At 41.3% G+C, this 229,532-nt stretch carries 230 protein-coding genes, 12 tRNA genes, 1 other RNA gene and 1 pseudogene; 182 read left to right on the forward strand and 62 right to left on the reverse strand.

The genetic code is table 11. From position 1 onward, the window contains the following. Positions 1 to 9 precede the first annotated feature (9 nt). A complete protein-coding gene (trxC, locus tag SHALO_RS02280) occupies positions 10 to 432 on the reverse strand; it encodes a thioredoxin TrxC (RefSeq protein ID WP_069477200.1) in 423 nt (140 codons plus the stop codon). A 3-nt stretch (positions 433 to 435) separates the two neighbouring features. Continuing rightward, on the reverse strand, positions 436 to 1,272 hold the full coding sequence (locus SHALO_RS02285) for a DUF4392 domain-containing protein (protein WP_069477201.1): 837 nt from the start codon (positions 1,270 to 1,272) through the stop codon (positions 436 to 438). A gap of 87 nt (positions 1,273 to 1,359) precedes the next feature. On the opposite strand from SHALO_RS02285, the gene SHALO_RS02290 reads away from it, so the two are divergent. Then, a complete protein-coding gene (locus SHALO_RS02290; RefSeq protein ID WP_069477202.1) occupies positions 1,360 to 2,127 on the forward strand; it encodes a putative hydro-lyase in 768 nt (255 codons plus the stop codon). A 97-nt stretch (positions 2,128 to 2,224) separates the two neighbouring features. On the opposite strand, the gene SHALO_RS02295 is transcribed toward SHALO_RS02290, so the two are convergent. After that, on the reverse strand, positions 2,225 to 3,124 hold the full coding sequence (locus tag SHALO_RS02295) for a polysaccharide deacetylase family protein (protein WP_069477203.1): 900 nt from the start codon (positions 3,122 to 3,124) through the stop codon (positions 2,225 to 2,227). Positions 3,125 to 3,238: 114 nt separating this feature from the next. On the opposite strand from SHALO_RS02295, the gene SHALO_RS02300 reads away from it, so the two are divergent. Further along, entirely contained in the window at positions 3,239 to 3,508 is a 270-nt protein-coding gene (locus SHALO_RS02300) for a hypothetical protein (protein WP_238585274.1), read from the forward strand. Further along, complete coding sequence (locus tag SHALO_RS02305) at positions 3,509 to 3,922, forward strand: ester cyclase (protein ID WP_069477204.1); 414 nt, start codon at positions 3,509 to 3,511, stop codon at positions 3,920 to 3,922. Here the strand turns inward: SHALO_RS02305 and SHALO_RS02310 are convergent. Genes SHALO_RS02310 through SHALO_RS02320 form a run of 3 tightly spaced genes read right to left on the reverse strand, consistent with a single transcriptional unit; the run spans position 3,919 to position 5,827 of the window. Beyond that, positions 3,919 to 4,779 carry a DMT family transporter gene (locus SHALO_RS02310; protein WP_069477205.1) on the reverse strand — a complete coding sequence of 287 codons (861 nt, stop codon included), beginning with the start codon at positions 4,777 to 4,779 and terminating at the stop codon, positions 3,919 to 3,921. The genes SHALO_RS02305 and SHALO_RS02310 overlap by 4 nt on opposite strands. 4 nt (positions 4,780 to 4,783) lie before the next feature. Then, positions 4,784 to 5,017, reverse strand: coding sequence for a VF530 family protein (locus SHALO_RS02315; RefSeq protein WP_069477206.1), 234 nt, complete (start codon positions 5,015 to 5,017; stop codon positions 4,784 to 4,786). A gap of 54 nt (positions 5,018 to 5,071) precedes the next feature. Continuing rightward, positions 5,072 to 5,827 (reverse strand): SDR family oxidoreductase, encoded by a 756-nt coding sequence (locus SHALO_RS02320; RefSeq protein ID WP_069477207.1) that lies wholly within the window; start codon positions 5,825 to 5,827, stop codon positions 5,072 to 5,074. A 268-nt stretch (positions 5,828 to 6,095) separates the two neighbouring features. Between SHALO_RS02320 and SHALO_RS02325 the strand changes: the two genes are divergently transcribed. The 9 genes and pseudogenes from SHALO_RS02325 to SHALO_RS02360 all read left to right on the forward strand — a co-directional run bounded on the left by SHALO_RS02325 (position 6,096) and on the right by SHALO_RS02360 (position 15,298). Further along, positions 6,096 to 6,320, forward strand: coding sequence for a hypothetical protein (locus SHALO_RS02325; RefSeq protein ID WP_025343654.1), 225 nt, complete (start codon positions 6,096 to 6,098; stop codon positions 6,318 to 6,320). Beyond that, a complete protein-coding gene (locus SHALO_RS02330) occupies positions 6,313 to 6,978 on the forward strand; it encodes a hypothetical protein (RefSeq protein ID WP_069477208.1) in 666 nt (221 codons plus the stop codon). The genes SHALO_RS02325 and SHALO_RS02330 overlap by 8 nt, the downstream gene beginning before the upstream one ends. 63 nt (positions 6,979 to 7,041) lie before the next feature. Continuing rightward, positions 7,042 to 8,172, forward strand: coding sequence for a branched-chain amino acid ABC transporter substrate-binding protein (locus SHALO_RS02335; RefSeq protein ID WP_069477209.1), 1,131 nt, complete (start codon positions 7,042 to 7,044; stop codon positions 8,170 to 8,172). A 65-nt stretch (positions 8,173 to 8,237) separates the two neighbouring features. Continuing rightward, positions 8,238 to 9,140, forward strand: a complete 903-nt coding sequence (locus SHALO_RS02340; protein WP_069477210.1) for a branched-chain amino acid ABC transporter permease — start codon at positions 8,238 to 8,240, stop codon at positions 9,138 to 9,140. Further along, a complete protein-coding gene (locus SHALO_RS02345) occupies positions 9,137 to 10,087 on the forward strand; it encodes a branched-chain amino acid ABC transporter permease (protein WP_069477211.1) in 951 nt (316 codons plus the stop codon). Before SHALO_RS02340 ends, SHALO_RS02345 begins: the two co-directional genes overlap by 4 nt. Positions 10,088 to 10,128: 41 nt before the next feature. Next, positions 10,129 to 10,566, forward strand: a pseudogene (locus SHALO_RS15695) (ABC transporter ATP-binding protein); the annotation flags it as partial. Between the two features lie 165 nt (positions 10,567 to 10,731). After that, on the forward strand, positions 10,732 to 10,866 hold the full coding sequence (locus tag SHALO_RS15700; protein ID WP_420801895.1) for an ABC transporter ATP-binding protein C-terminal domain-containing protein: 135 nt from the start codon (positions 10,732 to 10,734) through the stop codon (positions 10,864 to 10,866). Continuing rightward, positions 10,859 to 11,581: an ABC transporter ATP-binding protein gene (locus SHALO_RS02355; protein WP_069477213.1), complete on the forward strand. Its 723-nt coding sequence runs from the start codon at positions 10,859 to 10,861 to the stop codon at positions 11,579 to 11,581. The genes SHALO_RS15700 and SHALO_RS02355 overlap by 8 nt, the downstream gene beginning before the upstream one ends. Positions 11,582 to 11,701: 120 nt before the next feature. Continuing rightward, a complete protein-coding gene (locus SHALO_RS02360; protein WP_069477214.1) occupies positions 11,702 to 15,298 on the forward strand; it encodes a bifunctional proline dehydrogenase/L-glutamate gamma-semialdehyde dehydrogenase in 3,597 nt (1,198 codons plus the stop codon). Positions 15,299 to 15,337: 39 nt separating this feature from the next. Here the strand turns inward: SHALO_RS02360 and SHALO_RS02365 are convergent, their stop codons facing one another. After that, positions 15,338 to 15,559, reverse strand: coding sequence for a hypothetical protein (locus tag SHALO_RS02365; RefSeq protein ID WP_069477215.1), 222 nt, complete (start codon positions 15,557 to 15,559; stop codon positions 15,338 to 15,340). A gap of 50 nt (positions 15,560 to 15,609) precedes the next feature. Further along, positions 15,610 to 16,353 (reverse strand): YaaA family protein, encoded by a 744-nt coding sequence (locus SHALO_RS02370; protein WP_069477216.1) that lies wholly within the window; start codon positions 16,351 to 16,353, stop codon positions 15,610 to 15,612. 117 nt (positions 16,354 to 16,470) lie between these two features. Here SHALO_RS02370 and SHALO_RS02375 point away from each other — a divergent pair. The 24 genes from SHALO_RS02375 (at position 16,471) to yedA (ending at position 38,204) form a co-directional block, all read left to right on the forward strand. Then, positions 16,471 to 16,546, forward strand: a tRNA-Thr gene (locus SHALO_RS02375). Positions 16,547 to 16,599: 53 nt separating this feature from the next. Then, positions 16,600 to 16,684: transfer RNA gene (locus SHALO_RS02380), tRNA-Tyr, on the forward strand. Between the two features lie 2 nt (positions 16,685 to 16,686). After that, positions 16,687 to 16,763: transfer RNA gene (locus SHALO_RS02385), tRNA-Gly, on the forward strand. A 144-nt stretch (positions 16,764 to 16,907) separates the two neighbouring features. Then, positions 16,908 to 16,982: transfer RNA gene (locus SHALO_RS02390), tRNA-Thr, on the forward strand. Positions 16,983 to 17,055: 73 nt separating this feature from the next. Further along, positions 17,056 to 18,255, forward strand: coding sequence for an elongation factor Tu (gene tuf / locus SHALO_RS02395; RefSeq protein ID WP_069477217.1), 1,200 nt, complete (start codon positions 17,056 to 17,058; stop codon positions 18,253 to 18,255). 55 nt (positions 18,256 to 18,310) lie between these two features. After that, positions 18,311 to 18,469, forward strand: coding sequence for a 50S ribosomal protein L33 (rpmG, locus tag SHALO_RS02400; protein ID WP_025343666.1), 159 nt, complete (start codon positions 18,311 to 18,313; stop codon positions 18,467 to 18,469). 29 nt (positions 18,470 to 18,498) lie between these two features. Beyond that, positions 18,499 to 18,574 (forward strand) — tRNA-Trp (locus tag SHALO_RS02405). A 17-nt stretch (positions 18,575 to 18,591) separates the two neighbouring features. Continuing rightward, positions 18,592 to 18,771: a preprotein translocase subunit SecE gene (secE, locus tag SHALO_RS15185; protein WP_041956442.1), complete on the forward strand. Its 180-nt coding sequence runs from the start codon at positions 18,592 to 18,594 to the stop codon at positions 18,769 to 18,771. Positions 18,772 to 18,780: 9 nt separating this feature from the next. Beyond that, positions 18,781 to 19,311: a transcription termination/antitermination protein NusG gene (gene nusG, locus SHALO_RS02410; RefSeq protein WP_025343667.1), complete on the forward strand. Its 531-nt coding sequence runs from the start codon at positions 18,781 to 18,783 to the stop codon at positions 19,309 to 19,311. Positions 19,312 to 19,327: 16 nt separating this feature from the next. Next, on the forward strand, positions 19,328 to 19,753 hold the full coding sequence (rplK, locus tag SHALO_RS02415; RefSeq protein ID WP_025343668.1) for a 50S ribosomal protein L11: 426 nt from the start codon (positions 19,328 to 19,330) through the stop codon (positions 19,751 to 19,753). A gap of 65 nt (positions 19,754 to 19,818) precedes the next feature. Then, positions 19,819 to 20,523 (forward strand): 50S ribosomal protein L1, encoded by a 705-nt coding sequence (gene rplA, locus SHALO_RS02420; RefSeq protein WP_025343669.1) that lies wholly within the window; start codon positions 19,819 to 19,821, stop codon positions 20,521 to 20,523. A gap of 185 nt (positions 20,524 to 20,708) precedes the next feature. Beyond that, entirely contained in the window at positions 20,709 to 21,191 is a 483-nt protein-coding gene (gene rplJ / locus SHALO_RS02425; RefSeq protein ID WP_069477218.1) for a 50S ribosomal protein L10, read from the forward strand. Positions 21,192 to 21,330: 139 nt separating this feature from the next. Continuing rightward, the gene (gene rplL, locus SHALO_RS02430) at positions 21,331 to 21,705 is read left to right on the forward strand and encodes a 50S ribosomal protein L7/L12 (RefSeq protein WP_025343671.1); all 375 of its coding nucleotides are present in this window, start codon (positions 21,331 to 21,333) and stop codon (positions 21,703 to 21,705) included. Positions 21,706 to 21,841: 136 nt separating this feature from the next. Continuing rightward, positions 21,842 to 25,999: a DNA-directed RNA polymerase subunit beta gene (gene rpoB, locus SHALO_RS02435; protein WP_069477219.1), complete on the forward strand. Its 4,158-nt coding sequence runs from the start codon at positions 21,842 to 21,844 to the stop codon at positions 25,997 to 25,999. Beyond that, positions 25,977 to 30,503: a DNA-directed RNA polymerase subunit beta' gene (gene rpoC / locus SHALO_RS02440; protein WP_069477220.1), complete on the forward strand. Its 4,527-nt coding sequence runs from the start codon at positions 25,977 to 25,979 to the stop codon at positions 30,501 to 30,503. The genes rpoB and rpoC overlap by 23 nt, the downstream gene beginning before the upstream one ends. An 84-nt stretch (positions 30,504 to 30,587) precedes the next feature. Next, positions 30,588 to 30,965 (forward strand): 30S ribosomal protein S12, encoded by a 378-nt coding sequence (rpsL, locus tag SHALO_RS02445; RefSeq protein WP_012856158.1) that lies wholly within the window; start codon positions 30,588 to 30,590, stop codon positions 30,963 to 30,965. A 73-nt stretch (positions 30,966 to 31,038) separates the two neighbouring features. Next, a complete protein-coding gene (rpsG, locus tag SHALO_RS02450; protein ID WP_069477221.1) occupies positions 31,039 to 31,509 on the forward strand; it encodes a 30S ribosomal protein S7 in 471 nt (156 codons plus the stop codon). Between the two features lie 79 nt (positions 31,510 to 31,588). Next, entirely contained in the window at positions 31,589 to 33,667 is a 2,079-nt protein-coding gene (gene fusA / locus SHALO_RS02455; RefSeq protein WP_069477222.1) for an elongation factor G, read from the forward strand. A 173-nt stretch (positions 33,668 to 33,840) separates the two neighbouring features. Beyond that, entirely contained in the window at positions 33,841 to 34,800 is a 960-nt protein-coding gene (locus SHALO_RS02460) for a methionine ABC transporter ATP-binding protein (protein WP_069477223.1), read from the forward strand. Between the two features lies 1 nt (position 34,801). Continuing rightward, positions 34,802 to 35,482: a methionine ABC transporter permease gene (locus tag SHALO_RS02465; protein WP_174543297.1), complete on the forward strand. Its 681-nt coding sequence runs from the start codon at positions 34,802 to 34,804 to the stop codon at positions 35,480 to 35,482. Positions 35,483 to 35,595: 113 nt separating this feature from the next. Continuing rightward, positions 35,596 to 36,417: a MetQ/NlpA family ABC transporter substrate-binding protein gene (locus SHALO_RS02470; RefSeq protein ID WP_069477224.1), complete on the forward strand. Its 822-nt coding sequence runs from the start codon at positions 35,596 to 35,598 to the stop codon at positions 36,415 to 36,417. Between the two features lie 118 nt (positions 36,418 to 36,535). Further along, positions 36,536 to 36,612 (forward strand) — tRNA-Arg (locus SHALO_RS02475). 177 nt (positions 36,613 to 36,789) lie between these two features. After that, complete coding sequence (locus SHALO_RS02480) at positions 36,790 to 37,242, forward strand: Lrp/AsnC family transcriptional regulator (RefSeq protein ID WP_069477225.1); 453 nt, start codon at positions 36,790 to 36,792, stop codon at positions 37,240 to 37,242. 20 nt (positions 37,243 to 37,262) lie between these two features. Next, on the forward strand, positions 37,263 to 38,204 hold the full coding sequence (gene yedA / locus SHALO_RS02485; RefSeq protein ID WP_084010668.1) for a drug/metabolite exporter YedA: 942 nt from the start codon (positions 37,263 to 37,265) through the stop codon (positions 38,202 to 38,204). Here yedA and SHALO_RS02490 read toward each other — a convergent pair. Then, entirely contained in the window at positions 38,193 to 39,032 is an 840-nt protein-coding gene (locus tag SHALO_RS02490; protein ID WP_069477226.1) for an aldo/keto reductase family protein, read from the reverse strand. The two genes, yedA and SHALO_RS02490, sit on opposite strands and share 12 nt — an antisense overlap. A 259-nt stretch (positions 39,033 to 39,291) precedes the next feature. On the opposite strand from SHALO_RS02490, the gene SHALO_RS02495 reads away from it, so the two are divergent. Continuing rightward, positions 39,292 to 40,563 carry a SagB family peptide dehydrogenase gene (locus SHALO_RS02495; protein WP_069477227.1) on the forward strand — a complete coding sequence of 424 codons (1,272 nt, stop codon included), beginning with the start codon at positions 39,292 to 39,294 and terminating at the stop codon, positions 40,561 to 40,563. Here the strand turns inward: SHALO_RS02495 and SHALO_RS02500 are convergent. Next, positions 40,539 to 41,891, reverse strand: a complete 1,353-nt coding sequence (locus SHALO_RS02500) for an MATE family efflux transporter (protein ID WP_069477228.1) — start codon at positions 41,889 to 41,891, stop codon at positions 40,539 to 40,541. The two genes, SHALO_RS02495 and SHALO_RS02500, sit on opposite strands and share 25 nt — an antisense overlap. A gap of 208 nt (positions 41,892 to 42,099) precedes the next feature. Here SHALO_RS02500 and torA point away from each other — a divergent pair, with 208 nt between their 5' ends. From torA to SHALO_RS02525, 5 genes are all read left to right on the forward strand, one after another. Beyond that, complete coding sequence (gene torA, locus SHALO_RS02505; RefSeq protein WP_084010670.1) at positions 42,100 to 44,649, forward strand: trimethylamine-N-oxide reductase TorA; 2,550 nt, start codon at positions 42,100 to 42,102, stop codon at positions 44,647 to 44,649. Positions 44,650 to 44,652: 3 nt separating this feature from the next. After that, a complete protein-coding gene (locus SHALO_RS02510; protein WP_069477229.1) occupies positions 44,653 to 45,213 on the forward strand; it encodes a hypothetical protein in 561 nt (186 codons plus the stop codon). A gap of 100 nt (positions 45,214 to 45,313) precedes the next feature. Beyond that, positions 45,314 to 46,000 (forward strand): response regulator transcription factor, encoded by a 687-nt coding sequence (locus tag SHALO_RS02515; RefSeq protein WP_069477230.1) that lies wholly within the window; start codon positions 45,314 to 45,316, stop codon positions 45,998 to 46,000. Next, entirely contained in the window at positions 45,990 to 47,582 is a 1,593-nt protein-coding gene (locus tag SHALO_RS02520; protein WP_069477231.1) for an ABC transporter substrate-binding protein, read from the forward strand. The genes SHALO_RS02515 and SHALO_RS02520 overlap by 11 nt, the downstream gene beginning before the upstream one ends. Continuing rightward, positions 47,579 to 49,258 (forward strand): ATP-binding protein, encoded by a 1,680-nt coding sequence (locus SHALO_RS02525; protein WP_069477232.1) that lies wholly within the window; start codon positions 47,579 to 47,581, stop codon positions 49,256 to 49,258. The genes SHALO_RS02520 and SHALO_RS02525 overlap by 4 nt, the downstream gene beginning before the upstream one ends. A 48-nt stretch (positions 49,259 to 49,306) precedes the next feature. On the opposite strand, the gene SHALO_RS02530 is transcribed toward SHALO_RS02525, so the two are convergent. The 3 genes from SHALO_RS02530 to SHALO_RS02540 all read right to left on the reverse strand — a co-directional run bounded on the left by SHALO_RS02530 (position 49,307) and on the right by SHALO_RS02540 (position 51,944). After that, the gene (locus tag SHALO_RS02530) at positions 49,307 to 50,758 is read right to left on the reverse strand and encodes a methyl-accepting chemotaxis protein (protein WP_069477233.1); all 1,452 of its coding nucleotides are present in this window, start codon (positions 50,756 to 50,758) and stop codon (positions 49,307 to 49,309) included. After that, the gene (locus SHALO_RS02535) at positions 50,730 to 51,236 is read right to left on the reverse strand and encodes a PAS domain-containing protein (RefSeq protein ID WP_025343691.1); all 507 of its coding nucleotides are present in this window, start codon (positions 51,234 to 51,236) and stop codon (positions 50,730 to 50,732) included. Before SHALO_RS02535 ends, SHALO_RS02530 begins: the two co-directional genes overlap by 29 nt. Before the next feature lie 231 nt (positions 51,237 to 51,467). Next, entirely contained in the window at positions 51,468 to 51,944 is a 477-nt protein-coding gene (locus SHALO_RS02540; protein WP_069477234.1) for a hypothetical protein, read from the reverse strand. A 136-nt stretch (positions 51,945 to 52,080) separates the two neighbouring features. On the opposite strand from SHALO_RS02540, the gene SHALO_RS02545 reads away from it, so the two are divergent. From SHALO_RS02545 to SHALO_RS02585, 9 genes are all read left to right on the forward strand, one after another. Beyond that, the gene (locus tag SHALO_RS02545; RefSeq protein WP_069477235.1) at positions 52,081 to 53,595 is read left to right on the forward strand and encodes an NADH-quinone oxidoreductase subunit G; all 1,515 of its coding nucleotides are present in this window, start codon (positions 52,081 to 52,083) and stop codon (positions 53,593 to 53,595) included. Further along, a complete protein-coding gene (locus tag SHALO_RS02550) occupies positions 53,592 to 54,875 on the forward strand; it encodes a complex I subunit 1/NuoH family protein (protein ID WP_069477236.1) in 1,284 nt (427 codons plus the stop codon). Before SHALO_RS02545 ends, SHALO_RS02550 begins: the two co-directional genes overlap by 4 nt. Then, positions 54,876 to 55,370 (forward strand): NuoI/complex I 23 kDa subunit family protein, encoded by a 495-nt coding sequence (locus SHALO_RS02555; protein WP_069477237.1) that lies wholly within the window; start codon positions 54,876 to 54,878, stop codon positions 55,368 to 55,370. It abuts the gene before it with no gap. After that, entirely contained in the window at positions 55,367 to 55,864 is a 498-nt protein-coding gene (locus SHALO_RS02560) for an NADH-quinone oxidoreductase subunit J family protein (RefSeq protein WP_069477238.1), read from the forward strand. Before SHALO_RS02555 ends, SHALO_RS02560 begins: the two co-directional genes overlap by 4 nt. Then, a complete protein-coding gene (gene nuoK, locus SHALO_RS02565) occupies positions 55,861 to 56,181 on the forward strand; it encodes an NADH-quinone oxidoreductase subunit NuoK (RefSeq protein ID WP_069477239.1) in 321 nt (106 codons plus the stop codon). The genes SHALO_RS02560 and nuoK overlap by 4 nt, the downstream gene beginning before the upstream one ends. Beyond that, on the forward strand, positions 56,178 to 58,061 hold the full coding sequence (gene nuoL / locus SHALO_RS02570) for an NADH-quinone oxidoreductase subunit L (RefSeq protein ID WP_069477240.1): 1,884 nt from the start codon (positions 56,178 to 56,180) through the stop codon (positions 58,059 to 58,061). Before nuoK ends, nuoL begins: the two co-directional genes overlap by 4 nt. A gap of 1 nt (position 58,062) precedes the next feature. After that, positions 58,063 to 59,544 carry a complex I subunit 4 family protein gene (locus SHALO_RS02575; RefSeq protein ID WP_069477241.1) on the forward strand — a complete coding sequence of 494 codons (1,482 nt, stop codon included), beginning with the start codon at positions 58,063 to 58,065 and terminating at the stop codon, positions 59,542 to 59,544. Then, a complete protein-coding gene (locus SHALO_RS02580) occupies positions 59,544 to 61,049 on the forward strand; it encodes an NADH-quinone oxidoreductase subunit N (RefSeq protein WP_069477242.1) in 1,506 nt (501 codons plus the stop codon). The genes SHALO_RS02575 and SHALO_RS02580 overlap by 1 nt, the downstream gene beginning before the upstream one ends. A gap of 268 nt (positions 61,050 to 61,317) precedes the next feature. Then, on the forward strand, positions 61,318 to 61,767 hold the full coding sequence (locus tag SHALO_RS02585) for a DUF4145 domain-containing protein (RefSeq protein WP_084010672.1): 450 nt from the start codon (positions 61,318 to 61,320) through the stop codon (positions 61,765 to 61,767). 41 nt (positions 61,768 to 61,808) lie between these two features. Here the strand turns inward: SHALO_RS02585 and nuoF are convergent, their stop codons facing one another. From nuoF to SHALO_RS02610, 5 genes are read right to left on the reverse strand one after another with little or no spacing between them, the layout of a single operon-like run. After that, the gene (gene nuoF, locus SHALO_RS02590) at positions 61,809 to 63,053 is read right to left on the reverse strand and encodes an NADH-quinone oxidoreductase subunit NuoF (RefSeq protein ID WP_069477243.1); all 1,245 of its coding nucleotides are present in this window, start codon (positions 63,051 to 63,053) and stop codon (positions 61,809 to 61,811) included. Next, positions 63,050 to 63,529 (reverse strand): NADH-quinone oxidoreductase subunit NuoE, encoded by a 480-nt coding sequence (gene nuoE, locus SHALO_RS02595; RefSeq protein ID WP_069477244.1) that lies wholly within the window; start codon positions 63,527 to 63,529, stop codon positions 63,050 to 63,052. Before nuoE ends, nuoF begins: the two co-directional genes overlap by 4 nt. Further along, on the reverse strand, positions 63,526 to 65,193 hold the full coding sequence (gene nuoD / locus SHALO_RS02600) for an NADH dehydrogenase (quinone) subunit D (protein WP_069477245.1): 1,668 nt from the start codon (positions 65,191 to 65,193) through the stop codon (positions 63,526 to 63,528). Before nuoD ends, nuoE begins: the two co-directional genes overlap by 4 nt. Next, the gene (locus SHALO_RS02605; protein WP_069477246.1) at positions 65,186 to 65,704 is read right to left on the reverse strand and encodes an NADH-quinone oxidoreductase subunit B; all 519 of its coding nucleotides are present in this window, start codon (positions 65,702 to 65,704) and stop codon (positions 65,186 to 65,188) included. The genes nuoD and SHALO_RS02605 overlap by 8 nt, the downstream gene beginning before the upstream one ends. After that, positions 65,695 to 66,057 (reverse strand): NADH-quinone oxidoreductase subunit A, encoded by a 363-nt coding sequence (locus SHALO_RS02610; protein ID WP_069477247.1) that lies wholly within the window; start codon positions 66,055 to 66,057, stop codon positions 65,695 to 65,697. Before SHALO_RS02610 ends, SHALO_RS02605 begins: the two co-directional genes overlap by 10 nt. Positions 66,058 to 66,250: 193 nt before the next feature. On the opposite strand from SHALO_RS02610, the gene SHALO_RS02615 reads away from it, so the two are divergent. The 3 genes from SHALO_RS02615 to SHALO_RS02625 are packed head-to-tail and all read left to right on the forward strand — an operon-like array spanning position 66,251 to position 68,627. Then, on the forward strand, positions 66,251 to 67,348 hold the full coding sequence (locus SHALO_RS02615) for a L,D-transpeptidase family protein (protein WP_069477248.1): 1,098 nt from the start codon (positions 66,251 to 66,253) through the stop codon (positions 67,346 to 67,348). A 9-nt stretch (positions 67,349 to 67,357) separates the two neighbouring features. Continuing rightward, positions 67,358 to 67,594 carry a hypothetical protein gene (locus tag SHALO_RS02620; protein WP_069477249.1) on the forward strand — a complete coding sequence of 79 codons (237 nt, stop codon included), beginning with the start codon at positions 67,358 to 67,360 and terminating at the stop codon, positions 67,592 to 67,594. A 4-nt stretch (positions 67,595 to 67,598) separates the two neighbouring features. Continuing rightward, positions 67,599 to 68,627: an alanine racemase gene (locus SHALO_RS02625; protein WP_069477250.1), complete on the forward strand. Its 1,029-nt coding sequence runs from the start codon at positions 67,599 to 67,601 to the stop codon at positions 68,625 to 68,627. Between the two features lie 62 nt (positions 68,628 to 68,689). Here the strand turns inward: SHALO_RS02625 and SHALO_RS02630 are convergent, their stop codons facing one another. Genes SHALO_RS02630 through rsmG form a run of 4 tightly spaced genes read right to left on the reverse strand, consistent with a single transcriptional unit; the run spans position 68,690 to position 71,115 of the window. Further along, positions 68,690 to 69,943 carry a GGDEF domain-containing protein gene (locus tag SHALO_RS02630; RefSeq protein WP_069477251.1) on the reverse strand — a complete coding sequence of 418 codons (1,254 nt, stop codon included), beginning with the start codon at positions 69,941 to 69,943 and terminating at the stop codon, positions 68,690 to 68,692. A gap of 11 nt (positions 69,944 to 69,954) precedes the next feature. Next, complete coding sequence (locus SHALO_RS02635) at positions 69,955 to 70,332, reverse strand: hypothetical protein (protein WP_069477252.1); 378 nt, start codon at positions 70,330 to 70,332, stop codon at positions 69,955 to 69,957. Next, positions 70,332 to 70,556, reverse strand: coding sequence for a PP0621 family protein (locus SHALO_RS02640; RefSeq protein ID WP_025343712.1), 225 nt, complete (start codon positions 70,554 to 70,556; stop codon positions 70,332 to 70,334). The genes SHALO_RS02635 and SHALO_RS02640 overlap by 1 nt, the downstream gene beginning before the upstream one ends. After that, positions 70,546 to 71,115, reverse strand: a complete 570-nt coding sequence (gene rsmG, locus SHALO_RS02645) for a 16S rRNA (guanine(527)-N(7))-methyltransferase RsmG (protein ID WP_069477253.1) — start codon at positions 71,113 to 71,115, stop codon at positions 70,546 to 70,548. The genes SHALO_RS02640 and rsmG overlap by 11 nt, the downstream gene beginning before the upstream one ends. A 176-nt stretch (positions 71,116 to 71,291) precedes the next feature. Here rsmG and SHALO_RS02650 point away from each other — a divergent pair, with 176 nt between their 5' ends. After that, positions 71,292 to 71,888, forward strand: coding sequence for a superoxide dismutase (locus tag SHALO_RS02650; RefSeq protein ID WP_069477254.1), 597 nt, complete (start codon positions 71,292 to 71,294; stop codon positions 71,886 to 71,888). 57 nt (positions 71,889 to 71,945) lie between these two features. Here the strand turns inward: SHALO_RS02650 and mscL are convergent, their stop codons facing one another. Genes mscL through ribA form a run of 3 tightly spaced genes read right to left on the reverse strand, consistent with a single transcriptional unit; the run spans position 71,946 to position 73,378 of the window. Then, positions 71,946 to 72,374, reverse strand: coding sequence for a large conductance mechanosensitive channel protein MscL (gene mscL / locus SHALO_RS02655; RefSeq protein WP_069477255.1), 429 nt, complete (start codon positions 72,372 to 72,374; stop codon positions 71,946 to 71,948). A 9-nt stretch (positions 72,375 to 72,383) separates the two neighbouring features. Continuing rightward, a complete protein-coding gene (locus SHALO_RS02660; protein WP_069477256.1) occupies positions 72,384 to 72,806 on the reverse strand; it encodes a GNAT family N-acetyltransferase in 423 nt (140 codons plus the stop codon). Between the two features lie 8 nt (positions 72,807 to 72,814). Then, entirely contained in the window at positions 72,815 to 73,378 is a 564-nt protein-coding gene (gene ribA, locus SHALO_RS02665) for a GTP cyclohydrolase II (protein ID WP_069477257.1), read from the reverse strand. A gap of 78 nt (positions 73,379 to 73,456) precedes the next feature. Between ribA and hemB the strand changes: the two genes are divergently transcribed. The 11 genes from hemB to SHALO_RS02720 all read left to right on the forward strand — a co-directional run bounded on the left by hemB (position 73,457) and on the right by SHALO_RS02720 (position 86,531). Beyond that, positions 73,457 to 74,431 (forward strand): porphobilinogen synthase, encoded by a 975-nt coding sequence (hemB, locus tag SHALO_RS02670; RefSeq protein ID WP_069477258.1) that lies wholly within the window; start codon positions 73,457 to 73,459, stop codon positions 74,429 to 74,431. Between the two features lie 76 nt (positions 74,432 to 74,507). Next, positions 74,508 to 75,434 (forward strand): ornithine carbamoyltransferase, encoded by a 927-nt coding sequence (argF, locus tag SHALO_RS02675; protein ID WP_069477259.1) that lies wholly within the window; start codon positions 74,508 to 74,510, stop codon positions 75,432 to 75,434. Positions 75,435 to 75,463: 29 nt separating this feature from the next. After that, positions 75,464 to 75,922: a DUF2603 domain-containing protein gene (locus SHALO_RS02680; protein WP_238585275.1), complete on the forward strand. Its 459-nt coding sequence runs from the start codon at positions 75,464 to 75,466 to the stop codon at positions 75,920 to 75,922. 8 nt (positions 75,923 to 75,930) lie between these two features. Further along, on the forward strand, positions 75,931 to 77,304 hold the full coding sequence (gene hemN / locus SHALO_RS02685) for an oxygen-independent coproporphyrinogen III oxidase (RefSeq protein ID WP_069477261.1): 1,374 nt from the start codon (positions 75,931 to 75,933) through the stop codon (positions 77,302 to 77,304). Between the two features lie 3 nt (positions 77,305 to 77,307). Then, positions 77,308 to 78,570, forward strand: a complete 1,263-nt coding sequence (locus tag SHALO_RS02690) for a (Fe-S)-binding protein (RefSeq protein ID WP_069477262.1) — start codon at positions 77,308 to 77,310, stop codon at positions 78,568 to 78,570. Beyond that, positions 78,570 to 79,166 (forward strand): ORF6N domain-containing protein, encoded by a 597-nt coding sequence (locus SHALO_RS02695; protein ID WP_238585276.1) that lies wholly within the window; start codon positions 78,570 to 78,572, stop codon positions 79,164 to 79,166. Before SHALO_RS02690 ends, SHALO_RS02695 begins: the two co-directional genes overlap by 1 nt. A gap of 137 nt (positions 79,167 to 79,303) precedes the next feature. Continuing rightward, positions 79,304 to 80,239 carry an SIR2 family protein gene (locus tag SHALO_RS02700; protein ID WP_069477264.1) on the forward strand — a complete coding sequence of 312 codons (936 nt, stop codon included), beginning with the start codon at positions 79,304 to 79,306 and terminating at the stop codon, positions 80,237 to 80,239. Next, positions 80,236 to 82,962: a hypothetical protein gene (locus SHALO_RS02705; RefSeq protein WP_069477265.1), complete on the forward strand. Its 2,727-nt coding sequence runs from the start codon at positions 80,236 to 80,238 to the stop codon at positions 82,960 to 82,962. The genes SHALO_RS02700 and SHALO_RS02705 overlap by 4 nt, the downstream gene beginning before the upstream one ends. Positions 82,963 to 83,050: 88 nt before the next feature. Further along, on the forward strand, positions 83,051 to 83,302 hold the full coding sequence (locus tag SHALO_RS02710) for a type II toxin-antitoxin system Phd/YefM family antitoxin (protein WP_069477266.1): 252 nt from the start codon (positions 83,051 to 83,053) through the stop codon (positions 83,300 to 83,302). Next, positions 83,292 to 83,582, forward strand: coding sequence for a type II toxin-antitoxin system RelE family toxin (locus SHALO_RS02715; protein ID WP_069477267.1), 291 nt, complete (start codon positions 83,292 to 83,294; stop codon positions 83,580 to 83,582). The genes SHALO_RS02710 and SHALO_RS02715 overlap by 11 nt, the downstream gene beginning before the upstream one ends. 111 nt (positions 83,583 to 83,693) lie before the next feature. Further along, positions 83,694 to 86,531: a transporter substrate-binding domain-containing diguanylate cyclase gene (locus SHALO_RS02720; RefSeq protein WP_069477268.1), complete on the forward strand. Its 2,838-nt coding sequence runs from the start codon at positions 83,694 to 83,696 to the stop codon at positions 86,529 to 86,531. Positions 86,532 to 86,548: 17 nt separating this feature from the next. Here the strand turns inward: SHALO_RS02720 and SHALO_RS02725 are convergent, their stop codons facing one another. Next, a complete protein-coding gene (locus SHALO_RS02725) occupies positions 86,549 to 87,727 on the reverse strand; it encodes a sugar transporter (protein WP_069477269.1) in 1,179 nt (392 codons plus the stop codon). 137 nt (positions 87,728 to 87,864) lie between these two features. Here SHALO_RS02725 and SHALO_RS02730 point away from each other — a divergent pair, with 137 nt between their 5' ends. The 10 genes from SHALO_RS02730 (at position 87,865) to SHALO_RS02775 (ending at position 99,818) form a co-directional block, all read left to right on the forward strand. Further along, positions 87,865 to 88,266, forward strand: coding sequence for a YchJ family protein (locus SHALO_RS02730; RefSeq protein ID WP_069477270.1), 402 nt, complete (start codon positions 87,865 to 87,867; stop codon positions 88,264 to 88,266). A 2-nt stretch (positions 88,267 to 88,268) separates the two neighbouring features. Continuing rightward, positions 88,269 to 88,925 (forward strand): Crp/Fnr family transcriptional regulator, encoded by a 657-nt coding sequence (locus SHALO_RS02735; RefSeq protein ID WP_069477271.1) that lies wholly within the window; start codon positions 88,269 to 88,271, stop codon positions 88,923 to 88,925. 179 nt (positions 88,926 to 89,104) lie between these two features. After that, positions 89,105 to 89,533 carry an Hsp20/alpha crystallin family protein gene (locus SHALO_RS02740; RefSeq protein WP_069477272.1) on the forward strand — a complete coding sequence of 143 codons (429 nt, stop codon included), beginning with the start codon at positions 89,105 to 89,107 and terminating at the stop codon, positions 89,531 to 89,533. Positions 89,534 to 89,635: 102 nt separating this feature from the next. Continuing rightward, the gene (gene lgt, locus SHALO_RS02745) at positions 89,636 to 90,454 is read left to right on the forward strand and encodes a prolipoprotein diacylglyceryl transferase (RefSeq protein ID WP_069477273.1); all 819 of its coding nucleotides are present in this window, start codon (positions 89,636 to 89,638) and stop codon (positions 90,452 to 90,454) included. A 190-nt stretch (positions 90,455 to 90,644) separates the two neighbouring features. After that, positions 90,645 to 91,427: a fumarate reductase cytochrome b subunit gene (locus SHALO_RS02750; protein WP_069477274.1), complete on the forward strand. Its 783-nt coding sequence runs from the start codon at positions 90,645 to 90,647 to the stop codon at positions 91,425 to 91,427. A 2-nt stretch (positions 91,428 to 91,429) separates the two neighbouring features. Continuing rightward, entirely contained in the window at positions 91,430 to 93,415 is a 1,986-nt protein-coding gene (locus SHALO_RS02755; protein WP_069477275.1) for a fumarate reductase flavoprotein subunit, read from the forward strand. Continuing rightward, positions 93,412 to 94,131, forward strand: coding sequence for a fumarate reductase iron-sulfur subunit (locus tag SHALO_RS02760; RefSeq protein ID WP_025343737.1), 720 nt, complete (start codon positions 93,412 to 93,414; stop codon positions 94,129 to 94,131). Before SHALO_RS02755 ends, SHALO_RS02760 begins: the two co-directional genes overlap by 4 nt. 130 nt (positions 94,132 to 94,261) lie before the next feature. Continuing rightward, complete coding sequence (locus SHALO_RS02765; protein WP_069477276.1) at positions 94,262 to 96,634, forward strand: dynamin family protein; 2,373 nt, start codon at positions 94,262 to 94,264, stop codon at positions 96,632 to 96,634. Continuing rightward, positions 96,631 to 98,655, forward strand: coding sequence for a dynamin family protein (locus tag SHALO_RS02770; RefSeq protein ID WP_069477277.1), 2,025 nt, complete (start codon positions 96,631 to 96,633; stop codon positions 98,653 to 98,655). The genes SHALO_RS02765 and SHALO_RS02770 overlap by 4 nt, the downstream gene beginning before the upstream one ends. 86 nt (positions 98,656 to 98,741) lie before the next feature. Then, the gene (locus tag SHALO_RS02775; RefSeq protein ID WP_069477278.1) at positions 98,742 to 99,818 is read left to right on the forward strand and encodes an amidohydrolase family protein; all 1,077 of its coding nucleotides are present in this window, start codon (positions 98,742 to 98,744) and stop codon (positions 99,816 to 99,818) included. Between the two features lie 68 nt (positions 99,819 to 99,886). Here SHALO_RS02775 and SHALO_RS02780 read toward each other — a convergent pair whose 3' ends face one another. From SHALO_RS02780 to panB, 3 genes are read right to left on the reverse strand one after another with little or no spacing between them, the layout of a single operon-like run. Next, positions 99,887 to 100,927 carry an AI-2E family transporter gene (locus tag SHALO_RS02780; protein WP_069477279.1) on the reverse strand — a complete coding sequence of 347 codons (1,041 nt, stop codon included), beginning with the start codon at positions 100,925 to 100,927 and terminating at the stop codon, positions 99,887 to 99,889. Continuing rightward, positions 100,924 to 101,946 carry a Holliday junction branch migration DNA helicase RuvB gene (gene ruvB, locus SHALO_RS02785; RefSeq protein ID WP_069477280.1) on the reverse strand — a complete coding sequence of 341 codons (1,023 nt, stop codon included), beginning with the start codon at positions 101,944 to 101,946 and terminating at the stop codon, positions 100,924 to 100,926. Before ruvB ends, SHALO_RS02780 begins: the two co-directional genes overlap by 4 nt. A gap of 5 nt (positions 101,947 to 101,951) precedes the next feature. Beyond that, the gene (gene panB, locus SHALO_RS02790) at positions 101,952 to 102,740 is read right to left on the reverse strand and encodes a 3-methyl-2-oxobutanoate hydroxymethyltransferase (RefSeq protein WP_069477281.1); all 789 of its coding nucleotides are present in this window, start codon (positions 102,738 to 102,740) and stop codon (positions 101,952 to 101,954) included. 79 nt (positions 102,741 to 102,819) lie between these two features. On the opposite strand from panB, the gene SHALO_RS02795 reads away from it, so the two are divergent. Both SHALO_RS02795 and trpA read left to right on the forward strand, forming a co-directional pair. Continuing rightward, positions 102,820 to 103,230 (forward strand): Hpt domain-containing protein, encoded by a 411-nt coding sequence (locus tag SHALO_RS02795; protein ID WP_025343743.1) that lies wholly within the window; start codon positions 102,820 to 102,822, stop codon positions 103,228 to 103,230. Further along, on the forward strand, positions 103,227 to 103,967 hold the full coding sequence (trpA, locus tag SHALO_RS02800; RefSeq protein ID WP_025343744.1) for a tryptophan synthase subunit alpha: 741 nt from the start codon (positions 103,227 to 103,229) through the stop codon (positions 103,965 to 103,967). Before SHALO_RS02795 ends, trpA begins: the two co-directional genes overlap by 4 nt. Positions 103,968 to 103,999: 32 nt before the next feature. Here trpA and SHALO_RS02805 read toward each other — a convergent pair whose 3' ends face one another. Together SHALO_RS02805 and SHALO_RS02810 are read right to left on the reverse strand one after the other, a co-directional pair. Further along, positions 104,000 to 104,596 carry a Tgt2/MlaC family protein gene (locus SHALO_RS02805; protein WP_069477282.1) on the reverse strand — a complete coding sequence of 199 codons (597 nt, stop codon included), beginning with the start codon at positions 104,594 to 104,596 and terminating at the stop codon, positions 104,000 to 104,002. 3 nt (positions 104,597 to 104,599) lie between these two features. Beyond that, the gene (locus SHALO_RS02810) at positions 104,600 to 105,349 is read right to left on the reverse strand and encodes an MlaA family lipoprotein (RefSeq protein ID WP_069477283.1); all 750 of its coding nucleotides are present in this window, start codon (positions 105,347 to 105,349) and stop codon (positions 104,600 to 104,602) included. A 225-nt stretch (positions 105,350 to 105,574) separates the two neighbouring features. Here SHALO_RS02810 and rpsB point away from each other — a divergent pair, with 225 nt between their 5' ends. From rpsB to SHALO_RS02855, 9 genes are all read left to right on the forward strand, one after another. Next, positions 105,575 to 106,366 carry a 30S ribosomal protein S2 gene (gene rpsB, locus SHALO_RS02815; protein ID WP_069477284.1) on the forward strand — a complete coding sequence of 264 codons (792 nt, stop codon included), beginning with the start codon at positions 105,575 to 105,577 and terminating at the stop codon, positions 106,364 to 106,366. Further along, a complete protein-coding gene (gene tsf / locus SHALO_RS02820) occupies positions 106,366 to 107,433 on the forward strand; it encodes a translation elongation factor Ts (protein ID WP_069477285.1) in 1,068 nt (355 codons plus the stop codon). Before rpsB ends, tsf begins: the two co-directional genes overlap by 1 nt. 59 nt (positions 107,434 to 107,492) lie before the next feature. Beyond that, complete coding sequence (locus SHALO_RS02825) at positions 107,493 to 108,137, forward strand: ABC transporter ATP-binding protein (protein ID WP_069477286.1); 645 nt, start codon at positions 107,493 to 107,495, stop codon at positions 108,135 to 108,137. After that, positions 108,115 to 108,915: a flagellar biosynthetic protein FliR gene (fliR, locus tag SHALO_RS02830; RefSeq protein WP_069477287.1), complete on the forward strand. Its 801-nt coding sequence runs from the start codon at positions 108,115 to 108,117 to the stop codon at positions 108,913 to 108,915. The genes SHALO_RS02825 and fliR overlap by 23 nt, the downstream gene beginning before the upstream one ends. 60 nt (positions 108,916 to 108,975) lie before the next feature. Beyond that, positions 108,976 to 110,400 carry a hypothetical protein gene (locus SHALO_RS02835; RefSeq protein ID WP_069477288.1) on the forward strand — a complete coding sequence of 475 codons (1,425 nt, stop codon included), beginning with the start codon at positions 108,976 to 108,978 and terminating at the stop codon, positions 110,398 to 110,400. A gap of 2 nt (positions 110,401 to 110,402) precedes the next feature. Further along, complete coding sequence (gene gmk / locus SHALO_RS02840; RefSeq protein WP_069477289.1) at positions 110,403 to 111,017, forward strand: guanylate kinase; 615 nt, start codon at positions 110,403 to 110,405, stop codon at positions 111,015 to 111,017. Positions 111,018 to 111,087: 70 nt separating this feature from the next. Then, a complete protein-coding gene (gene tatA, locus SHALO_RS02845; RefSeq protein WP_069477290.1) occupies positions 111,088 to 111,330 on the forward strand; it encodes a twin-arginine translocase TatA/TatE family subunit in 243 nt (80 codons plus the stop codon). 9 nt (positions 111,331 to 111,339) lie between these two features. Beyond that, the gene (gene argS / locus SHALO_RS02850) at positions 111,340 to 112,926 is read left to right on the forward strand and encodes an arginine--tRNA ligase (RefSeq protein ID WP_069477291.1); all 1,587 of its coding nucleotides are present in this window, start codon (positions 111,340 to 111,342) and stop codon (positions 112,924 to 112,926) included. Between the two features lie 3 nt (positions 112,927 to 112,929). Then, the gene (locus SHALO_RS02855; RefSeq protein ID WP_069477292.1) at positions 112,930 to 113,763 is read left to right on the forward strand and encodes a DNA/RNA non-specific endonuclease; all 834 of its coding nucleotides are present in this window, start codon (positions 112,930 to 112,932) and stop codon (positions 113,761 to 113,763) included. 19 nt (positions 113,764 to 113,782) lie between these two features. On the opposite strand, the gene SHALO_RS02860 is transcribed toward SHALO_RS02855, so the two are convergent. From SHALO_RS02860 to SHALO_RS02875, 4 genes are all read right to left on the reverse strand, one after another. Then, positions 113,783 to 115,687, reverse strand: coding sequence for a bifunctional diguanylate cyclase/phosphodiesterase (locus tag SHALO_RS02860; RefSeq protein ID WP_069477293.1), 1,905 nt, complete (start codon positions 115,685 to 115,687; stop codon positions 113,783 to 113,785). Then, positions 115,687 to 116,142: a hypothetical protein gene (locus SHALO_RS02865; RefSeq protein ID WP_069477294.1), complete on the reverse strand. Its 456-nt coding sequence runs from the start codon at positions 116,140 to 116,142 to the stop codon at positions 115,687 to 115,689. The genes SHALO_RS02860 and SHALO_RS02865 overlap by 1 nt, the downstream gene beginning before the upstream one ends. Then, positions 116,142 to 118,046, reverse strand: coding sequence for a TonB-dependent receptor domain-containing protein (locus SHALO_RS02870; protein ID WP_069477295.1), 1,905 nt, complete (start codon positions 118,044 to 118,046; stop codon positions 116,142 to 116,144). The genes SHALO_RS02865 and SHALO_RS02870 overlap by 1 nt, the downstream gene beginning before the upstream one ends. A gap of 107 nt (positions 118,047 to 118,153) precedes the next feature. Further along, a complete protein-coding gene (locus SHALO_RS02875) occupies positions 118,154 to 118,579 on the reverse strand; it encodes a Fur family transcriptional regulator (RefSeq protein WP_069477296.1) in 426 nt (141 codons plus the stop codon). A 172-nt stretch (positions 118,580 to 118,751) separates the two neighbouring features. Here SHALO_RS02875 and SHALO_RS02880 point away from each other — a divergent pair, with 172 nt between their 5' ends. Beyond that, complete coding sequence (locus tag SHALO_RS02880; protein WP_069477297.1) at positions 118,752 to 119,780, forward strand: cytochrome-c peroxidase; 1,029 nt, start codon at positions 118,752 to 118,754, stop codon at positions 119,778 to 119,780. Positions 119,781 to 119,826: 46 nt separating this feature from the next. Here the strand turns inward: SHALO_RS02880 and nadD are convergent, their stop codons facing one another. Then, positions 119,827 to 120,708, reverse strand: coding sequence for a nicotinate (nicotinamide) nucleotide adenylyltransferase (gene nadD / locus SHALO_RS02885; protein WP_069477298.1), 882 nt, complete (start codon positions 120,706 to 120,708; stop codon positions 119,827 to 119,829). Positions 120,709 to 120,820: 112 nt separating this feature from the next. Between nadD and gap the strand changes: the two genes are divergently transcribed. Genes gap through SHALO_RS15365 form a run of 6 tightly spaced genes read left to right on the forward strand, consistent with a single transcriptional unit; the run spans position 120,821 to position 125,735 of the window. Then, positions 120,821 to 121,819: a type I glyceraldehyde-3-phosphate dehydrogenase gene (gene gap, locus SHALO_RS02890; RefSeq protein ID WP_069477299.1), complete on the forward strand. Its 999-nt coding sequence runs from the start codon at positions 120,821 to 120,823 to the stop codon at positions 121,817 to 121,819. A gap of 15 nt (positions 121,820 to 121,834) precedes the next feature. Next, a complete protein-coding gene (locus SHALO_RS02895; protein WP_069477300.1) occupies positions 121,835 to 123,034 on the forward strand; it encodes a phosphoglycerate kinase in 1,200 nt (399 codons plus the stop codon). 2 nt (positions 123,035 to 123,036) lie between these two features. Beyond that, positions 123,037 to 123,750 (forward strand): triose-phosphate isomerase, encoded by a 714-nt coding sequence (locus SHALO_RS02900; protein WP_069477301.1) that lies wholly within the window; start codon positions 123,037 to 123,039, stop codon positions 123,748 to 123,750. A gap of 14 nt (positions 123,751 to 123,764) precedes the next feature. Continuing rightward, complete coding sequence (fabI, locus tag SHALO_RS02905) at positions 123,765 to 124,586, forward strand: enoyl-ACP reductase FabI (protein ID WP_069477302.1); 822 nt, start codon at positions 123,765 to 123,767, stop codon at positions 124,584 to 124,586. A gap of 9 nt (positions 124,587 to 124,595) precedes the next feature. Further along, the gene (locus SHALO_RS02910) at positions 124,596 to 125,561 is read left to right on the forward strand and encodes an ABC transporter permease (RefSeq protein WP_069477303.1); all 966 of its coding nucleotides are present in this window, start codon (positions 124,596 to 124,598) and stop codon (positions 125,559 to 125,561) included. Positions 125,562 to 125,582: 21 nt separating this feature from the next. Beyond that, positions 125,583 to 125,735 carry a hypothetical protein gene (locus SHALO_RS15365; RefSeq protein WP_168156742.1) on the forward strand — a complete coding sequence of 51 codons (153 nt, stop codon included), beginning with the start codon at positions 125,583 to 125,585 and terminating at the stop codon, positions 125,733 to 125,735. Positions 125,736 to 125,788: 53 nt separating this feature from the next. Here SHALO_RS15365 and nusA read toward each other — a convergent pair whose 3' ends face one another. Beyond that, positions 125,789 to 126,913 carry a transcription termination factor NusA gene (nusA, locus tag SHALO_RS02915; RefSeq protein WP_069477304.1) on the reverse strand — a complete coding sequence of 375 codons (1,125 nt, stop codon included), beginning with the start codon at positions 126,911 to 126,913 and terminating at the stop codon, positions 125,789 to 125,791. Between the two features lie 253 nt (positions 126,914 to 127,166). Between nusA and SHALO_RS02920 the strand changes: the two genes are divergently transcribed. The 6 genes from SHALO_RS02920 (at position 127,167) to SHALO_RS02945 (ending at position 131,620) form a co-directional block, all read left to right on the forward strand. Beyond that, positions 127,167 to 127,409, forward strand: a complete 243-nt coding sequence (locus SHALO_RS02920) for an HP0268 family nuclease (RefSeq protein WP_025343768.1) — start codon at positions 127,167 to 127,169, stop codon at positions 127,407 to 127,409. 60 nt (positions 127,410 to 127,469) lie between these two features. Next, on the forward strand, positions 127,470 to 128,735 hold the full coding sequence (gene miaB, locus SHALO_RS02925; protein ID WP_069479292.1) for a tRNA (N6-isopentenyl adenosine(37)-C2)-methylthiotransferase MiaB: 1,266 nt from the start codon (positions 127,470 to 127,472) through the stop codon (positions 128,733 to 128,735). Beyond that, complete coding sequence (locus SHALO_RS02930) at positions 128,716 to 129,360, forward strand: lysophospholipid acyltransferase family protein (RefSeq protein ID WP_069477305.1); 645 nt, start codon at positions 128,716 to 128,718, stop codon at positions 129,358 to 129,360. Before miaB ends, SHALO_RS02930 begins: the two co-directional genes overlap by 20 nt. Before the next feature lie 124 nt (positions 129,361 to 129,484). Next, positions 129,485 to 130,570: a hypothetical protein gene (locus SHALO_RS02935; RefSeq protein ID WP_069477306.1), complete on the forward strand. Its 1,086-nt coding sequence runs from the start codon at positions 129,485 to 129,487 to the stop codon at positions 130,568 to 130,570. Beyond that, positions 130,567 to 131,088, forward strand: coding sequence for a hypothetical protein (locus tag SHALO_RS02940; RefSeq protein ID WP_069477307.1), 522 nt, complete (start codon positions 130,567 to 130,569; stop codon positions 131,086 to 131,088). Before SHALO_RS02935 ends, SHALO_RS02940 begins: the two co-directional genes overlap by 4 nt. Beyond that, a complete protein-coding gene (locus SHALO_RS02945; RefSeq protein ID WP_069477308.1) occupies positions 131,081 to 131,620 on the forward strand; it encodes a hypothetical protein in 540 nt (179 codons plus the stop codon). Before SHALO_RS02940 ends, SHALO_RS02945 begins: the two co-directional genes overlap by 8 nt. Here SHALO_RS02945 and tilS read toward each other — a convergent pair. From tilS to panC, 3 genes are read right to left on the reverse strand one after another with little or no spacing between them, the layout of a single operon-like run. Further along, on the reverse strand, positions 131,604 to 132,629 hold the full coding sequence (gene tilS, locus SHALO_RS02950) for a tRNA lysidine(34) synthetase TilS (protein WP_238585277.1): 1,026 nt from the start codon (positions 132,627 to 132,629) through the stop codon (positions 131,604 to 131,606). The two genes, SHALO_RS02945 and tilS, sit on opposite strands and share 17 nt — an antisense overlap. Next, positions 132,568 to 133,878: a 30S ribosomal protein S12 methylthiotransferase RimO gene (gene rimO, locus SHALO_RS02955; protein ID WP_069477309.1), complete on the reverse strand. Its 1,311-nt coding sequence runs from the start codon at positions 133,876 to 133,878 to the stop codon at positions 132,568 to 132,570. Before rimO ends, tilS begins: the two co-directional genes overlap by 62 nt. An 8-nt stretch (positions 133,879 to 133,886) precedes the next feature. Continuing rightward, positions 133,887 to 134,708 carry a pantoate--beta-alanine ligase gene (gene panC / locus SHALO_RS02960; RefSeq protein WP_069477310.1) on the reverse strand — a complete coding sequence of 274 codons (822 nt, stop codon included), beginning with the start codon at positions 134,706 to 134,708 and terminating at the stop codon, positions 133,887 to 133,889. 101 nt (positions 134,709 to 134,809) lie between these two features. On the opposite strand from panC, the gene prfB reads away from it, so the two are divergent. From prfB to SHALO_RS02980, 4 genes are read left to right on the forward strand one after another with little or no spacing between them, the layout of a single operon-like run. Then, a complete protein-coding gene (gene prfB / locus SHALO_RS02965; RefSeq protein WP_069477311.1) occupies positions 134,810 to 135,904 on the forward strand; it encodes a peptide chain release factor 2 in 1,095 nt (364 codons plus the stop codon). A gap of 26 nt (positions 135,905 to 135,930) precedes the next feature. Then, the gene (locus tag SHALO_RS02970) at positions 135,931 to 136,254 is read left to right on the forward strand and encodes a hypothetical protein (protein WP_069477312.1); all 324 of its coding nucleotides are present in this window, start codon (positions 135,931 to 135,933) and stop codon (positions 136,252 to 136,254) included. 12 nt (positions 136,255 to 136,266) lie between these two features. Next, on the forward strand, positions 136,267 to 137,661 hold the full coding sequence (locus tag SHALO_RS02975; RefSeq protein WP_069477313.1) for a hypothetical protein: 1,395 nt from the start codon (positions 136,267 to 136,269) through the stop codon (positions 137,659 to 137,661). Positions 137,662 to 137,664: 3 nt separating this feature from the next. Next, positions 137,665 to 138,411: an EI24 domain-containing protein gene (locus SHALO_RS02980; protein ID WP_069477314.1), complete on the forward strand. Its 747-nt coding sequence runs from the start codon at positions 137,665 to 137,667 to the stop codon at positions 138,409 to 138,411. On the opposite strand, the gene SHALO_RS02985 is transcribed toward SHALO_RS02980, so the two are convergent. The 3 genes from SHALO_RS02985 to rho all read right to left on the reverse strand — a co-directional run bounded on the left by SHALO_RS02985 (position 138,408) and on the right by rho (position 142,114). Beyond that, positions 138,408 to 138,902, reverse strand: coding sequence for an asparaginase domain-containing protein (locus tag SHALO_RS02985; RefSeq protein WP_069477315.1), 495 nt, complete (start codon positions 138,900 to 138,902; stop codon positions 138,408 to 138,410). The two genes, SHALO_RS02980 and SHALO_RS02985, sit on opposite strands and share 4 nt — an antisense overlap. Positions 138,903 to 138,905: 3 nt before the next feature. After that, a complete protein-coding gene (locus SHALO_RS02990; protein WP_069477316.1) occupies positions 138,906 to 140,567 on the reverse strand; it encodes a DNA polymerase III subunit gamma/tau in 1,662 nt (553 codons plus the stop codon). A gap of 164 nt (positions 140,568 to 140,731) precedes the next feature. Next, positions 140,732 to 142,114, reverse strand: coding sequence for a transcription termination factor Rho (gene rho, locus SHALO_RS02995; RefSeq protein ID WP_420801896.1), 1,383 nt, complete (start codon positions 142,112 to 142,114; stop codon positions 140,732 to 140,734). A gap of 233 nt (positions 142,115 to 142,347) precedes the next feature. On the opposite strand from rho, the gene SHALO_RS03000 reads away from it, so the two are divergent. The 5 genes from SHALO_RS03000 (at position 142,348) to SHALO_RS03020 (ending at position 148,323) form a co-directional block, all read left to right on the forward strand. Then, on the forward strand, positions 142,348 to 143,025 hold the full coding sequence (locus SHALO_RS03000; RefSeq protein WP_069479295.1) for a di-trans,poly-cis-decaprenylcistransferase: 678 nt from the start codon (positions 142,348 to 142,350) through the stop codon (positions 143,023 to 143,025). Between the two features lie 137 nt (positions 143,026 to 143,162). Then, the gene (locus tag SHALO_RS03005) at positions 143,163 to 146,219 is read left to right on the forward strand and encodes an EAL domain-containing protein (protein WP_069477317.1); all 3,057 of its coding nucleotides are present in this window, start codon (positions 143,163 to 143,165) and stop codon (positions 146,217 to 146,219) included. A 78-nt stretch (positions 146,220 to 146,297) separates the two neighbouring features. Next, positions 146,298 to 147,629: a hydroxylamine reductase gene (gene hcp, locus SHALO_RS03010; protein WP_069477318.1), complete on the forward strand. Its 1,332-nt coding sequence runs from the start codon at positions 146,298 to 146,300 to the stop codon at positions 147,627 to 147,629. A 144-nt stretch (positions 147,630 to 147,773) separates the two neighbouring features. Then, entirely contained in the window at positions 147,774 to 147,998 is a 225-nt protein-coding gene (locus tag SHALO_RS03015; protein ID WP_025343787.1) for a DUF433 domain-containing protein, read from the forward strand. Next, positions 147,991 to 148,323: a DUF5615 family PIN-like protein gene (locus SHALO_RS03020; RefSeq protein WP_202968807.1), complete on the forward strand. Its 333-nt coding sequence runs from the start codon at positions 147,991 to 147,993 to the stop codon at positions 148,321 to 148,323. Before SHALO_RS03015 ends, SHALO_RS03020 begins: the two co-directional genes overlap by 8 nt. Before the next feature lie 102 nt (positions 148,324 to 148,425). On the opposite strand, the gene SHALO_RS03025 is transcribed toward SHALO_RS03020, so the two are convergent. From SHALO_RS03025 to SHALO_RS03040, 4 genes are all read right to left on the reverse strand, one after another. After that, positions 148,426 to 152,157 (reverse strand): hypothetical protein, encoded by a 3,732-nt coding sequence (locus SHALO_RS03025; RefSeq protein ID WP_069477320.1) that lies wholly within the window; start codon positions 152,155 to 152,157, stop codon positions 148,426 to 148,428. A 64-nt stretch (positions 152,158 to 152,221) separates the two neighbouring features. Further along, entirely contained in the window at positions 152,222 to 153,001 is a 780-nt protein-coding gene (locus SHALO_RS03030) for an NERD domain-containing protein (protein ID WP_069477321.1), read from the reverse strand. Positions 153,002 to 153,073: 72 nt separating this feature from the next. Beyond that, positions 153,074 to 153,949, reverse strand: a complete 876-nt coding sequence (locus SHALO_RS03035; protein ID WP_069477322.1) for an ADP-polyphosphate phosphotransferase — start codon at positions 153,947 to 153,949, stop codon at positions 153,074 to 153,076. A 38-nt stretch (positions 153,950 to 153,987) separates the two neighbouring features. Then, the gene (locus SHALO_RS03040; protein WP_069477323.1) at positions 153,988 to 154,203 is read right to left on the reverse strand and encodes an RNA-binding S4 domain-containing protein; all 216 of its coding nucleotides are present in this window, start codon (positions 154,201 to 154,203) and stop codon (positions 153,988 to 153,990) included. A gap of 148 nt (positions 154,204 to 154,351) precedes the next feature. Between SHALO_RS03040 and SHALO_RS03045 the strand changes: the two genes are divergently transcribed. From SHALO_RS03045 to SHALO_RS03055, 3 genes are read left to right on the forward strand one after another with little or no spacing between them, the layout of a single operon-like run. Then, the gene (locus SHALO_RS03045) at positions 154,352 to 154,852 is read left to right on the forward strand and encodes a QcrA and Rieske domain-containing protein (protein WP_069477324.1); all 501 of its coding nucleotides are present in this window, start codon (positions 154,352 to 154,354) and stop codon (positions 154,850 to 154,852) included. Beyond that, positions 154,849 to 156,009 (forward strand): cytochrome b, encoded by a 1,161-nt coding sequence (locus SHALO_RS03050; RefSeq protein ID WP_069477325.1) that lies wholly within the window; start codon positions 154,849 to 154,851, stop codon positions 156,007 to 156,009. The genes SHALO_RS03045 and SHALO_RS03050 overlap by 4 nt, the downstream gene beginning before the upstream one ends. Beyond that, positions 155,996 to 156,265 carry a hypothetical protein gene (locus SHALO_RS03055; RefSeq protein ID WP_069477326.1) on the forward strand — a complete coding sequence of 90 codons (270 nt, stop codon included), beginning with the start codon at positions 155,996 to 155,998 and terminating at the stop codon, positions 156,263 to 156,265. Before SHALO_RS03050 ends, SHALO_RS03055 begins: the two co-directional genes overlap by 14 nt. Before the next feature lie 22 nt (positions 156,266 to 156,287). Here the strand turns inward: SHALO_RS03055 and hemJ are convergent, their stop codons facing one another. Then, on the reverse strand, positions 156,288 to 156,800 hold the full coding sequence (gene hemJ / locus SHALO_RS03060) for a protoporphyrinogen oxidase HemJ (RefSeq protein ID WP_069477327.1): 513 nt from the start codon (positions 156,798 to 156,800) through the stop codon (positions 156,288 to 156,290). A 139-nt stretch (positions 156,801 to 156,939) separates the two neighbouring features. Here hemJ and SHALO_RS03065 point away from each other — a divergent pair, with 139 nt between their 5' ends. After that, entirely contained in the window at positions 156,940 to 158,181 is a 1,242-nt protein-coding gene (locus tag SHALO_RS03065) for a DEAD/DEAH box helicase (RefSeq protein WP_069477328.1), read from the forward strand. A 21-nt stretch (positions 158,182 to 158,202) separates the two neighbouring features. On the opposite strand, the gene SHALO_RS03070 is transcribed toward SHALO_RS03065, so the two are convergent. From SHALO_RS03070 to SHALO_RS03080, 3 genes are all read right to left on the reverse strand, one after another. Next, entirely contained in the window at positions 158,203 to 159,543 is a 1,341-nt protein-coding gene (locus SHALO_RS03070) for a GntP family permease (RefSeq protein ID WP_069477329.1), read from the reverse strand. 134 nt (positions 159,544 to 159,677) lie between these two features. After that, positions 159,678 to 161,300, reverse strand: coding sequence for a YcaO-like family protein (locus SHALO_RS03075; protein WP_069477330.1), 1,623 nt, complete (start codon positions 161,298 to 161,300; stop codon positions 159,678 to 159,680). A gap of 176 nt (positions 161,301 to 161,476) precedes the next feature. Further along, positions 161,477 to 162,079: a TetR/AcrR family transcriptional regulator gene (locus SHALO_RS03080; RefSeq protein WP_069477331.1), complete on the reverse strand. Its 603-nt coding sequence runs from the start codon at positions 162,077 to 162,079 to the stop codon at positions 161,477 to 161,479. A gap of 100 nt (positions 162,080 to 162,179) precedes the next feature. On the opposite strand from SHALO_RS03080, the gene SHALO_RS03085 reads away from it, so the two are divergent. The 5 genes from SHALO_RS03085 (at position 162,180) to SHALO_RS03100 (ending at position 166,893) form a co-directional block, all read left to right on the forward strand. Then, positions 162,180 to 163,616 carry an efflux transporter outer membrane subunit gene (locus SHALO_RS03085; protein WP_158513703.1) on the forward strand — a complete coding sequence of 479 codons (1,437 nt, stop codon included), beginning with the start codon at positions 162,180 to 162,182 and terminating at the stop codon, positions 163,614 to 163,616. A 14-nt stretch (positions 163,617 to 163,630) separates the two neighbouring features. Beyond that, positions 163,631 to 163,834 carry a hypothetical protein gene (locus tag SHALO_RS15430; protein WP_202968808.1) on the forward strand — a complete coding sequence of 68 codons (204 nt, stop codon included), beginning with the start codon at positions 163,631 to 163,633 and terminating at the stop codon, positions 163,832 to 163,834. Between the two features lie 31 nt (positions 163,835 to 163,865). Then, a complete protein-coding gene (locus tag SHALO_RS03090; RefSeq protein WP_202968809.1) occupies positions 163,866 to 164,756 on the forward strand; it encodes an HlyD family secretion protein in 891 nt (296 codons plus the stop codon). A 57-nt stretch (positions 164,757 to 164,813) separates the two neighbouring features. Continuing rightward, a complete protein-coding gene (locus SHALO_RS03095; RefSeq protein ID WP_238585278.1) occupies positions 164,814 to 166,301 on the forward strand; it encodes a DHA2 family efflux MFS transporter permease subunit in 1,488 nt (495 codons plus the stop codon). Positions 166,302 to 166,446: 145 nt separating this feature from the next. After that, positions 166,447 to 166,893, forward strand: coding sequence for a universal stress protein (locus SHALO_RS03100; RefSeq protein ID WP_069477333.1), 447 nt, complete (start codon positions 166,447 to 166,449; stop codon positions 166,891 to 166,893). Positions 166,894 to 167,065: 172 nt separating this feature from the next. Here the strand turns inward: SHALO_RS03100 and ssrA are convergent. Continuing rightward, positions 167,066 to 167,441: a transfer-messenger RNA gene (gene ssrA, locus SHALO_RS03105) on the reverse strand. A gap of 74 nt (positions 167,442 to 167,515) precedes the next feature. Here ssrA and SHALO_RS03110 point away from each other — a divergent pair. Then, complete coding sequence (locus SHALO_RS03110; protein WP_069477334.1) at positions 167,516 to 168,034, forward strand: hypothetical protein; 519 nt, start codon at positions 167,516 to 167,518, stop codon at positions 168,032 to 168,034. An 85-nt stretch (positions 168,035 to 168,119) separates the two neighbouring features. On the opposite strand, the gene SHALO_RS03115 is transcribed toward SHALO_RS03110, so the two are convergent. Beyond that, on the reverse strand, positions 168,120 to 169,718 hold the full coding sequence (locus SHALO_RS03115; RefSeq protein ID WP_069477335.1) for a sensor histidine kinase: 1,599 nt from the start codon (positions 169,716 to 169,718) through the stop codon (positions 168,120 to 168,122). Between the two features lie 83 nt (positions 169,719 to 169,801). Between SHALO_RS03115 and SHALO_RS03120 the strand changes: the two genes are divergently transcribed. From SHALO_RS03120 to SHALO_RS03235, 24 genes are all read left to right on the forward strand, one after another. Beyond that, positions 169,802 to 170,476 (forward strand): response regulator transcription factor, encoded by a 675-nt coding sequence (locus tag SHALO_RS03120; protein WP_084010678.1) that lies wholly within the window; start codon positions 169,802 to 169,804, stop codon positions 170,474 to 170,476. Between the two features lie 163 nt (positions 170,477 to 170,639). After that, complete coding sequence (locus SHALO_RS03125) at positions 170,640 to 171,629, forward strand: TRAP transporter substrate-binding protein (protein WP_069477336.1); 990 nt, start codon at positions 170,640 to 170,642, stop codon at positions 171,627 to 171,629. Between the two features lie 105 nt (positions 171,630 to 171,734). Beyond that, a complete protein-coding gene (locus SHALO_RS03130) occupies positions 171,735 to 172,298 on the forward strand; it encodes a TRAP transporter small permease (protein ID WP_069477337.1) in 564 nt (187 codons plus the stop codon). Further along, positions 172,285 to 173,568: a TRAP transporter large permease gene (locus SHALO_RS03135; RefSeq protein ID WP_069477338.1), complete on the forward strand. Its 1,284-nt coding sequence runs from the start codon at positions 172,285 to 172,287 to the stop codon at positions 173,566 to 173,568. Before SHALO_RS03130 ends, SHALO_RS03135 begins: the two co-directional genes overlap by 14 nt. A 105-nt stretch (positions 173,569 to 173,673) precedes the next feature. Further along, positions 173,674 to 173,964, forward strand: a complete 291-nt coding sequence (locus SHALO_RS03140; RefSeq protein ID WP_069477339.1) for a nucleotidyltransferase family protein — start codon at positions 173,674 to 173,676, stop codon at positions 173,962 to 173,964. After that, positions 173,957 to 174,292 (forward strand): HepT-like ribonuclease domain-containing protein, encoded by a 336-nt coding sequence (locus SHALO_RS03145; protein ID WP_069477340.1) that lies wholly within the window; start codon positions 173,957 to 173,959, stop codon positions 174,290 to 174,292. Before SHALO_RS03140 ends, SHALO_RS03145 begins: the two co-directional genes overlap by 8 nt. Positions 174,293 to 174,495: 203 nt before the next feature. Next, positions 174,496 to 175,827: an OprD family outer membrane porin gene (locus SHALO_RS03150; protein ID WP_069477341.1), complete on the forward strand. Its 1,332-nt coding sequence runs from the start codon at positions 174,496 to 174,498 to the stop codon at positions 175,825 to 175,827. 163 nt (positions 175,828 to 175,990) lie between these two features. Beyond that, on the forward strand, positions 175,991 to 176,272 hold the full coding sequence (locus tag SHALO_RS03155; protein WP_025343812.1) for a type II toxin-antitoxin system Phd/YefM family antitoxin: 282 nt from the start codon (positions 175,991 to 175,993) through the stop codon (positions 176,270 to 176,272). Then, a complete protein-coding gene (locus SHALO_RS03160) occupies positions 176,259 to 176,582 on the forward strand; it encodes a type II toxin-antitoxin system RelE/ParE family toxin (RefSeq protein ID WP_025343813.1) in 324 nt (107 codons plus the stop codon). Before SHALO_RS03155 ends, SHALO_RS03160 begins: the two co-directional genes overlap by 14 nt. A 355-nt stretch (positions 176,583 to 176,937) precedes the next feature. Continuing rightward, the gene (locus tag SHALO_RS03165; protein WP_025343815.1) at positions 176,938 to 177,135 is read left to right on the forward strand and encodes a DUF2283 domain-containing protein; all 198 of its coding nucleotides are present in this window, start codon (positions 176,938 to 176,940) and stop codon (positions 177,133 to 177,135) included. A gap of 235 nt (positions 177,136 to 177,370) precedes the next feature. Next, positions 177,371 to 177,586 carry a CopG family transcriptional regulator gene (locus SHALO_RS03170; RefSeq protein WP_025343816.1) on the forward strand — a complete coding sequence of 72 codons (216 nt, stop codon included), beginning with the start codon at positions 177,371 to 177,373 and terminating at the stop codon, positions 177,584 to 177,586. Then, the gene (locus tag SHALO_RS03175; protein ID WP_025343817.1) at positions 177,576 to 177,830 is read left to right on the forward strand and encodes a type II toxin-antitoxin system RelE family toxin; all 255 of its coding nucleotides are present in this window, start codon (positions 177,576 to 177,578) and stop codon (positions 177,828 to 177,830) included. The genes SHALO_RS03170 and SHALO_RS03175 overlap by 11 nt, the downstream gene beginning before the upstream one ends. A 124-nt stretch (positions 177,831 to 177,954) precedes the next feature. After that, a complete protein-coding gene (locus SHALO_RS03180; RefSeq protein WP_025343818.1) occupies positions 177,955 to 178,203 on the forward strand; it encodes a type II toxin-antitoxin system Phd/YefM family antitoxin in 249 nt (82 codons plus the stop codon). Next, positions 178,200 to 178,460 (forward strand): Txe/YoeB family addiction module toxin, encoded by a 261-nt coding sequence (locus SHALO_RS03185; protein ID WP_025343819.1) that lies wholly within the window; start codon positions 178,200 to 178,202, stop codon positions 178,458 to 178,460. The genes SHALO_RS03180 and SHALO_RS03185 overlap by 4 nt, the downstream gene beginning before the upstream one ends. A gap of 126 nt (positions 178,461 to 178,586) precedes the next feature. After that, on the forward strand, positions 178,587 to 179,861 hold the full coding sequence (locus SHALO_RS03190) for an OprD family outer membrane porin (protein WP_069477342.1): 1,275 nt from the start codon (positions 178,587 to 178,589) through the stop codon (positions 179,859 to 179,861). A gap of 158 nt (positions 179,862 to 180,019) precedes the next feature. Continuing rightward, the gene (locus SHALO_RS03195; protein WP_025343821.1) at positions 180,020 to 180,310 is read left to right on the forward strand and encodes a nucleotidyltransferase family protein; all 291 of its coding nucleotides are present in this window, start codon (positions 180,020 to 180,022) and stop codon (positions 180,308 to 180,310) included. 217 nt (positions 180,311 to 180,527) lie between these two features. Beyond that, the gene (locus tag SHALO_RS03200) at positions 180,528 to 180,782 is read left to right on the forward strand and encodes a hypothetical protein (protein ID WP_145923217.1); all 255 of its coding nucleotides are present in this window, start codon (positions 180,528 to 180,530) and stop codon (positions 180,780 to 180,782) included. A gap of 293 nt (positions 180,783 to 181,075) precedes the next feature. After that, positions 181,076 to 182,194 (forward strand): ABC transporter substrate-binding protein, encoded by a 1,119-nt coding sequence (locus tag SHALO_RS03205; protein ID WP_037961242.1) that lies wholly within the window; start codon positions 181,076 to 181,078, stop codon positions 182,192 to 182,194. Positions 182,195 to 182,294: 100 nt separating this feature from the next. Next, positions 182,295 to 183,191 carry a branched-chain amino acid ABC transporter permease gene (locus SHALO_RS03210; RefSeq protein ID WP_025343824.1) on the forward strand — a complete coding sequence of 299 codons (897 nt, stop codon included), beginning with the start codon at positions 182,295 to 182,297 and terminating at the stop codon, positions 183,189 to 183,191. Positions 183,192 to 183,204: 13 nt separating this feature from the next. After that, a complete protein-coding gene (locus tag SHALO_RS03215) occupies positions 183,205 to 184,233 on the forward strand; it encodes a branched-chain amino acid ABC transporter permease (protein ID WP_069479298.1) in 1,029 nt (342 codons plus the stop codon). Continuing rightward, on the forward strand, positions 184,230 to 184,997 hold the full coding sequence (locus SHALO_RS03220; RefSeq protein ID WP_025343826.1) for an ABC transporter ATP-binding protein: 768 nt from the start codon (positions 184,230 to 184,232) through the stop codon (positions 184,995 to 184,997). Before SHALO_RS03215 ends, SHALO_RS03220 begins: the two co-directional genes overlap by 4 nt. Next, positions 184,990 to 185,685 (forward strand): ABC transporter ATP-binding protein, encoded by a 696-nt coding sequence (locus SHALO_RS03225; protein WP_069477343.1) that lies wholly within the window; start codon positions 184,990 to 184,992, stop codon positions 185,683 to 185,685. The genes SHALO_RS03220 and SHALO_RS03225 overlap by 8 nt, the downstream gene beginning before the upstream one ends. A gap of 230 nt (positions 185,686 to 185,915) precedes the next feature. Continuing rightward, positions 185,916 to 189,062, forward strand: coding sequence for a cytochrome c biogenesis protein CcsA (locus SHALO_RS03230; protein WP_069477344.1), 3,147 nt, complete (start codon positions 185,916 to 185,918; stop codon positions 189,060 to 189,062). A gap of 73 nt (positions 189,063 to 189,135) precedes the next feature. Beyond that, positions 189,136 to 189,579: a hypothetical protein gene (locus tag SHALO_RS03235; RefSeq protein WP_069477345.1), complete on the forward strand. Its 444-nt coding sequence runs from the start codon at positions 189,136 to 189,138 to the stop codon at positions 189,577 to 189,579. Between the two features lie 11 nt (positions 189,580 to 189,590). On the opposite strand, the gene SHALO_RS03240 is transcribed toward SHALO_RS03235, so the two are convergent. The 7 genes from SHALO_RS03240 to SHALO_RS03270 all read right to left on the reverse strand — a co-directional run bounded on the left by SHALO_RS03240 (position 189,591) and on the right by SHALO_RS03270 (position 191,337). Then, positions 189,591 to 189,665, reverse strand: a tRNA-Glu gene (locus SHALO_RS03240). 25 nt (positions 189,666 to 189,690) lie between these two features. After that, positions 189,691 to 189,766: transfer RNA gene (locus SHALO_RS03245), tRNA-Lys, on the reverse strand. Positions 189,767 to 189,819: 53 nt separating this feature from the next. After that, a tRNA-Asp gene (locus SHALO_RS03250) sits at positions 189,820 to 189,896 on the reverse strand. A gap of 7 nt (positions 189,897 to 189,903) precedes the next feature. Next, positions 189,904 to 189,979, reverse strand: a tRNA-Val gene (locus SHALO_RS03255). A 28-nt stretch (positions 189,980 to 190,007) separates the two neighbouring features. Beyond that, positions 190,008 to 190,083 (reverse strand) — tRNA-Glu (locus SHALO_RS03260). Positions 190,084 to 190,096: 13 nt separating this feature from the next. Continuing rightward, a tRNA-Lys gene (locus SHALO_RS03265) sits at positions 190,097 to 190,172 on the reverse strand. A 55-nt stretch (positions 190,173 to 190,227) separates the two neighbouring features. Continuing rightward, positions 190,228 to 191,337, reverse strand: coding sequence for a CinA family protein (locus SHALO_RS03270; RefSeq protein WP_069477346.1), 1,110 nt, complete (start codon positions 191,335 to 191,337; stop codon positions 190,228 to 190,230). A gap of 302 nt (positions 191,338 to 191,639) precedes the next feature. On the opposite strand from SHALO_RS03270, the gene ileS reads away from it, so the two are divergent. The 16 genes from ileS to SHALO_RS03345 all read left to right on the forward strand — a co-directional run bounded on the left by ileS (position 191,640) and on the right by SHALO_RS03345 (position 209,097). After that, a complete protein-coding gene (gene ileS, locus SHALO_RS03275) occupies positions 191,640 to 194,402 on the forward strand; it encodes an isoleucine--tRNA ligase (protein ID WP_069477347.1) in 2,763 nt (920 codons plus the stop codon). Continuing rightward, the gene (locus SHALO_RS15595) at positions 194,395 to 194,523 is read left to right on the forward strand and encodes a hypothetical protein (protein ID WP_274532263.1); all 129 of its coding nucleotides are present in this window, start codon (positions 194,395 to 194,397) and stop codon (positions 194,521 to 194,523) included. The genes ileS and SHALO_RS15595 overlap by 8 nt, the downstream gene beginning before the upstream one ends. After that, complete coding sequence (gene gatA / locus SHALO_RS03280; protein ID WP_069477348.1) at positions 194,520 to 195,878, forward strand: Asp-tRNA(Asn)/Glu-tRNA(Gln) amidotransferase subunit GatA; 1,359 nt, start codon at positions 194,520 to 194,522, stop codon at positions 195,876 to 195,878. The genes SHALO_RS15595 and gatA overlap by 4 nt, the downstream gene beginning before the upstream one ends. 9 nt (positions 195,879 to 195,887) lie before the next feature. Continuing rightward, complete coding sequence (gene guaB, locus SHALO_RS03285) at positions 195,888 to 197,336, forward strand: IMP dehydrogenase (protein WP_069477349.1); 1,449 nt, start codon at positions 195,888 to 195,890, stop codon at positions 197,334 to 197,336. A gap of 124 nt (positions 197,337 to 197,460) precedes the next feature. After that, a complete protein-coding gene (metX, locus tag SHALO_RS03290) occupies positions 197,461 to 198,570 on the forward strand; it encodes a homoserine O-acetyltransferase MetX (RefSeq protein WP_069477350.1) in 1,110 nt (369 codons plus the stop codon). Between the two features lie 22 nt (positions 198,571 to 198,592). Next, positions 198,593 to 198,796, forward strand: coding sequence for an exodeoxyribonuclease VII small subunit (gene xseB / locus SHALO_RS03295; protein ID WP_025343835.1), 204 nt, complete (start codon positions 198,593 to 198,595; stop codon positions 198,794 to 198,796). Further along, a complete protein-coding gene (locus SHALO_RS03300) occupies positions 198,793 to 199,584 on the forward strand; it encodes a carbon-nitrogen hydrolase family protein (protein WP_069477351.1) in 792 nt (263 codons plus the stop codon). Before xseB ends, SHALO_RS03300 begins: the two co-directional genes overlap by 4 nt. Next, the gene (locus SHALO_RS03305) at positions 199,581 to 200,246 is read left to right on the forward strand and encodes a HesA/MoeB/ThiF family protein (RefSeq protein ID WP_069477352.1); all 666 of its coding nucleotides are present in this window, start codon (positions 199,581 to 199,583) and stop codon (positions 200,244 to 200,246) included. The genes SHALO_RS03300 and SHALO_RS03305 overlap by 4 nt, the downstream gene beginning before the upstream one ends. A 30-nt stretch (positions 200,247 to 200,276) precedes the next feature. Next, the gene (locus SHALO_RS03310; protein WP_069477353.1) at positions 200,277 to 201,404 is read left to right on the forward strand and encodes a succinyldiaminopimelate transaminase; all 1,128 of its coding nucleotides are present in this window, start codon (positions 200,277 to 200,279) and stop codon (positions 201,402 to 201,404) included. 113 nt (positions 201,405 to 201,517) lie between these two features. Continuing rightward, entirely contained in the window at positions 201,518 to 202,828 is a 1,311-nt protein-coding gene (gene murC, locus SHALO_RS03315; protein WP_025343839.1) for a UDP-N-acetylmuramate--L-alanine ligase, read from the forward strand. Beyond that, positions 202,828 to 203,178 (forward strand): hypothetical protein, encoded by a 351-nt coding sequence (locus SHALO_RS03320; protein WP_025343840.1) that lies wholly within the window; start codon positions 202,828 to 202,830, stop codon positions 203,176 to 203,178. The genes murC and SHALO_RS03320 overlap by 1 nt, the downstream gene beginning before the upstream one ends. A 7-nt stretch (positions 203,179 to 203,185) precedes the next feature. After that, positions 203,186 to 205,387 carry an endonuclease MutS2 gene (locus SHALO_RS03325; RefSeq protein ID WP_069477354.1) on the forward strand — a complete coding sequence of 734 codons (2,202 nt, stop codon included), beginning with the start codon at positions 203,186 to 203,188 and terminating at the stop codon, positions 205,385 to 205,387. A gap of 74 nt (positions 205,388 to 205,461) precedes the next feature. Continuing rightward, positions 205,462 to 206,574 carry a succinyl-diaminopimelate desuccinylase gene (dapE, locus tag SHALO_RS03330; protein WP_069477355.1) on the forward strand — a complete coding sequence of 371 codons (1,113 nt, stop codon included), beginning with the start codon at positions 205,462 to 205,464 and terminating at the stop codon, positions 206,572 to 206,574. Next, positions 206,571 to 206,942 carry a RidA family protein gene (locus SHALO_RS03335; RefSeq protein WP_069477356.1) on the forward strand — a complete coding sequence of 124 codons (372 nt, stop codon included), beginning with the start codon at positions 206,571 to 206,573 and terminating at the stop codon, positions 206,940 to 206,942. The genes dapE and SHALO_RS03335 overlap by 4 nt, the downstream gene beginning before the upstream one ends. A gap of 78 nt (positions 206,943 to 207,020) precedes the next feature. Next, complete coding sequence (locus SHALO_RS03340) at positions 207,021 to 208,361, forward strand: FAD-dependent oxidoreductase (RefSeq protein WP_069477357.1); 1,341 nt, start codon at positions 207,021 to 207,023, stop codon at positions 208,359 to 208,361. Between the two features lie 46 nt (positions 208,362 to 208,407). Then, entirely contained in the window at positions 208,408 to 209,097 is a 690-nt protein-coding gene (locus tag SHALO_RS03345) for a class I SAM-dependent DNA methyltransferase (RefSeq protein WP_069477358.1), read from the forward strand. On the opposite strand, the gene SHALO_RS03350 is transcribed toward SHALO_RS03345, so the two are convergent. Beyond that, entirely contained in the window at positions 209,094 to 209,576 is a 483-nt protein-coding gene (locus SHALO_RS03350) for a hypothetical protein (RefSeq protein ID WP_069477359.1), read from the reverse strand. The genes SHALO_RS03345 and SHALO_RS03350 overlap by 4 nt on opposite strands. Positions 209,577 to 209,657: 81 nt before the next feature. Here SHALO_RS03350 and SHALO_RS03355 point away from each other — a divergent pair, with 81 nt between their 5' ends. After that, positions 209,658 to 210,107, forward strand: coding sequence for a GNAT family N-acetyltransferase (locus tag SHALO_RS03355; protein WP_069477360.1), 450 nt, complete (start codon positions 209,658 to 209,660; stop codon positions 210,105 to 210,107). Positions 210,108 to 210,170: 63 nt separating this feature from the next. Continuing rightward, complete coding sequence (locus SHALO_RS03360) at positions 210,171 to 211,322, forward strand: S41 family peptidase (protein ID WP_069477361.1); 1,152 nt, start codon at positions 210,171 to 210,173, stop codon at positions 211,320 to 211,322. Here the strand turns inward: SHALO_RS03360 and SHALO_RS03365 are convergent, their stop codons facing one another. Continuing rightward, on the reverse strand, positions 211,323 to 212,375 hold the full coding sequence (locus tag SHALO_RS03365) for a chemotaxis protein CheX (protein ID WP_069477362.1): 1,053 nt from the start codon (positions 212,373 to 212,375) through the stop codon (positions 211,323 to 211,325). Positions 212,376 to 212,664: 289 nt separating this feature from the next. Here SHALO_RS03365 and pyk point away from each other — a divergent pair, with 289 nt between their 5' ends. The 21 genes from pyk to SHALO_RS03470 all read left to right on the forward strand — a co-directional run bounded on the left by pyk (position 212,665) and on the right by SHALO_RS03470 (position 229,526). Next, complete coding sequence (pyk, locus tag SHALO_RS03370) at positions 212,665 to 214,110, forward strand: pyruvate kinase (RefSeq protein ID WP_069477363.1); 1,446 nt, start codon at positions 212,665 to 212,667, stop codon at positions 214,108 to 214,110. A gap of 134 nt (positions 214,111 to 214,244) precedes the next feature. After that, positions 214,245 to 214,553, forward strand: coding sequence for a 50S ribosomal protein L21 (gene rplU / locus SHALO_RS03375; RefSeq protein ID WP_025343851.1), 309 nt, complete (start codon positions 214,245 to 214,247; stop codon positions 214,551 to 214,553). A 39-nt stretch (positions 214,554 to 214,592) separates the two neighbouring features. Further along, positions 214,593 to 214,853 carry a 50S ribosomal protein L27 gene (gene rpmA / locus SHALO_RS03380; protein WP_025343852.1) on the forward strand — a complete coding sequence of 87 codons (261 nt, stop codon included), beginning with the start codon at positions 214,593 to 214,595 and terminating at the stop codon, positions 214,851 to 214,853. 122 nt (positions 214,854 to 214,975) lie between these two features. Continuing rightward, positions 214,976 to 216,082 carry a GTPase ObgE gene (gene obgE, locus SHALO_RS03385; protein WP_069477364.1) on the forward strand — a complete coding sequence of 369 codons (1,107 nt, stop codon included), beginning with the start codon at positions 214,976 to 214,978 and terminating at the stop codon, positions 216,080 to 216,082. After that, complete coding sequence (gene proB / locus SHALO_RS03390) at positions 216,063 to 216,827, forward strand: glutamate 5-kinase (protein WP_069477365.1); 765 nt, start codon at positions 216,063 to 216,065, stop codon at positions 216,825 to 216,827. The genes obgE and proB overlap by 20 nt, the downstream gene beginning before the upstream one ends. Position 216,828: 1 nt before the next feature. Further along, positions 216,829 to 217,746: a methionyl-tRNA formyltransferase gene (gene fmt / locus SHALO_RS03395; RefSeq protein WP_069477366.1), complete on the forward strand. Its 918-nt coding sequence runs from the start codon at positions 216,829 to 216,831 to the stop codon at positions 217,744 to 217,746. Then, a complete protein-coding gene (locus tag SHALO_RS03400; RefSeq protein WP_069477367.1) occupies positions 217,709 to 218,362 on the forward strand; it encodes a biotin--[acetyl-CoA-carboxylase] ligase in 654 nt (217 codons plus the stop codon). Before fmt ends, SHALO_RS03400 begins: the two co-directional genes overlap by 38 nt. Further along, positions 218,359 to 219,144, forward strand: a complete 786-nt coding sequence (locus SHALO_RS03405; protein WP_025343857.1) for a ParA family protein — start codon at positions 218,359 to 218,361, stop codon at positions 219,142 to 219,144. Before SHALO_RS03400 ends, SHALO_RS03405 begins: the two co-directional genes overlap by 4 nt. Before the next feature lie 4 nt (positions 219,145 to 219,148). Continuing rightward, a complete protein-coding gene (locus SHALO_RS03410) occupies positions 219,149 to 220,006 on the forward strand; it encodes a ParB/RepB/Spo0J family partition protein (protein WP_069479299.1) in 858 nt (285 codons plus the stop codon). Positions 220,007 to 220,147: 141 nt separating this feature from the next. Next, positions 220,148 to 220,570, forward strand: coding sequence for a FoF1 ATP synthase subunit B' (locus tag SHALO_RS03415; protein ID WP_069477368.1), 423 nt, complete (start codon positions 220,148 to 220,150; stop codon positions 220,568 to 220,570). A gap of 11 nt (positions 220,571 to 220,581) precedes the next feature. Further along, entirely contained in the window at positions 220,582 to 221,097 is a 516-nt protein-coding gene (locus tag SHALO_RS03420) for a F0F1 ATP synthase subunit B (protein ID WP_069477369.1), read from the forward strand. After that, positions 221,097 to 221,627, forward strand: a complete 531-nt coding sequence (locus SHALO_RS03425) for a F0F1 ATP synthase subunit delta (RefSeq protein ID WP_069477370.1) — start codon at positions 221,097 to 221,099, stop codon at positions 221,625 to 221,627. The genes SHALO_RS03420 and SHALO_RS03425 overlap by 1 nt, the downstream gene beginning before the upstream one ends. A gap of 47 nt (positions 221,628 to 221,674) precedes the next feature. Then, positions 221,675 to 223,180 (forward strand): F0F1 ATP synthase subunit alpha, encoded by a 1,506-nt coding sequence (gene atpA / locus SHALO_RS03430; RefSeq protein WP_069479300.1) that lies wholly within the window; start codon positions 221,675 to 221,677, stop codon positions 223,178 to 223,180. A 9-nt stretch (positions 223,181 to 223,189) separates the two neighbouring features. Next, positions 223,190 to 224,074 carry an ATP synthase F1 subunit gamma gene (gene atpG, locus SHALO_RS03435; protein WP_069477371.1) on the forward strand — a complete coding sequence of 295 codons (885 nt, stop codon included), beginning with the start codon at positions 223,190 to 223,192 and terminating at the stop codon, positions 224,072 to 224,074. 33 nt (positions 224,075 to 224,107) lie between these two features. Next, positions 224,108 to 225,505 carry a F0F1 ATP synthase subunit beta gene (gene atpD, locus SHALO_RS03440; protein WP_069477372.1) on the forward strand — a complete coding sequence of 466 codons (1,398 nt, stop codon included), beginning with the start codon at positions 224,108 to 224,110 and terminating at the stop codon, positions 225,503 to 225,505. Between the two features lie 19 nt (positions 225,506 to 225,524). Next, positions 225,525 to 225,920: an ATP synthase F1 subunit epsilon gene (gene atpC, locus SHALO_RS03445; RefSeq protein ID WP_025343865.1), complete on the forward strand. Its 396-nt coding sequence runs from the start codon at positions 225,525 to 225,527 to the stop codon at positions 225,918 to 225,920. Between the two features lie 5 nt (positions 225,921 to 225,925). Next, positions 225,926 to 226,516 (forward strand): MotA/TolQ/ExbB proton channel family protein, encoded by a 591-nt coding sequence (locus tag SHALO_RS03450; RefSeq protein WP_025343866.1) that lies wholly within the window; start codon positions 225,926 to 225,928, stop codon positions 226,514 to 226,516. Next, positions 226,513 to 226,905 carry an ExbD/TolR family protein gene (locus SHALO_RS03455; protein WP_069477373.1) on the forward strand — a complete coding sequence of 131 codons (393 nt, stop codon included), beginning with the start codon at positions 226,513 to 226,515 and terminating at the stop codon, positions 226,903 to 226,905. Before SHALO_RS03450 ends, SHALO_RS03455 begins: the two co-directional genes overlap by 4 nt. 5 nt (positions 226,906 to 226,910) lie before the next feature. Continuing rightward, positions 226,911 to 227,684 carry a TonB C-terminal domain-containing protein gene (locus SHALO_RS03460; protein ID WP_069477374.1) on the forward strand — a complete coding sequence of 258 codons (774 nt, stop codon included), beginning with the start codon at positions 226,911 to 226,913 and terminating at the stop codon, positions 227,682 to 227,684. 6 nt (positions 227,685 to 227,690) lie between these two features. Beyond that, positions 227,691 to 228,956 carry a Tol-Pal system protein TolB gene (gene tolB, locus SHALO_RS03465; protein WP_069479301.1) on the forward strand — a complete coding sequence of 422 codons (1,266 nt, stop codon included), beginning with the start codon at positions 227,691 to 227,693 and terminating at the stop codon, positions 228,954 to 228,956. Positions 228,957 to 229,022: 66 nt separating this feature from the next. Beyond that, entirely contained in the window at positions 229,023 to 229,526 is a 504-nt protein-coding gene (locus tag SHALO_RS03470) for an OmpA family protein (protein ID WP_069477375.1), read from the forward strand. Positions 229,527 to 229,532: the final 6 nt, after the last annotated feature.

The following is a 229,532-nucleotide window of genomic DNA, read 5'->3' on the forward strand; positions in this document are numbered from 1 at the left end:
GTAGTTACTTTACAAAAACCTCTCCACAAAACGATCCAAATCTTCATCGCTCATTGCTCCACTCACACGCTCGACCTCTTCGCCATTTTTAAAAACAATCAGCGTTGGAATAGAACGAATTTTAAAACGTGAAGCCAAAAATTGTTCGGCTTCGGTGTCGACTTTGGCAAAAAGAACACGAAGCGGATAGGCGCGTGCGGCTTGTTGAAATGTAGGGGCGAAGGCTTTGCACGGGGCACACCACGGTGCCCAAAAGTCGACGATGACGGGAACATCGGTGTTGCCTAGGACGGCTTCAAGAATGTCGCTGGTGAGAGCAATGGGGTGTGGGTCGAGCAGGGACGTTTGGCATTTGCCGCAGTTTGCTTTTTTGTAGACTTCGAGTTTTGGGACATTATTGGTAGCCAAACAGTTGGGACAGATGACTTTCATGATTTATCCTTGTGTTGCGTATGCTTTTAAGGCACTGAGTATTTCAGGTTCTATCGACCACTCTTTGCCATCTACCGACATCACCGATTCGCGTTTGATGCCATCAACCGAGCCTTTGGCGACGATAAATTCAAGGTATTTTTCAACCTCTTCAAAGCTGGGTAAAACGTTTACATGTAAAACCTTTTCAAGCTCGGCGATAAAGCCATATCCTCCCCAGTTGGAAACCGATGCGATCATCGGGTAGTCGCAGGGAATGACGCAGTAGTCGTAGAAAAATTCTTTATCTTTGAGAACATCCGCAAAGCTTCCCATGCCGACTTCATTGCCGCCATCGCCGATGCCAAAGCTTGGAGCGGTTTTGCTTCCTAGTTTGAAAAGCTCATCGACAGGCGCGGTAAATTCTTTGATGTCTACGCCGCGTGAGTTCAGGTAACTTCCTTCATGGTTTTGCCCGCAACGTTCGATGGAGAGGTGCGCTATGGGTTTGTAGGTATCTAAAAGCATCTCGTATTCTTGGTGGCTTAGTCCCTCAAGTGGAATGTAGAGGGTTTTAATATCAAAAAAGTAGTCTTCACAAAAATGATCGGTTACAATCACAGGGGTGTAGCCCAATTTTTCAAAGGCTTTTGCTAAAAAGTATGCTCCTAAAGGGCCATCGGTTTCAGCAAAACCTGCAACGTAAAAACCGGTGTAGATGAAAATAACACCTTTATTCAGTTTTAAAAAAGCTTGAACAGCATTTTTGGTGTGTTCATTGGGAAAGTGAGCCTGAATTTTATCCATATGACGTGTAGAGTGTTGAAGAACGATCTCTTCAATGGTATGAAAATTGCGCATGAAAGCCTTTACATGTAAAAAAATATCTCAAAAAATTGTATCTAAAAATTGGATACAATTCGATTAGTTTTTGATTAAAGGATAACCATGTCTCCGAAAGAGTTACGCGCAAAAATCGCCAAAGGCGAGTTTACCAGACCGACAGCGGGCGAGTGCCCTGGCTACATTCAGATGAATATGGTAGCCCTTCCTAAAGAGTACGCGAAACGTTTTGAAGCGTTTGCGAAAGAGAATGCCAAAGCGATTCCAGTGCTTGAGGTGATCCATGAGGGACATCATTCGAGCATTTTAGCTAAAGGTGCTGACATCTTAAGCGAAATTCCAAAGTACAACATTTTGCGCGATGGCGTTGTGGTCGAAACGGTCACAGACATTACGCCTTATTACCAACCCGATTTGGTCTTTTTCTTGATTGGGTGTAGTTTTTCGTTTGAGACCGCACTCATTGAAAATGGCATGCCGCTTCGCCATGTTGATCAGCAAAAAAATGTCGCCATGTACCGCACCAACATCGCGCTCAAACCCGTTGAAGGCTTTTCAGGCGAGATGGTCGTGAGCATGCGTCCGATCAAAAAAGAGAAGGTGGCGGATGCGTGTGTCGTGACGAGTCATTTTCCCCGAATGCACGGCTCACCGATACAAGTCGGTTACCCTGAAATGATCGGTATTCAGGAAATTTCAAAGCCTGATTATGGCGATGCGATTGAGATTAAAGCGGATGAAATTCCATTGTTTTGGCCTTGCGGTGTCACGCCTCAAAATGTCATCACGAGTATGAAACTCCCCTTTGCGATCACCCACGCACCAGGGCACATGTTTGTAACGGACAAAAAAGATAGCGAATACTACGAGTAGAATCCAATAGTGTCGTAAAGCACCAAAGGTGCGTGGGCACTCTGCCGAAGAGAACACAGCGTTAGCGTAGCTTTTAGAGCTTTGCTCTAAAAGCGTGTCACGGTATAAAAGCTTCCTGTAAAGGGTGAAACTGATAGGTTTTAACCACTTCAGGAAGCTTCTTCTCTAAAATCTCAATCCCTTGGGGTTCATTTTTATTGCCATGAATCAGGATGATACTTCCCGTTTTAATTGGTTCATTTTTCGCTATCCACGCGTTAGCTCCAAGAGGAATCAAAAAGTAGATCTCTCGAAGCTCACGCATCAGTTTTTCATCGGCAATGAGTCCAGGAAAGCGAAAAAAGACCGAGGGCGTAATGCCTTCTTCTAACAATGTTTTCTCCACACCTAAAATCTCACTTTTGACATCGGTGTTTACATGTAACATAAAATTATCGCGAATCGGAAGTTTTGGGTCGTAAAAATGGGTGTGCGAATGGTTCACCCATGTGATCTGCAAAAGGAGATTGTTGACCAGCTCTTTAAACTCTTTCTCATGATGCTCTTTCCACGCAGAACTCAGCGCAATCGCAATCGGTATTTTACCGTTTTGCTTCGTGAGGTGTGCTATAAAATCGCTCTCATACCCTTTTTTGCTCGAAGGGCAAAGATCCATGCTGAGGTAAATCGCATTAGGATTTTGTGTGAGGGCGTGGGTCGCTCCACCGTTTACATGTAAAGCGGTTGCTTCTTTTAAACGCTTAGCAAAAAGACTTCGTTCAAAACGATCATCTAAGGGCAAAAGTTTGGTTGCATCGAGGGCGAGAACTTTCGTTTGTAGAGTTTGCGTGTTTGTGGTAAGGTAAAAGGTCACGTCACTGAGTTCAAAACGACGGGAAATAAGCCAAAGTACGCCATTTTGCTCGTACTCTTTGACAAAGACTTCGTAGCGCTTTATGTTCTCCATTGCTACCAAAGGAAGCCAACAGAGCATCAAAGAGAGAATTAGTCGTAGCATGCACACTCCTTTTACAAGAATTTTAGCTCTTTTTTGAAAAAATATGATTATAATTTTGTAAATGCGGTGTTTGAAGTTTCAAACGGATTTTGAAGGCCTTTAAAGCCTAATTGTATGAATGAGAATGAGAGAATGACGGTCAACGAAGCAGTTTTAGAGATGCGTTACAGCGGAATCCCTGAAGAAGACATTGAGGAGATTCTCGAAATTTGCAAAAAAAAGGGGCTTAGTCCTCAAAACATTGACAACGAACTAGCAGCCAGAGGCTTGGATAAAGTGTTTGAGTTCGAGTACGATGCCAGTGAGAGTTGGTTTGAAAGTGGAGCAAGTGCTTCAGCGCCAAAAGTCCCCAATAAACAGGGCACAGAAAAGGAAAAAAAGTAGATGGCAAAGCAGATAAGACAGATCATTGAAGAGTACTACGATGTGGTTTGGAACGAGAAAAAACTCGACCAAGCACAGCGATTTTTAGACCCTTCACTCAATTTTAGAGGCTCGCTCGGTATGCGAGTTGATAGTATCAATGGTTTTTGTGACTACGCCAAAATGCTTTTTAGCGCCTTCCCAAATCTCTACCATGTGATCGAAGACATCGTCATCGATGGCGATAAAGCCGCCGTAAGACTCGTTTACACCGCAACACACTCTGGAAAGCTATTTGGGTTTGAGCCTACGGGCAATCGCATCCGCTACTCAGGAGCCTGCTTTTTTAAATTTGAAAATGAAAAAATCGTAGACGCATGGGTCTTGGGCGATCTTAACGCACTTTACGGACAACTTAACGTCACGAATCATTAATTGCGTTTTTTTGCCTCTTTATGTGCCATCATGGAGTGAACGAGTAACGTCGTTACGATGATGGCGCCTCCGATGAGGGTATTGCTATGCGGTTTTTCATCCATCAGTATCCAGACCCAAAAGGGTGCTAGAACGGGTTCTATAATCGTCAAAAGTGCCACTTCAACCGAGGGTAAAAACTTGGTGCCAATGCCTATGCAAACCCTTGAAACGGGGGTTAAAAGGGCTCCCATAAACAAAATAATTTTAAATGAGTACGGATCAGGAAGCACGATCGAGGCGGTCATTAATGCCAAAAGTGATGCCACCAACCCTCCCGCTCCGACACACGCAAGACGACTCACCTCTTTGTAACGCTCCAACACAGAAAAGAGCGACGTAAACGAGAGCACGCATAAAAAAGCATAAAAATTGCCAAGCATGTTTCCCAAACCCAGATCGTTAAATAAAATAATGCTAAGCCCTATAAAGACAAAAAAGATCGCCCCAAACGTACGGCGTGGCGTTTTTTGTCTGAAAAAGATGAAAGCGATCAAAGCACTCACGAGTGGCGCGGTACTCAAAATAAACACGGCACTCGCAACACTCGTGTGTTTAACGGCTAAAATAAAAAAGAGGTTGCTTATTCCCATAAAAAAAGCACTGAGCAAAATCGGTTTATAATGAACGCGGTACACCTCAAAAAAAGCGCTTTTTTGCTGAATTCCTAGAACGATATGCGTGATCGCAAACATAAAAAGACCAAAATAAAAGGTGACACTTTGCGCTGGAATAGTCGTCATTTTGATCAAGGGTGACTCAAAACTCATGAGCACCATACCCAAAGAGGTGACGCCAAAGGCTTTTGCGTAGGTCATGGGATTACTTGCTTTGGTTTGTGCGAAAGGTGATGTAGAGTTTTTCGATTTTCGTACGCGCCCAAGGGGTTTTTCGGAAAAATTTTAGGCATGCGTTGATGCTGGGATTGACATGAAAACAGTTCATACGCATCATCTCATCCAGTTTTTCCCAGCCGTAATGCGCTTGCAGTTCGGTGATAAGTTTTTCAAGCGTGACGCCGTGAAGTGGATTGTTATTATTTTCGGTCGTGTTCATTTATTCCTCAAAATTATCTTTACATGTAAGGAAAATCCTTACATGTAAAAAGGTTTAGTTGTTGCGTTCGACACTGAGCCCAGCGTAGCTTTGAACGGTTGGCATAATCTCAATGCGGTTGACATTGACGTGTTCTGGAAGTTCTGCAAGCGAGAAGATCGTATTGGCGATGTCTTCTTTGGAAAGCGGTGTGGTATTGTTATACACAGAGTCCGCTTTGGCTTTGTCGCCTTTAAAGCGTACATCGGAAAATTCCGTCAGTGAAAAACCTGGCTCAATGTTGGTCACACGCACATGCGTGCCTTTTAGGTCAGTTCTAAGGTTCAACGAAAACTGTTTGACAAACGCTTTGGTCGCGCCATAGACATTGCCACCCTCGTACGGCCAGCTTCCTGCGGTGGAACCGATGTTAAAGATGTAGCCCGTTTTACGCTCAACCATCACAGGAAGGACGGCTTTGGTCACGTAGAGCAAGCCTTTGATATTGGTGTCGATCATCTTCTCCCAATCATCCAAGCTCGCTTCGTTTGCGTGCTCTAAACCCAACGCAAGACCCGCATTATTGACCAAAATATCGATGTTTTTGTACTCGCTAGGAAGTGAGGCGATTGCGTTAAATACCTCTTCTTTTTGCGTGACATCAAAGCAAAGGGGTAAAATATCGCAGGTAGACAAACGATTTTTCAGCGCTTCAAGTCGCTCTTTGCGACGACCCGTAACAATGACTTTATAGCCAGCTTTCGCAAATTTCTCAGCGGTTGCTTCTCCAAAGCCAGAAGTTGCTCCCGTAATCAAGACGATTTTTGACATGCGCATCCTTTACATATTTTTTACGATTATAGCAAAGTGAGGTGTAATGATACCTTTTGTAACTTGCTCAAAAAGTGTATTTCTTCTCGAAATTGCTAAAAATAGCCTTAAAATGGCTCTTTGCAATGAGTAAATTCAAGAAATCATACGCTTTGTTTAAAATTTCATCAACAATGTTTGCCACAAAAGTCAAAAAATATATTAAGATTTCTTTGTTGAGTAAAAAGTATTCCTTTTAGTATTCCTAAATTTTACTAAGGTGCAAAACGTGGCAAAACAGAAATTTGGCAGAGAGATCATTCAGCGTGTGATTGAGAAAAATCAGACCAAAAAACGTGAAATTGCCCAGTTGACCTTAAAGATTGACGCGAAACTTGACATAGCCCTTACAAAACTTTCTAGCGCTTTAAACATCTCCAAAAACAGACTGATCGAAGACATTTTGATGGAGAGTGGCATCATCCAAGAGGTTGAGGAGAACTACTATGAGTAATTTCCCCACACAAACGTTGGTCGTTCAATCCATACTAGAGGGCATCAGCAAAGCGGCGCACAACTTTCTTTTTTGGACAAACAACCGCCTTTCGCTCTCCAGTGGCCCTCAAAAAATTCTCTCCATACATGTGGCGCAGTCTCTCAGTCTTATCGAAAATGCGCCTGAGGTGTTCATTGACGCGACGGTTTCCGATATATTGCGCTGTTCACTGCCAAACCGCAAAGCATTTAAAACCTTTATGGAGAAAAATGCGCTCTCCCAAGGCGTTTTTAGCATCACGCTGGATGAGCGCTTTTCGCACCAAAATCATAATGACTCGACATCACGTGTTATCATCACACTCAAAAATGGCGTTTGCAATGCCAAAGCGGAGTACAGTTACGAGATTGAGCGTTTGTGTAAAATGCTTCAGCGAAAAACAAAAGAGGAAAGCGCACTGGATTATGGCGTGTTTGCCTTTTACACAGACCTTTCGCCTCAGGCACGTAAAAAATTGACCAAGCGAATACCTGAAATCATCGCCAGTTTTGATGAAGTCGTGAGCCATTTTCCTTCGCTTCGTGCCAAATGTATTACGACACCGATTCGTGAAGTGGAGAGCGTGGGTGAGTGGATGGCGGGAGCGTATGTGATCGAACCAAACGTTGAAAGCTAAGCAGAGTTATCTTTACATGTAAAGTGATTCTGCTTAGTTTTTAAAATTTATAAAGGAGTGAGAATGAAGAAAATGTTTCCAAAATTGACAGCCTCTTTGGCGGTCTGTTCGATGTTAACCAGTGCAAGTTTTGCGGCAGCCGAAGTGATTAAAATCGGTGTGCAAGCACCTATTACAGGGCAATATGCCAATGAGGGTCAAAGCATCGACAACGGTGTTCGTTTGATCGTTGAGCAACAAAATGCTAGAGGTGGCGTATTAGGTAAAAAGATCGAAGTGGTCACGTGCGATGACCAAGGTGCGGCGCAACAAGCAGCCATTTGTGCGAAAAAATTGGTGAACGAAGGGGTGAAAGCGGTCATTGGCTCTTACACCTCAGGTGCTACCGAAGCGGCTCAAACGACCTATAACCGAGCAGGGGTACTTCAAACCAGCGATGGCACGAGTGATTCATTGATCGCACACAAATACTGGACATTTTTTAGAAATTCATTCCCCAACAGTGCTGAAGCCGAATACACCGCAAAATACTTTGTGGATGGCAAACAGTACAAAAAAATCGTGATTCTCTCCGACTACTCAAGCTACTCAACCGACTTAGCGGACGCAACAGTGAAAGCACTCAAAGCGAAAAATGCCAACATCATTTACGAAGGCAAAATCAAATCAGGCACCCAAAACTTTACCGCGACTTTAACCAAAATCAAATCGATGGACCCTGATGTGATCTACTTTAGCGGTTACTACACCGATGGTGGACTCCTAAGAGCGCAACAAATTCAGCTCGGCATTAAAGCAGACTTCGTTGGTGGCGACTCCAATGACAATCCTGATTATATGAAACTAGCAGGCGATAGCGCCAAAGGAACACTGCTTATCAATGTTCCCACACCTGACATTTTGCCGTATGACATCGCTAAAACGTTCTTAGTTGACTACAAAGCAAAATTCAACATGGCACCAGCATCCATTTGGTCACTGATGAATGTGGACGGGCTTCGCGCCATTTTACATGTCATGGAGCAAAGTAAATCAGACGATACGAAAGTGATCGCTGAGGGCTTGCATGCACTCAAAGATTTCCCAGGGATTACAGGTCCTGTGACGTTTAGAGAAGATGGCGAGCGCATTGGTGGTGGTTACATGACCTATGAAGTTCAAGCGGATAAAAGCTATAAGATCGTTTACCAATAAAACAGAGTGCATCGCCAAAGAAAATTCTTCTTTGGCGTGCCATTACATTAGGATAAGGTGATCTTATGGATATTTTCTTACAACAAATGGTCAATGGTCTGACCATCGGAAGCCTCTACGCGCTCGTAGCTTTGGGTTATACGATGGTGTATGGCGTGATGCGACTGATCAACTTTGCGCACGGTGACCTCGTTGCGTTTTCAGCATTTATCGGCTTAAGCGTTTATGCCCAAATTTTTGGCGAGAGTATTACCTCTTTGGTGGCGGTAATTACGGTTTTTGTCTTCACAGCGGCTATTGTTGCTTTCGTGGGTGTGCTTCTTGAGCGTCTTGCATACAGACCTTTACGAACGGCACCACGTTTGAGCGCAGTGGTTTCAGCCCTTGGTGCAGGACTTGTCATCCAAAATTCGGTGATGCTGATTTGGGGACCCAATATGAAAATATTTCCCTCCAATCTTTTTCCCTCAACGATTTGGGAGATAGGAGGCATCGTCATTACCTTTACGCAAGTGATGATTTTGGGCGTCTCATCGGTTTTGATGGTAGGGCTTTATTTTTTCATTCACCAAACCAAAATTGGCACCGCGATTCGAGCTGTGGCGATTGACCAAGACGCGGCAAAACTGATGGGCATCAATGTCAACCGCATCATTATGATTATATTCATCATTGGCTCCGCATTGGGCGCTGTGGCTGGACTTTTCATCGGCACCTATTACCGTGGCATCACCTTTGACATGGGTTGGATGTACGGGCTGAACGCTTTTGTGGCGGCGATTATGGGAGGCATCGGCAATATTCCAGGAGCAATGCTTGGAGGGCTTCTTTTAGGACTTTTTAACGCGATGATCACGGGCTACATTTCGACACAATGGGCAGAGACGTTTACGTTTGTGCTGCTCATCGGCATTTTGGTGTTACGACCCACAGGCATTTTGGGCGAAACCGTGGCGGAGAAAGTATGATGAATAAAACCAGTCTAATAGCTTTAGTGCTACTTGTTTTTATGGGATTTTTCCCTCTGTTTGTCGACTCGGCATGGTTAGCCGTAGGTACCACCTTTTTGGTTTTTGCCGTTGTGGCACTCTCCCAAGACATCATTTTAGGGCGTGCGGGTGTGTTTCACATGGGGCACGCGATGTTCTTTGGCTTGGGCGCTTACACGACAGCTATTTTAAATGTCAACTTCGGACTGCCTATCTTAGCAACGTGGGTGCCTGCGGTGTTGGTTCCGATGGTGGTTGCGTTTATCATGGTAGCTCCGATTATTCACCTTCGAGGCGACTACTTGTTGGTGGCGACCATTGGCTTTAACATTATCTTTATTCAAGTGCTTGAAAATGATGTTTTTGGATTGACAGGAGGGCCAAACGGTCTTTTTGGTATCGATGTTGTAAGGCTTTTTGGCTATGACTTTAGCTCGCAAACGCATATGTACTATATGGCGTTTATTCTTTTGGGGCTGACGCTGTTGATTATGCGAAACCTTGATAAGAGCAAATTTGGTCGAGCGATGTTTTACATCCATAAAGATGAGATCGCCGCGCAAAGTATGGGCATTAATGTACGCTACTTTAAACTGTATGCGTTTATTTTAGGAGCTGGCATCGCGGGAGCGGCGGGAAGTATGTTCTCGGTTCAGTACTCCGCGGTCAGCCCTGAGGCATTTAATGTCACGCAGTCCATTATGTTTTTTACAATCGTTTTAGTGGGCGGTTCGGCTTCACTTCCGGGTGTTTTGATTGGAACATTCATCATGTTTGTGCTTCCTGAGATGTTTCGAGAGTTTGAGACGGCGCGTTATTTGGTCTTTGGAATTGCGATGATTTTGACGATGATCTTACGCCCTCGTGGTATTTGGCCGGTGCGTTTTGGCAACATCCCTGATTTCCTTAAAAAGGGGGTCAAATGAGTGACTATCTCTTAGAAATCAGCCACGTGAGCAAGTATTTTCAAGGATTGGTCGCCATTAACGATCTTTCGATGAAGGTGAAAAAAGGGCAGATTTACGGCATCATCGGCCCTAATGGCGCGGGTAAAACGACGCTGTTTAACTGCATTACGGGTATTTATCGACCTGAAATCGGGCAAATCCTCTGGAAAGGTAAAGAGATCAAAGGCAGTCATCCGCATAAAATTGCGGAGCTGGGCATCTTGCGCACCTTTCAGACGATTCGTCTCTTTTCTGAGATGAGTGTGGCAGAAAATATTATGTCGGGTCGTCATATCAAGTCTAAACAGCGCTGGTATAACGGGGTTATTCCCACGCCTGCGTATTATAAAGATGAAAAAGCGAACTGGGAAAAAGTCGGCGAGCTGATGGATTTTTTCCATCTTTCGGAGTATGCGACCATTCCCGCAGGCGATCTCTCGTATGGCGTTCAAAGGCGCATTGAGATGGCACGCGCGCTTGCGGCTGAGCCAGAGCTTCTCATTCTCGATGAACCTGCCGCAGGACTTAATGAAAATGAGACGTTGGAACTCACCCAAACGATTCGCAAGATCCAAGCGATGGGAGTGACGATCATGATGATCGAGCACGACATGGAGATGGTGATGAGCCTGTGCGAATACATCACGGTCATTAACTTCGGCGCGAAGATCAGCGAGGGCGTGCCTTCGTTTATTCAAGACGATCCTGTGGTGATTGAGGCTTACATTGGCAGTGATGAGGATGACGAAGATGAGTGAAAAATTATTAGAGGTCAAAAGCTTACATGTAAACTACGGCGCGATTGAAGCGATTAAAGGCATTGATTTGTACGTCAATAAAGGCGAGGTCGTAACGATCCTTGGTGCGAATGGGGCAGGAAAAACAACCACACTTCGCACGATCAGCGGGCTGTTGAAGCCGAGTTCTGGAAATATCTTTTTTGATGGCAAAGAGATCACACAACTGCCTGCGCATGAGATCGTAAGACTGGGCATGAGCCATTCACCAGAAGGTAGGCGTGTTTTTGGCACACTGAGTGTCGAAGAGAATTTGATGATGGGTGCGTACAGTCTCAAAAAGTTTGATGCTCCGACATTGGAATGGATTTATGAGATTTTGCCACGGCTGAAAGAGCGCAAAAAACAGCTTGCAGGAACACTCAGTGGTGGTGAACAGCAGATGTTAGCGATTGGGCGAGCGATTATGAGTAAGCCAACGCTTTTGATCTTGGATGAACCCAGTCTTGGGCTTGCTCCTGTTTTGGTTAAAGTCATCTTTAAAGCGATTAAAGAGATCAGTAAAACGGGTGTTACGGTACTTTTGGTGGAACAAAATGCGAAGGCTGCGCTCAAACTAGCCCATCGTGGCTATGTGTTGGAGCTTGGGAAAATAACCCACAGCGGAAGCAGTGAGGAGCTACTCAATTCGGAAATGATACAAGAGGCGTACTTGGGCAAGAAAAAAGAGGCGTAACTTCCAACAAAGATGCCCGCCCCGCTAAAAGTGAGCATCTAAGACATGTCTAACCTTTTACATGTAAAGTGAAAGTTACTTAAATTTGATTTAAATACGAATTAAAGTTGAGGAACATTAATGCAAAAGAATGAAATAATCATCGAACGTGCTATCGCATTGGCAGAAAAATGGCAAAATCGCGCCACGGAGTTGGTCAGCGATTTTGATCAAAAATTCCACATCAAAATGAACAAAATGCTCAGCCATCCTAAAGACAAGGTCTTTTTGATCGAACTGATGGATCAGAGTTTTAGAAGTAAAAATCCCGCGCGCGTTGCCAATCAGATTGAGTATCTTTTTGCCAAATACGAAATGGCATCGTTTTTTACGACTTCCGAGCGTTTTTTGGTCTTTTTATTTCGCAATGCAGGCATTTACTTGCCGCAAATTTCCATCCCACTTTTTATCAGCAATATCAGGGAAGATACCAAAACCGTGGTACTCAAAGGCGAAGACGATGTGCTCAATGCTCATTTGATCAAACGCAAAAGTGAGGGCACACGCATCAATCTCAATCTCATTGGTGAAGTCGTTTTAGGTGAAGAGGAGGCGGAAGAGCGCATTGAAAAATACATTAAAGTGCTTGAAAACCCCAATGTGGATTATATCTCCATCAAAATCTCAACGCTCTTTTCGCAGATCAATGCGCTTGCTTACGAAGAGACGGTGGAAGAGCTCGTGAAACGGTTGAGTCGCATCTACGCGCAAGCGAAAAAATACAGCTTTACCAATGCCAAAGGTGAGCAAACGAACAAATTTATCAACCTTGATATGGAAGAGTACCGCGATCTTGGTCTGACGTTTAGCGCGTTTACCCAAACGCTTGATCTTCCAGAGTTTCAAGATTTTCGAGCTGGCATCGTGCTTCAGGCGTATCTGCCTGATTCTCATTTGTGGCAACAAAAGCTCATCGCATGGGCTAAAAAACGGGTTGAAAATGGCGGTGTGCCGATCAAGATGCGCCTTGTGAAGGGTGCCAATATGGAGATGGAAGAGACCGAAGCAGGGCTTCGCCACTGGGAGTTAGTGACTCACACCCGTAAAATCGACACCGATAGCAACTATAAAGTGATGGGTGAATTTGGCTTACGACCTGAACATGCGCAGTATGTAAATCTTGGCATGGCATCGCACAATCTCTTTGAACTGGCGCATGGGTATGAGCTCGCCCGTGAATATGGAACGACCGAATTTTTCAGCATGGAGATGTTGGAAGGCATGAGCGAATCTGCGCGTCTTGCGATCAAAGAGATCAGCGGTGAGGTTATTTTGTACGCACCTACGGCGAAAAAAGAGCAGTTTACCAATGCGATTGCTTATCTTGTAAGACGTTTGGATGAAAATACGGGCGAGGAGAATTTTATCCGTTACTCGTTTGGTCTTACCGTGGGAAGCCCTGCATGGGAGACTCAAAAACAGAAATTTATCGACGCGTTTGAGAATACACAAAACCTTTTCATTGGCGCAAAACGGAACCAAAACAGGCTGAGCGAACAGTGGGACAACTACGAAAGCGGTAGTTTTTTCACGGGTAAATTCCATGGTGAAGCCGATACGGATTTTATTTTGCCACCCAATAAAGAGTGGGCAAAAAACATTCGTGCTAAGTGGATGAAAAAAGTGAGCGATGAGGTAAGTGTTGCCCCCATTGTTGTGGGAGGCGAGGCCATTTTGGATCGCGAAGTTAAAACTGCCATCGATAAATCGCAACTTAAAGAGGGCGTGGTGTGTGGCAAATACGCCCTTGCCACCAAAGAAGATTTAGAGCGTGCCGTGGAAATTGCCGCTAAAGACGTCGATGGTTGGAGAAGCCTTAGTGCTAGTGAGCGTCAAAAAATCCTTGGTCAAGTTGCCAATAAAATGCGCGCCAAACGAGGCGATCTCATCGGTGTGGCAGCAGCGGAAGTGGGAAAAGTCTTTTTTGAAACCGATGTGGAAGTGAGCGAAGCGATCGACTTTTTGGAGTTTTACGGTCACAGTGCGCGCTATTTTGATGACTTTAAAAATCTTACATGTAAAGGTAAAGGTGTTGGCGTTGTGACGCCCCCGTGGAACTTTCCAATTGCGATTCCCGTTGGAGGTATCAGTGCTGCGTTAGCGGCAGGTAATTGCGTGATTATCAAGCCTGCCAGCTCGGCGGTGTTGTGTGCGTATGAACTGTGCCAATGCTTTTGGGAAGCAGGTATCAGCAAAAATACCCTTCAATTTGTACCGTGCGCAGGAAGTTTGGCTGGGGAACATCTTGTTAAAAATGAAAAAGTTGATTTTGTCATACTAACAGGCGGTGAAGAGACAGCGTACGCAATGCTTAAAAGTCGTCCGAACCTCTTTTTAAGTGCCGAAACGGGTGGTAAAGATGCAACGATTGTGACTGCAATGAGCGACCGCGAGCAGGCGATCAAAAACGTCATTCACTCCGCCTTTTCCAACAGCGGTCAAAAATGCTCAGCAACTTCACTCTTGGTTTTAGAAGAAGAGGTGTACAACGATCCACACTTTAAAAAAGGACTCATCGATGCGGCACAGAGTTTACATGTAGGCTCCGTGTGGGACTTTACCAATCGCCTAGGAACCCTTGCCAATCCCGTTGATGGAGCGTTAAAACAGGCACTTGAAAGCCTTGAAGAGGGCGAAAGTTGGGCATTGGCTCCTAGCTATGCCGATGAAAACGAGTACATGCTCAAGCCTAGCATCAAATGGGGCGTGAAAGAGAGAAGTTTTTGCCATCATACGGAGCTGTTTGGTCCGGTGCTTTCGGTGATGTGCGCGAAAGATCTCAAACATGCCATTGAGATCGTTAATGCGACAGGCTATGGATTGACGTCGGGCATCGAGTCGCTGGATGAGCGCGAAGTGGCGTATTGGAGAAAGCATCTCAAAGCGGGCAATCTGTACATCAACCGCGGCACAACGGGTGCAATCGTAGAACGTCAGCCTTTTGGAGGCTTGGGAAAATCCGCCGTCGGAAGTGGTCGAAAAGCAGGTATTCACAACTATATTACGCAGTTTATGAACATCGAAGAGGTCGCAGAGCCTCTCCTCAAGCATTCCCATCCGCACGCGTTTATTCATCTGATTCATGGTTGGAAAGATGGGTGCGCTAAAGGATTGTACGCAGGATTTAAGGCTGATTTTGAAAAGCTTAGCCTCGCGGTTGGCAGTTACCTTGAAAATGTTGAAGCGACGTTTAGCCAAGAGCAAGACTTTGCCAAAGTAAGAGGTGAAGACAATCTGTTTAAATACCTCCCCCTCAAATGCATCGCACTTCGCGTCAGTCAAGACGATGGACTTTTTGATGTCATGAGCCGCATTATGGCTTCCATCATCGCTCAAACCTCTTTACATGTAAGCATTGAATTTAGTGCGCAGAGTAGTGTCATCGCCTTTTTATATGAAAATCAAGGCATGCTGTTTGGGAAAAATGACACAATGGAACGCGAAGATGAAGCTACGTTTGTCAAATGTTTTGGGACCACCGATAAGATTTTCTATGCGAACGCCGCACTCATCTCACCGTTTGTCTATGAAGCAGCCGCCAAAAAAGCGAAGTGCATCGTAAGAGCAAAACCGCTGATGGAAGGGCGTGTTGAGTTGTTGCACTATTTTGCAGAACAGAGCATTTCCCACAGTTATCATCGTTATGGTAATCTTGGAGCAAGAGGAATTAAAAAGTAGTAGAAATTAAGAAAAAGGGGCTATAAAATGCCCCTTTTATTATTTAAGTTTTTCGATAATCGTTTGATTGAGCTCGATAGTCTCTTTGTTTTTAGCGATCTCTTCTTTATTTTTTTCAATACTCTGTTTATTTTTCGTGATCTCTTCGCGGTTTAGATCGATGAGGCGTGTTAGTTCATCGACGCGTTGCTCGTATTTATTGATAAGGTAGTAAATCACATAAACCAGTACACCAATGACAATCCATTGTAAAATATCCATAGACGCTTCCTTTAGTCAAATTTGGTGCTATTGTACCCTTTTAATCCAAATCACGCAATAATCTCAAAAACGTATTCACGCTTGAGTTTTTGCTCCAAAATCTCTTTGATACGCAGGTTTGTAAATGCAATGGCGCTCAGCTCTTTTTCGTCTTTGGGTTGATGAAGGGCGATTTCGCGTAACACTTGCCCACGGTACGCTTTGGCAAAATGGCTCACGACTTTTCCCTTTTTGAGAAACTTCATAGTAATGTAAGGACGTTTCAAGGTGTAAAACTTTTCGTAAAAGCCAGCACGCAGATCCAGCACGCATTCATCGCCAATCCACGCATCGATGGCATTGCTAAAATGCTCTTTGTAAAAAGTTTCCGTTTTAAACCTAGCCAAGCTTGAGCCTTGGTGGAGTTTGTATTCAGGGATTAGATCGCCCGCCAAGAGAGGGCCAAAAAGGTTGGAGAAGATCATGACATGTGCTTCAATGTACGCGTGTGCGTTTGCAGTGAGTGTTTCAAAACGAAGATGATCATACGCAATACCGCTGTAGCGAAGAATGGCTTTACATGTAAGCGCATCAAAAATAGGTTTACTGGCTTGTGCTAAGATTTTCTGTGTGTCTTTGATGCCAAAAAGCTGTTGTAAGGTTGGAATGTCTTGGGTCTTTAAAAGAGCTTGGTAGGTTTCTAAAACCTGCAGACGTTTTTCATATAAATAAGGAAAGATCAAACTCGATTTTTCAAGTTTTCCATGCGTCGTCAGTTCACTTTTGGTCTCACTCGGGGAGAATAATATTTTCATGTTCAGCCTTTATTGCAAACGTAAGCGACCATTTTAGCCAAGATTCCACTAGAAACTGCAAAAAAGTATTGACTTTGGAAATCTTTTGAGATATAATTTCACCTCACAATCAAGGGTGCTGGTGTAGCTCAGTTGGTAGAGCAACTGCCTTGTAAGCAGTAGGTCGGCGGTTCGACTCCGTTCACCAGCTCCATTTTTGTTTGTGAAAGACAGTGTTTGACCAGCAATGAAATATGGTAAAAATACGGTGAGATACTCAAGTGGCCAACGAGGGCAGACTGTAAATCTGCTGACTATGTCTTCGAAGGTTCGAATCCTTCTCTCACCACCATTGCGGGAGTAGCTCAGTTGGCTAGAGCATTAGCCTTCCAAGCTGGGGGTCGCGGGTTCGAGTCCCGTCTCCCGCTCCAAGATTTTATAAGCAAACTGGGAGCTGTTGAATTTCTTCTGCTTTAGGGCACTACAGAACAAGTTCAGTAGTCTTACCTTCCTTCCTTATGAAATCAAATCGTTACTGGTATTTCGATACAATATGGTCCACCCTTTTGTAGTCGGCTCATATGGCTCAGGGGTAGAGCACTTCCTTGGTAAGGAAGAGGTCGAGGGTTCAAGTCCCTCTATGAGCTCCATCACTTAAAAAGTTTTTATAACTTTGACAAATTGAAATGTATTAAAAAAACAAAACTCATTACGGAGGAAAAAATGGCAAAAGAAAAGTTCTCTAGAACCAAGCCACACGTTAACATTGGAACCATCGGTCACGTTGATCATGGTAAAACTACGCTTACAGCTGCGATCTCAGCAGTTCTAGCGACAAAAGGTCTTTGTGAATTTAAAGATTACGATGGTATTGATAACGCTCCTGAAGAGAGAGAGCGTGGTATTACTATTGCAACTTCTCACATTGAATATGAAACAGAAAACCGTCACTATGCACACGTAGATTGTCCAGGACATGCTGATTATGTTAAAAACATGATTACAGGTGCTGCTCAAATGGATGGCGCGATTCTTGTTGTTTCTGCAGCAGATGGTCCTATGCCACAAACGCGTGAGCACATTCTTCTTTCTCGCCAAGTAGGCGTTCCATATATCGTTGTTTTCATGAACAAAGCGGATATGGTTGATGATGAAGAACTTCTTGAGCTTGTTGAAATGGAAATCCGTGAACTTCTTTCTGTTTATGACTTCCCAGGTGATGACACTCCAATCATTGCAGGTTCTGCGCTTAAAGCACTTGAAGAAGCAAAAGTTGGTACTGTTGGTGCATGGGGTCAAAAAATTCTTGATCTTATGGCAGCAGTTGATGATTATATTCCAAACCCAGTTCGTGAAACGGATAAAGACTTCTTGATGCCAATCGAAGACGTATTCTCAATCTCAGGTCGTGGTACCGTTGTTACTGGTAAAATCGACAGAGGCGCTGTTAAAATCGGTGAGACTATCGAAATCGTAGGTATCAAAGATACTAAAACAACAACGGTAACCGGTGTTGAAATGTTCCGTAAAGAGATGGAGCGTGGTGAGGCTGGTGATAACTGCGGTATCTTACTTCGTGGTATCAAAAAAGAAGACGTTGAGCGTGGTATGGTTCTTTGTAAACCAAAATCAATCACTCCACACACTGACTTTGAAGCTGAGATCTATGTTCTTTCAAAAGAAGAGGGTGGCCGTCATACTCCATTCTTTAACAACTATAGACCACAATTCTATGTTCGTACAACAGACGTAACAGGTTCTATCACATTACCAGAAGGTACTGAGATGGTTATGCCTGGTGATAACGTAAAAATCAAAGTAGCAATGATCGCTCCTATCGCTCTTGAAGAGGGTACTCGTTTTGCAATCCGTGAGGGTGGTAGAACTGTTGGTGCGGGTGTTGTTTCAACAATCATCAAGTAATTTTAACATGTAAAGGGGTTAACCCCTTTACATGTAATCAAGTCAAGGAAATATTATGACCGTTAAAATCGGACTAAAGTGTTCTGAATGTGGTGACATTAATTACACGACAACCAAAAACAGCAAGACAGTTACTGAAAAAGTTGAACTTAGCAAGTATTGTGCAAGACTGAAAAAACACACGCTTCACAAAGAAGTAAAATTAAAAAGTTAAGTCTCTAAACAGACTTAACTTTATCATGTAGGGTAGTAGCTCCAACGGTAGAGCGTCGGTCTCCAAAACCGCAGGTTGTGGGTTCGAGTCCCTCCTACCCTGCCACTAGTCGAGGTAATACAATGGAAAAATTAAGAGCTTATTATCATCATTCTAAAGCTGAATTGTCAAAGGTTATATTCCCGATTAAAGAACAGATTCGAAATGCTTTCATCTCTGTCTTTGTCGTTGTAACCGTAATTTCACTCTTTTTGGCGCTGATTGATGCTATTATGTCTTTTTCTTTATCTTCTTTAATTTAAGGAGAAAGAATGGCACATAGATGGTATGCAATTCAAACCTATGCAGGTAGCGAGCAAGCAGTCAAAAAAGGTATTATTACTATTGTCAATGATCATGGTATCGCTGATAAGTTGGAGCAAATCGTTGTTCCAACCGAAGATGTCATCGAAGTTAAGAATGGTAAAAAAAAGATTAGTGAACGAAGTCTCTATCCTGGTTATGCGTTTGCAAAACTGGATTTAGACACAGCACTTTGGCATCTGATTCAATCTTTGCCAAAAGTCGGAAGATTCATCGGTGAAGCGAAAAAGCCTACACCGTTGAGTGAAAAAGATATTGCACTGATTTTAGAAAAAGCAGAGAAAAAAGGTGCGCCAAAACCAAAAATCTTCTTTGAAAATGGAGAGAGTGTTAGGATTACAGAAGGTCCTTTCGCTAACTTTACAGGTTCAGTTGAAGAGTATGATATGGTTCATGGCAAACTCACACTCAATGTTTCAATCTTTGGTCGAAGTACCCCAGTTGAGATTCTCTATTCTCAAGTTGAAAAAATAGTCTAAGCGTAAAGGAAAAGAAATGGCAAAAAAAGTCATTGGTGAAATTAAATTGCAGATTGAAGCTGCTAAAGCAAATCCATCACCTCCAGTAGGACCAGCTCTTGGTCAACGTGGTGTGAATATTATGGAGTTTTGTAAAGCGTTTAACGAAAGAACAAAAGAGATGGCAGGTTTTAGAATTCCTGTTGTTATTACTGTTTATGCCGATAAAAGTTTTACTTTCGTTACAAAACAACCACCTGCAACAGATCTTATCAAAAAAGCAGTTGGTCTTAAAAGTGGATCAAGCAACCCTTTAAAAAATAAAGTTGGTACACTTAGCAAAGCTCAAATTCTTGAGATTGTTGAGAAAAAAATTGCTGACCTTAATACAACAGATCGTGAACAAGCAGCGAAAATTATTTCAGGTTCTGCTAGAAGCATCGGTATTAATATCGTCGATTAAGTCTAACCCTTCACCGCCAGGGTTTTAAATATAAAGGCGGAAGCAAAATTATGCGGAGATAAAGAATGGCAAAGAAAGTAAATAAACGTTTTCAAGAACTTTTGAAAAAAGTTGATAAAGAGAAAAAATATTCTGTTGATGAAGCCCTTGGCAATATTAAAAACCTCGCATCTGCAAAATTTGATGAAACAATCGAAATAGCACTTAAACTTAACGTTGACCCACGTCATGCGGATCAAATGGTAAGAGGTTCTGTTGTTCTTCCTTCAGGTACGGGTAAAACAGTTCGTGTTGCAGTTATTGCAAAAGATGAGAAAGCCGATGAAGCTAGAGCTGCTGGTGCTGATATTGTTGGTAGTGATGATTTGATTGAAGAAATTCAAGCAGGTCGCATCAACTTTGATGTTTTGATTGCTACACCAAACATGATGGGTTTAGTAGGTAAAGTTGGTCGTATTCTTGGACCAAAAGGTATCATGCCAAATCCAAAAACAGGTACTGTAACAATGGACGTTGCTAAAGCTGTTGAGAATAACAAAGGTGGACAAGTAAACTTCCGTGTTGACAAACAAGGAAATATCCACGCAGGTATTGGTAAAATTAGCTTCACATCTGAGCAAATCAGAGAGAACTTTGAAGCATTTATCAAAGCAATCAACAAACATAAACCTGCTGTTGCAAAAGGTAAATATATTAAAAGCGCTGCATTGTCACTTACAATGAGCCCATCAATGAACCTTGAAAATCAAGAACTAATCGACCTTAGATAATTATTTACGAGAACATACGCCGCTTATGTGGTTGATGTTCTCGTGCCTTAAAATTCTCGTTGTAAAACACGGTTTTATGACATCACATGTACGTACTTAATCTTATGATTGGAGAGAGTAGAGGCGCAAGCTTAATTTGAGATCACTCATCTCTACTTGAAATCACCAGTTGGAAAGGAGAAAAATTGACAAGAACAGAGAAAGCTGAATTTATTAGTTCTCTAACTGAAGAGTTTAAATCTTCCGACGGTTTAATTGTTTGTGACTATAAAGGTCTTAATGTTAAAGCGATCGAAGCACTTAGAAACAGTGCTAGACCAGAAGTGGTTAATGTTAAAGTTATTAAAAATACTTTAGCATCAATCGCTATGAAAAACGCTGGTATCGAAGGACTTGAACTTAAAGACACCAACATTTTTGTTTGGGGCGCTGACCAGTTAGCCGTAACAAAAATTGTCGCTACATTCGCTAAAACAAATCCAAATTTTATTATTAAATCTGGTTTTGCTGGTGGTATTGTTGTTGACGCTGCTAAAGTTGAAGCACTTTCTAAAATGCCATCACGTAATGAGCTTATTGGAATGCTTCTATCAACTTGGATGGCTCCAATTACAAACTTTACCATTGGTCTTGATGCACTTCGTGCTAAAAAACAAGAGTCTGAATAGAGCGTGTTTGTAAGGTTTTTAGCCTTACATGTAAAGTGCAAGAGTGAAGAAATTATCAGAGTTCTTGCGAAACAATAAAAAGTTTATGCTTCGAAAAGAGCAAGCTTTATATTAAATTATAATAATCAGGAGATTTGAAATGGCAATTTCAAAACAAGACGTATTAGAGTATATTTCAGGTCTTAGTGTTCTTGAACTAAGTGAACTAGTCAAAGATTTCGAAGAGAAATTTGGTGTATCTGCAGCTCCTGTTATGGTAGCTGGTGCTGGTGCTGCAGTTGCAGCAGAAGCAGTTGAAGAGAAAACTGAGTTTGACGTTATCCTTAAAGATGGTGGCGAGAAGAAAATTAACGCTATTAAAGTTGTTAGAGAAATCACAGGTCTTGGTCTTAAAGAGGCAAAAGACGCTGTTGAGGGTGCACCTACAACTGTTAAAGAGGGTGTATCTAAGCAACTTGCTGAAGAGATCAAAAAGAAACTTGAAGACGCTGGCGCTGTCGCTGAAATCAAGTAATTTTATTACTTTAAGAGAAGCCTTGTGCTTCTCTTTTAAAACTTTTTCCCTGGAAATTAATTATTAGTCGTTACAACGTCTGTCAAATGATAGATGAACCCACTGCCCTTTTCAAACAACTACACGAGGTAGACTCATGTTAAATAGCCTAAAATCTGGAAATCGCTTACGAGTTGATTTTTCCAAAGTCCCAAAAAAAATTGATGTACCAAATCTACTCCAACTTCAACAAAAGAGTTATGAACAGTTTTTAAATGTTGAAAATCTCAAAGAAGAGAGCGGCGTAGAGAAGGTTTTTAAATCTATTTTCCCTATTCATGATCCCCAAAACCGACTTACGTTGGAGTATGTTGGATCAGAAGTTGGAAAACCTAGATATACGGTTCGCGAATGTATGGAACGCGGCCTTACGTATTCTGTCAGCTTGAAAATGAACATTCGTCTTATCTTATGGGATAAAGATGAAAAATCCGGTGAAAAAACGGGTGTAAAAGATATTAAAGAACAAGCCATTTTTATTCGTGAAATTCCTTTGATGACGGAGCGAACTTCGTTTATCATCAATGGTGTTGAAAGAGTGGTTGTCAATCAGCTTCACAGAAGCCCTGGTGTTATCTTCAAAGAAGAAGAGAGCCCAACGGTTGCGAACAAACTGATCTACAATGCTCAAATTATTCCTGATCGTGGTTCTTGGTTGTACTTTGAGTACGATGCAAAAGATACCCTCTTTGTTAGAATTAATAAACGCAGAAAAGTTCCTATTACGATTTTATTCCGTGCACTTGGTTACAGCAAACAAGATATCTTAAAACTTTTTTACCCTGTGCTTAACATTATGATTCGCGAGAATAAGTTCCTCATTGAATTTTCAGCCGATAATTTCTTAGGTCGTGTCGATTTTGATCTTAAAGATGAGCATGGTAACCTTCTTTTAGCCGCAGGCAAACGTTTAGCGCGTAAAAAAGCAGAAAAATTTATTGAAGATGGTATTAAGTTTATCGAGTATCCTGTTGAAATTTTGGTTAATCGTTTCCTCTCCTCTCCAATTATTGATAAAGAGAGCGGCGAAGTACTTTACGATACATTGACACAACTGGATGAAGGAAAATTGGCAAAAATTATTGAGCAAAAATGCGAAGTGATTGAAATTGCGAATGATCTTGCAAGTGGTGTGGATGATGCGATCATTAACTCTTTTATTGCAGACACTGAAACCCTTAAATTGCTTCGTCAAACCGAGGGTATTGAAGATGAGAATGACTTAGCGGCCATTCGTATCTACAAAGTTATGAGACCAGGCGAGCCAGTAACCAAAGAAGCAGCAAAAACATTTGTAAAAGATCTTTTCTTTAACTCTGAGCGTTACGACTTAACCAAAGTTGGTCGTATGAAAATGAACCATAAACTTGGCCTTAGTGTGCCTGAGTATGTGACGATTATGACGAGTGAAGATATTATTAGAACAGCGAAATACTTGATCAAAGTTAAAAATGGTCAAGGTCACATTGATGATCGTGATCACTTGGGTAATAGAAGAATTAGAGCGATTGGTGAGTTACTTGCAAATGAACTTCATGCAGGTCTCATTAAAATGCAAAAAGCCATTCGTGATAAATTTACAGCCCTAAGTGGAAGCGTTGAAGAGTTAATGCCACATGATTTGATTAACTCTAAAATGATCACTTCTGCAATTTCTGAGTTCTTCTCCAGCGGACAGTTATCACAATTTATGGATCAAACGAATCCACTCAGTGAAATTACCCATAAAAGAAGACTTTCTGCTCTTGGTGAGGGTGGTTTGGTTAAAGAGCGCGCTGGCTTTGAAGTCCGTGACGTTCACCCAACACACTACGGAAGAATTTGTCCGGTTGAGACACCAGAGGGCCAAAACATTGGTTTGATCAATACACTTTCTATGTATGCGAAAGTCAATGATCTAGGGTTTGTAGAAGCACCGTATCGTAAAGTTGAGAATGCAACTATTACCGAAGAGATTATTTATATCACAGCAACGCAAGAAGAGGGTTTAGTCATTGCCCCTGCAAGTACTAAAATCAATGAAAACAACGAAATTGTTGAAGATTTGATCGAGGTTAGGGTTGATGGTGAGACCGTATTGATTGAAAAAGAGAAAGTGGACTTAATTGACCTCTCTTCTATGATGATTGCCGGTGTTGCAGCCTCGTTAATTCCATTCTTGGAACATGATGATGCTAACCGTGCGCTTATGGGTTCAAACATGCAACGTCAAGCCGTGCCGTTAGTCCAATCAGAAGCTCCAATTGTTGGAACGGGTGTTGAGAAAATTGCGGCTCGTGATTCATGGGAAGCGATTAAAGCAAAACGTGCTGGTATGGTTGAAAAAGTTGATAATAAAAATGTTTACATTCTAGGTGAAGATGAAGGTGGTGCATTTATTGACCATTATGCGCTTCAAAAAAATCTTAGAACCAACCAAAATACAACGTTTACTCAAAAAGTAATTGTGAGAAAAGGTGATATGGTCGAAGCGGGTGGCGTTATTGCTGATGGTCCAAGTATGGATCAAGGTGAGCTTGCTATCGGTAAAAATTCGATGGTTGCCTTTATGCCATGGAATGGGTATAACTACGAAGATGCGATTGTTATGTCAGAGCGTATGATTCGTGAAGATGCCTTTACGAGTGTTCACATCTATGAAAAAGAGATTGAAGCACGCGAACTTAAAGACGGTGTGGAAGAGATTACCAAAGATATTCCAAATGTTAAAGAAGAAGAGCTTGCGCACCTTGATGATAGTGGTATTGTCAAAGTAGGTACCTATATCATGCCAGGTATGATTCTTGTCGGTAAGGTTTCACCAAAAGGTGAAGTAAAACCAACCCCTGAAGAGAGACTTCTACGTGCAATCTTTGGTGAAAAAGCAGGACACGTTGTTAATAAATCATTGTATGCAACGCCATCTTTAGAAGGTATCGTTGTGGATGTTAAAATCTTTACGAAAAAAGGTTATGACAAAGATCCACGCGCTGTTCAAGCGTATGAGCAAGAAAAAGAGATATTAGACCGTGAACATCATGATAAACTCTTGATGTTAGATCGTGAAGAGATGTTACGCATCAACGCGTTGCTTCTTCGAAATCCATTGAATGAAGATCAAGAGATCAGTAAAAACAGCTATAAAAAAGGTGGTTTTATTAAAGCGGAAGATCTTCATAATGTGAACCGTTTTTCAATCAACTCGATTGTAAAAGCGTTCTCAAATGAGATTCAAGACGAATACAAAGACCTTAAAGTCTACTTCCAAAATGAGAAGAAAAAACTCAAAGAAGAGCACGACGAGAAGCTTAATATCATTGAAAAAGATGACATTTTGCCAAGTGGCGTTGTGAAACTTGTTAAAGTTTATGTCGCAACCAAACGTAAACTCAAAGTGGGCGATAAAATGGCAGGACGTCACGGAAACAAAGGTATTGTCTCCAATATCGTTCGTGAAGTGGATATGCCTTACCTTAAAAACGGTGAGATTGTTGATATTGTTCTCAATCCACTGGGTGTTCCAAGTCGTATGAACATCGGACAAATTCTTGAGGTTCACTTAGGACTTGTTGGTAAACGTCTGGGCAATCAAATCGAAGAGATCTTTAAAGAGAAGCAAGGTGATTGGATCAAGTCACTTCGTGAAAAAATGATTAGCATTGCTGATGTTGCAAAACTGATGGATGCACGTAATTTCATGGATACTTTAAATGATGAGCAACTTTTAGGTTATGCCCGTGATTGGAGTAAGGGTGTGCGTTTTGCAAGCCCAATCTTTGAAGGTGTTAATACAGAAGAATTTGCAAAACTCTTTGAGATGGCAAAAATTGATACCGATGGAAAGACCGATTTATACGATGGTATGACTGGTCAAAAAATGCATGAAAAAGTCAACGTGGGTTACATGTACATGTTAAAACTCCACCACTTGGTTGACGAAAAAGTGCATGCACGAAGTACAGGACCATACTCACTGGTCACACAACAGCCAGTAGGTGGTAAAGCACTCTTTGGTGGACAACGATTCGGTGAGATGGAGGTTTGGGCGCTTGAGGCATACGGTGCTGCTCATACCCTAAGAGAAATGTTAACAGTCAAATCAGACGACGTTGAAGGACGTATTTTAGCTTATAAAGCACTCACACGAGGTGAAAATGTCCCTCAAACAGGAATTCCTGAAACATTCTATGTTTTAACGAATGAGTTGAAGTCTTTGGCTTTAGATGTTGAGATTTATGACGAGGTGGAAGAAGATGAAACGACTAGAACCAATTGAGATTCACGAAGAGAGCCGTCCTAGGGACTTTAAAGCATTTCAACTAAGACTTGCAAGCCCAGAGAAGATCCGCTCATGGAGTTATGGTGAGGTCAAAAAGCCAGAAACCATTAACTATCGTACGCTCAAACCAGAGCGTGATGGCCTTTTTTGTGCGAAAATCTTTGGACCCGTTAGAGATTATGAATGTCTATGCGGAAAATACAAAAAGATGCGTTACAAAGGCATTAAATGTGAGAAATGTGGCGTTGAAGTCACCAGTACCAAAGTAAGACGTTCACGTATGGGTCACATCGAGTTAGTAACTCCTGTGGCGCATATTTGGTATGTTAACTCACTTCCAAGCCGTGTGGGAACACTGCTTGGCGTTAAGATGAAAGATCTTGAGCGCGTACTTTACTATGAAGCCTACATTGTTGAACAAGCAGGCGAAGCATTTTACGATGCCGAAAACAAAAACAAAGTCGCTTTGTACGATGTTTTAAATGAAGAACAGTACCAAGCGCTCCAACAAAAATTTGAAGACACCGGTTTTGTTGCAAAAATGGGTGGAGAGGTTATTCGCAATCTCTTAGCAAGCCTTGATCTTGTAGAAGTTCTTGGACAGCTTAAAGAAGACATTAACCAAACCAGTTCAGAAGCGAAGAAAAAAACGATTATTAAACGTCTGAAAGTGGTTGAAGCATTCCTTCACAGTGGCAATCGCCCTGAGTGGATGATGATTACAATGCTCCCCGTACTTCCCCCAGATCTTAGACCACTTGTGGCACTTGATGGCGGAAAGTTTGCGGTCAGTGACGTGAATGATCTTTATCGTCGTGTTATCAACAGAAATGCTCGTTTGAAACGTTTGATGGAACTTGATGCGCCTGAGATTATTATTCGCAACGAAAAAAGAATGCTTCAAGAAGCCGTTGATGCGTTGTTTGATAATGGTCGTCGTGCCAATGCGGTCAAAGGTGCTAACAAGCGTCCTTTAAAATCGCTCTCAGAGATTATCAAAGGTAAACAAGGCCGTTTCCGTCAAAACCTTCTCGGTAAAAGGGTTGACTTCTCGGGTCGTTCGGTTATCGTTGTTGGACCAAACTTGAGAATGGACCAATGTGGTCTTCCAAAACAGATGGCTCTTGAATTATTTAAACCCCATTTGTTAGCGCGTCTTGAAGAAAAAGGGTATGCTACAACGGTTAAACAAGCAAAAAAAATGATTGATAGTAAAACCAATGAAGTATGGGAATGTCTCGCTGAAGTGGTTAAAGGTCATCCGGTTATGTTAAACCGTGCGCCGACACTTCACAAACTCTCTATTCAGGCGTTTCACCCTGTTTTGATTGATGGAAAAGCGATTCGTTTGCATCCTCTTGTATGTTCTGCTTTCAACGCGGACTTCGACGGCGATCAAATGGCGGTTCACGTTCCATTGTCTCAAGAGGCCATTGCAGAGTGTAAAATTTTGATGCTAAGTTCGATGAATATCTTACTTCCAGCTTCGGGTAAAGCGGTCACCGTTCCAACCCAAGATATGGTTTTGGGTCTTTATTACTTAACACTCGAAAAACCACATGCAAAAGGAAGTAATAAAATTTTTGCCAATGTGGATGAAGTTCATATTGCAATTGATGCAGGATTTTTAGATATTCATGCCAAAATTAAAACACGTATTAACGATAGAGTACTCTTTACCACAGCGGGTCGTTTGATTTTAAAATCAATCTTACCTTCTTTTGTTCCTGAAGAGCTATGGAACAGAGTGTTGAAGAAGAAAAATATTGGTGGATTGGTTGATCATATCTTTAAAGAGGGTGGTATTGGTATCACTGCAGGATTCTTGGATAACCTTAAAACACTTGGTTTTAAATATGCGACACAATCAGGAATTTCAGTCTCTATTGATGATATTCGTGTGCCTGATACTAAAGTGAAAAAGATTAAAGAAGCGAAGAAAAAAGTACGTGAAATCCAAAAACAGTTCAGTTCTGGTCTCTTAACCGAGCAAGAGCGTTATAACAAAATTATTGATATTTGGACCGATACAAACAATGACGTAGCTTCTGAGATGATGAAGCTGACTGAGAGTCACAAAGGCGGCTTTAACTCAATTTACATGATGGCAGACTCTGGTGCGCGTGGTTCTGCTGCGCAAATCCGTCAGTTAGCTGGTATGAGGGGTCTTATGGCAAAACCTGATGGAAGTATTATTGAAACACCAATTATTTCAAACTTCCGTGAAGGTCTAAATGTTCTTGAGTACTTTATTTCAACGCACGGTGCACGTAAAGGTCTTGCGGATACCGCTCTTAAAACAGCGAACGCGGGTTACTTGACACGTAAACTGATCGACGTTGCACAAAACGTTAAAGTGACGATGGATGATTGTGGTACACACGAAGGTGTTGAAATCACAGAAATCAGTGAAAGCGGTGAGCTCGTCGAGGCATTGTACGAGCGAGCAACGGGACGTGTTCTAGCCGAAGACGTTATCGATACGATTACCAATGAAGTCCTTTTCACCGAGGGAACATTAATTGATGAGAAGAGCGCACAAGCCCTTAAAGAGGCGAGCATTAAGTCGGTTGTGATTCGTACACCGATTACATGTAAAGCTAAAAAAGGTGTCTGTGCGAAATGTTATGGTACCAACTTGGCTGAGGGAACTTTGGTTCGCCCGGGCGAAGCAGTAGGTATTATTTCAGCACAATCCATTGGTGAGCCAGGTACGCAGTTGACGCTTCGTACATTCCACATCGGTGGTACGGCATCAACTGAATCTCAAGATCGTCAAGTTATTGCTCAAAAAGAGGGTTTTATTCGTTATTACAATGTAAAAACGTATGCAACCAAAGAGGGTAAAAACATCGTTGCGAATCGTAGAAATGCAGCCATCTTACTTGTTGAGCCAAAGATCAAAGCACCGTTTAAAGGTACGATTGAGATCGATACAGCGCACGAAGAGACAGCGATTACGATGAGTGGAACTGCGGGTGAGACTATTCGCTATACGCTTCGTAAAAGTGACTTTGCTAAGCCAAATGAGCTTGCGGGTGTTAGTGGTAAAATTGAAGGTAAATTCTACATCCCTTACGTTAGTGGTGATGTGGTTGAGCTGAATGAGAGTATCGTAGAGGTGATTAAAGAGGGTTGGAACGTTCCAAGCCGTATTCCTTATGCGAGTGAACTTAAAGTCAAAAATGGTGAGCCGATTATTCAAAAAATTCATGCGGATGCAAAAGGTATTGTCAAATACTATAAACTTCGTGGGGATTATTTAGAGCGTATCCATGACATTGAAAAAGGTCATATTGTTAAAGAAAAAGGTATTTTTGCGGTTGTTGCGGATGATGATGATCGAGAAGCGATTCGTCATTACATTCCTCGTGACTCCATTATTGATGTCAATGACAACAGCATGGTTGAAGGTAAAACACTGCTTGCGTACCCATCCACCAGTGAGCAAATTACGATTGCTGAGTGGGATCCGTACTCTACACCAATTATTGCGGAAGATGCGGGTACGATTACGTTTGAAGACATTGAACCAGGGATTAGTGCGACAGAACAATTCGATGATATGACGGGTCAAAGCAGACTTGTGATCAACGAGTATCTTCCAAGCGGCATGAAACCGACGATCATCATTGCCAATAAAAACGGTGAGATTGTGAAGTACCAATTGGAGCCAAAAACAGCGATCTTCGTTCAAAATGGCGTTACCGTTGGCTTGGCAGATTTGATCGGTAGAACACCAAAAGCGATTGCAAAATCGAAAGATATTACCGGCGGTCTTCCACGTATTAGTGAACTTTTTGAGGCACGTCGCCCTAAAAATGCAACCGTGATTGCAGAGATTGATGGAACGATTCGTTTTGGTAAGCCACTTCGTTCGAAAGAGCGTATTATCATTGAAGCCGTTGATGGTACAAGTGTTGAGTACTTGGTCGATAAAAACACACAAATTCACGTTCAAGCGGGTGAGTTTGTGCATGCGGGTGAGCGACTCACCGATGGTGTAATTTCAAGTCATGATATTTTACGTATTATGGGTGAAAAAGCGCTTCACTATTATTTGATCAGCGAAATTCAACAAGTGTATCGTGGACAAGGTGTTGCGATTAACGATAAACACATTGAGGTGATCGTTTCTCAAATGCTACGTCAAGTAAGAATTGTTGATAGTGGCGATACCAAGTTCATTATGGGTGATTTGATTAGCCGTAGACGTTTCCGTGAAGAGAATGAAGCGGTCATGAAAATGGGTGGAGAACCTGCAATTGCTGAGCCAACACTCCTTGGTGTTACTCGTGCGGCGATTGGTAGTGATAGTGTTATCTCTGCAGCTTCGTTCCAAGAGACAACCAAAGTTCTAACCGAAGCGAGCATCGCTGGTAAGATGGATATGCTTGAAGATTTGAAAGAAAATGTTATTTTAGGACGTATGATCCCCGTTGGAACAGGTCTTTATCAGAACAAAAGCTTTAATCTAGAGTTGAACCCAAGTAGAGGTTAAGTTAAGGTTCCCTTAACTTAACCTTTTTTTAAGCTATTTTTAAATAAAATTAGCACCTATTTTTTACAAAATAAAGGAAATAATGTGCCAACCATTAACCAACTCGTCAGAAATGAGAGAAAAAAGGTGATTAAGAAATCAAAATCACCTGCACTTGATAAGTGCCCTCAAAGAAGAGGCGTTTGTACAAGAGTTTATACGACAACTCCTAAGAAACCAAACTCTGCTTTGAGAAAAGTTGCCAAAGTCAAATTGACCAGCGGTTTTGAAGTCATTAGCTACATCGGTGGCGAGGGACACAACCTACAAGAACACTCCATTGTATTGGTACGTGGCGGTAGGGTAAAAGATTTACCAGGTGTTAAGTACCATATCGTACGTGGTGCGCTTGATACTTCAGGTGTTGCAAAAAGAACGGTGTCTAGAAGTAAATACGGTACAAAAAGACCAAAAGCTAAATAAATTTAACCACAGGTGATGTCCTTTGTTTTGACATCATTTGAGTAAAATTTTTAAAAAATTTGAAGGAAATAGTATGAGAAGAAGAAAAGCTCCTGTAAGAGAAGTATTACCAGATCCAATCTACAATAGCAAGATTATCACAAAGTTTATCAATGCGTTGATGCTCGATGGAAAAAAGAGTGTTGCTACGAAAGTATTTTATGGTTCATTAGAACTCGCTGAAAAAAGAAGTGGAACACTCAAGGGTATTGAAATTTTTAATGCAGCTATCGATAACGTTAAGCCTGTTATGGAAGTAAAAAGCAGACGTGTCGGTGGAGCAACCTATCAAGTTCCTGTCGAAGTTAGAACAACTCGTCAACAAGCATTGGCTCTTAGATGGTTAGTCTCTTACGCTCGTAAAAGAAGTGAGAGAACGATGATCGAGAGGTTGGCCAATGAACTTTTAGATGCTGCTAATAATAGAGGCGCTACCTTTAAGAAAAAAGAAGATACTTATAAAATGGCAGAAGCAAACAAAGCGTTTGCTCACTATCGCTGGTAAGATGACGTTGGGAGTGTTTACATGTAAACACTCCCTCCTTCCTTCGGAACTACACTCCTAATATAACAAGGAAATTATAATGGCAAGAAATACCCCTATTGGAATGGTTAGAAACATCGGTATTGCTGCGCACATTGATGCAGGTAAAACCACAACAACAGAAAGAATCCTTTTTTACACCGGTATCTCTCACAAAATTGGTGAGGTACATGATGGTGCTGCAACAATGGACTGGATGGAGCAAGAGAAAGAGCGAGGTATTACCATTACTTCTGCTGCGACAACATGTTCATGGAAAGATCACCAAATTAATATTATCGACACCCCAGGCCACGTTGACTTCACGATTGAAGTTGAGCGTTCTATGCGTGTTCTTGATGGCGCTGTAGCTGTATTTTGTGCAGTTGGTGGCGTTCAACCACAATCTGAAACGGTTTGGAGACAAGCGAATCGCTACAAAGTTCCAAGAATGGTATTTGTTAATAAAATGGACCGCGTTGGTGCAGATTTCTATAACGTTGAAGCACAAATTAAAAATCGTTTAAAAGCAAACCCAGTACCTATTCAAATTCCTATTGGTGCAGAAGAAAACTTTAAAGGTGTGATTGATCTCGTAGAGATGAAAGCACTTGTTTGGGATGATGACGCGGCTATGGGTTCAAACTACCAAGTCGTTGAAATTCCAGCAGACCTAATGGATAAAGCAACTGAATATCGAGAGAGAATGGTTGAAGCTGTTTCTGAGACCAGTGATGAGTTGATGGAAAAATACCTTGGTGGCGAAGTGCTTACCAATGTTGAAATTAAAGCAGGTATTAAAGCGGGATGTCTAGCAATGACATTTATCCCTATGATTTGTGGAACAGCCTTTAAAAACAAAGGTGTTCAACCCCTTCTTGACGCGGTTATTGATTATATGCCAGCTCCTACGGAAGTACACGCAATTAAAGGCGAGTATGAAGATGGACATGAGTGTGTTGTTGATTCAACCGATGAGGGTGAATTTGCTGCACTTGCATTTAAAATTATGACCGATCCTTTCGTTGGTCAATTGACCTTCGTTCGTGTTTACCGTGGTTCATTGGAAAGCGGAAGTTATGCGTACAATACCACCAAAGATAAAAAAGAGAGAATTGGTCGTTTGCTAAAAATGCATGCGAACAAAAGAGAAGAGATCAAAGTCCTTCACTCAGGTGAAATCGGTGCGGTTGTAGGTCTTAAAGACACACTAACGGGTGATACACTTGCAAGTGAAAAAGATCCTGTCATTTTAGAGCGAATGGTGTTTCCAGACCCTGTTATCTCTGTTGCCGTTGAGCCTAAAACCAAAGCGGATCAAGAGAAAATGGGTATTGCACTTCAAAAATTGGCTCAAGAAGATCCAAGCTTTAGAGTTGAAACCGATGAAGAGAGTGGTCAAACGATCATTTCTGGTATGGGTGAGCTTCACTTAGAGATTCTTGTTGATCGTATGCTTAGAGAGTTTAAAGTAAGTGCTGAAGTTGGACAACCTCAAGTTGCTTACCGTGAAACGATTCGTGCTTCCGTTAATCAAGAGTATAAATACGCAAAACAATCAGGTGGTCGTGGACAATACGGTCACGTTTACCTCAAAATTGAACCTCAAGATGCGGGTAAGGGTTATGAATTTGTTAACGATATCAAAGGTGGAGCGATTCCAAAAGAGTTTATTCCTGCCGTTGATAAAGGTATCAAAGAAGCACTTGGTGCGGGTGTACTTGCGGGTTATAAAGTGGAAGACATTAAAGTTACCCTTTATGATGGAAGTTACCATGATGTTGACTCCTCTGAGATGGCATTTAAACTCGCTGCTTCTATGGGCTTTAAAGAGGGTTGTCGTAAGGCAAAACCGGTTATTCTTGAGCCTATCATGAAAGTGGAAGTTGAAACACCTGAGGACTTTATGGGTGATGTTATCGGCGATCTTAACCGTCGTCGTGGACAAATTAACTCAATGGATGATAGAAGTGGTAACAAAATTGTTAACGCATTCTGCCCATTGGCTGAAATGTTCGGTTACTCTACGGATCTTAGAAGTCAAACTCAAGGTCGTGCTTCTTACTCTATGGAATTCGATCATTATGATGAAGTACCTAGAAACGTTGCCGAAGAGATTATCAAAAAACGTAACGGTTAATGAGTTTACATGTAAAGAGTCTTCGGACTCTTTACACCCCTTTTTCTGCCAAAATCTCCCAAACACACTCTTTTCTCAATCCATTAAAAATGATGTTTTTATTCAGAACGATCAATGAATAAATCGCTATAATCGTGTGTTTTGGATTTGAACACTTTTATAAAGGTTACAATGTGATAGACATAAAACATCTCAGCAAATCTTTTAATGATCAAAAAGTTTTAGATGACATCAGTTTACATGTAAACGCAGGTGAAATATTTGCCATCGTTGGACACAGTGGTGCTGGCAAATCAACACTGCTTCGTTGCATCAACGGGCTTGAACGCTTTAGCGATGGCGATCTTATGGTGTTAGACAAAGAGGTTAAAATCCTCAATGAGCGCGGTCTTAGTGAACTAAGAAGTCAAATTGGTATGATTTTTCAAAATTTTTCGTTACTCAATCAAAAAAATGTCTATGAAAACATTGCACTTCCTATGAAAGTGTGGGGTTACAGCAAAGAAGCCATTCAAAAAAGAGTCGATGAACTCCTCAATCTTGTGGGACTGGAGAGTAAAAAATTTGTCTATCCCAAAGAGCTCAGCGGTGGTCAAAAACAGCGTGTTGCGATTGCCAGAGCACTTACACTCAATCCCAAAATCCTTCTCAGCGATGAAGCCACATCTGCACTTGATCCCAATACCACCAAATCCATTTTAGAGCTTCTACAAGAGATCAACATTAAACTGGGCGTTACGATCATCATTGTCACGCATGAAATGGACGTTGTCAAAAGAGTCGCATCGCGTGCGTTGCTTTTGGAAGATGGAAAAGTGATTGGGCTTGGTCGGATTGAAGATCTTTTTTTAAGACCCGATGAAAAGATGATGCGATTTCTTGGTGAAGATGAAGAGCTCCCAACAAAAGGTGTGAATATAAGGCTTTTCTTCCCCAGTAATGTCTCGTATCAGCCCATCGTAACTCAGATGGCGCGCGAGCTTAATATCAATTTTAATATCGTCTGGGGAAAGCTTGAAAAGCTCAATGATCATGTCGTTGGCTCGCTTGTTATCAATATAGACGAACAAAGCGCAAGCACAATTACCCACTATTTGCACGAAAAAACGGAAGTCATTTGGGAGGCACTCTAAGATGGAACAGACAATTATAGGCTTTTTTGAAAAATCTTTGGTCATGAAAAGTGTCTTAATCGATGCGCTCATGGAGACACTCACGATGAGCCTTGTTTCAACGTTTTTGGCAACGTTCATAGGCTTTTTACTAGCGATTGTGCTCATAATCACCGATAAAAATGGCATTTCACCCAATCAATACACCTACAAATTTTTAGATGTCACGATCAATATGTTACGCTCATTTCCGTTTATTATCCTCATCATTGTCTTATTTCCCGTGACAAAATTTTTGGTCGGAAAGCATACGGGAACATTTGCGATGATCGTACCACTCACGATTGGAACAGCCCCTTTTATCGCGCGAATGATCGAAGGCGCTTTTAAAGAGGTGGATCAAAGTGTCATTGAAGCAGCGCAATCGTTTGGAACGAACAAATTTCAGATTATTTTCCGTGTTCTGCTTCCTGAAGCGTATCCTAGCATTATCTCTGCGATTACCCTCTCGTTGATCATCATTGTTGGTTTTTCAGCGATGGCAGGAACCGTTGGTGGTGGCGGTCTTGGCGCGGTGGCGATGAATTATGGTTACTACCGCTTTGACGCACTGTATATCTTTTGGACGGTTTTTATTTTGATCGTGCTTGTCCAGATTTTTCAAAGTATGGGTGATATTCTCTATAAAATCGTAAAACATTAATGCTGGGTGAAGTGTGTCATTCAGTCCTTTTTAATGCGAATGACGTTAGGATTTCATAAATGTTTAGTAAACCTCTTTGTTTACTAAACATTTAGTTATTTTAAGGAGTACACATGTATAAACGTTTAGGAGTTCTTTTAGTGGGAGCCGTGCTTGCATTTAGTGGCTGCAGTGGCGATAAAAAAGGTGAAGACAAAGCCGCTTCAAAAGAAGATAAAAGTGCGAAAACGATTATTGTTGGCGCAACACCCGTGCCACACTCTGAGATATTGGAAATTGCAAAACCTCTTTTAGCCAAAGAAGGCTATACGCTTGAAATTAAAGTGTTTAATGATTATGTCATTCCCAATAAAGTCACTGACAGTGGTGAGATTGATGCAAACTTTTTTCAGCATACACCGTATCTTAAGGAGTTTAACAAAAGTCAAGGAACGAAGCTTGTGAGCGTTGGGAATATTCACATTGAACCAATTGGTGTTTACTCTAAAAAGATTAAAGCGCTTTCTGAGCTTAAAGAGGGTGATAGTGTTGCAATCCCCAATGACCCAAGTAATGCTGGACGCGCTTTGGATGTTTTAGTAAACGCGGGGCTTATCAAACTTAAAGATGCTGAGCATAAAACTAAACTGGACATCGTTGAAAATCCAAAAAATCTTACTTTTACAGAGCTCGAAGCGGCGCAACTTCCTCGTGTGATCGAAGATTTTACAATTGCGGTCATTAACACCAACTACGCTCTTCCTGCAGGACTCAATCCAAGTACCGATGCACTAGCATTGGAGTCTGCCAATTCTCCATACGCGAATATTTTAGTCGTCAAAGCGGGTAATGAAAATAGCGACAAAACCAAAGCCCTTCTCAAAGCGGTTCAATCCGATGAAGTGAAGAAATTTATCGTTGAAAAATACAAAGGTGCTATTGTTCCTGCTTTCTAATGTAGGGCAGACGCATTTACTCGATCAAGGTGTACTTTCGAGTACACTTTGACTCTCCTCGTTTTAGGTTTCCTAAGTCTATTTTTGTTATAATCCCGCCACACCAAATCTCTCAAATGTCCCGATAGCTCAGCAGGATAGAGCATCAAATTCCTAATTTGAAGGCCATGCGTTCGAATCGCATTCGGGACACCACCACGTTTTAATTCCTTCTTTAAACTAAACGTTTGATCTTTTCATTCTCAACTCATAAAAATTAACGAAACGTTTCAAAAACTACATTATAATTTTCTATATGATTGAATTAAGTGCTACCTAAAACGATTCGTTCTAAAAGAAAATCAATCCGTTATACTTTTATAGGAGAAAACGATGGATGAAATTGATGTACAGATTCTAAAATTGCTGGAACGCACTGGCAGGCTTTCCCATGAAGAGATTGGAAAGCTGGTTCATATCTCAAGACCTGCTGTGCATCAGCGTGTGGCTAAGCTTGAGAAAAATGGGGTGATTAAAGGGTATCGCGCCATTATTGATTGGCGAATGCTGGAGCAAAAAATTCAAGTGTTTATCTTTGTCAAAGTGAAATGCCAATCGTTTCAACAGATTACTGCAAAAATTCTCAACATCACCCTAGAGAACGGTGCTATCTTAGAGTGCCAGCGTTTAGCAGGCGAGTGGTGCATGGTGTTAAAAGTACGCGTGAGTTCTCCGGATGATATTACACGCTTTTTGGATGAGCTTGTAACGTTTTCTGAAGTGTATGAGACATCGACCACGTTTATTCTCTCAACCCTGCATGAAAACGGCTTTAGTGAACTGTAAAATTGAAGAAGGAAATAAGCATGAATGCTTTACATGTAAACGAAAATCTAGCGATAGAATACAAAAAAACCATTATGACTGTCGTGGCATTGCTAAGTGTGTACATTGTCTGGGGCAGTACCTATTTGGGGATTAAAATTGCCATCGAAACTTTTCCACCTTTTTTAATGGCGGGGATTCGCTTCCTTATCGCAGGGGCACTTTTGTATGGTTTTGTCGTGGTGAAAGAGAAAAAGCATCCCAAGCTTATTGAGTGGAGAGATACCACAATCATTGGCACGTTGTTGCTTTTGGGTGGTAATGGGCTTGTCGTGATTGCTGAAAAAACAATTCCTTCTTCGATTGCCGCTATTGTGATTGCAACGGTGCCTTTGTGGATGATAGTGATCGCTTGGCTACTGAAAAGTCAAACAAGACCCAACAAAAGTACGCTTATAGGAACTCTCATCGGCTTTATCGGTGTGGTGATTTTGATGTTTCCCTCGGATCAAGAGCATCTTCACTTTGATACATTTGGGCTATTGTTGACATTCTTAGCGGCTATTTTATGGTCATTCGGTTCTATCTATTCTCAAAAAGCAACCTTGCCAACTTCGGTGATGCTCTCAACTGCCATGCAGATGCTTAGCGGTGGCTTGGTTTTAATGATCACTGCCACGCTCTTTGGCGAATGGCAACAGTTTCATATAGAAACGCTCTCTTCGCGCTCGTTGTTTGCTTTGGCGTATTTGATTTTTATCGGCTCTTTGGTGGGCTTTAGTGCCTATGTCTGGCTCTTAAAAAATGTCTCACCCTATCTTGCCTCAACCTATGCCTTTGTCAATCCGATGGTCGCACTTTTTTTAGGATACTTTTTTGCCGATGAAGTGCTAAGTGTGAAAGCGTTAATTGCAACGGTGTTGATTATCAGCGCGGTTGTGATGATCACCCTCTCAAAAGCCAGAAAAAGATCACACCAGTAGCGCATCAATGCGCGCTATTTCAAGAGGGCTGAGCGTAAACTCACAGATACTTAAATCCTCTTTCATATGCTGCGCGGAGGTTGTGCCATTGAGGGGGATAATACCTTGGTGCATCACATAACGGTAGAAAATTTGCGCAGCACTTTTGCTGTAATTTTGGGCAATTTCTTGAAGAATGAGCGAATGTAAAATGTGTGGATTGGCACTCAGCGTCCAAAAACTCTGATAAATCATCCCTTTTTCGTTTGCCCACGCACGAAGCGTTGTATCGTAATGAACGTCTGCGTAAAAACGGTTTTGAACGATGGAGGGTTTAATGCGTGCATCTTCAAAGAGTTTGTGCAGCAACGAAGGATCGTAACAGTTGCTAATGCCGATATGGCGGACATCCCCTTTGTCAAACAGCGATTCAAAGACTTTCCAAGCTTTGAGTAAATTCACATAAGGAAAAAGGGGTGAATGCAATAAAAAAGAGTCCAAATAGTCTGTTTGCAAATTTTGCTTGGAGACATGACACGATGTGAGAATCTGCTCTTCCAACGAGGCATGTGAGTCGTAGGGCACCCTTTGGGAGTCATGAGCGTTCAGTGGTGTGAATTTGGTTTGAAGAAAAAGCTCTTCTCGCTTGCCTCCTTGGGAGTAAAAACGAGCACACCCTTCGCCGACGAGTGCTTCTTCATAATGCTTAGGTTGGCACGCCGTATCAATGCCTCTAAAACCGCTTTCAAGTGCTAAGGCGACTAAATCTGCTGTGCGCTCTTTTTTCCATGCGGTGCCATAAAGCATGGATGGAATCGGGATATTTTGATTGGTAGTAATGTAGTGCATAGTGAGCTCCTTTGGTATATTAGAGTTCTGCAAGAACTCTTGACACGTCTTTAAAGCAAAGCTCTAAAGACTACGTTAACACTGGGTTCTCTTCGGCAGAGTGCCCACGCACCTTTGGTGCTTCTTTTTGTAAAATTAGTTTGGTAATAATTCTATTGTATACAAACAAATTTTTAAGGGTGCTTTACATGTAAGATTAAACCTTACATGTAAAGCGTTCTAGAGAGAGGACACTGTAGGATAGCACAAAGGAGTCACGATGTTGTCTTACCATGCCCAAACGATGCACTCATACAGCTCTGTGCGCACTAAGTCTCACAGCATTGACTGGGATCATCCACCCAAACAATTTAAAATTTACCCTGAAACGTTTACGCGCATTCCGCTTGATAAAAAGAGTCCCGATCACCGCTTTTTTTATTTGATTGGCGGTATCACCGCACAAAAAAGTTACCCAGGTGTGACGTATGCTCTGCGCACCAATCCCAGTGCTGGGGCACTGTACCCGACCGAAATCTATGTGCAGATACGAGGTATGGAAGGCTTTGAAAATGGCATTTACCATCTCTGTCCTTATGAAACGTCGCTTGTATTGCTGTACCCGTTGCCTGAGGATGAAGGCGTTGAGAGCTTTTTACATGTAAAGAAAATCAAAGGGTTTGTCTTTCTTTTTTCAACCTTGTACTATCGCTCTTCATGGAAGTACAAAGATCGTGCATTTCGCTACTGTTTGCACGACACGGGGCACATGATAGGCACACTTGAGGCTTCGTGTCTGCTGAGTGCAAAGTCATATTGCATTCTTTACACGATGGATAAAAAGGGTTTAAACACGCTTTTTGGATTCACGCAAGAGGAGTTTTTTCTCTCCTCAGCCATCGTTGGCGAAGAAGATGAAACGCTTACATGTAAAGCGCCAATGCTAAGCTTGCCGTATGTCAATGGCACAGGATTTTTTGAAGCCAATGCGCGTGTGGAAGCGGTGTATGAATCCACGTGTGCACTTTTGCCTAAGCAGCAAACGACAACAATGCCTGCGTTTAACGTGGATAAAGAGCGTTTCATGCAAGCGATTTGGAAGCGTCGCTCCATTCGTGACTTTGCCCAAAAGCCTCTCTCCAAAGAGGAGTTTTTAGCTGTTATGGATTTTATAACCCAGCCCATTGCGAGTGATTGCGATGCCGTGGTGGAAATCTATGCGATCATCAACCGTGTGGAGGGAATGGAGCAGGGCGTTTGGAAGGAGGGTATTTATCTGCAAAGCGGTGATTTTGCACGCAAAGCAGGGTACCTTTGCTTGGAGCAAGCCTTAGGCGAAGAGAGCGGTGTTACCTTCTTTTTAGTAGGGAACGAGGATAAAAACTACCAAGCAATGGTGCAAAAAGCAGGAATTATCGGGCATCGTATGTATGTGATGAGTGAATACATGGGCTTTGGGTGCAGTGGTATTGGGGCGTATTATGATGAAGAGGTGATGGCGTTTTTAGACACGCAGGGCATGATTCTCTACGCCCTTGCGATCGGTCGATGAGGCAGTTGACGGTAGGTGTAAACGAGTAAAAACAGAGCAGAACTGTACACAATGCCTCCAAGACCTATCCACATCCAGACAAAGGAGAGCTCCCAATAGTTCACACACAGAGTGAACACAATGCTAGGCGCTAAGATTTGGCGGAAGAATCCGACGTAGAAAATCATCGCAGGTTTTTTGATGCCTTGCAAGGTGGCGACACACGAAAAATGGGTCACGTAACCGAAAAAGAGAAAGAGCATCACATAGATGTAAGTTGTGCCAGAACGTATCACTTCCACGCTTGGGTCAAACTGCGAGACCAACCACTCTCCGCTAAACCACAAAACGCCCATGCCGATGAAACTGAGTGTGTAGCCATAAACAAGCGCATAAAAAAGCGTTTGACGCACCCGTTCAAATTTGCCTGCGCCCATGTTATTGGACACAAGACTCAGCACCGCACTGCTAATGCCAAGAGAGGGCAATAACATCAACTGCTCCACACGAAACCCGATGCCATATCCCGCAACCGCTTGGTAGCCATACAAGGTGACAAAATGAAGGGCGATCAGTGAGCCAAAGGACATCATCAGCATATTGAGCCCTGGTGGCATTGCTTGGGTGAAAAACGTTTTGTAGATGCGACGATCTGGGTAAAAATGCGCTTTACATGTAAAGCCGATCAGCCCAGTTTTAAGACTTTTATACAGCAGATACCCTGCGTTAATCACTTGGACTAAAACCGTAGCAAACGCAATGCCACCGATGCCCATCGCAGGAATAAATCCCCAACCGTAAATGAAAAGAGGGTTGAATGCAATATTGGCAAAAAAGCCAAAAATAAGGGTGTTGCGATAACTCTTCGTATCGCCCGTTGCATACAGAACACTGTTGAGCGCAAAATTGGCAAAGAAAAAAGAGGTGCCCAGTAAAATCACCTCGATGTAACTAAGCGCAAGCGCGTGGTAACGCTCCTCCGTTCCGATCCATGTGAGCAGCTCCGAGGCAAAACAAAACCCTAAAAGCCCCAAAAAAATGCCCACAGTTACCACCAGCGCAACTCCTTTTTTAGCGATAATGCTTGCAAGAAAGAAGTGCTGTTTTCCATACGCATGCCCAATGAGTGCGGTTAAAGCACTCGTGCCACCGTACGCCATCCCAATGATGAAAAAAAAGAGAAACGAAGAGGCGGAGAGTGCTGCGAGTGCTTCGGTGGAGATAAGCCCCGCATAGTAGGTGTCAACGATGTTGTACAAGGTGTTAAAAAGCATCCCAAGACTCGAAGGAATGGCAAGTTGACGCAAAAGCAATGGGATAGGTTTATGGGTCAGTGACGTTGAATCCATGCAGGCTCTTTTTGATTTTATCATAACGCTTTAGGGCTTTAAAAGAGCTCTTATTTTGCGGTTATAAAAATGATTTAACACTCATTAATTCCTCATTTTATTTCGTTAAGCTTCATTTATAAAAATAAAAACTACACAATAAATGTAATTTTTATTTAAGGTTTGCATGTTTCCAGTATGAAAAATCGTTCAATCTAAGGAGAACACAATGACAAAGAAGATGGACAGAAGATCGTTTTTAAAAGTAGGCGGTGCTGCGGCAGGTGTTGCTGTAGCAACGGTAAGTGCTACAGCGATTCCTTTGGTGGGAGATTCTATTTTGCAAGATGGCGTTGATGGTGTGAGTGCCTCACACTTTGGTGCGGTTAAGACCAAAGTACGCAACGGTCGCTTTGAAAGTGTGGAAGCATTTGAAGGTGACAGCTATCCTAGCACCTTGATTCAAGGGCTTCCTGCGCGTACCTATGCGCAAGATCGTATCTTATACCCATGCGTTCGTGAGGGGTATTTGAAACATGGGTACAAAAGCGATAAAAGCAAACGTGGCTCAGACAAATATGTCCGTGTTTCATGGGAAAAAGCCTTTGATTTGATCGCCGATGAGCTCAAACGTGTCTATAAAAGTTATGGTCCTGATGCTGTCTTTGGGGGAAGTTACGGTTGGTTTTGTGTAGGAAGTCTCAACAACCCACAAGCGTTGGTCGGCAGAATGTTAGGCGTTGCAGGTGGCTACACGTCACGTACGCTAACTTACTCAACCCATGCGATTCGTGCGATCACCCCTTATGTAACGGGTGGCGATGAGTCAAGTAACCAACAAACCGCGTATCCAAATCTGATTGCCAACTCTGAATGTATCGTTTTTTGGAGCAGCGATCCTATCAACACCAACCAAATTGCGTGGGGTGTGCCCGATCATCAATCGTATGAGTATATGAAACAGCTCAAAGCTGAGGCTAAAAAACGCAATATCAAGTTCTACTGCATCGATCCAGTCTATAACAACACGGCGATGTATTTTGGAGCAGAACACATCAAAGTGCGTCCAACGACCGACGTTGCGATGATGCTCGGTATGGCACACTATCTGTACAGTGAAAACCTCTACAGCAAAGAGTTTGTGGAAAAATACACCAGCGGTTTTGCGGAGTTCAAAGCCTATCTTTTAGGTGAGGGTGAGGATAAAGTTATCAAAACACCTGAGTGGGCGGCTAAAATTTGTGGTGTGGAGGCAAGCGTGATTAAAATGCTTGCTAAAGAGTTTGCCTCAAAACGTACGATGCTCATGGGTGGTTGGGGATTCCAAAGAGCGCACCATGGGGAGCAACCTCACTGGATGCTGATAACTCTTGCGAGTATGCTCGGTCAGATCGGACTTGCTGGTGGAGGATTTGGATGTGCGTATCACTACTCAGATGGTGGTGTTCCTGCCCCTGCAGCTGCGACTGGCAATCCTTTAAGCGATGTCAAAATGGGCAATGGTAGCCAAGGCGCTGCAGCAAGTGCGGATGCTCCTGCGGCATCTCCAGGATTAACAGGCATTAGTGTCAACAGCAAAGTGGATGGACCTTGGAAACAACGTAAAATTCCTGTGATTCCTGTTTCGCGTATCGTTGAATGTTTGGAAAATCCTGGTCGTGAGATTTTGTTTGATGGTAAAAAACTCACCTATCCTGATTTGAAAATGGCGTATTGGGCGGGTGGAAATCCTTTCCATCACCACCAAGATCGTAACCGTATGATCAAAGCGTGGCAAAAATTTGAGACCTTTGTGGTGAACGAGTGCTTCTGGACAGCAACGGCGCGTATGGCAGACATCGTCCTTCCTGCAACCACAGAGCAAGAGCGCAATGACATCACCAAATCACACACCAACAGCTACATCTTTGCGATGAAAAAAGCGGTCGAACCCGTCGGTGAAGCGATGGATGATTTTGACATTTTTGTGAACATCCTACGACGTTTTAGTGCCGCAGAAGTGTTAGCATTTACTGAGGGTAAAAGTAAAATGGAGTGGATCAAATCGTTTTACGATGAGTCTTACAACAAAGCAAAAAAATCTGGCGTTGCGATGCCTGCTTTTGATGAATTTTGGGAGAAAGGTTTTGTGAAGTTTGAGACACCTGAAGCGGCTAAAAATTTCATCAAGTACAAAACCTTTAGAGACAATCCTGTGACCAACCGTTTGGGAACGCCATCCGGTAAAATCGAGATTTTCTCGAAAAAAATTGCAGGATACGGGTACAAAGAGTGCAAAGGGCATCCAACATGGTTTGAGCCGATGGAGTGGCTTGGCAGTTCCGTGGCAAAAGAGTTCCCACTCAATCTTGTCTCTCCACACCCAAAATACCGCCTTCACTCACAGCTCAATAACACATGGCTTCGTGATCTTGAAGAGGTTCAAGGCAGAGAGCCTATCTGGATGCACCCTAAAGATGCCGCCAAACGAGGCATTCAAAATGGCGATGTCGTGCGCATCTTTAACAAACGCGGACAAGTGCTTGGAGGTGCTGTCGTGACTGAAGCCGTGATGGAAGGCGTTGTACGTATGCAAGAGGGCGCTTGGTATGATCCTAAAGAGCCAGGCAAAATTGGTTCATTGTGTGTGCATGGTGATGTCAATGTCCTTATCGCCGATGTTCCAACCTCAGAACTTGCCCAAGGCAATCAAGCCACAGCGCTGGTTGAGATTGAAAAATTCAAAGGGGAAATACCTGCCATTGGCATCTTTAAAGCCCCTGTGATGAAAGGAATGTAATTTATGTTGTTTAGAAAGATACTTGGAATGCTCTGCCTCACGTCGCTCCTTTTTGGGGCGGGCGGGTCGTTTATGAGCAAAAATAGCCCTCTGTTTTCCGATGCGAGTGCCAAAGAGGCTTTGGGCGAATTGATCGTCTCGGCTGAGGTAAAAGAGCTCTCAAAAAGCGGAGAGTATACCGAAGTTGAATTTACAGGCTATCAGCCTAAAGACAGTGGCGTTGTGTATGAAAAAACGGGGGTACTGATCGTTGGATTCGAGACGGCAAAAGCCAGTGCGGTTAAAATCATCGGTGAAAAAACAGATGAATATGGCACTGTTTGGTCGCATGTGACAGTCAAAGGCTTTGTTGTCACCAGCGCACTTGGCAAAGATAAAGGGAGTATTTTACAAGCGGGTAAAGATCTTTTTAGCGCCAAATGTGGTACCTGCCATGCCCTTCATGCTGAGAATGAGTTTGATGCCAATGTATGGCCAAGCATTCTTGAAGCGATGGGTGAACAAGCCGCACTTTCGAAAGATGAGAAGTATTCGATTATGAAGTATCTGCAAAACTATAAGTAGGTTTGCCTTCCTTCGCCTGCAAAGGCGAAGGAATCTCATACGCTCCAAAGATAAAATAGGCTAAAATCTTTACATGTAACATCATTTCAAAGGATAGTAGATGGAACTTTGGCTGGAAAAACTCAAATCTTTGCGCATGCTGTACGCCGAGGATGAAGAGGGAATTCGAAAGCCCATGGCGAACACGCTTTCGTACTATCTCAAAGAGGTGCTTGAGGCGCGAGATGGCGAAGAGGCGCTTGATCTTTACTACGAACAACGTCCCGACATCATTCTGACCGATCTTCGTATGCCCAAAAAAGATGGGCTTTATATGGTCAAAGAGATTCGCAAGTGTGACAAAAAAACCCCCATTGTAATGATTACCGCGCATACCGATAAAGAGTATCTGCTCAGTGCCATTGAGCTTAAGATCGAAAAATACCTGATCAAACCCGTTGCACTGGATGAACTCTTAGGCGCTCTTAAGTTGTGCGTGACCGAAATTGAATCAGGTCGTTCCCTTTTTCTTGAATGTAAAAATTGCAAATTTGACTTTAAAAACAGGCGCATTGTGTACGATGATGGTAAAGAGACCGAACTGACCCATAAAGAGGCGGATTTTTTAGAGCTGCTGCTGCGCAAAAAAGGGATGGTGGTCAGTTACGAAGAGATTGAAGTCAATGTCTGGAAAGAGGAGTTTATGAGCATAGCCGCTCTTCGCACCTTAGTCAAATCCCTGCGGAAAAAGCTGCCCAATAGTTTTATCAAAAACCACTCTCAAACGGGATACAGTTTTGAGGTTTAGCTCTTTTTTACTGTTGCTTTTAAACCTTTTTTATGGGACTCTTTTAGCAGAAGAGCAGACGTTTTACCATGAAGATTCGAGTCAAGAACGTGTTTTACATGTAAGAGATCCACGCTCTCATATCAAAGTTTTTTTACCCTCTATGCCATACAATTATGTCTCGCGCTTGGTCAATGAAGGCTTAGTGAGACTGGCAGAAAACGATCAAGGTTGGGAGTATGCTTTAGCGATCAAAAGCACCAAACTTTCACCGCTTTTGTATGAGTTTGAACTGCGCCAAGGGGTTCGTTTTCAAGATGGAACCCCATTTAATGCCGACTCGATCATGCACAATTTTAGCTACTTTTTAAAACAACCGTTTAACTATACCAATATTCACAACGCCCTTAAACGGGTCGAAAAAGTCTCAGAGTACAAAATCCGTCTGCACCTTAGCGAGCCTTATGGGATGCTCTACCGCGACCTTGCGCGCATCTACATCTACTCCGAAGCGTATCTCAACACCTTTGGGTGGGGAGGTGCTGAGACAGGGGCGAATATCAAGGCATCAGGTCCCTATGGACTGGGACCTTATATTTTGGTCGAAGGGATGATTACAGGGCGCAAACAGACCCCAAAAGCGATTCTCAAAGCCAATCCTTACTATTGGGAGAAAGAGTATCCTTCCATTGAAACGATTACTTTTTTTACGGAGCTTTCAACCTCTGAAGCGCTTCGGTTAGCCTTGTTTACGGATGGCGGGCTTGATTTTATGCAGATTTCTTTCAATAAAAAAATCGAAACGATGCTCTCTCCTTATGCCAAACTGGTCTCGATGCCTTCCTCCCATAACTTTACGATCTACTTTAATTTGCTCAAACACTACTCCCCCATCGCGCGCAAAGAGGTGCGCCAAGCGCTGAATTGTGCCTTGAATCAACAAAGCTTGCTCGATTTTACCTACAAAAAAGAGGGTAGACTTAACCCTGCGGCACTTAAAGCGTGCCCTTTGGACGCGGAAATGGTGGAGCGTACGTTAAAGGGGTTGGAACTCAATGTCGCTACCCAAGATTCACTGCTGTTTTTATGGAAAGGGATTGAGTATCAACTCTCGATGTATGGCGTGAAGTTTCACTACACGATTACGACGAGTGAGAAAGAGATTTACGACTTAACGCAAAAAAATCATAAAAGCATTCAAGAGTGGGATCTTTTGATTCAAAATACCCAAGATTGGTATGGCAGACACCCTTGGCCGATTTTTATTCGCTACCAAGAGAACAATCCTTGGAGTTTTGTCCATCATGATGCTTTGATGAAAGACTATATTGAGGCATTTTTTGGGCTTGAACAAGAAGATGTGCTGTTTCAAACACTGACCCAAAAGATTCAAGATCGAGCGTGTGAGGAGGCGTATATGCTGTTTGTTCCGATTCCCAATGCCGTTTTTGCGATGAATAAAGAGCTGGTTTTTGAACCACTTGGCATCGGTATGCAACCGTTTTGGAAAGCGAAGATTACCGATCAACACTGGTCGGTGAGGGGTGATAAACCTTATCCTTTAGTGCTTCAAAATCCTCTTTTACCAAAGCGACTCCCATGAAAAAAATCCCTATCAAATACAAACTCTTATTGCTTTTTAGCTTCTCCTTCATCGGGATGCTCATCCTCTCAGAGCGTACCTTTGCGCTCTCTAAAGAAAACATCAGCAATGCAACCATGATTTTTGAGAATTCGCGTAGTACGCAGCATCTGCAAGAGAATTACATCGAGCCGACTAACGTTTTGCGTGAGATGAGCCTCTCGTTGGTGATGTCGCCCAATGAGGATTATCGTAAAAATATTGAAATTGACATTGTGAAGCAACGCAAGCGTCTGGAAGAGAATTTTAGCAAACTGGATGCGCAAACCTACGCTTCGTGGAAGGCCTATGCAAACAGTGTGGAAAAGACGTGTGGTTACCTTGGCGCACGTTTTGAAGAGGGTGCGTTTGTGCATGTGAATTCGATTGAGCGAGAACATTACTACGCCCTTCTAAATCGCCTCAAAGCACTCCAACATGACGCAGTGAATCAAACAGAGCAAAATTTTTCAGACATTCAAACCAGCGCACGTGCACTCAAATATGAACTCGCCATTCTCGTTCTTCTGCTCTCCACATTGGTCTTTGTGGCAGGCTATCTGCTCTCCAGCCACATTGTCTCTTCCATCTTAAAACTTCAAGAGGGGCTCAAAGACTTTTTTGGTTATTTAGAGACCAAAACGATACAGCCCAAACCCATTGAGCTTAACAGCCGCGATGAGCTTGAAGATATGTCTAAACTGCTCAACCGTAACATCGCAAAAGCCTCGGCAACGATTGCGCAAGATATTCTTTTTATTGAAGATGCGATCAGTGTGGTCAATGATCTTAAACTGGGAAAACTCTCCTCTCGTCTTCATTCTAAAGCACAAGCGCCTGAATTGCAACTGCTTAAAGATGTGGTCAATACAATGATCGATAATCTAGAATCGAAGATCAATGAGGAAATTTCAAAGAGTACCGAGCAAGAAAAACTGCTGATTCAGCAGAGTAAATTGGCGAGTATGGGTGAAATGATCGGCAATATCGCGCATCAATGGAGACAACCTTTGGGGGAACTGAGTGCGCTTTTGATGAACATTCAAGTGAAACACGACTTTAACGATCTGGATGATGCGTATATGCTCGCCTCCATTCAGCAGTGTATGAAAATTAATGGTTACATGTCAGGCACGATCAGTGATTTTCAAAACTTTTTTAAACCTTCCAAAGAGAAAGAGGTTTTTGAGATCAGCGAAGCGTGTGAGCGTTCTATCGCGATTTTGCAAGCATCCCTTAAGTACCACGGCATCGAATTTTCGTTCGATATTTCCGAAAAGATGGAGGTGCTGGGCTATCCCAATGAGTTTGCTCAAGCACTTTTAAACATTCTCTCCAACGCCAAAGATGTCTTAAGTGAGCGTGAAATCAGCAATCCATTTATTCGTTTGAATCTCAAAAAAGGGTACAAATACATTTTGATCGTGATCGAAGATAATGGTGGCGGCATCGCACGTGAGCAAATGGAACGCATTTTTGAGCCGTACTTTACCACCAAGTATGCAAAACAAGGTACCGGCATCGGGCTTTATATGACGAAGATGATTATTGAAAATAACATGGGTGGCATTATTACCGTTAAAAACACAGAAATTGGGGCACTTTTTACAATTAAATTGCCCAGCATTTCAGAGGTAGCTGTGGAGTATGAGGCTTAAAAAAAAGCGTTTACATGTAAGTCAAAGATGCTTACATGTAAAGATGCTTTAGGCATGAGTGTTTTTCTCTGCAACCATCTCATCAAGGGTTTTAAAGAGCACTTTACTCTCTTTTTCCACCTCTTTAAAGTAGTGCACAATCTGCTCTTTCTCCTCCAAAAGGTTTGAAGAGGTGGAATGAATCAGTTTTGCCACTTCGAGCACATGGGTGTGGAAATTTTGGTGTGGCGCATAAAGCGCTTTGAAGCTTTGCGTATCGCCAAAAATCTTCGCCCCATCGTGATGGTACCACTCACCCAAGCTACAGGTTTCATGGTTTTGGAACGATGCGTCTTTGTCATTGACATACACAGCACTGTAGGCGTTGGACTTAAAGATTGCGTGGTTCATCTTCGCTAAGGTGATAAAAATCGTCTGCTGAATGGTATTGATGTTCGTGGCGGTTGTGTTGGAATGATCAATCAGGCTGTCAAACGTCGTACTGAGGTTATCCAGCGTTTTGGTAGAAGCATCGGCATTTTCTTTCATCGCATCGGCATTGGTCTCAAGCCCTGCGGTCTCTTGTTGCAGCATCTTAATCGACACAGCGATCTCCGCGGTTGCTTTTTGGGTGGTTTCGGCTAGTTTTCGCACTTCATCAGCGACCACGGCAAAACCACGTCCGTGTTCACCTGCGCGCGCCGCTTCAATGGCGGCATTGAGCGCAAGCAGATTGGTTTTATCGGCGATGTCATTGATCATATCGACCACATTGCTGATATCGCGCGTTCGCTGTGCCAGAACGCCAATACTCTGCTCATTTTGGTTGACAAATTCGACCAAGGAGGTGATCTTGGTGATGGTGTCACGTAGATTTTGGTAGCTTCCTTTGGTCTCATCCGCGTAAATCTCGCCATCGTGTGCAATATCTTTGAGACGCTCCACAATGATGGTCAGATTGGACTGAACGGTTGAGAAGTCATTTGAGCCACTGCTGATTTGCGCCAGTTCAGCATTGAGCGTGTTGCGTGCGATAAATTCGTGCGTTTGCTGCATCGCATGCACCGATTGATTGACCATGTTGGTCTGCTCTTTAAACTCGCCGTGCATTCCTTTTTGGAGAATTTTACGGCTAAAATCCTCTTTGGACGCCGCTAAAATGGTCGATTTAATCTCTTTGGTAACGAGCTCAAAATTATCCAAAAGAGAGTTCATATTGGAGCAGAGCAGTTTAAGTTCTCCGCCATCTTGAACATTTACAATGCGTCCGTGTAGATTACCGTGCTCGCTCTCTTTGACAATGTTTGCAAGTGCATGAATGGTTTTTTGTACCTTTCGGATATTGATAAACATAAACCAGCCCAGTGCAAAATTGCTAAGGTTGAGGATTTGAATCCAGTGCAGGCCATTAAAGGTGACTTCCAAGCAAAAGGCAATAAAAAAAATGACCAGTGAAATGAGGTTGGCATCTTGGATTTTTGCAAGAGACGATCTATTCATACGAGAGGATGAAGGCATCATAGCTGACCTTTAGTTGAGATAGCGTATTTTCTAAGACGGTATTGGAGGCAGATATGCCACCTTGTCTTTCGGCGTTGAGCATTTTTTGGTAAAGAGGGATAATGACATCAAGCCCTTTTTGACTGGGCGCACGACGCACGGAGTGGTAGCCAATCAGCTGATTGGTGTTCGTGTCAATAATGGGTGTAATGTAGGCATGTACCCAGTAATATTGATTGTTTTTCGTGCGATTTTTCACATACGCAAAAACCTCTTTGCCCGCTTGAACACGCTCCCACAGAAGTTTGAAAATCGCTTTGGGCATATCGGGATGGCGTAAGACGTTGTGGGCAGCTCCGATGAGTTCGCTCTCTTTAAAACCAGAAATCTCGATGAAAAGATCATTGGCATAGGTAATTCTGCCCTTAAGATCGGTTTTAGAGACAATAAAAAGATTTTCATCAAAACAGAGCTCATCGCCTTTTTGAGTAATGGACATGACGGTTACTCCTTTTAAAATTGTTAAGTATTAAGTATAACGAAAAAAACAATCACTTTGTCACACATCCTTATGCAAGAAACATTCCTAATCACGATTCATTACTTTTCGTAACGTAATTAATTAAATAGCGTTCTTTCAGAACTCTTGACACGTTTTTAAAGCAAAGCTTTAAAAACTACGTTAACACTGAGTACACTTGGGCAGAGTGCCCACGCACCTTTGGTGCTTTTATTTATCCGTTTTAAAGGTAAAAATAGCGCCTTGACTTTGGGCGGTTTGGTTCAGGATAACATTGGCTTGCCAGATCATGTTGCCAACCACGCAGGTAGGCAGCATTCCCTCTCCTTCATAAACGTCTTGGGAGGTTTGGTTGAGTTTAATCGTATGGAGTCCCATGTTCATATTGGTCGCAAAAAGTTTGATCTCGAGGGAGGGCAGATCAACCGTGGAGGTGACCTTAAACTGCAAGGGCTTCATCAGCGGAATCTCTTTGGGTATTATCTCTAAAGAGAGCATGGAGCCATCTTTCAGTGTCACGTCACAAGCGCTTACATGTAAATCACACGTGTCACTGCTCTGCACAAAATGGGTATCGCCCACCCACCATTGATACACATCGTGCGAGTCAATCAACACATACGCCCCAATGCCAACAACCGCGATTATTTCGATGATAAGCCACTTAAAAAATCGAGACGAGAACATAAAGTCTCCTTCTAAAAAAAGTGTATGGAGTTTAACATCACTTGGGTAAATTTTTAGTAAATTGGATGCGACAGCTCCTTTAAAGTTGACGCTCGCTAGAATTGGAATACTTCATCCAAACGAGGATAGCAATTTTATGGCGCATATTATGGTTGATGGCACGGTATTAGAGGTTAAAGAGGGTGCTTTATTAATTGAAGAACTGCTCGTTCACAAGATCAATATTCCCCATTTTTGTTACCACCCAGCCCTTGGAAAAGATGGCAATTGTCGTATGTGTATGGTCGAAATCGAAGGGCAAAAACGCCCCCAAATCGCCTGTGATACGCCTATCATTGAGGGCATGATCGTCCGCACCAAAGGTGCCAACATCGACCGCGTCAAACGCTCCATTTTAGAGCTTGAACTCATCAATCACCCCATTGACTGTCCTATCTGCGATCAAGCAGGCGAGTGTTCCCTTCAAAACTATTATATGGATGTAGGACTCTATGAGAGTCGTTTAAGCACACCCAAAGTCAGAGGCGAAAAGCATGTCGATCTTGGGGCAAATGTCGTACTCGATCAAGAGCGTTGCGTGCTCTGTACGCGCTGTGTGCGTTTCACCAAAAATATTACCAAAACCAATGAACTAGGCGTCCTCTCCCGTGCCGATCATTCGGTTATTAGCACCTTCCCAGGGGCTAAACTGACCAACCCTTATGCGATGAATGTGGTCGATCTTTGCCCTGTGGGCGCACTCACCAGCAAAGATTTTCGCTTTCAACAACGGGTCTGGTTTTTAAACACCAAAGAGGCGATCTGCGATCATTGCGGCAGAGGCTGTTCTATTTTTGTTGATCACCATAAAGAGAAGTATAAAGATGAGATGGTGTATCGTTACCGACCACGCCTCAATGAGACAATCAATGGCTATTTTATCTGCGATGCAGGAAGGCTTAGCTACACCAAAGAGAATGAAAACCAAGCATTTCATGCCCTCATTCGTGGCAAAATGAGCGAATACGAATACGCCGAGGGAAAACTCCTGCGCCTTTTAAAGCGCCACTTGGGTAAAACGCTGTTTCTGCTCTCTTCAAACCTCTCTTTAGAAGAGATGGTGAGGGTGCAAAAGCTCTCAAAGCTCTATGAAATAACGTTGAATGCTTACGAGCCTGAGCGATACGATGCCACGTTTGGCGATGATTTTTTAAAATGCAATGATCGCTCTGCTAACGCCAGAGCACTACCGCTTTTAGGGATTGATACGAGCAAAGAGGGTTTGGAAACAGCGCTTGAAAAGGCAGAACTGGTTGTGCTTATCGGACGCAGTGATGCACACATGATTCAAGAAAGTGGCTACACGCGCAATACCGTGATTCTCTGCTCCAACTGTGAGGTTACATGTAAAGAGGTGGAACTCGTCCTTCCCATCGCTTCACACACCAGACGCGAGGGCAGTTTTATCAATGTGGACGGCTACATTCAGTACAGCGCCTGTGCCATTCAAAGCGAGCACGGACACAAAACACTGCTAACGCTTTTGGCTGCCATTTTAGGCGATACGATCTTTACATGTAAAGAGGTTTGGGACGCCGAACTCTTCTTTTACGAGGTGCTAAAAGGCGTAAGCTTTGAGTCACTGAAAACCACACCAAAGATCGCGCTATGAGCACGCTTAGCGCTTTTGTTGTTATCCTCAACGTCGTTTTAGCACTGCTTTTTTCGCTTGGTTTAGCGCCTATTTTAGTCTGGGTGGAACGTCGTGTGGCGGGACTCATTCAAGATCGTTTAGGCCCCAATCGTTGTCATATTAACGGTATTCGCCTCGGTGGATTGGTACAATCCTTAGCCGATATGCTCAAATTGGCCTTCAAAGAGGATTTCCAACCCAAAGCAATTCAAGAGAGTTTCTTCTTCTCTTTGGCACCCGTCATCGTCTTTGTCTCCGCGTTTTTAAGCTTTATGGTGATGCCCTTTGCCGATGATCTGATCATCAACGGCGAGCGTTTCACCATGCAAGGTTTGCCGACGGATCTGGGCATTCTTTGGTTTTTAGCGTTAGCGGGATTGAGCGTTTATGGCATTATGCTTGGTGGCTGGGCGAGTCGAAGCAAATACTCCCTTTTGGGCGCTATGCGTGCAGGTGCGCAGGTCATCAGCTACGAAGCGGCGATGGGACTTTCGGTGGTTTCACTGCTCATTACCTATGGCTCCATTCATTTGGGCGACATTGTGGCATATCAAGGTGAGCTTTTTTTGGGTTTTATTCCCGCGTGGGGCATTGTGGTGCAACCTCTTGCCGCGCTTATTTTTATCGTAACCGCGTTTGCAGAAGCCAATCGTACGCCGTTTGATTTAGCGGAGGGCGAGAGCGAAATCGTCGGAGGCTATCATACTGAATACAGCGCGATGCGTTTTGGACTCTTTTTCGTGGGTGAATATGTCGCAATGAGCGCCTCTTCTGCATTGATCGTAACCCTCTTTTTGGGTGGCTACCATCTGCCGTACCTCAATACCCAAACGCTTCAAACCACGATGCCGTACGCGTTAGGTTTTATCATACTAGCCCTTCCTCTGGGCAGTTTTTATGCGATGCGCTGGATCAAAAAACATAACCGTTGGTATAAAGCAGACGATGTGCGAAACACGGAAAGTGCGGTGTTGCAAAAAGGGTTGATTGGTCTGAATGTTCTGGTCATTGCAGGGCTTGGAGCACTGCTTTATCTAGGTCTTACGCCAACGTCTACGAATGTCGCTACGGCGGTCATTCAGGTCTCAACCTTTGCGGTCAAACTGCTTTTTATGAACTTTGTGTTTGTTTGGGTACGCTGGACTTTGCCTCGTTTTCGTTACGACCAGTTGCAAACCCTCGGGTGGAAAGTGCTGATGCCTTTGGCGATTGCCAACATCGTTATCAGCGCGATTATTATCGTGGTAAAGGGGTTGTAGATGGGCATCAAAGTCGTTAAACGTCATGGCAATACCCTCAAAGAGAAGCTCTACATTCCTGCCATTTTTGGCGGTATGAAAACGACGCTTTCGCATTTTATCACCAATCTCAGTGATAAGCCGCATATTCCCACCATTCTTTATCCCGAAGAGCAACCCCATGACATCAGTGAACGTTACCGAGGCGTGCATCGTCTGACCAAACGCGAAGATGAGAGTGTGCGTTGTGTGGCGTGTTTTATGTGCGCGACGGCGTGTCCTGCGGAGTGTATATTCATCGAAGCAGAAGAACGCACAGATGGGGTTGATGAGAAGATGCCCAAACGTTTTGATATTGACCTTTTAGAGTGCGTCTTTTGTGGCGCATGTGTCGAGGCGTGTCCGTGTGACGCGATTCGCATGGACAGTGGCATTTTTAGTTTTATCGGTAAAAAACGCGAAGATTTTGTGCTTACCAAAGAGCAACTTTTAGCCAACAAGGAGAAAAAGCAATGATGGATATTCTCTTTTTACTGCTAGGCTCCTTTGCCATTTTAGGCGCTATTGGAATGGTCGTTTTTCATCAACCCGTCCACAGTGCACTGAGTCTTATTTTAACGATTCTAGCACTCGCAGGGTTGTTTGCGCTTTTGAGTGCTTCGTTTTTATTTATGGTGCAAATCATCATCTATGCAGGCGCAATTCTGACACTTTTTATTTTTATCATCATGTTTTTAAACGTCAAAGAGGCGAATTTACCCAAAGAGCCCAATAAAAATATCACGCTCTTTTTAGGCTCCATTGCACTGGTACCGTTCAACTTTTTGATTCTCCGCGCATTTTACACAATGCCTTTACATGTAAACCCGGTTGAGAGTGATTTTGGGAAGATCAAACCCCTTGGCATGGAGCTTTTCACGCAGTGGCTCTTGCCGTTTGAACTCATCTCTATTTTACTCCTTGTGGCACTCATTGGTGCCGTTGTTCTTGGTCGAAAGGACGAAGCATGATCGCCAATACCCTTTTTGGCTACATCGTTGTTGCCATGGTACTTTTTTCCATTGGTCTTTTAGGCGTCATTAGCCGTAAAAATATCTTTGTGATTTACATGTCGATTGAGCTGATGCTCAACGCTGTAAACCTGATGTTTGTCGCTTTAAGTAACTACCATCACGATATGGGTGGACATGTGATGGCAATGCTGATCATTGCGATTGCCGCCGCCGAAGCAGGGGTGTTTTTATCGCTGATTATCGTGCTTTACCGTCGTAAAAAATCACTCGATTCGGATATCTTTCGAACTCTTTCTCAAAAGGAGGCTGTATGAGCGCTCTTCTAGCAGGAATTGTTTTAGCGCCACTGCTCTCTTCGGTGTTGATCGGACTTTTGTATATGCTGAGCATCACCAAAATACCTCTGGCTAAAAAATGGTTTACCCTGCCTGCACTCTTTGCGCCATTTTTGAGTTTTTGCTTTGGTCTCGTTGCCTTTTTAGAGGTTGCGAAAAGTGGTGTTGCGTTGCATTTTGAGCCCTATTTATGGCTAAGTGTAGGTGAATACAAAATCTACATGGGCTTTTTGGGCGACAAACTCTCTTTATTTATGGTGCTTTTTATCACCTTTGTGGGATGGTTGATCCACCTGTACGCCACCGCGTATATGAGCGATGACAAAGGCTATGGCAAATTTTTCTTCTACTTCAACCTCTTTTTAAGTTCGATGCTTCTGCTCGTCCTTGCCGATGGGCCGCTCATTATGTTTATTGGTTGGGAAGGGGTAGGGCTTTGTTCGTATTTGCTCATTAGCTTTTACTTCCAAGATAACTCCAACGTTGTGGCGGGCAATAAAGCGTTCATTGTCAACCGTGTGGGCGATCTTGGCTTTTTGGTAGGATTGGCGATTCTCTTTTTTTACTGCGGCGATGCAGGGTTTAGCTATCCCACTATTGCGCACCAAGTCGTTTCCATGCCTTCTTCCTTACTCCAAATCGTAGGCATTGCGCTCTTTATCGGTGCGATGGGCAAATCGGCTCAAATTCCACTCTACGTCTGGTTGCCCGATGCCATGGCAGGCCCAACGCCTGTTTCAGCGCTGATTCATGCCGCAACGATGGTAACAGCAGGCGTTTACATGGTTGCGCGCTTCTCCTTTTTGTATGATCTCATTCCAAATATTGGACTTTTCATTGCCTACATTGGCGCGTTTAGTGCGCTTTTTGCCGCGGTAATTGCGACGAAGCAGAGCGATATTAAAAAGATTTTAGCCTATTCAACGATGTCGCAACTGGGCTATATGTTTATCGCCGTGGGGTTGGGTGCGTATAGTAGCGCGCTTTTTCATGTTTTTACCCACGCTTTTTTCAAAGCGCTTCTTTTTATGGGCGCAGGTGCAGTCATCATCGCGTTGCACCATGAGCAAAATATCTTCAAGATGGGCAAAATGCGCCGTGTCACACCGGTGGTGTACCTCACGATGCTGATGGCAACCTTAGCGATCAGCGGGATTCCTCCTTTTGCTGGCTTTTTCAGTAAAGATGAGATTTTACTCGTCGCGTTTGCAAGTGGTGAATACGTCATTTGGGGTATTGCTGTGTGTAGCGCTGTTTTGACCGCGTACTATATGTTCCGACTCTTTTTTGTCGTTTTTGAGGGTAAAAATGCTTTACATGTAAATCCTCCGCACGATGTCTCTTGGGTGATGAAAGCCCCTCTTGTTGTGCTGGCTTTGGGTTCGCTTTTGGCAGGCTTTATGGGCTTACCTTCACTTTTAGGCGGAAGCCATCTGCTTGGTTCGTGGCTTGGTGAATGGGGCATGAGAGCGATAAGCGTAAGCCATGAAACCGAGTGGCTTTTACTCGGTCTTAATGTTGCTATTTCACTTCTTGGCATTGGCATCGCGTATCAAAAATTCTATGGGTACGATCTTTCAAGCCACAAAGAAGCCAAAGGCATTGTCTACAATAAGTTTTATATCGATGAAATTTATGATGTTTTGTTTGTGCGCTCCATTCGAAAACTCAGCGAATTCATCGCGGTGGGATTGGATGTCAACATTGTCGATCGCGTCATTATGGGGCTGAGCCATGGTTTTATCAAACTAGGGCATGTGGTCGCACTGGTGCAAAATGCCAATGTCCGCTTTTATGCGCTTATTATGATGCTCGGCATCAGTGTCGCGTCATGCTATTTGATTTGGGCGGTGGAGTAACATGAATATCGGCATCCTTTCAATCATCATTTTTCTACCCATGGTCGTAGCACTCGTGTTGATGGTAGCACCTTTTTCTTCGCGCATCACGCGCAATGCCGCGTTTGGCGTTTCGCTCACCATCTTCGCATTGGCACTTTACATCTACACCCATTTTGAGCTCACGGGCGCGCTTCAATTTAAAGAATTTTACCCGTGGATCAAGAGTTATGGCATCTCGTACAGCCTTGGCATTGATGGTTTTTCGCTGATTATTTTGATGCTGATTGCCACGCTGATTCCGAGTGCATACCTGCTTTTATGGAACAATGCGCGCTCTAAAAGTTACTGGATCAGCATGCTCTTTATCCAATCGGGCATCAGCGGTACGCTCTTTTCGCTTGATCTCTTTTTATTCTACTTTTTCTGGGAAGCGATGTTACTGCCCGTATTTATGATTATCGGTCTGTTTGGTTCGGGCAATCGCGTCTTTTCAACGCTGAAAATCACGATTTACACCATTATGGGTTCGCTCTTTATGTTTGTGAGCATTCTCTATTTGGGTGTGGCGCACTATTATGAATTTGGTGTTTGGAGCTTCGCACTCTCAGATTTGGTCAATATCACGACCATTGCGCGTGAGCAAAAAATCTTTCTCTTTTTTGGATTTATGCTCGCTTTTGCGATTAAGATTCCACTCTTTCCGTTTCACTCATGGTTGCTTCAAACCTACTCCAACTCGCCTACGGGTGGCGTTTTCTTACTCTCATCCATCATGGCAAAATTAGGCGTGTACGCGTTGGTTCGTTTTATGATGCCCCTTTTCCCCGACCTCTTTGTCGAGTTCTCGATCTATTTTGTCGCACTTGGCATTTTTGGATTGGTCTATTTTGGCATCGCCGCGATTTGTCAAATGAACATCAAAAAGATGTTTGCCTATTCGTCCGCTTCGCACCTAGGATTCATCACCGCGGGTGTTTTTGCGCTTAATGTGCAAGGCATGATGGGAAGTGCCTTTTTGATCGTCGCGCACGCTATCGCTACGGGTGGACTTTTCTTATTGGTTGGTGTGATGGAGCGGCACTTAGGCATTCGCTCGCTTTCAGCTCTTGGAGGCATCGCGACCAAAGCACCGTGGTTTACGCTTTTCTTTGCCATTATGCTCTTTTGTACCGTGGGCATTCCTGGAACAAACGGTTTTGTAGCGGAGCTGTTGATCGTGTTGGGTATTTTTCATTATAATCCTTACCTTGGCGTGCTCTCCGCACTCACCGTTTTAGTCGCCGCAAGTTACATGTTTTGGGTCTTTCAAAAAGCGGTTTTGGTTAAGAGCGACAACGATGTCTCGAACATGAAAGACTTAACATTGTATGAGATTTTAGGCTTGCTTCCTTTAGCGGTGCTGATCATCGCGATGGGTGTTTACCCCGATCTTTTCTTGTATAAAATCGAGCCAACCTTGCAGCACTATCTCATCGATATTTTACATGTAGGAGTGAAGTGATGCTTTGGACACACCTCAGTTATCTTTTGCCGCTTATCATTGTTGCAGGCGGGGCGGTTGTTTTGATGCTTCTCTCCCCCGTTGAGCGTTTTTCGATGGAGCGTTTTTCACTCTTTACCTTTTTGATTTTACTGGGAGCTTTGGGTGCCGATCTGTTCTACTTTGGGGAGCTTTTCACCGCTTTTCCGATGCAAGAGCTCTTCTCCAAGATGCTTATTGTTGACAGCTATTCGGTCTATTTTGACGCATTGATTTTGAGTGGTGCTCTGGTAACTTCCCTCATTGGAACGCACTATTTTCAAGCGAAACGTCACTTTAAAAAAGAGGTTTTCTCACTGTTTCTCTTCTCTGTTTTTGGCATGATGCTTTTGGTTCATGCGAATGAGCTTTTAACCGCGTTTATCGCGCTTGAGATCGCATCGCTTTCTCTTTACGTGATGATCGGCTTTCAAAAAATTCACGATAAACGGGTCGAAGCAAGCTACCAATACTTAGTGCTTGGCTCCATTTCAGGGGCATTTTTCCTTTTAGGTTCTGCGCTGATGTATGCAGGGGTTGGCACAACCATTTTGGGCGATATTGGAAAAGCGCTCGATGTACAGATGGGCAAAGATGTTTCGCTCATAATCATCGGTGCGACGTTTATCTTGGTGACGTTCTTGTTTAAAATCTCCGCATTTCCGTTTCAAAACTGGACGATTGACGTGTATGATGGCTCGCCTCTGCCCGTAACCGCGTTTATGGCGGCAACCTTTAAAGTCGCCATTTTTGGTTTTGTGCTTCGTTTGATGCTTATCGATCTTGACCCGATTCGCGACATTTGGGACACGCTTTTTGTCGTCGTGATTTTAGCGACCCTGCTGTATGGAACGCTCTTAGCGATCATTCAAGAGAGTCTTAAGCGCATGCTTGCCGCTTCAAGTATCGTTCACACGGGCTACCTACTCATCGCCTTTGTCTCCATTGGCTACGCAGGTGAGAGCGCATCTTCCTCCATTATCTTCTACCTCGTCGCCTATTTTCTCTCTGCGATGGGTGCGTTTGGACTCATCTCGTACATTGCCGCCGATGAGCATGTGCGTGTCACATACGAGGATTTTCGTGGCTTTGCGCACGTGCATCCGTATATGGCGGCAATGCTAAGTGTTTTTATGCTCTCGCTTGCAGGCATTCCAAGTACGATCGGATTTGTCGGTAAATTCTACATTTTCACAGGAGCGATTGAAGCGGGCTACACCTTTCTAGCCGTATGCGGCATCATCGCCACGTTTATCTCGATCTACTACTACTTCAAGCTCATAGCACTCATGTACTTTTACCCCGCGTGTGAGAAAGAAGGAGCCATGATCCCCACGCTCAGTGGCATTACGCCCATTACGATTGGTGTGATTGCAATTGCGGTCATCTGGGGAGGCATCGGCAATACCTTTATCGCCTATTTCCCAGGGGTTGATTTCTTGATTGATACCGCGAGACTTTCGTATATGTCGTTGTTTATTAAATAGCCTTTACATGTAAAGGTTATTTTTCTTTTTAGATATAATTACTCGTAATAAAGTGATTAAAAAATATAAGCATGATAAAGGTTATATTGTGAGTAAATATTATCCACCAGAATTGGAAACAGAACAATTTCATTGTCCCCATTGTAATGTTTATGCAAAACAAATATGGCTTTCTTTAGCAAGTAATGGCTATATCATAAAGACACATAGACTGTGTACATGTACACATTGTAATAAAACTTCGATATGGAATGTAGATAAAAAGATTATGGTTGATCCAGTTATGACAACCAATATTCCTCCGCATCTAGATATGCCAGAAGAGATACAAGCTCTCTATATGGAAGCCTTAAGCGTTATCGATTTATCGCCAAGAGCTTCATCTGCGCTTCTAAGACTTGCACTTCAAAATTTAATGCCACTCATTGGTGCAAATACAGGAAAATTGGATAAAGATATTGCCAAACTCGTTGCCGAAGGGTTACAAGAAGAGATTCAACAAGCACTTGATTATTGTCGCGTCATTGGAAATAATGCAGTTCATCCCAATGAGTTAAATCTTGATGACACTCCTGAGATAGCGCATGCTATGTTTGAAATGATCAATTTTATTGTAGAAGAAAAAATTGCAAAGCCAAAACGTGTCAAAGCGCTTTTTGAAAAACTTCCAACGGGAGCAAAAGAGGCTATTGATAAAAGGGATAAAAAATCTACTTAAAACATACCACTTTGATATGTTTTAATTCTTACATGTAAAGCTTATTTTATCAATACCTCAAACTCTTCCCGAAATTTTTGAATGTAACTCTGCGCGATAAATGCCACTGATGGCGCAAAAACGCAGATGGTTTTTCCGTTAAGCATATCGCAGGCATCGAGGATGGTTTTAAAGTCTTCCTGTGTGCCTTTTCCCGCTAGGATTTTGGCTAAAACACGGTCGACCCAGCCTGTGCCTTCGCGACATGGGGTGCATTGACCGCACGATTCGTGGTGGTAAAATTCGAAGAGATTTTTCATCACTTCAGGAATGCTCACCTCTTCATCCATCACGATCATACCGCCTGTTCCAAGGGCGGAGCCATGCGCTTTAAGACTTTCATAATCCAGCGTTATATCTTCGATCTCATCGGCCCTGAGGATTTGCACCGATGATCCTCCGGGGATAACGGCTTTGAGTTTTTTACCACCTTTAATGCCACCGCACAGCGTGTAGATTACCTCTTTCATACTCGTGCCATACGGCAGTTCATACACACCGGGTCGTTCCACCTGACCGCTGATGCCAAAGAGCATGGTTCCAGGAGATTCTGCTGTGCCATAAGCGCGGTACGCCGCGAAGCCTTCGTTGATGATGTACGGCACACTCGCGATGGTTTCAACGTTGTTGACGACGGTTGGATTGCCAAAAAACCATTCGGGTTCTTTGCCTTTGGGTTTGAGTCTTGGGTGTCCACGTTTGCCCTCTAAAGATTCTAAAAGGGCGGTTTTTTCACCACAAATATACGCGCCAGCCCCTTTGTGAATCGTTACATGTAAAGTGTAATCGTGCCCCAAAATGTGTTCACCCAAGATGCCAGCCGTATAAGCTTCATCGATGGCATTTTGCAAGCGATTGATCCAAAAAACATATTCACCACGAACGTAGACATACGCGTGATGTGCACCGATGGCGTAAGAGGAGTCAATAATTCCTTCAAGGAGCAGGTGCGGGTCAAACTCTAAAATCTGTCGGTCTTTAAAGGTTCCAGGTTCTCCTTCATCGGCATTAATCACCAAGTAAACGGGTTTATCACTGTTTTGAGGGATGAGTCGCCACTTCTCGCCCGTTGCCGCACCTCCACCACCTTTGCCTCGAAGTCCACTTTTTTCAACTTCACACGTCACATCATCAGGGCTCATGCTAAAGAGTTTCTCTAAAGAGGCATAACGACCATGGTTTCGCGCGACTTCTAAGGTATACGCATTGGGAATATCAAAATTTTTACTGACCAGTTTCACCATCATTTTGAAAGTTCCTCCAAAAGCGCGTCGAGTTTTTCAAGGGTAAGATTTTCGATGTAATCATCATTGAGTCGCATACAAGGCGCTGTGCCACAGGAGCCTAAACACTCGACCAAGGAGAGGGTAAATTTGCCATCTTTTGTGGTTTCGCCCGCTTTAATCCCAAGACGGTTTTGCAGATGCTCTTGCAAGGTTTTAGAACCTGCCAGCATACAGGAGAGTGTTTTGCACAGCTGAATGTGGTGCGTCCCAATGGGCTGAAGCAGAAACATCGAGTAAAAGGAAGCGACCGAGTAGACATCCATCGCCGAACATCCCAATTTTTTCGCCACAAATTGCATCGCATCGAGGCTGATCCACCCCTCTTGGTACTGAACCATCCATAACGAAGGGAGCATCAAGGAACTTTTATCGGGGTAGCGCTCTAACAGAGCACTGAATTTTTCTTCATTGTCTTGATTGAATAAAAAAGTACTCATCGATCCAACTCCCCTGCGATGATATTGAGACTGCCCAAGGTCAAAACTGCGTCCGCGATCATGCTGCCTTCAATGATGCGTGGGTACGCCGCCATCGCGTAAAAACAGGGCGGTCTGACTTTGACTTTGTACGGTGTTCCACTGCCATCGCTGACGATGAAAAAGCCCAGCTCTCCGTTCGCACCTTCAATAGCTCGGTAATACTCAGAAGTGGGCACTTTCACCCCCTCGTAGACGAGTTTAAATTGATTCATTAAGCCTTCGATGTTGCCATACACCTCTTTTTTAGGCGGTAGGGAGATCGCGTGATCTTGCACGCAAATAGGCCCCTGCGGTAAGCGTTGCATCGCTTGATTAATGATGCGCGTGCTCTGTTTGATCTCTTCAAAACGCACCATCATACGATCGTATACATCGCCAACACTGCCTAAAGCAATGTCAAAGTCAAACGTCTCGTAGTGGTAATAAGGTGCTGTGACACGAAGGTCGTAAGGCACACCACACGCGCGTAAATTGGGCCCGCTCAGTCCTCGGTTGATCGCATCCTCTTTGGAAATAATGCCCACATTTTGCGTACGGTCGTGAAAAATGCGGTTGTGTTCAATCAGTTTGAGTGTATCGCTGACCCCTTCTTTGATCTCTTTAAGGCACACTTTAAGATCATGCTCAAAGCCATCGTACAAATCGTAACTCATGCCACCAATACGCATGTACGAGTTGGTTAGACGCGCACCCGTGAGTTTGGAGAGAAGGTCGTACACTTTTTCGCGAGGGTTGTAGAGGTACCAGTAATTGGTTAGGGCTCCCATATCCACCAAAATCGCCGCTAAACAGACGAGATGGTCGATGATGCGTGAAAGCTCACCGATGATAACACGAATAAACTTAGCACGCTCAGGCAGATCAACACCTAAAATTCCCTCAACGGCATGGGCGTAAGCGATGTTGTTTAAAATGGCCGAGCAGTAATTCAGGCGATCAGTATAAGGAATGATTTGATTGTACGTATGGTTTTCGCACGACTTTTCAAAACCGCGGTGCAAGTAGCCGATCTCACTGACCGCAGAGGTGATGTTTTCACCATCAAGTGCCACAAACGTGCGAATCGTACCGTGACTTGCGGGGTGTGCAGGGCCAAGGTTGAGAAACATCAGATCTTCATGCGAGGTGTAGCCTTTGGCTTTAAGGCGTGGCGTCATCTCGTCCATCAAGGTATCGCTTTGATGGCAAAGTTGCCCTTGTGTGATCGGATAGTCTTTGCGTAAAGGGTGACCCACAAACTCTTTGTGATTTAAAATACGTTTGAGGTTGGGGTGATTTTTAAAGTGAATGCCATACTGATCCCAAATCTCTCGCTCCGCCCAATTCGCACTTTTAAACAGCGGTGTCACACTAAGAGTTGCAAGGGAGCTGTCGATGTAGGTTTTGATCGTGATGAGGTTTTGAAAATTCTGATCGCGCAAAAGATAGACAACGGCAAAACGCTCGGGTTGATTGTTTACATGTAAATAATCAATGGCAGTAATATCGACCAAAAAGGTGTATTTATCCTCTTCCAATAGTGTTTGCAAAGCTTTGAAAATAAGCGCTTTATCTAAAACAAACGCGCCATACGCATCCACGGTGTAAGCGGTTTTGAACTGTTCTTTAAAGGATTTAGACATCGAGCACTCCTTTAAAAACACGTTTAGCGCGATCATCTAAAAGGCTCTGTGTTGCTTGAATCTTTTGAACCTCTAAAAGGGCGTCCAAAAAGGCTTCAGGACGCGGTGGACAGCCTGCGACATACACATCGACGGGAATGATGCTATCAATGCCTTGAAGGGTTGTGTAGTTGTCGTAAAAACCACCGCTACAGGCACACGCTCCTGCGCTGATGACCCATTTGGGCTCGCTCATTTGATCGTAAATTTTCTTTAAAATCGGCGCTTGTTTGTAACTGACCGTTCCTGCAATGATGAGCAGATCGGCTTGGCGAGGTGAAAAACGCACAACTTCGGCACCAAAACGGGAGATGTCGTATTTGCTACTTGCTACGCTCATAAATTCGATGGCACAACAGGCGGTTCCAAAAACATACGGCCACATGGAGGATTCTCTTGCCCATGAAATGGCACTGTCCAGTTTGGTGGTAATGAGGCTTTGCCCAAAAATTGCTTCTGCGCCTACTGCCATGAGAGTGCCTTAATTTTGTAGATGTAAATGAGACCCAGCAGAAGCAGTCCGATGAAGGTAAACATCTCAAAAAGCCCAAAAAGGGAGAGTTCACGCACGTTGACTGCCCAAGGAAACATAAAGACGATCTCCACATCAAAGAGAACAAATAAAATCGCCACCAGATAAAACTTGGCGCTAAAGCGACTTTCACTGTTTCCGATGGGAGAACTAATTCCACTTTCATACACACTGTTTTTGGCTTTATTGCCACTGTTAGAAGGGCCTAATTTTCGACTGAGTAAAAAAAGTGTGGGAAGAAGGATGACCAGTAGAGCGACGATTGAAGAAGCTAACATAAGTTCGAGTGACATGGGCGCATCTTTCGTTGAAGTTCGATGAATTGATGATAGCCAAAGATTTTTAAAATGTACGTAAAAAAAGAAAATCAATTGTGATTCGTCAAAAGAGGAGCTCTTAAGTGATTTTTTTATAAAATAGCCCCAAAAATTGTAGTAGACTGAAGTGCTGTCTCTAGCAGTGAATGTCTATGTAAAGAGGGGTTGTATGCGCTATCTGTTCTTTTTGTCTCTGTGTGCTCTTGCCTTGTATGCGGCAACGGCTGAGGATATTTATAAAATCTACAAAACGAAAGGTATCAACGCTGTTGAGGATTTCCTCAAAAAAGAGTTTGAATCCAAAGAGGTGAAAGCTCCGATTAAAGAGGTTAAAAAAGAGAAAGAAGAAATTCTCGAACCTGCGGTGAAACTGGGTCAAAATAGGTTTGTTAAACCAAAAACACCGAGCGAAAAAGAGAGTGTATCCCGTGATTACTGGCTCAAACACCTTAAAGGGCTTGATGTCAGTTATGGCTATTATGAAGATGTCGAGTCGCTTGTTGTCTGTGAAAAAGAGAAAAAACGGTGTGAAGTCTATCACGTCGAAACCGATGGTTTGAAACTGGTGCGTGGGCATGATGATGTGATTATGGGTAAAAGTGGCGATAAGCTCAAACGAGGCGATCTGAAAACGCCTGTAGGGGTTTATGAGATCACAAGACGCTTTAAGCCGACAGATCAATTCTATGGACCACTGGCGTTTGTGCTCTCCTACCCCAATCTTTTTGATACATTACGCAATAAAAGCGGCGATGGTATTTGGATTCACGGTATGCCCATTGATGGGAAAGATCGTGATGATCGTACCAAAGGGTGTGTTGCCTTTGAAAACAACCAACTTTTAACGCTCGATACTGAAATCAACGCGCAAAGTGCTGTTGTGATTATTGGAGAATCCAAAGTTCCTAAGATGACGCGCGAACAAATTGCAACGATTTTAAGTGAAGTGTACAAATGGCAACGTGCTTGGAAAGTCAATGACATCAATGCCTATTTGAACTTTTACTCCAACGATTTCAAAAAATCGGACGGATCGGGCAAAGTGCAATTTTCCAATATGAAAAAGCAGATTTTTTCACGTAAAGAGACAAAAACCATTCTTTTTGAGCATGTCACCATTGCTCCTTACCCAACCTTGGATGATCGCAGACTCTTTAAAGTCTCGTTTTTCCAAACCTATAAAAGTCCTTCGTTTGCTTCCAAAGGCGAGAAAGAGCTTTACATAGAGCTTATCGGTGATAAAATGCAGGTTTTGGCTGAGAAATAAGGATAGAAGATGAATTCAAACGAAATAGAGATCGATAAAGAGCTTGCTAAACTCATTGACGCGAGAGATGCGTTTATGGAGTATATTGATGCACAGGTTCCAAAAGATGGCAAAGGGATCGCGTTTGATTTTTCAAGCGCCCCAATGCTTGATGCAAAAACGGTGTACGAACATTTTTATAAACTCGATTATCAAGCCCGTAAAATCAGGGGTTTTGTAATCCGCAATCTTGGGGTGAAAGCGTAAAACAATGGCATTTATTACACTGAATAAAGCACACTTTTTTCATAATCTTGATCTTTTGTGTGCCAAAGCTGGGGGCAAAACAAAGCTCATGGCGGTTTTAAAAGATAACGCGTATGGGCATGACCTCAGAGTCATGGCAGAGCTTGCTTCGGAGTATGGTCTCTTGCGCGCTGCGGTTAAAAATATCGAAGAAGCAGAACGTATCGCCGATCTGTTTGAAGAGGTTTTGGTGTTAGTCGACCATCCTACATGTAAAACACTCTCTCCTTCTATCTCGCTTGCAACACACTCCTATGAAGCGCTTCAAGCACTTCCTGAGGGTGCTTCGATTCATCTCAGTCTTGATTCGGGGATGCACCGCAATGGCATTAAAGAAGACGGTATTGAAGAGGCGATGGCACTGATACATGCTAAAAAATTGCGCTTAAAAGGGGTCTTTACCCATTTTAGAAGTGCGGATGAGCTAAACAGTGAACTCTTCTGGCAACGTGCCAATTTTGAGCGCGCGAAACTCAAAATCAAAGCGATTGCGCAAGCGTATGGAATGCCTTTTATTGCCTTTCACTCGTGCAACTCCGCAGCGCTCTTGCGTGTAAGCTCCATCGGGAGTGATGATTATGCCCGTTCAGGCATCGCGATGTATGGCTACACCACGCTTCCTTCCTCCATCGCTTCGTTTGATCTCAAACCTGTTCTTGCCCTTTGGGCAGAAAAGCTGAGTTCTCGCATCTTGAAAAAAGGCGAACGCGTCGGATACGGTGGGGTTTATGAAGCCCAAGAGGACGAACTCATCTCAACCTATGACATTGGCTATGGGGATGGATTTTTTCGTTTTGATGGCTTTACGCCTGTGACAATGGCAGATGGCAGTCTCACCAAAGGACGCATGTCTATGGACAGTTTTTGCCTTGGAGGCGACGCCAAAAAGGTCTGCATGTTTGAGGATGCAAATCCTTTGGCGAAGCAGTTTAATACAATCAGTTATGAGATCATCACAAAGCTCTATCCTGCGTTAAAGCGAGTTATTATTTAACGGATGCTACGCACCTTTTTTTCTCTCATTGTTGAAGATACCGTTACGCAAACGGCGTAACATTAATGATTTAACTCTGTGGTTTGAAGTTTTACCTCGATGGCATTGCCCTCTTTGGCTGAGGCTGCAACAAGGGCACTCTCGGCCCTGGCTTTAAAGCTACCGATGGTGTCTTTGGGCGAAATTGAAGTGATGCCATAACTGCAACTGATTTTGCCTACTCTGGCAAATTTGGTTTCATCTAAAATTGCTTGAAGTTTTTTAGCCACGCGTTGACCTGCCCGAAAATCAACATCAGGCAAAAGCAGGGCGAATTGGTCACTGCTCCACTTCCCAAAAATATCTACTTCACGTGTATGTTTAATCACTAACTGTATAAAATCTTTTTTAAGGGTTGTCACCACTTCTGCTGGAAAGACTTTGGTGAGGTTTTTGAGCATCGTAATGTCGATCAGAACCAGCGTTAATTGGGTGTGGTAGCGTTTATGACGTTTGTACTCTTGATCGATGTGTTCTTGCACTTTAGAGAAGTTAATGATATTGAGCACCTTGTCAAAATGGCTCGTTGTATCGCTGGAGTATTGCGAATTGAGGTTTTGCAAGAGCTCTTTTTTCGCGGCTATGGAGAGTGCAAATGTCAGCATCTGCGTGCATTTTTCGATCATATCTGTCTGTTCTTCAAGAAATTTTGCATTACTGCTTGCAAGAACAAGATTGCCCAAAGCGGTTTCACTGCGAGGTTCTTTTAACGCAAAGCTAAAAAGCGTGACCGGTCTGTTCTCTACCTTAACGCTCTCTTTGGATGTCATGCGCTTTTCCAAAAAACAGTTAATGGCAAACGTCTCAACAGCACTTCTCGAAGGGTTTGTACGAAACGGTAAAATCTCTTTAGAACGAAATGTGGCTTTGATAAACTCATTTTCATTGTAAAGGCTTAGACTCTCTTTGTTGTAGATAAATAGCAGACTTGATTCAAGATGCAGGCTCTCTTCAAGCATTTCAAGCGCTTTGATCACATTAATCCGAGTCGAGAGTGAGGAGAAGAGAATGTCTGAAATACGTTGCAACTCTGCAAATTCATTGGGAGGTATGGGCGCATTTTTATCCATACGCTGTTTGAAAATAAGCGGTGTTAAGGTGAGCGTAAAGAGAAGTCCTGCGGTTAAGAGTTTAATAAAAATAAGCGTGTGAGGCGTTTGGAGTAAAATCTCATCGATCAACGAAGAGCCATAAAGCGATACACTGGTATACGCATCAAGAAACCAATAGAGTAATGTGATAAGAGAAGCAAGGATAAAATAGTGTTGTTTGCTCATATACCCTCGTGTTAAAGTGATTTAATACCGGTTTCAAATAAGATGCCATCGATGGCATGAGACGCTGTAAATTCGATCTCATTCTCATCACTGCTTAAAAGTAACACTTTGCCATCAAAAAGGTAATCATCGGCAATTTTTTGCGCGTGAAGGGCTAAGCTTTTATCGACGACAAAGTAAGAAGCACCCAAAGCATTGGCAAAAATGAGCTCTTTAATATGCCTTACATGTAAAGCAAAGGTAACCTTTTGCTCGACACAATACGCTGATAATGCAGGTTCAAATTCAAACAGAACCACGCCATTAGAAGGTGTTTTGGCAATCTCTTCAACAGAGGCAACTTTGTAAAAAGGCTCGCTGGAAATAAGTTCATGACCGATAAGTATCATTAGGGCAACCTTGCACACTCTTTCGAGCAGTAAAAAAGTCCATCTTTGATGATGGCCTCTTTGTGGCTGATAAAGGTTGAACACGCATGGCACTCGACCATCGTTTCACCCTCTAGAACTTTTTTAGAGGCACTTTTTTGAATATCGTCTTTACGGCTATTTTTGAAAAAAAAGATATAAATCAGAAAGATGACACCGGCAAACAACGCAATTTTAATTAACATTAACATCCTTCATAACAAGATAATAGCGTTTATCACGCTGGTAAACCTGACAATTTTTCAGCCCTTGGATCTCTTCATCGACCAATTCGCCTTTATAAAACAGAAGCGTAGTGGAAGGATCAATAAAGTTTTGACACAATTTTACCAACATTTTGGTGTTCGTAACCGCGCGTGAGCTAATCAGATCGACCTGAAAAGGTGTGACTTTTTCAACTCTGTTGGTCGATACATCGACATTTTTGAGTTCCAGTGTAGTTTTGGCTAAATGCAAGAACGCACTTTTCTTCGCAATCGGCTCAAACAGCGTAAAATGAACGTGTGGCAGAGCAAGGGCGAGTAAAAGACCTGGGAATCCAGCCCCTGTTCCTATGTCAATCGCACGTTTTAATTCATTTACATGTAAATACTGCAAAGGGTAAATGCTATCGTCCACATTTTTCAGCACCACCTCTTTGCTCTTCGCCCCAGAGATATTGTGGGTTTGGTTGTACTGAAGCAGAAGGGTCGAAAACAGATCCACATCTTGCCAAAAAGTATCGGGAAGCATGTATGCAGCCATTGCCTAAAACCTTATGTGTCATTTAAGCTTTTATAATAGCAAAATAGCGATTAATGAGCGATTAATCTCTGAAAATGGGAGCGTTAAACGGTAAAACTAATTGTTTCTATTTAGCATTCATTTAGTAAGAAGCAGTAGAATGAAGTGTCTCTAAATTTTAAACAAAGGAGTTTTTTATGGCTATTACTTTACCGGCACTTCCTTACGAAGCTAACGCACTAGAACCTCACATCTCAGCCAATACCCTTGGATTTCATCATGGAAAGCATCATCAAACTTATGTTACCAATCTGAACAATCTTATCCAAGGCACTGAACTTGCCGAGGAGAGTCTTGAAAAGATCATTTTAGCGGTTGCCAATAAACCTGAAAAAGTGGGTATTTTTAACAATGCCGCTCAAGTTTGGAACCATACGTTTTACTGGAACTGTATGAAAAAAGGCGGCGGTGGCGCTCCAAGTGGCGCGATTGCGACTAAAATCACCGAAGATTTTGGAAGTTTTGAAGCCTTTGTCGAAGCGTTTAAAAGCGCTGGACTCACACAATTTGGTAGCGGTTGGGCCTGGCTTGTGCTTGAGGGTGGAAAACTGAAAATCACCAAAACAGCCAATGCTGACACACCTCTTGCACACGATCAAAAAGCGATTTTAACCGTTGATGTTTGGGAGCATGCGTATTATCTGGATTATCAAAACAAACGTGCTGATTATTTGGATGTTTTCTTGAAAAGTCTTGTCAATTGGGATTTTGCTAACGCGAATTTAAAAGCATAAGACGCTTTTTTTTCTGTTTACATGTAAAGTATTTTGGCTTTACATGTAAACGCTTTTTTACACTTGTTCACTTCCACAATAAGGGCATTTTTTAGCCGCAACAGGGATGTTCATAGCGCACTCTGGGCAGGTTTTTGTTATCGTCTCAGGCGCTTTTTTCGGAGCGATTTTTGAATACCCTTTGATCATCATAAACATGACAAAGCCTAAGATGACAAACGAGGTGAAGTCATTGAAAAAGACACCCAACTTAATGGCAGGAGCTCCCGCTTTTTCCAAATCCGCCAAAGAAGCATACATCTTGCCATCCAGCGCAATGAAAAGCGATGAAAAATCCACATTACCCAGTAGCAACCCAATGGGAGGCATAATCACATTGGAGACAAGCGATTTGACAATGGTCGCAAATGCTGCACCAAAGATAAATCCAACCGCCATATCGACCACATTACCTTTGAGTAAAAAATCACGAAATTCTTTGAACATGGGACTCCTTTAAAATAGATGTTTGACGAAATATTTGGGAGATTCAACAAAGCCGTGGCGCTCGTAAAAACGGTGCGCATCTTTGCGTCTTTCATGGCAATGCACTTCGATGCGATCACACCCTTTCTCTTTGGCAATGCGACTTGCCAATGCTTCTAGTTCCGCTCCAATCTTAAGTGAGCGTGTCTCTTCTTCTACGACAAAATAACTGATACGTAAAAATGAACCTAAAAGAGCGATTTGAGGGATTACATGTAAAGAAAGCAGTGCAACGACTTTGCCCTCAGATTCGTAGCAAAATAGCAGTGCATCAGGGTTTTTGAGAAGCTCTTGGATACGCACGTGCATAAAAGTGCTGGTGTCTGCGTATCCAAGTTGTTCAAGAAGGTGAACGATGACATCAGTATCCTCAACGCTGGCTTCGCGTATCATTGTGACTCCTAAAGAAGATGTCCCATTTGCTCTTTTTTTGTTTTTAAATAGCCTGCATTAAATTTATTGGAAGGGATAATCACAGGAATTCGCTCGACAATTTCAATATGTTTCAAACTCTCAATTTTTTTAGGATTGTTGGTTAAAAGCTTAATTTTGGTGATCTTAAAATAGTCCAAAATAAATTCGACCATCTCATAGGTGCGCTCATCATCCAAGAAACCGAGTTGATGGTTCGCTTCGATGGTGTTAAACCCTTTGTCTTGCAGCGCGTACGCATTGACTTTGTTTAGAAGCCCAATGTTTCTGCCTTCCTGACGTAAATAAATGACCATTCCGCCATTTTTTTCGATCGTTCTTAGCGCAAATTCAAGCTGATCGCGGCAGTCACATTTGAGACTTCCGATGCTATCTCCGGTTAAACATTCACTGTGAACGCGCACCAACGGAACGTCTCCTAATGGCTCTTTGAAAATGACCAAATGCTCTTTAATACCCTCTTTAAACGATTGGATTTTGAACGTCCCAAAACGTGATGGGAGGTTCGCAATCTCAGAAATTTCTATTTTCATTTTCTTTTATATCCAGTTATGCTAAAATCACTACTTTTTATAACGAGTGGGTAATTTTAACCAAGATAAGGCAAAAGAATGTTTAAAAGATTTAGAAGACTGAGGATGAACGCAACGCTTCGCTCTCTTGTTCGCGAAACAACACTGAGTATGGACGATTTTATTTATCCGTTATTTGCTAAAAGCGGCGAAGGGTTTAAAAAAGAGATTAGCTCGATGCCAGGCGTTTTTCAGATGAGCATTGATGAGATCGTGAAAGAGTGCGGAAGCTTACAAGACCTTGGCATTAACTCGATTATTTTATTTGGAATTCCTGAGGTCAAAGACAGTGTGGGAAGCGACGCGCTGTGCGAGCATGGCATCATCGCTAGTACGATCAAAGCGGTTAAAAAAGCCTACCCAAACATGTTTGTCGTGACCGATCTTTGCTTTTGTGAATTTACCGACCACGGACATTGTGGTATTTTAGACATCGAACATGAAAGCGTTGACAACGACGCAACCTTAGAAATCTTAGCCAAACAAGCCCTCGTTCATGCGCACGCAGGTGCAGATATGATCGCTCCAAGTGGTATGATGGATGGTATGATCGAAGCGTTACGCGAAGCGCTGGATAGTGAAGGGTTTATCAACCTTCCGATTATGAGCTATTCGACCAAATTTGCCAGTGCGTACTATGGACCCTTCCGCGATGTGGCAGAGTCTGCTCCAAGCTTTGGCGATCGTAAAACTTACCAAATGGATCCAGCAAACCGCAGAGAAGCGATCGCAGAATCCGTGGAAGATGAGATGCAAGGTGCAGACATTTTGATGGTTAAACCAGCTCTTGCATACCTAGACATCATCCGTGATGTGCGCAATGCAACATCGACTCCTTTGTGTATTTACAACGTGAGTGGCGAGTACGCGATGCTTAAAGCCGCAGGGCGCGCAGGCGTGATTGATTATGAGCGTGTGATGATGGAGACGATGATCGCGTTTAAACGTGCTGGGGCTGATATGATCATCAGTTACCACGCGAAAGAAGTAGCTGAAGTTTTAAGGAGAAAATAGCAACTCTACGCAAAGCGTAAGCTTTAGTGAGAGGAATTTTAGAAGGGCTTTGCCCATATAAAAGGAGACATCAAATATGAGACATTTTTTAACCCTCAAAGATTATAGTAAAGAAGAGATTTTAGAGATCATCGATTTGGCGATCAAGATCAAAAAACAGGCAAAAAAAGGGAAATTTAAACCCTACCTTGAAAATCAAACCTTAGGTATGATTTTTGAAAAAAGCTCTACGCGTACTCGTGTGAGTTTTGAAGTCGGCATTCATCAGCTTGGAGGCAAAGGGTTATTCCTCTCTTCCAATGATTTGCAACTGGGACGTGGTGAGCCTATGAAAGACACGGCGCGCGTCATTAGCCGTATGGTGGATATGGTCATGATCCGCACATTCGCGCAAAGCACCTTAGAAGAGTTTGCCGCTTATTCGCGTGTGCCTGTTATCAGTGGTCTGAGCGATTCGTACCATCCTGTTCAATTGATGGCAGATTATCTTACAATGGTCGAGTATAAAAAAGATCAAAACCCAATCGTAGCTTACGTGGGCGATGGCAATAATATGACCCATTCGTGGTTGATGATGGCTTCTAAACTGGGCTTTGAGCTTCGCGTCGCAACACCCAAAGGGTATGAAGTCGATGCGACCATTTTAGCCGAAGCACTCGCTTTTGCAAAAGAGAGTGGTGCAGTGATTAAAATCGGCAATGATCCTAAAGAGGCGATCGCAGGTGCTACGGTGGTGACCACAGATACATGGGTTTCGATGGGTCAAGAAGCGGAAAAAGCGAAGCGAATCGCTGATTTTCAAGGATTTATGGTCGATGATGCGATGATGGACTTGGCAGAAAAAGACGCGATGTTTTTACACTGCTTGCCAGCGTACCGCGACTATGAAGTGAGTGAAAGTGTCTTTGAAGCGCATGCCGATGAGATTTTTGATGAAGCAGAAAACAGACTGCATGCCCAAAAAGCCGTGATGGTATGGCTGGATAGGCATAGAAATAGCTAATGGAATTTAAGCAACGAAAAGAGTTCAGGATGATAGAAAAAATTTCTAAGGGTTTGAGCCTCAGTAAACAAAAAGAACAAACGGTTTTGGAGATAACTCCCAGCGAAGAAGAGAGCACAAAACTTTTGCGCCTTAAACGCGGTTCATGGGACAATGCCAAAGAGCCATGGTTGGTGTATGACGAGAAGCAAAAGCTTCATGCACTGCTCTCCATTGATACGCTGAGCAAAATGATAGAGCATTTTAAAAAAGCGGAGCAAGAAGCCCTCTTTTTAAAACTTGAAAAGAGCATTTTGCAGCAGTTGCCACTCGATTTTAACGATGTTCTAACCGTGGCAATGGAAGAGATGAACAAAAGTAAAAAGAAAGACATAGACTTTAATAAACTAATCAAAAAGATCAAAAAAGATCACCCAAATCTCTTTTTAGATATTAAAGATCTCTATTTGCCTGAAGGGGCGAGTATTATCAGCGCGACACAGCGCTAGGATGCAGCATGATTGATTTTGATAAATTTGCCAAGTACTCCAAAGCGGGTCCTAGGTACACGAGTTACCCAACAGCGCCCGAGTTTCACGAGAGCTTTACATGTAAAAGTTATGAGGACGTCTTGGCAACTCAAGATAAGAGCCGTAAACTCTCTTTATATTTTCACCTTCCTTTTTGCCGAAGTGCCTGTTATTTTTGTGGCTGTAACGTTGTTTACACGAGCAAGGAAGATAAAAAAGAGCGCTACATTGACTATCTTGTGCGCGAACTTGAACTGCTTTCCAAACACCTTGATACGTCGCGTGAAGTGATTCAGATGCACTTTGGTGGCGGCACACCAACCTTTTTCAGCACAGCACAGTTAGAGCGTATTATTGGCGCTATTAAGAGCCACTTTAAAAACTTTGCGAAAGATGCTGAAATTAGCTGTGAGATCGACCCGCGTTACTTAACCAAAGAGCAGTTAGATGTGCTTACATGTAACGGGTTTAACCGCGTGAGTTATGGTGTTCAAGACTTTAACGATGAGGTTCAAAAAGCAATCCACCGCATTCAGCCGTACGATGTTACCGCCAATGTGGTAAAGATGGCAAAAAGTGCAGGCATTAAGTCGATCAATATGGACTTGATCTACGGACTTCCGTATCAAACGTTTGAGACCTTTAAAGAGACGCTTCGTCTAGCCGTTTCGCTTGATCCAAGCCGTTTGGCAGTGTTTAATTACGCGCATGTGCCATGGATGAAAAAAACTATGCGCAAGATCGATGAGACAACGCTTCCGCTCCCAAGTGTCAAGCTTGCTATTATGCGTTATACGATTGATTATTTAGAGTCCAATGGCTACAAAATGATCGGTATGGATCATTTTGCAAAGCCTGACGATGAGCTTTTCTTGGCGATTGAAAAAGGCGAATTGCACCGTAACTTCCAAGGTTATACCACCAAAGGAGGTGCGGACTTAATCGGTATTGGTTTGACCAGCATCGGTGAAGGTTTGAACCATTACGTGCAAAACTTCAAAGAGATGGATGCGTATGAAAACGCCATTGATGCGGGTGTTTTGCCCGTGCATCGTGGGCTAACACTGAATGATGATGACGTACTTCGCAAAGCGGTCATCATGGAGATGATGAGCAACTTTAAACTCAACATCGCTGGCATTGAGCAAGCATTTGGCATTGACTTCTTTGACTATTTTGCCGACGCGATTAAAGCACTTGAGCCTTTTGAGCAAGAAGAATTAGTCGTTGTGGATAGAGTTGCTAAAAAGATCTTCGTCAATACCACAGGCACACTGCTGATTCGCAACATTGTGATGCCTTTTGATGCGTACCTCCAAAAAATCCCTGAAGATAAACGACGCTTCAGTAAAACGGTGTAAATGATGTTTAAATTTAACGTAACGAGCGATGCCTGTGTCAAGTGTGGCAAGTGTATACCTGTGTGTACGATTCACGAAGTTAACCGTGATGAAGTCACGAGCCCTAGAGGTTTTTTAGACCTTTTAGGCGCGTACCAACGAGGTGAACTTGAACTCGATAAAAACGCTAAAAACATTTTTGAGAGCTGTTTTTTATGTACCAATTGCGTCGATGTCTGTCCGAACGATTTGCCTGTGGATATGATTATTGAACAAGTACGCAATGACATTCGCAAAAAATTTGGCTTGGCTTGGTACAAAAAACTCGCCTTCTTCTTGCTTCGCAACCGTAACATCATGGACGTTCTCGCACGTTTTGGCTTTATGTTCCAAACCTGTGGTTTCAAGATGGTGGAAAAACAAAGCTCGATGTATCTGAGAAATTTCCCGATCATCAAGATGGACAGACTTTTCCCAAGTCTTGCCAAAAAGACCTTTTTGAACTCCCATCCTGATGTCATTCTTAACGGTGGCAAAGGCAAAGTGGGCATCTTCATCGGTTGTTTAGCCAATTACATGTACACCGACATCGGCAAGTCACTTTTGGAAATTCTCAAAGTGCTTGAGATCGACGCGTACCTTATCAAACAACAAAAATGCTGTGGCGCGCCTCAGTATTTTACGGGCGATTTTGATAGCGTGGATTTTCTCGCGAAGTTTAACATCGAGTACATCGAAGGTTTCGTAAATGAACTCGACGCCATCATCATTCCCGAAGCGACCTGTAGTGCGATGATCAAAGAGGACTACGCCCATTTCTTTCACGATCAACCCGAATGGAAAGCAAGAGCCGAGGCGATCAAACCTCACATCTTTATGGCAACCGAATACTTAGAGAAGAAGACAAACCTAGCGCAAATCCTAGCCACCAAAGCACGCCAAAGTGAAAGCATCACCTACCATGACCCTTGTCACGCACGCAAAATGCAAGGCGTTTGGAAAGAGCCACGAAACTTACTCTCCCAAAATTATGTGATGAAAGAGATGAGCGATCCGAACCGCTGTTGCGGATTTGGAGGAGTCACCATGCAAACCGAAAAATACCGCTTCGCCAAAGCCGCAGGACTCCCAAAAGCGGCGATGATCAAAGAAACGGGTGCTGAGTATGTGAGCGCTGAGTGTAGTGCCTGTCGTATGCAACTGAGCGACGCCATGCACGGTCAAAAGGTCGATGTTATCTTTAAAAACCCGATTGAATTGATTGCTAAAGCACTTCGAGAGGGGTAATGATGTCGGATCAACTTCTTATCACGGCGGAGCGCATTGAAAAAAACATCTATACGGTGCGTGGTATTGAAGTGATGCTCGATAGCGATCTAGCAAACATCTATAATGTTGAAACTAAGCGTATTAATGAAGCGGTTAAAAGAAACCCTAAAAAATTCCCCGATGATTTGATGTTTCAACTGACTCAAGAAGAGTTTGAAAATTTGCGGTCGCAAGTTGCGACCACAAATTTTACTATGACACGAATACTGCCAAAAGTCTTTACGGAGCAAGGCATTTACATGCTAGCAACCGTTCTAAAAAGTGACAAAGCTACCGATGTGACACTCTCTATCATGCGAACATTTACAAAATTACGACGCTACGCCATGGAGCACAAAAACTTAACTATTCAGATCAAAGCGCTTAAAGATGAACTCAAAGAAGAGTTTATGCAAGAGATGATGAAAACAAAGTCTTGGACAAAAGATAGGTTAAGTGCCGTTGCCGATTCCATCATTATTTTAGAAGAGTCCATTAGCGAGTTACAAGATGTCTTTAGTGATTTTAAGTCGGCAAACGAAGTGGAAAAAATTGGGTTTGAGAGGGATAAATAAGTTCTCTATTTAGAGTTCAAAATTCTGAGTGAATTTGTTTGCTAAGGCTCTTCGAAAAGGCTAAGTAAAGTGGTTATATGTAAGGCTGAAAAGCTTTACATGTAATAGATTATTCTAAGAAAGGTATTCAAAAAATAATGGAAATTTTAGAGATACCGCCACTCCCCAAAGAAATAAAGAGCGCAGCTGAAATGGGTGAACTTGTTATCTTTATAGGTGCAGGGATGTCTTATGATTTAGGATGTTCTGATTGGAATGGATTAGCAAAAGAGCTTATAAAAATTTGTGAAAATACTCTCAATAAAAATGAACCATTACTTAATAACTTTGAAGCAAATCAATTGCACAACATGCTTAATAATGGCGTTGGAAATAAAAAAATCATAACCATCTGCAATAAGATTTTAAGAGATAACCAAAAAGAAGATATATTTTTAAAGCAGATGAAAAAATCTTTGAATGATGATGAGGATAAGGTCACAAAAGATAATCCAAAATTGAAAACATATAAAGATTTATTTCAACTGGATGGCATCTTTGTTACAACAAATGCAGATAGACATATAGATCAAATTTTTGTTAGTGAACAAAATATCATCTATGATGGATTTACAACCAATACCCCACTTATAAATAAAAATCTTTATAAAATACATGGTAGCATCACAAAGCCTGCGAGCTTAATATTTACGGTTGAACAATATTTTAAACGTTATAAAGACAAAGAGTTTTTAAGATTTTTAGAAAATCTTTTTGGCAAAACAGTGCTCTTTGTTGGTTATGGATTGGGTGAATTTGAGCTATTAGAGTATATGTATAAGGGTATTACTCCAAAAGAAAATAAGTATTTTTATTTAGACGGTTATTATACGCATGAAGCGAAGATTTGTGATTTCGAACAAATGTATTTTGAACAAATGAAAATCAAGCTCATACCTTATTCTAAAGATAAAAAAGGATTTAAACAACTTCCGATTATTATCAAACAATGGGTTGAAGAAATAAAAAGTACTTCAGGTGTTTTACAGAAAAACTTTGATGAAATTGATGAAGCATTAAGGAATCCATTTTGAGCACAATTGTAAATACCATTCAAAAAATGAAGCATAACAAAGAATACGAAAGTTATTTTTTCAAGAATGCTTCAAAATATCAAAATTTGTATTTGTGGCTTGAGCCCCTTAAAAAAGAAGGTTATTTTACTCCCAAAGAAGATTTAAATCTTGTTTTAGCCTATTTAGAAGCGGTATCTTTGCAAAATAAAGATGAGCCAAAAACTGAAGTTACAGAGACTTTACTAGATATTGTAAACCAAATTATAAACTATCGCAAAGAAGATGGGACAAGAATAGATAATTATATTACAGATTGGTTTATGGGTAAAATCATTTTTAATTTGCCAAAAGAACAAATTACTTTAGATCATATCAAGTTTATAAGCATATCTCTAAAAGAATCCAAATATCAAGGAGTTTTAAGTAGTGAAATTGAAACAATAGTTTTGCCAGTATTATTAGAAAATGAGATGAAAAGTCATTTACTAGAACTGCTTAAAATAATTTTTGATTACAAAATAGTAAACAAAGGCACTTCATATCACGAAAGAGAGCCTTTGATAGAAGCTTATTGCCTAGAGAGTCTATTAAAAAAACACTCACAAGGGATGATAAAATTAATTGGTATTGATGGGTTAAAGCTAGTCATTGGGATTATAAAGCAAGTTGTTTTGGAAGATAAAAGTAGTTTTAATAACGTTTGGATTGCAACGATAGAAGAGCATTCTCAAAATAGTTTTCCAGATAGATACGATAATCAAGTCGTTTTATTTACAAGAGATTTACTAGAAGGATTGGATGGTATAAAAATAAAAAACTATATAAAATCTTTTCTCAAACACAAGCATCCATTATTTAAAAGACTAGCTCTTCATACCATGAATCAAAAATATGATGAGTTAAAAGATATTTTTTGGGAATGGTTTAATACAGGTATTACTGTCAATACAACTTTTAGACATGAGCTTTATAAGTTTTTAGAAGATAGGAGTAAACAGTTTACTGAGGAAGAATTTAGTGCAGTTATCAAGTGGATAGAAAGCTTAAAATATCCAAAATATAATGCAGAAGAAACACCAGAACAGCTAGAAAAATACACAGCGTATAGAAAAAAAGAGTGGTTGTTATGTTTAAAACAACATAACAAAAAGGCACAAGAACTTTATGAAAAATACGATGCCATAAATCCATCTGAGATTGAACACGCAGGTTTTGATATGTGGAGTAGTGGATTTACTCGTGTTGGAAATAGAAGTCCAATAGAGGATGTTGATGTTTTTTGTACTAAATCAGTTGATGATATTGTTATTTATATTAAAACTTTTAATCCATCAACAGTAAAAAAAGAAAAATTTACAAGTGATGGTGATTTAGTTGAAGGTTTAGCTAATGATTTAGCAAGTTGCATCAAGAAAAATCCTCAGAAATTTAGTAATAAAATAGAAATTTTTCATGATCTACACTTTATTTATAAATATCATTTGGTTTATGGTTTTGTAAATGGTTGGAGGGATAAACAAAAATTTGATTGGGAAAAATTGTTTGATTTTATTTTAAAAGAGCTAAATGATGACTTTTTTCAATCAGAAGAACAATATGCTAAATGGCTGAGGGGTGAAATAGCCAATTTGATTGAATATGGTACAAAAGATGATAAAAATGCTTTTGGGAAAGAACATTTGCCAAAAGCGAAAGAGATTTTATTTAGATTGTTAAACAACAAAGAAGATGAAAAAGACGAACAAAATAATAATTTAGGCATTCATGTATTGAATTCTATCAATGGTAAAGCACTTCATGCATTGATAAATTACGCTCTCAGATACGGTCGTTTAAATAGTACGAAGCAAATAAAATGGGAAGATGATGTAAAAGCATTTTTTACTCACGAATTAATGCAAAACACTATTTATTCAAAGTCTATATTTACAATTTTAGGACACTATTTACCACATTTAAGTTTTTTAGATAAACAATGGGTAGATGACAATTTTAATCGTATATTTCCTATTGAGAATGATGCACTATGGGAAATTTCAATCACTGGATATTTTGGATATGCAACAACTGTCTATATTGATATTTATGAACAGTTTAAAAAACATCAACATATCGCTAAAGCATTAGAGTACGAATTCAAATCAAAAGAAGCCAAGAGAAAAGTTATTGAACATATCTGCATAATGTTTACGAGCAAAAAAGACAATCAGACCATTTTTGATGTGATTGATACAAAAAATAGAGATAATATTTTAGAAATCATTAGATTTATTTGGCAACTTTTTAGAGATAAAATAGACAAAAATGTGTTAAGCCAAATCAATATTTTATGGAGTAAAATTTATCAAACCTTTAAAGATGATGATTCTAGTGAGGCACAAGCAATTTTTTCCACTCTATCAAAGTGGTTTGTTTATTTGGATGTTATTACTGATGCAATAATGCCTCAATTGAAACTTACAGCCAAATATACTGAAAAAAATCATAATGCATATTTTATAATAGAACAGTTAGCAAGGCTTGTTGAGAAAAATCCAAAATTTGTTGCTGAGTTGTATATTGAAATGCTTTCAAATAGTGTTGTCCCAACTTATAAACAAGAGAATATTGAAAATACTGTAGAAACTTTATATAGACTCAAAGAATATGATAATGCTTTAGAAATATGCAATAGGTATCGGGCAAATAATGTGTATTTTTTAAATGAATTAAGTAAAAAATATGAGGCTATAAAGAGATAAACTCTTTACATGTAAACCCCTCATTTGACAAAACCCCCTCACCAAAGTATGATAAACACCAAATAAAGTACTAAAAAAGGTGTCTATTATGCAACCTATTTTATCCAACTACACCGCCAGTATTACTGAGCTTAAAAAATCACCGACGCAAATTCTTGAAAATGCGGGTGATGAAGTTATTGCTATACTCAATCACAATGTGGTGAGTGCCTATCTGGTGCCTTCTAAAACGTATGAAAAATTGATGGCGATGTTGGATGATTATATGCTCTCCAAAGAAGTCACAAGCAGGCAAAGCGAAGCTTATACGCCCATCAAAGTAACGCTTGATGAGTTATGAGTTAGAATTTCACCCACAAGCGCTTAAAGAGTGGAAGAATTTGGGTGAGACCATTAAAGAGCAGTTTAAAAAGAAGCTAAAAGAGCGACTAGAAAACCAAAAAGTTCCCCAAGACAAGCTGATTGGAGTTGATGCTGTCTATAAAATAAAACTCAAATCATTTGGCTATCGACTTGCGTATGAAGTGATTGATGAGAGAGTTGTTGTTATGGTATTGGCGGTTGGAAAAAGAGAAAACAACAAAGTGTACAATGCCCTTCATTCACGATTTGGCAAATAAATTATCTTTACATGTAAAACCAAAATAGAAGCTAATATTTTAATATGCCGATAGTGTAAAATAATTTCAGTATACTGGATTTTAGAACACTTTTCTTAGACGGGGCATGTCATGAAAGCAGTTATCTCTCTCTTTTTTATTCTCCTATCATTTATAACTTTCTTGCAAGCATCGGCTATTGATATGACGCCTAGTGAACAAGCGTGGCTTGATAAAACCAAAACACTCAGGGTTCGTGTCACCAAAGACCTTCCTCCCTATCAATTTATACAAGATGGTGAATATGCGGGCATTAGTGTTGAGTACATCAAATTTTTTGCATCGACGTTCAATCTCGCAATAGAGTATGTTACGGATGGAAGTTGGGCAGAAGCGTTAGAGCGTGTTCAAACGCACGATGGCATTGATGTGATTTTACGCGTAACACCTAATGCTAAGCTGAGCCAAACGATGCTTTTTAGTAAAGTTTACAGTGCGTTTCCTTTTTCACTCCTCACGCCAAATGGCATCAACTCAGAGAATTTTTTTGGCGCGACACCTAGGAGCGTAGCGATAGTGCCAAGTTACATGGTGAACGAGAAGTTGAAACAGGATTATCCGCATTTTCGCTACATCACGTACCCTAATTCACTTGAAGCGATGAGGGCGGTGAATGAACATAAGGTCGATGGATTTGTCGGAGATATTGCGATGATGAGCATGTTTGTCAAGAATTATCATCTCACAAACGTTAAAATTTCACATTTTTCAAACTATATGGCAGAGGAGCAATCGGTTGCCGTGGCGAAGGATTGGCCTGAGTTTATCTCGTTGTTCAACAAAATGCTGACTTCCATGCCTTCTGATTTACATGTAAAGATCAAACGCAAATACCTTCCGCTCATCAAAGAAGAGCAAGCGCCTTTTCTCAGGCAAGAGATAGAATTAAGTGCGTCTGAAAAGGCGTATATTGCTGCACATCCGAGTATTAGTGTGACCAATGAGCTTGGTTGGTATCCGTATGATTTTAACGAAGAGGGCGAAGCTCGGGGATTTTCGGTTGATTATCTGAGACTTTTAGGGAAAAAGATAGGGGTTCATTTTAATTTTGTCAGTGACACATGGCCCAATCTGTATGAGAGGTTTCAAAACAAAGAGATCATGATGGCACAACCATTGATCCCCTCTGTTGAACGACGTCAAAATTTTCGCTTTAGCGATAAATTTATTACGATGGATTTAGCACTCATCACCCAAATCAAACGTCAAGATATTACTTCCATTGAAACGTTGAATGGTAAAACCGTTGGTGCAGGAAAAGGGTGGCCTACGACGAAGTATCTCAAAGATGAGCATCCCGAACTCACCGTTGTGGAGTACGAAACCACCAAGGAGATGCTTGAAGCCATTGCGTTTGGGTTGATTGATGCAGGAATGGATGACGCTTTTACCGCGAACTACATCATCGAGAAAGAGATGTTGTCGAACTTGCATGTTGTCTCCAAAATTGAACTGCAAAATTTAGAAGATAAAAACCTCTACATCGTCATGCAACCCGAAGATGAGACACTGCAAACCATCATCAATAAAGCGCTGCGCAGTGTGAGACCTGAAGAGCTAGATGCCCTCAAATCCAAGTGGTTAAAAAGCATTTTACCCAAAGAAGAACGGTTAGCTTTTTCCCTTGATGAGCAGCTGTATCTTGCGCAAAAGAAGCGTATAACGCTCTGTATTAACCCCGATCAAATGCCTTTAGAGATGAATCAAAAAGGAAAACACGTTGGCATCGTAGCCGATTACATTCATGAGATGGAGCAGTTTATAGGTATTCCGATCGAAGTGGTTCAAACCCAGACATGGACAGAATCTCTAAGGTATGCCAAAGAGCGCACCTGCGATATTCTCTCCCTTGCAATCGCGACACCTGAGCGTAAAACGTATCTGAATTTTACCCATGCGTATATGCAAATTCCCCTTGTGCTTGTTTCCAGTGAAGATAAAGTGTTTTACTCTGATATAGGGCAACTCGTTGGCAAACCAATTGGGCTTACCAAAGGCTATGCGTTTGGAGAAATTTTAAAGGTTCGGTACCCAAACATTCACTTTGTTGATGTTAACAACGATGCTGATGGGCTTAAGCAAGTGGAGCAAAAGAAGCTTTTTGGTTTTATCGGCACACTAGTGACAGTGGCATATCAAATTCAAAAAGAGTATTATGGCTCATTGAAAATTGTGAGTAAACTGGATGATAAGCTGGATTTGAGCGTGGCAACACGAAGTGATGAACCACTGTTGCACTCTATTTTTGAAAAAGCGGTCAATTCGATTGATAGTGCAAAAAAGCAGACCATTTTAAATCAATGGGTTTCGATCAATGTTGAAGACCATCTCGACTACACCTATATTTACATGGCGATGGGGTTCATTGGTATTCTTATTTTGATAGTTCTGATCCGTCAGCATCAACTCAAAAAGTACAATGCACAGCTGGAAATTCTCTCCAGTACCGATAAATTAACAGGGATTCACAACCGTTTGAAGCTCGATGATATTTTGGAGTACGAGAAAAAGATGTTCGACCGCGACCAGTTACCGCTTTGCATTATTCTCTTTGACTTGGATTATTTCAAACATGTCAATGACAACTATGGGCACAAAAGAGGCGATGAGGTTTTAAAGAGCATTGCCAAAATTGTGACACACGCCAAACGCGAAATGGATGTCTTTGGACGGTGGGGTGGCGAAGAGTTTTTGTTGATTTGCCACAATACGGACATAGAAGGTGCAAAAATATTGGCGGAGAAACTACGTTTAGCCATCGCTTCGTATGAATTCCCTGAAATTGTCTCTTTGACCGCAAGTTTTGGAGTGGCGCAATTTGAAAAGTACGATAGCATCGTTAAAGTCTTTGACAAAGCAGACCAAGCCCTTTACGAAGCCAAAGAACAAGGTCGAAACCGCGTTGTATAGCGTTTACATGTAAAGATTTAAAATCGTTTTAAAAGGTAGGTTTTCCAAATCCAAATCGCCAAAACAAGCGCGGTCATTCCAAAAAGTGCCCCAAATAATCCGACATTTGCCATCGAACTTCGTGATATCACAAGACTTCCCACAAAAGCACCTCCACCAATGCCAATGTTATAAATGCCAGAATAAAGAGACATCGCCACATCGGTGGCATCAGGGGTAAGCTCTAGCACTGTGACTTGAAGAATGAGGCTGATAAGGCAAATCGCAATGCCCCAAAAAAGGCATAAAAGGCTGAGTGGAACCTTATAAGGTGCCAGTGGGAGCATCAAAAGCAAGGCTAAAATAAGCGCTGTGAGGGCGCCTACGATGATCGTAAAAGGGTATTTGCGTTTATAGCGCGCAAACAGCATGCTTCCCATCATACCAGCGATACCAAAGATAAAAAGCGTGATGGTCGCAAAATCAGCACTTAAAAAGGCGATTTGTTGTACAAAAGGCTCGATGTAGGAGTAGGCAGTAAAATGCGCGGTAATGGCTAAAGCGGTTAAGAGATATACACCCATGAGTGCAGGACGTTTGACTAAAAGAGGTAAGCTTTTCAGCGAGCCTGCATTGACACTAGGAAGTTGTGGTAAGAGTTTCATGAGAAAATACATCATCATAAATGCGATGAATGCGATGCACGCAAAGGTTGTGCGCCAGCCCAAACTTTGACCGATGAGGCGACCTAGCGGTAAGCCCAAAACGATGGCGAGCGATGTACCTGTCGCTAAGATGCCCATGGCTTTTGTCTTTTTACCTTGTGGGGCTAAACGATAGGCCAGTGAAGCGGTAATCGACCAAAAGATCGCATGTGAAAAAGCGATGCCAATGCGTGAGAGCATCAAAATCCAAAAATTCCACGCCAGAACGGATAGGATATGACTGGCAATGAAAAACGAAAATAACAGCAACAGTAATTTTCGGCGTTCCATATCTTTGGTGAGCAGCATCAACGGCAAAGAGGTTGTGGCTACAATCCACGCGTAAACGGTCATCATCAGTCCAGCGTTGGCTTCGCTCATATGAAAATCCGCAGCAATGTCGGTGAGGAGACTAATAGGAGCAAATTCGGTGGTGTTAAAAATAAACGCTGAAATCGTGAGACAAACAACAGGAAGCCATGGTTTCCATGAGCGTAAAAGCGAAGCAAACATACTAAAAAGCCTTGTGATAAATGAGCGGTAAGTGTAGCCTAATAAGGAAAAGAAGCAGTTGAAAGGGCGCATTGTAAAGAGGGAATTTAACGAAAAATTTGTATAATTATTCCCTTAAAGCGACGAAAAGAGGAAGAATGAACGAAACAAATCTCTGTCCGTGTGGCAGTGGTAAAACCTACGAAACATGTTGCGAGCCGTACCATAAAAAACAGAACGCTCCAACGGCCGTTGCCTTGATGCGTTCACGTTACAGCGCGTTTGTATTTGGACGGGTGGATTATCTTTATGAAACCACGCATCCAAGCCACCGAGCTAAGAATCTCAAAGAGGAAATCGCGTTTACATGTAAAGGTTTGGCGTGGACAAAACTCGACGTTTTAGAGACGTGGCAAGGTGGAGAGGGCGACAAAGTAGGTAAGGTCTTTTTTCGAGCTTCGTTTGTCCAAGAAGGTAAAGAAGGTTTGCATAGTGAACATTCACGGTTTAAACGTTTTGGCAAGGCGTGGATGTATGTTGATGGCGATGTAAAGGGCTAAGCATGTACGCACTGGAAGTCATACAGCAAGAACTCAAAGACGACATAGAGCATTTTGGGCGTGTGGTGCATGTCAAAAAAGGCGAAATCTTGATGCGACCCGAAGAGTGCATGGAGCACTTTTTTGTCATTTTGGAAGGGCGTGTGAAGATCTCGCAGATCAACTTTGAAACGGGCAAAGAGCAGATACTCTATCTTTTATCCAAAGGCGATATGTATGACATCATTACCCTTTTAGATGCCAAAGTGCATGAAAATATGGCGATGGCACTCGATGATGTGAAACTCCTTGTTTTTCCCATCGAGCTGTTTCGCGAGTGGATCGAGACAAAACCTTCGTTTAATAAACTTTTTTTGCCTTATGTTGCCAAACAACTGCGCGATGTGGAAACCTTGGCGAGCGATCTTTCACTCTATGACACGACAACACGCTTGGTGAAATTGATCGCTAAAAACATTGAAAAACAGGGCGATCAACAGACCCTAAAACTTATTAACAACCTCTCCCATGAAGAGCTCGCTAGTCTTGTAGGCACGGTGCGCAAAGTGCTTAACCGCAATCTGCAAACGCTTAAAAAGCAAGGGTTGATTGATGTGAAACGCAAAGAGATTTTCATCAAAGACTCCCAAAACCTACTCGAACACCTTCCTGAGGAATAAACGTCATACAAACCCACATTCTGCCTCGCAAGAGGCAAGCTTTAGCGCCACAGCGGCTTAGCGTAGGCTTTTGGGCTTTGCCTAAAAGCCGTGATTAAAAATGGTTTTTGTGCTACTTAGGTGGCAGACATTTGCTTTTACATGTACTAAACTTCTCTCAAAAAAACAAGGAGTTTACCATGTTAGTCACACGATTTAATCCATACAAAGAGCTTAAAGAGTTGGAGAGTCGGTTGTTTAACTACTATCCTACGGAGGCAAATGAGAGTAGTATCTCAGCGTTTAGTCCAACGGTGAGTACCCGTGAAGGCGAATTTGCGTACCACATTGAAGTCGATCTTCCAGGGATCAAAAAAGAGGATATTCACATTGATCTGAAAGAAAATCAGATCATTATCTCAGGCGAGCGAAGTTTTAGAGAAGAGCGCCAAGAAAAAGACTACTACAAAGTTGAGAGCAGTTACGGCAAGTTCCAACGAAGCTTCGCACTGCCTGAAAATGTGGATGTGGAAAACATTGAGGCGAGCAGTGAAAACGGTGTGCTGGAAATCGTCCTTCCCAAACTCAAAATTGAAAAAATCGAAGTGAAAAAAATCGAAGTCAAATAGTTTACATGTAAGGAGTGTCAAACGCTCCTTACCTCCTCTTCATTCTCCTCTAATCCCAAATGTGTTAGCATACTTACCATAGTTTTACATGTAAGGATTTTGATGCTTTTTTGGAATAACATTTACAGCCAATTTGACCCTGTTGCTTTTAAATTAGGACCCGTTGCCGTGCATTGGTATGGGCTTATGTATATGTGTGCGCTTCTTGGAGCACTTTACGCCGCGAAGTGGTTTGTTAAACGTGATAATCTAGGCTTTACCAATCAAATTTTAGAGAGTTATTTCATTTGGATTGAAATCGGCATTGTTTTGGGTGCGCGCATTGGCTATATTCTGTTTTACGATCCGCATGTCGATTATTATCTCTCCAAGCCGTGGCAGATGTTTAACCCGTTTATAGATGGAACGTTTGTAGGCATTCGTGGCATGAGTTACCATGGCGCAATTGTCGGCTTTTTTCTGGGTACTTGGTTTTTTTACCTCAAACACAAGATCAATGTCTGGAGACTTTTGGATGTGGTGGCACTCAGTGTTCCTGTAGGTTACATCTTTGGTCGTATCGGAAACTTTTTGAATCAAGAACTCTTTGGTCGTCCCACCGACGTGCCATGGGGCATTTATGTCGATGGCGTGCTGCGTCACCCTTCGCAACTTTATGAAGCCTTCCTTGAAGGTTTAGCTGTTTTTCTTCTGCTGTATGTGTATCGAAACTTCAAAAAATACGATGGCGAGCTCATCGCTCTGTACGGGCTTTTCTACTCCATTGGTCGCTTTGTGGCGGAATTTTGGAGAGAACCCGACTTCCAGATTGGCTTTGTCTATGGCGATTGGATGAGCAAAGGACAAGCGCTCTCAATTCTGATGGCAATTGCCTCTGTCGTATTATATATGCTTATCATCAAACGGGGGAAGCGAGGGTAAAAAATCCCTTTTAAATCCCCTTTCGTGTATTATAATTTCGATCAGTATGTACACATTAGCATAATCGTAATGCTTCAAAACGAACTAAAAACGCCTTGAAAATCGGGTTTTTAAATGAGATTAAGTATTTATGAGTGTGTTATCGTGCACATTGATGAGTGTTTAAAAAACTTCACAAAAAGGATAAGATGTGAGTGACCTACTTGAAGGTTTTCTAGGTACGAGCGTTGAGGGAAAAAAGAGTAGAGTTCCAGCCAAACTTGATTATATTCAAAGTGCGACAGGACTCTTCTTAGGTTTGTTTATGTGGGGACATATGTTCTTTGTATCAACTATTTTGATCAGCAAAGACTTTATGTACACCGTAACCAAAATGTTTGAAGGCAGTATGTTCTTCAGTGAGCCACAGCCTTGGGTCGTTTCTGTAATTGTATTGTTTGTATTTGCTGTCTTCATTGTACACGCAATGCTCGGTATGAGAAAATTGCCTATTAATTTTAGACAGTATCAAGCCTACAAAACGCACATGGGCATGATGAAACACGATGATACGACAATGTGGTTTACACAAGCGTTCACCGGTTTTGCAATGTTTTTCCTTGGTTCTGCACACCTCTTTACAATGGCGGTTAAAGCAGATGAAATCGGACCATACGGTTCAGCCGATAGAATGTACAGTGATTTCATGTGGCCATTTTATCTTCTTCTTCTTCTAGCAGTAGAGTTCCACGGTGGTATTGGTCTTTACCGTCTCTGTGTTAAATGGGGTTGGTTTGAAGGCGAACACGCTAAAGAATCTCGTAAAAACCTCAAAAAAGCGAAATGGGCTATAACAGTCTTTTTCTTAGCCTTGGGTCTTTTAACACTGGCTGCGTATGTCAAAATTGGATACGAGCACAGAGATAATGCAGGTGAAGCGTATAAACCAACGGCACAAGTAGAAGCAAGATATGATGTGAAGGTTAGGGCGTAAAAATGAACGTAAAATATTGTGATGCACTGGTAATCGGTGGTGGTTTAGCAGGTCTTAGAGCGGCGGTTGCTACGCAATCTCGTGGTCTTAGTACAACAGTTTTAAGTCTTTGTCCAGTTAAGAGATCTCACTCTGCTGCGGCACAAGGTGGTATGCAAGCAAGTCTTGGTAACTCAAAAATGAGCCGTGGCGATAACGAAGATGTTCACTTTGCCGATACCGTCAAAGGTAGCGACTGGGGATGTGATCAAGAAGTTGCGCGTATGTTCGTAACCGTTGCACCTAAAGCGATCCGTGAATTAGCGGGTTGGGGCGTGCCTTGGACGAGAATTGCTCAAGGTAGCAGAGAAGCGATCATCAATGCTGAGAAAACAACAATCGTTGAAGACGAAGAAGTTCACGGTTATATTCACTCACGTGACTTTGGTGGTACTAAAAAATGGAGAACCTGTTATACAGCAGATGCAACAGGTCATACCATGCTTTTTGGTGTTGCCAATGAAGCCTTAAAACATAACGTAAACATTGAAGATAGAAAAGAAGCGATTGCTTTGATTCATGAAAACAACCGTTGTTACGGTGCGATTGTAAGAGATTTAGTGACAGGCGAGCTTTGGGCTTACGTTGCTAAAGGTACTTTGATCGCAACGGGGGGTTACGGAAGACTTTACAAACAAACAACCAATGCGGTTATTTGTGATGGTATTGGTGCTGCGATTGCTCTAGAAACTGGTGTTGCGACACTTGGTAACATGGAAGCAGTACAATTCCACCCAACCCCAATCGTTCCATCAGGTATTCTTTTAACTGAAGGCTGTCGTGGTGATGGTGGTCTTCTAAGAGACGTTGATGGTCATAGATTTATGCCAGACTACGAGCCAGAGAAAAAAGAACTTGCAAGTCGTGACGTTGTAAGTCGTCGTATGATGGAACACATCCGTAAAGGTAAAGGTGTTAAATCTCCGTATGGTGAGCATTTATGGTTAGATATCTCTATCCTTGGTCGTGCACACATTGAGCGAAACCTAAGAGATGTACAAGAAATTTGTCAAATCTTTAACGGTATCGATCCTGCGGATGAAGGTCCAAAAGGTTGGGCTCCAGTTCTTCCAATGCAACACTACTCAATGGGTGGTATTAGAACAAAACCAACCGGTGAGTCTCCAACACTTTCAGGTCTTTTCTCTGCGGGTGAAGCTGCTTGTTGGGATATGCACGGATTTAACCGCCTTGGTGGTAACTCTGTAAGTGAAACCGTTGTTGCAGGTATGATTGTGGGTGATTATTTTGCAGATTTCTGTTTGTCAAATGAAGTCAATGTCAACACAGCAACGATTGAAAAAGCATTGAAAAAACAAAAAGATTTCATCGACCATTTGTTAACCAACAAAGGTAAACACAACATCTTTGAAATCAAAAACAGAATGAGAGATATTATGTGGGAAAAAGTTGCGATTTTCCGCGATGGCAAAGGTCTTGCTGAAGCGGTTAATGAACTTGAAGAATTGCTCAAAAAATCTCATGATGTTAACGTTAAATCTAAAACAGCTTCTGCTAACCCAGAGCTTGAAGAGGCGTACCGAGTGCCTATGATGCTTAAACTCGCACTTTGTGTTGCTATGGGTGCACGTGAGCGAACAGAGAGTCGAGGTGCTCATTACCGAGAAGACTTCTTGAAACGTGATGATGCAAACTGGTTGAAACGAACCCTTACATCATGGTCTGAGGGTGCTACACTTCCAACGGTTAGCTATGAAGATTTAGACATTATGAAAATGGAAATTCCACCAGCGTTCCGCGGATATGGTGCAAAAGGTATGATTATTGAAAATGAACTCAGCCTTAAACGCCAAGAAGAAGTGGATAAACTTCGTGAAGAGATGGAAGCAGCAGGCAAAGACAGACATGTGATTCAAGATGCGCTTATGCCATTTACGCTTCAACCATACTATAAAGCTAAAAATGAGAGATTTGGAGATGCAAAATGAGTAGAACTATTACCATAAGGGCTATGAAATATAACCCACAATCAAAACTTTCTAAAGCGCACTTTGCAGAGTACAAACTAGAAGAAACTGATGGTATGACTCTGTTTATTGCATTGACAAAAATTCGTGAGACAATGGATGCCGATCTTTCGTTTGACTTTGTATGCCGTGCTGGTATCTGCGGAAGTTGTGGCATGATGGTCAATGGTAAACCTGCGCTTGCATGTCGTACCTTGACAAAAAATTTCCCAGGTGGCGTGATTCAACTTATGCCTATGCCTGCATTTAAGTTACTCAAAGATCTTTCCGTTGATACAGGTAACTGGATGAACGATATGAGTAGACGTGTTGAGAGTTGGATTCACACCAACCATAAACCAGACATCTCTAAACTTGAAGCGCCAATGGAGCCAAAACTTGCGGATGAGACCTTTGAGCTTGATCGTTGTATCGAATGTGGTATTTGTGTTGCAGCGTGCGGTACAAAATTGATGAGACCAAACTTTATTGGTGCCGTTGGTTTGAACCGTGTTGCGCGTTTTGCAATGGATCCACACGACGAGAGAACCGATGAAGACTTCTATGAGCTTGTCGGTGATGATGATGGTGTTTTTGGATGTATGAGTCTCGTTGCGTGCGAAGACAACTGCCCAAAACATTTACCACTCCAATCAAAAATCGCTTATATGAGAAGAAAACTCGTCGCTCTCAAATAAGTTTGCCTTCTTTTAGAGGGATAAGACACTTGTCTTATCCCTTGCCTTAATCTTGACATTTAGTCTTACATTTTTGTTTCTATTATAAGAAATACTGATATAATCAAAAAAACTTTAAAGATAGTATCTCATGCATGTAATCAATGATTTTTTCTTACTTATTTGGAGTGAGAGGTTAAACCAGCAGGCTGTTTTCGACGAAAAACATAAACGAGAGCTTGATCAGATTCGCTCAACCACTTTCGATAATTTTTGCGATAGCGCTGCTATCTTGCTTATCATCAACCCTCATAATTTTGCCAATATGGCACGCCTAGAAGAACCTAAAACTGTTTTAAAAACCCTGTTTCAACACACAATATTTAGCAAAGAAACGATTCAATACGCCCAAAGCCAACTGCTCGGATACTTGATATATCTAGGCAATGTCCAGATCAATCATGCCATTTTGAAACGCTTAGAGCTTTTAAAAAAAGAGGGGATTATCTCCTACGATGCCTTGCGTTCTTTGGGCAGTATACTCTCCCTTATTGAAGAGAAAAAGATCGAAGTCACTGCTTTACATGTAAAGCGTGCAACACCCCAAGAAAACTACTACAAAACAGCGCTTTATAGGCTTTTTGTCGCCATTGAAAACCTTAAAGGCGCGGTTGAGCTTCCAAGACTCCAAGAGCGTTTACATCTCATCCCTGAGCGCCTTGAAAATCAACGCTTTTCCATCGGAATTACGGGCGTTATGAACGCTGGAAAATCCACGATGCTCAACGCGCTTCTGGGGAAAGAGGTTCTTGGCACTTCCGTTGTTCCCGAAACCGCCAATTTAACCCTGATCAAGTACGCCAAAGAGCCTTACGCCGTTGTGAACTTTTGGAATGCCAAAGAGTGGAGCAAGATCGAAGAGGGCGCTAAAAGTCTTAAAAGTTTAGAGGCGTTTGTCAAAGAAAGCAGGGCGCATTTTGGTGAAACATTTAACACCATCATCACACCAAAAGGGGAGAGTGCGTCCATCCCAGTGGAAAGTTTAGCGCTGTATACTTCCGCCAAACACTCCGATAAAAAATGCAACCTTGTCAAAAGTGTCGAACTCTATACCGATCTTAAATTTGTCCAAGATGGCGTCCAAATCGTTGATACTCCAGGACTCGATGATCCTGTCATTCAGCGCGAAGAGATTACGCTCGAATACCTCAGTGAATGCGATCTGATGATTCATCTTATGAACGCGGCGCAAGCGGCAACGCAAAAAGATATTGATTTTATCATCGACGCACTCTTATACCGCAATGTGGCGCAGTTACTCATCGTCATTACGCGCATTGACGCGATTGCCGAAAAAGAGCTTCAAGAGGTTATCGCGTACACCAAACGCAGCATCGAAGCACGTTTGAAAGAGCAAAACAAGGGTGCGAAACTGGATGAAGTGATCGCTAAAATCGTCTTTATTCCGATTGCAGGAAAACTTGCTCTGATGCACAAATTGGGTCAAGAGAAAGAAGCACTTGCGCTTGGTTATGACATGGAGCGCACAGGGTTACCTCTGGTTGAGACGTACCTTGAGGATGTTCTATTTGGAAGTAACAGCCAAAAAGCCAATCTGATCATCTCTTCCAATCGCAAAGAGATCGAGTCGATCATCATTGAATCGATGGCATCGTTTGAGCAAGAACGTCACTACTTAACTATTTCGCATGAAGAGATCGAGCAAGCGTATGCCAAACACCAAGAAGAAAAAACGGTGATGGCACACTTTTTAGAGCAGATCAAAACCAGCGTGGCGCAAAGCAAAGAGGAGATGGAGCACTACTTTGGCACCCTTCAAAAATTTGCAAACAATCAGCTCGATAAATTGAGCTATGTGGTGAAACGTCGCATCAGCGATGATGTCAGCTATGAGTTTAGTAAAAACAAAAAAGCGCCCAAAGAGGAGCGTATTGGCTCGATGATTGAGACGGCGATGAAAGATGGTTTGGTCGATTTGGTACGGGATTATCGCTACGAGTTTCAAAAAAAGATGCAAAGTTCCTTAGAGTACATGGACGCACAATACGGCGAATTTAAAAGCGATACATCGGCACATCATTTTGATGCGAGAGCATTTTGTGAGGAGCATTTGGGCTCACTCTTGATCTTTAAAAACAGCACGATTGTGATCTCAGGAGCCAATGATGCGATTAAAAAATACGGCAAAAATGATCTTAATATGCTTTCAACCGCACTCGATGCGATTTTAGGAACCGAATTTTTACATGTAAAAGAGATGCTAGAAGAAAAACTGCACAAAATCAATCATGTGCTCTTAAGCTCGTTCGTAAGCCTCTGCGAAGCACCAGCCCGTTTGATAGAGGAGCGTTTTAGCGCTGAAGAAGCGTTGTTAGAAAAAGCAATGCGCCAGATGAGAGATGCAACACATAACCGTGAAGCGCGCAGTGTAGAGATAGAAGAAAAAGTGCGAGTCATGGGCATTGTATTAAATGATTTGAGCGCGACTAAGGAGTCAAAATGAGTCTTATTGAAAGTTTTGTGACCTCTTACAAAGAGCACTTTTTAAAAGTAGCTCCCCAGTTTGATGCAACCCTTTTAGGCGCACTCAAAAAAGTACAGTATGTGCTCCTTGGCGAAGAGCAACTGCCTTCCATCCAGCTCAAAAAGGCACTGGATCGCCTTCAAATGCGCTCCGAAGAGCCAATGAAAGTCGCCATCACGGGGCAGTTCTCCAGTGGTAAATCAACATTTTTGAACGCGCTTTTAGCCAAAAGTATTTTACCCACAGGCATCACGCCCGTGACGTCCAAAGTCAATTACATTCGTTACGGCGAAGAGTTTAAAATCCGTGTGCGCTATAAAGATGGGCGTGATGAGTACCATGACATCAACACGATTGCGCACTTTACTGACCAGAGAGAGCACGTTGAAGACATCGCGTACTTGGTTCTTTATGCACCACTCAATATTCTCAAAGACGTTGTGTTTGTCGATACACCAGGACTTAATTCCCAAGCGGCGAGTGATACGCAAACAACTGAGAAAGTGCTCAAAGAAGTCGATGGCATTATTTGGCTGACACTCATCGACAATGCAGGAAAAATGAGTGAGCTTCAAGTTTTGGAAGAGTACCTTGGAAAGTACCAAAACAAGTCACTCTGTGTGCTCAACCAAAAAGATAAATTTACACCCCAACAAATCGAAGAGACGACGAATTACGTTAAAACAGCGTTTAAAGAGTTCTTTAGCGATGTCATCCCGATCTCGGCACGCCAAGCGTTGGAGTCCCGCAGTCACGACAAAAAAGTGATGATGGAAGAGACATTAGAATCGTTCATGCACTCTTTACATGTAAAGCTTCAAAACGGTGGTGAGAAGCTTGATTTTAGCGGCATTGAGCATGATTTTAAGGCGTATCAAACCACGCTTGATTCGATCTTACAAAGTGACTTGGGTGCCAATCTTAAGCTCTTGGAAGAGTCAAACATCGACAAAGTTTTGGATTTCATTCGCAATGAGATTCAACCCAAATCGACCCAATCCAAAGAGTTCGCGATCAAAAAAGAGGTCAAAGAGATCGTCTCTAAACTCATCGCACAGCATCGGCTTTTCCTCTGCATTTACGATGAACTTTTAGAAGAGATCGTCCGTTTTGAAACCGAAGCCAAAGGGCTTTTTAGCGATCTTAAAAGTAAATTTTCACACGATCTTAAGAGTGCGTTTATGCGCATTGAACAGATCATCGAAACGATTGCAGACGCGATTTATAACCAAATGAGCAGTGAGAAGCTGACACGCTACGAAGCCCAAAAAGCAGGACTTTTTAGCAAACAGACAACGTTTGTTCCTTTTGAGTACCAAGCGCCTAAAATCAACTCAGATCTCATCTATAAAAGCCTCTTTTACGAAGAGAATCTTATTGGCAAAATGTTCAAACAGTATGTGAAAAATCTAGGCGCCATTCAAAACGAAGTCAACGACAAAAACCGTTTGGTCTACCGCTCTTTGGAGCAGGGCATTTTGAAATGGCAAGCGCCCTACGAAGTGATTCGCAAGAGTGAAGAGCTTCACTCTGACATCGAGTTTGCCAACATGCGCCGTTTCGCCTCCAAGGCGTACGAGAGCATTTTGAAGCCTTTCAATGATGAGATTGCAGCTTCGTACGCAAAGATCAGCTCTGAGTTTAACCATCTTTCCAGTGCGGTGAGTTTTAACTACCAAAACGCCACCGAAGTGTGTGTCGCATTTTTGGAAAACAAGATCGAAAAGTCCGTCAAACTGTACGAGGAAAACCCCACAAAATTTTCACTCTATACTCCCAAACTCGATGAGATCAAAGAGCGCCTTCGAACGTCATTTCACCTCTACGAGCTTGAAAATATGATGAACACACGCAACACGTTTCTGAGTAAAGATTACGACCGCCTGATCAGCCAATTTACCGCCATAAAAGAGGAAAAAGTAGCGTTCTTGGAAGAGCGAAAAGCGCGCCACTACAAGATTTTAGAGCAGATAGAAGCATTGGTAAAAGAGGTAGAATAAAAACCTAGCTCTTTTACACGATTCTCTTTAAGAACATTATGCTATTGTTTTCTCAGCCTTTTAAAAGCTTGTGCAGGAGGTGTGTGATGAAAACATTAGTCCTCATTCTTTGGGTCGTTTCCGCTTTAATGGCACAAGAGATTAGCCCCCTTCCAAGCGCTAAAAGCCTCTCATCGGTCGAAAAAATTGACACCCCTTTTGAGATAGAGAAGCTTAAACTCGTGTGGGCAAAACGGATAGAACTGATGCGCTCAAATGGCATCATCCCTCTCATCGATATAGAATCCTCCTTTAATCCAGGTAAATTTGACCTCGTAGAGTATGCCAAAATGATGGATGCCTCAAGTGTCGCACTCATCGCTTTTTCACCTCAGATAGGGGATGATGCGTACGAAAAAGAGGCAAAAGTCTGGCACGATGCACCAAGGTCTTTGCTAAATGCTGACCCGTATCGCTATGTTCCAACAACGACTGCTGGGATTTATCCCTCTTGGACAAAAGAGCCTGTGCGATTTGTGAAAGAGACCATCGCTAAAGCGACTAAAGACAATTATCCACTTTTAGGCGAGTTTGAATTTCGCCATTATCCTTCACCAAGACATGTCAAACGCAATGAACTTTACCGCGATGTAAACATTCCCATCGACTCCGAAGCGGGACATCTTTTGTTTGCTTACGCCCAAAGATCAGGGAAATCATTTCAAATTCACTATGAAGCCGAAGATGCTTTATTTGAACCCTTAGAAAAGATGCTTCAAATTTACCCAAATGCGAAAGTCATCTGGTGTCATCTGGCACAAATTCGCTACAGTAACCGTGCACAACACTATACTCCTGAGTTTATCCGAGGCTTGATGGAGCGCCATCCCAACCTTTACTTTGACCTCGCCTTTGGCGATGCAAACTCGATATACAAGCCAAGCGGCGAATACCACGCGACCATTTGGAGCAAACGAAATGTCCTTAAACCCGAGTGGGCAAAACTGATAGAAGAGTACCCGTACCGCTTTTTAACTGCGTTCGATATAGGCGGCGACCGTCATGACGAGTTGCTCGAAAAAGTTGAAGTTTCAAGAGACGTGCTGAAAAATCTATCACCAAAAACGCAAGAAATCATCGCATATAAGGCTTTTTGGAAGTTAGTGTTTGGGGAAGATATTTAGATTTTCATCTTTACATGTAAAGGGTTTTATACGAGGGCTAAACGTTTAACTTTTAGTCCCATTTCTCTTTACATGTAATGTTTTTCTTTGAGCAATTTGTAGAGTTTCAAAAGCGATAAAAAGAGCGTAGTAATAGCAGGTCCTAAGATCATTCCCCAGAAACCAAACGTGGTGAGTCCCGCAAAAATTGCGAAGAAAATGAGAAGTTCGTTAACGGCGGTGGGTGTTTTGACCATCTTGTCATTGATGTATTTGATGATGAGTGGTTTGATGAAGGTATCTGCGATGATGGAGATCACGACAATTGAGTAGGTCGCGATGATAATCGCTGTGGTGGTATTGCCATGTGCCACTTCAATCGCGCAGAGTGGAATCCACATGATGGCTCCTCCAATGACGGGAATGAGCGACGCAAAACCGTAGAAAATGCCCAGCAATAGTCCGTCATACCCAAAATACATTCCGATAAAAGAGAAAAGAGCACCTTGTAAAATGGCGCTGAGCAAAATGGAGTAGAAAACCACACTCATCACATTGGTGACTTCGGAGAAGACAATGTTTACCTCTTTGGCGTCAATGGGCATCACGCTTTTAAAATAATCCACTAAATCCTTACCATTAAGTAGTGCAAAGAAGAAAAAGACAACAATAAGAAGCATATCTTTTAAAAAGCCAGCACTGTTTTTGCCGATAGATCCAAAATACGAAAGGGCGGTACTTGAGAGCTGAGCGATGTTCAGTGAGTTGATAAAATCATCTAAGGGTGCTTGCATAAAAGCTATCGGAGCTGGCAGTTTATAATCAAGTGTATGCAGATACGCTTGAACGCGCTCAATCATTGAAAAATCAAAATTATTCACAATGCTCCCCACCGAAGTGATGGTATAGACGATTGGACCAAAGAGAAGCAAGGAAAGAAGCATCGTGGATAAAACAGCCGCAAGATGCCTATTTTTAGTGACTCCATAGAGTTTGAAGTTGAGATTGTACGTAGCCATTGCAAGCAGGGATGCGATGGCGATAATCATCAAAAAAGGTTCATACAGTTTAATAATTGAAAAGAGAACGGCTAGAAAAATAGCCGTTAAAAAGAAGCGATGTTCATTCATGCATGATCCTCAAATAATCCATTTTGCAATATCGGTGGTGTGAGACGAAAAAGCTCATAAGTTTTAGGTGTTGCAACTCTTCCACGCGCTGTACGTTCGATGTAACTGTTCGCAAGCAGATAAGGCTCTATGACATCTTCGATGGTTCCTTCATCTTCACTCAGTGCTGCTGCCATAGTACTTAGACCCAAAGGGCGACCTTTGCTTTGCAGTAGAAGTTCGAGGTACTTAATGTCCAACTCATCAAAACCAAGGTCGTTGACACCTAGTTCATTCAAGCCATATTGTGCGCGTTCAATGCTGATGCTCTCTTCATCCACCACATCGGCATAATCACGAATACGCTTTAAAAGACGAAGCGCAATTCTAGGCGTTCCACGAGAGCGCCGTGCCATTTCGCTTGCAGCATTTTGTTGGCAGATTTTCTCCAACTTGTGCGACGCTTTGGTGATGATGATGGAGAGTTCATCTTTGGTGTAAAACTGTAGGCGAAAGTGCATACCAAAACGATCGCGAAGTGGCGAGCTAATCATACCCGCACGCGTAGTCGCACCAATAAGCGTAAAATGGGGCAGGTCGATCTTAATCGTCTGTGCCGCAGGCCCAGAGCCGATGATGATGTCAAGACGAAAATCTTCCATCGCAGGGTAGAGAATCTCTTCAATGGCAGGAGAAAGCCTGTGAATCTCATCAATGAAGAGAATATCTCCTTCTTGGAGGTTGGTCAAAATAGCGGCTAAATCGCCACTTTTTTCGATCATAGGAGCGGCGGTTATTTTCATATTGGCGCGCATTTCGTTGGAGATGATATGCGCTAAAGTCGTCTTACCAAGACCAGGAGGGCCAAAAAAGAGAATGTGGTCTAAACACTCGGAACGTTTTTGTGCAGCTTGGATGAAGACTTGTAAATTTTTTTTGATCTTCTCTTGCCCGATGTAATCCTCAAACGAAGAGGGGCGTAAGCTTTTTTCATACTCGTTCTCAAAAGAGATTTTTTCGATTTCGACGATGCGTTCCATTTATCTCACTTTGTGTAGGTGTAAGAAGCTTCAGGAAAACTTCGTTCTTGCACCTCTTTGACATAGGCATCAACTGCATCTTGTACCAGTGTGGCACCTTCTAAATAGCGTTTGACAAATTTAGGTTGAAACGCTTGAAAAAAGCCTAGCATGTCACTCCACACCAATACTTGACCGTCAGTGTATTTTCCTGCTCCAATACCAATGGTTGGAATAGAAATCGCTTCAGAAATACGACGTGCGGCTTCTTCAACAACACCTTCGATGACTACACTAAATGCACCTGCTTCTTCGACTGCCTTAGCATCTTCGATCAATGCGAGTATATCTTCTTCTGTGCGACCACGTACTTTATAGCCACCTTCACTGCGTACATACTGAGGCATAAGTCCGATGTGTCCCATAACGGCAATAGAGTTTTGGGTCAGTGCTCTGATAATGTGAGCCCGACTCACACCACCTTCAATTTTCACTGCATGCGCATTGGTTTGGCTGTAGACAAGAGAGGCATTATGCAATGCCATCTTTTCATCAGTATACGTACCAAAAGGCATATCACAAACGATAAAGGTCTCTTTGGCTCCTGCACACACCGCTTTAGTGTGGTACAACATCACTTCCATAGAAGCTGAAAGTGTGTCGGGTTTGGCGTTGAAACTCATATTAAGGCTATCACCCACAAGAATAATGTCGACCTTTTGATCGAACAGTGAGGCAAAGAGTGCATCGTAGGCTGTAATGACGGTAAGGGGTGTTTGCCCTTTGTGCTGTTTAATGGATGTAATTGTTTTCATGGAGGAATTATACCCTATTTTATGACAAGAAATTTTTAGATTAAACATGATACAATGAGCTACTTCGGAGGGTAACGACATGGGTGTTTTGGCACAATTGGAAGTTGAATTTGACATCGAAATTGTCGGAGATTTTATCTCTCACTATGCCATTATGTTTGAAAATATGGAACCTCTGATTATTGGACTCAGTAAAAAAGAGCGTTATGCTGACAATATCGGAGACATTTTTCGCATTTTTCACAATATGAAATCAGCCGCAGGATTTTTAAAACTGGATCCTATTATTAAACTGGCAGTCTTGTGTGAAGATATCGTCGAAGAAGCGCGCGTCCTTAAAGGCCCTGCAAGCGAAGAGTTTATTGACTGGTTATTATTAGTCAGTGATCAGTTTGAAAAGTACCGCAAAGATGTCGAAGATGATGCTGATTTTTTTACCGTTTTAAATCCCTTGATTATTAAAGTACCTCATACGTTGGAGAGAGCGTGAAGCAATTAGTTGCCTACATTACGGCGGGTTTTCCCGATAAAATTTTTTCATTAGATTTAGTTTCTGCCTTAAAAGAAGCAGGTGTCGATAAGTTAGAGTTAGGCATTCCTTTCTCCGATCCTGTTGCGGATGGTCCTATTATTGAGGTGGCAAATTTACATGCACTGCAAAATGGGTTTAAAATGGAGACGCTTTTTGAAATCTCTTCCATCGTTGCGCCTACAATTGAGACCTACTGGATGGGCTATTTTAATCCTTTTTACCATAAAGGCATGGAGACATTTGCCCAAAAAGCAACCGAGTTTGGCGTTAAAGGGTTTATTATTCCCGATCTTCCGCATGAAGAAGCCACTCCTTACATTCCGTTGATGAATCAGTATAACATCTCATTGATTAGTTTTGTAGCGCCAACGCACAGTAAAGAGCGCATCGCCACTGTTGTGAAAGATGCTAAAGGGTTTATCTATTTGGTCGCGTATGCTGGCATCACAGGAGCGCACGCGAGTGAAGACTTGAGCAAAACGATCCAAACCATTAAAGAACAGAGCAACACCCCTTTGTTTGTAGGATTTGGTGTCAATGAAAAGACCGCAAAAGAGCGTGTACGCGGTGTGGATGGCGTTATCGTAGGCAGTGCTTTTGTGGAAGTGCTTTTAAATGAAAGTCTCAGTGGAAGTGAAAAGATTGCGAGTATTGCTCAAAAAGCACGAATCATTAAAGAGAAAATTAACGCGTAAAAAAGTGCGTAGCAGTGATGGTGATCTCACTGCTACTTTTGTGCTGGCTCATCAGGCTGTTTGAGTTTTTCAAGCAGGGACTCAAACGAATCTTTGGTTAAAATATCAGCAAACTGCGTACGATACGTTTGAATAATGCTCACCCCTAAAATATCGACATCGTAAATCATCCAGCTGTTATTTTTATCTTTATAAAATTTGTAAATAATCTCATACACTTCGCTGTTTTTCATCAGATGCGTCGTTAAATGAATCCGCGTATCTTTGATCTTTTCCAAATTCTTAATGACAATCTTCTCATCGGTGTAAAGATCAAGCTTTTCCATGTACGATGTTTTGAGTTTCATCTCAAAAAGTTTGGTAAATTCCGTCTGCTTGGAAGATGAAAGCGATGCCCACTGTTTTCCACCCAGGGAAAGTTGCGACATTAACGTATAATCAAAAATAGAGTCAAAAATGGCGAAAAGTTTTTCGGTTTTTTGAGGCTTTGGCATTTTTTTATCGCGTAAAATCGTGGTTGCAAGGTCGATATTGCTTTGCATAAACGAAGGAATATCCGCTTCTGGAATCGCAAAAGAGATGTTACATGTAAAGAGTAATGCTAAAAAGATACGTGCAAAAAAGTTCATACGTTACTCACTGATCAGTTTGGTTCTGCGTGATTCATAGACATCGCGCAAGAAAGGATAGAGCTCAATCGCATCTTTTTTAAAGTTGTCATACTCTTTTACATGTAAAGAAGTTTTATTGATGGTGTAAAAGGCAGTAGCCGCCATTGCTTGATTAGAATTATCGAGCAGATTCGCATCGTGGCGTCCTTTCATGTAGGTGATTGGGTTAAGCCACATATCGCCAGCAAGTCCTGCAATATCGCGAACATTGGATGGTCCAAAGAGCGGAAGGACAACGTGGAAGCCATTGCCAACACCGTAATGCCCCAGTGTCTGACCCAAGTCTTCATCGTGCGCTTTGATGCCAAGCTCTTCGCCCGCCACATCACGAAAGCCTAAAATTCCCATGGTGGAGTTGAGTACAAACCGTTCTGTCTCTTCCAAACTGTTGTAAAATTTGAGTTGCAAAAGGTTGTTCACGAGACGAATAGGATAAAAAATATTCTCAAAAAAGTTTGAAACACCGTGACGCGCCATTTCAGGCACGACGTACGCGTAGCCTTGTGCGGTTGGTCTTAGAAGGTATTCGTAAAATGTGTCATTGACGCTTGTCATCACTTCGTTGTAGCCACTGAGTGGATCGAAAAGATTTTCGCTATTTTTAGTATTAAATTCAGCCTCAAAGTCGTCATTGTTCTGTGTCGTCGTGCCAATATAGTCACTTGCGGACAAGAAGGAAAGGCTTATTAAACAGGCTAAAATAAAACGCAAAATAGTACCTCTTTCTTTTTAAATTGCGCAATTATAGGATTTTTTTGATTTAAAGTAAATTAAAGCAGGCATCTTTGCTTATAATTAGATTAAAACAAGCAAAATTTAATCTTATTTTGACTATAATTACCGTCCAAATCTCACACACACCAATCCTTTACGGTTGCAGTTTACGCTGTTGATGGGTGTGGAGGCAAAACCAAAAAAAACACAAGGAGCAAATTCATGGTAACCATGAAAGACCTATTAGAATGCGGTGTACACTTCGGACACCAAACTAGACGTTGGAATCCAAAGATGAAAAAATTCATCTTCGGGGAGAGAAAAAACATCTATATCGTAGATTTACAAAAAACGTTGCGTTATTTTAGATACACGTACAATGTTGTTAAAGATGCAGCAGCAGAAGGCAAAACAATGCTTTTTGTTGGTACCAAAAAACAAGCAAGCCAAGCGGTTAAAGAGTATGCAGAAAAATGCGGTATGCCATACGTTAACCACAGATGGTTAGGCGGAATGCTCACAAACTACCAAACAATCAGACAATCAATCCGTAAACTTGACATCATCGAGAAGATGGAAGAAGATGGACAAATTGACCTTCTTACGAAAAAAGAAGCGTTGATGCTTAGAAGAAAAAAAGAGAAACTTCTTGATTACCTTGGTGGTATCAGAAACATGAAAAACTTACCCGATATGATCTTTGTTATCGACACTGTAAAAGAAAAAATTGCGGTTCAAGAAGCAAGAAGACTTGGAATTACCGTTGTAGCTCCACTTGATACCAACTGTGATCCAGACGTTGTTGATCTTCCAATCCCTGGAAATGATGATGCGATTCGTTCAATTCAACTTTTCTGTAAAGAGATGTGTGAAGCGATGACTGAGGGTTACGAAATCCGTTCAAAAGATGCTCCAGCTGCAGAAGAAGTAGCCGATATTAACGAAGATGAGAAAAAAGAGTTGATCGCAGAAGTGGTCAGCGAAGCAGAGTTTGCAGTAGAGGAAGGCGAATAATGGCTGAGATTACTGCTGCTTCGGTCAAAGAACTTCGTGAGTCCACTGGGGCTGGTATGATGGACTGCAAAAAAGCACTAGTCGATACCGATGGTGATTTTGAAGCAGCCAAAGATCTTTTAAGAGAAAAAGGTCTTGGTAAAGCGGCTAAAAAAGCTGACAGACTTGCTAGCGAAGGTTTGGTCAACGTTTTCGTTGATCCAAGTCTTAAAATAGCAACGGTCAGTGAAATCAATGCTGAAACAGACTTCGTTGCAAAAAATGAAGGCTTTATCAATTTAACCAAAGACACCACAGCACATATTCAAACGACCAATGTTGAAACAACAGAAGAGTTGATGAAAACAACGATTAATGGGACTGTGTTTGAAGAGTATTTTGCAACGAAAGTTGCAACGATTGGTGAGAACTTGGTCGTTAGACGTTTTGCAACGCTTAAAGCGGGCGCAAATGGCGTTGTTAATGGGTATGTTCACTCAAACGGTCGTGTAGGTGTTTTAATTGCGGCAAATTGTGATAGCGAAAAAACAGCAGCAGCAGCGGGTGAGTTTATCCGTAACTTGTGTATGCACGCAGCGGCAATGAAACCAAGTTTTTTAAGCTACACGGAGCTTGATGCTGAGTTTGTTGAAAAAGAGACCGTTGGTATTAAAGCGGATATTGAAAAAGAGAATGAGGAGTTGAAAAGACTTCAAAAACCTCTTAAGCGTATGCCTCTTTTTGTTTCTCGTGTGCAGTTAACCGATGCTGTTTTAGAAGATGCTAAAGCTGAGATGCAAGCGGAACTTAAAGCACAGGGTAAACCTGAGCAAATCTGGGACAAAATTATTCCTGGACAAATTGATCGCTTTATCGCTGACAATACACAGCTCGACCAACAATACACACTTTTAAGTCAATTCTATGTTATGGATGATAAAAAAACCATTGCACAAGTGGTTGAAGAAAAAGCTAAAGAGCTTGGTGGTAAAATTGAGCTCGTAGGCTACGTTCGTTTTGAACTTGGCGAAGGCTTAGAGAAAAAAGCATGTGACTTCGCGAGCGAAGTTGCTGAGCAACTCAAATAAATCTAAAAATTTTTCGTGGTGAAGAGGCAACTCTTCACCCTCTTTCTTGAAGGACATTGATGTCTTTACTACATGCACAAAATATCTCTCATGCTTTTGATTATCTTCTATTTGAAAATGTTAATTTTACACTTTCCCCTAAAGAATCGATGGCGATTTTAGGTGTCAGTGGTAGTGGAAAATCAACCTTACTTCATATCTGTTCGACACTGCTTCAACCTAATCAGGGCGAAGTGATTTTGTGTGATCATACTATTTACAGCGATAGTGATGATGCAAGGTTAAAACTAAGACGTTACGATGTAGGGATTATTTTTCAATCTCACTACCTTTTTAAAGGCTTTTTTGCCAATGAGAATGTGGAACTTGCCTCTTTTATCAGTGATCAAGAAATTGACCCTAGCATTTTAGAACGTTTGGGCATCGCTGATTTTATGCACTACCGTGTAGGAGATCTTTCAGGTGGTCAACAACAACGTGTCTCCATAGCGCGCGTACTGGCTAAAAAACCCAAAATTATCTTTGCCGATGAGCCCACGGGAAATTTGGATGATAAAACCGCTCAAGAGGTTATGAACGTTTTGTTTGAGTACATTGAAAAAGAAAACGCGGCTCTTCTTTTGGTCACTCATAATCATCAATTAGCCAAACAGTGCACCTATACCAGACATCTCCATGTGGATGGACTCAAAGAGGAAGCATAACGTGGAATCACTTGTAAAACTTTTTGGTGAAGGGCAGGTTATTCTCTTTCTTCTTCTTTTTGCGAGGCTCAGTGGTCTTTTTGCTTTTTTCCCTTTTTACTCTCATGCCAATATTCCACTCAGCATTAAATCATCCATCACGTTTTTTATGGTCATTTTTTTATTTCCACTTCTCCCTCCAGCTTTACATGTAAACGCAACACTGCTCAACCTTTCGCTGGCGATTGTCGGAGAACTGTTGATTGGTTTTGTGGCAGGACTTTTTTTAACCATAACGATTTCCATTTTGCAAATGGCGGGAATGCAGATTTCGTTTGTGATGGGTTTTACGATGGCGAGTGTTGTGGACCCTCAAACGAGTACCTCGATTCCTCTTTTGTCACAAATGCTCTCTTTAATCGGTCTGATGGTCATTTTAGCCTTTAATGGGCATCACCAAATGCTCCTTTTTATCGCCGATTCCTTAACGCTTTTGCCGCTAGGAAGTTTTTATCCACAAACCAATATTCTCACCTATCTTCTCAAAGCGATGACAGGAATGTTTGTGTATGGGTTTATCCTCTCTTTCCCTGTCGTAGGCTTTTCGCTTCTGTTGGATGTTGTTTTTGGAATGCTGATGAAAACCATGCCTCAATTTAACCTTTTGGTTATCGGATTTCCTATTAAAATCATGGTTTCATTGGTGGTACTTGTTGCGACATTGGCGTCCATTATGCTGCTCTTTAAGAAAGAATTTATCGAAGCGCTCAACCATTTGACCATTCTTTTTGTGCGTTAAAGCAATCATAAATTTTTTTATACTACAATGAGTGTTAATAATTCTCATTCAGGAGTGAGCATGCGCCTGTTACTACTCAATAATAATCCCGCTGTTTCAAGATTGATCAAACTTAGTGCCGAAAAAGCTGGGTATGAGTTAGACGAGTTTGAAGATTACGGCTTAGTGCCACTCACAACGTACGACCTCATTTTAGTGGACAATGAACTCTATGATGAGAATGCCCTCGTAGCACTTCGTGAACATACAGACTGTGACTATGTCGTCTACATCTGCCAAAGAGGTTCCAAAAAACCTGAAGCGGTCAATGTGGTACTTGAAAAACCTTTTTTACCAACCGATTTTTTAGTCCTTTTAGAGAAGATTAAAAATGTGATTGAAAGTCATAAAGCTGAAGAGGTCACTGAAGATCTCGTAGTGACATCTTCTGCAACAACCGATGCTTTTGATATTGATCAAATCGATACGCTTGAAAGCGAAGATGATATGCTTCCTATCAACCTTCTTGAAGAGTATGACAATGACTTTAAAAAAGAAGAATCAAGCGATCAAAGGGATAGCTTTGACGACCTTGAATTGGATGATTTGAATTTAGATGATAACGCTTTGGAAGATAAACAGAGTGATCTTGAAGAAAAAGAGTTGACACTGGAAGATCCATTCTCATTTGATGCGGTTGACTCTTTGGATAAAGAGGCTCCAACATCTTTTGAAGATTTTGATTTTGAAGAAGAACCAAGTGCTGTTTCGTCATCTCTTGATGAAGAAGAGGAAAAGAGCGAGGAAGAAGAGGCACATAACCCTTCTATTTTGGATAAAGATGATATTGATGAAGTGAAGCAGCTTTTAGACGAAAGTGAAGAGGAAGAAGAAAAAGAAGATGAAAAAGAGATTGACGCGTTGTCACTGGATGCACTTGGCATCGAAGAAGACGATGCAGGAACCTTTTTCTTGGATGAAGATGAAAAAGAAGAACCTTTGGTAAAAGAGGAGAATCCTTTAGCGCTTGAAGCAGATGATATGTCTGATTTGACCTTTGAAGATGTTCCTCCCGTAGAAGATGAGATGGAAGAAGAGCCGGAAGAAGATGCTGTGGTTGCAGAAGATCAAGAAGAGATTATTGATGATTTTGCAGAAGTGATCGAGGAAAAAATAGAAGAAGAGAAAGAACAGGCATTGGAAGAAGAGGAATTCCTCCCAAGTCTTGATAGTGCCCTTAGTGGATTGGATGATGCGCTAGGAGAGATTGATTCTTTGGATGATCTGAATGAAACTATGCTCAAAGTGGCTTTTGGTGAAGATGTTGAAGAAGAAGCTGAAGCTCCTGCTACTGTAGCTCCAAAAAGCCAAGATATTGAAGTAATTCGCGATGAGATTGAAAATAGCATTGCGCGTAGTATCTCAAGCTTAGCGCAAAGCGATATTTTACGTGAAGCGCTTAAGGGAATGCGTCTGAATATCTCCATTACCTTTGATGAGAAGTAGCCGTGAAGGGTAACCTTTTAGTGATTTCAGGACCGAGTGGCTCGGGGAAAAGCTCTTTAATGAAAGAGGTGCTTCAAGAGATTCCCGATGCGTACTTTTCAATTTCAAGCACAACCCGCTCCATTCGTGAAGGGGAAAAAGAGGGTGTCAATTACCATTTTATCTCCAAAGCAGAGTTTGAAAAAGATATGGATGAAGGGTTCTTCTTAGAGTGGGCGAAAGTGCATGATAACTACTATGGTACATCACTCAAGCCTATTTTAAAAGAGCTTCATGAAGGTAAATTGGTCATCTGTGATATTGATGTGCAAGGACATAAAATTGCACGGGAAAAATTTGGAAGTATCATCACCTCTGTTTTCATCACAACACCCGATCAAAAGTCACTCAAAGAGCGCCTGATCAACCGAGGAACCGATAGTGCAGAAGTCATTGAAAAGCGTTTAGATAATGCTGTTTCTGAGATGACACGCATCCGAGAATACGATTATCTTTTAATTAATGACGATTTTAAAACCACACTGCACGCATTGTTTGCCATTGCGCATGCTTCACGAAAAAAAATGGCGTTAATGGATTTGGGTGAATTTATGAGTGCGTGGGCAAACATCGAATAGACTTTTTGTTTATCAAAAAATGGTACAATACCAATAACTATATATATCGTTATCAGACAAAGGAGAGAGTATGGGTTCGTTTAGTATTTCACATTGGTTAGTCATCTTAGCAGTGGTTGTTTTGCTTTTTGGTGCAAAAAAAATACCAGAACTTGCTAAAGGTGTAGGTCAAGGTATTAAAGATTTTAAAAAAGCGATTAAAGAAGATGAACAAGCAAAAACAACAGTCGATCAAGTAGAGACAAAACCTGAATCAAGTGCTACACCAACGGCTACGACATCAACACCCGCAGACGAAAAAAAGTCTGTATAAGGTTACGTATTGAAAAAATCGGTTATTCGTGCTATTAAAGAAAAATTACAAAGAGAGTTTGTTTTAGAGAAACCTACCAATCTCTCTTTTGGTCATTATGCAACCCCCATCGCTTTTTCACTTGCGAAAGAGCTCAAAAAATCCCCTATTGCCATTGCAGAAGAGATTGCTACGCAGTTTGATCTTGGTGAGATTTTTCAAGAAGTGACCCCGATTAAAGGGTACATTAACTTCAAACTCAGTGAAAGCTTTTTGAATCAGTATGCCACGTGGGCGATTCAAAATGAAGCGCTTTTTGGAAAAGACGATCAAACTGAGACGATACTGCTTGAGTATGTCAGTGCCAATCCAACCGGTCCCTTGCATATTGGTCATGCCAGAGGTGCCGTTTTTGGTGATGCCCTTGCACGCATTGGAAAACATTTAGGGTATAAGATTACCACAGAGTATTATGTCAATGATGCGGGTAATCAAGTAGATCTTTTAGGACTTTCCCTTTATCTCTCAGGACGTGAGCACATTTTAGGCTTACATGTAAACTGGCCAGAAGAGTTTTACAGAGGTGAATACATCATCGATCTCGCGCATGTTGCTAAAGTTGAACTGGGTGATGCTATTTTTGAAGATGAAGCCAATATTAAAACGCTCTCCGTCTGGGGCAAAGATAAGATGTTAGAGCTTATCAAGTCCAATCTTGCCGACGTTGGCATTGAATTTGAGCAATTTGTTAGCGAAAAATCCCTTTACGATAAATGGGATGAGAGCTTTGTCAAACTTCAGAAGCATGACAAAACCTACAAAGAGGGTGGTAAAACCTGGATTCGCTCGACCGAACTTGGCGATGAAAAAGATCGTGTGGTCGTGAGAGAAGACGGCAGACCCACCTATCTTGCAGGCGATATTATCTACCACGATAACAAATTTCAACGAGGGTATGATCGGTACATCAATATCTGGGGTGCAGATCATCATGGGTATATTGCACGGGTCAAAGCGGCGATTAACTTCTTAGGGTATGATGAGCAAAAACTTGAGGTTTTGCTGGCTCAAATGGTCTCTTTGCTTAAAGGTGGCGAACCGTATAAAATGAGCAAACGCGCGGGCAATTTCATCTTGATGAGCGATGTGGTGAGTGAAGTAGGCAGTGATGCACTGCGTTTTGTCTTTTTAAGCAAAAAGTCTGACACTCATTTAGAGTTTGATGTCGATGTTTTTAAACAAGAAGACAGCAATAACCCCATTTTTTACATCAACTACGCCCATGCGCGCATCAATCAAATTTTTGCAAAAGCAGAAAAAAGCCTGAGCGATGTCCAAGATGTTACGTTGGAAAATTTGAGCGAAGAGGCACACAATCTTCTCTTTAGCGCACTTTTATTGCCAGAAGTGCTTGAAGATGCTTTTAACTCGCGTCAAGTGCAAAAGGTAACAGAGTACCTCAAAAATTTAGCGGCAAGCTTGCATAAATTCTACAATGAAAACCGTGTTGTCGGCAGTGAAGATGAAGAAAAATTTCTCAAGCTCTTCGCCGTTGTAGCCCTTTCACTTCGCGTAGGACTTAAACTGATAGGCATTAACGCAAAAGACAAAATGTAGCGTATGCGTGTGAAAAGATCGTTTGTTGTTTCTGCTCTAACGTTTTGCCTTAAATATCCCAAAGCATTTTTAGTAGCCTTCCTTTTAGGAGGGCTATCTTACTCGTACGAAGTTTTCATCGCACGCGATACGATGAGCTTTCAAGGCATTCCCACTGCGACGCAAAGCGCATCCTACACACGCATCTTTCGCAACCATGCTTATATGGTCGGTTACTCTGATCTTAAAGGCAATCCTCTGTGGGTTGTGTATAAACTGACGCCTGTAAAAGAAAATGCCCCTCACCTGAAACGTCCGGATGGTTTTCATGCAGATTGGCGCAATGTGGGGTTCATAACCAGCAGTGATTATACGAACAGCGGTTACGATAGAGGACATATGGCGCCTAATCATGCTATCTCGATTCTGTATGGCAAAGAGGCGCAGTATGAGACCTTTTTGATGACCAATATTACCCTTCAAAAACCCTCTTTAAACCAAAAACTGTGGCAACAGTTAGAAGAGAAAGAATTAGAGATGTTTGCGCCAAAATTTAAAGCACTGTGGGTCTATACAGGTCCTTTGTTTGATGCAAAGGTTACGCGACTGAAAAGCTCGTATTTTGTGGAGATTCCCGATGCGTTTTATAAAATGTATGTGGGTATAGAAGAGGATGGTACGCTTAGAACCTTAGCGTTTATTCTCCCTCAAAATGCGAAAGCGACGGATCGTTTAGAGAAGTATGCGGTAAGTATTGATGAAGTAGAGCGCCGTAGCAGGTTTGATTTTTTACATGAGCTTGAAGATGAAATTGAAGAAGCACTTGAAAAAAAGATAGATGCTAAAGCGTGGTTTTGATCTTTACATGTAAAGATTTTTAGGCGTCTATTAATGGGCTAGGCGTTGAGAAAAAGAGTCCTTGCGCGTACTCAATGCCCAAAGATTGGATCATCTCGTAAATCAACGCATCACTTACATACTCAGCAATCACTTTAATCTGTGCTTCCTTCGCAAAGGCAACAATATTTTTGACCAATAAAAAAGAGATTTTATCATCTAAAACTTTTTGGATAATCGCCCCATCGATTTTAATATAATCGGTTTTTATCTCTGCCAGATAGATGAAATTGGAGTAGCCACTACCAAAATCATCGATATAAATAGTATAGCCCAACGATTTGAGCATCAAAAGATTGTTTTTGGCATCTTCTCTGTTGGTAATATCTTCGGTTTCGATGATCTCAAGTCCAAGCCTTGGGGCAATATTTTCTTGCCGAGCATAGTTTTTTAAAATACCTAGAATGGACTCATCAATCACATCATGTGGATTGAGATTGACGCTAATGCTCACCTTTGGATGGCGTAGCAGCTCTTCGTAACAGATACTCAGCACCTCTTTGGTGATATTGCGTAAAATGAAGGTGCCTTTAATGGTCGGAAGAATGCGATCAGGCAAAATAACGTTGCCATTTTTATCGATGATGCGAAGCAGTGCCTCGTAGTGTGAAAGCTCTTGAGTAGTTGTGTGGACAATTTTTTGATAGTAGCACTCGATACGATGCTCTTCAATCGCTGCTTTAATCTCATTAAGTGACATACAGGTATTTTGCGTATTTTCGTTCTCGTCGTAAATTTCTATAGTATTGCGACCTTTTGTTTTGGCATTATAGAGTGCAATATCAGCTAGTTTAAAAGCCTCTTGGAAGGTTCGTGATTTATGGGGAACAAGGTTAACCCCGATGGAAACGGTGATTTTAATCGACTCTTCGTCTGAGATAGCAAAGGCATTTTCTTGGATAGCGTAAAAAATGCGCTCAATCATATTAAGAGCAATCAAATGCCCATCTCTGCGTGTTTTGGCAAGGATCAAAAACTCTTCACCGCCATAGCGTATGACAATGTCTTCTTTATGCCTGATGGTCAGTAAAATGGTGTTGGCGACTTGTTTTAAAATTTTATCACCGACATCATGCCCGTAGGTATCATTGACTTTTTTGAAATAGTCAATGTCCAATGTTGCGAGAATGTAATCGTCAAGATTAATAAAATCTTCGTATTTTTGAAGGTAATTTCGATTGTAGACATTCGTCAGTTTATCGATAAAAGCACTCTTCCTAACAGCACTAAACCGTCTAGTTTGAATGGTAACAAAGATCAGTATGGCAAAAATAACGCTCATAACACCTATAATGCCGTTTTGGATGGTATGAATAATTTGGTTGATCTCTTCAATTTTATCGATGGAAAAATCAATTGCTAAAATGAGCTCGACATCGCCTTTGTTTAAGATGGGAACCAAATAACTGATCGAGAGTTGTTGTAAGAGGGTATGACGAATGATAAGTGGCGCTTTTGTGCTATAAATTTGCAGCCATTCAAGGCTTTCGACATCCAGTTTTTGATCAATAAAGGCTTTTTCCTCATGAATAGAAGCATCGCTTAAAAAGCGAAAAACGCCTCTGTTATCTCGGTACAAAAGGTAAGCATATTTGATATGGGGTGTTAAGAGTGTTTTTAAACTCTCTTCAATTTTGCGCTGAAGAAAACTATTTTTTTTAATATCCTCAGAGAAATGGGTACTCTCTTTTAAAAGCGTTTCGATATAGGTTGCACTGTTATGGGTAATGGAAAAAACATCGGAGGTCGAAATTTCAAAAATTTTAGTTTCAATGCTTTTTTCAAGCCGCATCGTTGCTAAGAGCAAAAAAAGCAAAATAGAGGCGATGACGATAATGGGAACGAGCATATAAAAAGGATTTTTAAACAAAGGCTTCTTATGCATTAAAAATTCTCAACAAACTGATCAAACGTTTTCGGCAGCTCTATTGCTTTTATTTCAAGTCTTTTTTGGATAAAGACGATGTTTGGCCTGCTTTTATTCCAAAAAAGTGCCCCAAAATACTTCTCATCGGAGAGAAGTTTGCGGTAGTTGTTGGTAAAAAAGAGTCGGTTTGTATTATCGCATAAACTCTCTTTTTCGACAGCTTTATTGACAAAAACAAAATTGGATGTTTCACATTTTGAACTCAGTGTAAAATATTTTGAATAGACCTTTTCTTCCATCTCTGACATGTGTGGAATAAAGAGCTTTATCTTTCCATGCAGCGAAGCCGTAGCAATTTCAGCAATAATTTTTGCTTCAAGCTCAACCTCTTTACTATAGGGCTGTACCAAAAAAGTATAGTTTTCAGAACTCAAAAAGCTTAAAAGAGTAAAAAGAAGGATAAGTACTCTCATTAGAATACCCACCTTATTGAGAAGGTGACACTTCGATCGTTATCATCTAAAGCAAAAATAGCGCCATCTGGTCTTTCTGAGTAGAGCGATTTGGTTGATTTATCTAAAATATTGGAGGCTTTAATGCTGTAGCTAAGATCTTTGGTAACATGATAGGTCGCACCAAGGCTCATGTCAAAGCTATCGGGAATATCAAGACCCAAGTATTCATACCCATTTCGATAGATAATCGAAGTAAAGTAATCAAACTTCTGGTACCCTCCCATAAATTTTACATAACCCCCTTTTGTGGAGTTGTTAATGGCTTCACTGAGCGTGGATGTATAGTAATTTAAGTGGATTTTATCTCGTTTGGAGAAGCTGTATTCATAGTCAAAAAGAAGTCCATCTGTTTTAATTCTGTGATCAACATTGATAAACCCAACGGGTGTGAGATAGAGAAAATCATCAATCTCCACATGATCAAACGTCACCCCAAATTTTGAGTTACCTTCGGTATAAACACCTTCTAATGAGTAGATATAGTACTGTTGCGATGTGAGTGCTGGCTTACTGGTATCGGCATAATCAACGTTATAAAAAGAAGGCGCTAGAGCTGTTTGGGTGTAAAAGCTTTTAAAGCCCCAGTTATCAGTAGGGGTGTAGATGGCTCCCACTCGCAACAGTGTCTCTGAACTGTCTTTCAAATAGGCATTTCGGTCGTAATAATCAAGTTTTGTGTTAGCGACTAAAATGAGGTCATCTTGAAGTTTATAGCTGTCTTGAAAGAGGATCGACGAGGTGGTCTCTTCATCAAAACTATTGTAATGTCCTACACTGTTTGTTTGATTGATAAAATTGGTGGTCTCACGATTTTGCACATCGTAAGTTTTATTTTTAACATTGAGTGCTGCGATAAATGAGTTGTTCTCGGTGTCAAATGATTTGGAGAGATAAGCATTCGTTTTGACAAAGCGTAGATCTTCTGTAAAATTTTTAGGGATGCTCAATGGATTAGAGAAATTAATAACAGGAATGACGTCGATACCTTGTGCATTGGCTTCCTCGTAACTTCGATCATTCACATCAACTGAGAGGTTGACTTTAAGGGATTTGTCTTCTAAGAAAGAGTGTGTGACATCAACAAAAAAATCTTTCGAGAGACTCTTCCCACTATTGGGTGTGGCATCAAATGCAAGGCCAGTGTAGTTGTTTTTAGAGACATCGGTATAGCCCATATTGATTTTTGTGGTTTCGTTGCTAATGTCAGCATAGAAGTATTGTTTTGTGCCATTGCTATTAAGTTTTTGACCGTTATAAATGGAGGTATATTTGATCTTTTCTTGATTCAAGAACATCAAATAAGACCAGCCATTTTCAAAACTGGAAGAATTGGTAAAACTTTGTGAGTTAGAGCCTTTAGAGGTAATCCAGCTATTGATCTCAGAACTATTCTCTTTGAGCGCGGATTTGGTGTAGATGCGTACAAAATAGATGCCCGTCTCATTACCATACGAAAATGAGCTCTCTCCATAATAAATTTCAACGTGATCAACAAAATCTAAGGGTAAATCGCCCCAAGAGAGGGAAGTGGATTGATCGTAGCCTGAACTGATTTCATGGTCGTTAATAAAGAAGCGAAAAAAGCCGCTGGTGGTTGTTTTAGAACCTGTGAGCGAGTAGTTGGTGAGTCCAAATTGGTTGGTATTGATGTTAAAAAGAGGCAGCTCTTTTAAAATATCGTTGAGCTTGGTGTATTGCATGAGGCGGATCTCTTTTTGAGAATAAATCACCACATGCCCGATCTTTTCATTGACGGTTTGCAAAGAGTTATCGGACGTTGATTTATACTCTTGCAAGAGTGCATCAAGTGAGTCAGAAAAGAGCAGACTACTAAGGAGTCCAAGCAGCACAATAATCTTCATGGTTGAGTGCAAAATCCTTACATGTAATTTATAAGCAATATTAGTATAGGAAAGAAGAGCTTAATAATCTCTATGGAAGAAGGAAAGTGTAATCTAATGGTAATAGACTATAAAGATGCCCTCAACGTTTTAGCAGCACATACTTTACACATACCATTCATAACGATAAAACTATGACTAATATGAAAACCACTTCGCAAAGAAATTGTCTCTAAAAAGGGTTTTGTCTCCATAAACATATCTTCAACACTGCCGCATTCTGAACATAAAAGATGAATATGGGGTACTTTTTTTATCTCGTACTGCTGTTTTTGCTGTGGAAGTTTAACCTCTTCTAAGATGTGAAATGAGATGAGGTCGTTGATATTTCGGTAAAGCGTTGCTTTGGACATCGTCGGGTATTTATGAAAAATGGAGTCGTAAAGTGTGTCAATATCGACATGTCCAAACTGATCGATTGAATCTAAAATCGCAAGTCTTTGGTGCGTTGATTTGAGATTGCTTGCTTTTAAAACGTCTTTAAACCGATCCATCTGAATGCTGTCCTTTACATGTAATGTAAAATTTTATAGGAGCTGAACTTAATAAGATATTAACTATCCTATTTATTCCTCCAATATAATAAGAAATAATTCTAAATAAGATTAATTACTATTTAAGATTTAAATTCATATACTTCTATCACAAACTTAAAAAGGAGAAGAAATGCAAATTTCTAAGGTACTTAGCCTTTGTGCACTCAGTGCAACCGTTGTTTTCGGAGCAAACACGCTGGTAGATAAGGTGAAACAAAATGGAATCGAAGCCATTCCTGTAAGTCAACTGGAAGTTTTAAAGCTAATTGATGATCCTAAGGATCCAATCACAACTGCAAAAGTAGAACTGGGCAAAAAACTCTACTTTGATCCTCGTATGTCACGAAGTTCCATCATTAGTTGTAACACCTGTCACAATCTTGCCACAGGAGGAACGGATGGCGTTAGTGCTGCAATTGGTCATGGTTGGACCGCCAACCCGCATCATCTCAACTCTCCAACGGTTTATAACTCCGCTTTTTTTAAAGCACAATTTTGGGATGGCAGAAGCCCACACCTAGCCGATCAAGCACAAGGCCCTGTTCAAGCAGGTCCTGAGATGGCAGCACCTCCTAAATTGGTCGAAGAGCGCATTAACTCCATTCCTGCCTATGTGGAAGAGTTTAAAGGTGCGTATGGCGATAACGTGAAAATTTCATTTGAGAAAATCACATCCACGATTGCCATTTTTGAAAAAACGTTGGTCACACCTTCGCGCTTTGATGATTTCCTCAATGGCAATGAAAACGCCCTGAGTAAAGCTGAAAAAGAGGGGTTGGAACTCTTTATGGATAAAGGGTGTGCGAGTTGTCATAATGGCATTGCCCTTGGAGGAACCATGCAACCGTTCCAAGTTGCTGGCAAATATAAATTTGCACAAGTCGGTGATTTCGTGGGCGATAAAAACGGGTTAGTCAAAACACCAACGCTTCGCAATATCACAGAAACAGCGCCATACTTCCACAATGGAGCGATTTGGACACTTAAAGACGCCATTAAAGAGATGGGAAGTACGCAGTTAGGTATTACGATTACAGATGCGGATAGTGCCAAGATTGAGACATTTCTCAAAGCACTAAAAGGGCGAAAACCTGTGGTGATTTACCCTGAGCTTCCTGAGAGCAGTGAGAAAACGCCAAAACCTGACGCAAAACTTTAATGAAGTGGTGCCTTCCTAGCAAACCTAGGAAGGCGCATTGACAAAGCTACTCTACGCCTCTTACTTTTTTCATCTCGTCTTCGCGCTCTTTGAGGAAAAGTTCAAGATTGTATTTTTGACGATACGCGGGTGTCATAAGGTGAATTAAAATGTCTCCCATATCAATAACCGTCCAGTTATCATCGGCGTCAACGTTTAAAAAACTCTCCCCCGCACCTTTGAGTTCGGTTTTGAGGTGATCTAAAAGTGAAAGACCATGTCTCTCGCCCATCGTGGTTGCAATCACAACCGTGTTGACAAAATAGTCTTTGCCTGTCATATCAAACACTTGTATCTCTTCTGCTTTTTTATCACTGAGTGCTGTGACAATTCTTTCGATTCTGCTATCCATTGGATTCCTTGTATAAAACGCCATCACTTCATTTTCGATGCTTTTGGGAATAAATCTTCGATCTAAAAATGAGCGGAGCTTTGAAGAACTGATATTAACATTAATTGGTAAAATTTTCAAGTCTTCAGGCGGGTGAAAAGCACCACGAGGTGCTACGACAAATTCTACGTGAGAGCAAAGCTCGTCATAGCGGTTCCATTTGGGCAAAGCGGTGAAACTGTCACTTCCCACAATGAGATAAATCTTGGCATTTTTGTAAAGATGCTTTACATGTAAAACCGTTTCAATCGTTGGAACCTGTCTTTTTTGATCGCATTCGTACGAAAAAATCTCTACTTTTTCCATGCCTTCAAACATCTTTGCAAGCCAACGTTGACGCATCGGAGCAGGGGCACAGAAGCTCTCTTTAAAAGGGCTTAAGTAAGTGGTTACAACTAAAAGTTTGTCAATATCAAGGATTTCAAGGGCTTTTTGGACGATGAGTTCGTGCCCTGTGTGCGGAGGATCGAAAGAGCCTCCAAAAATAGCTATGTTCAACGGTGTGTCTCCATGGACTTTAAACTTTTTTATACATCATTTTTGCTAAAATAATTCGCTTTTCTAAAAGCGAGTATGGATTAAAACGACTATTATATCAAAAGGAAGACCTATGGCACTCAAAATTGCTATAAATGGATTTGGTCGCATTGGAAGATGCGTTGCTAGAATTATTGATTCACGCGATGACGTTGAGCTCGTATGCGTTAACGATACGGCTGATCGTGCTATGACAAAACAGTTACTCAAATACGATAGCGTCCATGGAGTTTTCCAAGGTCACGTTGAATTACTCGAAGATGATTATATGCAGATAGGAAAAGCAAACGTTAAAATGTTTTCAACCCGCGATCCTAAAGCTTTAAATTTTGCAGATTACGGTGTCGATGTCGTTCTTGAATGTACGGGCGCACTTTTAACGCTCAAAGATACACAGGTTTTTATTGACAACGGCATCAAAAGAGTCGTCATGTCTGCTCCTGCAAAAGATGATACACCAACCTTTGTGATGGGTGTTAATGAACACACCTATGCAGGTCAGAGCATTGTTTCTAATGCCAGCTGTACGACAAACTGTTTAGGACCTGTCGCCAAAATTTTGGACGATGCGTTTGGCATTGACAAAGGGTTGATGACAACCGTTCACTCGTATACCAACGATCAAAATATTTTAGATGTCAAACACAGCAAAGATTTGCGTCGTGCACGTGCTGCTGCGATCAATATGATTCCAACGAGTACTGGAGCTGCTAAAGCGATTGGGCTGGTTCTTCCACACCTCAAAGGACGTTTGCACGGACAAAGTATACGTGTTCCAACACCGAACGTTTCGATGGTCGATCTCAACGTTCTTCTTAAAAAAGAGACCACCAAAGAGGAGATCAATGCCCTCTTTACCGAGCAAGCCAATGGCAAACTCAAAGGCATTTTGGAAGTCGATGTGGAGCAGAGAGTTTCTCAAGATTTCGTCACCAGCACGCTCAGTTCCATTGTTGCCTTAGATCTTACACAAGTCATCGGCGGCACTATGGTCAAAGTGATGGCGTGGTATGACAATGAGTGGGGCTATTCAACCCGTTTGGTTGATATGGCTTTACATGTAAGCAAATAAACGTAAGGATAAGGAATGATTCGCTCCATTAGAGACCTCGATATTGCAGGTAAAAAAGTATTTATTCGTTGTGATTTCAATGTGCCTTTAGATGAATTTACCAATATCACGGATGACAGGCGTGTACGCTCTGCGATTCCTACGATTCGCTACTGCTTGGATCATGGCTGTTCGATTATTTTAGCCAGCCACTTGGGTCGCCCCAAAGGTGCTGTGGATGAAAAATATTCTTTAGCTCCCGTTCAAATGAGACTCAAACGCCTTTTGGATAAAGAGGTGCTTTTAAGCTCCGATGTCATCGGCAAAGACGCAATGGAAAAAGCGGCTGCGTTGCAACCAGGTGAAATTTTACTCTTAGAAAACCTTCGTTTTAGCAAGGGTGAAACGGCAAACGATGAAGAGTTTGCTAAAGCCCTTGCGGATATGGCAGAAGTGTACATCAACGATGCCTTTGGTGTGTGTCACCGTGCGCATGCTTCGGTGGAAGCCATTACGCACTATTTCAATGAAAAAAGTTCTGCCGCTGGTTTTTTACTTCAAAAAGAGGTTGAGTTTTCCAAAAACTTGCTTCGCCGTCCAACACGTCCGTTTGTCGCAGTTGTGGGTGGTAGTAAAGTCAGTGGAAAACTCCAAGCACTGGTAAATTTACTTCCTCGTGTCGATAAACTCGTTATTGGCGGCGGTATGGCGTTTACGTTTTTAAAAGCGCAAGGGCTTGATATTGGAAATTCATTGGTGGAAGATGAACTTCTAGATGAAGCCAACCGCGTTATGGAAGAGGCAAAACGCTTGGGCGTTAAACTTTACTTGCCAGTGGATGTTGTGGCGGCACAAACCTGCTCACAAGACGCAACGATCAAATTTGTGACGGTTCAAGAGATTCCTAAAGGCTGGATGGGCTTGGACATTGGGCCTGCAACATCACGTCTGTTTAGAGAAGCACTCGCCGATGCACAAACGATTCTTTGGAATGGGCCGATGGGTGTTTTTGAGCTTGAAAAATTCTCCAAAGGCAGTTTCAAGATGTCTCATGTGATCGCAGAAGCGCACGCAACAACCGTTGTGGGTGGTGGTGATACCGCCGATGTCGTCGCTCGTGCAGGTGACGCGGATGAGATGACCTTTATCTCCACAGGTGGGGGAGCGAGCTTAGAATTGATCGAAGGCAAAGAGCTTCCTGGCGTTAAAGTACTGAGCCAAAGTGAGACTGAGTAAGCATGATCATTGCTTCAAATTTTAAAACCAATTACACCAGAGGCTCTGCAAAGGCGTTTATCCAAGCGATCCAAGCGTTTATTGCCAACACCAAAAGTGAGCAACAGGTCCGCATTTTTGCCCCCTTTACAGCGTTAGATCGCTTTGATGAGGTTGCGACTCTTAAAGTGGGAGCACAAAATTTTTACCCTGTGCAAAATGGCTCCTTTACGGGCGAAATTGGCTTTGAACAGCTCGAAGAGTTTGGCATTCAAACCGTTTTGATCGGGCACAGTGAGAGACGTCATATCTTAAAAGAGTCCCAAAATTTGAGTGCACAGAAGTATGATTTTGCCAAAGCTAGGGAATCTGAGATTATCTATTGTATTGGTGAGCCTGCTGAGATTCGAGTGCAAGGCATTGATGCTGTGATGAGCTATCTTTGGGAACAGTTTGAAGGCATTGATATCAGCTACGACAAACTCATTATTGCGTATGAGCCTGTTTGGGCGATTGGCACGGGTTTAACGGCTAGCTTGGAAGACATTGAAGAGGTGTTAACACGCCTACGTGATAAACTCTGTGCACCTCTGCTGTATGGCGGTAGCGTGAAAGTTGAAAACATTGAAACGATCTTACATGTAAACGCATGCGATGGTGTTTTAGTGGGAACGGCGAGTTGGAATGAAAATGCGTTTTGCGAGATGATTCGCATCGCAGATAACGTCAAAAAATAAGAGGAGAGTGAAGTATGGTCATGAAGGGCAAAAAAGGTCTTATCGTAGGAATTGCCAATAATAAATCAATCGCGTATGGCATTGCAAAAGCGTGCAAGGAACAAGGGGCAGAGCTTGCGTTTACCTATTTGAATGAATCTTTAGAAAAGCGTGTACGCCCCATTGCAGACGAGTTTGGCAGTGACAAAGTGTATGAGCTTGACATTAACAATCCGTCCCATTTAGAAGCCTTAACTGCTTCATTGGAGAAAGATTTTGGAAAGATCGATTTTGTCGTTCACTCCGTTGCCTATGCACCTAAAGAAGCCCTAAGTGGTAAATTTGTCGACACAACCAAAGAGGCGTTTGACATCGCGCTTGGTACATCGGCGTATTCCTTGGTTTCACTCTCACGTGCGTGTTTGCCTGTGATGAATGACAATGGCTCGATCTTAACGCTCTCTTATTTAGGCGGGCCTCGTTATGTGCCTCATTACAATGTGATGGGTGTTGCTAAAGCAGCTCTTGAGGCAACTGTTCGTTACCTTGCGGTTGATCTTGGGCGTCAAGGCATTCGCGTTAATGCGATCAGTGCGGGTCCTATTAAAACCCTTGCGGCGAGTGGCATTGGTGATTTTAGAATGATTCTTCGTTGGAATGAAGTCAACGCACCGCTTCGCAAAAATGTGACCACGGATGAAGTGGGCAACAGCGGAATGTACCTTTTGAGTGATCTTTCCAGTGGCGTTACGGGTGAAATTCACTACGTCGATGGTGGCTATAACATCATGGGTATGGGAATGGATGAAACCGATGCAGAGGGGCATACGATCCTTGCGTGGGATATGCAAAAATAAGGAAATCGCATGAAATTAGTGCTGCAAAAACTAGGATATGTAGTACTGATGCTCTGCATTATTTCTCTGATCTCTTTTGGAGCCATTCATTTGGCTCCCAACTCTTTCTTCGCCAGTGGCGAGCTCAATCCCAACATTACCCCCGAATCACTCGAACAACTCAAACGTGTCTACGGGCTCGATCAATCCCTCCCAGCACAATTTTTCGCATGGTTTAAAGCGATGCTCCAGCTTGATTTTGGCATCTCGTTTGCCAGTGGAAAAGCCGTACGTGATGAGATATTAGAACGTCTTCCGATCACCCTTTTGATGAATGTGATTAGTATGATTTTGGTCTTTATTTTAGCGCTGTATTGGGGTATCAAATCAGCCATGAAGCATTCAAAGCTTTACGATAAAAGCATCAAACAAGTGGCGCTCATTAGCTATGCGATGCCTTCGTTTTACCTTGCCCTTTTGCTGGTCATTCTTTTGGCGGTGCAGTGGAAACTGTTCCCTATCTCTGGGCTCCACTCACAAGGTGTGAGCAGCGATACTTTCGCGTATATGACAGATATGGCGTGGCATTTAGTTTTACCCATTTTCGTCATGGTGTTTGGAGGTTTGGGAAGTTTGATTTTGTATGTGCGAAGTTTGACACTCAATATTTTAAAAAGTGACTACATCTTCTTTGCCAAAAGCAGAGGCATTGAAGGGAAAGCGCTTTTGATGCGTTTTATTTTACCCAATCTCTCCCCTCCGATTGTGACAATTTTAGGGCTTTCCCTACCTGGACTTATTGGAGGCAGTGTCATCTTAGAGTCGATTTTTGCGATCAATGGTATGGGATTGCTCTTTTACCAAAGTGCTTTAAGCAGGGATTACCCTGTGATTATGGGGATACTGATTATCTCCTCTTTTTTGACGTTACTGGGCAATATGATTGCCGATTTGATTTTAACAAAACTCAATCCTCATTTTAAACGTAGAGGATAAAACACTTTAAAGGAAAAAACAATGAAAACTACTTTTTTTACGCTCATCATCGTTGGACTGATGAGTGGGTGTGCGACGTGGGGAGGCATTAAAAAAGATGCCAAAGATGGTGCTGAATGGACGAAAGAGAAGGTCAATAAAGGGGCTGAATACGTGAAAGAGAAGACGGAATAAAGAGGAAAAAGAGGTTTACATGTAAAGCGTTTTCGCTTTACATGTAAAGTAGATTAAAGTCCGCCAAAAAGGTTTTTAAGGGCGTTTGGATCGCGCTGTTCGGCTGTCTCATCGCTGTTTGGATTCGCATTTGCGCTTGCACCACCTGATTCGACCAGTTCGATTTCAAACCCTGTCAGCATGGATGTAAGGCGAATGTTGATGCCGTTTTTGCCAATCGCTTTTGATTTTTGATCACTTGGAAGCGTGACGATGGCTTTGCCATTTTGGATTTTGACATTGGAGATAATGGCAGGACTAAGAGCGCGCGCGATGAAAATTTCAGGAACGTTTGAGAACTCAATACAGTCGATATTTTCATTGTGAAGCTCTCTACTGACCGCATTAATTCTCACACCTTTGGTTCCAACGGTTGCACCCACGGCGTCAATATTGGGGTGAAGTGAGGTTAATGCAACCTTCGCTCGCTCCCCTGGGATTCTGGCACTGCCGATGATTTTAATAAACTCATCTTTGATTTCAGGCACTTCAAGTTCTAAAAGTGACTCTAAAAATTTCGGGCTGGTACGTGAAAGTTCAACATACATGCCTTGTGATTTATCGATTAACACTTTACGGATCACGCTCTTAACGACGTTTCCGACTTTAAATTTTTCACCTTTAATACGGTTTTTACGCGGCAGCACCGCTCTAATTTCTTCAATTTCAATGTAGGTATTTTCATCATTATCCACGCGTACCACGGTTCCAAAAACGGTTTTGCCCACAAGTTTTTGGTATTTTTCAAAAATATTATTTTCTAAAAGGCGTTGAATGTGATACTCTAGCTCTTTTTGAAGGGTTGCCGCAGCCGTTCTTCCTAGGTTATCGAGTGGCAATTCATAGGTCAGTTCATCGCCAATTTCAATATCAGGATCAACCTCTTTCGCCTCTTTAATGGCGATAAAATTTTCATTTCCTTCTAAAAGTCTTGCATCATCAGGTTCGACTACGATGACTTTTTGATACAGTTTAAGTGTTTTTGTCGCAGGGTCAATCTCTGCGCCGTATTCGTATTCTGCGCCGTAAATACGTTTTGCAGTCTTGATGAGTGCCAAGGTTACGGTGTTCTTAACTTCTTTAATGTCGAGCCCTTTTTCATGGGCAATAGATTCTATAATGTCTACAATTTTTTCCATAAGTTTCCTTAAAAAGATGCATATTTTTTATGTCATGTGTGATATTCGCAATGATGAAAAATCAAAAATGGAAATTTAAACGATTGCGGTGAAGAGTAAGGATTATAACTAAAATCTTCTTTTATTTTTCTTTATGAGAAAGCAGTTGTTTGCTTTTAATGAGGAATTTATCGAAAACAAAGTATACTTCGCGATATATCTTTGTGCATGTTGTACACATACGATAATTTTTGCGATAGAAAAGAGGTTTACAATGGAAATCAAATTAGCACGAAATGAAATTAATGGAAAACCAAAGACAATTACATTGGACAAAGTGACGGAGATTATTGAGAAAGAGGGACAAAAGATTTTTTATTTTGACAAAGAAAATTCTCATAAAGACCTCGTAGCTCTGGTTGAGCACTTTGAAGCACAAGGCTTTAGTGTCTATTTAAGAGACATTCGTTATGGCTTGGGCGAGAGCGATTACATGTACGAAGTACATATTCTCTAAGGCTGGATTTTGGGTATAGCAGAAGCGAAAAAGCTTTATATCGAGACCCTAGGTTGTGCGATGAATGTGCGGGACTCTGAGCACATTATCGCCGAGCTTGGGGATAAAGAAAATTATGTTTTAACGAACAATCTACAAGAAGCAGACCTGATCTTGGTCAACACCTGTAGTGTACGTGAAAAACCGGTCAGTAAACTTTTTTCAGAGATCGGTAAATACAACCTTCAAAAAAAAGAGGGCGCGAAGATCGGCGTGTGCGGATGTACGGCAAGTCATTTGGGTAAAGAGATCTTTAGACGTGCTCCTTACGTGAGTTTTGTCATTGGCGCACGCAATGTCTCCAAAATCTCCACAGCGGTTAATACCGAAAAATTCTTAAGTGTTGACACCGACTACGATGAGAGTACCTACGCCTTTGGTGAATACCGCAACAGTCTGTATAAAGCCTACGTCAACATCTCCATCGGGTGCGATAAAAAATGTACCTACTGCATCGTGCCCCAAACCAGAGGCGATGAGATTTCTATTCCTGCGGATTTGATTGTCAATGAAGCACGAAAAGCAGCCCAAAATGGGGCTAAAGAGATCTTTTTACTCGGGCAAAATGTTAACAATTATGGCAGACGTTTTAGTGGTAATGTCGAGCGCTCTATGGATTTTTCAGACCTGCTTAACCTTATCAGTGAAATCCCCGAAGTCGAGCGCATTCGTTTTACCTCTCCTCATCCCCTTCACATGGACGATAAATTTTTAGAAACCTTTGCTAACAATCCAAAAGTCTGCAAATCAATGCACATGCCATTGCAAAGCGGTTCAACGCATATTTTAGAACAGATGAAGCGCGGCTACAGCAAAGAGTGGTTTTTAAATCGCGCGTTAAAGCTTCGCGAGATGATCCCCGATGTTTCGATCAGCACTGACATTATCGTCGCTTTCCCAGGCGAGAGTGAAGCTGATTTTGACGATACACTTGATGTCATAAGACAGGTCAAATTTGAGCAGATTTTTGCGTTTAAATACTCTCCACGACCTCTTACCAAAGCGGCTGAGTTTACGAACCAAATTGATGCTGAAATAGGCTCAGCTAGATTGGAGCGCTTGCAGCTTTTACAAGATGAAATTTTAGATGAGATTGCTGCAAAACACCTGAATAAAACCTACCCAGTTTATATTGACGAACTTCGTAACAGTGGCTTTTTAGCCGGTCGAAGTGATAACAATGCCCTTGTGCAAATTAAAGGTGATGAGAGCTTGCTCGGGCAAACGGTCAACATCAAAGTCACCAATCCAAAACGTCTTTCATTGTATGGCGAAATTGTTCTCTAAAGAGACCAAACGCAAACTCTTGGTGTGGATTCTTCCACGCCTTGCTTACGCGCTCATGAACCTTCTTTTCTTTACATGTAAAAAGAAATTCCACCATCAGCAACATCTTTTTGGCACCCCCACGCTGTATGCTATGTGGCATGGTGAGTTACTGATGGCAGCGTTAGCCTACCAACATTATTCGCAACGCATCCACATTAATACCGTTGATACGATCATCAGCAACCATTTTGATGGGGAGATGATCGCAAAATTGATGGATTTGCATGGCGCAAAAACGATTCGTGGAAGTTCTTCAAAAGGAGGTGTGTCTGTTTTGAGACATGCGTTAAAATCGCTTCAAAATGGACGCGATATTGGCATCACCCCTGATGGACCCAGAGGGCCAAGGCACAGTGTCGCCGATGGCGTTGTAGCGCTTGCACGGATGAAAAAAGTGCCTATTATTGCTATGAATTGCAGACCAACGTCGTATTGGAAAATGAAAAGTTGGGATCAGTTTTGCATTCCAAAACCCTTTTGCACGTTAGAGTTCTACTACAGTGATCCTTTCTATGTGCATGAGCTTTCACTCGAAGAGGCAAAGACGTTGATTCAAAAACGTCTTTTAGAACACGCTGTTTGATGCACTTCACCCAAATGGTACCGCTTTTGCTTGATATTTTACAAAACTTAAGCAAGATTAGTCTAATATATAGTACAAATACAAATTAACACAAGAGTAGTGATGTGAACAAAGAGTCAGTAACATGGGCATAAGAACTGTTCTTCAGAAAAAATTTCAGAACCTTTTTGTGGCTGTTGTGTTAAGTGAGACTGAATGTACACTGCGTTGCAAGGTGCTCAAAGAGGGCGCCATTACCAGAACGTTTACCAAAACCTTTACGTTGTCTCCTCCACTGGATGCGCTTGATAAAAACCTTGAAAATTATTTGATGAATTTGCAAGATGAGTATCAGTTTGTCTACATCGCTTTTTTACTGGGTTCTCTAGGGCAAGGTGCCATTTCAGGTACTGGGAACAGTGCTTTTAGCAAGCACAGCGTTGATATGCAAAATGTTTACAACGTCGCTTTATTCAACCAATGGTCCGCGTATGCTTCGTTTATCGAGATCAAATGGGCTAAGAATCTTTTTTCTGAAGTAGGACTGGATTTTATCTACTCACCGTTTATTCTTTTAAGTGATTTTGTGGTTTCACAAAAACTCAAAAATAAGCCTACGTGCTATATTCTCAACTGCCAAGATTTCTTTATTTTAGCGATTTTTGAAGAGCGACAATTACACTTTGGTGCTTTTTTCAAAACGCAAACGGACACGGCATTTACCCACAGCAATGATATGAATGATTGGGAAAATGAACAAGAAGAAGAGGGTGTGATTGATTCGCCTGAAGAGATGTCTGAAATGGCAACAGCCAATGATGATGAAGAGGCACAAGAAGAAGGCATTGAAGAACTCAGCGAACTTGGCGAACTCAGTGAGCTTGAAGATATTGATGATTTGCGTTCCACCGACTCTTTTTCAGATGTGAATGATCGCTCCTTGAGTCAATTAAGAGGCATGGATGTTCTTAAAGATGAAGACATCAGCCTAGAGCTTTATGGGCGCGATCTTTTAGTCTATAAATACCTTAAAACAGCACTCGAAGAGTATTATCACAACCCTTTGTATGTCAGCGAATTTATCGATGAGATTATCATTTTTGATGGCTATGAGATCAGTTCCGATTTGATTCATCAACTCGAAGATGAGCTGATGATGGACGTGGAAATTCACAAAGTCGATGTGAGTGATCGTATGTGTGACATCGCGATTAAAGAGGTTTTTAAATGAGACTAAGTTTCATCGCACCTCGTCCAAAGCCCTTTTTATCGCTCTTTAGTAAAATGTGGGTGATTTTTATTGCTCTGATGTCTCTGTTTATGATTATTTTCAATTTTTACATCGTGATTGAGATGAGCTCCTTTAAAAGTGGCGTGGTTGATCTGACCAAAGAGCGTGAAATGCTTGAACTCAAGATCGATGAAGACGATGCAACCATTGGCTTGATTTTGCGCCAAAAAGCGCTCTCCGAAGAGATCTTTTCAAACAATACCCTTTTAAAAGAGAGTATGAAAAATCTGTTTGATTTAGTGCCGGATCAGATTACGCTCAAAAAAGTGCAAATGGAGCGCAACTCGCTTATTTTATACGGCATCTCCCCAACGCAAGATACCTTTAATTTCTTGTTAGCCGCACCGCTCAAATCAATTTTTCATACCAGTAACACCAACTTTTACCTGACAAAAGAGGGATGGTATAACTTTGTGAGCATTAACAAAATTATTGGCGAGGATGGCTTACGTGAATAGTTTTGACCGCAGTTTAGACAAAATCGACATGATGAAATTGCTCATTTTCTTAATGGTTTTTATCATTGTGACCTTTGCGTTTGTCTTTTTATTGATTATCCCCAATGTGAAAGATCACCGTATTTTACAAGCAGAATACAAACGCGTTTTGGTGCATAAAACCAGAGTTGAAAACCTCTTTTTTGAACGCGAAACGGAACTTTCTAAATTAAAAGCTGAAAATGTACATGTGATTTCTGCCTTCAAACATCCTTTTACGCAAGAGGAGTTTATGCGCTATGCAGGGAAATTTTTCACCCACGTTTCACTTACCGAAATCACCAAGTCGGAGTATAAAAAAGAGTTTGTTGAGTATGAACTCAATGCCACGTCGACACTCAAAACACCGACCAATTTTTATAGCTTTTTAGAAGGGCTAAATCGCTACACCAGCATCGTTCAAGCCGATTTTCCGATCTATCTGGAATCGAGCCAAGAGAGCATTAGCGCGACCTTTAAAATCAAGGTGTATGACTTTAACGCAACGCGTTAGGATCAAGACCACGCGCGTGGAGGTAAGGGCGTATTTTTAGAGGAATGCGCGCTTTCCGACACGCCTCTTTAAACTTTTTCTCCATCGCATGCTTAAGATAAGGCGCTATAAAGATTCTCTCTTCTTCAAAACAAACGGCAATTTTCCCACCCACAACACAGTTTTTGGTTTTTAAAATCTCATCCCTTTGCGCTTTGGTCAAAAGCGTTCCCAGTTGTTTGATGATTTTATCAATTTGACGAATGTTAATAAGATCATCTGCATCTCGTAGCACTATAAAAAGATCCCCAATGCGTTTAGCCTGATGGGGCAAAAGTCGTTTGCGATCTTCGCTCAAATACGCAAAACTTTTAGCAATACCCTCTTCGTACGCATCAATCAGTGGGGTCGCGTAGTCGTGTCGAAATTGGTTGCGTAGGTGTTTGAGCGACGCATTGCTTTCATCGTTAAAGTAGGTAATTTTGTGTTCATGCAGATAATTTTGAAGCGTTTTTTTGCTTACATGTAAAAGCGGACGAACCAGCGTATACGCTTTTCGCATTTCCACCTCTTGCATACCTAACATCTCCACAAGCCCCGCTCCACGGCTGAGTTGCATTAAAAACCATTCGAGCTGGTCTCCTAAATGGTGCGCCATTAAAAGCGTATCGTAGCTGTGTTCGTGGAGGATTGTTTCAAAAAAGGCGTAGCGCTCTTCTCTGGCATGGTGCTCAAAATTGCTTTCTTCCAGTTTACATGTAAGGCTAAAAAGGTGTTTATGATGTGTTGTGGCAAGCGTTTTAGCATACGCCTCTTCGGCATCACTTTGCGCGCGTGTTTGGTAATTGACATGCGCTATATCAAAAGTAATGCCGTGTTCTAGCAGTAAAAAGAAGAGCGCGGTGGAGTCTCCACCGCCTGAAAATGCCACTAAATTTTTAGATGTTTTAAGAAGCTCAATCGTTGCGTTATGCAACAGTGGTAATGGTTGCAATGAGTTGATTCCCAGCACATTCGCTAATCGTCGCACGGTAGCACTTGCCTACTTCAATGTTTGCAACATCCGAGTCATTGACCAAGACTTCCCCATCAATGCTCGGTGCCCATAGAAGTTCGCGTGCCCCCATAAAATACTCATGTTCGCTACTTTCACCTTCAACCAAAATAATGACCTCTTTGCCAATCTCGTTTTCAAAACTTTTTTTGGTTTTTGTTTGAACAATTTTATCGAGTTGTTTGATACGTTTATTGATCGTTTTGGTATCGATTTTTTCATCCATCTCGTAAGCGCTGGTATCTTCTTCATCGGAATACGCAAAGATGTTGACACGGTCAAAATCAAACGCTTTGGCAAAGTCCAAAAGCTCTTTAAATTCCGCGTCGCTTTCGCCGGGATGTCCGACAATAAAACTGGTGCGAATAAAGCTATTGGGAGCTTTTTTCATGAGCTCTAACTGTTCAATGATGCGCTCACGTCCAGCGCCACGTTTCATGCGTTTGAGCATCGAATCGCTGATGTGTTGGATCGGCATATCAAAGTAGTTATGAAAGAGTGGTGAAGCGATAATGCGCTCAATCAGAGCGTTTGACGTCGTGGTTGGGTAAAGATACAAAATACGTGCACTTTTAACCCCTTCGATTTGCTCAACGGCGTCAATGAGCTTAATCAGCCCCTCTTTTTCGCCCACATCACGAAGAAACGAACTGCTATCTTGCGAGATGAAACTAAAGTCATAAAAACCTTTTGCAACAAGCGCTTTGACCTCTTTAATCAGTGATTCAAGGGTACGTGAATGCAGTTTGCCTTTAAAGCCAGGAATGGCGCAAAAGCTACAGGCTTGATTACAGCCTTCAGAGAGTTTGACATACGCATGTGCGTTAGAACCTGTGATAACGCGCTCTTCTTCGTTTAGGAGGTAGGTTGCTGGGCTAAAACGGTTTTGGCGAAGGGCAATGATCTCATCGATCTTGTCATAATCACCCACGCCCGTAAAAAGATCGACCTCTTTAAGCTCTTTGGTCAGATCTTCTTTATATCGTTCGGTCAAACAGCCTGCCATCACGAGCACAGAGCCTTTTTTACGTGCTTCGTGGAGTGAAAAGATGGTGTTGAGACTCTCCTCTTTGGCAGGTCCGATGAAGCCACAGGTATTGACGATCAGCACGTCAGCCTGACTGGGGTCATCGCACATCTCATAGGCTTGAAGTTTGCCTAACATCACTTCGCTATCGACGAGATTTTTATTGCATCCTAATGAAACAAGATGTAGTTTTTTCAATGTATTCCTTAAATCCATAAATTATCAATGAGGCGGGTGGTGCCAACTTTGGCGCAGACGAGAATGATAGAGTTGCCTATTTCAATGGTTTCTATTGTATCAAAATCACGATTTAAAATTTCCACGTATTCTACATGTAAAGACTCTAGGGTGTGCACCATTTCAGCTTTAAGGGTTGCAATATCGCGTTCTCCTGCAATCACAGCGTGCGTCGCAACTTTCAAAGATTCACACAGAAGCAGTGCTTTTTGGCGCTCTTGGGCGTTTAGATAAGCATTGCGACTGGAAAGCGCTAGACCGTCATCTTCGCGGATAATTTCACACGGAACGATCTCCAAATCCAAAAAGAAGCTTTTGACCATATTTTGCAAAAGATAGAGCTGTTGTGCATCTTTTTTACCAAAATAGGCGCGTGTTGGCTTCGTGAGATTAAAGAGTTTGAGCACGACACGTAAAACGCCATCAAAATGCCCCGGGCGCGCTAATCCTTCCAAAATATAGGCTTTGGCACTGGGTGCTAGAATCGTTGGCTCCATTTTGGCGTACATCATCTCAGATGTGGGCATAAAAAGAATACTCACGCCTGCAAGTTCGCAAATTTTGATGTCGGCTTGGGTGCGTTGAGGGTAGGTACTAAAATCTTCTCCTGCTAAAAACTGTGTAGGATTGACAAAAACAGAGACAATGGTATGCTCATTCTCAGCGATGGATTGTTGCATCAACGAGAGGTGTCCGTTGTGCAAGGCTCCCATGGTTGGCACGAAGCCAATGGAGCCTTGAAGCTCTTTTCTTGCTTGGGATAAATCTTCGATGGTTTTTACTATTTTCATTTTAGGCACTTTTGAGTAAAATATAAGAATAGACTTCTAAGAAACGGTCCTTATGAGAGGTCTCTTAAATTGAAGCGAGTATTATAGCAAAAGGAAACCATTTGGATAGTTACGAATACACCGAACTTCTCAAAAAATTAACCACAAAAGTGGACAACATCGCGCAGATTATCAAGCCAGAAGATTTGACTTCAAGGCTAGGTGAGATTGAGATGATCGAGCAAGACCCCGAATTTTGGAATGATGCGAAGAAGGCTGCTGAGTTACAAAAAGAAAAAACCGCTTTAAACTCCTTACTGACCCGTTATACCAAAGCTAAAAATGTGGTTGTGGACGCAGTGGATTTGTACGAGATGGCAAACAGTGAAAACGATGAAGCGACCATCGAAGAGCTTTACAAAGATGCAGAACATCTTGAAGATCACATCACCAATTTAGAGATCGCCATGATGCTCAGTGGCGAAAATGATAACAACAATGCCATCATCTCGATTCATCCAGGAGCGGGTGGAACGGAGAGCCAAGACTGGGCGAGTATGTTGTACCGTATGTATTTAAGATGGGCGGAACGTTCAGGTTTTAAAGTCGAAGTGCTCGACTACCAAGAGGGTGATGAGGCGGGGCTTAAGGATGTGAGTTTTATCATCAGTGGCGAGAATGCGTATGGCTACCTTAAAGTCGAAAATGGCATTCACCGTTTGGTGCGTATTAGCCCCTTTGATGCCAATGCCAAACGTCACACGTCGTTTAGTTCTGTGATGGTTTCGCCTGAGGTGGATGATGACATTGACATCGTCATCGAAGATCGTGATCTTAAAGTGGACACCTACCGTTCAGGCGGATCAGGTGGACAACACGTCAATAAAACCGATAGTGCGATTCGCATTACGCACATGCCAACAGGCATTGTGGTACAGTGTCAAAATGATCGCTCACAACATAAAAACAGAGCAACAGCGATGAAAATGTTGAAGTCACGTTTGTATGAGTTTGAACTTGAAAAACAACAAGCGGTGAAAGATGGTGTTGAAAAGAGCGAAATTGGCTGGGGACACCAGATACGCAGTTACGTTTTAGCGCCATACCAACAAGTCAAAGACAATCGAAGTACCATCGCGTATTCGCAAGTCAATAACATTTTAGATGGCGATATTTCAAAAATGATCGAAGATGTGCTGATCGCACAAAAACGTTAAAAACACTCTATACAAGGATGAAACCAATGGAAAAACAAGCAATCTTAACACAACTAGGCTACAGTGTTACACCAAAGTCTGAAGCGCAACTTGAGTGCGTTATCAACAATACCATAGGGTTTGAACATGTTGGCAAACATCTGCTTGCACTGCACGATGCACTGAAAGTTCATCACTCTTTTGTGGCACTCTCTAGTAACAAAGATTACTTCAAAATTAAAAACGAAGCCACCAGCGCTGATCTGATTGATGAAGTCAATGACATGATTAGCAAATGGGCGGCAAAATATAAAGTTACTTTGGAAAAAGTTCCTCACAAAAACACCTATTACGTCATAGGCTACAAATAACAAAGGCTCTGTATGTCAAAAACAAAATACCTGATTATTGCGGCAGTGGTTGCATCAGCCCTTGGCGTAATGCCACTGGTTGTTTCTCACAACGTTGATAGCGTCATTGAAACCAATAGCGCACTGCTTGAAAAAAATGGGCTTAAGCAAGAGATTTTAAGCAAAAGTGGCTATTTCACCAGTGTGCGAACCTTTAGCCTTGAAGTGATCGATGCCAAAAAAGCACGCGACTTTTTACTGACGCAGTTGGTTGCGAAAAACGCCCAGTACACGCTTTTTGCCGAGGCGATGAAAGAAGAGAGTAACCGTGGCATCAACGAATCGTTTGATGGTCTCACATTCAAAGGGCAAATGATCCACTCCAATCTTTTGCCAGGCGACGTCAAACTCTCTTTATCCTTGGATCAACTCCCCAAATCAGTTCAAGAAGAGCTTGCCAATAACAAAGCAGCCAGCGATGCGATTATCCCGCTGTTGACGCGCGGTGTTTTAGCAGTTGATATGATCTTAACCAGCGATCAAAAACTCAAAGATCTAAAGCTCAAAGATATTAAAGAAGAGATCAAAGCTGAGGGTGCTGTGCTAAATATTGACACGCAAAACCAGCGAATGACGTTAAACGAGCGTGGTGGCGTCGTGCAAGGTGTTTTAGGTGTTGGCAAACAAAACCTTGGTGTCACAGGTGAGATGTTTATGTTTAAAAGTGAGCTCAAAGATTTTGTCTATAACTTTAACTACAAAGATGAGCTCAATAACAGAGGCGATATGAGCGTTGGAGCGTACGCACTTGAAATGAACGATGAGTATACCAATGTCAAACTTGACCTAGGTTTCCTTAAAGCGAACAGCAGTATTGAGGATGTGCAAAAAGATCTTCAGGTCAAAGCAGACTATACGCTGGGGAACATCGCGCTGCTCAGCGATACCGATGACATTAAACTGGACACACTTTTTGCCAAACTCTTTTTACGTGGGGTTCATTCCGACACGATGAAAAAAGTACAAGCAGACTACAATGCGTTGCTCCTTGGTACCACAACGGTTGAAGACAAAGTGCTGATTGATGACTTTGTAGCGCTGGTAAACCATGGGGTAAAAATAGATTTAGACATCGCTCTGAAAGGGCTTGCAACACAAATGCTGAACTTGAAAGACGTGAGTGTCGATACTAAGCTTGAGATTGCTCCCAACAGTTACAACGATACCCAAAGCCCACTTGCGCTCATTGGACTTGTGGACATTACCTCTAAAGTGAAAGTGCACAAAGATGACCGTGTGATGCTTGAATTGATGGGGTTGACTTCAGCGGAAGATTTTGCGCGAGGCAAGGCTGAGGGTGATTTTTTCATCTATGAAATTGCGATGAAAAAAGGTGCCATTAGCGTTAATGGTCAGACCATCCAGTAAGTCATGAACACACCCACTCAAACCAACATTTTTGCCCTAGCTCTTGGAGATACACTCTCTCCAAGGGTTTTACTGGTTTCTCTGCTCTCGTTTATTTTAACCATTGTCGTTTTTATAGGTGCAATTTGGCTGTTATTTGGCGGTATGGGCGCACTTTCCGAATGGGTCGCGCAGAGTTTGCAAAGCTTTGAAGGGAGCATCGAGCAGAGTTGGTTTTTGAGTATGGTTTCACTCATTTTCATCACCAAAACGGTGGTGGCGATTCTCTTCTTTTTTACCTCTGCGATGGTTACGTACTATCTTTTTTTGATGGTTTACTCGGTGATCGTCGGGCTTTTTGCGGGCTATTTTATCAAAGAGATCGGCACAACGTACTACCCAAGTGTTGCCTTTCGTGGCATTGGGCTTTTAAGTTATCTGTGGATGGTGCTAAAGACGCTCTTATGGACGACGCTGATGTTTCTGCTGCTCTCACCTTTGGTCTTTATCCCTGTGCTGAATTTCGCGCTTCTCGTACCCGTGTATTACCTGTTTCATAAACTCTTAGTCTTGGATGTCGCTTCGATGCTTAATTCAACGCAGGAGTATAAGGAGCTTAAACGCTTGTATGCAGGGCAGATGAGGGGAATTTCGTTGGTCTGTTTTGCGCTGACGGTTATTCCGTTTTTAGGGGTGGTCATCTATCCTTATTATGTGATTGTGATGAGTCACTTTCTGTTTCGTAAAACGAAGGGGATGCGAGCTCTTTAACAGAGCTCAAAAATCCCTTTTTGGCGGTTTTTATAGATCGTTCCATGGCTGGCAATCGCTCCGTGCATCGCAAGGTAGACGCCGTTTTTCTCTCTTACATGTAAATCACCCAGTGCCATCATAAAATTTGCGGTTGCCTCGACTGTGTCGATGCTAAAAGGCACCATTGCGCCTGTTAGGGTGATGATTTTATCTTTTACATGTAAGGCTAAAAACGTAGCGGTTACATCCATCGTGTCAGTACCGTGGATGATCAAAACTCTACGAGCGGATGATGTTTGAATCGTTTGAACGATCAGCTCACGATCTTCTTCGCTCATCTCAAGACTGTCTTTGTGAATAATGTTTAAAAGTTCATACGAAGTGTTGTAACAGTAGCGTAAAATGGACTCAACAGCGATGCCATCTTGGGGAACTTCAAGCTCTCCTTTGAGGGGATTGTAGCGTTTGTTAAACGTGCCACCGGTGTTGAGAATAAGGATTTTCTCCATAGATCAGACCTTTTGACGAATTTGAATTTTTTGAGGATCAAACAGCTCCGTGGCTTTTTGAACAAAAGGGGTGTTAAGCACCTCTTTAGCATCGATCTCTTTTTTATCTGCCATCAACGCACCTGCGGCACAACTATCACCCTGAGGTGCCTCTTCAAATGCAAGATTTTCCATCATTGAGGAGCTTTGATCGTTGGCGTTGAACTCTGCTTCACTCATTTGAAGCGCTTCGTTTGGGTCAAATATGGGCTCAGGCGGAAGCGATTGGATTTTCGTGATCTTTATTTTGGCTTCCACACCAAAAAGATCTTGAACAAAATGTTTAATGATGCTGTAGTGGGTATTGAGCGTTTTACTCGCTTCCCCTTCGGCATTAGAGGTAAGGGCCAATAATTCATCTTCAAAGCTGATAAATCGAATGTGCGTTTTAAAGCATTCGCCTAGTTCCGCGTTACGGTCATACAGTTTGTCGCAAAGACGTGCAAAAAGTATCGCAGGAGTGACACCTTGGTCGTTTACATGTAAAGGCGCTTCAGCCTTTGGCGTCGGTGTTTGCGCACTTGGTTCCATCTCAGGTTTTGCCTGAATCGCTGGAAGGCGATACTTCTCATTTTCAAGCGAATCGATCATCTCTTCAACGGTTTTAATATTGGTCGCTTCTATCATTTTAAAGAAGATCAGTGAAAGCACAAACCCATTGTTAGCGTTGATGTAAAGAAGACTCTTCGCTTCACTGAGAATTTTGAAAAAGCGCTCATACAACAGCGTTGAGAAACGGCGATCTTGTGCAAAAAAAGCATTTTTAAGATAGGCAATCAACTCATCGATGACGATTTCGCACTCATAACTCTCAAGCTCTTTGATGAGGTGAAGCATCTCGTTTTTGTTCCCGCTTAAAAGGGTGGTAAAGATGGATTCGAGCTGATTTGGATCTAAAAGCCCCAGCATCGTAGCAACGTTCTCAGGGGTAATGTACCCTTTGGAGAAGATGATAGCTTGATCCATCAGTGTCAAGGTATCACGAAGTGAACCGTTTCCAGCGCGCGAAAGCATCTCTAACGCTTCTTTTTCATACTCGATATTTTCAAGATTTAAAATATGGCAGAGGTGGTTGACGACGTCACTTTGTTTGATCTGTTTAAATCGAAAATGTTGTGCACGCGATAAAATCGTTGCGGGCAGTTTCAGTGGATCGGTTGTCGCAAGGATGAATTTCACATAACTTGGAGGCTCTTCCAATGTCTTCAAAAGCGCATTAAACGCTTGCGTGGTGAGCATGTGGACTTCATCGATGATGAAGATTTTAAAACGCGCACTGGTGGGTTTGTATTTGGTACTCTCAATCAGTTCGCGAATATCATCAATGCCACGGTTGGATGCTGCGTCCATTTCGATGATGTCGATGTGACGGTTTTCATTGGCACTCAGGCAGTGTTCACACACTTCGCAGGGTGTTGAGGTTGGTCCTTGGTCACACACGAGTGCTTTGGCAAAGATACGCGCGGTTGAAGTCTTGCCACTTCCTCTGAGCCCCGAGAAAAGATAAGCATGTGAGAGCCTATCTTGATTCAGTGCCAATGAAAGTGTTTGGGTGATCGACTCTTGGCCGATCAACTTATCAAACGAGGAAGGACGATATTTTAGAGCAAGTACTTGATGTGACACGTAAAGACCTTTATCTAATTTATAACCAATTTTACACTATTTTGAGATTTTTTCCAAAACCTCATTCTGCCAACATCGTTGGCTAGCTTTAGCGTCCTAGTGGCTAACGTAGTCAAAAGAGCTTTGCTTTTTTGACGTTCTTAACTAGATTTTTTGAAAAAAATCTAGTCATTCATAATAGAGAGGAGTTCTTCATTGTCCTTGGTTTTAAGCATTTTAGCATACAAGAATTTAAGCGCTTCAATGTCATCCATTTGGCTGATAGCACTACGAAGTGCCCAGATTTTTTGAAGACGATCAGGGGTAAGAAGAAGCTCTTCTTTTCTCGTTCCTGATTTCATAATGTTAATTGCAGGGTAAATTCTTCTATCGGAGATATTTCTATCCAGAACGATTTCGCTGTTACCCGTACCTTTGAACTCTTCAAAGATCACTTCGTCCATTCTACTTCCAGTCTCGATCAATGCGGTTGAAATGATAGTCAAACTGCCACCAAATTCGATGTTTCTTGCCGCACCAAAAAAGCGTTTTGGTTTGTGCAATGCGTTGGCATCCACACCACCGCTGAGTACTTTTCCGCTCGATGGTGTTACGGTGTTGTACGCACGAGCAAGTCTTGTGATCGAATCTAAAAGAATGATGACATCTTTGCCCATTTCAACGCGTCTTTTGGCTTTTTCAATGACGAGGTTGGCAACGCGAACATGGTTGGACGCAGGCATATCAAAGGTTGAGCTGTAGACTTCGCCTTGAACACAACGTTGCATATCGGTCACCTCTTCAGGTCGTTCATCGACCAGTAAAACGATCAGCTCTGCTTCAGGATGATTGCGTGAGATACCGTGTGCGAGCTCTTTCATCAGTTCGGTTTTACCACTTCTAGGAGGTGCAACGATCAAACCTCTTTGACCTTTTCCAAGAGGCGTGAAAAGATCGAGCACGCGTCCTGTGATTTTCATTGGATCGTATTCAAGTTTGATTTTTTCGGTTGGATACAGCGGGGTTAAGTTTTCAAAAAGAGGGCGTTTTTTGCTCTCAACAAGAGGAAGATAGTTGATCGCTTCGATTTTAAGAAGGGCGTAATAACGCTCTTGATCTTTAGGAGGTCTGACTTGTCCTGTGACGATGTCACCCGTACGAAGTGCGAACTTTTTAACTTGCGTACTGCTGACGTAGGCGTCATTGGCACTGTCTGAGAAGTTGGCGTCTGTGGCACGTAAGAAACCATACCCTTCACCCGCAATTTCCAAAATACCCGTAAACAGAATGAATCCGCCTTGGTTGACTTGCGATTTTAAAATTTCAAACATCAAATCTTGGCGTTTTAATTCGTTGGGATTTTCAATGCCAAGTTCCGTCGCGATCTCTAAGAGTTTTTCCAGAGGCGTGGTTCTAAGACCTTCGATTTTGTAGCCATCGACGGGAACGTGCGTTCGTGTTTTGTTATAGTGGGTTGGTTTTGCTTGTCCGTTTCCGTTCGTGTTCCCGTTGGGTTGGGTTGTATTCGCGCAGGGTTGATTGTTCGAGGTAGGAGTGTTTCCGCTCATTGTGCCTTCTTTGTTGTTAGTTTGATCGTTCATGAAGCTAGAGTCTCTTAATATGGTGAAAGATCCCCAAAAGTAGAGTTGCTTGAGTCGATTGTTATGAGACTACTTTGTGAGAATTCTAAAAAGTAGTGATGGCGTAATTTTAGTCAAAGTGGCAAGATTTGTCAAGTAAAGCTAAAGGCAAAGAGGATAAAATGCCACCCAACAATACTGGACACAAAGAAGTCGAAATTATGAATGATTTAGTGCATTTGGCGATTATTATGGATGGCAATGGCAGATGGGCTCAGCGTCAAGGCAAAGAGCGCTCTTTTGGACACAAAGAAGGTGCTAAAAAGGTACGCGAGATCACGAAGTATGCCGCAAAAATGGGCATCAAATACCTAACACTCTACGCGTTTAGTACCGAAAACTGGGATCGCCCCAAAGCGGAAGTCACGGTTTTGATGAAACTCCTCTCCAAATATTTGCACAGTGAAATTTCTACTCTGCTAGAAAACAACATTCGTTTTGACGTCATCGGCGATATGAGTAAATTTTCCACATCGCTTCAAAAAGAGATCGCCTATGCCAAAGAGATGACAGAACACTGCACGGGGCTTAGACAAGTCCTTGCGATCAATTATGGCGCGCACGATGAGATCCTTCGCGCGATCAATAAATGCTTACATGTAAAGGGTGAAATCACCAAAGAGATATTAGAGTCTAACCTCGATACTGCAGGCATTCCCGATGTCGATCTTCTGCTCAGAACGGGAGGTGACTACCGTCTTTCAAACTTCTTACTCTGGCAGGCTGCGTACGCGGAACTTTTCTTTACCAAAACGCTCTGGCCAGAATTTTCCACAGGAGAACTCGAAGCGATTATCTCCGAATACACATCCACCGAAAGACGTTATGGCAAAATTTAATCCATTTAATGTAAAAAACAAAAACGTGACACTTTAATTTTTGGTATAATAAGAAAGAATTACAAATATCATTAAATAGAATAGTGCTATACTGATCTTAGAAGTTTTGATAATTCGTTAAATTACAGTGAGTTATCATGAAAAAGATTATCGTAAGCCTCTTATTTTGTTTATGTCAATTTTTAAGTGCAGAAGAAGCCCTTCGCCTTGGAATTTTAGCGTTTCGCCCTAAAGAGCAAGCTCTGAGTCAGTGGCAACCTTTTGCAACTTACCTGCAAGATACTATCAAGAAACCTATTGCCCTTCACATCTACAATTACCCAGAATTTACACAAGCCGTTGCCAATCATGAAGTCGACATCATTTTGACCAATCCTGGGCATTACATCGTTCTCAAAAACAGGCATAAACTCTCTGCGCCTCTTGTGACACAAATTACTCAAAAAAATAGCACCATTCTTACCCAATTTGCGGGGGTCATTTTCACGCGCCACGACTCACCGCTAAGAGCGCTGAACGATCTTAAAAACGCGAAAATTGCTGTTACCGACACAGACTCTCTTGGCGGGTATCAGATGCAAGCGTATGAGTTGGCACTGAAGGGCATTATGCCAAAGCAGACGCATTTGGTAATAACAGGTATGCCCCATGACAAGGTGATCGAAGCAGTTCTCTCACGTAAAGTCGATGCAGGATTTGTGCGCACCAACGTTATAGAAGACATGATGGATGAAGGCAAATTGGCGTTATCCGATATTAAAATCATCAATGAACAAAACGATTCAAACTTCTCCTACATTCGCTCCACCAGACTCTACCCTGAGTGGCCTTTGGTGGTGGTTGCAGGCTTTGATGAGCATATCGCACGAGCCTTAACGGTGGCGCTTTTAGCCCTTTCTCCTGAGAGTGAAGCGGCTAGAAGTGCGCAGATTTATGGTTTTACGGTTCCTGCAGATTATAAAGGGGTGGAAGATGCGCTCAGAACCCTTCGCGTACCACCGTTTGAAGAGGCTCCAAAATTTACCTTAGCCGATTTTTGGGCACGTTATGCCAACCATATTGCCCTGATACTCTTTGCTTTTCTTCTGTTTCTGATGAGCGTTGGTTTTCAGTTGTACCGTCAAAACAAGCGTATTCGCCACAATGAAAAGCACCTGCTTTTGGTTCAAGACAACCTGCAAAGCACCCTCGATGCCATTCCCGATGCGCTGTTTGAAATGAGCCTTGATGGGGTCTATTTTCGTGTAGGGCGAGCGCATGCCAATGTGAGTGCCTCTTTGTCTCAAGAGATGATGGGTAAAAATGTTTATGAGATTTACCCAAAGGATGTTGCGGACATTTTTATCCAAGCACTGCGCGAAGCCGACCAAGAGGGGCATGCGTTTGGGTATCAATTTTCCATCGAGGAGAAGGGTAAAACGCTCTGGTTTGAACTCTCGGTTTCAAAGAAAAAAGACTCTCATGGGATGGCACATTTTATTGTTTTATCTCATGATTTTACCGATCGTAAAGAGGCAGAAGCAAAGCTCAAACTGGCTGCTAGTGTCTTTACCTACGCAAGGGAAGGCATTATGATCACCAATGCTTCGGGTGAGATCGTTGAGGTTAACGATACCTTTACCTGTATTACGGGCTACTCCCACCAAGAGGTGGTTGGGCAGAATCCACGACTGCTAAAATCAGGCAGGCAAAGTGAGTCGTTTTACAAACAAATGTGGCAATCCCTGCTTGAAAAAGGGCACTGGTACGGCGAAATCTCTAACCGTCGCAAGTCGGGCGAAGTCTATGTGCAGATGACAAGCATCAGCGCTATCTACGATGAACATGAGGTCGTTCAGTCTTATGTTGCACTTTTTACGGACATTACAACGATGAAAGAGCATGAAAAGCAGTTGGAGTATGTTGCGCATTATGACGCGCTGACTTCGTTACCGAACCGTGTTTTATTTGCCGATCGACTCCGTCAAGCGATGGCGCAAACGGAGCGAAGGAAAAAAGAGTTGGCGGTTGTCTATTTGGATCTCGATGGCTTTAAAGTCATCAATGACCAATACGGACACCACGTAGGTGACGAGCTTTTAGTCATTATCGCTGAACGTATGCAAGAGGCATTGCGCCAAGGTGATACCATTTCAAGGCTTGGTGGCGATGAGTTTGTGGCTGTTTTGACCGACCTTTCCAATCAAGACGAGTGTATCCCTATCTTAGATCGCCTTCTTAAAGCAACGTCTGATCCTATCGTGATCAATGAAAATATCATCCAATTTTCCAGTAGCATTGGTGTGACACTCTATCCCAGGGACGGTGTCGATGCCGATCAGCTTTTGAGGCACGCTGATCTTGCGATGTATCAGTCGAAACAATCGGGGAAAAACCGTTACCACTTTTTTGACATTGAGTCTGATCGTGCGATTAAAAAACACAATGAGAGCCTTGAGAGTATTTTATCGGCGATTATCAATGATGAATTTTTGCTCTATTACCAACCCAAAGTGAACCTTGAAACACGCGAACTTGTTAGTGTCGAGGCGCTGATACGGTGGCAACATCCCGAAAAAGGTTTTTTGCTTCCGCACGCTTTTTTGCCGACCGTGGAAGATCATGTCCTGAGCATTAGGCTTGGCGAATGGGTCATCGAGCAAGCATTTAAGCAGATGAGCGCTTGGATAAAAGAGGGGCTTAGCATCTCGGTGAGCATCAACGTTGGGGCTCGTCAACTACAAGATTCGAGCTTTACGGAGTATCTGCAAACGATGTTGCTTCGCTATCCTGATGTGCCTGCACACCTTGTTGAGTTGGAGATTTTAGAGACGAGCGCGCTTGAAGATATGGTGCATGTTTCGCAAATCATGCACGCGTGTAAAAGCCTTGGTGTGCGCTTTGCGCTTGATGACTTTGGGACGGGGTATTCGTCGCTGAGTTATTTGCGAAAATTGCCGATTGATATTTTGAAAATCGACCAAAGCTTTATCTGCAATTTGTTGCATGACAACGACGATCTCGCCATTGTCGAGGCGATTGTGGGCTTAAGCAAAGCGTTTGATCTAAGCGTCATCGCCGAGGGCGTTGAGACGCAAGAACATGCAGAACTTCTCTTAAAACATGGCTGTGAGCTAGCGCAAGGTTATGGCATAGCCCGCCCGATGCACCCAGATGCCATCATCGCTTGGAAAGATTCGAGTCTTTACATGTAAAGTCTTGATTGAGATCAATCAATGACATAAATACCTCCTCTTGCTAAGATGCTGGAAATTTTAAGAAGAGGATAAAAAATGTCTTTAAACATGTTATGTGATCAATGCTCTATGAGTGCCATCAATGGCTGTGGTTCTAAAGGTCAAGATGTAGGAACGTGTGGCAAAGATGCCAACTTGGCGAAACTTCAAGACATCATGATTTACGGTCTTAAAGGTCTTAGTGCTTATAGAACGCATGCCAATGAATTTGGTGCCAATACCAAAGAAGTCGATGACGTCATCGCTCAAACACTTTATTTCACCCTTACCAACGTCAACTTCAACTTTGACGATCACATCGCTCAACTGATGAAAATCGGCTCTGCGGGTGTTAAAATGATGGACATCTTAAGTGATGCACACACCTCTCACCTTGGCGTTCCAACCCCTGTTAAAATCAGTCAAAACAAAGCGGAAGGTAAAGCGATCTTAGTAAGCGGTCACAATCTTGACATGTTCTTGGAGCTTTTGAAACAAACCGAAGGTAAAGGCATCAATGTCTATACGCATTCAGAAATGCTTCCAGCCCATGCGTATCCTGAGCTTAAAAAATACCCTCACCTTAAAGGTAACATCGGTAAATCATGGTTTGATCAAACCAAACTCTTTGAGCAATGGGGCGGAACGATCATCGTCAACACGAACTGTATCGTTCCTCCAAAATCAAACTCTACGTATATCGATAGACTCTATACTTACGACATCGTCGGCATCAAAGAGGGCAAAAAAATCCACAATAACGACTTCAGTGAAGTCATCGCTCAAACACTCGCACTTCCTGATGTAACAGGTTTTGACAGTGAAGAGACTCTCGTAACAGGTCACCACTACAAAACCATCCTAGGACTTGCACCACAAATCTTAGAAGCAGTTCAAGCAGGCAAAATCAGCCAATTCTTTGTCATTGCGGGTTGTGACGCTCCAGGAAGCGGCGGCGAATACTACCGAAAAATGGCAGAAAGTCTTCCAAATGACTGCGTGATTTTGACATCAAGTTGTGGTAAATTTAGATTTAACGACATCGACTTTGGTACGGTGGCAGACACAGGCATTCCTCGTTACCTAGACCTCGGTCAATGCAATGACAGCAATGGCGCAGTTCACATCGCTCTTGCCCTTGCAGGCGCACTGGGTGTGACTGTACATGACTTACCAGTTTCTATCGTTCTTAGCTGGATGGAGCAAAAAGCAGTTCTTATCCTTTTAGGACTCTTTAGCCTTGGCATCAAAAATATCTACCTCGGACCAAAACCACCACAATTTGTCAACGATGACATCTTCGCTTTCTTACAAGAGAACTTTAACTTGCATTTGACCGATGATGCAGCAAGTGACACGGAAAAATTATTGCTTAGAAAACCTGCGTAAATCTTTTACATGTAAAGATGGGGAAGCCTTGAGAGAGGCTTTCCCAAACTTCTTACCCCTTCATCTTTCTTTACATGTAAAGAAGAAAAAGCTTTGAAAAAATATGCTAAAATGAGCTTATTAAAGATTAATAAGGAGCATAGGATGAGCACAACGGTTACCATTAAGTCATCGAAACGAAGCGGTAAGCCTTGTATTAGAAATTTACGAATTACAGTTTATGATGTACTCAATATGCTTGCAAACGGTATGAGTTACGATGAAATTTTAGAAGACTTCCCAAAACTGACCAAAGAAGACATTTTAGCCGCCCTTGCTTATGCCGCCGATAGAGAGCATAAAACGCTTACGGCAAAACTCAGTGCATAAACTCCTTTTTGACAATAACATCTCCCATCGTGTCTTGTCAAAAATAGCAGACATCTTCCCCAATTCATTACATGTAATGCTTAAAAACCTTGACGAATCAACCGACTTGGAAGTATGGCGATATGCAAAAATTCACGGCTTTGCCATCGTTACCAAAGATTCTGATTTTAACGATTTGGCAATTTACCGAGGGATTCCACCCAAAATCATCTGGATTAAACTTGGAAATTGCAAGGTGGATGCTATTGCTACGGTGTTGCGAGAGAATTATGAGAGCATTATAGAATTTTTAGACGATGAGGTTAGTGCTATTTTGGAGATATAAAGTTAAAAGTTTAGCCTCTCTTTTCCTTTACTGATTAAAAGACCTTTGTAAATATCTTTACATGTAAAAGATGAATAAGCCTTGAAAAAGGCTTTTAAATGATTAATGAAGCAATCGACTTTCTTCATCTCTAATTTGTTCTCTGTCTCGTTTATATTCAAATCCTTTTTTTACCCATTTTAAAAATTCGACCACACTCTCGTTATTCTCATATAACTTTAACATACTGGTTATATTTGATATTTTTTCATTAGCAACGGGTACATAAGAACCACTCCAACTTTCACTCCTCGTTTGTATACTACTGTATAAATCTTCATCATTAGGAAATTCAGTTAAAAGCTTAATGACAATATCTGGTAAAGTGTCACTTTCGAAATCAATATTTAGAGAATCTGCAACTATATATTTGGCTTTTTTATAATTTGTAGTTTTTAACCAACTTATTACATTATCGGGGTTTATATATGAAAATATTGAATGATTGAACCAACGAGATAAATAGCCACCTTGCATAAAATCAATAAAACGACTGTATAGAGGATAAGTTCTTGGTTTCAACTCATCAAGTCTATTTTTTATTTTTTCCCAAAAAAACTCTGGGTATTTTTGTATGATTTTATATATTGAATGAAATCCTCTATCTTCAAATTTGCCCTCATTGTCAAATTCGCTTAAAATAGCTTCCCATATATGCGATAATAAGCCATCATCCAGTTCCAATTCATTTATAAAATAACTATCAATCATTTCATCTATATCATGATGAAGTTTGTGCAACGAAATACAATTAAAGATTTTATGTTCTAGATAATATTTAGTATATTTTTCTATTAACTCTTTATCTTTTTGATGATTTACATATTGCATACATAAAATAAAACTATCGCATTTGTTGTCAATACAAGAATTTAGTCTATCAATAAAATTAACAAATTCATGCTTAGCTAAATCTCTAAGCCAAAACCCAAAAGTCAAATTCTCTAACAGGCGGGATTCTATTTCTTTTTTTTCCAGTAGCATATATAAATATTTTATACTTACTTCCGTAGGTTTCGAATAATGTATAAAATCAAGCATCATACTTTTATTATTTAGTTTTGTATATATATCATCAAACATTAAATGATAGTTATCTGTATCTATTGGACTATTAAACAAATATGCTAATATAAACCTATTATTTGAATTTTTCGTTAGAGTGGGGATAAGATTTAATATATCTTCATATAAATTGCCTTCAATATCTATTTTGGCAAGTTCTTTTCCAAGGTCGAAAACATTTGAAGTGCTCTTTGCTAATAAACCAGTATAGTTTCTATTTACCCAAATATCCTGAGCAATAACTTTACAATGCTTTTCAAAAGCCTCTTCTGAGATATATCTATACCTTTCTGTTTGAAAAAATAGTTCTTTTGCCTCTTTTATATCAGTTGTATCAGTAAATTTATTGTAGAGACTCTTTAATCTTTTGATAATGGCTTTGGATAATTTTTCATCCTTGTCATATTTAAGGATCATTGATATTTCTTCAAATAGTAAAGATTTCAAATACGGATATGCACTTAATAATTTTTCAATAAACTCTAAAAGCCAAATATTAATTTGATTATATTGCATCATCATTCTGCTTGAATGTAGCAAATCATTTAATATTTTTGACTGCAAATTTATAGATGAATTCTCATAGGCAAATTTTATGAGTTCTTTCAATTTTTCAAAATATGCATCTATCTCATCTTGAGTTGTAGGATAATAGTTTTCTGGAATATTTTCAGGAAAAGTTGAATTGTTTTTATGAGTTGCCATATAATTATGCTTTGGATATGAAGTTTCTAAAGCTTCCAATAATATCAGTCTGTCTTCATCTGATGTAAATTCTTGATATAAACTTTTTAATAATTCAAGCCTCTTTACAATATTGACTTCTGTTCCTCCCAGAATCCATTGAAAAGTTTCAGTGAAAATTCCTTTAGAATTATTACTCCAAGATTCATTCTCAGCTCTTGCAAGCTGAAAAAGTATCTTTACACTGTCCTCAAATGTATCCTTAAAGGCTATTAACTCTTCAAGTGCATGAACTAAATACCTTCTTCCATATTCAAGTTTTAATAAATTTTCTTTTGTTTTATCTTCTAGTAATTTTTTTAAAATACCAATAGAATATTTTCTATCTTTTAGACACAATGTATAAAAGATTTTAGAACCAAATCCATCGCTTATTTGCTCATATGTAAGCTTTGATAAAATTTGAAAAAGTAAATCCTTATGCTGAGATGTATCAAATTGTACACCTTGTAGTTTTTCAAAAAAACCATTCATAAGACCCTCATTATTTAACTTTTGAAATAGCTTATCAATAAAGTTATAATCATTTATTTCAATAAATTGGTTAAATAAGTGAATAGAAATAGGTCGTGGACTAATATATAAAAATCTTCCAGCCTCTCTTACAATTCCCTTTTTTATAAAACTTTTTATTGTAATAGAAGCTGATGCATGATCAATGCCTAAATGCTCAAAAACAATTTTTTTGTACGGTTGAAATTCATTAGTATTCGGAAACATTTTAAATATAGAAATTGCTTGAAGAATTTTTATATCTTCTGCTTTATCAGTAATTTTGCTTAAAATATTATCTAATAACTCTGATTTAAAATCTGGATTATTAGTATCACCTTTTTCAATGTCAAATGATTCTGCCATAAAATAGGCAAGTCTCGGATATCCCTCCGTATAATAAGCAATCTTTTTAGCTAAATCATCATTCAATAAATGATTTACTTCTTGAATTAATTTTACTGTCTCTGCTTCTTCTAAACCCTCTAACATAATTCTTTTTTCATCTTGACAATGAATTTTATCTTGAGTAGATAAAACTTGGTCAATTGTAATTACAACTAAATTTGGATAGGTTTTTAAGTGTCTATAAATTTTAACATGATTGTCATAAGGGCATTCATCAATTACAAATATCACTAATTCTTGACTGTTATCTGGAAGCTTTTTGCAAAATACTTGTAAATCGTTTAAAATAGAGTCATTATAGCTTTGAACATACAGAACAAAATTTTTATATTTTTCATCATTCAGTGTTTCGTAGATAAATCTCGTTTTTCCAATCCCTGAAAAACCCTCCACACGAATAAATGATGAACTTTGAGAAGTTAATGTTCTATCAATTTCTTCTCGTATTTGAGCGATACTAGCTTCTCTTTTTTTATCGTTTATATATTTTACATCATCACTAAACTGGTTTATCTCACGCTCATAAAAATGAAATGACTCAAAATATTTTGTATGTAGGTTGCGGCTTAAATATATCTGGGGAATACTACTAGCCCACTCTGTAAGTTTTGTTAATCCAAAAATTTTTACCGATACATTTTGGTAACCTTTACTTCCAAATACTTCTTTTAGCACTCTCTCTTTTTCTTCAAACCTGATTGCAGGTAAGTCTGTTTTATTTGTAATAAGTAAATAGGTATACCCACTTTGAATCAATTCTTTAAGTTTTGGTTTTAAATCTGTTTTATCGCTTTTGAGTATTTCATGTTCAAACCAAGGTTTATCACCTATTTCTGTCGCTTTGAATTGAAATACTACATTTGAATTTGGCAAAAATAGATGATTTACAGGAATGGGTTTATTAAAATTATTAAACTCTCCATCTGAACCACCATCACCAGTTTTAGTATTCAAAGAGATATCTAACCCTTGATTTAGCAAATTTAACTTTGCAATTTCATAATACATAATTTGATAAACTAATGTTGGTAGTCCCACTTCATCTAACTTTTTTATATCATTCATATCAATGTCAGATAGTGCCATAATAATTTTCCTATTTTATTTCTTGGAAAGTTTATCATAAACAAATTTTAGAAAAAAGGTAAAGCTAAATTTTAAACTTTTTACCTATTCTTTCGCTATCTACTTTAACAACATTTCGACACTTTGGATACCCACTACACCCGTAAAACGGCTCACCCGTTTGTCTATTGTGTCTTAAAACCAGCTCTTTACCACATCGTGAACATATTTTTGTTGATGCGGTTGATGTAGGTTTTGCATTGTGTCGTTCATGTAAGTTGGAAACATGTTCTCTATCGGTTAAAAAGCTTTGTTTGAGGCGTTTTTGATTTAGGGTTTCAATCGTCATGTCAAATTGATAGGCAGAGAGTTTTTCTTCTTGGAAAGATTCGATGTAAGACGTGTATTTTGCATTGATAAAAACATTTTTTGGCATAGCGGTTTTAAATTTGCAATCACCGATGAAAACAACGATGGGAATAATGCTTTCTGAGGGCAATGCCAATATCTCTTCTAAGGCTTTGGTATGGCGATAATTTTGGCGTAAAGGATTTTGAAAACGGTGCTTTTCTTTGAAGATTTGCTGTGTCCACATGCTCTGGTGCTCATCGCCAAAAATCCACCCTTTCATGTTTTTTGTTTCAATCACAAAAACACCATAACGAGAGACAATGACATGATCTATTTGGGTAGTTGAGCCATCATTGAGTTGTAAAGTGATGTTTTTAATATTGACATATTCGTCTTTATTGAGGTGCAAAGAAGTCGCAATATTGACCGTAAATTCGCCAACTTTACCTTTCATCCATGGAGTTTTAAATAAAATACCCAGTACAAAAACAGAACCAAGGAACCAAAAAATCAATGTAAAATCCTTTACATGTAAGAAATAAAATTACGTTATTGTACCTCTTTTGAAAAGAACCTCATGCTTCTATTACTCTTCCTCAACCAACCTCTGTCTTATCCCCTTCAACTCATCTTTCCGCTTGTCATCCGTTTCAGGGTAGTGCATATCGAGCGCTTTAAAGGTATCCAGAAGAATATTTGAGATGATGAGGCGAGCATTTTTTTTGTCGTCAGCAGGTACGATGTACCATGGGGCATTTTTGGTGCTGGTGGCGCTTAGGCAGGACTCGTAGGCGTGCATGTACTCTTTCCAGTATTTTCGCTCTTCAAGGTCTGCGATGCTAAATTTCCAATTTTTATTGGGTTTGTCGATGCGCTCAAGAAAGCGTTTTTTCTGCTCATCTTTGGAGAGATGGAGGAAAAATTTGACGATTTTTGTGCCGTTACGGTGGAGATGGTTTTCCAAATCTGTGATAGAACGGTACCTCTCTTTCCAAACGCTCTCTTCATCAAGCACGCTGTCTGGCAGTCCTTGTCCTTGTAAAATCTCAGGATGAACACGAACAATGAGTACTTCTTCATAATAGGAACGATTAAAAACGCCTATTTTCCCGCGTTCTGGAAGAACACACGTCGTGCGCCATAGAAAATCATGCTCAAGTTCAGCGGCAACAGGGTGTTTGAAACTAAAGACTTGACACCCTTGGGGATTGATGCCTGAGAGAACATGCCTGATGACGCCGTCTTTTCCTGCCGCGTCCATCGCTTGAAAGATCAACAGTACGGCATATTTGTTGGATGCGTAAAGCAGTTCTTGCAAGTCGCTTAACTCTTTTACGCCCTCTTTGAGCGCATCTTCGTAGTCTTCTTTGTCTTTGTAAAATGGTTTAACAAGGGTAGGGGACTTTTTAAGGTCAACCTTTGCGCCCTCGTGCACGAGAAAATCTTCTGTTTTTAGTTTCATAATTCATCTTTGTCCTTACATGTAAAGTCTAAATGGGGCTATTTTAAAGCACTTTCAACTTCTATCTTCTCATCACCCACTTCAATAATCTCGCCTGAAACAATCTTAGCGCGTTTTCTAAGCTCAACTTCACCGTTTCGCTTAACCTGTTCCTCTTCGATGAGCATTTTAGCTTGCGCGCCACTCTCTGCAACTCCTGTCACTTTGAGAAGTTTAAATAACTCTATGAACTCTTCTTCTAATTCAAATTTCATTTTCATTCCTTATATTTATAGATAATAATATCCCAATCCATCTTTACATGTAAACCTCTTAGCACTTCCCAAAAGTCAGTAAAATTTTATTAATGGAAGTTTTTGGTAAAATGGCTATGCGTAAAGCATGGCATAAAGGAAAATGGGGATGGATAGAAACCGAAGACTGGTGAATTACTCGCTCTTAGCGCTGACGGGGACGGGTGTGTATTACACGGTCGGTACGATGTTTCAGTCCTTAGAACCACCCAAAAAAGCACTCCTTGATGCGGCTACATTTATAGATACCACGTCATTACCACTCAATGAAATTGCCTATTTTTCGTGGCAGAAAAAACCACTTTTTATTCTCAAAAAAGATGCTTCGATGGTGTTAGATCAAAAAAGAGACATTAAAATCGGCGACTATTATTACACGTTGATGGTTGGGATTTGCACCCATTTAGGCTGTGTTCCCAAGTATGATGCCTCCTCAAAACGTTTTATCTGTCCGTGTCATAACGGGCAGTTTGACTACAATGGCAACGCGCTTGCTAGCCCTGTCACCAAGCCCTTAGTCATCCCTCCTTTTAAAGTGCATGATGAGATGATTATCGTCGGAGAAGTAGGCGAGGCGTACCTCCAACTGATGGAGGCGGCAAAAGCATGAATGCGAAACTCAAAAACTTCAATATTTTACTTTACACAGGCGCTATCATGGTGGTTTTGTGCCTTTTGATGTTGGTTTCGGGTATTTTCCTCTCTATGCACTATATCCCCGATGCGGAAAAAGCCTTTGAAAGTGTCCATACGACCATCATGCAAGAAGTTAATTACGGTTGGTTATGGCGAAAAATTCACGCGGTTGGATCAACTTTTTTCTTTTTACTGCTCTACATTCACCTCTTAGGCATGCTCTATTTTGGGTTTTACAAACACGGCAAAACGAAGTATTGGTACAGTGGCATGGTGCTCTATTTTTGCTGTATGGTCATTGGTTTTACGGGGTACGTACTTCCGATGGGGCAGATGAGTTACTGGGCGGCGCAGGTCATTACCAGTTTGTTGGAGTATATTCCAGGTGCGGGAGAAGACATCGTGCTGTGGGTTCGAGGCGATTTTAGCGTGAGTGGCATCACGTTGCTGCGCTTTTACACCTTGCACATTGTAGTGATGCCTTTGAGCATTGTTTTGATGATACTCGTGCATACCGATTTTGTGAAGTGGTACGCGACCACGAAGCTTTCATGGAATCGCAAAGGCTTACATGTAAGCAAAGAAGAGCGCTATAGCAAACACGACATCATCCCAAAAGAGCCAAAACCGTTTTTCTCTAATGCCGTTTTAAAGCCACTTTTAGCGTGTACACTCTTTTTGGCACTCTTTTTTTATTGCGTCTTTTTTCATGATTATTTAGCGTTTGATGCCCTCAATTTTACTCCTGCCAATCCGAGCGATACACCCTCCCATATCTATCCGGAGTGGTATTTTCTGTGGATGTTGCAGTTGCTTAAGAGCTTTTTCTTTGACATTGGGATGATCAAAGGCTCGTACATCGGTATGGCGTCTTTGGTGGTGGTTAATGTGGGGCTTTTGTTGATGCCACTAATAGATAGAAACCCTCGTCGCATTCCTGCACATCAGCGCCCTTACTTTTTGGCATGGTTTTGGGCGTTGGTAATCTCTTTGGTAGGTCTTACGATTCTTGGAAAGTTACCAAGTTCGACGCTTACGTTGTGGATTGGGTTGTTCTTCTCCACGGTGCTGATGTCACTTTTTTTCATTTTGCCGTTTCTATCCAACAAGGAGTCTCATGCCAAATCTTAAAATTTTTGCGGCAATCGTGATGTGCGTTTTTGTACTTGTCATTGGGCTTGAGTGGCTACCCAAACAGGTTGCCTCACAGAGTAACATTGTTGCAGAACAGACACTGAAAACACAAACGAATGAAGAAAAAGCGATTTACGAAAAAGAGATGAGCCGACGTGATACCATCGGATACAGCATTGTAGGGTACTTTCTTTTACTCTCGGCGTTGCTGTACCTTAAAATTGCTCTGCAACGCTCCAAGCCAACCGAGTAAAGAAACGCTTTACATGTAAAGATTAGGGTTTCTTTTTTCCATCCAAAATTACGTCAATAATCATCGCAAAAATACCCAACGTAATGAGGGTAAATGCCCATGAAAAGCTTTTGGTGATGACGTATCCGACAATCAAAATGGCAAGTGCTGTAGGAACTTCATTGTAAGCTCTGAAAAATTTTCCACTTTTAGTACAGGTGTCATTTGCAAGTTCCAAACGGTACTTTTCGAGTGAAAATGAATAAAGTGTGAGTGCAATGAGCACGGTAAACTTCGCATAAATCCACCCACCGCTTGAGAGCAGTTGTGAGTCAAAAAAAATCATGCCAAGACCGCTTGCAAGGGTTGCCCAAAAGGCAGGAAGCCCAATGTATTTATAGATTTTGTACTCTTGAATTTTAACAACTTCCACAAACTCTTTTTTTTCTGCATGCTCAACATGGTAAACAAAAAGCCGTGGCAAGTAAAACAACATCGCCATCCACGACATCAACGCTATAATGTGAAAGGCAAGCAACCATTTATAGTGTTCCAACATCTATCCTTTGTTCATTTTACAGATGCATTATAACACCACAAACTTACCCTAAACTGGCTTTACATGTAAACGTCTCAAACCTGCTCTAAAGTGAAACTATTCTACAATGGCGAAAAGACTTAAAGGATGCCAAACCATGCCATTTTCTACCCTCAAACTCTGCCCTCAAATCCTCCAAGCCCTTGCTGAGGCTGGTTATACACAACCAACTTCCATTCAAGAAAAAGTGATCCCGCTTGTGTTGGAGCGAAAAGACATCATGGCGAGAGCGCAGACGGGAAGTGGTAAGAGTGCCTCTTTTGTGCTACCGATGTTGGAACTTTGGAGTGCAAATAAAGGCGAGGGTAAAGCGAAGATCAAGGCATTGGTTTTAACGCCTACGAGGGAGCTAACCGTACAAGTCGCGGAGGCGTTTGTCACCTTTGGAAAATTCTTACATGTAAAGCCCAAAGTAGTCAGTGTCATCGGTGGGGAGAAGATCGGCGAGCAACTTTACGACATCCAACAAGGGTGTGACATTGTGGTCGCAACTTCGGGGCGACTGCTTGACATCATGAGCAAAAAGCAGATCGACCTTTCTCGTGTTGAGTTTTTTGTGCTTGATGAAGCGGATAAAATGCTTGACCTTGGGTTTGAGCAAGAGTTAGGCTCTATACTTGAGGCGTTGCCTGCCAAACGACAAAATCTTCTTTTCTCTGCGACCTATCCCGAAAAGATGCAAGCTATTGCTTCCAAGATAACCAAAAATGCTGTGGACGTGAGCATCGAAGCCGAAGCGCCAACAGTTGAGCTTATAAAGCAACGTGCTATCGAGGTCAACAAAGAGAACCGTGCACCACTTTTGCGCCAGTTACTACGTGAAAACAAATGGGAATTGGTGTTGGTTTTTATGGCAAACAAACGCGCCGCCGATAACATCGCCGTGAAGTTTCGTAAACATGGCTTTTTAGCGGAATCATTTCATGGAGATTTGCTTCAAGAAGACCGTTCTTGGACGTTGAAGTCGTTTAAAGAGCGCAAGATTCGTGTTTTATTTGCCACCGATATCGCTTCGCGTGGACTTGACATCGATGATGTGAGTTGTGTCATCAACTTTGATTTGCCTCGTGCGACGGAAGATTACATTCACCGCATCGGACGAACGGGACGTGCGGGTAAAGAGGGTTTGGCGATTTCGTTTATTGACCATGAAGACAAGGCACATTTTGCACTCATTCAAAAACGCTGTGGTATGAAGCTTGAAACAGAGCAGATCAAGGGTTTTGAGTTAGAAGGCGTTGCTCCCCAAAAAGAGAAGGGAAGTGCGCCCATCAAGGGAAAACGCAAGAGTAAAAAAGACAAATTACGAGAAGCACAAAAAGAGGGTGCAAGCTCCTAAGAGCCTGCACCTAAAAGAGCATTAAATAAAAATAACAGACATAACATAAACGACTGCAATGGTCACAATTCCTTGAACCAAGGTTGCCATAGTAAATGCCTTGTATGCGGTTGGAACGTCCATCTGACTGAAACGTGAGACGACCCAGAAAAAGCTATCATTGGCATGGCTGACGGTAAGTGCGCCCGCGCCAATCGCCATGACGGTTAAGACTTTGCCCATTTCACTATCGAGTCCTAAACTTGCAAGCAATGGGTACATAATGGTCGAAGTCACCACCAGTGCCGTTGTTGAAGAGCCTTGTGCGGTTTTCAGTGCTGCTGAGATGATGAACGGTACAAAGATGCCAAGGCTAAGCGTTTGAAGCGTTAGTCCCAGATAATCACCAATGCCACTGGCTTTAAGAACAGCCCCCAGCGCACCACCCGCTCCTGTGATGATGAGAATTTCACCTGCATTTTTAACGCCTTCACCGACCCAGCCTGAAAGCGTCTCTTCGTTCCATTTTGGAAGTAAAAGGCTGGCAAAAAGTACACCGACAAAAAGCGCATTGGCAGGGTGACCTAAGAAAACAAAAAATTTATAGATAAACGTTTCGCTAGAGTCCTTAAATGCAAGTTTTGCGATGCTCTCAATTGCCATTAAAAGAACAGGGACAAAAATAGGCGCAAAGGATTTAAACGCACTTGGAAGCGTGCCGTATTTGGCTTGGACTTCGCTGTCTTTTTCCAAGTCAATATCAAGGTCTTCGCCACTTTGATACAATGGGCCTCGTTTGATCGCCCAAAAATAACCTGCAAGCATCGTAAAAATAGCGACAAACAGACCCACGAGAATAACAAGACCAAGATTTCCAACCATCAAGTTACCCGCCGCCGCAATAGGGCCAGGTGTCGGAGGAACCAGCGTATGGGTGGCATAAAGCCCCGTTGCAAGTGCCACACTCATAGCAACGCCAGAGACTTTGAGTTGTTTGACCATCGAGCGTTTGAGGGCATTTAAGATGACAAAACCGCTGTCACAAAACACAGGAATCGAGACGATGTAGCCGATGATGGACATCGCTAGAATTGGGCGCTCTTTACCCACAAGTTTAAGAACAACGTTTGCCATTTTAATCGCAGCGCCACTTTTTTCCAAGATGACACCAATGATGGTTCCAAGCACAATGACGATACCAATATACGCTAAAATGCCGCCAAAACCTGATGTGATGGTTTTTGCGATGTCGGCGTACTTCATACCGACACTAAACGCGATTCCATACGCCGCAATAAGAAGGGCAATAAAAGGGTGCAATTTCCATTTGCTGGTTGAAAGTACGATAAATCCTATCGCTACGAGTAAGATAACGATTAACATTCTGACTCCTTCGTGAGTTTTTTAACTTAAACTATATGCTTAAATTTAAACAGGTAATTATAGTCTAAAAGGAGTCATTTGAAGACGAAAAAACGTAAAGAATGAATCGTTTACGTTTTTTACATGTAAAGGTTTTAAGCGACGATAGCAGCTTTCTTAACTTCGAGTCTATCGTACATATCGAGGATATTGACATAATGTTGATGTAGGCTAACATCGATGAGGTACGCTTTACCATCTAAGATGTTTAAGGCATGTTCGACTTTTTCTTTGCCAAAGATGTCCCAAAGGGCACTTTCATACTCAGCCCATACAAGTTTTTGCTCTCTCAAAGAGAGGATTTCGCAGAGAAGTTTGCTCATAGGGTTTTGACTAAAAGAGAGTAGCATTTGTGCCTCTTCGTAATTTTCCAAAAGCAGATGTACTTGTGCTTTAAGGTCGATCATCTGAAAGTTTTGTTCGAAAATGACGCCGATGTATTTTTCCATATTGAGTGAGTCTTCCAGCGGCTCGATCGCTTCAAGCAAGGCTTCGTGGTCTTCTTCTTTGAAGTTGAGCACACTATGTCGTATGAATTTACCGCTGTTTCGGTTCTGATAGACCATATCTTCGATAGGGTAAACCTCGGAGATACTTGGAACGAGCATGTGGCATGAGTAAAAGTCTAAGTAGGTGTATTCACGCAGGTAAATCTCTTTGCCCATTGATTTGACGATGTCGCACAAAAAGGCGTACTCCACTTCACTTCCTTCGCCCTTATACTTCCATGGCGCATACTCAAAACTTTTGGTTGCGCTTAAAAAAGGAAAGCCTATTTTTCCGTTGGAGTCGATAAAGTGCGCTTCAAGGTTGAAGCTATCGCCCACGATGCTCATATCAAACGTTGGCATCTCAAACGCGTCAAGATTTTCAAGCCCTCGTCCTTGCATCAGTTCGCTCATGGTGCGCTCTAAACTGACCTCTAAAATCGGGTGTGCACCAAAGGAGACAAACAGCGTGCCATTGCGTGGATTGATCAGTGAGATGGCTGTAACAGGGAACTTTCCACCCAAAGAGGCATCAAGCACTTCAACGATAAAGCCTGCTTTTCTAAGCTCCAGCAAATCCGCCTGAAGTTTAGGAAACGTAGCGATGATGGACTCAGGGTATTTTGGAAGGGCGTAACCCTTTTGGATGATCTCAATTTTGGCATGACGCTCAAAGATCTCACTCAGCGCTTGCACTTTAGCTTCATCAGGCGTGTTTCCACTCGCAAGTCCGTTGCTGACATAAAGATTGCTCAAAATGTTGAGGGGAATGTAAACCTCTTCTTTCCCAAAAAAGCTCTGAAAGGGAAGCGCAACGATCTTGTCCAGATAGTCACTATTGAAGTCGACCAAGTCTTCGTGGCTCATTTCATGGGATGGATTATAGATTACATGTAAAGAGGGATTGAGGTACTCACCGCCAAATTCAAACACTTTTTGGTCAGGGTAATAGGCACGATTAGGAAGGTGAAAGTCGATAAAACAGTTATTGGTTTGAAGGCGTTCGATGTACTCGCCAAGCGCGCTCGCTTTAGAAGCAAGAGAAAGTGTGCCTTTGCCGTTAGAATAGATATGATTTGGCGCTTCGATAGAAGCTAAATTGACCGAGTAGCAGTGTGTAAGGGGATGCTTCTCGGTTGCAAATTTCATGCCACAACCAAGGTCTTTTAAAATCGTTTCCATTTTTAAAATAGAAGCTTCAAGGGGTGCATTTTTTGAGAGAATATTCATAATGTCATAATTCCTTTTGGGTGTAACGCGATATGGTAAAAATAGGTAGAAGTGAATAAATAGAGATGAGAGAAGTCTATTATAGCATTCTAGGTCTCTTTTAAAATTAAATGTTCGCAATGCCTCTCATACGAAGGGCAAAAGGCATCTGTTTTTTTTAATACACTGTGCGTGTTTTAGATGCCATAAGCTCTCATGAAAACATCAATAGCCCTTTTTGAAATAGCTTTTATCTCTGGTTCTGTTATCTGAGTTTTAACATTCATTAAAAAGGGCATCAGTGTTTCTGCTTCGAGCAGAGCCAAAAGATGTTGTGCCGCAACAAGAGGATCATTCATGTGCAGTTTATTTAATTGCATAGCCTCGTTTAAGCATACCGCAATCATTTCATAGCTTCTTCTGGCACCTTTTGTATAGGTTATTTTTCCTAGTTCAGTTTTGCCTGATTCTGTAATCGCCAATTTTCGCACTTCTTTTAAAGAGTCTGAGTAGATAAAATTGAGAAATTTCTCACCAAAAGTGTATAACGATTTGGAAATATCATCGGTATAAGGATCAAGTGCTTTATGTACCATCTGAAATTCAGCTTCAATGACTATTTGGAGTGTTTCCAAAAACAGCTCTTCTTTTGATTTAAAATAGTTGTAAAGGGTTGCTTTTGAGCCACCGAGTCTGTTTGAAATCTCAGACATAGATGTTTTATCAAAACCAAGCTCTATAAAAACTTGCGTTGCAACAGCAATAATGGCTTGTCTTTTTTCTTCAGTCTTTGTTTTCATGTTTTATTCTTTTATTTATTTAGCATATTTTAACCAAATTTCGTTACACTTTCATAAATGAACTGTACCGTACAGTTTTATTATGAAAAAAGGGGAAATAATGTTTCAATACTGGAAATATTACTCAATGGGATTTCTAATTGCAGTTGGTTTTAGTGGGTGCACCAATTTTTTATCCAATGAGGCGGCACTTAAACCAAAGCCGATTGATGCATATTTGACATCAAAAACATTTGAAACCACGCAGTCTCATTGGCCTAGCGAGTTTTGGTGGAGGTCTTATCAGGATGAACAGCTCAATACTTTGATAGAAAGAGGTTTGGAAAATTCACCTGATATTGCCATCGTCTCTGCGAGAATAAAACAAGCAAGTGCCTATACACAAGGATCTAAATCACAGTTACTTCCGCAGGTTGGCACCAATGCAAGTGTATCGAGTGAAAAGTTAAGCTACAACTATGTTACGCCACTATCCACGGTTCCTAAGAACTGGAACGATTATGGACAAGCAAGTCTGAGCATGAACTGGGAAATTGATTTTTGGGGTAAAAATAGAGCGGCATTAGCCGCTGCAACATCAGAATTTGAAGCAATACAAGCGGAAAAAAAACAAGCCGAACTTATATTAGCGAGTGCGATTGCAACCGCTTATTCACAACTGGCACAACTCTATGCACTTAGCGATACGGTTGATGCCTCTCTCAAAATTAAACAAAATATTTTGGACCGTGTGGACGAGAAATATACGAAAGGGTTAGAAAATAAATCAGTCGTGAGCGATGCAAAAGCTAGATACATGAACACGTTTGGTGAATGGCAGGTCATCAATGAACAGATTGCCTTAACCAAAAATCAAATAGCCGCATTGTTGGGGGAAGGACCCGATAAAGGGCTTGAAATCAATCGACCGCGTATTAATGTAGACAATAAGTATGAATTACCCACGGAGCTTGCACTCAATTTACTAGGGCGCCGTCCTGATATTGTCTCCGCAAAATTACAAGTTGAAGCGAAAGAATCAAAAATAAAACAGAAAAAAGCTGCGTTTTATCCCAATATCAATCTTTCTGCAATGATTGGCGTTCAATCCTTAGGGATAGAAAATCTTACACAATCCGGCTCAGATATTGGAAGTGTAGGCCCTGCTGTGTATTTGCCAATTTTTACAGGTGGTCGTTTAGAGGCTGATTTAGAGGGCGCTGAAGCGAGTTATGAAGCAGCCGTAGCAAATTACAACCGCACGGTGGTTCATGCGCTACAAGATGTAGCAGATGTTGGCGTAAGTCAAAAAAGCCTTTCATCGCAAATCAAAACAGCCCAAGAGGGTGTTGATGCCGCACAGACGTCGTATGATGTGGCTAACAATCGTTATAAACAAGGGGTTTCTAATTATATAGACGTTTTGTATGCAAGTGATAATTTGAATGCAACCCAAAAATATTTAGTAACGCTCAAAACAAAATCATTGATATTGGATATTGCCATGAAACGATCTCTTGGTGGTGGATATCTAATGGTCAATAACACTCATAACTAAATAAAGGAATCAAAATGTCAGAACACGTTATAAATGAGACTCCCCATGCAAAGCGTAAAAAGATTCTCGTTGGATTTAGTGTATTCATAGCAGTTGTTGTCGCAGGAATCACTGTTTATTGGTTTGGTTACGGCTCACGATTTGTCAGTACAGACAATGCGTATACTGCCGTTGAGATTGCACAAATTGCCCCTTCTACGGGGGGGTACAATTCGTGAAATTTTAGTCAATGATACCCAAAGTGTCAAAGTGGGTGATGTACTGGTGAAAATTGACCAAGTCGATGCAAAAATTATACTTGAACAAGCAGAAGCTGACTTAGATCGTACGATTCGTACGGTTAAAGGGTATATTGCAAATGATGGCAATTTGAATGCCCAAATTTCAGCAAGAGAAGCAGATGAAAAACGCATAACAGCTCAGATGAGTGCCGCAAAAGCAGATTTAGAAAGAGCAACGATTGATTTACAACGCAGAGAAGCATTGATTGCTTCAGGATCAGTTTCCGAAGATGAATTAACCCGTATGAAAAATGCGTATATAACCGCTAAATCCAACTTTGAAGCACTGCAAGCAAGTGAATTAGGGGTTAAAGCCAATTTAAAAGCGGCGCTCTATTCAAAAGAGATCAATACCGCGCTTATTAGCGGAACAACGGAATCAAACCATCCTGAAATCAATGCTGCTCGTGCACGACTCGAACAAGCAAAAATTGATTTTGAGCGTACCGTTCTTAGATCGCCCATTGATGGCATTGTATCCAAAAGACAGGTTCAATTAGGACAGCACGTTCAACAAGGTACGTACCTTTTATCGGTTGTTCCTGTTGACCAAATACATGTCGATGCCAATTTTAAAGAAGCGCAACTTCAAAAAGTCAGAGTCGGACAAGCCGTAACATTATATGCCGATCTTTATGGTAAGCAGACCGTTTATCATGGTATTGTAGAGGGATTCTCTGGTGGAACAGGAGCCGCATTTGCTGCAATTCCTGCTCAAAATGCAACCGGCAATTGGATTAAAGTTGTCCAAAGAGTTCCTGTGCGAATTAAAATGGATACAGATGAATTAAAAGCTAATCCTTTGAGGGTAGGATTATCGATGAATGTTGAAATCGATACCCGTACCCGTATAAACTAAGAATCGATGATGTCAACTCATAATGCGGAAATAAAGCCGTTAGAAGGCACTGCCTTAATGATTGCAGCATTTATGCTTTGTGCGGCAAATTTCGTTGCTGTACTCAATATGACCATTGCAAATGTTGCCGTACCAAATATTGCTGGAAATCTTGGTTCTACGATGAGTCAAGGCACATGGGTCATTACATCCTATGCCGTGGGAGAAGCGATAACGGTTCCTTTAACGGGATGGTTTGCAGCACGATTTGGGGCTGTGCGTGTTTTTGTTATTGCGATGATCATGTTTGGTGTTATGTCTGCTTTGTGTGGTATGTCTAATTCATTAGGCATGTTGGTGGTTGCCAGAGTTTTCCAAGGGTTTGCTGGTGGGCCTCTTATGCCATTATCTCAAACGTTGCTCATTAAGATTTTTCCAAAAGAGAAAGTCGGTGCCGCCATTGGAATGTGGTCTATGACAACATTAGTTGCACCCGTCGTAGGACCCATTTTAGGCGGCTATTTATGCGATGAATACAGTTGGAATTATGTTTTTTTGCTCAATGTTCCCATCGGACTTATTTGTGGTTTCTTTGCATGGAAATTGTTGAAACACTACACAGATGTTATCAGTAAAAATCCAATTGATCGTATTGGGCTTGTCTTACTCATTGTTTGGGTGGCAGCATTTCAAATTATGCTGGATGAGGGGAAAGATTTGGATTGGTTTGCTTCCAATAAAATTATTGCACTTGCTACCATTTCACTGATCTCTTTTTGTATCTTTATTATTTGGGAATGGTATGAAGAACATCCAATTGTAGATTTGAAAGTATTTAGGCATCGAGGGTTTTGGGTCAGTATTCTTACGATAAGTCTCGCGTTTGCAGCGTTTTTTGGGGTGAATGTATTAACACCCTTGTGGCTTCAAAATTTCATGGGTTATACTGCCACTGATGCAGGTATTGCGACCTGCTGGATAGGGGTATCTGCATTATTAATCGCACCGATTGTCGCAAATGTTGCGGAGAAAATGGATGCACGAAAATTGATATTTTTCGGAATTATCGTTATGGGGTTAGTGACACTATGGCGTAGCATCACAACAACAGAGATAGATTTTTGGTCGATTGCGCTACCGCTTGCCATGATGGGTGTTGGTATGCCTTTTTTCTTTATACCAACAACGGGGTTAGCGCTTGGGAGTGTTGAAGAACGTGAAATGGATTCGGCTGCTGGATTGATGAATTTTTTAAGAACACTATCAGGTGCATTTGCAACCTCTCTTGTTAATAGTTCGTGGAGTGATCTTATCACTATTAAGCATGCGCAATTAGTCGATATTTCAGATTCTGACAATAGCTTTCGAATGATGTTTGAGCAACAAAATACTCCTGTAGACGTAACCAATCAGATGATAGATTCTCTTATAACGAGTCAAGCCGTTATGCTAGCGACAAATGAAGTGATGCTGTATCTAGGGGTTGCTTTTATTTGCGCTGCATTTGCCATATGGCTTGCACCTAAACCTACACGATTTGTCGAAGCGGGCAAGGGTGGACATTAATAGACTTCTTGCAAAGCTCATTTTGCAAGAAAAAAAAGTACCAAAGGTGTGTGGGCTTTCTGCCAAAGAAAACGCAGTGTTAACGTAGTCTTTAGAGCTTTGCTTTAAAGACATGTAAAGAGCTCTAATAAAGAAAGGAGTTACAATGTATAAAAAAATATTGGTACCAGTAGATGGGTCTGATTTATCAAAACAGGCTATCCAAAAAGCGGTTGCACTTGCAAAAGCGTTACATTCAGAATTGTACTTTTTACATGTAAAGCATATGGAAAATTTATTTTATCATGGTATGGTAGGTGTTATTTTTGATCCAAATGCTAAAAAAATATATGAAGAAAAGATAGATGACCTTTGCCGCTCTTTTTTGGAGGAAGCAACAACGCTAGCACAATCTCATCACGTGAAATCCAAGCAATTGCTTGTTGAAAATAGCGAACCCTATCAAGCCATTATAGAGTATGCAACGTTAGAAAAATGTGATTTAATTTTTATGGCTTCACACGGGTATAACGAAATTGAAGGTTTGTTGCTAGGAAGTCAAACCAATAAAGTTTTGGTTCATTCTCTTATCCCTGTCTTGGTAAGTAAATAAGTATGTGATTCTTTGTTACATAAAAATAGTTATGGTGTGTTTCGATGTAGGCTATGTAACAACTTGAGTAACATAAGAAGAAAATTTTAGATAGATTTTTAAAGGGGTATTTTCTTGACATCCCCATATTAGGGGATATTTGAATTGTACTAGACAGTTTAAATTTCTCGAATGGTGGAGCTGTGGGGGATTGAACCCCAGTCCAAAAATAGCCACCTATGACGTCTACATGCTTAGATATTGTTGATAGTGTTTAATTTTGCTTCGTACAACAATCAGAAAACTACGCAAAACGAGCCTTTAACTTCGCTGCATGTAAAGGCGTTCATGCAGTATATCTATCATAGCTATGATACTTCCCAATCCTCCTTAGATAGCATTAAAGGGAGAAGCAGTCCTTATGTATTAAACTTATGCAGCTAGTGCGTAAGCAGGACGATAGTTACTGTTGTTAGCAGTTATTGATTGAAGGTTGTGTAACGCAAGTCCTTCACTTCCGACATGCAGCCATAAGCTAAAACTACTCCTGTCGAAGCCATGTCAGCCCCATTCGAGAAACGGATTTTACCATAATAAAGAGGAAACTTTGCTATAATCCGCAAAAATATAGAAGGATTTTGTTTTGAAAAGATTTTTATCGTATCTTTGTGTAGCACTTTTGGTCTTATTGATGCAAGGATGCGCTTCTCGTACACCTCCCGCTTCAACGGTTACAACCTTTGCCAATGAAAAGCCAGATATTACCAACCCGAAACTTTCTAAGCTAGTTGGTAAAAACTATATCAAGGGAATTGTTCGCTCTTTGAAACAAGAGGCAAATTCGCAATTATGGAATTATGAGATTGATGGTATTGATACAACCAATGGAAAATTACCTTATGTGAACTTCAACCACAAAACAGTTCTTGCAAACGAGGGGGATCTCGTTTATGCTTCGTTTGATGGTATGCGTTTAACGGAGATGTTTGTGATCAAAGAGGGCTTTTACAAAGGTGGAAAACGTAATACCTACACACCGCCTGTTAAGAAAAAAAGCACCAGTACCAGTAAAAGTAAAAGCAGCGATGATGGTGGTGCAGGAAAACGTGACAAAGCGCACCAAGTGATAGGCGTTCCAAAAGAAGAGACCATTAAATTCTAAAGGTTTACTTTTGTTAACCGATCGTTTACTTTGAGTTCCTATACTTCTCTTAGCGAATTTCATATTTTCTTCTGAAAGTGAAGACTCAAAGGGGCGATCCGCCAAGCGTCTCTTTGAAACCTTTCTCCAACTCTATCGTAAAAATAGCTCCCCCATTTTCATTTCGTACTTCAAGTTTTCCTCTCATACTCTTTTCAATGATCAGTTTCGCCATATAAAGCCCAATGCCTGTACCCTCGTTTTGCTCTTTGGTGCTCACATAAGGCTCAAAGATTTTCTCAATAGGCGCTATCTTGATGCCTCCACCATTATCTTCAATGCTAAGACGTACCATTTGTTCGTCACTTTCAAGACTAATGGTAATTTTACCACCTTGTCTTCCTGAAGTGATGATGGCATCTTTGGCGTTAGACAGAAGATTGAGAACAACTTGTTCGTACTCACTTTTGTAGCCTATGATAAATTCATCGTGTAAGATATTGACCTCTATTTCGATCTCTTGATTGGTAATTGACATAGCAATGATGCGCAAAACGTCGTCGATAGACGTTTGAATGCTAAACATTTTTTTGTCTTTGTTGGGCATAAAGAAATTACGAAAATCATCGATGGTGTGGGACATATACTCGACAATGTTTTCTGCTTCAACGCATTTAATCTCCATTGCTGTTTTATCGAGCTTGTCCATATTGTATTTTAGTTTGAGCGTCATTAAAAGGGCTGAGAGCTGTGAGAGCGGTTGTCGCCATTGGTGTGCGATGTTGCTGATCATCTCTCCAAGGGCGATAAATTTGGATTTTTGGATGAGTAGTTGCTCTTGTTCGCGGTTTTTCTTGATCTCTTCTGTTACACGACTCTCTAGTGTTTTGTTGAGGTTTTCAAGCTCAAGTGTTTTTTGCTGAACCTGTTTATGGTAAGTGTTTAAAAAGCGTTCGATCCGTTTGCCTAGCATGACGGCAAAGGTATTGGCAATGAGTGCAAAAAGAAGAAAGATGATGATCGCTGATGTGATTTCAAGCTCCATCTTTTTTTTAAAGGCTGCTTTAGCGATGTCGATCTCTTTGTCAATATCATCGGTGTAAGCACCTGCGGCAATGATGATATTCCACTCTTTGTAGAGCTTAAAGTAAGACACTTTGGGGCGAATGATGTTGCTATCAGGTTTTTTGTAGATGTATTCGACAAAGGAGTAGCCTTTTTCGTGAATATCTTGCAAAAATATTTTACGAAATGCCTTACCATTTTCATCGGTATACGCATCGGAGATGTATTCACCTTCTAAATCAGGACGATTGGGATTGATGAGCATTTTGGCAAACTTGTCTCCACCGCTCATATGCTCCACCTGATACACAAAAATATAGTTGTGCTCTTGCCCACCGTAGCGAATATGGCGTATCCAGTCATACACCTCATGATGTAAAGCCTCTAAGGCACTTGGCTCCGTAAAGTTTGTTCGGCTCTTTTTAAATTCGATAAATTCAATAATGGCATCCACTTCACGTTTTAGAACATTACGTTTATTTTCAACGAACGTTTTTTTAGTATCTTCGATCTGTGCTTGTAAAATTTCATACTGCTTGCTAATGAAAAAGTACCCATTAAAAAGCATGAGTGAGCTGATAATAAAGATGGTACTAACGATAATGATCGTAGAGATATTGCTCTCTTTAATAATCTTCACAAAAAACTCCCACTGTGACTGCTATAATAATGAAAATAAAAAAGAATCATAGTCATTCTTTTGAGAAATGTAAAGGGTTGGAAATGGATGAAAAGATGTTAAAAAAGCTTGCGCCGTATAGAGTTTTGTACGCTGAGGATGAAGCAGGAGTTCGTAAAAATGTCTATGAACTGCTCAGCCTTCTCTTCAAAGAGGTTTATCTTGCAACGGATGGCGATGAAGCGTACACACTTTTTGTACAGCACAAACCAGACCTCATTATTACCGACATCAAGATGCCGCATTTAAGCGGTATCGATTTGGCAAAAAAGATTCGCCAGAACGATCAAAAAGCACATATCATTTTCATCACCGCATACACTGAGGTGGATTTCATGCTTGAAGCGATTGAACTCTCCTTGCTTCGCTACATCGTTAAACCCATCACGGAGCCTAAACTGTTTGATGCACTGGAAAAATTTTTGCAAGCGAAAGAAAAAGCACATCTTCAAGAATTAGCTCCAAGTTGGTATTATGATTCACTGCAAAAAATCATTACACATGAGAGTGACATTTATGAGCTTACCAAGAAAGAGGCAAAGTTCATTGAACTTCTGTTACAAAAAGATTCGATCATCTCTTATGAAGAGATTGAGCAGAAACTATGGGAGAGTGAATACATGAGTCTTAACGCACTTCGTTTGATGATTAAGAACTTAAGAAAGAAGCTACCAGAGGGAACTTTAAAAAATATTCAAGGAATTGGTTACAAATTGTAACACAAAAAATCAAGAAAAGTTTAATTTTACCCATTTTAGTTACAAAAAGAAACCATTGGAGCGTTATTCGTAATACTTTGAAGCTTTACATGTAAAGATACATAACTTTGACATAATTTTCACCTATAATCGACAGTGAAAATACTATGAATAAGGAGTCAACATGACTAAGTTTCTTAACGTAATGGCGCTAGCAACGCTTCTTGTTTCCTCTGCGATTGCTGCAGAATATACCATCAAAGTGACACACGTCGTGAGTCCAAATACTCCAAAAGGTATGGGTGCTGATTTCTTTGCAAAAAGAGTCGGTGAGCTCACCAATGGCAAAGTTGAAGTCGTTGTTTTCCCTAACTCACAGTTATACGGTGATGGCGAAGAGATGAAAGCCCTCAAACTTGGGAATGCTCACATCGCAATGCCAAGCTTCTCAAAATTTACCAGCATTGTTCCAGAGATGCAACTTTTCGATCTTCCCTTCATCTTTAGAGACAAAGATCATCTTTATAAAGTGTTAGATGGCGAAGTAGGGCAAGTTCTGAAAGATAAAGTCACCGCAAAAGGTTTCGTTGCGCTTGATTATTGGGATGCAGGCTTTAAACACCTCTCTTCCAATAAAAAAGCAATTTTGACCCCACAAGATGCGGAAGGTCAGAAGTTTCGTATTATGAGCTCACACGTTTTGGAAGCTCAATTCAAAGCGATTGGCGCAAATCCACAAGTCTTGCCATTTTCAGAGGTTTACTCAGCATTGCAACAAGGTGTTGTCGATGGTGCTGAAAATCCACTTTCAAACTTCTATACCAAAAAGTTTAACGAAGTTCAAACAGACTTAACCCTCTCTGACCATGGTTATCTTGGTTACTTGGTCATTATGAGTGAGAGTTTTTGGAAAAAATTCCCAGCGGATTTAAAACCAATGGTCCTTCAAGCGATGAAAGAAGCCACAGTATATGAGCGAAAACTAGCGGCACAAGATGACGAAGAGATGCTTGCAAAATTAAAAGAGTATGCAAAAACATCAGGCAATCTTAAAATTCATACGCTAAATGCAGAGCAAAAAGCGGTATGGCAAAAAGCGATGGAAGCGATCTATCCACAGTTTTACACTGTCATCGGCGAAGATCTCATCAAAAAAGTTCAAGCGGTTAAATAGCCCAAGAAAAGGCATCTTGTTACAAACGCAAGATGCCTTTTTTTGTATCTGCGCCTTTATGGCTTAAAAGACTTTATGTAAAAAGTTTTGATAAAAAGAGAAGAGATGAAAAAATATTTTACAATCCTCGATTTAGGGGTTATGGCAATCAATAAAAATATTGCAGTTTTTGGCATTGCCTTGGGTGTTATTCTTGCCTTTACAAACGTGGTACTGCGCTATTTTTTTGAGATGAGTCTTACGTGGGCAGGAGAGCTTACCAACTATCTTTTTATGTGGTCAGCGCTTTTTGGAGCCGCGTATGGTTTCAAAAAAGGAGTTCACATCTCTGTGACGATGCTTTTGGAGAAATTACCACCCATGATGGCAAAAATCATTCTGATGGGGGCACATCTGTTTAGTTGTCTCTATCTTGCATTGATGTCCTATTTTGGGTACGAATTGGTTTTGATGTTGATTGATTTTGGTGAGATGAGCATTGATCTTCGCATTCCGATGTGGATTCCGCACCTTGTTTTGCCTTTTGCTTTTATCGGCGCGGCATTTCGTGCAGGAGAGAAAATTTTTGAAGTGGCTGCAACGGACGCAAGTAAAGTGGTCGTGAACAGCGAACTTGAAACACTGCATGATTCATTAGAAATTAGAGGAGTTAAAGATGTTAATGCTTAGTATATTTGGATTACTCTTCCTCTTGATGTTCCTAGGCGTGCCCGTTTCGGTCTCTTTGGGTGCGAGTACGCTCATTACCGCCTATTTTTTCACCGATATGGATTTGCTGGGCATCACTTCCCATGTATTTGATGGACTCAATAAGTATTCGCTGATGGCAATTCCGATGTTTATTCTAGCAGGCTCTTTCCTCTCCAAAGGTGGAGCAGCGCATCGTATCATTGAGTTTGCAAAGTCGATTGTTGGGCATCTGCCCGGTGGTCTTCCTATCGCAGCTATTTTTGCTTCGATGATCTTTGCAGCCGTCAGCGGTAGTTCCCCTGCTACGGTTGCGGCGATTGGCTCTGTTATGTTTAGCGCGATCAAAGAGGCAGGCTATCCAAGAGGGTATGCCATCGGTACGATTGCAACATCAGGAAGTTTGGGTATTTTGATTCCTCCTTCCATTGTTTTCATCGTTTACGGTGTTACCGCCGATCTTTCTATTGGTAAACTTTTTATGGCGGGTGTGATACCTGGTATTATGATAGGTTTTATGCTGATGCTACTAACGTATGTTGGTGCTGTACGCCTTGGCTTTAAGCGTCAAGAACCCGCTCCTTTTAAAGAGCGTTTGAAAAAATTTAAAGAGGCTTTTTGGGCGTTGATGCTTATTGTCCTCGTCATTGGTGGAATTTACGGTGGTATTTTTACGCCAACAGAAGCGGGAGCAGCGAGCGCAGTGTACGCATTTTTTGTTTCAGTGTTTGTCTATAAAGATCTAAAACTCAAAGATGTCTATCCTATTATATTAGAATCAGCACTTACCAGTGCGATGATCTTCTTTGTCATCGCCAATGCGATGATCTTTGCGCATTTCTTAACTGACGAGACGATTCCTCAGCAAATCACAAAAATGATTATGGAAGCGAATGTTGGACCGATCATGTTCTTGGTTATTGTCAATATCTTGTTGCTCTTAATGGGACAATTTATGGAGCCAAGTTCTATCGTTATGATTACCGTGCCATTGTTGTTACCATTGATTCTTGCCCTTGGCATTGATCCGATCCATTTTGGTGTTGTTTTGGTTGTGAACATGGAAATCGGCATGATAACCCCACCCGTGGGACTCAACCTTTTCGTAGCGGCAGGTATGACGGGACTAAGCCTCAAAGAGGTTGTTGTAGCCTCTCTTCCTTGGGTCGCCGTTTTATTTGTAGGACTTCTATTAGTAACCTACATTCCTATGATCTCTTTGTGGTTACCACAGCTGATGTACGGCATCTAAGCTTTACATGTAAAGCATTCCGAAGGCAGGTTTCTGCTTTCGGAACCTGCTTCCTTACTTGTGATATAATTCCTTCATAACATTATGAGACAAAGGCTTTTAATCATGACAAAAGCATATATTTTAAATTTTTTAGTTTCCCATAAAGAAGAGTTAGCGCATAAATACGGCGTCACAAAAATCGGTTTATTTGGTAGTTATGCAAGAGATGAACAACGAGAAGACAGTGATATAGATATTGCTGTAGAAATAGAAAGTAATAATAAATTTAGAAGTTTTTTTAATTTGAAGTATTTCTTAGAGGATAATTTTCATAAAAAAATTGATTTAGGCATTGAAAGTACCTTAAAACCAATTGCTAAAAAATATATTGAAAAAGAGATTTTATATGCCTAAAAGAGATATTGAGCTTTATTTGCAAGATATTGAAGAATCAGCAAATGCCATTCAAGTCTATATTGCAGATATTGATTTTGAAACTTTTTGTAACGATAGAAAAACCTACAGTGCCACGATAAGGGAATATACCATTATTGGAGAAGCTATTTCTCAAGTGATTGGTATGTTAGAAGAAAAAATACCTGATTATCCGTGGAGAATGGTAAAAGATTTTAGAAATTTTATTGTTCATGAATATTTTGGAGTTGATGCCAAGATCGTTTGGGATTTAACCAAACTTGAACTAGGTACACTACTTCATTGTGTTCAAACGCTCCAAAAATAGACCTTTCTAAACTTTTCCCCAATATGCAAGCGCATAAAAGTTAAAAGTTTAGCCCTGACCCCATTTTACTTCTGACCCCATTTTGCTTTATAACAATTTGATTACGAAATGCCACATTGTGTGACATTTCTTTAAGAATTTATTGTAATTTTTTATTTTTTGTGATAGACTTATTTCGCCTTTAAAAAATTCAAGGAGATAATATGAAATTAGCTAAACTTAGCTTGGCGGCTATCGTAGTTGCAGGTCTTGCATCTAGTTCTTTTGCAGCAAGTGAAACTCTTGCAGACGCATTTAAAAACGGTAAAGTAAACGGTGAATTAAGAGCATGGTATTTTGACAGAGATACTGGTACAACATCCGAAGACCTTTTTAGTACAGGTGTTATGCTTGGTTACGTAACTGATTCATTCTACGGGTTGAGTTTGGGACTAACAATGCAATCAAACTATGCACCAGATGCAGATACATCAGCAAAACAAATGTATGATGGTGACATGTATGGTTCAGGTGCAGTGCTTTCTGAAGCGTATGTTGCATACACAATTGGCAAAACAACTGCAAAAGTAGGTCGCCAATTTATTTCTACTCCTCTTGTAAATGGTTCTGGTTCACGTATGGTTAAAGAGTCATTTGAAGGTGCATTACTCCTTAACACAGACTTACCACAAACAACATTGGCAGCAGGGTATGTTTCTAAATTCCAAGGAAGAACATCTCAAGTAACTGGTGATGGATACCCAACTGCTGTTAATGGTGAAAGCGATATTCCTGACTTCTCAAAAAATGCTGTATTCTATGGCGCAGGCAACTTCACATTTGATGGCGCTTACACTATCTTGGCTATTAATAAATCCATTACAAACTTAACCATTACAGGTCAATACGTATTAATTAATGATGTAGCTGGAGCAACAGTTGGCGATACTGATGTTTGGGTTGGTGGATTGGGTTATATTGTACCTATGAGCAACTTTAAAATCGGTTTAGATGGTGGGTATCAAGCATCTAAAACTGATAAATACAATGCTGCTAATAATGCAGACATTGGTTTTGACGGTGGTATGTATGGACTTCAAGCGTCAATCATTGATCTTGCTGGCTTTGGTCTAAAAACAGCTTATACATCAGTATCAAGTGACGACAATGTTATTCTTGGTATGGGTAATGGTGCTGGTGGTGCTGTTGCATTTACTGCTCCACTTATCGCTGGTGCAAGTAGAGTATCAACAGCTGATACGGATGCGTTTAAAATCGAAGCATCTTATGATTTTACAAACGTGGGCGTTGCTGGTTTAAAATTAATGGCTAACTATATCTCAATTTCTGCTGATGGTACTGTTACTGGTTCTACTGGTTCTAAAGTAATTAGACCAACAGATTGGACATATTGGGCAGGTCAAGTTGCTTATGCTATCCCAGCAGTTAAAGGCTTGACAGTATCTCTTGAATACGAAGATGCTAAACAAGAGCCAGATGGACAAGCGACAGTTGATAGTGATGAACTTAGATTCAGAGCTAACTACAAATTCTAATTTTTACGATTCTTAAATCTTAAGGAGTGGCCTTTGCCACTCCTTTTTTTTATCCTCCCTTCTCGGGGTCGGAGCTAAACTTTTAACTTTCCAATATACGCATTTAATACCAAATTAAGTCTTTATTTAATACTATGGTACCATCTTGAAAGAGGAGGAAACAGTGTATTTAAGTCAAGACATTAAGCCAATCAGCTATCTCAAATCAAATACAGCACATGTTGTCAATAGTGTTACGGAAACACGAAGAGCCATCTATATAACACAAAATGGTGAGGCGAAAGTTGTCGTTCAAGACATCAAATCATTTGAAAATACTCAAAATATGCTGACACTTCTTAAGTTAATTGTGCAAAGTGAAAATGAGATGAATGACACTAAAATAATTGAACAAGAAGGTATGTTTCTTTCCCTTGAAGCGAAACTTTTTCATGAAACTATATGAGGTTTATTGGACACATAGTGCACAAGGAGATTTAGAACATAGTGTTGAGTATATAAAGCTGGATAGTTTAGATCTTGCTAAAAAGGTCTTTTTTGAAATCAAAGAGTCTTGCGATGCGTTGTACCATTTTCCAGAACGAAAAAGAGTTGTGCCAGAACTGAGCTATATTGGCATCACCCATTATCGAGAAGTTATCCATAAACGATGGCGAATCATTTTTAAAATAGAACGAAATGCTGTCTTCGTTTTATTGGTAGCAGATAGCAGTCGAAATTTTGAAGATCTCCTTTTGCAACGCCTCCTTAAATAGTTCAAATAAATTTCCATATCCTCCCTTTTCAAGGTCAGGGTTAAACTTTTAACTTTTTACAACAAAATATATAATCTCTTTGTTCAACTTTATATTTTGATATAATGACACAATGAAATATAAATTAACTGGGCATGCTATAGATGTCATGACTTCAGAGGTATCACGATAGAGTGGATTGAACGGGCAGTTGAGTCTCCATCTTTTCACACCAGCATTTCTGATTTTGAAGAACATTTTTTTAAAACTATTGAAGAAGTTTCAAATTGGTGCTTAAAAGTAGTGGTTAATCCAACAAGTATGAAGATAGTCACTGCCTATTTTGATAGAAACATGAGAAAAAAAGGATGCAAAGATGAAAATTAAATACGATAAAGAGATAGATGCCATTTATGTCATACTATCATCTGACGTGATAGTTGAGAGTGAAGAAAAATTGAAAGATATCATCGTTGATTACAATGACAAAGATGAAGTTGTTGCGATAGAAGTATTGAATGTCAAAGAAACTACACACGAAATTGATTTGCCATTTATTCTAAAAACTGCATAACCGAAAAATTATCAAGCAAATAAAATCTTTAGGAGGAATGAAATGAGTACTTTAATCTTACTTATGGGAGTATCTTTTTTTAGTGTTTTGGGTTATATTGTTTATACTTCTCTTAATTTAGAACTCTAAAAAGATTATCGCTTATCAATAAGGAGTTATACTTTTAACTCTTCAACCTAATAAATTTGCCCCTCAAAGTATGGTATACTATGGTAATTATTTTAAGGAAAATACCATGACTAAAAAAATAACCATTACTTTGGAAGAGACTCTTATTGATGAATTAGGTCTTATTGCACTCGAAAGTGGAAAGAAAAAAGCTCAGGTCATTCGTGAAGCCTTACAAGATTATTTTGATGTACAAGCTGTTAGTAAAACAGTACAAGAGTACAAAATGGGTATGCTCAAAACCATCTCTCACAAAGATATAAAGGCTGAACTTGGCTTATGATATTATTTATGACCCAAAAGTTCTCAAACAACTCAAAAAATTAGACAAAGAGATAGCTTCTTTGATACTTGAGGGTATAGAATCTTTCGCAAAGAGTCCTGTGCTTACCAAAATTAAAAAACTTAAAACACCGTTTGATGGGGCATATAGACTTCGCATTGGTGATTATAGAGTTATTTTTTATCATGAAGAAAATCTAATGCTTATTTCTAAAGTTGCGCACCGAAAAGATGTTTATCTGTAAATTATAGCATTAAACGTTTACATGTAAACGTTTAAAGTTCAGTCCTCCCCGATAAATTCACATCGTCTTGACAAATAAACTATCTTGTATTAAAATGCCAATATATTGTCAAAAGGAGCTTTAGATGCAAGCCATTTTTTATTCACAGGCTAGAAATAACCTAAGAAGTATTATAAGCAAAGCATGCACGGATTTTGATCAGTTCATCATTACAACAAAAGATAATCAGTCTGTTGTGCTCATGTCCTACGATGAATACAGTGCCATCAAAGAAACAATGTACCTACTTTCTTCAAAAACTAATAGAGATAGGCTCTTAGATGCTGTTGAAGAGATTGAAGGTATGAAATTTACATGTAAAGAAATTGCATGATCATTGGCTTTGCCGCGAAAGGATGGGAAGATTATCTTTATTGGCAAGAAAATGATAAAAAAATTGTAAAACGCATCAATCTACTTTTAGAAGATATTAAACGAAATCCACATGATAGCAATGGTATTGGAAAACCAGAACGACTAAAAGGTGACTTGGAAAAATACTTTTCAAGGCGTATTACTGCAGAGCATCGATTGGTTTATAAATTTTTGGATGATTTAATTATTGTGGCACAATGCAGATTTCATTATTAAATTTTTTTTAAACCTCTTTAATTTCTAAAAAGCTTACTATTTCATCACACATTTATTTGACTTTATTACTTTTTTTTGTATACTTCTGATTGTAACCGAATGGTAACCAAAATTTAAGGAGAAAATATGAAATTAGCTAAACTTAGCTTGGCGGCTATCGTTGTTGCTGGACTTGCATCTAGCTCATTCGCAGCAGACACACTTGCTGACGCTTTTAAAAATGGTACAGTAAATGGTGAGCTTAAAGCTTATTATTTTACAAGAGATAATGGTAATGATGATTCAGATATCTTTACAACAGGTGTTATGCTTGGCTATAAAACAGCATCATTCTATGGCTTTACTCTTGGATTAACGGCTCAAGGTAGTTCATCTCCTTTTGCTGATGATGATGCAAAAGGTGAGAATGGCAATACTGCAAGTTTTGTAAGTGATATGTATGGTTCAGGTGCTGTACTATCAGAGGCCTATATCGCATATAACATCGGTAAAACAACAGCAATGGTCGGACGTATGTTCTTAGATACTCCCCTTGTAAGTGGTAGCGGATCACGTGTCATTAAAGAAGCGTTTGAAGGCGCTGCAATTATCAATACTGACCTTCCAAACACAACTTTAATTGCTGGTTATGTTCAAAAATTCCAATCAAGAACAAATCGTGATGGAGATGTTGGTGAATTTACTAAAACATTCTCAACAAACTCTTCAGTTAATGCAGAACTTGATAATGGTGGATATACATTTGCCGTTATCAATAAATCAATCACTGGTTTAACCTTAACAGGTGCATATGCGTATGCTGATGTATATGCAGCAGCAGGTGCAGTTGATGGTGGTGTTAATATTGGTTATATTGAAGCACTCTATGAAGGAAAAGTTGGCGAAATTGGCTATACCCTAGGTGCACAAGACTATTATAATAGTTTTGAGGATTCTACAACAGCTGATGATAGCATTAATTTATATGCATTTAAAGCTGGTTTAAGCTTTAAAGGTATCAACGGTACTGTAGCATACTCTCAAGTAAGTGATGATGCCGTAGCAGGTGATGCCCTTATTTCTGGATTAGGTAATGGCGCTGATCTTCTTTATACTGACCCTATCATTGCAATGAACGGTTACAACAGAGATACAAAATCATACCTTATTGATTTAAATTATGATATAACTGAAGCAGCAAACATTGGTGTACGTTATGTACTTGCTGATGGATATTTAGGTGCAACATCAAATCCAAAGACTGTTACATCAGATAAATACGAAGCTTCTTCTTCAGCTGTGTATGGTTCTTATAAATTTGCAGGTGCTCTTAAAGGATTTAGCCTTGGTGCTCAATATGAGAAACAAGATAAAGATGTTGATGGCGACGATCTTTGGGTTAAAGCTAACTACAAATTCTAATTCTCGCTTTTTAATCGCTCCGTCTTGTTATGAGGCGGAGTTACTCTCTCTTCCCTATAACGTGTTCTTCGCTATAAATTACGAATCATACTCCAATAGACTTCTTGCACAGCACCGAATGTGTTATAATGTAAGTAATCAATTTATAGGAGGCAGATATGAGTCGTGAAGATATTTTATCTTTTTTACAATCACATAAAGATGAATTCTATCAAAAGTATTCTGTCACAAAAATTGGCTTATTTGGTAGTTATGCAAAAGGTACAGCAAGCAGTGAGAGTGACGTGGATGTCATTGTTCAGCTTGATAAACCAAACCTTTTAACGCTCTCAGCGATTCGCCAAGAATTGCAAGAAACTTTTAAAATACCTGTCGATGTCATTCGTCTCAGAGAGACAATGAATCCTTTTCTCAAACAGCAAATTACACAAGAAGCCATTTATGTCTGATGCTTTAGTATTAGAGACACTAAAACAAATCGCAAGTGCAGCAGAAAGAATCTTATTGAAAAGTGATCTTCAAGCTTCTTAACAGCCCCGACTTTTCTTACCAATTTTTTGTCTTCTTGATCACTACTTTACTCTAACTTATAAAAGCTTATTTTTTTATTGTTTTTGTTATAATGATTTCTATAAGGTTTCAACTCTTATGATCTGGAGTATAAACATGCCACCTATTGATAAACTTAAAGAAGAACTTGCTGTTTTAAGAGAAGAATATAAAAATCTTTTTATTTTCTTTTTAGCTACAATTACGGGAACGGTAACAACTTTTTATCAAGCATTGACACATCAAGTAGAGTTTTATATTATTATTTTGTCTGCACTTGGGTTTGGCGTTTCGACTTTTGTATTGCTTCTTTTGAAAAAAGTCAGAGAGAAAATTGATAAAAATATTGATGAACTAGGGAGTTTAAAATGATGATACTAACGACAATCATAGGTGGCATCTTAATTGCAGGGCTTTTAATGTATGCGGCGAAAATAATGGTTAGTGTTAAATAAATAGCGACAAAGATATAGCTTTACATGTAAACATTAAACAGTGATCTTCAAGCATCCTAAAAGCTCTCATTGTTTTCGTAACAACCTTAATCTTTTTTGAAAAGCACTTCCCTTATCTGCACATTTTTTATACAGCAACACTCCAACTTTACATTCAACCTTAAGTAACTTTCTTGTAATATATTTTCACAACTATACTAAGGAGTTTTCATGAAGAAACTAGCTCTGCTTGCTACCTCTGTTGCGCTTTTAGCATCGTCTTCTTTTGCAAAAGAGATCAGCGTAGGTGTTACGATGTCTATGAGTGGACCGCTTGCGGCATACGGACAAACTGCATATGAAGGTATTGAGTTTGCAAATGCTTTGCAGCCAAAACTTAAAAATGGAGACACCATTAAATTGGTACTCATCGATACCAAAGGTGATAAAGTAGAATCTGCGAATGCAGCGACACGACTTATCAGTTCTGACAAAGTTGTGGGAATCATTGGTGAGCTTACCAGCACCAATACCGCTCAAGTCATGGCAATTGCTGAGAAAAAACAGATCCCTGTTATCTCTCCTGTTGCGACTAATGATAAACTTACTGAACAAAAAGAGTTTGCAAACCGTGTTTGTTTTACGGACTCTTTCCAAGGTGCGGTTGTTGCGAACTATGCAACTAAAGATCTTAAACTTAAAACGGCGGTTGTTGTCGTCGATCAAGCGCAAGTTTACTCTCTTGGTCTTGCAAAAGCTTTTGTGGATGCGTTTACAAAAGCTGGTGGTAAAGTAGTAAAAGAGATCAAAGTAAGCTCAGGCGATAAAGACTTTAAAGCGGTTGTTTCTCAAATTAAAGCTGCAAATCCTGACATGCTCTTCTTGCCAATGTATCACCCTGAAGTTTCTATGATCGCGCGTCAAGCAAAACAAATTGGGCTTGTTAAACCAATGTTCTCAGGCGATGGTGTTGCCAATCAAACCTTTATCGATTTAGGTGGCGACGCGGTTGAGGGTTACATGTTTACAGACTTCTTTGACTATGCTGCACCTCCGACACAACGTTCAAAAGATTTTATTGCGGCATATGCTCAAAAAACTGGCAAACAAGAGGTTAACTCTTTTGTGGCGCTTGGTGCAGATGCGTATAACGTTATGCTTGATGCAATGAATCGTTGTGCCAATCCAGAAGACAGCATTTGTATCAACAAAGAGATCAAAGCTACGGCTAACTTTGAAGGCGTATCGGGTGTTATCAACATGGATAAAACCGGTAACTCTACACGTTCAGCGGTTATCAAAGTCGTTCAAAATGGCAAAGCAGTTTACAAAGCAACTGTCAATCCATAAATTCTTTTCTCTCTTTACATGTAAAGGTGTAAAGAGAGATTTTAGAGCAATTTCCACTTGCAAAAGTGGGCATTGCTCTAAAATATTTTAGGAGATCTATTTGGATTTAACAATGTTTATGCAACAAATGATCAATGGCTTTAGCCTTGGTAGTATGTATGCGCTGATTGCCATTGGTTATACGATGGTATATGGAGTATTAAGACTCATTAACTTCGCGCATGGCGATATTATGATGGTGGGTGGATTTTTAGGTTATTTTGGTATTGCTGTACTGGGGCTTCCTTTTGGAGCAGCTGTTATTTTGGCTATTGTTGGCTCAGCGCTTTTGGGTATGGCGAGCGATCGCATTGCGTATCGACCGTTACGAAGTGCTCCTAAAATTTCACTTTTAATTACCGCTATTGGTGTCAGCTTTTTCCTTGAAAATGCGTTTAACGTCTTTTTTGGTGGCGTTCCTAGAGCGTTCCCTGTGCCTGCTTATTTGGAAGAAGTGGTTAACTTTATGGGCTTAATGATGCCTGTTTCAGCGATTATCGTGCCAATTATCACCGCATTTTTACTGGCAGTTATTTTATGGGTTTTGTTTAAAACAAAATATGGAATGGCAATTCGTGCCCTTGCTTTTGATGTTGGAACGGTCAATCTGATGGGCATTGATGCCAATCGTATCATCACCCTTGTTTTTGGTATAGGATCAGCGCTTGCCGCCGTCGGCGGTATCTTTTGGGCGGTGAATTACCCTTCCGTTGAGCCGATGATGGGTGTGCTTGTAGGACTCAAAGCGTTCGCCGCTGCGGTTGTTGGAGGTATTGGTAGTGTTGGAGGTGCCGTACTTGGAGGTTTAATTATCGGTTTTACGGAAGTCGTTGTGATTGCTTTCTTCCCTGAACTGGGTGGTTATAAAGATGCCTTTGCGTTTATTTTCCTGATCTTAATCCTTCTCTTTAAGCCTACAGGTATTTTGGGCATTGATTTTGAAAAAAGTAGGTTTTAAGATGAATACACTTATGCTAAAAAAAGAACAGTGGCTTAAAATTTCATTTGTTGCCATTACCGTGTGGTTTATCTGGTTTTCAAATTCTCATTTTGATGAATACACGATTCGAATTTTAAATAACATCGCTATTTTTATTATCTTGGCGGTAAGTTACAATCTGATCAATGGTGTTACCGGTCAGTTTTCCTTGGAGCCCAATGGTTTTGTTGCCATCGGTGCGTATGTCGCAGCCCTTTTGTTAACAAGTCCTGAAGCAAAACAGTACCAATACGCGATCGTCGATCCCTATCCGTTTGTTTTAACCTTGCATGCGAATTTTGTGGTAGCGCTTCTTTTAGGAGGTGCTTTTGCCGCAAGCTTAGCAGCATGTCTCTCGTTTCCTGTGTTTCGAGTACGCGGCGATTACCTTGCTATCGTGACTCTTGGTTTTGGATTTATTATCAAAATTTTAGCGATTAACGTTCCTGAAGTGACCAATGGTTCTTTAGGTATCAATGACATTCCAGAGTTTTCCAATCTCTACTGGACGGGTGGCATCGCGATGATTGCGGTGATTGTTGTGCTGAACATCATCAACTCCAAATTTGGTCGTGCGATGAAAGCTGTCAGAGATGACGAAGATGCTGCGATTGCAATGGGTGTCAACACCTTTAAAGCCAAAACACTTGCTTTTTGTACGAGTGCCTTTTTTGAAGGCGTTGGCGGTGGACTTTTAGCGGCACTTCTGACGAGCATTTCTCCCGATCTTTTCGACTTTTTCTTTACGTTCCAACTACTTATCATCATCGTTTTGGGTGGTCTTGGCAGTACAACAGGCGCGATTATCGGTACGGTGCTTGTCATGGGAGGCAGTGAGTGGATGCGTTTCTTGGATGAGCCGATGAACCTCTTAGGGTACGAAACAACGGCAATGCCTGGTATGCGCATGGTTGTCTTCTCGCTTGGACTTATTTTGATTATGCTTTTTGCGCGTGAGGGCGTTATGGGAAAACGTGAGTTGACAGACCTCTTGAAATGGCGTAGAAAGGGTGGCAAATGATCTTGAAAATTGACAATGTCACGAAAAATTTTGGTGGCGTTACAGCCATCAAAGAGACCAGTTTTAGTGTAGCACCTAAAGAAATTTTTGGACTGATTGGTCCTAATGGTGCGGGTAAAACCACGATGTTTAACATCATTACGGGCAATTATGTCCCAACATCGGGTGAAGTGATTTTTAGAAACGAAGCGATTAGTGGGCTTAAGCCTCATCATATTGTTCGCAAAGGCATCGCACGAACCTTTCAAAACATCAGGCTTTTTTCAAGCATGAGTGTTTTAGACAATATTTTAATCGGGTTTGATTTCCAAGCACGCTATGGATTTTTTGAATCCATCATCCGTTTTCCTCGTTTTATCACAGAAGAGAGACGTATTAAAGCGCGTGCAATGGAAATTTTGGACTATTTTGACATGAGCGCATTGGCGCATGAAAAAGCGGTTGATCTCAGCTACGGACAACAACGCAAAGTAGAAATCGCGCGAGCACTTGCGACCAATCCAGACCTTTTGCTTCTTGATGAACCAGCAGCGGGCATGAATCCTTCTGAAACGGAAGAGCTTGGTGACATCATCAAAAAAGCACGTGTTGATTTTGATTTGACGGTTCTTTTAATCGAGCACGACATGAAATTTGTCAACCAACTGTGCGACAAAGTTTTAGTGCTGGATTATGGTAAAACAATTTTTGAGGGTAAACCCGCTGACGCGATTCAAGACCCTGAAGTGATAGCAGCGTATTTAGGAGATTTTCATAATGATTAATGTTAAAAATTTACATGTCTATTATGGACTGATCGAGGCTGTTAAAGGGATTGATTTTGAGGTGAAAGAAGGGCAGATTGTCTCGTTGATTGGCTCCAATGGTGCGGGTAAAAGCTCAACGCTGAAAGCCCTTTTAAACAGCGTGAAAAAAACGGGCGATATTAATTTTCTAGGCTACGACACGCGTAATCATAAAACGCACACGCTGGTACAACATGGTCTTTCTTTGGTACCTGAGGGGCGTAAAATTTTCATCAACTTAACGGTTGAAGAAAACCTTCGTATGGGTGCGTTTAACAACGATGAAAACTACGAACACCTGCGCGATACGATGTATGAGCTTTTCCCTCGCATCAAAGACAAGCGCTATCAGCTTGCAGGAACGATGAGTGGTGGTGAACAACAGATGCTTGCGATCTCAAGGGCGCTTATGGGTGAGCCTAAACTTTTAATGTTGGATGAGCCGAGTCTTGGGCTTGCGCCAAAGATCGTTGGGGAAGTGTTTGAGATTATTATGCGATTACGCGATGAAGGCATTACGATTCTTTTGGTCGAGCAAAATGCCTTTGCGGCGCTTAAAATCTCAGACTATGCGTATGTGCTTGAAAATGGCAAAATTGTGATGAACGGCATTGCGAAAGAGATGATCGGCGATGATACGATTCGCAAAAAATACCTCGGCGGATAAGCCAAAACTGCTTTACATGTAAGCCTCTAAATCTTAGAGGTTTTCTCCTAAATAAGACTTTTTGCACGGACACATATATTTAATATTGTTATGTAAGGAAAGTCTTATGATTTATAAATTATTTACTCTAAAAAGGTACCATAATCACCAGACTTCTTTCATCGCGTTTCGTCGCCATGCACGTTAAAAACACGATGAAAGAAGTCTTATTTTCCAGCCGAGGGAGTTTTATGGATTTTGTATTGAAGCAGGTTTTTTCGATGAAGTCAGCGATCATTCTTTTACTGTTTTTTGGACTTTTTAGTGGTGTTGCTACGTTTATTGAAAATGATTTTGGTGTCGAAACCAGTTGGGCACTGATTTATACCTCTTGGTGGTTTGAGCTACTTCAAGTCGCCTTATGTGTCATTCTCATCTACAATATGATCCGATATAAAATTTATACCCTTGATAAACTTCCTTCCTTTCTTTTCCATATCAGTTTTGTTTTTATCCTTATAGGATCAGGCGTTACGCGCTATTTTGGCTTTGAAGGATCTTTACATGTAAGAAATGGAATGCTGGAAAATAAGGTCGTCTCTAGCGATGCGTTTATTCAAGCCAGTGCTCTTAAAGAGGGAAAAACCTACAGCTATGCTAAGCCTCAACTGATTTCACATGTTGGCGGCAATCGATTTTCGTTTGCATTTGATGTGGGTGGCGATCAAGCGGCGGTGAAATTTAAAGAGTATCTGCCCAATGCGACAGCAAAAGTTGTGGATGATCCTTCTGGCGTGCCAATGATTTCGATGATGCTCAGTGGATATGGCGAAAGCTTGAGCGTTGTGCTCAAAGAGGGCGAAACATACGAAACCAGTGAATATATTTTTAGTTTCAATGCCAAACCTGTGCAAAGTGCCAAAGAGATCATCGCGTTTACCCTAGAAGAAGGCAAATTTTACTTCTCCTCCAAATCGAAAATCGCATGGTTTAAAATGGTTGAGAACAAACGGGGCGAATACGAAGCCGATACCAAAGAGGACTTCATCACAGGACAGCTTTATACCATTGGCAATATCAATTTTGCTCCACGCTACATCGGCTTAAAAGGTAAAGAAAAAGTCATTGAAGATAAAACGCCTATGGCAAAAGGCAATGCGACATCTGCGGTCATTGTCGATGTCAGCTTTAAAGGGGAAACCAAAGAGGTCGCTATGTTTGGTCATGGCAAAGGAAGTCAGGGTGCACCAACCAAAGAGATCATCGCGGGTATTCCTTTTATCTTTGAATGGGGTTCACAAATTTTTGAACTTCCCTTTGACATCAAACTCAATGAATTTCAACTCGATCGTTACCCTGGCTCTATGTCACCGATGTCCTATGCCAGTGAAGTTGAAGTGGTGGACACAGAAAAAGGTGTGCATATGCCATTTCGTATTTATATGAACCACGTACTCGACTACCGGGGCTTTCGTTTCTTCCAAAGCTCGTACGATACCGATGAAAAAGGAACCATTTTGTCTGTCAATAACGATCCTGGAAAAATTCCAACGTATTTTGGTTATTTTCTGTTATCTCTTGGTCTTTTTCTCAATCTTCTCAATCCCAAGAGTCGTTTCCGTAAACTAGCAAGCATGGTGCAAAGAGATATGACAAAGATGAAATCTCTCTTTTTAGCACTTTTTATAGGGCTTTCTTTGATGCACAGCAGCGGTTTACAGGCTGCTACGACGTACACGAATGAAGATTACATCGCTTTTTTAAAACAGTACGATGTCAAACATGCCGATCAATTTGGAAGGCTGTTGGCTCAAAGTGCCGATGGAAGAATCAAACCTATCGATACAATTTCCACGGAGCTTTTGAATAAAATTTATGGTGGCTCTACATTTGAGGGCATGAGTGCCAATCAAGTGGCTCTCAGTATGATGAGTTCACCTGCGGAGTGGCAAAGTTTGCCGATTATTAAGGTGTTTCATCCTGAACTTAAAAAAATTATTGGCATTGCGGAAAATCAAAAATACGCCTCATTTAATGACTTTTTTGAAAAAGAGGGCGATCATGCTTTTAAACTGACGAAATACTCAGAAGAGGCGAATCGTAAAAAACCAGCTCTTCGCAATCAGTTCGATAAAGACATTCTCAAAGTAGACGAACGCGTTAACATCTGCTATATGGTCTATACGGGTGAAGTTTTCAAAATGATTCCAAAGCAAAATGACCTCTCCAAACGTTGGTTTGCACCTCAAGAAGCGGTGATGAATTTCTCCAAACAAGAAGGCGATGAAGTCAGAGCGCTCCTTGGTGGCTATTTTGAAGCGATCAGTGAAGGACTGGAAAAAAGCAGTTGGGAAAGTGCCAATAAAGCACTTGAAAAGCTTCAGTCGTATCAAGAGCAGTATGGTTCTGAAATTATCCCCAGTGAGAGTCGCATTAAAGCGGAGATTTTCTTTAACCATGCGAAGATTTTTGATCGTTTGACCCCTGTTTATCTCTTGAGCGGTTTAGTATTGCTCTGTTTTATCTTTGCTAAAATGATTAACCCTGCTTTACGTATTGTGACAGTGACAAAAATTGTTTTTGCAATCAATTTTATGGCATTTTTAGCGCATACAGGAGGCTTGGGGCTTAGGTGGTATATCTCAACCCATGCACCATGGAGTGATGGCTATGAGTCGATGATCTACATTGCGTGGGCGTTAGCACTTGCAGGTATTTTCTTCTCACGCCAATCGGTTGTCTCGCTTGCACTAACCTCTATTTTAACGGGTGTGACGCTCTTTGTGGCGCATCTAAGTTGGATGGACCCCCAAATTACGAACCTTGTACCGGTTTTAAAATCCTACTGGCTTAATATCCACGTTTCGGTGATTACGGCGAGTTATGGTTTCTTTGGATTGTGTGCCATTTTAGGCTTATTTACATTGATTCTTTTTATTTTGCGTGACAAAAAAACTTCTAAGCGTAACCAAGAGATTGATCGAAACATCATTGAAGCAACACGCATTAATGAAATGGCGATGATCTTAGGTCTAAGCCTTCTTGCCGTGGGTAACTTTTTAGGTGGCGTTTGGGCGAATGAGTCTTGGGGAAGGTATTGGGGTTGGGATCCAAAAGAGACATGGGCATTGGTATCAATTTTGATTTATGCCGCGATTGTGCATTTTAGATTTGTTCCTAAACTTAGCACTCCTTTTGCGTTTGCAGTTGCATCAACTGTTGCCTTCTCTTCGATCATTATGACCTATTTTGGTGTGAACTTTTACCTCTCAGGCATGCACTCGTACGCCGCAGGTGACCCGATCCCTGTTCCAACGTTTGTCTACTACACGATTATTATTGTAAGCCTTGTCATAGCCTTTGCCTATCCTAAACGCGATATCACAAAAATAGCGTAAATGAAAAGAGGGGAACTTTTCCCCTCTTTCTAAGTTGTGCTATAATAGGCAAAAATTTAAGAGGCTCTCCTTCATGCAAGAGAATTATCTCATTATCACGGTTGTGGTTGTTATTGCTATCGTCTTAATCTCTCTTTTTATTCTTGTCTCCAATATGCAAAAAACAGTGATTATTGAAGTCTCTCATACGCCCGAACAAGAAGAAAAAGAGCGAAAAATTGCTATTGAAGCGCTCATTGATATTGCAGCAAAACGTAGCACAACGCGTAATGAGCTCACCAGTGCTATTTTTAAAGCAGCCAAAGAGTGTCCTTTCCCGCTCAAAGAAAAAGGTATGGCTCCTAAAGTTGCAAAAATCTATCTCAATTTTGTTTTATTGGTAGCCAGCCATCACAATGCAGATGCAAAATTGATTGCTTTTATGGATGAAGAGCTTAAAAAAGCCAATCCTGAGTATAAACATGAGATTGATGTGTATGAAAATGAAGGAATAAACCAAAGAGGTAATAGAGTTTAATCTAGGGAAAATGGCGACCCCAGGGGGACTTGAACCCCCGTTCCCGCCTTGAGAGGGCGGTGTCCTAACCACTAGACGATGGGGTCGCACAAGTGTGTTTGTTTAGGACAATGGTGACCCGTGATGGATTCGAACCATCGACCACCTCCTTAAAAGGGAGATGCTCTACCGACTGAGCTAACGAGTCATGCTCAGGCAGTTTCATAACAAATGAGAAAATGCTGAGGGAAAACAAAATCGTGGCGCGGCGGACGGGGCTCGAACCCGCGACCCCCGGCGTGACAGGCCGATATTCTAACCAACTGAACTACCGCCGCGCGTAAATGGTGGTCGCTATAAGACTCGAACTTATGACATCCACCTTGTAAGGGTGGCGCTCTACCAACTGAGCTAAGCGACCATCTGGGACACTAAAGAAGAAACATATATGGCGACCCCAAGGGGATTTGAACCCCTGTAACCGCCGTGAAAGGGCGGGATCCTGGACCACTAGACGATGGGGTCGCACAGATAAAAGTGGTGACCCGTGATGGATTCGAACCATCGACCACCTCCTTAAAAGGGAGATGCTCTACCGACTGAGCTAACGAGTCGTTCACCGTTCTTCTCGTAATGAGGCTGAAATTATAGAGAAAAAAATCTCATTTGTCAAGACATTTTTTCACTTTTTAAAAAAATGCTTTCGCCTACATGTAAAAGCAACTTTAAAGCATGGTAGGCACTTTGAGTTTGGATGTACTCACGGTCACCCTCCAAAAGAAGCCTTTCAATGAGCACATCACCCTTTTTATTGCGTGCGCCTACATAAACGGTGCCAACGGGTTTTTCGATGCTTCCTCCTGTAGGACCAGCCACGCCACTGGTGGCAATTGCGTAATCAGAGAGGCTCGCATTGAGCACACCTTCCAGCATTTCACGCACGCACAGTTCACTCACGGCTCCGAACTGATCGATCGTTTCTGGACTCACACCCAACCATGATTCTTTAATTTCATTGGAGTAGGTCACAAGACCGCCTTTGAAAACAGCCGATACGCCTGAACGTTTTGTGAGCATTGAAGCAATCAATCCTCCCGTGCAACTCTCAGCAATGCTGAGTGTCTGTCCTTCACTTTCCAAACATTGCGCGATGTGCATGATGACATCGGGGTGGTTAATGACTTTTTGAGGTAGAAGTGATTTGACCGCTTTAAAGAAATTTTCCAAATTGCCGTATTTGTTCGAGATTGCTTCAACATTGATCCAGCCATCAACAATGGTGGTCGGTGTGATGCGAATTTCATAATTTTGAGCCAGCGGTTCGACGAGAATTTTGAGGGAATCTTCATCAATATTAATGATCGAGAAAAGTGCCGATGCGTTGCTGTTTTGAATGAGAAGTGGAGGTAATTGTTTGTTTTCACGTGCTTTGATGACATTGATGTGCTTGCCAGATCGGTCTAAAAGATAGCTATTGTCTTCAAAACGAACCGCTTTGGAAGGAATGAGCATGCCCCCTTTGAGCTCTAAAGACTCTTCGCCCAATGTCGCAATGACCTTATTAACCAAATTGAAACTGTCATTGGAAGTGACAATAACGATTTCATCGGCATGCGCGATGGACTCTTCGAGGACGAAAAAAAGATCTTTATCGTTTTTATCGATGTAAACGGTTTGATCGGGAAGATCAAGATGTTTGGTAATAGTTGCATGAATGTAATTTAAAAATGGCAGATTGTATCGCAATGCTTTTCCCACAACGATCAAAGAGCTTTTCATAAGGTATCCCTTTTTTATTTTTTTAATAGAGTTCTGCAAGAACTCTTAACACGCTTTTAAAGCAAAGCTTTAAAAACTACGTTAACACTGTGTTTTCTTCGGCAGAAAGCCCAGCACACTTTGGTGCTTTGAACTACTAGGGCGCTAAAGCTTGCCAACGGTGTTGGCAGACTAAAACTTTGCGGTATAACGTATCGCACATTATACCGTAAGTGCTTCTTAAATCGTTTTTAGATAAACTTGCCTCATTTTAAGAGACGCTTACATGTAAAGAGTTGTAGCTTCCAAGGAGAGATAAATAGATGGACTATAAAGAGACCTTGCTTCTTCCTCAGACCGATTTTCCAATGCGCGGCAACCTCCCTCAAAACGAGCCTGCACGCTATGCCAAGTGGTTTTCCAAAGAGGGAAGCGCGTATGCAAAAATGATTCACAACAGAGAAAATGCCCCAACGACATTTATACTTCACGATGGCCCTCCGTATGCCAACGGGCACATTCATATCGGACATGCACTCAATAAAATTCTTAAAGATGTGATCGTTAAAACCCACTATTTTTTCGGTGAAAAAGTCCGTTATGTTCCCGGTTGGGATTGCCATGGTTTGCCGATTGAGCAACAAGTGGAAAAGAATCTTGGAAAAGAGAAAAAAGACGCACTTCCTAAAAGTAAAATTCGCGAATTGTGTCGTGAACATGCGCGCAAATTTATTGATATTCAACGTGAAGAGTTTAAATCTTTAGGCGTCATCGGCGATTGGGACAATCCGTATATGACGATGAAATTTAAATTTGAAGCCGACATTTACCGTGCTTTGTGCGGTGTTGCAGACAAAGGACTTTTGGTTGAGCGAAGCAAACCGGTTTACTGGTCATGGGCAGCAAGAAGTGCGTTAGCCGAAGCCGAAGTGGAATATGAAGATAAAGAAGACTACTCCATCTTTGTAGCCTTTGCACTCACACCTGAGGCAAAAGCAAAACTAGAGATTAGCGTTGATGCTTCAGTGATTATCTGGACAACAACGCCTTGGACACTGCCCGCAAACGTCGGTATTGCGTTTAGCCCCGAAGAAAATTATGTGCTCACCAGTGACGGTTACATCGTGGCTGAACCTTTACATGTAAAGCTTTTGGAGCAAGGTGTGGTGAGCGGTGAAATCGTTAAAACCTTTAAAGCCAGCGTGCTTGAAAACAGCTTTGCGATCAATCCACTTAATGGTCGTAAAGCACAGTTTGTATTAGGCGAACATGTCACAATGGATGGCGGCAGTGGCTGTGTTCATACGGCTCCGGGTCATGGCGATGAGGACTACAAAGTAGGGCTTCGTTACGGACTTGAAGTCATTATGCCTGTGGACGAGCGCGGCTGTTACGATGAAACCGTCGTTCGTTTAGGACTACTTCCTGATGCTCAGAGTTTTGTAGGCGAGCATATCTTTAAATGCAACGAGCGTATTTTAGAACTTTTGGGCACACGACTTTTGAAATGTTCAAAGTTTACCCACTCCTATCCATTTTGTTGGAGAACCCATCAGCCTGTTATTTACCGTGCAACCAAACAGTGGTTTGTGGCAATGGACGAAGCCGTTGATGGACGTGAGAGCCTTCGTAAAATGGCGATGGACGAGCTTGGAAAAGTTCGTTTCTACCCAAAATCGGGCATTAACCGTTTAGGTTCGATGATCGAGAATCGCCCTGATTGGTGTATTTCTCGTCAGCGTGACTGGGGTGTTCCTATCGCATTTTTCAGAGACAAAACAACGGGTAAACCGATCTTTGATACAAAAGTGGTGACGCATATCGCGAATATTTTTGAAGAAAAAGGTGCGGATGCGTGGTGGGATTTAGAGATTAAAGACCTTTTGGTTGCAAACAGCGGTTACAACCCTGAAAATCTTGAAAAAGTGATGGATATTTTGGATGTTTGGTTTGACAGCGGAAGTACGTGGAAAGCGGTTCTTCAGTCACCTGAGTATGACGCAGGGGATTACCCAGCGTCGATGTATTTGGAAGGAAGCGATCAACATCGTGGTTGGTTCCAAAGCTCACTTTTAGTCAGTACCGCCAATAACGGCATCGCGCCGTACGGTAAAATCTTAACACACGGATTTACGGTCGATGAGAAGGGCGAGAAAATGAGCAAATCCAAGGGCAATGTTGTTGCCCCGACCGATATTGCGAAAAGCCATGGTGTCGAGATTTTACGTCTTTGGGTTGGCACGAGCGAATACACGACCGACCTTAAAATCAGCGACAATATTTTAAAACAGATCAGCGAGCAATACCGTAAAATTCGTAATACATTCCGATTTTTACTGGCAAATATCAATGATTTAGAGACAATTTTACCCTACGAGCAGATGGGTGTGCTTGATCAGTGGATTTTAGTGCATGCCAAAGCGGTTTTTGATGAAGCGCAGGGTTACTTTAGAGAGTATGAATTCTCCAAAGGGTTTGCACTTCTTAACCATTTTATTGCCGTGGAACTTAGCGGAATTTATCTTGATATTTCTAAAGACAGGCTTTATTGTAACGCTAAAAATGACACGATTCGTCTCTCTGCACAAAGTGCGATGGCGCTCATTGCGGAGAAATTGATGGTGTTGATGGCACCAACGTTGACCTATACGATTGATGAGATGATGGAGTACGCACCTGCCATTTTGAAAAGCAAAGGCGAGAGTGTTTTTGACCTTGTGTATGCGTCACTTCCTGCGATGACAACGGCGTTTGATGAAGCGTATATGGTCGAAGCACGTGAGAAATTCTTTGAGATCGTTGATGTACTTAAAAAAGAGAAAATCATCAAATCAACGTTAGAGTTAGTGCTTCAAACCACATCAGCGAAAATTGGGGCACTCGAAAAAGTGGACGCGGAAGATTGGTTTACGGTCAGCAAAGTGATCGAGCACAACGAAGAGGGCGAAATGGGCGTATTTGAAGTAGCAGGCGATACATTTAAAATCCTCAAAGCGACCAAATGCAAATGCCCACGTTGCTGGAAATACAAATCAAAAAGCGAAGAAGAGCTGTGCCACCGATGCAATGAGGCACTCAATGGTTGATTTGAGCGCTCCTGTAGAGCTTAGCTTTGTTTTTACCACCATTGCCGCGATTTTTGCGGTCATTGGTGTGTGCATTTATCTGATCAATAAAAGAACGAAAACGTTAAAGGATCACAGTTGATTACATTGAAAGAGGCATTAGGACTCCCTGCTGAAGCCATTGCTGAGATACGTGAAGATTTAAAAAGAGCGATTGAAGCTAAAAAAGAGCTGGGTGCCTACATTGAACAGCTTACATGTAAACCAATGAGCGAGTGCGGTGCAGGTATTCCGATTGCGATTAAAGACAACATTCAAGTGAACGGTTGGGAAGTAACGAGCGGTTCCAACATCCTCCAAGGCTATGTTGCACCTTACAATGCAACCGTCATTGACAACATGCTTCGTCATGGACTCTCCCCGTTTGGTCGAACCAATATGGATGAATTTGCCATGGGAAGCTCAACCGAATCCTCGTTTTATGGCAAAACCTTAAATCCGCACAATCCAAACTGCGTCCCCGGCGGCAGCAGTGGTGGAAGTGCCGCTGCCGTTGCGGGTGGCATCGCGATTGCAGCCCTTGGCAGTGATACAGGTGGAAGCATTCGCCAACCTGCCGCTTTTTGTGGCTGTGTAGGACTTAAACCCACCTATGGAAAAGTGAGTCGTTACGGTTTGGGTGCGTATTCAAGCTCACTCGATCAGATCGGGCCAATTACCCAAAATGTCGAAGATGCGGCGATTTTGTATGACATCATTGCAGGACACGAGCCAAAAGACTCGACCAGTGCAAATATAGCGCATCAAAGTGTGGCAGATAAGCTCAATGCGGATCGTAAAATGACGATCGCTGTGATTGAAAATTACCTCAATGAAGCGAGTCCAGAAGTGCGTGAACGCATGATGGATGGCATCCGTGCTTTAGAAAAAGCGGGACATAAAATTATTTATCGCAATTTCATCAATAACAAATATGACATCGCGGCGTATTATGTGATTGCCACCGCAGAAGCGAGTGCAAACTTGAGCCGTTACGATGGCGTTCGTTATGGCAACCGTGGAAGCAATGAAAACCTTAAAGAGATGTTTATTCAAAGCCGAAGCCTTGGGTTTGGCGAAGAGGTGAAGCGAAGAATTTTGCTGGGGACGTTTGTTTTAAGCAGTGGTTATTATGATGCGTATTACATCAAAGCACAAAAGGCGCGCCATTTTATCAAGGCGCAATATGAAGCCATATTTAAAGAGGCTGATCTGATTTTTATGCCAGTCACGCCAACCACTGCCTTCGAGTTTGGTTCAAAAGCGGATCCGTTGGAGATGTATTTGAGTGATATTTACACGATTTCACTCAATCTTGCAGGACTTCCAGGTATTTCAGTGCCTCTTGGCAAGGATAGTAAAGGTCTGCCTGTTGGCGGGCAATTGATCGCTCAAGCGTACGGTGAGCAGGCACTCTTAGATGGAGCGCTGAGCTTAGAGAGAGAATTAGGGTTATAAGGACACACCATGAAAATTAGAAAAAGAGCATTGACATTTGAAGACGTATTATTGGTTCCAAAATATTCAGAGATTTTGCCTAAAGAGGTCGATATTAAAACAAAACTAACGAAAAATATCACTCTCAATATCCCTCTTGTATCGGCTGCAATGGATACGGTAACGGAACACCGTGCGGCGATTATGATGGCGCGTCTTGGGGGCATTGGTATTATTCACAAAAATATGGACATCGAATCTCAGGTACGTGAAATCAGACGTGTTAAAAAAAGTGAGAGTGGCATCATCATCGATCCCGTCTCCATTAAAGCAACGGCAACGCTTAAAGAAGCACTTACTATCATGTCAGAATACCGTATTTCGGGTGTTCCTGTGATTGATGATAACGATACATTGATTGGTATTTTAACCAACCGTGACCTTCGTTTTGAAAATGACTACAGCAAAAACGTCGAAGAGTTGATGACCAAAATGCCTCTGATTACCGTCAAAAAAGGAACGACCTTGGATGATGCTGAGGCGATTTTTAGAACGAACAAGGTAGAAAAACTTCCTATCGTCGATGAAAATAACAAACTTGCAGGTTTGATTACGATTAAAGATCTTAAAAAACGTCAAGAGTATCCGCATGCAAACAAAGACAGTTTTGGAAGACTTCGTGTCGGTGCGGCTATTGGTGTGGGGCAATTAGATCGTGCGCGTGCTTTAGAAGAAGCAGGTGTGGATGTCTTGGTTCTTGATTCGGCTCATGGACATTCAAAAGGGATTATCGATACGGTTAAACTCATCAAAAAAGAGCTGAAAGTCGATATTATTGCTGGAAATATCGCAACCTCAGAAGCGGCGGAAGCTTTAGTAGCTGCAGGCGTGGATGGCATTAAAGTAGGCATAGGACCTGGAAGTATTTGTACAACGCGTATTGTCTCGGGTGTGGGTGTTCCTCAGATCTCTGCGATTGAAGAGTGCGCCGAAGTGGGTAAAAAACACGGTGTACCCGTCATTGCCGATGGTGGTATTAAGTACTCTGGCGATTTTGCTAAAGCCTTAGCCGCAGGTGCTCAAAGCGTTATGGTTGGAAGCTTGCTTGCAGGAACCGATGAGAGTCCGGGTGAATTTATCACCTATCAAGGACGTCAATACAAAACGTATCGCGGTATGGGAAGCATTGGTGCAATGACCAAAGGAAGCAGCGATCGTTACTTCCAAGAGGGAACAGCGGCGGATAAACTCGTACCTGAAGGCATCGAAGGGCGTGTACCGCATGCAGGCTCTATTCGCGATGTCATCTTCCAAATGGTAGGCGGCCTTCGCTCTTCCATGGGCTATGTGGGTGCGCGTGATATTCTTGATTACCAAGAGAAAGCGGAATTTGTAGAGATTACGAGTGCGGGTCTTAAAGAGAGCCATGTGCATGATGTTATCATTACCCACGAAGCACCTAATTACAGAGTGAACTAAGCATTATATGTTTTACATGTAAAAAATATTCTGTCTCGAAAGAGACAAGCTTCAGTGCCACAGCGGCGAGCGTAGGTTTTTGGGCTTTGCCTAAAAACCGTGGTAAAAAGTAATAAGGAACGGTGTGAAAATTCAAACGGCGATTGCCCATTTTGATGAACCCCTCTATTTGGAGAGTGGGCGTATCTTAGAAACCTACGAGCTCAAGTACGAGATGTACGGTGAAATGAACGAGACCAAAAGCAATGTCATCGTGGTTTTTCATGCCCTTACGGGAAGTTACCATGCGGCAGGTCGTTATGAAGGCGAAACCAAAGCAGGGTGGTGGGATCCGCTCATAGGTGATGGCAAGATCATTGATACGACGCATTTTTGTGTCATTTGTGTCAATATTTTGGGAAGCTGTTTTGGCTCCACGGGACCGATGAGTGTGAATGTAAAAACCAAAGAGCCGTTGCGTCTGAAATTTCCTGTTTTAACGATCAGCGATATGGTCAGAGCGCAAATGAACCTTTTTGCGCGCCTTGGTATCAAAGAGGCGTATGCGATCATTGGAGGTTCACTGGGTGGCATGCAGGGTCTTTGTATGTCCATTGAGTATCCTGAGTTTGCCAAACGGGTGATACTGCTTGCGACCACGTATGCAACAGGTCCTTGGGCGATTGCGTGGAATAAAATCGCGATAGAGGGCATTGTGAATGACCCTCGGTTTAAAAATGGCAATTATAATCCCGAAGATTTTGAAGAAGAGGGACTGCTGAGCTTTGCGATTGGTCGTATGGCGGGGCATATTAGTTTTTTAAGTCCCTATTCGATGAACAAAAAATTTGGACGTAATTACGTTGAGACGGACGGTTTGTACGAGCTTTTTGGACGTTTTCAGGTCGAGCGTTATATGGAGTACAACGGTTACAGTTTTGCCAAGCGGTTTGATCCGCTGAGTTACCTTTACATCATTAAAGCGATGAATATCTTTGATGCAACGCGTAATTATGACTCGTTGGAAGATTCGATCAAGCATATTAAAGCCAAACTGACCCTGATCTCGTTTCAAGGCGATTGCCTGTTTATGCCCGAAGAGATGGCATTGATTAAGACAACGCTGGAAAATATGGGAAGATCTGACCGTGTCGATTATGTCTGCATTGATAGCCAATATGGGCATGATGCCTTTTTGGTTGAGTACGACAAGTTTGATTTTTACATTAAAAAAGCACTGGAATCAAAAGTTTAGTGCACCTAGAAGGTTGAGTAAAATGGCAGAAAAAGAGCAAAGTTTTGAAGCAAAGCTTGAGAGTGCAAAAACAATTTTGGAGAACCTTTCCAACCCTGAACTCTCTTTAGAAGAGGGGATGAAAAAGTACCAAGAGGGCATAGCCATTCTTAAAGAGGCGACTAAGATGCTGGAAGAGGCAAAGTTGACCTACACCAAATTGCAAGAAAAAGAGGCGTTGTCATGAAAATAGCGGCACTGCAACTCAGCACGCTCCCAATGAGCGAGGCAAAACTCGACTACTATTTTCGCATCTGTAAGCAAAAAGAGGTTGAAGTTGTTTTAATCAGCGAATACGCACTCAACAGCTTTTTTAAAGAGCTAGAGGGTATGCCACTTTCAATGATCAAAGAGCAGTCGAACCATAAAATCGAGGTTTTAAAAAAACTCTGTGCTGATTATGATTTGCATGTTATCGCGCCGATTGTCAACATCAAAGGGGACTTTTGCTATAAAAGTAACGCTCATTTTTCTCCCAAATCGGTGCATTTTTTCGATCAGCAATTTTTGATCAACTATAAACACTGGAATGAAGAGAAGTTTTTTGCCAATGCGGTCTCTAAATACACCTTACCGATCTTTTTACTGGGCGGCATTCGCTTTGGAATCGTGAGTGGCTATGAGCTCCATTTTGACACTGTTTGGATGGAAGTGATGAAGAAAAATGTGGATGTCGTACTCACACCGACCTCTTCGACGTTTGACTCCGTTCACCGTTGGGAAGAGCTTTTGAAGATGCGCGCCATGCTGAATAACGTTTATATCTTGCGCGCGAACCGTGTGGGGAGTTATAAAGACGAAGAGACATGGCAGTTTTATGGCAAAAGTAGCCTGATTTCACCGTTTGGCGAGGTTGAACTCACCTTGGGCGATAAAGAAGAGATGCTGGTTGCGACCCTCGAAAAAGAGAGCCTTGTCGAAGCGCGCAAACTGTGGGGATGGAAAAAACAGGTCAGCAGAAGAGAAAACGCATGATGCACTATTTCCACAGACAAGTCCAGCTGTGGGGCGAAGAGACACAGCAAAGCTTGCAAAGCAAAAAGATCGTGATCATCGGTTGCGGCGGGCTTGGAAGCTCTTTGGCGTATGCCCTTGGAAGCTCAGGCATCGGCGAGATTCACCTTGTCGATTTTGATGAAGTGAGTGTGCATAACATTCACCGTCAGATCGCATTTAAACTAGGCGACGAGGGAAAACTCAAAGCGAGTGTGGTCAAAGAGAGCATCGAAAGTCGTTGCCCTTTTGTGAAAGTTCAGGCGCATATTGGTCGCTTGGAAGCGTTTACATGTAAAGGCATTGAAGTCGATCTCATCATCGATGCGACCGATAATTTACCGACACGTGCCCTCATTGATCTGTACGCCAAAGAGGTGAAAACCCCATGGCTTTACGGCTCCGTTGAGGCATTTAACGGGCAAGTCTGTTTTTTTGAGAAGAGTAGTTTTAAAGCGTTTCAGATCAGCAACAAAACACCCGCTGGCATTGCCGCACCGATTGTGATGCACATTGCTTCATTGCAGGCGAATTTGGCACTGCGTTATTTAGCAGGACTCAGTGTTAAAAAAGATTTGCTCTATTATTTGTATATAAATGATGAGGGTGAACTTATCACCCAAAAATTTGGCATGCCCTACTAAAAAATTGTTTTACATGTAAAAGGAAAACCATTGCATTTTGAACCGTATCCCTTTGAGAAATTGACCGAATTATTGAAAGATATTACACCAAGTCACGCGCATCCAGCGGTAACATTGACCATTGGTGAGCCGCAGTTTGAGACGCCTGATTTTATTCAAGAAGCGCTCAAACAAAATGTGCATTTGCTCAAAAAATACCCCAAATCTTCGGGCGAAGCGTATGTCAATGAAGCACAGCGCGCGTTTGTGAAAAAGCGTTTTGGTGTGGAGCTTAAAAGTAGTGAGTTGATCTCCGTGTTTGGAACCAAAGAGGTGCTTTTTAGCTTTCCTCAGTACCTTCTGCACGATAAGCCAAATCCTGTTATGGCGTATCCAAACCCGTTTTATCAGATCTATGAAGGTGCGGCGATTGCGAGTCGTGCGCGCGTGGTGCATCTGAATCTCACCAAAGAGAATGCGTTTAAGCCTGACATTAATTTGCCTGAACTTAAAGAAGCCGATCTGATTATTCTCAACTTTCCCAACAACCCAACGACCTCGGTTTTAAGCCTTGAAGAGCTGGGCGAATGGGTAAAATTTGCTCTAAAATACGATGTTGTGCTGTTAAACGATGAGTGTTACAGCGAACTGTATGTGGGCGAAAAACCAGCCTCTTTGCTTGAAGCCTCTTTACATGTAGGCAATGATAAATTTAGAAATGTTTTGGTGCTAAACTCTATCTCCAAACGAAGCTCTGCGCCAGGACTTCGCTCAGGGTTTATCGCAGGTGATGAGAAAATCCTAAGTGGTTATGCAAAGTACCGCACCTACATGGGAGCGGCGATTCCATTGCCCCTTCAAATGGCTTCTGCGCTTGCATGGAACGATATGGAGCATGTGGAACTCACCCGTGCGCAATACGCGAAAAACCTCTCTTTGGCGCATGACATTTTAGGTGTGCCCGAAGTGAATGCAACATTTTACGTCTGGCTTCCTGTGAAGGATGATTTGAGCTTTACATGTAAACTGTATGAGCAAAAAAATATCAAAGTACTACCGGGGCGTTTTTTAGGACGTGGCGGCATCGGCGAGAATTATGTGCGCATTGCACTTGTGGAAAACAGCGAAAAAACAGAGCAGATATTAAAAGAGATCAAAGAGGTTCTCTCAATTTCGTAAGAGCAAGGATAAGCTAATTTTCTGCCTCGAAAGAGGCAAGCTTTAGTGCATAGCGCAGCGTAGCTTTTCAAGCTTTGCTTGGGAAGCGTGTAAAAAATAGATAAGGACAATCGTTGAAAAAGGTTCATTTTGTAGGCATTGGTGGCATTGGGCTTTCAGCCTTAGCCAAATATTTAAAACAAGAGGGTTACGAAATTACGGGCTCCGATGTGAAAGCGAGTAAAATTACAGCAGGACTCGAAGAGATGGGCATTCCTGTGCGTATCCCACACGATCCTGCGTGCATAACCGATCAAGATTTGGTGGTGTTTTCTGCTGTGATAAAACCCGATAACATCGAGCTTGCACGCGCTCGTGAAAAGGGAATGACGATCATGCCACGTCGTGAGGCACTGCTGTTTATCTTAAAAAACAGACGTGTTTTTTCGGTTTGCGGAGCTCACGGTAAAAGTACGACGAGTGCGATGCTCGCTTCGATGGTGGAGGGCTCTTTGGTTATTGGTGCGGAGAGCAAGCAGTATGGCTCAAATATGTACTACAAAGAGGGCAACAATGTCATTTTTGAAGCCGATGAAAGCGATGCGAGCTTTTTAAATTCCAATCCCTACATTGCGATTGTGACCAACGCGGAACCGGAGCATATGGAGTATTATAACTACGATTATGACCGATTTTACGGGGCGTATCGACACTTTTTAGAGAGTGCGAAGATTCGGGTGATTAACGCGGAAGATCCTTTTTTAAGCACGCTTACTGAGCTTGAAGCCGATCGTCTCTATCCGAGTCGTGACATCAGCGGCATTGAGACCGTGATGTGTGATGGTGAACCTTTTACCTCCTTTGTACTCAAAGATTTGGGGCGTTTTGAAGTCTGGGGGATTGGTGCGCATATGGCACTCGATGCTTCATTGGCAATTCTAGCAAGTCTGCATGAGATGGATGTAGAAACGGCGCGTGAAAAACTTAAAAACTACAAAGGCATCAAAAAGCGTTTTGATCTTTTGACCAAGCATGAAAACTTTGCGTTGATTGATGATTATGGGCATCACCCCACCGAGATCAAAGCGACTTTGGAGTCTGCGACACAATACGCTGCACTCATTGGGCTTAAAAAAGTTACCGCCATTTGGCAACCGCATAAATATTCACGCACGATTGATAATTTGCAGAGTTTTGTCAACTGCTTTGAAGGGGTCGATCAGCTCGTGATTCTACCCGTGTGGCGTGCAGGGGAAAAAGAGGTTTTTATCGACTTTGAAAAAGAGTTTGCACGTTACTCTCCACTTTTCCCACCGCGCGTTTACCGAAAAGATGATAGTATAGAGATATTTCCTTGCGAAGCGAACCAACACATTTTTGATGAAGGGTTGGTCATTAGCTTTGGCGCAGGGGACATAACCTATCAACTCAGAGGAGCCATGTGATGCAATTTTTACTTTTTTTAGCGGTGGTACTTTTGGTTGTTTCTGTGATCTATGCTAAAAAGAGTACATTCTCTAAACAAGCAAAAATTGGACTTTTTAGTTTCCTTATCATTCTGATTGGGCTTGCGTGGTGGTATGAATCATACAATCGCGAGAACAGTGAAGCAAATCGTATGATGATCAGTGCATTTAAACAGGGCAAAACACTCTATTGCGATGGACGTGAAATCTCGTCCGCTACCTTTGTTTTTGTGAATGGAACGCTCAGTTTTATCGCAAACGATCAAAACCAAAACGATAAAGGCATCGTCATCGATATGGCTACATGTAAATTGGAAAAAGTGAAGTAACGCCCTCATGGAAAAGCTTTTTTCGAAACTCGATTTGGTCGATTATGCGGCTGGATTTAAACACTTTTTAGCGCGCGAAAAACCTCTGTTTATGGAGGGAGACGCGAACCTGCATTATAAAATGATCCATGAACTTCTCACACGCGATCGCTTGAAACCTTTGCCTGAAGTTCCCTCTTTAGATGTGGCACTGATGCACCTAAGTAAATTGGGCATCTTGCGCCTCAATGAGATTTTTTCCTTTGTTCAAATCATCAACTATATGCAGTATCTGAAATCAATGCTGAACGATCAAAGCCTTGGTGAATGGATGGAGCGCATTCTCATCCCTGCTGAAGTCACGCAAATTTGCGGCTATTTCGATGAAAAAGGCGAGCTCAAATCCAGCGTGGATGAGCAGTTTGCGAGCATCGCTCAAAGTCTTAAAATGGTCAAAGAGGAGATGAACAGCACGCTTCGCCGTCTGATCTCCACCGAAAAAGTTGCACTTTATTTAGCCGATAAACAGATTCACTACATTAACAACCAAGAAGCGCTTTTGGTGCGTGGTGGGTTTAACCATGTGTTAAAAGGCAATGTCATCGGGCGCAGTAGCAGTGGTTTTTTCTATGTGGTGCCCGAAGTGCTTGCGAAGTTGGTGAGTCGTGAGAGTGAATTGATCGACCGCAAAGAAGAGCTGGTGTATAAGTATGCCAAACAGATCTCATCCTCTTTTACCAAACAGCTCAAATTTTTGGCTTTTGTGAACAAAGAGTTTGACCGCTTTGATGCGTACTACGCCAGAGTCGCGTATGCGCGAGAAAAAGATATGGAGTTTGTGCTTCCCTCCAAAACCAATGTCATTAAATTGGAAAACTTTGCCCATCCTGCTCTTGCTAATCCAAAGCCCATTACGATTGATTTTAGCAAACAAGTCTTGATGATCACGGGTGTGAATGCGGGTGGTAAGACGATGTTGCTGAAATCCATTTTGACGGCGGCGATTTTGAGTAAATACCTTCTTCCGATGCGCATTGATGCGAAGCATTCGAGTATTGGTTCTTTCAAAGAGGTATTTGCCATTCTCGATGATCCACAAAATGTCAAAAATGACATTTCTACCTTTGCCGGACGAATGAGTGAATTTAGTAAACTGTTTGGTAAAAAAGTAGCACTTATTGGTGTGGATGAGATTGAGCTTGGAACGGACGCCGATGAAGCGGCGAATCTCTTTAAAGTGATGATCGAAAAACTGATCGATAAAGAGATGAAAATTGTCATTACAACGCACCATAAACGCTTAGCCTCCTTGCTTGCAACGCATCCCGAAGTCGAACTTTTAGCGGCGATTTACGATGAAAAGAGTGAACGCCCGACGTATGGCTTTTTAAAAGGGACGATTGGTCGAAGTTACGCGTTTGAGACGGCACTTCGCTATGGCATTCCGCAGTCTTTGGTCGCCGAAGCGCGCGTTTTGTACGGAGAAGATAAAGAGAAGCTCAATGAGTTGATTCAAAAAAACATTGACTTAGAGCTTGAGATGCGTAAAACCTCGGAAGAGCTTGATGCAAGGCTCAAAGAGGTGGAAAAACTCAAAGAGTCGTTACGCGATGAAAAAGAACGCGTGCGAGAAGAGTTTGACCATGCCTATTCTAAGATGTCTAAAGAGTTTAACCAAGCGATTGGCGAAGCGAAAAAGGCGATCAAAAGCTCTGATACCAAAGAGTCACATCGTCTGTTAAACAAAGCCAATCAGTTGCACCAAGAGACACGTAAAGTGATTCCCGATCAAAAGGCTGAACCTTTACATGTAAACGATAAAATCAAATATGGAAGCTCCAAAGGGGTCATTAAAAGCATCAAAAAAGAGGAAGCGACCATCGAGTGCGACGGCATTACGCTTCGTGTGCCCCTCTCCAAACTCAAACGCAGTGGCAATCAACCTAAAGTGCACAAATCGGGTGTGGTGATTTCCAAAGAGACACCGAGTGGTTCGATGATTTTGGATCTGCATGGGCTCAGAGCCGATGAAGCGGTTGAAAAACTCGATAAATTTTTAAGTGACGCGCTGATGAGCGGCTTTGATGAGGTTTTGGTCTATCATGGCATTGGAACGGGAAAACTTGCGTATGCGGTACGAACGTTTTTAAGCAGCTATCCTTCTTTAGTTTCATACGGCGATGCACCGATCAATATGGGTGGTTATGGTGCCACATTGATCAAGCTTTAAAAAAACTTGATGTTAAATAATAAACAAGAAATGAGTATAAACTCTAAAGAATACTCTTTTACAATAGAGGAATCATGCTAAACACACACGAACTTTTCTTAAAACTTTTACGCTTTGTCTCCATTACCCCAGATGACGGAGGTGCCTTTGCATTCATCAAAGCGTATCTCAATGATTTTGAGATCATCGAAGTCAATGTTGAAAATACCAAAAATCTCTTTTTATACAAACGTTTTGGCGAAGGCCCACACCTCTGTTTTGCAGGGCATATTGATGTGGTTCCTCCAGGTACTGGTTGGGAAAGTGAGCCGTTTGAGCCTATCGTTAAAGAGGGTGTTGTCTATGCCAGAGGTGCCCAAGATATGAAAAGCGGTGTCTGTGCCTTTGTGCAAGCGATGCGTGAGACGACACACTTTAATGGAACACTCTCCGCCATCTTGACCAGCGATGAAGAGGGCGATGCCAAGCATGGCACGATTGAAGTGATTAAAGAGTTAGAGCGCCGCTCTTTTTTACCCGATTATGTCATTGTGGCAGAGCCAACTTCTGAGAAGGTTTTTGGCGATGCCATTAAAGTAGGGCGCCGTGGCTCCATCAACGGTGTGATCGAGATTATCGGTAAGCAAGGGCATGCGGCGTATCCTGAAAAAACGATCAATCCTGTGCATCAAATAGCGCCTCTGCTTTCCAAACTTGCGGGACATTATTTGGATGAGGGTGATGAATTTTTTACCCCTTCGCAGATCATCATCACCGACATTCGTGGTGGCATGGAAGTGACCAATGTTACTCCTGGTAATCTTAGAATCATGTTTAATGTACGCAACTCAACCAAAACCGATAAAGCAAAAATTAGAACGTATATGGAAGAGGTGCTTCAAGGATTGGAATTTACCCTCTGTTTGAGTGAAAGTGCGCACCCGTTTGTGACCTCCAAAGACTCACTCATTGTCAAAAAACTCAGTAATGCCCTTTTACATGTAAAAGGGTTAATGCCTAAACTTTCCACCGCAGGAGGAACAAGCGATGCACGATTTTTTGGAAGTTTTGGCATTGCAACCGTTGAGTTTGGTGTCGTAAACGATACCATTCACGCGCCCAATGAGTGTTGCCCTTTGAGCGAAGTTGAATCGTTAGTCCACATTTTTAAAACTGTCATTGAAAATTTCAAAAAGGAAGATGTATGAAAATAGTCTCGACGACCAATGCACCGCAAGCCATTGGTCCGTATTCGCAAGCGATTGTGGTGAACGATATGGTGTTTACCTCTGGGCAAATTGCTCTTAAGCCCGATGGTACTTTTTTAGAAGGCGACGTGGAAGCACAAGCCACCCAAGTGCTAGAAAACCTCAAAGCCGTGCTTAAAGAAGCAGGAAGTGGTCTGAAAAAAGTGGTTAAAACGACCATTTTTTTAGCCAATATGGACGACTTTGCAAAGGTTAATGAAGTGTATGGCGCGTTTTTTAAAGAGCACAAACCGGCACGCAGCACCGTTGGTGTGAAGACATTGCCTAAAAATGCGTTGGTTGAGATCGAAGCAATTGCAGTAAAGTAACAATTTATTTTAAAAAACTTTAAAGTTTTTATAATAGAATGTCGCACCCTAAAATCTTAGAGTAGGAAGTTATTTAGCATGACAAAAAATCACTATGAAGTCTTGGTCGTCGGTGGCGGAATCTCAGGTGCAGCTCTTTTTTATGAGCTTGCAAAATATACAGACGTTAAGCGCATCGCGCTTGTCGAAAAATATGATCGTTTAGCAAAATTAAATTCTGCTGGAACGTCCAATTCTCAAACCATTCATTGTGGTGACATAGAGACCAACTATACTCTGGAAAAAGCGAAAAAAGTCAAAGAGACGGCTAGCATGATCTCAAAGTATTGTGTTGCTCATGGGCATGAGGGCAAGTTTTTATTTGCGCATCAAAAAATGGCGATCGGTGTGGGTGATACTGAGGTTGCGTACATGCAAAAGCGCTATGAAGAGTTCAAAGAGCTTTATCCCTACCTTGAAGTCTTTGATAAAGAGAAACTTGCACAAATTGAGCCAAAGCTCATTTACGATGCTGAGGGCAAAGAGCGCCCTGATAACGTTATTGGTGTGGGCGTTGAAGGTGGAGAATTTAGTACCGTTGATTTTGGGCAAATGAGCGAAAGTTTGGTCAATGAAGCGCAAAAGATTGAAGGCAAGGTTGCCGATGTCTTTTTGAATGCTCAAGTCACCAACATTACTAAGTTAGGCGATATGCACGTGGTGATGACCAAAGATCATACCTTTACGGCTGATTTTGTCGTTGTCGATGCGGGAGCACATTCGCTCTATCTTGCGCATGAAATGGGATACGGGCTTGATTTTGCCTGTTTACCAGTGGGTGGCAGTTTTTACATGACCAAGAAAAAAATGCTCAATGGTAAAGTCTATATGGTGCAACACCCAAAACTTCCTTTTGCGGCACTGCATGGCGATCCAGATATCTTAGCCGATGGTTGTACCCGCTTTGGTCCAACAGCGCTTGTGATGCCAAAATTAGAGCGTTACACGGGTGGAACGTACCTTGATTTTTGGCAAACATTGCAATTTGATGGCAAAGTTGCGAAGGTCTTTTATGATTTGATGAAAGACAGCGATATTCGTAACTACATTTTACGAAACGTTCTTTTTGAACTTCCAAAATTTGGTAAAGAGCTTTTCATCAAAGATGCACGCAAAATCGTTCCTTCTTTGCAACTAGACGACCTTGAATACGCGCATCACTTTGGTGGTGTCAGACCTCAGGTGATTAGCAAAACAGAGAAAAAATTGATGCTAGGCGAAGCGAGTATCAACCCAGGTACAGGCATTATCTTTAACATGACACCAAGCCCAGGGGCAACCAGTTGTCTTGGTAATGCACGTCGCGATGTTAAAATCGTGTGCGAATACCTTGGCAAGACATTTGATGAAGCACGCTTCAAACACGAACTCGTTGACTAAAAAATCTCATGGGGCTTTTGATTAAAGCCCCAACCAAAGCTTGCCCATGATAAATCCTCTTGATCTTTATGCCAAAATCGAATCGCTCATCGGTTTTGATGCCCAGTATGAAACACTCTACCAAACCTATTTGGGCTTGCTAAAACCTTTACATGTAAAGCGTATTTTGGATGTGGGATGTGGCAATGGAAAATTTCTTGTGCATCTTAAAAATGAGCAACTCAGTGCCTGTGGTATTGATCGAAGTGCCGCAATGATCGAGCGTGCGCGTGCTTTAGGCGTGGAGGCAAGTACCCAAGAGCTCGAAGCATTTGAAGAGGCTTCGTTTGAGTGCGTTGTCGCCATTGCCGATGTGCTCAACTACATCGCACCAGCGCAGATAGACTCTTTTTTAGAAGCCGTTGTACGCGTGCTTCCCAAAGAGGGTTATTTTATATGTGATGTCAATACCTTGTATGGTTTTGAAGGGGTCGCCGAAGGGGTGATGTGCCACGATACAGAAGATCAATTTTTATGTGTTGATGCGACATTTGAGCATAATGAGCTTTTAACGAAGATTGTTTTATTTGAAAAAGAAGGCGATCTTTACCACAAAAATGAAGGTTCCATCACACAATACTTTCACCCGCTCTCTTTTTTCAAAAAACTGGGAGCATTCAAACTCTGTTCTACCAAACCCGTCACACTCTTTGGTGACGAGCCTGATAAAACAATTTTAATTTTGCAAAAACGTTAAGCGAGGTCTTGCAAAAAAGTATTGAGCATGGTATTTTCTTGCTCAAGTTTATCTTCGGCTTGCATCTTCTCTTGAAGTTGCTTACGGTAAGCATCGAGCATCGTGTCTAACATGGAGATTGCATTTTCTCGATCTTCACCGCTTAAGGGTGGTTCACTATCTGCACTCAGCCCCAATTTATCTTCAAGCTCCGCTTTTTTCTCTTCCATCAGTTGCTCAATTTTTTCTTGATTGTACTCTTGATAAAATTGAAGTGAACCTTTGGACGTCAGTGCTTCTTTAAATGCTTCAACCGCCGCATTTGATTCAGCTGAAGCAGCTGAGATTGTGGATTCATCACTCGAACTGGTGCTTCCATCCAATTGACTTGCAAGGATACTGGCAAATGAGTCTTCACTAAGCGAATCCTTTGTGGTTACTTTTGTGAGTGTACTCAAAAACGATTGATTGACACTGTTTTTACTTTCCTCAATGGTCATTAAAAACTCCTTATAACATTTAGTATTTATAACAAGCAAAAAGGGTTCCTATGTTAAAATATAAATCAAAAAAGGAGTTCTATGTTTGTGGTTGAAGAGGCAAAAAGTTCTGATATAGAGCATTTAATTGATTTATTAACCCTGCTTTTTTCGCAAGAGGCTGAATTTACGCCGCACCCTGAGCTTCAACGCTCAGGTCTTAGGATGATCTTGGAAGATGCCACCATAGGCACCATTTTTGTTCTTAAAGAAGATGGTGTGATTCTTGGGATGGTGAGTCTTTTATGGACGATTAGCACGGCACTTGGCGGTAAAGTTGCCTTCTTGGAAGATATGATTATCGCGCCTAAATATCGAGGAAAAGGGTGTGGAACACTGTTGGTGGAGGCTGCAATTGAGTATGCTAAAAAGCTTACATGTAAACGTATCACGCTTTTAACCGACACGCATAATCATGCGGCACAGCACTTTTACAAACGATTGGGTTTTGATGATTCACAGATGCAACCAATGCGATTGATCTTAGCGTGACATTTTGCAAAAAACGGACAAAAAATAGTACTATACAGCTATACAAAGTAAAAGGATCTATGCTTGAGACGTTTTTTTGGTTTTTTAAGCCTCATGATGACACTACTAAATGCGACACCACCCACGGATTCTTATCTCTTATACCAAGAGGTTGTCCAAAAAATTAAAGAAGAGTCGGTTCAACCTTTTGATGAAAAACGGTTGATGGAAGGTTGTTTAGAAGGAATGGTGACCAGTGTTGACATCAATGGACGCTATCTCAACGAAGAAGAGTATGAGACGCTTTATCTCAGCTCAAAGCCCGTTGCTGGTGTCGGGTTGTATCTGATTCAAAAGCGCAACCATATTTATGTCAAATCGGTCGTCGACCACTCTCCTGCACAAAAAGCCAATCTTCAAAAAGGCGATGAAATTGTTCAAATTGATGGTGTGTTAGTACGTAACCTCGGTTTGGATGAGGTCATTTCAGCCCTTCGCGGATCTCCCAATACCAAAATAAAATTACTAACGCTCAAACTTAACAGTTCAAAACCGATTGAGCTGCAACTCACGCGTAAGGCAGTTACGATCGATCTTATGAGCTCTTTGATGTTTGAAAATGATATTGCCTATGTCAAAATTAGCTCTTTTGCCCAAGATACACTTCCCTCGTTTTTGGAGGATATGAGCTATCTTTACGAAGCACAAAAACACAAAATTAATGGAATGATTTTGGATCTTCGCGATAATCCAGGAGGCATTTTCAGCAGTGGCATTGCTGTGACCTCTCTTTTTTTAGAAAAAGACAAACTTGTTTTAACGGTCAAAAGTCGCCACAAAGAGGAGAAAAAGCAGTATAAAAACACGCCGCAAGATTTTGAAGGGGTTGAGTATGCTGACAAAATCGAAGAGCTCTCTTTTTTAAAAACAGTTCCCTTAGTCATTTTAACCAATAATGACTCAGCAGGGAGTTCGGAGATTGTCTCCTCGGTGCTTCAAGAGTACAATCGTGCCACGATCATTGGAACGCCAACGTTTGGTAAAGATACGTTTGCAACGCTTTTCCCCCTCAGTACTAACACGACAGCCGTAAAGTTTGCGACAGCACGTTGGTGTACGCCTAAAGGAAAAAGTGTGTGGCCTAGTGGTGTTATCCCCAACATTGAGATCAATCAAGGAAGCGAAGAGGAAGATATTCCCCTTCAAGAAGCATTACGTTTTTTACAGAAAAAGTAGTTACTTGGTAATAAACATGTAAAAAGGTTTTTCATCCAGTTGCATGTCGATCCAAACGCCATTGGAACCTAACGTATCGCTCAGGGCAACTTGCACGGAGAGGTAGGTTTTAGGAAGTTCAAAAAGAACTTTAAGATTTTTACCCGAGAACGTTACCTTCGCCGATCCTGTGATGATATTGCAAAATTCAGCAACACCATCGACAATTGACGCTGTATCATCGGCTTCAAGACTCTCTCCCAACATGGCTTCTAGTGCAACAAGTGCCAGTTCTCGTGGAAAAACAAGGAAGAAAATACCACTAATATCGCCTTTAAATTTCATCGCAGCGATGATCACATGCGGAGGGATTTTTTCATTAAACGGTCTGATTTCATGCTTGATTTTTTGTGCTTCAAGCCCTGTAATCGTCACAAGCGAATTAACGGCGGTGTCAATAAACACAGGAAGATTCATCACCAGTTGTTTAGAAAGTCCTAAACCTTGTGAGGCGTGTGTTTTAGTGCTGCTTTGGTTAATGGCCGTGTGCGTGATGGTCATATCGTATTTTTTAGCAGAAGCTTTGATCTTAAAATCTTCTGCATTGCGTGCATGAACGATGGAATAGCCCATTTTCCCCAGTTCCATTGCAATTTTGTCGGCATTCTCTTTATCTTCATCGTAGATGAGTACGTCTAGCTCTTTTTTGAAGGCTTTTGGGTTAAAAAAGAGAATCGCTGTATTAATGTTTTGAAAGAGTTTCACCGAGGTATTGGCACTAAATTTTTTAAGATAGGCAAACGTATCGCGTTTATAATCACCAATAGCGACGGGAATATCAATCATATGGCTTAGTTTTTCAAGCTGTTTGACTAAATTTGCAAGGTTGGGATCTTCTTTGGCTAAAGGAGAATAGGGGGTATCTTTTAAAGAGACAAGCACGCCTTTAATCCCTTTGTCTTTGAGCGTTGCGTGTTGTCCTATAATTGTATTGTATAAGACACTGTTACGATTCTCAAGAACCGCTTCGTTATAATTAAAAATTAAAATAGAGTGTTGAATGCTGTTTGTCATGGTGTTATGTTAACCGTATGTGTTGATTAGGATAATAAGTAGTGATAATACCACACAAAGCTTTTAATTTTATTGAATTAATCTAATGCGATAGTATTTATCGACCGATGCAAAAAAGCACCTTTCTTAAAATAGAATAAAGCCGATCCACAGACGTTTATAGGATGATGCAATGTGACAAAATGTGTAAAACTTCAGCATCTTTTTAAAGCTTACATGTAAGGCTTATGATATAATTTTGTAACACTAAAGTGATATAATAGAACTCATTATAAAAAAGGAAACAGAGATGGATAAAAAGACAAAAATCCTAGCAACCGTTGGACCAGCAAGTGATAGTGTAGAGATTTTAGAGGGGTTAATTCGAGCAGGTGTGAACGTATTTCGACTCAATTTTAGCCATGGAACCCATGAGTACCATGCAAGTACACTTGCCAAAATCAGAGAAGCGGAAAAAAATGTTCAGAAAAAAGTGGGTGTTTTACAAGATATTTGCGGGCCAAAAATTCGTGTAGGAAAACTCGAAGATGACTTTTATCTTGAGCCAGGGGATCAAATCCATTTTACGAAAGAGCAAATTGTCGGTAAAAAACTCGAATCGGGTAAATATGAACTTTGCATCAATCAACCTCAAATCTTAGATATGCTTAAAGAGGGTGAATATATCTATCTTTATGATGGCAATATTCGTGCAAAAGTGATTGAAATAGGCGATAAAATTGTTACAGAGATTGAAAACAGTGGCAAACTCTCTTCCAACAAAGGGGTGAACTTTCCCAATACGGTCATTAACATCGAAGTCATTACACCTAAAGACGAAGCAGATCTTCGCTGGGGTGCAGAGAATGACGTCGATTTTGTGGCAGTCTCTTTTGTCCAAAGTGCCAAAGATATTTTACAAGCACGAAAAATTCTTAAAGAGCATAAATCCCGTGCGCATATTTTCGCTAAAATCGAAAAATTTGATGCGGTTGAAAAAATTGATGAGATTTTAGAAGTCAGTGATGGCATCATGGTAGCACGAGGAGACCTTGGTATTGAAGTCCCGTACTATAAAGTTCCAAGCATCCAAAAAAGATTGATTGCCAAAGCCAATGCGGCTTCTAAGCCTGTTATTACAGCAACGCAAATGCTTCTTTCGATGGCTGAAAAAGAGATGGCAACCAGAGCTGAGATCAGTGACGTTGCCAATGCTGTTCTTGATGGAACCGATGCAGTTATGCTTTCGGAAGAGAGTGCGATTGGTGTCAATCCAATCCATGTTGTTGAGGTTATGTCCAATACGATTAAAGAGATTGAAGCGATCTACCCGTATAGCAAATTTGAGGTTTATCCCTTCTTGGATGAGACCGATATTATCTCTTCATCCACCGCACGTCTTGCGGATCGTCTGGGTGTTGAAGCGATGATTTCACTCACCAGTTCAGGAAAATCGGCTAAAAAATTAGCGAGGTACCGCATTAAAGCAGACATTTATGCCGTTACGCATGATGAACGCGTTGCACGCTCTTTAACCATTGCATGGGGCATTAAACCGATCATGAACATTGAAGCCAGTAATCTCAACATGATGCTGGGCAAAACGCTTCAAAAGGGTATTGAGCGAGGTTTGATTGATAAAGAAAAAACCTACATCGTCACAGCAGGTTATCCAGCCGGTGTTGAAGGAAGTACCAACTTTATTCGTATCTTGAAAAAAGCACAGATTGAATACTACACCGACATGGTTTTATAGGGAGATTTTAAGCGATTTAAGCCTTTTGGAAAGACTTCTTTAGGCTTAAAGACCTTTTCCTTTAATATTACCTTAAAGAAGGTTTAGGTACAATCCAAACCTCAAAATAAATCTCTCCCAAGAAGGACATACGCATGTATGCAATTATAAAAAATGGCGGGAAGCAGTACAAAGTTCAAGAAGGCGACTACTTAAATGTCGATAGACTTGACGCTCAGCCAAAAGAGAAAATCGTAGTGACGGAAGTTTTAGCTGTGAACAATGGCGAACTTACAGTGGGTGCCCCATTCGTCAATGGTGCTACAGTAGAACTTGAAGTTGTTACTGAAGGCAAAGACAAAAAAGTTATTACTTTCAAAAAACGTAGACGTAAAGATTCTAAAGTCAAACGTGGTTTTAGAAGACAATATACTAGAGTAAAAGTTGTAAGCATTAAAGCTTAACCCACAAACGTTACAAAAGATAAAGATTAGGAGTAACCAATGGCTCACAAGAAAGGTCAGGGAAGTACCCAGAATAATAGAGACTCAGCTGGACGTAGACTGGGTGTTAAAAAATTTGGTGGTGAATTTGTACGCGCAGGCAATATTATTATTCGTCAACGTGGAACAAAAGTACATGTAGGAAATAACGTAGGCATCGGTGTTGATCACACGATCTACGCATTAATCGATGGTTTTGTACAATTCCAACGTAAAGATAAAATTAGAAACAAAGTTTCTGTTATCCCCGCAAGCTTATAATGTAAAGGTGGAGTTTTCTCCACCCTCTTTTTTTCCCTCAAAACAAAAATACCTCTAATGATTATACGGTTACATGTAATGATTAAAGGTATTATTACTCTTTATATTAAAAGGTTTTTACGATGTTTATAGACAATGTATCACTCACACTCAGCTCCGGAAAAGGAGGCCCAGGTTCCGTCTCTTTCCGTAGAGAAAAGCATGTTATCCAAGGTGGTCCTGATGGTGGAGATGGAGGACGCGGAGGCAATGTCTATTTTGAAGTGGATAACAATACCCACACCCTCTCCCATTTTAGAAACAACCAACACCTTAAAGCCAAAAATGGCGAAGCAGGCATGGGAAAAAAAATGTACGGCAAAATGGGCGAACATTTGGTCGTAACGGTTCCTCCTGGAACGCAAGTTTTGGATGCAGAAACGAAAGAGGTTCTTTTAGATCTTGTCGATGACAGCGAGAAAAAGCTCTTTTTAGAAGGCGGTATGGGCGGTCTTGGCAATACACACTTTAAAAGTTCAACCAATCAACGACCTGAATTTGCTCAACCTGGGCGTCCTGGGCTTACCAAAGAGATTAAGCTTGAACTTAAATTGATCGCCGATGTTGGGCTTGTAGGTTTCCCAAATGTGGGAAAATCAACGCTGATTTCGGTTGTTTCCAATGCGCAACCTGAAATTTCCAACTACGAATTTACCACGCTTACCCCAAAATTAGGGGTTGTTGTTACCGATGATTACCGCTCGTATGTTATGGCGGACATTCCAGGTATTATTGGCGGAGCTAGTGAAGGGAAAGGGCTAGGAATTGAGTTCTTACGCCACATTGAGCGTACTAAATTTTTACTTTTCATGATTGATCTTGCCAATTACCGTGATCTTAAAGAGCAATATTACACGCTTCAACAAGAGCTTCGCACGTTTTCTGAAAAATTAGCACATCGTGATTACGCGATTGCTTTGACGCGCTGCGACACATTAACGCCCGATGAGATCAATGAAAAAGTGGATCAATTTTTAAGACTCTTAGGGCTTGAAGCCAATGAATTTACGCATAAATATAAAACGAGAGAAGACTTGCATTCGTATGGTCAAGATGTCCATGAGAGAGAGCGAGCATTGCCCTTTTTTGTGATGCCACTCTCTTCGGTCTCTAAAATCAACGTTGATCCAATCAAGTATGCCCTATCCGATGTTATAACAAAGGTTCGTGATGAGAAGAGTAGTCGTTAAGGTTGGCACGCACGTATTAAGCGAGCAAAACCGTTTATGTAAAGAGCGCATTTTAAATTTGGTAGAATTTTTAGTCGCACTGATGGAGAAGCATGAAGTCATTTTAGTCTCTTCAGGGGCTGTGGCAGCAGGGTATTCCATCTTAAAGCTGGATAAAAAATTACTGCACAATCGCCAAGCAATCGCTGCAGTGGGACAACCACAACTCATGGCAACGTATAATAAGAAATTAGAAAAATTTGGTAAAAGTGGGGCACAACTGCTCTTAACAGCGGATGATTTTGACTCACGAAAACGTTGTTACCATGCTAAATGTACGATTGACACACTGCTTGAAAATGGCATCCTTCCCATCATCAATGAAAATGATGCGACGGCAACGGAAGAGCTTGTTTTTGGCGATAACGATCAACTCTCTTCACGGGTTGCATACTATTTTGGAGCAGATCTTTTGATTTTACTCTCCGACATTGATGGCTACTACGACAAAGACCCTCACAAACATGCCGATGCGACGATGCGCAAGATTGTTCATACGATTGATCCTTCCGAATTGGAAGTTGAAAAATCAACCAATTTTGCTTTTGCAACGGGCGGCATCGTGACCAAACTCAAAGCAGCCGACTTTTTGCTAGAGCGCCAAAAATCGATGTTTATCGCGAGTGGTTTTGATTTAAGCGATGTCAAAAGTTATATGCTAGAGGGCGTTCATAAAGGTGGAACACTTTTTACGTGTAAGGATTAAAATGCGCATTGTTTTTATGGGAACCCCTTCGTATGCCACGACAATTTTAGAAGCATTGCTTCAACATTCTGACATCGATGTGGTGCTTTTGATAACGCAAGAAGACAAACCCGTAGGACGAAAACAGGTACTGACTCCTCCGCACACAAAAGCATGGTTGCTTGAACACGATTTACATGTAGAAATTTATCAACCAAAATCGCTGCGAGGAGATGAAGCTCACGCCAAAATTGCTGCGTTAAAGCCTGATTTCATCGTAGTGGCGGCATACGGTCAGATTTTGCCTAAAGCAATCCTTGATATTGCGCCCTGCATCAACCTTCACGCTTCACTCCTTCCAAAATACCGAGGAGCAAGCCCGATTCAATCCACCCTTTTAGCCAACGAAACCTTTGCGGGTGTGACCTCAATGCTGATGGAAGAGGGGCTTGATACGGGCGCAATGCTTGGATTTTCATACCTTAAAATTGAACCTAAACACACTTCGACACTTTTGTTTGATGCCCTTGCCACACTCGCGGCAAAACTAACCGTTGTGACCCTTGAAAATTTTCATTCCACCTCGCCTTTAACCCAAATCAGTGCTAATGCAACCCATTGTAAAAAGATCAAAAAAGAAGATGGTTTAGTCTCTTTTGAGCAAAGTGCTCAAGCGATTGTGACACGCTTTAAAGCACTCTCTCCTTGGCCGGGACTTTTCTTGGAATCGGGTTTAAAACTATTGGAGCTTGAATACAATGATGAGAACGAAAATGCCCTTGGTGGCGTCATTCAGGCGATAAAACCTGAAGGAATTATGCTTACATGTAAAAAGGGTTCGCTACTGCTTAAAACCCTTCAGCCGATCTCCAAAAATGCGATGAGTGCAGTAGATTATATACGTGGAAAAAGGCTTAACATTGGTGATACACTGGTTTGATTCTTTAGAGTCCACGCATCAACATCTCATCACCTCGCTTCGCGAAGGTACACTTCTTGCACCATGTGCCATCGGTGCTACGACACAAACCAATGGGGTGGGCAGTCGTGGTAACGCTTGGGTTGGAAAAGCGGGAAATCTCTTTTTCTCATTTTGTATCGAAGAGAAACAGTTACCGCTCGATTTGCCATTAGCCTCTGTTTCGATCTATTTTTCTGCTTTAGTGAAGCAGATTTTAGAAGAAAAAGGCTCGTCAGTATGGCTAAAATGGCCCAATGATTTTTACTGTGACACGAAAAAAATTGGAGGAATGATCACCACCAAAACGGGTGCTACGATTGTAGGCTCACTTGGACTGAATCTTTGTAGCGCACCTGAAAATTTCGGGACTTTAGATATTATCATTACACCCAAAGCTTTAGCCGAAGATTTAATTACAAAGGTTGAAGAAAAAATATCGTGGAAGAAAGTTTTTAGTAAATATAAGATAGAATTTGACCAAAATCGAAACTTTTCTTTCCATTTAGATGGCAAATTGGTCTCGTTACGTGACGCGATATTGTGTGATGATGGCTCTATAGAGCTAGAAAATAAAAAGGTGTACAGTTTACGATGAGTGAGATTATAGCGATAGCAAATCAAAAGGGCGGTGTTGGTAAGACAACCACTGCTATCAATTTGGCTGCCTCCTTAGCAGTTGCTGAAAAGCGCGTGTTATTGATCGATATTGACCCTCAAGCCAATGCGACAACCGGTCTTGGTTTTCACAGAAGCGACTATGAGTACAACATCTATCACGTGCTTATCGGCAGAAAACGTCTTTCGCAAGTCATTCTTGAGACGTCACTTTCAACCTTACATGTAGCGCCATCGAATATTGGACTTGTGGGGGTTGAAAAAGAGTTTTATGATAACAATACCAAGGGTCGCGAGCTTATTTTGAAAACGAAAATTGAAGAGATTAAAGATCAATACGATTACATCATCATCGATTCACCTCCAGCACTTGGAAGCATTACAATTAATGCACTGAGTGCTGCAAACTCTGTCATTATCCCGATTCAGTGCGAATTTTTTGCATTGGAAGGTTTGGCACAGTTACTCAATACCGTGAAACTGATTAAAAAAACGATTAACCCGACACTGGAAATTAAAGGCTTTTTACCGACCATGTATAGCACCCAAAACAACCTCTCAAAACAAGTCTTTGCCGATCTGAAAGAGCATTTTAAAAGCAAACTGTTTGTGGATAAAGAGAGTGCTTCGTATGTGGTCATTCCACGCAATATCAAACTCGCAGAATCCCCAAGTTTTGGTAAACCGATTATTTTATATGATGTAGAATCTCCAGGTTCTAAAGCGTACCAAAATCTTGCCAATTCGATTTTAGTGAGTTAACGTGATGAGTGCAAAGAAGGTTTTAGGACGAGGACTGAGTGCGATTATCGAAGATGTCGAAGAGGCATACAAACAAGATATTGAGCAAGCAAAAGATTTGGTTCGTGACATTGCCATTGAGCGTATTACCCCAAATCCTTACCAACCACGAACGCATTTTAATGAAGTTGCTTTAAAAGAACTCAGCGAATCGATTAAGCGCCATGGCTTATTGCAACCCATCATTGTGGTTGCTAAAGATGATGGCTATATGCTTCTTGCAGGCGAGCGTCGTTTACGTGCAAGCAAACTAGCAGGCTTTACAAAAATCAAAGCCATTGTGGCAGACATCGAATCAAAGAACCTGCGTGAATTAGCTCTGATTGAAAATATTCAAAGAGAAGATCTTAATCCCGTTGAACTTGCCGTCGCTTATAAAGAACTCATTGAAGAGTATAAAATAACGCAAGATGGACTCTCTGAAATTATCCATAAAAGCCGAACCCAAATCACCAACACGATTCGGTTACTGAGCTTAAGCGACCAAACAAAAAAATACCTTGCAGAAGGTGTTCTCTCCCAAGGTCATGCCAAAGTTTTGGTAGGACTTGAGCCTAAAGATGAAGAGACGATCGTCAACACCATTTTAGGTCAAAAACTCAGTGTGCGTGAAACTGAAGCGCTGGTGAAAAAGCTTAAAAGCAGTGATGAGTCAACTGGTAAAGTAGAAAAGACCGTTTTGGCTATTCCTGAAGAGCTCCAAACACTTACAAGCAGGCTGAAAGAGCTTGGCTTTGAGGCAAAACCCAAAGCAAATACCATCACAATCCATTTTAAAAACGGTGAAGCAATTTATACTTTTTTGGAGCAATTGAAGTCTTAAAGCGAGTTGTGTCGGTTCATTTAATAAACTATTTTCCTTTGCTGTGTTACAATTCGCGCAAAATTTTGAATACAGCAATCTTGTTTGTGCTAAAAAAATCTTAAAAATTGAGTCTGATCTCGAGCTAAAGGAGCAAGAAATATGTTGGATATTATCCCAGCACTGTTACTGGTGACTGGAACTGTGTTTTTAGTGATGTTAATACTTCTTAACAAAACGCTTTACAAACCCCTTCTGGAGTTTATCGACAATAGAAATAACTCTATTAATCGTGATTTAGAAAATGCAGGGAAAAATGCCAGTGACGTTGTAGCCTACTATCAAGAAGTAGAAACGATTTTGTCTGAGGGCAAAATGGAAGCAGCGAAAATTAGAGAAGCTGCACTGAATGAGGCAAAAGAGAAAGCGGGCAAAAGAGTTGAGCAAAAAAAGAGTGATCTTGAAGCTCAAAGCATAACGTTCTTGAAGGCTTTAGAGTCAGAAAAGGATGAGTTTAAAAATGGTCTGTTGGCACAAATGCCTCTTTTCAAAGAGAGTGTTGCTGCTAAACTGAGCCATATTTAAGGAGTATACGGATGAAAATAAACTATTTTTTACTCTTGTTAGCTCCAATGGCACTTTTAGCCAGCGGTGGTGAAAGTGGCGGATCGACGGATATTTTTCCAAGAGCTGTCAACTTTTTAATCTTTGCTGCGATTATGTACTACTACGTTGCAGATGCTGCAAAACAGTGGTATGTGGGTCGTAAAAACGAGATTGCAACGAAGTTAGATTCAATTCAAGTTAAATTGAAAGAGTCTAATAGCAAAAAAGAGATTGCCCTTGCTAAAGTCGAAGAGGCAAAAGCAAATGCAAGAGTCATTGTTGAAACGGCTAAAAAAGAGGCACTTCTTTTAGCTGATAAAGTTGCACAAGACGCAGATGTCGAAATCGAAGGTTTGAGCAGAGCATTTGAAGATCGTGTCAGCATTGAGCGTCGTAAAATGCAAAGAGCCATTGTCTGTGAAGTTTTAGATGAGATGTTTAAAGAGGGTTCTATCTCTTTAGACAATGACGAGATCGTTAAAATTGTCAATAAGAAGGTTGCATAATGAGTGGAGCAATAGCAAAAAAATATGTTAATGCGCTCATGAGTAGCTGTAATGATGCTGAATTAACAGAGATTTATGGTTTGTTAACTCAATTGGTTGGGGCCTTTACGATAGAGAAGTTTCATAACATTATTCTCTCTCCAGATGTCTCTGCAAAAGCGAAAGAAGAATTAGTTCTCTCTTTGGTTGAAACTAAAAATACGAAATTTCAGAATTTCATCAAATTACTGAGTCACAACGATCGTCTTACCTTAATTTCGGTTGTTGCGAAAGAGTTAAAATACCAACTCTCTTTAAAAAACAATACATACGAAGGGAGTGTTGCGACCAACTTCAAAATGAGTCAAGCACAAGTCAGTATGTTAGAAGAGAATTTCAGTAAAAAGTTTAATGCTAAGATTAAATTAAATGCGAACGAAAACAGCTATCCGGGTATTAAGGTTGAGTTAGATGATTTGGGTGTGGAAGTGAGTTTCTCAGTTGAGCGTCTTAAAGCTCAATTAACAGAGCATATCTTGAAAGCAATTTAATAATAAATAGATAAAAGAAAGTTAAGGAGTAATGTGTGGGAGCAAAAATGAAAGCTGACGAAATCAGTTCAATCATTAAAGAGCGTATTGAAAACTTTGAGCTCAATGTTGATATCGAAGAGACAGGTAAAGTTATCTCTGTCGCTGACGGTGTTGCAAACGTTTATGGTTTGAAAAACGTTATGGCCGGTGAAATGGTTGAGTTTGAAAATGGCGAGAGAGGCATGGCACTTAACCTTGAAGAATCAAGCGTAGGTATCGTTGTTCTTGGTAGTTGTAATGAGATTAAAGAAGGCTCTTCTGTTAAAAGATTAGCAAAACTTCTTCGTGTTCCAGTCGGTGAAGCACTTGTTGGTCGTGTTGTCAACTCATTAGGTGATCCTATTGATGCAAAAGGTCCAATCAATGCAACTGAAACACGTTTCGTTGAAGAAAAAGCACATGGTATTATGGCACGTAAATCCGTTCATGAGCCACTTCAAACAGGTATTAAAGCGATCGATGCGCTTGTGCCAATTGGTAGAGGTCAAAGAGAGCTTATCATTGGTGATAGACAAACGGGTAAAACAACAATTGCTCTTGATACCATCATTAACCAAAAAGGTCAAAACGTTACATGTATTTATGTTGCGATTGGTCAAAAACAATCAACCGTTGCGCAAGTCGTTAAAAAACTTGAAGAACACGGCGCTATGGAATACACAATCATCGTTAATGCGGGTGCAAGTGATTCTGCTGCAATGCAATTTTTGGCTCCATACGCAGGTGTTTCTATGGGTGAGTTTTTTAGAGACAGCGGCAAACATGCGTTAATCGTGTATGATGATCTTTCAAAACATGCGGTTGCTTACCGTGAGATGTCATTGATTCTCAGACGTCCTCCGGGTCGTGAAGCATACCCAGGTGATGTTTTTTATCTACACTCCAGACTTCTTGAGCGTGCAGCAAAAGTCAATGATGAGTTAGGTGCAGGTTCTTTGACGGCTCTTCCAATCATTGAAACACAAGCAGGCGACGTATCTGCGTATATTCCAACCAACGTTATTTCGATTACCGATGGTCAGATCTTCTTGGAATCCGATCTCTTTAACTCAGGTATTCGTCCTGCGATTAACGTCGGTCTATCGGTTTCTCGTGTTGGTGGTGCGGCACAAATTAAAGCAACCAAACAAGTTGCAGGTACGATGAGACTTGACCTTGCTCAATACCGTGAGCTTCAAGCATTTGCACAGTTTGCAAGTGATCTTGATGAGTCAAGCCGTAAACAATTAGAGCGTGGTCAACGTATGGTTGAACTCTTGAAACAACCTCCTTATGCACCAATTCCTGTTGAAAAACAGATTTTGATTATTTTTGCAGGTGCTAAAGGGTACTTAGACAGTATTGATGTTAAATCAGTAGGCCGTTTTGAAGCGGAACTTAACTCTTATGTTGAAGCAAAGTATGCAGATATTTTTGAACAACTTAAAGCTAAAAAAGCGATTGATAAAGAGCTTGAAGAGCTATTACATAAGGCATTGAGCGAGTTTAAAGCGACGTTTGCAGTCAAGTAAGGATCAGCTATGGCAAACCTTAAAGAGATAAAAAGAAAAATTAAGAGTGTTCAGAATACTCAAAAAACAACACGCGCTATGAAGCTCGTTTCAACTGCAAAGTTAAAACGTGCCGAAATGGCTGCGAAGCAATCACGTGTGTATGCCGTTAAAATTAACGAAGTGCTCTCAGAGATTGCTTATAAAATCAACCAGTACACGAACGGTGCGGTTGAGAGTCGTTTTTTTGATAAAAATGAGACACCCAGCACGATTGATGTCATTTTTGTGACCGCAGATAAAGGTTTGTGTGGTGGTTTTAATATTCAAACTATTAAAGCTGTCCGTAACCTTTTAGCTGAATATGGAAAACAAAATGTGACTGTTCGACTTCGTGCTGTCGGAAGAAAAGGTATGGCATTTTTCAATTTCCAAGGAACTGAACTTTTGACCTCCTATGCAGGCGTAAGCTCATCTCCAAGTTATGAAAAAGCACAAGAAATTATTCAAAGTGCTATTGATGATTTTGTTGAGGGAAAAACTGACAAAGTGATCTTGATCCATAATGGATATAAAAATATGATTTCGCAAGAGTTGAAAATCGTGGATGTTGTACCGGTACAATCTCCTCTTGAAACACTTGAAACAAGCTCTTTAATGGAATTAGAGCCTGATGAGAGTGGCGAAGAGATTTTAGATTCATTGTTGCAGAAATATTTTGAATACAATATGTATTATGCACTCATTGATTCACTCGCAGCTGAACACAGTGCGAGAATGCAAGCAATGGAAAATGCAACCAACAATGCCAAAGAGCGTGTTGGCATTTTAACATTGGCATACAATAAAGCTAGACAAGAGTCTATTACTACTGAGCTCATTGAGATTATCAGTGGTGTAGAATCTATGAAATAAACTGTTTTGCAAAAAATAAAAGGAGAATATTCAATGAATGGATTAATTAGCCAGATTATGGGTCCAGTTGTTGACGTCGATTTTAATGGCTACCTTCCTAAAATCAATGAAGCGATTGAAGTGAATTATGAAGTAGAAGGCAAGAAACAACGTTTGATTCTTGAAGTAGCAGCACATTTAGGCGACAACCGTGTAAGAACAATTGCGATGGATATGAGTGAAGGTTTAACAAGAGGAATCAGTGTTAAAGCTTTAGGCAATCCTATTCAAGTTCCAGTAGGTGAAGAGGTTCTAGGACGTATTTTTAACGTCATTGGTGATGTAATCGATCAAGGTGCTGATGTTTCAAGAAAAACACTTTGGTCCATTCACAGAGAACCACCAAAATTTGAAGAGCAAAGTACAAAATCTGAGATTTTTGAGACAGGTATCAAAGTTGTTGACTTACTTGCCCCTTATGCAAAAGGTGGTAAAGTTGGACTCTTCGGTGGTGCAGGTGTTGGTAAAACCGTAATTATTATGGAACTCATTCACAACGTTGCTTTTAAACACAGCGGTTACTCTGTATTTGCAGGTGTTGGTGAGCGAACGCGTGAGGGAAATGATCTTTACCATGAGATGAAAGATTCTAATGTCTTGGATAAAGTTGCTTTATGTTATGGTCAAATGAGTGAACCACCGGGAGCAAGAAATAGAATTGCACTTACGGGTCTTACAATGGCTGAGTATTTCCGTGATGAAATGGGTCTGGATGTATTGATGTTTATCGATAACATTTTCCGTTTCTCTCAATCAGGTGCTGAGATGTCTGCACTTCTTGGACGTATTCCTTCAGCGGTTGGTTATCAACCAACACTTGCGAGTGAGATGGGTAAATTCCAAGAGAGAATTACATCGACTAAAAAAGGTTCGATCACCTCTGTTCAAGCCGTTTACGTACCAGCGGATGACTTAACGGATCCTGCTCCTGCAACGGTATTTGCTCACTTAGATGCAACAACCGTACTTAACCGTGCAATTGCTGAAAAAGGTATTTACCCAGCGGTAGATCCTCTTGATTCAAGTTCACGTATGCTCAATCCAGAAATTTTGGGTGCAGAACACTATAATGTATCTCGTGGTGTACAAGCGGTACTTCAAAAATACAAAGATCTTCAAGATATTATTGCGATTCTTGGTATGGACGAGCTTAGTGAAGAAGACAAAGTGACGGTTGATCGTGCTCGTAAAATTGAAAGATTTCTTTCTCAACCATTCTTCGTTGCAGAAGTATTTACCGGAAGTCCTGGAAAATACGTTACGCTTGAAGAGTCAATTGCTGGTTTTAAAGGTATCTTAGATGGTAAATACGATGATTTACCAGAAGCTGCTTTTTATATGGTAGGAAGCATTGAAGAAGTTATTGAAAAAGCTGCAAAACTAAAAAGCTAAGAAGCGATAAGGTTAAAAAATGAATACATTAAAATTGGAAATTGTGACTCCAACGGGTCAAATTTTTGCCAACGATGTAAAGAGTGTTACGCTTCCAGGTAAAGAGGGTGAGTTTGGTGTTTTACCAAACCACGCCTCCTTGGTAACGCTTTTACAAGCAGGTGTCATTGATATTGAACTAAAAGATGGAAATCATGATGTTGTCGCTATTAATTGGGGACATGTTAAAGTCGATGAGAACTCTGTGACGGTTTTAGCTGATGGCGCAGTCTCAATTGGTGGAGCCAACGAAAGTGAAGTTGCAAAATCATTAGAAGCTGCTAAAGCACTTTTAGAGAGTATTAGTGATTCAGATATTGCTATTGCGATTGCTACAGCAAAAATCGAGTCCATTGCAAAAACAAGGAAATTTTAAATCTTATGACATCTTTTGAATTGTTCTTGAATTATTTTGCAAGAAGTGGCTTTTTTACATGGGTGATTTTAATCTGGCTATCTGCCTATTTTATTATTACATGTGGTATTTTTTTTAGTAGATACTTTTATCTTGGGTATTGGCTCTCCATTGAAAAAAATTCGTTAGAGTCCATGCTGATGGGTTCAAAGAATGTACGTGATGATTCAATTTTACGAAAATGTTCAAGTACCGCAGGGGCTTCTGAAAAACTGTTAAATGTGTGTAAAAATGTTGCTGAAAAAAATGCAACGAGTGGTTTATGGATGCTCTCCATTATCGCTTCAACTGCACCTTTTATTGGTTTGTTTGGAACCGTTGTCTCTATTTTGGAAACCTTTAGTGGTTTAGGACAATCAGGTAGCGCATCATTGGGCGTTATTGCACCTGCCATTAGTGAAGCCTTGGTCGCAACGGCTACGGGTATTTTTGTTGCGATTCCTGCCTACAGTGCCAATCTGTTTCTTCGTAGAAAAGCGTATGAAGTGATTGTTTATGTGCAAAGAGAAGTGGATATTTTACTTTCAGCAAATGAGACACGAAGAGATAACGCATGATGAGTCAATTGGACGAAGTTCCTGAGTTAAATATTACACCGCTTGTCGATATTATGTTGGTATTGCTAGCCATTTTAATGGTGACAACACCAGCATTAGTTTATGAAGAGGTGATTAAACTTCCTGATGGTAGTAAGTCCTCTGTTGTGAGCAAACTCCCAGAGCTTGAGATTAGAGTTACTAAAGATAAAAAAGTCTATATCAAAAATGATAGCTTTATGCTTGCCGAATTTCCTGATAGTTTTATGATGCAAAAAAGTAAATATCCTCTTAAAAGTATTGTCTATATTAAGGCTGACGAAAGTCTCTCTTATAAAGACGTCATGTTTGTACTCAAAACAATTAAACAGGCTGGTTTTACGAACGTATCTTTAGAAACGAATGGATAAATACTGTGTCGAGTGTGAATAGATACGCCTCTCTTGGATGGACATTGTCCATCCTTCTCTACATCTGCTTGCTGTTTTGTCTTGCTTATGTTTTAAGCTCGCACAAAGATACGCTTAAAAATTATACTTCTCAAAAAGATCCTATGAATGTTGCTTTGGTTGAGCGTAAGAAGAATGATTCTGAAAAGCTTAAAGAAGAACGCAAAAAAGAAGAGGTTCAAAAGCCTGTTGAAAAGCCAGTAGAAAAACCTGCAGAAGAGAAAAAAGTTGCCTCTTCGCCTAAAGAGGCGGTTAAAAGTCAATCTCTTCGTGGTCTTTTTGAAGATATTAACACCTCAAAACTTCCTACAGAAGCAAAAGAGCAAAAGAAAGATCAGACTACGCCTACACGTGTGAAGCCTAATAAAGATGAGACAAAAGAGAAGAGTGAAAGCGCTGCGTCTAAAATTGCAAACTCTTTGAATTTTTCAGAGCAAAAACATTTAGTTGACACAAAAAAAGGTGGGGAGTACGATCCATTTATTGGTAAAGTGCAGGAGATTTTAGAAGAGAATTGGCAAAAGACAGTTGATACAGAAAATGGCAATGTTGCGAAGGTTGTAATTAAAGTCAGTGACCAAGGTGTCTTTAGTTACAAAATAGCTTCGTTGTCTTATAATAACGAATTCAATACAAAACTCAAAGAGTTCTTACATGCCATGGAAAGTGTTGAATTTCCAAAATATGAAAAAGGATCCTTATTTGAGATGCCAGTTGAATTTAAAGATATAAAGGAGTAAAGCGTGATTAAAAAAATCGTTGTTTTCTTATGTTTAGCGCTGTTTGCATATGCTGGTGACGCAACCGTAGAAATTGTCAAAAAGATAGATGTGCTTCCAAAAATTGCTGTACAAGATGCAAGCCCAAAAAATATTGATTTAGAGTCAAGAAGAAGTTTTTTTAAGCTTATCGCAGGTGATTTACGTGTGAGTAGCCATTTTAATGTTCTTGATGATTATTTGCAAAGTAGTTATGAAGGTGGACCATTAGAGAACTTCCTTTCCGATAAAAAAGTAGACATGATTTTACGTTTTAGTTTGACGCAAGATCTTAATGCTGCGACGGCAAATGTAAAATTGATTAATGCAAAGACGGGTGTGACAACCTTTGAGAAAGTCTATAGCATTACGGATAAAAAAAGAAATCCTTTCTTAGCGCACAAAATTGTTGTGGATGTGAATGATCAAGTAGGGGCTCCTTCGGTTAAATGGATGGAACAATCGGTGATCTTTGCTAGATATACGGATGCTAAAAAGAGTGAGATCGTGATTTCTGACTATACTCTGAGCTATACGAAAATAGTGGTAACAGGTGGCCTTAATATCTTCCCTAAATGGGCAAATACGGATCAAAGTGCTTTTTACTATACCTCCTATAGTGGTGCTGAGCCCACAATATACCAATATGATTTAAAAACAGGTGGCAGAAAAAGTATTATTTCAAGCCCTGGCATGGTTGTCTGTTCGGATGTCTCAAAAGATGGAACAAAACTTCTTCTAACCATGGCCCCCAAAGATCAAACTGATATTTACATCTATGATATTTCAACCCGAAAAATAAGTAAAATTACAGATTATTCAGGGATTGATGTTAATGGTAACTTTATTGATGATGATAAACGCATTGCCTTTGTTTCTGATCGTTTAGGCTCTCCTGACATTTTTGCACAAGGTATTTATGATAAAAGTTTTGAAAAACTGGTCTATCATGGTAAAAATAAGAACTCTATTTCAACGTACGATAATTATATTGTCTATTCAAGCAGAGAAGCGGACAGCGAATTTGGTAGAAACACCTTTAATCTCTATTTGATTTCAACGAAAACAGATTATTTGCGACAATTAACGGCATCAGGCGAGAATCTTTATCCACGTTTTGCAAAAGATCCTGATACCATTATGTTCATTAAACAGTTTGGAAATCAGAGTGCATTGGGCATAATTCGCCTCAATGCAAACAAAACGTATCAATTTCAGTTAAAAACAGGCAAACTTCAGTCAATTGATTGGTGATTTTTTTAAAAAAATGTGCTATAATTCCGAAGTTTTTAAATTTGAACTTTTAAAAAGGATCTAATAATGGGTAAATTAGCTTTAACAAGCTTAGCGGTAGCGGTTTTGGTTTTAACAGGTTGTAGCCAAAAAAGTCCAGAAGTCGACATGACTAAAGGAACTAGTGACACAAAAGGTGCATCAACAAATGATGGTATGAGCGCTCTTCAAAAATTGATCGCTTCTTTAGAGGCTAACTCTAAAACAATCTATTTTGATTTTGATAAATATACTGTCAGAAAAGATCAACAAGCAAACATCGATGCAAACGCTGCATTGTTCAACTCTGCAGAAGCAAAAAGTTTCTCAATCAAAGTTGAAGGTAACTGTGACGAATTCGGTACAGACGAATACAACTATGCACTTGGTCTTAAAAGAGCAAAAAGTGTTAAAGATGGTCTAGTTGCTAAAGGTATGGTTGCTGATAGAGTAACTGTTGTAAGTTATGGCGAAAGCAATCCTGCATGCACAGAGCACAATAAAGATTGTTGGTCTAAAAACAGAAGAGCAGAATTCAAAGTTCTTCCATAATCTTTG

It is taken from the genome of Sulfurospirillum halorespirans DSM 13726, assembly GCF_001723605.1.
Classification (GTDB): Bacteria; Campylobacterota; Campylobacteria; order Campylobacterales; family Sulfurospirillaceae; genus Sulfurospirillum; species Sulfurospirillum halorespirans.

What these genes read in the sequence shown, in the direction of transcription:
- trxC (WP_069477200.1), bottom strand. Translation starts at nt 432, where the DNA reads ATGAAAGTCATCTGTCCCAACTGTTTGGCTACCAATAATGTCCCAAAA.
- SHALO_RS02285 (WP_069477201.1), bottom strand. Translation starts at nt 1,272, where the DNA reads ATGCGCAATTTTCATACCATTGAAGAGATCGTTCTTCAACACTCTACA.
- SHALO_RS02290 (WP_069477202.1), top strand. Translation starts at nt 1,360, where the DNA reads ATGTCTCCGAAAGAGTTACGCGCAAAAATCGCCAAAGGCGAGTTTACC.
- SHALO_RS02295 (WP_069477203.1), bottom strand. Translation starts at nt 3,124, where the DNA reads ATGCTACGACTAATTCTCTCTTTGATGCTCTGTTGGCTTCCTTTGGTA.
- SHALO_RS02300 (WP_238585274.1), top strand. Translation starts at nt 3,239, where the DNA reads ATGAATGAGAATGAGAGAATGACGGTCAACGAAGCAGTTTTAGAGATG.
- SHALO_RS02305 (WP_069477204.1), top strand. Translation starts at nt 3,509, where the DNA reads ATGGCAAAGCAGATAAGACAGATCATTGAAGAGTACTACGATGTGGTT.
- SHALO_RS02310 (WP_069477205.1), bottom strand. Translation starts at nt 4,779, where the DNA reads ATGACCTACGCAAAAGCCTTTGGCGTCACCTCTTTGGGTATGGTGCTC.
- SHALO_RS02315 (WP_069477206.1), bottom strand. Translation starts at nt 5,017, where the DNA reads ATGAACACGACCGAAAATAATAACAATCCACTTCACGGCGTCACGCTT.
- SHALO_RS02320 (WP_069477207.1), bottom strand. Translation starts at nt 5,827, where the DNA reads ATGTCAAAAATCGTCTTGATTACGGGAGCAACTTCTGGCTTTGGAGAA.
- SHALO_RS02330 (WP_069477208.1), top strand. Translation starts at nt 6,313, where the DNA reads ATGAGTAATTTCCCCACACAAACGTTGGTCGTTCAATCCATACTAGAG.
- SHALO_RS02335 (WP_069477209.1), top strand. Translation starts at nt 7,042, where the DNA reads ATGAAGAAAATGTTTCCAAAATTGACAGCCTCTTTGGCGGTCTGTTCG.
- SHALO_RS02340 (WP_069477210.1), top strand. Translation starts at nt 8,238, where the DNA reads ATGGATATTTTCTTACAACAAATGGTCAATGGTCTGACCATCGGAAGC.
- SHALO_RS02345 (WP_069477211.1), top strand. Translation starts at nt 9,137, where the DNA reads ATGATGAATAAAACCAGTCTAATAGCTTTAGTGCTACTTGTTTTTATG.
- SHALO_RS15700 (WP_420801895.1), top strand. Translation starts at nt 10,732, where the DNA reads ATGAGCCTGTGCGAATACATCACGGTCATTAACTTCGGCGCGAAGATC.
- SHALO_RS02355 (WP_069477213.1), top strand. Translation starts at nt 10,859, where the DNA reads ATGAGTGAAAAATTATTAGAGGTCAAAAGCTTACATGTAAACTACGGC.
- SHALO_RS02360 (WP_069477214.1), top strand. Translation starts at nt 11,702, where the DNA reads ATGCAAAAGAATGAAATAATCATCGAACGTGCTATCGCATTGGCAGAA.
- SHALO_RS02365 (WP_069477215.1), bottom strand. Translation starts at nt 15,559, where the DNA reads ATGGATATTTTACAATGGATTGTCATTGGTGTACTGGTTTATGTGATT.
- SHALO_RS02370 (WP_069477216.1), bottom strand. Translation starts at nt 16,353, where the DNA reads ATGAAAATATTATTCTCCCCGAGTGAGACCAAAAGTGAACTGACGACG.
- tuf (WP_069477217.1), top strand. Translation starts at nt 17,056, where the DNA reads ATGGCAAAAGAAAAGTTCTCTAGAACCAAGCCACACGTTAACATTGGA.
- rpmG (WP_025343666.1), top strand. Translation starts at nt 18,311, where the DNA reads ATGACCGTTAAAATCGGACTAAAGTGTTCTGAATGTGGTGACATTAAT.
- secE (WP_041956442.1), top strand. Translation starts at nt 18,592, where the DNA reads ATGGAAAAATTAAGAGCTTATTATCATCATTCTAAAGCTGAATTGTCA.
- nusG (WP_025343667.1), top strand. Translation starts at nt 18,781, where the DNA reads ATGGCACATAGATGGTATGCAATTCAAACCTATGCAGGTAGCGAGCAA.
- rplK (WP_025343668.1), top strand. Translation starts at nt 19,328, where the DNA reads ATGGCAAAAAAAGTCATTGGTGAAATTAAATTGCAGATTGAAGCTGCT.
- rplA (WP_025343669.1), top strand. Translation starts at nt 19,819, where the DNA reads ATGGCAAAGAAAGTAAATAAACGTTTTCAAGAACTTTTGAAAAAAGTT.
- rplL (WP_025343671.1), top strand. Translation starts at nt 21,331, where the DNA reads ATGGCAATTTCAAAACAAGACGTATTAGAGTATATTTCAGGTCTTAGT.
- rpoB (WP_069477219.1), top strand. Translation starts at nt 21,842, where the DNA reads ATGTTAAATAGCCTAAAATCTGGAAATCGCTTACGAGTTGATTTTTCC.
- rpoC (WP_069477220.1), top strand. Translation starts at nt 25,977, where the DNA reads ATGAAACGACTAGAACCAATTGAGATTCACGAAGAGAGCCGTCCTAGG.
- rpsG (WP_069477221.1), top strand. Translation starts at nt 31,039, where the DNA reads ATGAGAAGAAGAAAAGCTCCTGTAAGAGAAGTATTACCAGATCCAATC.
- fusA (WP_069477222.1), top strand. Translation starts at nt 31,589, where the DNA reads ATGGCAAGAAATACCCCTATTGGAATGGTTAGAAACATCGGTATTGCT.
- SHALO_RS02465 (WP_174543297.1), top strand. Translation starts at nt 34,802, where the DNA reads ATGGAACAGACAATTATAGGCTTTTTTGAAAAATCTTTGGTCATGAAA.
- SHALO_RS02470 (WP_069477224.1), top strand. Translation starts at nt 35,596, where the DNA reads ATGTATAAACGTTTAGGAGTTCTTTTAGTGGGAGCCGTGCTTGCATTT.
- SHALO_RS02480 (WP_069477225.1), top strand. Translation starts at nt 36,790, where the DNA reads ATGGATGAAATTGATGTACAGATTCTAAAATTGCTGGAACGCACTGGC.
- yedA (WP_084010668.1), top strand. Translation starts at nt 37,263, where the DNA reads ATGAATGCTTTACATGTAAACGAAAATCTAGCGATAGAATACAAAAAA.
- SHALO_RS02490 (WP_069477226.1), bottom strand. Translation starts at nt 39,032, where the DNA reads ATGCACTACATTACTACCAATCAAAATATCCCGATTCCATCCATGCTT.
- SHALO_RS02495 (WP_069477227.1), top strand. Translation starts at nt 39,292, where the DNA reads ATGTTGTCTTACCATGCCCAAACGATGCACTCATACAGCTCTGTGCGC.
- SHALO_RS02500 (WP_069477228.1), bottom strand. Translation starts at nt 41,891, where the DNA reads ATGGATTCAACGTCACTGACCCATAAACCTATCCCATTGCTTTTGCGT.
- torA (WP_084010670.1), top strand. Translation starts at nt 42,100, where the DNA reads ATGACAAAGAAGATGGACAGAAGATCGTTTTTAAAAGTAGGCGGTGCT.
- SHALO_RS02510 (WP_069477229.1), top strand. Translation starts at nt 44,653, where the DNA reads ATGTTGTTTAGAAAGATACTTGGAATGCTCTGCCTCACGTCGCTCCTT.
- SHALO_RS02515 (WP_069477230.1), top strand. Translation starts at nt 45,314, where the DNA reads ATGGAACTTTGGCTGGAAAAACTCAAATCTTTGCGCATGCTGTACGCC.
- SHALO_RS02525 (WP_069477232.1), top strand. Translation starts at nt 47,579, where the DNA reads ATGAAAAAAATCCCTATCAAATACAAACTCTTATTGCTTTTTAGCTTC.
- SHALO_RS02530 (WP_069477233.1), bottom strand. Translation starts at nt 50,758, where the DNA reads ATGATGCCTTCATCCTCTCGTATGAATAGATCGTCTCTTGCAAAAATC.
- SHALO_RS02535 (WP_025343691.1), bottom strand. Translation starts at nt 51,236, where the DNA reads ATGTCCATTACTCAAAAAGGCGATGAGCTCTGTTTTGATGAAAATCTT.
- SHALO_RS02540 (WP_069477234.1), bottom strand. Translation starts at nt 51,944, where the DNA reads ATGTTCTCGTCTCGATTTTTTAAGTGGCTTATCATCGAAATAATCGCG.
- SHALO_RS02545 (WP_069477235.1), top strand. Translation starts at nt 52,081, where the DNA reads ATGGCGCATATTATGGTTGATGGCACGGTATTAGAGGTTAAAGAGGGT.
- SHALO_RS02550 (WP_069477236.1), top strand. Translation starts at nt 53,592, where the DNA reads ATGAGCACGCTTAGCGCTTTTGTTGTTATCCTCAACGTCGTTTTAGCA.
- SHALO_RS02555 (WP_069477237.1), top strand. Translation starts at nt 54,876, where the DNA reads ATGGGCATCAAAGTCGTTAAACGTCATGGCAATACCCTCAAAGAGAAG.
- SHALO_RS02560 (WP_069477238.1), top strand. Translation starts at nt 55,367, where the DNA reads ATGATGGATATTCTCTTTTTACTGCTAGGCTCCTTTGCCATTTTAGGC.
- nuoK (WP_069477239.1), top strand. Translation starts at nt 55,861, where the DNA reads ATGATCGCCAATACCCTTTTTGGCTACATCGTTGTTGCCATGGTACTT.
- nuoL (WP_069477240.1), top strand. Translation starts at nt 56,178, where the DNA reads ATGAGCGCTCTTCTAGCAGGAATTGTTTTAGCGCCACTGCTCTCTTCG.
- SHALO_RS02575 (WP_069477241.1), top strand. Translation starts at nt 58,063, where the DNA reads ATGAATATCGGCATCCTTTCAATCATCATTTTTCTACCCATGGTCGTA.
- SHALO_RS02580 (WP_069477242.1), top strand. Translation starts at nt 59,544, where the DNA reads ATGCTTTGGACACACCTCAGTTATCTTTTGCCGCTTATCATTGTTGCA.
- SHALO_RS02585 (WP_084010672.1), top strand. Translation starts at nt 61,318, where the DNA reads ATGGTTGATCCAGTTATGACAACCAATATTCCTCCGCATCTAGATATG.
- nuoF (WP_069477243.1), bottom strand. Translation starts at nt 63,053, where the DNA reads ATGATGGTGAAACTGGTCAGTAAAAATTTTGATATTCCCAATGCGTAT.
- nuoE (WP_069477244.1), bottom strand. Translation starts at nt 63,529, where the DNA reads ATGAGTACTTTTTTATTCAATCAAGACAATGAAGAAAAATTCAGTGCT.
- nuoD (WP_069477245.1), bottom strand. Translation starts at nt 65,193, where the DNA reads ATGTCTAAATCCTTTAAAGAACAGTTCAAAACCGCTTACACCGTGGAT.
- SHALO_RS02605 (WP_069477246.1), bottom strand. Translation starts at nt 65,704, where the DNA reads ATGGCAGTAGGCGCAGAAGCAATTTTTGGGCAAAGCCTCATTACCACC.
- SHALO_RS02610 (WP_069477247.1), bottom strand. Translation starts at nt 66,057, where the DNA reads ATGTCACTCGAACTTATGTTAGCTTCTTCAATCGTCGCTCTACTGGTC.
- SHALO_RS02615 (WP_069477248.1), top strand. Translation starts at nt 66,251, where the DNA reads ATGCGCTATCTGTTCTTTTTGTCTCTGTGTGCTCTTGCCTTGTATGCG.
- SHALO_RS02620 (WP_069477249.1), top strand. Translation starts at nt 67,358, where the DNA reads ATGAATTCAAACGAAATAGAGATCGATAAAGAGCTTGCTAAACTCATT.
- SHALO_RS02625 (WP_069477250.1), top strand. Translation starts at nt 67,599, where the DNA reads ATGGCATTTATTACACTGAATAAAGCACACTTTTTTCATAATCTTGAT.
- SHALO_RS02630 (WP_069477251.1), bottom strand. Translation starts at nt 69,943, where the DNA reads ATGAGCAAACAACACTATTTTATCCTTGCTTCTCTTATCACATTACTC.
- SHALO_RS02635 (WP_069477252.1), bottom strand. Translation starts at nt 70,332, where the DNA reads ATGATACTTATCGGTCATGAACTTATTTCCAGCGAGCCTTTTTACAAA.
- SHALO_RS02640 (WP_025343712.1), bottom strand. Translation starts at nt 70,556, where the DNA reads ATGTTAATTAAAATTGCGTTGTTTGCCGGTGTCATCTTTCTGATTTAT.
- rsmG (WP_069477253.1), bottom strand. Translation starts at nt 71,115, where the DNA reads ATGGCTGCATACATGCTTCCCGATACTTTTTGGCAAGATGTGGATCTG.
- SHALO_RS02650 (WP_069477254.1), top strand. Translation starts at nt 71,292, where the DNA reads ATGGCTATTACTTTACCGGCACTTCCTTACGAAGCTAACGCACTAGAA.
- mscL (WP_069477255.1), bottom strand. Translation starts at nt 72,374, where the DNA reads ATGTTCAAAGAATTTCGTGATTTTTTACTCAAAGGTAATGTGGTCGAT.
- SHALO_RS02660 (WP_069477256.1), bottom strand. Translation starts at nt 72,806, where the DNA reads ATGATACGCGAAGCCAGCGTTGAGGATACTGATGTCATCGTTCACCTT.
- ribA (WP_069477257.1), bottom strand. Translation starts at nt 73,378, where the DNA reads ATGAAAATAGAAATTTCTGAGATTGCGAACCTCCCATCACGTTTTGGG.
- hemB (WP_069477258.1), top strand. Translation starts at nt 73,457, where the DNA reads ATGTTTAAAAGATTTAGAAGACTGAGGATGAACGCAACGCTTCGCTCT.
- argF (WP_069477259.1), top strand. Translation starts at nt 74,508, where the DNA reads ATGAGACATTTTTTAACCCTCAAAGATTATAGTAAAGAAGAGATTTTA.
- SHALO_RS02680 (WP_238585275.1), top strand. Translation starts at nt 75,464, where the DNA reads ATGATAGAAAAAATTTCTAAGGGTTTGAGCCTCAGTAAACAAAAAGAA.
- hemN (WP_069477261.1), top strand. Translation starts at nt 75,931, where the DNA reads ATGATTGATTTTGATAAATTTGCCAAGTACTCCAAAGCGGGTCCTAGG.
- SHALO_RS02690 (WP_069477262.1), top strand. Translation starts at nt 77,308, where the DNA reads ATGTTTAAATTTAACGTAACGAGCGATGCCTGTGTCAAGTGTGGCAAG.
- SHALO_RS02695 (WP_238585276.1), top strand. Translation starts at nt 78,570, where the DNA reads ATGATGTCGGATCAACTTCTTATCACGGCGGAGCGCATTGAAAAAAAC.
- SHALO_RS02700 (WP_069477264.1), top strand. Translation starts at nt 79,304, where the DNA reads ATGGAAATTTTAGAGATACCGCCACTCCCCAAAGAAATAAAGAGCGCA.
- SHALO_RS02710 (WP_069477266.1), top strand. Translation starts at nt 83,051, where the DNA reads ATGCAACCTATTTTATCCAACTACACCGCCAGTATTACTGAGCTTAAA.
- SHALO_RS02715 (WP_069477267.1), top strand. Translation starts at nt 83,292, where the DNA reads ATGAGTTATGAGTTAGAATTTCACCCACAAGCGCTTAAAGAGTGGAAG.
- SHALO_RS02720 (WP_069477268.1), top strand. Translation starts at nt 83,694, where the DNA reads ATGAAAGCAGTTATCTCTCTCTTTTTTATTCTCCTATCATTTATAACT.
- SHALO_RS02725 (WP_069477269.1), bottom strand. Translation starts at nt 87,727, where the DNA reads ATGTTTGCTTCGCTTTTACGCTCATGGAAACCATGGCTTCCTGTTGTT.
- SHALO_RS02730 (WP_069477270.1), top strand. Translation starts at nt 87,865, where the DNA reads ATGAACGAAACAAATCTCTGTCCGTGTGGCAGTGGTAAAACCTACGAA.
- SHALO_RS02735 (WP_069477271.1), top strand. Translation starts at nt 88,269, where the DNA reads ATGTACGCACTGGAAGTCATACAGCAAGAACTCAAAGACGACATAGAG.
- SHALO_RS02740 (WP_069477272.1), top strand. Translation starts at nt 89,105, where the DNA reads ATGTTAGTCACACGATTTAATCCATACAAAGAGCTTAAAGAGTTGGAG.
- lgt (WP_069477273.1), top strand. Translation starts at nt 89,636, where the DNA reads ATGCTTTTTTGGAATAACATTTACAGCCAATTTGACCCTGTTGCTTTT.
- SHALO_RS02755 (WP_069477275.1), top strand. Translation starts at nt 91,430, where the DNA reads ATGAACGTAAAATATTGTGATGCACTGGTAATCGGTGGTGGTTTAGCA.
- SHALO_RS02760 (WP_025343737.1), top strand. Translation starts at nt 93,412, where the DNA reads ATGAGTAGAACTATTACCATAAGGGCTATGAAATATAACCCACAATCA.
- SHALO_RS02765 (WP_069477276.1), top strand. Translation starts at nt 94,262, where the DNA reads ATGCATGTAATCAATGATTTTTTCTTACTTATTTGGAGTGAGAGGTTA.
- SHALO_RS02770 (WP_069477277.1), top strand. Translation starts at nt 96,631, where the DNA reads ATGAGTCTTATTGAAAGTTTTGTGACCTCTTACAAAGAGCACTTTTTA.
- SHALO_RS02775 (WP_069477278.1), top strand. Translation starts at nt 98,742, where the DNA reads ATGAAAACATTAGTCCTCATTCTTTGGGTCGTTTCCGCTTTAATGGCA.
- SHALO_RS02780 (WP_069477279.1), bottom strand. Translation starts at nt 100,927, where the DNA reads ATGAATGAACATCGCTTCTTTTTAACGGCTATTTTTCTAGCCGTTCTC.
- ruvB (WP_069477280.1), bottom strand. Translation starts at nt 101,946, where the DNA reads ATGGAACGCATCGTCGAAATCGAAAAAATCTCTTTTGAGAACGAGTAT.
- panB (WP_069477281.1), bottom strand. Translation starts at nt 102,740, where the DNA reads ATGAAAACAATTACATCCATTAAACAGCACAAAGGGCAAACACCCCTT.
- SHALO_RS02795 (WP_025343743.1), top strand. Translation starts at nt 102,820, where the DNA reads ATGGGTGTTTTGGCACAATTGGAAGTTGAATTTGACATCGAAATTGTC.
- SHALO_RS02805 (WP_069477282.1), bottom strand. Translation starts at nt 104,596, where the DNA reads ATGAACTTTTTTGCACGTATCTTTTTAGCATTACTCTTTACATGTAAC.
- rpsB (WP_069477284.1), top strand. Translation starts at nt 105,575, where the DNA reads ATGGTAACCATGAAAGACCTATTAGAATGCGGTGTACACTTCGGACAC.
- tsf (WP_069477285.1), top strand. Translation starts at nt 106,366, where the DNA reads ATGGCTGAGATTACTGCTGCTTCGGTCAAAGAACTTCGTGAGTCCACT.
- SHALO_RS02825 (WP_069477286.1), top strand. Translation starts at nt 107,493, where the DNA reads ATGTCTTTACTACATGCACAAAATATCTCTCATGCTTTTGATTATCTT.
- fliR (WP_069477287.1), top strand. Translation starts at nt 108,115, where the DNA reads ATGGACTCAAAGAGGAAGCATAACGTGGAATCACTTGTAAAACTTTTT.
- SHALO_RS02835 (WP_069477288.1), top strand. Translation starts at nt 108,976, where the DNA reads ATGCGCCTGTTACTACTCAATAATAATCCCGCTGTTTCAAGATTGATC.
- tatA (WP_069477290.1), top strand. Translation starts at nt 111,088, where the DNA reads ATGGGTTCGTTTAGTATTTCACATTGGTTAGTCATCTTAGCAGTGGTT.
- SHALO_RS02855 (WP_069477292.1), top strand. Translation starts at nt 112,930, where the DNA reads ATGCGTGTGAAAAGATCGTTTGTTGTTTCTGCTCTAACGTTTTGCCTT.
- SHALO_RS02860 (WP_069477293.1), bottom strand. Translation starts at nt 115,687, where the DNA reads ATGCATAAGAAGCCTTTGTTTAAAAATCCTTTTTATATGCTCGTTCCC.
- SHALO_RS02865 (WP_069477294.1), bottom strand. Translation starts at nt 116,142, where the DNA reads ATGAGAGTACTTATCCTTCTTTTTACTCTTTTAAGCTTTTTGAGTTCT.
- SHALO_RS02870 (WP_069477295.1), bottom strand. Translation starts at nt 118,046, where the DNA reads ATGAAGATTATTGTGCTGCTTGGACTCCTTAGTAGTCTGCTCTTTTCT.
- SHALO_RS02875 (WP_069477296.1), bottom strand. Translation starts at nt 118,579, where the DNA reads ATGGATCGGTTTAAAGACGTTTTAAAAGCAAGCAATCTCAAATCAACG.
- SHALO_RS02880 (WP_069477297.1), top strand. Translation starts at nt 118,752, where the DNA reads ATGCAAATTTCTAAGGTACTTAGCCTTTGTGCACTCAGTGCAACCGTT.
- gap (WP_069477299.1), top strand. Translation starts at nt 120,821, where the DNA reads ATGGCACTCAAAATTGCTATAAATGGATTTGGTCGCATTGGAAGATGC.
- SHALO_RS02895 (WP_069477300.1), top strand. Translation starts at nt 121,835, where the DNA reads ATGATTCGCTCCATTAGAGACCTCGATATTGCAGGTAAAAAAGTATTT.
- SHALO_RS02900 (WP_069477301.1), top strand. Translation starts at nt 123,037, where the DNA reads ATGATCATTGCTTCAAATTTTAAAACCAATTACACCAGAGGCTCTGCA.
- fabI (WP_069477302.1), top strand. Translation starts at nt 123,765, where the DNA reads ATGGTCATGAAGGGCAAAAAAGGTCTTATCGTAGGAATTGCCAATAAT.
- SHALO_RS02910 (WP_069477303.1), top strand. Translation starts at nt 124,596, where the DNA reads ATGAAATTAGTGCTGCAAAAACTAGGATATGTAGTACTGATGCTCTGC.
- SHALO_RS15365 (WP_168156742.1), top strand. Translation starts at nt 125,583, where the DNA reads ATGAAAACTACTTTTTTTACGCTCATCATCGTTGGACTGATGAGTGGG.
- nusA (WP_069477304.1), bottom strand. Translation starts at nt 126,913, where the DNA reads ATGGAAAAAATTGTAGACATTATAGAATCTATTGCCCATGAAAAAGGG.
- SHALO_RS02920 (WP_025343768.1), top strand. Translation starts at nt 127,167, where the DNA reads ATGGAAATCAAATTAGCACGAAATGAAATTAATGGAAAACCAAAGACA.
- miaB (WP_069479292.1), top strand. Translation starts at nt 127,470, where the DNA reads ATGAATGTGCGGGACTCTGAGCACATTATCGCCGAGCTTGGGGATAAA.
- SHALO_RS02930 (WP_069477305.1), top strand. Translation starts at nt 128,716, where the DNA reads ATGGCGAAATTGTTCTCTAAAGAGACCAAACGCAAACTCTTGGTGTGG.
- SHALO_RS02935 (WP_069477306.1), top strand. Translation starts at nt 129,485, where the DNA reads ATGGGCATAAGAACTGTTCTTCAGAAAAAATTTCAGAACCTTTTTGTG.
- SHALO_RS02940 (WP_069477307.1), top strand. Translation starts at nt 130,567, where the DNA reads ATGAGACTAAGTTTCATCGCACCTCGTCCAAAGCCCTTTTTATCGCTC.
- panC (WP_069477310.1), bottom strand. Translation starts at nt 134,708, where the DNA reads ATGAAAATAGTAAAAACCATCGAAGATTTATCCCAAGCAAGAAAAGAG.
- SHALO_RS02970 (WP_069477312.1), top strand. Translation starts at nt 135,931, where the DNA reads ATGGAAAAACAAGCAATCTTAACACAACTAGGCTACAGTGTTACACCA.
- SHALO_RS02975 (WP_069477313.1), top strand. Translation starts at nt 136,267, where the DNA reads ATGTCAAAAACAAAATACCTGATTATTGCGGCAGTGGTTGCATCAGCC.
- SHALO_RS02980 (WP_069477314.1), top strand. Translation starts at nt 137,665, where the DNA reads ATGAACACACCCACTCAAACCAACATTTTTGCCCTAGCTCTTGGAGAT.
- SHALO_RS02985 (WP_069477315.1), bottom strand. Translation starts at nt 138,902, where the DNA reads ATGGAGAAAATCCTTATTCTCAACACCGGTGGCACGTTTAACAAACGC.
- rho (WP_420801896.1), bottom strand. Translation starts at nt 142,114, where the DNA reads ATGAGCGGAAACACTCCTACCTCGAACAATCAACCCTGCGCGAATACA.
- SHALO_RS03000 (WP_069479295.1), top strand. Translation starts at nt 142,348, where the DNA reads ATGAATGATTTAGTGCATTTGGCGATTATTATGGATGGCAATGGCAGA.
- SHALO_RS03005 (WP_069477317.1), top strand. Translation starts at nt 143,163, where the DNA reads ATGAAAAAGATTATCGTAAGCCTCTTATTTTGTTTATGTCAATTTTTA.
- hcp (WP_069477318.1), top strand. Translation starts at nt 146,298, where the DNA reads ATGTCTTTAAACATGTTATGTGATCAATGCTCTATGAGTGCCATCAAT.
- SHALO_RS03015 (WP_025343787.1), top strand. Translation starts at nt 147,774, where the DNA reads ATGAGCACAACGGTTACCATTAAGTCATCGAAACGAAGCGGTAAGCCT.
- SHALO_RS03025 (WP_069477320.1), bottom strand. Translation starts at nt 152,157, where the DNA reads ATGGCACTATCTGACATTGATATGAATGATATAAAAAAGTTAGATGAA.
- SHALO_RS03035 (WP_069477322.1), bottom strand. Translation starts at nt 153,949, where the DNA reads ATGAAACTAAAAACAGAAGATTTTCTCGTGCACGAGGGCGCAAAGGTT.
- SHALO_RS03040 (WP_069477323.1), bottom strand. Translation starts at nt 154,203, where the DNA reads ATGAAATTTGAATTAGAAGAAGAGTTCATAGAGTTATTTAAACTTCTC.
- SHALO_RS03045 (WP_069477324.1), top strand. Translation starts at nt 154,352, where the DNA reads ATGGATAGAAACCGAAGACTGGTGAATTACTCGCTCTTAGCGCTGACG.
- SHALO_RS03050 (WP_069477325.1), top strand. Translation starts at nt 154,849, where the DNA reads ATGAATGCGAAACTCAAAAACTTCAATATTTTACTTTACACAGGCGCT.
- SHALO_RS03055 (WP_069477326.1), top strand. Translation starts at nt 155,996, where the DNA reads ATGCCAAATCTTAAAATTTTTGCGGCAATCGTGATGTGCGTTTTTGTA.
- SHALO_RS03065 (WP_069477328.1), top strand. Translation starts at nt 156,940, where the DNA reads ATGCCATTTTCTACCCTCAAACTCTGCCCTCAAATCCTCCAAGCCCTT.
- SHALO_RS03070 (WP_069477329.1), bottom strand. Translation starts at nt 159,543, where the DNA reads ATGTTAATCGTTATCTTACTCGTAGCGATAGGATTTATCGTACTTTCA.
- SHALO_RS03075 (WP_069477330.1), bottom strand. Translation starts at nt 161,300, where the DNA reads ATGAATATTCTCTCAAAAAATGCACCCCTTGAAGCTTCTATTTTAAAA.
- SHALO_RS03080 (WP_069477331.1), bottom strand. Translation starts at nt 162,079, where the DNA reads ATGAAAACAAAGACTGAAGAAAAAAGACAAGCCATTATTGCTGTTGCA.
- SHALO_RS03085 (WP_158513703.1), top strand. Translation starts at nt 162,180, where the DNA reads ATGTTTCAATACTGGAAATATTACTCAATGGGATTTCTAATTGCAGTT.
- SHALO_RS15430 (WP_202968808.1), top strand. Translation starts at nt 163,631, where the DNA reads ATGTCAGAACACGTTATAAATGAGACTCCCCATGCAAAGCGTAAAAAG.
- SHALO_RS03095 (WP_238585278.1), top strand. Translation starts at nt 164,814, where the DNA reads ATGATTGCAGCATTTATGCTTTGTGCGGCAAATTTCGTTGCTGTACTC.
- SHALO_RS03100 (WP_069477333.1), top strand. Translation starts at nt 166,447, where the DNA reads ATGTATAAAAAAATATTGGTACCAGTAGATGGGTCTGATTTATCAAAA.
- SHALO_RS03120 (WP_084010678.1), top strand. Translation starts at nt 169,802, where the DNA reads ATGGATGAAAAGATGTTAAAAAAGCTTGCGCCGTATAGAGTTTTGTAC.
- SHALO_RS03125 (WP_069477336.1), top strand. Translation starts at nt 170,640, where the DNA reads ATGACTAAGTTTCTTAACGTAATGGCGCTAGCAACGCTTCTTGTTTCC.
- SHALO_RS03130 (WP_069477337.1), top strand. Translation starts at nt 171,735, where the DNA reads ATGAAAAAATATTTTACAATCCTCGATTTAGGGGTTATGGCAATCAAT.
- SHALO_RS03135 (WP_069477338.1), top strand. Translation starts at nt 172,285, where the DNA reads ATGTTAATGCTTAGTATATTTGGATTACTCTTCCTCTTGATGTTCCTA.
- SHALO_RS03140 (WP_069477339.1), top strand. Translation starts at nt 173,674, where the DNA reads ATGACAAAAGCATATATTTTAAATTTTTTAGTTTCCCATAAAGAAGAG.
- SHALO_RS03145 (WP_069477340.1), top strand. Translation starts at nt 173,957, where the DNA reads ATGCCTAAAAGAGATATTGAGCTTTATTTGCAAGATATTGAAGAATCA.
- SHALO_RS03150 (WP_069477341.1), top strand. Translation starts at nt 174,496, where the DNA reads ATGAAATTAGCTAAACTTAGCTTGGCGGCTATCGTAGTTGCAGGTCTT.
- SHALO_RS03160 (WP_025343813.1), top strand. Translation starts at nt 176,259, where the DNA reads ATGAAACTATATGAGGTTTATTGGACACATAGTGCACAAGGAGATTTA.
- SHALO_RS03165 (WP_025343815.1), top strand. Translation starts at nt 176,938, where the DNA reads ATGAAAATTAAATACGATAAAGAGATAGATGCCATTTATGTCATACTA.
- SHALO_RS03170 (WP_025343816.1), top strand. Translation starts at nt 177,371, where the DNA reads ATGACTAAAAAAATAACCATTACTTTGGAAGAGACTCTTATTGATGAA.
- SHALO_RS03180 (WP_025343818.1), top strand. Translation starts at nt 177,955, where the DNA reads ATGCAAGCCATTTTTTATTCACAGGCTAGAAATAACCTAAGAAGTATT.
- SHALO_RS03185 (WP_025343819.1), top strand. Translation starts at nt 178,200, where the DNA reads ATGATCATTGGCTTTGCCGCGAAAGGATGGGAAGATTATCTTTATTGG.
- SHALO_RS03190 (WP_069477342.1), top strand. Translation starts at nt 178,587, where the DNA reads ATGAAATTAGCTAAACTTAGCTTGGCGGCTATCGTTGTTGCTGGACTT.
- SHALO_RS03195 (WP_025343821.1), top strand. Translation starts at nt 180,020, where the DNA reads ATGAGTCGTGAAGATATTTTATCTTTTTTACAATCACATAAAGATGAA.
- SHALO_RS03200 (WP_145923217.1), top strand. Translation starts at nt 180,528, where the DNA reads ATGCCACCTATTGATAAACTTAAAGAAGAACTTGCTGTTTTAAGAGAA.
- SHALO_RS03205 (WP_037961242.1), top strand. Translation starts at nt 181,076, where the DNA reads ATGAAGAAACTAGCTCTGCTTGCTACCTCTGTTGCGCTTTTAGCATCG.
- SHALO_RS03215 (WP_069479298.1), top strand. Translation starts at nt 183,205, where the DNA reads ATGCTAAAAAAAGAACAGTGGCTTAAAATTTCATTTGTTGCCATTACC.
- SHALO_RS03220 (WP_025343826.1), top strand. Translation starts at nt 184,230, where the DNA reads ATGATCTTGAAAATTGACAATGTCACGAAAAATTTTGGTGGCGTTACA.
- SHALO_RS03225 (WP_069477343.1), top strand. Translation starts at nt 184,990, where the DNA reads ATGATTAATGTTAAAAATTTACATGTCTATTATGGACTGATCGAGGCT.
- SHALO_RS03230 (WP_069477344.1), top strand. Translation starts at nt 185,916, where the DNA reads ATGGATTTTGTATTGAAGCAGGTTTTTTCGATGAAGTCAGCGATCATT.
- SHALO_RS03235 (WP_069477345.1), top strand. Translation starts at nt 189,136, where the DNA reads ATGCAAGAGAATTATCTCATTATCACGGTTGTGGTTGTTATTGCTATC.
- SHALO_RS03270 (WP_069477346.1), bottom strand. Translation starts at nt 191,337, where the DNA reads ATGAAAAGCTCTTTGATCGTTGTGGGAAAAGCATTGCGATACAATCTG.
- ileS (WP_069477347.1), top strand. Translation starts at nt 191,640, where the DNA reads ATGGACTATAAAGAGACCTTGCTTCTTCCTCAGACCGATTTTCCAATG.
- SHALO_RS15595 (WP_274532263.1), top strand. Translation starts at nt 194,395, where the DNA reads ATGGTTGATTTGAGCGCTCCTGTAGAGCTTAGCTTTGTTTTTACCACC.
- guaB (WP_069477349.1), top strand. Translation starts at nt 195,888, where the DNA reads ATGAAAATTAGAAAAAGAGCATTGACATTTGAAGACGTATTATTGGTT.
- xseB (WP_025343835.1), top strand. Translation starts at nt 198,593, where the DNA reads ATGGCAGAAAAAGAGCAAAGTTTTGAAGCAAAGCTTGAGAGTGCAAAA.
- SHALO_RS03300 (WP_069477351.1), top strand. Translation starts at nt 198,793, where the DNA reads ATGAAAATAGCGGCACTGCAACTCAGCACGCTCCCAATGAGCGAGGCA.
- SHALO_RS03305 (WP_069477352.1), top strand. Translation starts at nt 199,581, where the DNA reads ATGATGCACTATTTCCACAGACAAGTCCAGCTGTGGGGCGAAGAGACA.
- SHALO_RS03320 (WP_025343840.1), top strand. Translation starts at nt 202,828, where the DNA reads ATGCAATTTTTACTTTTTTTAGCGGTGGTACTTTTGGTTGTTTCTGTG.
- SHALO_RS03325 (WP_069477354.1), top strand. Translation starts at nt 203,186, where the DNA reads ATGGAAAAGCTTTTTTCGAAACTCGATTTGGTCGATTATGCGGCTGGA.
- dapE (WP_069477355.1), top strand. Translation starts at nt 205,462, where the DNA reads ATGCTAAACACACACGAACTTTTCTTAAAACTTTTACGCTTTGTCTCC.
- SHALO_RS03335 (WP_069477356.1), top strand. Translation starts at nt 206,571, where the DNA reads ATGAAAATAGTCTCGACGACCAATGCACCGCAAGCCATTGGTCCGTAT.
- SHALO_RS03340 (WP_069477357.1), top strand. Translation starts at nt 207,021, where the DNA reads ATGACAAAAAATCACTATGAAGTCTTGGTCGTCGGTGGCGGAATCTCA.
- SHALO_RS03345 (WP_069477358.1), top strand. Translation starts at nt 208,408, where the DNA reads ATGATAAATCCTCTTGATCTTTATGCCAAAATCGAATCGCTCATCGGT.
- SHALO_RS03350 (WP_069477359.1), bottom strand. Translation starts at nt 209,576, where the DNA reads ATGACCATTGAGGAAAGTAAAAACAGTGTCAATCAATCGTTTTTGAGT.
- SHALO_RS03355 (WP_069477360.1), top strand. Translation starts at nt 209,658, where the DNA reads ATGTTTGTGGTTGAAGAGGCAAAAAGTTCTGATATAGAGCATTTAATT.
- SHALO_RS03365 (WP_069477362.1), bottom strand. Translation starts at nt 212,375, where the DNA reads ATGACAAACAGCATTCAACACTCTATTTTAATTTTTAATTATAACGAA.
- pyk (WP_069477363.1), top strand. Translation starts at nt 212,665, where the DNA reads ATGGATAAAAAGACAAAAATCCTAGCAACCGTTGGACCAGCAAGTGAT.
- rplU (WP_025343851.1), top strand. Translation starts at nt 214,245, where the DNA reads ATGTATGCAATTATAAAAAATGGCGGGAAGCAGTACAAAGTTCAAGAA.
- rpmA (WP_025343852.1), top strand. Translation starts at nt 214,593, where the DNA reads ATGGCTCACAAGAAAGGTCAGGGAAGTACCCAGAATAATAGAGACTCA.
- obgE (WP_069477364.1), top strand. Translation starts at nt 214,976, where the DNA reads ATGTTTATAGACAATGTATCACTCACACTCAGCTCCGGAAAAGGAGGC.
- proB (WP_069477365.1), top strand. Translation starts at nt 216,063, where the DNA reads ATGAGAAGAGTAGTCGTTAAGGTTGGCACGCACGTATTAAGCGAGCAA.
- fmt (WP_069477366.1), top strand. Translation starts at nt 216,829, where the DNA reads ATGCGCATTGTTTTTATGGGAACCCCTTCGTATGCCACGACAATTTTA.
- SHALO_RS03405 (WP_025343857.1), top strand. Translation starts at nt 218,359, where the DNA reads ATGAGTGAGATTATAGCGATAGCAAATCAAAAGGGCGGTGTTGGTAAG.
- SHALO_RS03410 (WP_069479299.1), top strand. Translation starts at nt 219,149, where the DNA reads ATGAGTGCAAAGAAGGTTTTAGGACGAGGACTGAGTGCGATTATCGAA.
- SHALO_RS03415 (WP_069477368.1), top strand. Translation starts at nt 220,148, where the DNA reads ATGTTGGATATTATCCCAGCACTGTTACTGGTGACTGGAACTGTGTTT.
- SHALO_RS03420 (WP_069477369.1), top strand. Translation starts at nt 220,582, where the DNA reads ATGAAAATAAACTATTTTTTACTCTTGTTAGCTCCAATGGCACTTTTA.
- SHALO_RS03425 (WP_069477370.1), top strand. Translation starts at nt 221,097, where the DNA reads ATGAGTGGAGCAATAGCAAAAAAATATGTTAATGCGCTCATGAGTAGC.
- atpA (WP_069479300.1), top strand. Translation starts at nt 221,675, where the DNA reads ATGAAAGCTGACGAAATCAGTTCAATCATTAAAGAGCGTATTGAAAAC.
- atpG (WP_069477371.1), top strand. Translation starts at nt 223,190, where the DNA reads ATGGCAAACCTTAAAGAGATAAAAAGAAAAATTAAGAGTGTTCAGAAT.
- atpD (WP_069477372.1), top strand. Translation starts at nt 224,108, where the DNA reads ATGAATGGATTAATTAGCCAGATTATGGGTCCAGTTGTTGACGTCGAT.
- atpC (WP_025343865.1), top strand. Translation starts at nt 225,525, where the DNA reads ATGAATACATTAAAATTGGAAATTGTGACTCCAACGGGTCAAATTTTT.
- SHALO_RS03450 (WP_025343866.1), top strand. Translation starts at nt 225,926, where the DNA reads ATGACATCTTTTGAATTGTTCTTGAATTATTTTGCAAGAAGTGGCTTT.
- SHALO_RS03455 (WP_069477373.1), top strand. Translation starts at nt 226,513, where the DNA reads ATGATGAGTCAATTGGACGAAGTTCCTGAGTTAAATATTACACCGCTT.
- SHALO_RS03470 (WP_069477375.1), top strand. Translation starts at nt 229,023, where the DNA reads ATGGGTAAATTAGCTTTAACAAGCTTAGCGGTAGCGGTTTTGGTTTTA.